Source organism: Chryseobacillus diguaensis (genome assembly GCF_049220665.1).
Lineage (GTDB): Bacteria > Bacillota > Bacilli > Bacillales > Bacillaceae > Metabacillus_B.
Genome location: NZ_JBMKNV010000003.1, coordinates 1 through 230,686, shown reverse-complemented (window position 1 = coordinate 230,686; position 230,686 = coordinate 1). Strand labels below are relative to the sequence as shown.

Sequence of the window (230,686 nt, the reverse complement as noted above, 5' to 3'; positions counted from 1 at the left end):
TCTGATTTACGGGCAACTTTATCGATTTCATCGATATAGATGATTCCCTTTTCAGCTTTTTCAACATCATAATCTGCTGCCTGAATTAATTTCAGAAGGATGTTTTCTACATCTTCACCGACGTAGCCAGCTTCAGTAAGTGAAGTTGCATCTGCGATAGCAAATGGAACATTCAATATACGTGCAAGAGTTTGAGCAAGCAATGTTTTACCGCTTCCTGTCGGCCCAATCATTGCAATATTACTCTTAGAAAGTTCTACTTCGTCAATTTTGCTATTGGAATTAATCCGTTTATAGTGATTATAAACAGCAACAGCAAGTGATTTTTTGGCTTGATCCTGGCCGATAACATACTCATCCAGAATTTCGCGAATTTCTGTTGGCTTTGGTACGTCTTTAAATTCTACTTCTTCTTCAGTACCCAATTCCTCTTCAACGATTTCCGTACAAAGCTCGATGCACTCATCGCATATATATACACCAGGTCCTGCTACTAGCTTGCGGACTTGGTCCTGAGTCTTTCCGCAAAACGAACACTTCAACTGACCTTTTTCGTCATTAAATTTAAACATTGTTTCACCCCTTGTATCTTTATCTCTGGACGAGCATCCCAATCGAATGGCAAAGAATAATATTCTGCTGACAAAACCTATGCTGATTCTTTTAAATCACAAACAGGTTTACCGAATAAGAAGCCCGGTTAGAAACGAAAAACAGGTATGTATTGCATTTTACCATAAGTAAGACTGGGAACGTTAGTTAAACGATGCGGCGATTTTTACTATGTATGGCTCTTAATTATACTACCCAAAATTAAAAAGAAAAAACATTATTTGTCATAAGTTACAAATTGTATGCACAGTCATTTTCTTTTATGCCATAATCAGGAGGCTTGCACCAAATTTTGTTCTGTCTGCATATGTATAGCTGTTCGTTTGCCCTGCTCATGACTGAATAATTGAAACAATCATAATAGAAGCATTAAACAATTTTCTTATTAAGACTTCTTTTTGAAACGTTTGCTGTTAATCATATCTTATCGCTCACGCTGAAATTAGCTGCATCTTTTTTTAAGGCTGTTTTCGCATAGACTATCCGTAAAAGCATTTATAACCATTTTGCCTTGCTTCGTTGCATCTTTTCTTAAAGTTCCATCCAAATTATGGTAGATTTAAAAGAAATACATGGTGAAAAGCAACAAATTCAAGAGCTCCTTAGAAAATGAACTGCAGCAAAGTTTAAAAAAAGAGCCTTATAAAACAAGGCACGAGCAACTCGCGCCTTGTTTCTTTATTATATTATGCAATAACCAGGTGGTTTTCTACAAGAAAATTAGCTCGAGGTTTTCTGCAATAAAATCGAATTAGTTGTTTTCAACAAGAAAATCAATTGCTTTGCGGATTTTCAGGTCTTCTTTCACAGCATCAGTAGAACCAAGTGCTTGTGTTAAGCTTTCTACTGGCATGTTGTACATTTCAGCCATTTTAGAAAGCTCGCTGTTCACTTCTTCATCAGAAGCTTCGATCTTTTCAGCTTGAGCAATAGCTTCAAGTGTCAGGTTGAATTTAACGCGTTTCGCTGCATCTTCCTGCATTTGCTGTTTAAGCGCATCTTCGTCTTGTCCAGAGAATTGGAAGTACAATTCAAGGTTCATTCCTTGCATTTGAAGGCGCTGTTCGAATTCTTTCATCATACGGTCAACTTCTGAATTGATCATAGCTTGAGGAATTTCAACTTCTGCATTTTCAGCCGCTTTTTCTACTAGCTGATCGCGAAGTTTGTTTTCTGATTCTGTTTTTTTGCTTTCTTCAAGACGCTCTCTTGTTTTTGCTTTTAGCTCATCAAGAGTTTCCACTTCATCGTTAACGTCTTTTGCAAACTCATCATCAAGAGCAGGAAGCTCTTTTGATTTGATTTCATGGATTTTCACTTTGAATACTGCCGGTTTTCCAGCAAGTTCTTCTGCATGGTATTCTTCAGGGAAGTTTACTTCAACCTCTTTTTCTCCGCCTGTTTCAAGACCGATCAGCTGCTCTTCAAATCCTGGGATGAAAGTGTTTGAGCCAATTTCAAGAGAATAGTTCTCAGCTTGTCCGCCTTCGAAAGCTTCTCCATCAACAAATCCTTCAAAATCAATGACAACTGTATCGCCTTCAGCAATTTGGCCTTCTTCTTTTACAACAAGTTCAGCGTTGCGCTCTTGAAGGCTTTTCAGTTCATTATCGATGTCTTCATCAGTTACTTCAGCACTTTCTTTCTCTACTCCAAGACCTTTATAGTCGCCTAGTTTCACTTCAGGTTTCACTTCAACCTTAGCTGTGAAAATAAGGTTTTGGCCTCTTTCAATTTGGTCGATGTCAATTTCCGGACGGTCGATTGGCTCGATTCCAGTTTCATCAATTGCTTTCGGATATTCCTGCTGCAATACGATATCAACAGCATCCTGGTAAAGTGATTCTACACCAAAACGCTTCTCGAATAAGCTGCGCGGCACTTTGCCTTTGCGGAATCCAGGAATTGATACTTGCTGAACTACCTTTTTAAAAGCTTCGTCAAGGGCAATTTCAAATTGAGCAGCATCTACTTCAACTGTTAGTTTCCCTTGATTTCCTTCTAGTTTTTCCCATTTTGCAGTCATGTATTTCCCTCCAAAAATCTATAAAATATGTAATAATGTCCTCATTAGACAAAGATCCTTTAAGTAAATCTAAAAGATTATTTGTTATGTATTCAGTGGACATGAAGCTTCCATCATAATATGAAACCATTTCATTATACCATAGAATGTTTTTCTTTCAACCTATCCGCCTTTTTTTCTTATTAAATGGCAATGGCCATCCAAAAGGAAAAAAAGCATAATGAAATCATTGTTCCTTTTCGTAAAAGTAGGACATTTCTTCAACCTTTTCAATTTTTTCAACGGCTTCTCTTAAACGAAACCCGGAAATTTCATAAATTTCTTCTACTTCTTCATAGCCCAGTTCAATGCCATGAAATCCATAGCCTACTTTATGAAGGGCAGCTGCCCACAGAGATGCTTCCGGGGGTTCTGGGAGAAGCGGAAACAATACATATAGATGGCGTATCCATAATTCTTTCACAGCTTCAAAAAGAGTGGGATTCTCATTGCCGAGTGTATCATCGAGCAAATTCAGGACCTTTTTAGTAAATGGCAGATCGGAAATATCATTTAAATCAGCAGGGATAACTGATAGGCTTTCTCCAAATTTATAAATGGTTACCTCTTTTGCCAGTTCGTTCTCCATAAATAGCTGCAGAACCATTGTTTTAATCACAGGATGCGCTCTTGGTTCCTCCAGCAATGACTTAAGCGTATCCATATGCTTTACGAGATTCCGGTCTCTCAGCGATTGGATATATTGGATTTGCTGATTGGGATCTTCCATAAAAACATTGGAACTCATCCAGTTTTCAAATTCCGGCTCTTCCTCTTCTATATCAAAATCACCAGATTGATTCATTTTCCTGCTAAAATCAAGGAGCTTGTAAAATTGCTCAGCACTTTCTGCAGGAATCTGATTCTCCTGAAGAACGGCTTCAATTGTCAGCTGGACTTCTTCATATTCTCTAAGCTGAATAAGAATGGTCAAATATACTTGGAGCACAGTAAAGTAGTGGCCAATATCTTCGTTCAGCATTTGTTTGCAAACCTGTTTTGCTTCTTCAAGCTCCCCCATTTCCATTAAACACAGGGCAATGCCAAGATGAATTTCAGCTTTATCTTCATCCATATGCTTAGCCTCTGAAAAAAACTCAAGCGCTTCTTGGTAGTGCTTGCTTTTTAGTGCTTCCATTCCTTTGTCAATCAGGCGCTCCTTCAAGTTGGGGAATGGGATAATTTTTTTATGTTTGTCATTTTTCATGACTCTGGACCAACTCCAAAGAGATATTTGCCTTCAAGTTTACCAATCACCTAAACGGAAAACAAGCACAGGTGTTTATACCCATGCTTGTTTTTCCGATTCGTATTGTGAAATGTTTTTTTCATATAATAGGGTATAGGCGATTTCATCTCTCCCATTCAGGAGCATATCTTTCCAGTGAGGATCTATTTCGAATGAAGCTGTAAGGCCGCTTTCATCCCAAATTGTTTGGTCCACAAGGTTGACCGTTAAGGAATATTCTTTCCCTTCTGCTTTTCTCATAAGCTCGATTACTTTTTCCCTCGGCAGTTTTACGGGAAGCATTCCATTTTTTAAACAATTTTGATGAAAAATATCTGCAAAGGAAGGTGCGATAATGACACGAAAACCATAATCCGAGAGAGCCCAAGGCGCATGCTCCCTAGAAGAACCGCAGCCGAAATTCTCTCCTGCAAGCAAAATCGTCGCACCTTCGTACAACGGCTGATTTAATTCAAATTCATGGTTCAGATTCCCATGCTGTTCATAGCGCCAATCAAAAAAAGCATATTTTCCGTAACCCGTTTTCTCGATGCGCTTTAAAAATTGCTTTGGAATGATTTGATCTGTATCTACGTTATCTCTATTTAATACTGCTGCTTTCCCTTCATGAATTTGAAATGGATTCAATGGAAGTACCTCCCTTTATTTTTCGGATGTCTGTAAACCTGCCGAAGATAGCAGCTGCAGCAGCCATAACAGGACTCACCAAATGGGTTCTTGCCCCTTTCCCCTGTCTGCCTTCGAAGTTCCTGTTTGATGTGGACGCACACCTTTCTCCTTCGGGAACAACATCATCATTCATGCTCAGACACATGCTGCAGCCCGAATTTCGCCATTCAAAACCTGCGTTAAGAAAAATCTTGTCCAACCCTTCTTCCTCGGCTTTTCGTTTAACAGATTGAGAACCGGGAACAACAATTGCCCGTACACCAGGCGATACCTTTCTCCCTTGCACAAAGTCAGCAGCTTCGCGCAAATCATTTAAACGGGAATTCGTACAGGAGCCAATAAACACATGCTGAATTGGGATTTCTTCCATCGGGGTGCCAGGAACCAGATTCATATAATGATAGGCTCTTTTTGCCTCCATTTTTTCTTCTTCAGAATGAAAGTATTCTGCAGAAGGCACTTGCTCATCAACTGGAATCACCATCCCAGGATTTGTACCCCACGTAACCATCGGGGAAATTTCTTCTCCTTTTATATAGAAGGAGCGGTCATATACAGCACCTTCGTCTGATTTTAATTTTCCCCATTCGCCCACCGCTTTTTCAAATTCCTCGCCTTTCGGTGCATATTTCCTTCCTTTAATGTAAGAATAGGTTGTTTCATCAGGTGCAATAAGTCCTGCTTTTGCTCCGGCTTCAATAGACATATTGCAGATCGTCATCCGTTCATCCATAGAGAGGTTTTCGATCACTTCGCCTTTAAACTCAATAACATGGCCGGTTCCGAATTTAATACCGTATTTTCCTATAATGTAAAGAATGACATCTTTTGCTGTAACGCCATGCTGTAAACTGCCATCCACCCTGATTTCAATCGTTTTAGGTTTTTGCTGCCATAGGGTTTGAGTGGCCAGCACATGCTCTACTTCACTTGTTCCTATTCCAAAGGCAAGAGCTCCAAAGGCACCATGAGTAGAAGTATGACTGTCTCCGCAGACGATTGTTTTTCCAGGCTGTGTCAGACCAAGCTCTGGCCCGATAATATGAACGATCCCCTGATCTTCGCTTTCAAGGTCTGCTAAAGGCACTTGAAACTCCCTGCAATTTTTTTCAAGGGTGGATACTTGTTTTCTTGCTGTCTCGTCACTGATTACATTGCGGTTAAGGGTTGGAATGTTATGATCCATCGTTGCAAAAGTGCGGTCAGGCCTCCTTACCTTCCTACCATTTATTCTTAATCCTTCAAACGCCTGAGGAGAGGTTACTTCATGAATTAAATGCAAATCAATATACAGGAGATCCGGTACTCCCTCTTCATGGTGAACCACATGCTGATCCCAAATTTTTTCTACCATTGTACGCTTCTTCACTTCACTCTCCCCTTCCTTCATTTGATATTCTCTAATAGGTATAGGCTGTTTTCGCAAAGATTGTTTTTTTAGTACATGTTTTTTTCACGCATTTAGACTAGTTTCGGGGCATCTTTTCTTAAAGTTTTTGCCATCCCGATGGTTTCCAGGAATAGATATATGGTCATTAGGAACAAAGTTTAAGAAAAGAGCCTGGGTATAAAACCGCCCCCTTATAAAAGGGGGCATCTGTTTTGATAGTTTTAAGCGTAAGCTTCCATGATACTTAGGATGGCATCATTATCTGCAATGCACACTTTTACTTCTTCTATCATCTGTTGAGTTGTCAAGACTCCTGCATTTCCTTTAGCAAGGTCAGACGTTAATTTTCCTCCGTCCAGCACCCGCTCTACTGCATTTTCAATAACTTCCGCTTCCGCTTCCAACCCGAAAGACATCCTGAGCATCATGGCTGCCGATAAAATCATAGCCAGCGGATTGGAAAGGTTTTTTCCTGCAATGTCCGGGGCCGATCCATGGACAGGCTCATACAGATGAAGACCGCCTTCAGAAAGACTTGCTGAAGGAAGCATTCCAAGAGAACCGGTTAATACGGAAGCCTCATCGCTCAGAATATCTCCGAACATATTTTCAGTAACAATGACATCAAACTGTGAAGGGTTCTTCAGAAGCTGCATGGCAGCATTATCGACAAGCATATGCTCAAGGGTCACTTCCGGAAATTCCTTGCTGATCTCTTCAGCTGTTTCGCGCCACATTCTGCTGGATTCAAGGACGTTCGCTTTATCAACAGAAGTAACCTTTTTTCTTCTTGTTTGTGCCATTTCAAATGCTGTTTTTATGATCCGCCGCACTTCTTTTTTACTATAAAATAGCGTATCTACTGCAGACTCTTCTCCTTTTGTAAATTGGCGTTCGCTCGGCTTGCCAAAATACAATCCCCCTGTTAGCTCCCTTACGATTACCATATCAACGCCATTTACGACTTCCCTTTTAAAAGGGCTATGGTCAGCAAGGCTTTCGTATGCTTTCACTGGACGGATATTCGCATATAAATTCAGTTCTTTTCTTAGTTTTAGAAGGCCTTTTTCAGGTCTCAGCTCCGGACTGTTTTCTTCCCATTTAGGTCCGCCGACTGCTCCTAAGAGGACAGCATCACTCTTTTTGCATATTTCAAGTGTTTCAGAAGGAAGAGGCTCCCCTGTGTGATCAAGGGCATCTCCCCCAATACGGCCGTATTGAAAAGTGAAGGTGTGATGATATTGCTCACCAATGGCCTTTAAAATTTCTTCAGCCCCAAACATGACTTCTTTGCCGATTCCGTCACCCGGAAGCAATGCAATCGTTTTATTCATGTCACGTCCTCCTTTTCAAATTAAATGGAAACACTGGCTTTTGGCTCTTGCTGCTGGTCAAAAAGCAGGACTCTGTTCACTGCATTCACATAAGCTTTTGCAGATGCTTCAAGAACATCCTGAGCAAGGCCTCTGCCGCTCGATTCCACTCCGTTAAAATCAATTTTCACATACACTTGTGCAAATGCATCCCGCCCGCTTCTATTGGATTGAATGCGGTAATCTTTCAAATGGATCTCGGTACCGATACAGCGCTCAAGCGTGTTGTAAATTGCTTCTACACTCCCTGCGCCAGTTGCTGCCTCGTGCAGCACTTTCTTTTCTCTGTCGGTCATGCTGACTGTAGCTGTCGTAATGTTATCTGTTCCAAACTGAACTTGAAGGGAACGCAGTTCATAGGCTGCTTCTCCATTTGAAAGTTTTTCTTCCATAACAATTGCTGTTAGGTCCTCATCCGTAAATTCCTTTTTCTTTTCTGACAGATCCTTAAAGGATTGAAAGCTTCTATGAAATTCATCCTCTGTCAGCAAATAGCCCAGCGCCTCCAATTTATTTCTGAAAGCATGCCTGCCGGAATGTTTTCCGAGAACTAAAGAATTGGAGGAAACCCCAACTAGTTCTGGAGAAATAATTTCATAGGTTGTTTTCTCTTTCAGTACGCCATCCTGATGAATACCGGATTCGTGAGCAAAGGCATTTTTTCCGACGATTGCTTTATTGCCCGGAATGACCATTCCTGTCAGCCTGCTGACAAGATCACTTGTGCGCTTTATTTCATTTAAGTTCAAGGAAGAAGAGGCCTTGTAATATTCGGACCGGATATTCAATGCTACCGCTGCTTCTTCCAGTGCAGCGTTTCCAGCCCTTTCTCCGATTCCATTAATCGTTCCCTCAATTTGCCCGGCTCCATGTTCAATAGCAGAAAGAGAATTTGCGACTGCCATGCCAAGATCATCATGGCAATGCGCCGACAAGATGACCTTATCGATATTCGGAACATTTTCCCTCATGTAAGAAAACATTTCTCCATATTCCTTCGGATGGTTATAACCTACAGTATCAGGAAGGTTAATTACCCGTGCCCCTGCATTGATTACTTTCTCAATGATTTCTGCAAGAAAAGTCCATTCTGTTCTGCAGGCATCTTCAGCAGACCACTGAATAATCGGAAAAAAATCAGCTGCATATTTGACTGAATCAACAGCAGTCTGAATCACCTGCTCAGGTGTTTTTTTCAGTTTGTGCAAACGATGGATGGGAGACGTTGCAATAAAGACGTGAAGTCTTGGCTCTTCTCCTTCTTTTAAAGCCTCCCAAGCTGCATCAATGTCTGATTTCATAGACCTTGCAAGACCAGTTACAGAACAGTTTCTAACCTCTCTTGCAATGTTTTGCACTGACAGAAAATCAAGCTTGGATGAAGCGGGAAACCCCGCTTCCATAATGTCAACTCCAAGTCTTTCAAGCTGCTTTGCAATCTCCATTTTTTCCTGAGAATTCAGATTAACACCTGCTGATTGTTCTCCATCCCGAAGTGTTGTATCAAAAAAATTAATTTTTCGCACCAGAGACCACCGCCTCTTTGTTTTTTGGTTTCACAAACGGCATCATCTCCCTGAGTACTCTTCCAACTTGTTCAAGCTGATGCTCGTTTTCCCGTTTATTAATGGCCTTAAATTGAGGACGGTTTACCTGATTTTCAGAAATCCATTCCTTAGCAAATTTCCCTGATTGGATGTCTTCCAGTACATCCTTCATGGATTCTTTTACATGTTTATCGATGATTCTCGGCCCGGATACAAAATCTCCCCATTGTGCTGTATCTGAAATAGAATAACGCATGCCTTCCAATCCGCCTTCATACATGAGATCCACGATCAGCTTCAATTCATGCAAACATTCAAAATAAGCAACTTCCGGCTGATAGCCTGCATCTACAAGTGTTTCAAATCCTGCTTTTACAAGCGATGTCAGTCCGCCGCAAAGGACCGCTTGTTCACCAAACAAATCCGTTTCCGTTTCTTCTTTAAAGGAGGTTTCAAGGACGCCTGCTCTTGCAGCACCGATCGCTTTTGCATAGGCAAGAGCCGTTTCTTTTGCTTTGCCTGTGACATCCTGTTCAACGGCAATCAGCGCTGGAACGCCAGCTCCTTCAGTAAAGGTGCGGCGTACAAGATGACCTGGTCCCTTTGGTGCCACAAGGAATACATCGACAAACTCAGGAGGTACAATTTGAGAAAAATGAATATTGAATCCATGGGCGAAAACTAGTGCGTTGCCAGGCTCGAGTGCATCCTTGATTTCTTCGTCATACACCTTTTTCTGCTGTTCATCCGGAAGAAGAACCATTACTACGTCTGCTTTTTCGGACGCCTCTTTGACGGTTTGCACATCATGACCGTCCTTTTGAGCCTGTTCAAAGGAATTTCCTTTGCGTACACCAACAACCACATCTACTCCGCTTTCTTTCAAGTTAAGAGCATGTGCATGGCCCTGTGAACCGTACCCGATTACCGCTACTTTTTTTCCGCTCAGCGCTTGCTCGTTTACATCCCCGTTATAATAAACCTTTGCCATTACTAATCTCTCCTTTTATAGAAACTGATTTTTTTTATTTTGCTTGCTTATACAATAAATGATGTTTTCTCAGCTGCTGTCCTGCGCCCGCTTCTTGCAAACGCTGTTGTTCCGGTTCTGGCTATTTCCTTAATACCATACGGTCTTAGGAGTTCAATCAGCGCTTCAATTTTATCGCTTTCTCCTGTTACTTGAACGATGACAGAATCAATTCCTACATCAATAATGGAAGCCCTGAAAGGATCAATGATTCCATTTAATTCAGCTCTCGTCTGAGGTGCGGATGATACTTTGATCAGTGCCAGCTCTCTTGCCACTACTGATTTTTTTGTCATATCTGTTACTTTTAAAACATTAATTTGTTTGTTCAGCTGCTTTATAAGCTGTTCTACTTCTTGTTCTTCCTGAACATTTACAATAAAGGTAATTCTTGATACACCCTCTGTTTCTGAGTGTCCTACTGAAATGCTCTCAATGTTATAAAGTCTTTTAGTAAATAAGCCTGTAATTCTGTTTAATACTCCGGGTCTGTTTAAGACCGTTACGGTTATGATTCGTTTCATGCCCTGATCCCCACCATTTGATGAATTCCTTTTCCAGGAGCAATCATTGGATAAACATTTTCCTCCTGTGCTACCAGTACATTTATGAGCATCGGTTCAGGAGACGTGAGCGCTTCTGTTAAATATTCATTTGCCTCATTCATATTTTTGATGGTAATGCCTTTAATGCCGTAAGCTTCAGCGAGCTTATCAAAATGCGGCTGTGAGACAAATTTGGAATGAGAATAGCGTTCTTCATAAAAGATTTCCTGCCATTGTCTAACCATTCCAAGAGACAGGTTATTCAGCACAACAATCTTAATAGGCAGATTCAGCTCATAGATTACGGAAAGCTCCTGCAATGTCATTTGAAATCCGCCATCCCCAACAACGGCAACTACTTTCCGGTCCATACTGGCAAGCTGTGCACCGATTGCTGAAGGAAGCCCAAAACCCATTGTGCCAAGTCCTCCGGAGGTTACCCAGCTGTCTGGTTTTGCAAAGGGATAAAACTGTGCCGCCCACATTTGATGCTGACCAACATCTGTTGCAACAATGGCTTCACCATTTGTTGCTTTATGAATCATCTCAATGAGACGCTGGGGCTTAATTTCTTCTTCTGAATGGCCATACCAGAGCGGATATTCCACTTTAGATACTTGCTGCTTATTGAGCCATTCTTCACCGTGCCCTTTTTTGCCATTTTGGTGCAATAACTGTTCCAGTACTTTTTTGGCATCACCTACAACCGGAATATTAGTCGGAACATTTTTTCCAATTTCAGCAGGATCGATATCAATATGGGCTACTGTTGCATTTTTAGCAAAATCAGCTAAATTTCCCGTGAGCCTGTCATCAAACCTTGCACCGATGTTGATGAGAAGATCACATTCATAGATCGCCATGTTGGCTGAATAGGTTCCATGCATTCCTGCCATTCCGAGAAAGAGAGGGTGATCTCCCGGAAATGCTCCGAGTCCAAGCAAGGTGTTTGCGACGGGAATTTGCTGCTGTTCGGCGAAATTTTTCAAATCTTCAGACGCTTTAGCGTGCAAAACACCTGCTCCAGCCAGAATTACCGGCTTTGCTGCTCTGCTTATTGCCTCAACGAGCTTGCGGATTTGAAGATGATTTGGCTCAACAGTAGGCTGATAGCCAGGCAGATCAATTGGAATGTCATAATTAAATTCGCCTTCTGAAACCGCGATATCCTTTGGAATATCAATCAGTACTGGTCCCGGTCGTCCCGTTGTTGCAATATGAAATGCTTCTTTAATCAGCTGCGGAAGTTCTTCTACATTTCTCACCTGAACATTGTGTTTTGTGACCGGCATCGTGATCCCAAGTACATCAGCCTCCTGAAAGGCATCTGACCCGATTACAGTGGTAGCAACCTGACCGGTAAAGACAACAAGCGGAAGAGAATCGATCATAGCGTCAGCAAGTCCAGTAACAAGGTTTGTAGCTCCCGGACCAGAGGTTGCGATGACAACACCTGGTTTCCCTGAAACTCTTGCATACCCTTCAGCAGCATGGATGGCTCCCTGCTCATGTCTTGTTAAGATGTGCCTTAGTCCTGAGTCATAAAGCTTGTCATAAAGCGGTAGGACTGCCCCGCCTGGATACCCGAATAAAACCTCTACTTTTTCCCTTTTAAGCGATTCGACCAGCATACTTCCTCCGGTCATGCGGACTGATGTACACTTGGCTGCCGATTGGTCCAATTGTACGTTCAAACTCATTTTCAAACCTCCTCCAATTGTTCAGGTGTTTTTTTCTTGTTTCAATGTTTGCAAAGTTGTTTTTTTGCATATAAAAACCCCCTCACCCCCCTGACAGACTCCGATTGCATCTTATAGAGTCAAAGGGGCGAGGAGGCTATTATCTCCACGCGGTACCACCCTTTTTCATGGCCAAACGGCCATCTTAGGAACAATTTCTTGTTCGTTTTGATAACGGGTGCTTTAGAATAAGCACTCGGCCTAAGCCCTACTGTAGTTCAGGCCGGCAGCTTAGAGGTGAGTTCATTATCTGGTGCAGCGCCGGTTTCCAGCAGCCCGGCTCTCTGTAGAAGCACATTCAGATAACTACTTTTCCTCGTCCTCGCTTTTTCTCTTGTCTCATTTTTCATTTGCTTTACTTCAGGGTTTTAGCTTACATGCAGGTTTTCTTTAGGAATATTAACCTGAATTCCTTCTTCCACAACCTTTTCGCGGAATAATTCAAGCATGCGCTTTGTATGCTCCCCAGGGGTTCCATCACCAATGATACGGCCGTCAACCTTTACGACCGCGATAACTTCTGCTGCTGTTCCTGTAAGGAATACTTCATCTGCAGTATAAACATCATGGCGTGTAAATGGCTCTTCTGCCACGTTGTAGCCCAGTTCCTCTGCAATATCCAAAATAGCATTTCTTGTAATGCCTTCTAGCGCCCCTAAGTAGCCAGGCGGTGTTAGAAGTCTGTTATTTTTATAAATAAAGACGTTATCTGCTGACCCTTCTGCAACATATCCTTGATCATTCAGCATAAGAGCTTCTGTTACATTCGCCAAATGGGCTTCAATTTTAACTAATACATTGTTTAAGTAATTCAAAGATTTCACTTTTGGACTGAGCACATCCGGACGGTTTCTCCTAGTAGGCACAGTAACAATATCAATTCCCGTTTCATATAGATGTTTTGGAAATATAGCGAGCGGTTCAACAATGATAACAACGTTCGCTTTAGCGCATTTATATGGATCCAGCCCGAGATCACCTACGCCTCTGCTTACGACTAGCCTGATATAGGCATCTTTAAGCCCGTTTTTTTCAACAGCCTTTACAGCCAATTCTGTCAATTCCTCCTGGTCGTATGGAACTGTAAGCAAAATAGATTTAGCTGATTGATAAAGCCGATCCATATGTTCTTTCATTCGAAAGATGTTTCCGTTATATACTCTGATACCTTCGAAGATTCCATCGCCGTATAAAAATCCATGATCATAGACGGAAATCTTGGCATCTTCCTTCCTGACAAAATCATCGTTTAGAAAGATCCATTGATTACTCATGAGAGACACCTTCCCTTTAAAGTTAAACCGCTTTAGTGAGTTGAATGAATATGTGTAAAAAAAATCCATATAACAATTGTTATTGGATGTTTTATGATCAGTTACAAACTAATGTAACTAAGGTTTGAGGCTATATTACGCCCATTCTGAAAGAGAGTCAACACCCTAATTTTAAATTAACTGATAATTTAGATTAATTAAACAATTTGTATACGCTTACATTACCGTCCTAAAAGGAAAAGCACTTTTTAAATTTTATTTGTCTTTTTTTCTTACAGGATCGTTGACATAGCAAAAAATAAAAAAACCTTTTAGACCAAAGGCCAAAAAGGTTTTCCGTTTAAGCTATTTCAGCAATAATTTCTCTCTCAATTTCATCATTGACTTTTTCAACTGTGCTTACAAGGCAGACAATTCCATCAATAAAAGGCCAAATTCCCAGAGTAAGCCATCCAAGTAGCAGCATTGCCACTCCAAGGCCAATGTTGCCAAGATAGAAACGATGAGCTCCAAAAATACTTAAGAAGAACCATAAAAAAAATGTTACAAGTTTGGACTTCTTCTTTTTGTCAAATTCAGAAGCCAATAATGCATGCTGTCTTTGATCCAAATTTTGTTTTAGTGAAATATTAAGTGACATGTTGTTCCCCCAAAAATAAAATAAGTGCCTTTTAATAGTAGACCAATAGAACCAAATTATCCAGCATTTTTTAGTGATTTTTTTGCTTTACAGACATTTTTTTCAACTATTGACCTAATAAAAACATAGAGTAGGAGGGAGTGATTAACTCCCGACCTCTCACACCACCGTACGTACGGATCCGTATACGGCGGTTCAATTTTATTCTAGGCATGTACTTTCATGTAGTGTTGCACCCCAGAGACTAGCCCAAATGCAGCTAGTCTCTTGTTTGTTATGGTCATGGTCAGAATCCACGAGTAGGCAGTGCGAGCTGCCCCTTTGCTTGTGTGGCTATTTTTGTATGCCTCAAGTCTGTTCATCCCCAATTTGATCAGGTTCTTGCGGCGATTCTTAGCTGTCTTCCATTTCTTCCATATGCACATTCTAAGTCGGAATCGTGTATGGGAGTCGATGTTTTCAAGGAGCTTTTTCATATAACCTATTTTAAAGTAGTTGATCCAGCCTCTGAGTAGTTGGTTAATCCGCTCAACCTGATACTTCGTATCCACGCTCCAATTCTTCCTAGTCAATTGTTTTAGTTTATACTTGATGTTTTCCACCGCCTTTTGATGCGGTTTCGCTTTGTATAAATCTGTTTGGAAGTCTCTAAAGAAGCCAAAGCCCAAGAACTTCATATTGGGATCATTCGGTTTGGTGATTCTCGATTTGTTGGCGTTGACGATGAGACCTAGTTTTTCTTCAATGAATCTTGTCACAGATCTCATCACCCGTCTGGCTGCCATTTCACTCTTGACCATGATGATACAATCATCTGCATATCTCACGAACTTTAGCCCGCGGTTTTCAAGTTCTCGATCTAGTTCATTGAGCATTATGTTGCTAAGTAGAGGAGATAAGTTTCCACCTTGTGGTGTTCCTATTATGGTTTCTTTGTACTCATCGTTTATTTGGACGCCGCTTACTAGGAATTTTCGGATGAGTGATATAACATCTCCATCGTCCACCGTTCTTGAGACAAGGTTCATCAGCCGGTCGTGGTGGACGGTGTCAAAGAAACGTTCCAGGTCTATATCTACAATCCAGTCATAACCATCGTTCATGAATTCCAATGCCTTCAGAATAGCCATTTCAGCATAGCGATTTGGCCTGAATCCGTAGCTATTCTCACTGAATCCCTTATCAAATATAGGGGTGAGGACTTGTGCTATGGCTTGTTGAATGACTCGGTCGGTTACGGTCGGTATCCCTAAAAGTCGCACCCCGCCATTTGGTTTGGGGATCTCTACTCTTAGTACTGGTTGGGGTTGGTATTTCCTTTGTCGGATTAGACGGATCATTTCATCCTTGTTCTTCACCAAATGTTTCTCCAGTTCTTCCACATTCATTCCGTCGACCCCGGCAGCACCCTTATTTCGTTTTACTTGTTTAAATGCTTGGTTAAGGTTATCTCTATTGAGAATTTCCTCTAATAAATTCCTTTCGTACATGCCTGTTATTTCCTTTCCTTCTCGTAGAGTCGGTATCCACTTTCTCGCCTTTCGCCAGTGGTCTATTTCCTCTCCCAATCGAGATTTCTATAACGATAAAATTGTTCAGCCCTTCGCTCCTTCTAACTTTCATTAGATATCTTTACTACTACGGCTTCTGCTGACTTCTCATGATCCAGTCCTGTATCACTACAGGATTTTAGTGTAGACCCATGAGATCTCCCCAGTTAAGGTGCGAACTCTTTCCCTCCATCTATCTGCCATATATACAACGTATGATACAGTAGCTATGGGACTTTAACTTCTTTTGCAGTCTTATCCTCATACGTTGCCTCTTATATGATTTCTGTTCGTCAGACCAGAGGTTTGCCTCGGGCTTCCTTCAGATTCCACGTCACCATGGACACCCTTGCTTTTGGCTATGTACTTACCGCTACGTAAGGTCGTACTCGGGACTTTCACCCGTTAGAGTTCGCCCATGCTGGGCGAACAAAAAATCCCCTCCGCTGCGCGGAGGAGATATGATATGTATAAGTATGGCGTCCCAGGAGAGATTCGAACTCCCGACCGCACGCTTAGAAGGCGTGTGCTCTATCCAGCTGAGCTACTGGGACATTTGGTTAGTTGCCTTATGTATCAGCGACAATATTTATTATATTTTCTTCGTGTAGTTTTGTCAACTGATTTCAAAAACTTTTTTCTTTGAAAAAGAGGGAAAAGTTTCCCTCTCGTTATTTAGGCTAATTGAAAGCTTTGAGAAAGCTCAGAAACGGCTTCTCCGCCATCATCATAAAAGGATAATTCAGCTGTCTTTTCATCTAACTCAAGTATAGCATATGTTTTCACATTCCGCAGTCTTGGAAGGCGGATACTTCCTGGATTAATATACAGCTTTCCATCGACCAATTCTGCACCTGCAATATGAGAATGCCCAAAGCAAATAATGCTGGCATTTTCCTCATCTGCACGGTATTTAACGTTCATGAGTGTCGTTTTAATGCTGTGAAGGTGTCCATGAACAATCAAAAACCGATACCCGCCTGCATCGTGAATAATTTCTTCAGGCAGCCTTGCATCATAATCACAATTTCCCTTAACAATGAGCATGTCCTGTATAACAGGATCATTGGCTGCCAGTTCAGAGTCGCCGCAGTGGATAACGGCTGAAACTTCCTCTTTGTGCCTTCTGCATATTTCAGCCACTTCATCTGTCAATCCATGGCTGTCGCTCATGATTAAAACTTTCATTTTATTTCTCCTCAGGTTATGCAAAATAGTCGTCAATCAATGTCTCCAGCTTTTTAAGGGCCATAGCTCGGTGGCTGATTTTATTTTTCTCATCAGGAGTTAGCTGGGCCATTGTAGCTGACTTGTCTTTCACATAGAAAATAGGATCATATCCGAATCCGCCTGTTCCTTCAGGCTTCTCGGCAATATAGCCTTCAACAGATCCTTCCACTGTGATCGTTTCACGTTCCGGAGAAGCTACAGCGAGGGCACAGCGAAATCTGGCGGTCCGATTTTCCCAGTCGACATCCTTCATCTTTTCCAGGAGTTTTTCAACATTGGCCTCATCATTTTTATCAAGACCCGCATACCTCGCTGAATAGATGCCTGGATCCCCGCCAAGGGCATCTGCCGATAAACCAGAATCGTCCGCAATGACCGGCTTTCCGGTTATTTTCGAGATGGCTTCTGCCTTTAATATGGCATTTTCCTCAAAGGACTGACCTGTTTCCTCAATTTCTCCCAGAAAATCCATATCAAGCAAAGAGAGCACCTTAAAACCGCGCGGCTCTAATATGGTTTGAAATTCATTTGCTTTACCGCTATTCTTTGTTGCAATAATGATTTCCTTCATGCCTTTACACCTGCTTTCTATTTTTCAATTGAAATATGTCCAGCAAGATCTCCCAGTGCTTCTTTTTGATGCTCGATTAGTTTATGTATACCCTTTTCTGCAAGATCTAAAAGACCATTCAATTCTTCGCGGGAAAAGGTTGCTTCTTCCCCTGTTCCTTGAAGCTCGACAAAACGCCCGCCAGACGTCATTACGACGTTCATGTCGACCATTGCACTGGAATCCTCGAGATAGTTCAAATCCAAAATTTCACCAAGCTCAGGGTCAACCCCTACAGAAGTCGCAGCAAGGTAATCAAGTATTGGCAGATCTTTTATGATTCCTCTTTCCAGAAGCTTGCCAAGTGCAATCGTCATCGCAACAAATGCTCCTGTAATGGACGTTGTACGGGTTCCGCCATCTGCCTGAATGACATCACAATCAATCCAAATCGTTCTTTCTCCGAGCTTTTCCAAATCAACAACAGCTCTTAAAGCCCGTCCAATCAGACGCTGTATTTCCATCGTCCGGCCGGAAATTTTGCCTTTGGATGACTCTCTGATCGTCCTTTGTTCTGTAGCTCTCGGAAGCATGGAATACTCAGCAGTAATCCAGCCTTTGCCTTCACCTCTCATGAATGGAGGAACTCTTTCTTCTATACTCGCGTTGCAAATAACCTTTGTTTCTCCTATCGTAATCAGCACAGATCCTTCGGGATGTTTGATGTAATCCGTTACCATTTCAATCTTTCGAAGTTCGTTTTTTTCTCTTCCGTCGTTTCTCATTCTCTAACCTCCGTACATCTAAAAACATTAAGAAAGAGGCAGCTTTTATAGCTTACCTCTTTTTATTTCCTTATTTATTATATCAAAAAATCAGAATTAAAAACTACCAGTATTGACTTTCTGAGGCCTGCTTACAGGCTCGCTCAGCTTCTTCCCTTTTTCCGTAACAAGATCTGCCTTTCCATTTACCGTTATGGCGACATTTTTAACACCCGGCTGTTCTGTGACAGAAAGGACAATAGCGTTCAATACTTCCTGTGAGATCATTTTCTTTTTATTATCAAAGCTTCCGAAAATAGCATCATTGAAATTCAATGTCACTTTTCCATCGCTCTTTTTATTGCCAAGCAGTTTCACTCCTGTTTGGAAATCAGTCAAAAGCCCGCTGCTTTTGGAAGGTCCTTGAATCAGCTCGCTTACAGCTGCCGCAACAGGATCCGTGATTTGATTGTCTACCCGTTTTGTTACAGGTACATAATACGTCTTATCGTTTTCTTCAGCAAGGTAATAAACCGTGACAGGATGAGTGTCTGTGACGTCAACCACGTCTGTTGAATCGAGATTAATTCCATCCGCTCTGCTTAGGCCTTCATTCATAGGAGTGTGGTTGACAGGCATTTCCTTCAGCTCATGACCATTTATCCAAATTTTCACTGTTTTAACTGCATCAAATTGCGTTAAAGTCCATGTAACAGATTGAAGGATTTTCAATTCATCTTCCGGTTTGTAGTTGGCAAATTCCTTAGAAAAATCTGCTGTTGCTGTCCCATTTTTTATGGATACGCCAAGCACTTGAGTGTCTGCCGGAAGAACAGCTCTGAAGCCATGAGGCAGGATATTAGAAACAGGTCCACCGTCCACTAAATACTCCAGTGATTGCTTGGCCGTGCTCTCGGTTTTGGGGATTTGCAGCGTTTGAGAAACGACATATCCGTTTTTATCGATTAAGTATAAATCCCGCATAACCATTTTCGCATTGCTGTTTTGCTCTTTACTTACCGTTTTAGATTGGTCTTTCCCGGATTTTTTGCTGTCAACGTATGTGACATTATGCGGGGGATCCAGTTCTTTGGCTGTCTTCTGTCCGCCAAATAATCCGCAACCTGACATGGTGGCAGCTGCCACACTTGTAACCAAAACGGACGCCGCAATCTTCGCTGCTGTTTTTTTACGCATACAAATCCCTCCTGAGGCTGTTTGTACTACTATGTATACGAGCCATGAGAGAAATTAGACCGGCTTGCCCAACATTTTGTCCAAAACATGCAGAAGAAGGATCCTTAGGACCTGCATAAACGAATTTTGCAAATAAAAGTTTTGACTTGTTTTTGCAGCTGGGGGTTTTGTAAGGTAATGGCATGTATGGCTCTTTCCTGCTTGGACAGTAAGAGCTGGGGTTGCGCTCGTTAGGATTCCAGTTTCGCTTGTTGGAACCGCTTTTTGGACAGTAAGCACCTTTAGTGAAGGTATAGATAGCCTGGGGTATTGTAAAAATGACTTTTGATTGTTTAAAAGAGGACTTTGAGCTATCGCCTCCCCATAAAAATGAACTGCACTGCTTATATTTGGCTCGGACAGTGTAATGGCATGTATGGCTCGTTAAAACGCTTATTTGGACAGTATGTGAGGGGGTTACACTTGTTAGAACTCAAGTTTCGCTTGTTAGAACCGCTTTGTGTAGCTGGAGGTTCTATGAAATTTACTTTTGATTCCTTAAAAGGGAAGTTTGAGCAGTCGCTTTCTCATAATAATACTCCGCATCCAAAATGGGCCCATTTGCTTGCAAATTTTCTCGAAAAATCAATTAAAACCTTAACTTAACAACCATTAAATAATTCTCAGCAAGAGTATAAAAGTTAAGCCCTAAACATCAAAAAAGCCCGCTTCACAGGAAGCAGACTTTTTTGAATATCCAATTTATTTTAAGAGAGAGCTTTTTCAAGAGAAATCGTTTTGATATTTTCAACAGGCTGGCCAAACCAGCTGGAAGCAATTTGCTGAAAAATGTCTTTTTCTCCTGTTGTTAAAAACAAATGATCTTTTCTCGTTTCACTTTCGTTCAGTGCTTTATGGAAAGAGAGAATCGTACTGACCTCTCTGGCTGTTTCATCACCTGATGAGATAACCTTGACACCAGGTCCCATTGCCTCTTCAATAAATGGCTTTAATATTGGATAATGGGTGCATCCAAGAATCAGAGAATCCATTGGTTTGTTCTTAAGCGGCGCAAGACCGCTGCGAACAATTTCAGCTGCCAGTTCTCCAGAAAAATTTCCGCTTTCAACAAGCGGAACGAATTCAGGACATGCAAGACTTTCCACCTGTATGGATTTATTCAGCTGTTTTAACGCTTGTTCATAAGCACCGCTCGCGACAGTATTTACCGTTCCGATCACACCAACCTGGTTCGTCTTCGTTACTTTAACAGCTGTTCTTGCTCCAGGCTGGATGACGCCGATTACAGGAATATCGAGCGCTTCCTGTATATCATGAAGAGCTATTGCAGTTGCTGTGTTGCAGGCAATAACAAGCATTTTAATATGGTGATTAGAAAGAAGGTAGCTTGCCATTTCCCAAGTGAACTGATAAACCTCTTCTTGCGGTCTAGGTCCATACGGACACCTCGCATTGTCACCAAGATAAATAATTTCTTCTTTAGGCAGCTGTCTTATGACCTCTCTTGCTACCGTTAATCCGCCTATTCCTGAATCAATTACCCCGATAGGTCTATTCAAAAAATCGCCTCATTCTTCATGCATTTCTAGCTGCAGTCTATTTAGCAGCTTTTCAAGGGAATCCAATTCTGTTTCATTAAAATGAATTAATATTCCGCTTAAATACTGACACCGCTTTTCAATTGCTTCCTCAATAATGCGTTCGCCTTCCTCCAGAAGCCGTACCCTGACAACTCTTCTGTCATTAGGGTCCTTAATTCTGAGAACAAGCTGTTTTTTTTCCATGCGATCGATCAGATCTGTCGTTGTACTGCAAGCAAGATACATACGGTTTGAAAGATCTCCAATCGTCATATCTCCTTGTTCAAGCAGCCATTGCAGCGCAACAAATTGAGGAGGCGTAATGGTATAATCGCCCAGTATTTCACGGCCCTTTTGCTTGATAATACCAGAAATATGCCTGAGTGCCTTTTCGATATCTGCAACTGCTGCTTCAGCCGATTTTGATTTTATTTCTTCCATTATCATACCTCGCTATAATCAGGCCGGTACTTTGGTTTGCCCGGCGATTTCTTACCTTTGCAGAAAGGATCCTTAAAAAAACGATATCCCTCATATTGTGCTCGTTTTATCAGTAAAATGCAAGAATGAATTCATGCGAACAATTTTAATAGCGCCTGACATTTCATGGGCTTTTCTTCGTTAACCGTGTATATAAAGCAAAACCGGCCACCTGATGAAACAAGGTTGGCCGGATGTCATTAAAGCTGCAGTTCACCCATTCGAAGGAGCTCAACAACCGCTTGTGACCGCCCCTTGACACCAAGCTTTTGCATCGCATTCGAGATGTGGTTTCGAACCGTTTTTTCGCTAATAAAGAGTTCGCCTGCAATTTCTTTTGTTGTTTTATCCTGTACTAGTAATTCGAAAACTTCTCTCTCTCTTTTAGTGAGTAGTGGCTTTGATTGAAACTCTTTCTCTTTCAAGAAATATAACCCTCCTTGCTAAGGTGAGAGCTGTGCTAACGGAAGGGTATATAATTAGTCAAGTTATTGTATGTGCAGAGTTCTCCATTGGTGACTGCTAAATGGGAATACGGCAAGGTGAGAGCTGACTCGATCATACATAAAAAGCACCCCTTTAAAAAAAGAGGTGCTTTTGTCTGTATTAAGTCCGGTCGCTTCCGAAGAAGTTGCGGAAAGCTTGAAGGTTTGTATCTCTGTTCAAGGCAGCAATAGAAGTTGTAAGCGGAATTCCTTTCGGACATGACTGAACACAGTTCTGTGAGTTTCCGCAGCCTTCAAGACCGCCATCACCCATTAATGTTTCCAATCGTTCAGATTTGTTCATAGCTCCTGTAGGATGAGCATTAAACAAGCGAACTTGGGAAAGCGGAGCAGGTCCGATAAAGTCGGATTTGCTATTTACATTTGGGCAAGCTTCAAGACATACACCGCACGTCATACACTTGGAAAGCTCGTATGCCCATTGGCGTTTTTTCTCAGGCATTCTAGGTCCAGGTCCAAGATCATATGTTCCGTCGATCGGAATCCAGGCTTTAACTTTTTTCAATGAATCGAACATTCTGCTTCGGTCTACTTGAAGATCACGAACGACAGGGAATGTGCGCATTGGCTCAAGACGGATCGGCTGTTCAAGCTTATCCACTAGAGCTGTACAGGATTGGCGCGGCTTGCCGTTAATAACCATTGAACAGGCTCCGCAAACCTCTTCCAGACAGTTCATTTCCCATGTGATAGGAGTGGTTTTTTCGCCTTTTGTATTGACTGGATTACGGCGTATTTCCATCAATGCAGAAATAACATTCATATTCGGGCGGTATTCCAGTTCAAATTCCTCTGTATATGGTGCAGAATCAGGCTGATCCTGGCGAGTTATGATAAACTTAATGGATTTTTTCTCTGTTGCTGCTTTGTTTTCACTGACTGCGCTGTTGCTCATGCTTTTACCCCTTTCTTTTTGGAGTAGTCGCGTTTACGCGGCTTAATCAGGGATACATCGACTGCCTCGTAACCAATATCAGGCGCAACATCGTCCCCTTTGAAGTTGGCAATTGTTGTTTTGAGGAAATCCTCATCATTACGATCAGGGAAATTAGGCTTATAATGAGCCCCGCGGCTTTCATCCCTGTTATACGCGCCAAGAGTGATAGCCCGGCCAAGAAGCAGCATGTTCTTCAATTGGCGGGTAAATGCAGCTCCCTGGTTGCTCCATCTTGCTGTGTCATTGATGTTGATTTTTTTGTAGCGTTCAAGCAGCTCCTGAATTTTTTCATCAGTAGCTTTAAGCTTATCATTGTACCGGACAACCGTTACGTTAGCCGTCATCCATTCTCCTAGCTCTTTATGAAGAACATAAGCATTTTCCGTACCATCCATGCTCATAATGTTTTCCCATTTTTCTTGTTCTTCTCTCACGCGTCCATCAAAAATGGAAGAGGAAAGATCTTCAGCAGAACGTTCTAAACCGCTGATATACTGAACCGCTTTTGGACCTGCAATCATACCGCCGTAGATCGCTGACAGAAGTGAATTGGCTCCAAGACGATTGCCTCCGTGCATGGAATAATCACATTCTCCGGCTGCAAAAAGTCCAGGTATATTTGTCATCTGATCATAATCAACCCATAATCCGCCCATTGAATAATGAACAGCAGGGAAGATCTTCATTGGTACTTTGCGCGGGTCATCACCCATGAATTTTTCATAGATTTCAATTATACCGCCAAGCTTAATATCAAGCTCTTTTGGATCCTTATGGGAAAGATCCAGGTAGACCATGTTTTCGCCGTTAATACCAAGTTTCTGCTCGACACAGACATCAAAGATCTCGCGTGTTGCAATATCACGAGGCACCAGGTTTCCGTATGCAGGGTACTTTTCTTCAAGGAAATACCATGGTTTACCGTCTTTATATGTCCATACCCGTCCGCCTTCCCCGCGAGCAGATTCACTCATCAGGCGAAGCTTGTCATCACCAGGGATAGCAGTTGGATGAATCTGAATAAATTCCGGATTTCCGTATGCTACACCTTGCTGGTAAACGATAGATGCGGCAGATCCTGTGTTGATGACAGAGTTCGTTGATTTGCCGAAAATGATTCCAGGTCCGCCAGTAGCCATAATAACGGCATCTGAACGGAAGGATTTGATTTCCATGCTTTTCAGATCCTGAGTTACGACACCGCGGCATGTCCCATCTTCATCTTTAATTACGCCTAGAAATTCCCAGTTTTCATACTTTGTAACGAGACCTGCAACTTCATAGCGGCGCACTTGCTCATCAAGAGCATACAAAAGCTGCTGGCCTGTAGTAGCACCCGCGAAGGCTGTACGGTGATACTGCGTTCCCCCGAAACGGCGGAAATCAAGAAGTCCTTCAGGTGTTCTATTGAACATTACGCCCATACGGTCCATTAAGTGAATGATGGATGGAGCTGCTTCACACATCGCCTTAACCGGTGGCTGATTAGCAAGGAAGTCTCCTCCGTATATTGTATCGTCAAAGTGCTCCCACGGAGAGTCACCTTCACCTTTTGTATTTACTGCACCATTAATGCCGCCCTGTGCACAAACAGAATGTGAACGCTTAACAGGAACTAAAGAAAACAGGTCCACGCTTGCTCCAGCTTCTGCAGCTTTTATGGTTGCCATGAGGCCGGCTAGTCCGCCTCCAACGATGATTATTCGATTATTGTTCATTTGGCCCACTCCCTAGTTACAAAATACGGATTAAACAAACGCTACAATTGCACTGATACCGATATAAGAAAGAACTACGAAGACAATGCCTGTTACATAAGTGGAAATAGCCTGTGAGCGCGGGGAAACTGTAATACCCCATGTCACTAGAAACGACCATAATCCATTTGAAAAGTGGAAAACGGTAGAGACTAGACCTACAACATAAAAGGCCACCATGAAAGGATTATGAAAAATATTGGCCATCATATCATAATTGACTTCAGCACCCATTGCTGCCTGGAATCTAGTTTGATAGATATGCCACACGATATAGATAAAAGTTAATACTCCCGTAAACCTTTGAAGCATAAACATCCAGTTTCTGAAATAGCCATAACGGGTTAAATTGCTGCTAGCTGTAAAAGCAATATAAATGCCCAAAATAGAATGATACAAAAGCGGCAAGAAGATGATCAAAATTTCGAGCACATATACGAACGGCAAGCTTTCCATAAATCCAGCCGCTTTATTAAATGACTCTGCTCCGCCTGTTGCAAAATGGTTAACAATTAGATGTTCGAGTAAGAATAGTCCTAACGGAAGCACTCCGAGCAATGAATGCAGCCTCCGGTAAGCAAACTCTCTTTCTCCAGCCATGGTTTACTACCCCCTAGATAAAATAATACATGTTTCATTCGTTTTCTTTCTTAACTTTTTTTCAGCTCTGGCTTAGTCAGTTGATCCACTCATGCAAGTTCAAAGCTGCTTACTCCTATTAATATAGCAAACTAATGTCTGCTAATTTGAATGATAAGGATGACACACCAAAAAAGATTCCGCGATATTTCGGAGGCATGCAAGCTGGGCAGAACAATGCGCTATGATCTTCCTGTGAAAACCTTTAACTGATAAAATGTGACAAATTTATTTTACTCCCCTTGCGAAAGAGCGTCAAGAAAACGCGTACATATTTAATAAAATTTAGAAAAATCTTAATTAACCACAAATTTATTTTATCAAAAAAATTTAATAGGAGGGACTTTTTACTCCGAAATAGGTCTTTCCTCCTAGGTTTGTGATATCTGAAATCATTCATACGGATGAAAAAGCGACGACGTTAAGATAAAAACCTTTTTAAAAAAGCAGGGAATAAAATTACGTATTAACCATGTTAAACTTCCTCAACCCTGATATAATATTGAACATAGAAAGAGGGGAAGTTCAGTGAAGAAAAATTCAAAAGATACCCATTTGGAAGCATTTAAGGAGTATAGTGTCCCTGCTTTCGGATATGAGATGTTCCGAGAAGTCCTGGTGCCAGAAATTCTTGGCCATGAATATCAGTCAATGCTTTACTGGGCTGGAAAGAAGCTTGCGCGAAAATTCCCTATTGAAACGGTTGAAGGTATAAGTGACTTTTTCCTTTCTGCAGGCTTTGGCACACTAACCTTGATACATAAAAACAGAAATGAAATGGAATTTGAGCTTGAAGGCGAACTGATCGCTTTGCGGCTGCAGGAAATGAAGGAGCCCTGTTTCCAGCTGGAAGCCGGATTTATTGCACAGCAGCTTGAACAAATGAATGAACAAGTGACAGAATCGTATGAACAGGTGAAAAAGAGAGGGAACAAGATTGTCTTTACGGTTAAATGGGATCATAAAGATATTGTTCTCTCAAACAGATAATCACTTTCTAAAGGTAAATAAGAGAGTTCACAGCTAAAAAGGCGGACATGAAGTCCGCCTTTTCCTTTTTTTATGAGATTGCAGCACGTTCTTTTGAAAGTTCAAATGCTTCATGAAGGGCTTCTACTGCTCTCACCATATGTTTCTGAGAAATCACAGTCGATACCTTAATTTCTGATGTGCTGACCATCTTCACCTGTATCCCTTCAGATGCCATGACTTCAAACATGTCTGCTGCCACTCCAGGATTGGATACCATGCCCGAACCGACAATGGAGACTTTTGAAAGACCATTTTCCGATTCCAGTGATCCATAACGAAGCTCGTCCTTATGCTTTTTCAGCACATTCAGCGTATCTTCAAGATCATGCGTTTTTACAGTAAAGGAAAGAGATGACGTTTCCTCGTCTGTTAGACTTTGTATGATAATATCCACGTTTAGTTCATTTTTAGCAAGAGTAGTGAAGATTGTGGAAAGGGATGTCATACCGTTTGGCATGCCTGTCACGGTAACTCTTGTTACTTGATCTTCAAAAGCAATTCCTCTAACAATCAGATTTTCTTCCATTTTTGGTTCCTCCTCTATCACTGTTCCATTTTCTTTATCCATGCTTGATCTTACTTCGAGCGGAACCTGATAGTTTTTGGCAAATTCCACAGCTCTCGGATGAAGTACACCTGCACCAAGATTAGCAAGCTCCAGCATTTCGTCATATGAAATTCCTGCAAGCTTTCTTGCTCCTTTGATGTACCTTGGATCTGTTGTAAAAACACCTGTTACATCTGTATAAATATCACATTTGTCAGCTTTCAGGGCTGCTGCAAGAGCTACTGCTGTTGTATCAGAACCGCCCCTGCCAAGAGTGGTGATTTCATTGCCGCTGTCGCTCCCCTGGAATCCTGCCACAACAACGATCTTGTCTTCTTCCAGATCACTTTTTATTTTTTCCGTATCAATATTTTTAATCCTGGCATTCCCATGGACAGCTTCAGTTTGAATTCCTGCCTGCCATCCGGTATAGGAAACAGCATCATACCCTTTTTCCTGAAGTGCCATAGCAAGCAATGAGATCGTAATCTGTTCGCCTGTTGCAAGAAGCATATCCATCTCTCTTTTGCTTGGACGGCTCGTTATTTCTGATGCCAGGGAGACAAGCTGATCCGTTGTTTTCCCCATTGCAGATACAACGACCACAACCTGGTTGCCTTTTTGTTTTTCTTCTTCAACTCTTTTCGCTGCATTTACAATGCGTTCTGCAGAACCAACTGATGTTCCGCCAAATTTCTGTACAATCAGGCCCATGTGCTGCATTCTCTCCCTGTTTTTGAATTTGATGCTTAGTCCGCTGATAAGAGCTGAAAATCAAAAAAAGCAATGAGACAGCTGTCTCATTGCTTGCATAAACGAAAGAAATCTTCGTCCATACAATGAGATAGCCCTCCAGGAATACTTCCTGACAATCCTGCACCTGTTAGGCACAAAACCAGCAGAGAAAAGAATGGCCTTTTCTCCGCTTCGGCGATCCTCCCCTTTCATCCATGTTCAACGGCAGCCAAATGCCTCACATAGATTACTCTTGAAGTTCGCACCTCTATCATCATTTAAGGAACTAAACGATCATATTGATTAAATTAGTTTGTATTGTAGCAAACCTGACAGAAAAACACAACAGCTATTCTTGCAATTTTCTGTGAAGAAGCTCAGCAGTTGCGGAAGGAATAACCGTTTTCAGCTCTTCGATCGTGGATTCCTTCATTTTTTTAATGGAGCCAAAATGCTTGAGAAGAGCTTTTTTCCGTTTTTCACCAAGCCCTGGAATGTCATCTAATACAGACTGGAATACTGATTTGCCGCGAATTTGACGATGAAAAGTAATTGCAAACCTATGGACCTCATCCTGGATTCGCTGCAGCAAATAAAATTCCTGGCTGTTACGCTCAAGCTCGATCAGCTCAAAATCGTCGCCCATCATTAAATTGGATGTTCTATGTTTTTCATCTTTTACAAGACCTGCTATTGGAATATCAAGTCCTAATTCATTTTCTAAAACATCTCTTGCAGCTCCGATTTGCCCTTTGCCCCCATCAATTAATATTAAATCAGGAAGCGGCAAACCTTCCTTCAAAACGCGAGTATATCTCCGTCTGACAACCTCCCTCATTGAATCATAATCATTGGGTCCCTCAACGGTTTTGATCTTGTATTTTCGATATTCTTTTTTATAAGGTTTACCATCAACGAAAACAACCATTGCTGAAACAGGACTGGCCCCCTGAATATTTGAGTTATCAAACGCCTCAATTCTTACAGGAACTGCGATTCCTATACTTTCTCCAAGATTTTCAATCGCCTTGATTGTTCTGGCTTCGTCTCTCTCAATAAGAGAGAATTTTTCTTTGAGTGCAATTTTAGCATTTTCATAAGCAAGAAGAAGCAGGTCCTTTTTAGGTCCGCGCTTTGGCTGAATACAAGAAACATTCAGCAGCTGCTCTGCCATTTCTTTATCGATACTGTCAGGAAGCAGTATTTCCTTTGGCAAAAAATGATTTGACTGCTGATAAAATTGTCCAAGGTACGTTAAGAATTCTTCTTCAGCTTCATTGTAGATCGGAAAGTGGGAAACATCTCTTTCGATTAGTTTCCCTTGCCTTATGAAAAATACTTGCACACACATCCAGCCTTTATCGTAGGCGTAAGCAAAAACATCCCGATCCAGGAGATCGGACATCGACATCTTTTGCTTTTCCATCGTTGCTTCAATATGAGCAATCTGATCCCTGAATTCCTTTGCACGCTCAAAATCCATTACTTCAGATGCTTTGTACATTTTTTCAGAAAGTTCTTCTTTGATCTTCGCAAAACCGCCATTTAGAAAACGGGTCATTTCATCTACCATCTTTTTATTTGTTTCCTTCGAAACATCAAAAACGCATGGTGCCAAACACTGGCCCATGTGGTAGTATAGGCAAACTCTGTCAGGCAGATTGGAGCATTTTCTAAGCGGATACAGCCTGTCAAGCAGCTTCTTTGTTTCCCTTGCAGCCTGGACATTTGGATAAGGGCCGAAATATTTTCCCTTATCCTTTTTTACATTCCGGGTAACAATCAGGCGGGGATGACGTTCCCCAGTAATTTTAATGAAGGGGTACGTTTTGTCATCCTTCAGCATGACATTGTATTTTGGATCGTGTTTCTTTATAAGATTCAATTCCAATATTAAGGCTTCGATATTGGAAGATGTAACAATGTATTCAAAGTCCGCAATTTCATTCACAAGCCTGAGCGTTTTACCATCATGTGAACCAGTAAAATAAGATCGGACCCGATTTTTAAGCACTTTAGCCTTCCCTACATAAATAATCGTTCCGTGTCTGTCTTTCATAAGATAGCAGCCGGGCTGATCCGGAAGGAGGGCAAGCTTTTCTTTAATATTATCTAACATAAGCAACCACTCCGATGTATAACGATTTACCTTCTATTTTACGATATTTCAGGGAGAATATCTAAGAATTGTATTCTTTTGGGGGCTGCAAAGCTGAATTTGAAGAAAAAGGATGAATAAAAGGCATATAAAAAACCAGCCTGTGAAAAGGCTGGCTCAGGAAAATTAAGCGTGTTTAGAAACAAGTTCAGCCAATGCTTCTTTCGGCTGGAATCCAACAGTCTTGTCAACTGCTTCACCATTTTTGAATACAAGCAATGTCGGAATACTCATAACTCCGAATTTACCTGCTGTTTCCTGGTTTTCATCAACATCTAATTTAACAATTTTAACTTTATCGCCGATTTCCTGATCAAGCTCTTCAAGAACTGGAGCAATCATTTTACAAGGGCCGCACCATGGAGCCCAGAAATCTACAAGAACAACGCCGTCACTTGTTTCAGCGGCAAAGTTTTGGTCAGTTACGTGTGTAATAGCCATTTTTTGTTACCTCCTAAAAATAGATCAAATCATGAACTTAGTATAGCACCATCAACTCAAGCATGCTAACGTTTTGCTTCAACGTTATATTTCCCCTATTATTCATGAAAAAAACGTGCTGTTTTCAAGCACGTTTTCTGTTTATTACGAAGGCCCTTTTCTTAAAATTTGTTGTATGAACCTCAAGCTAAAATACAACTGTGAATTTTAAGAAAAGATGCCGCGAAGTTATGCATTATGCGTGTTCTAAGATCATACGAATAATCACAATCTACGCGAAAACAGCCATTACGAATGAACCTGCATCTTTTTAAACTCTTCAGCAAGAAGCGGCACGACAGCAAACAGATCCCCGACAATTCCATAATCGGCTACTTTAAAGATGTTTGCTTCAGGGTCTTTATTAATCGCAACAATTACTTTACTGTTGGACATACCGGCAAGATGCTGGATCGCTCCTGAAATACCGCATGCAATATAAAGATCTGGAGTTACAACTTTTCCCGTCTGTCCAATCTGCAAGGAGTAATCGCAATAATCCGCATCACAAGCTCCGCGTGAAGCTCCTACAGCTGCACCTAGGACATCTGCAAGCTGCTTCAAAGGCTCAAAGCCTTCAGAGCTCTTCACTCCGCGTCCGCCGGCCACAATGATTTTTGCCTCCGCCAGGTCGACTCCTTCTGTTGCTTTTCGGATGACTTCCTTCACAATGGTACGCAAATCTTTGACGTCAACATCCAGGGAAGTAACATCGCCAGTTCTAGATTCATCCTTTTCAAGAGGTGGGATGTTGTTCGGGCGAATCGTTGCAAACAGGATGCCGTCTGTAATAATTTTCTTTTCAAACGCCTTACCTGAATAAATCGGGCGTGTGAAAACGATATTGCCTCCTGCTTCTTCCACATAAGTTGCATCTGAAATCAGCCCTGTATTTAATTTAGCCGCGAGCTTTGGCGAAAGGTCTTTCCCAAGTGCTGTGTGGCCAAAAATAATCCCTTCCGGTTTTTCCTGATCAATAACGGCAAGCAGGGCCTGCGAATAGCCATCAGGTGTGTAATCCTTCAGCTTTTCATTTTCAACAGTGATCACTCTGTCAGCACCATAATGTATCATGGCTTCTGCCGAATCTTTTACCGAATCGCCAACAAGAACAGCGACAATTTCCCCGCCTTCAGCTGCAATTTTCCCAGCTGCAATTGTTTCAAATGAAACATTTCTTAATGTATGATCACGTACTTCTCCCAGTACAAGAACTTTTTTTGACATGTTCATTTCCCCCTGTTTTTCAAATTGAAAGGTAACTTGAATTAGATGACTTTTGCTTCTTTTCTAAGAAGTGATGCAAGCTCTTTAACTTGATCAGGAAGCTCTCCCTGCAGAACTTTGCCTGCTTCCTTTTTCGGAGGCATATAAATTTCAATTGTTTTTGTTTTGGCTTCTACATCGTCTTCCTCAAGATCCAGATCGTCCAGCTCAAGTTCTTCAAGCGGTTTTTTCTTTGCTTTCATAATTCCAGGCAAAGAAGGGTATCTCGGCTCGTTCAGCCCCTGCTGTGCAGTGATAAGAAGCGGAAGCTTTGTTTCAATCACTTCAGAATCTCCTTCAACATCCCTTGTCACTGTAGCTGTATCCCCGCTGATTTCAAGCTTTGTGATCGTTGTCACGTAAGAAATATCAAGAAGCTCTGCAAGTCGCGGCCCTACCTGGCCTGAGCCGCCATCAATAGCAACGTTTCCGCCAAGTATCAAATCAGCTTCTTTGTCTTTGAAAAATTCATACAGAATTTTGGAGGAAGTAAATTGATCCCCGTCCTCGAGATCGTCTTCTGTATTGATTAAAACCGCTTTGTCGCATCCCATCGCTAAAGCCGTTCTTAATTCCTTCTCAGCTTCTTCGCCCCCGATTGTAACAACTGTTACTTCGCCGCCTTCTTTATCCTTGATTTGGATGGCTTCTTCGATAGCGTATTCGTCATAAGGATTGATAATAAATTCGGCTCCATCTTCTTGGATTGCACCGTTTTGCACAGAGATTTTTTCCTCTGTATCGAAGGTTCTTTTCATCATGACATAGATATTCATTTTCATCCCCCAGTAGTATTAAGACATAATTAGAAAAGCGGAAGTGCCTTGAACAGCCCGCCAAGCATAAGACGGTCAGCCGGAGTAAGGCGGCCTTCCTTTCTTTGGGTGCTTATGACCTCAGATCGGGCTAGGCGCTGCAGCTGGATCATTCAGCAGAAACTTATACCTTCTTATCGTTTTAAGTAGCTTTTCGAAATGGTTACTCTCCCTTAAATTGCGGCTGGCGCTTTTCGATAAAAGCCTGGATGCCTTCTTTGGCATCTGCTGTTCCAAATACCTGTCCAAACCAATCAGCTTCCCTGTCAATACCTGATTGAAAAGGTTCGTTCCGGCGAAGCTGCAGCAATTCAATGACAGCCTTTACCGTAACAGGACTTTTCTTTGCCATTTTCTTTGCTATTTCTTCCGCTTTGCTCATTAGCTCCTCTTCAGGATAAGCATGGTTTGCAAGACCATAGGCTTCTGCTTGTTTTCCTGTAATCGGTTCGCTTGATGTAATCATTTCAAACGCTTTTGCTTTGCCAACATAATCAGGCAGCCTTTGTGTTCCTCCGAAGCCAGGAATTATGCCAAGCTGCAGCTCAGGAAGCCCAAGCTTTGCATTTTCGGCAACCAGTCTCATATGGCAGCTCATCGCAAGTTCAAGTCCGCCACCGAGTGCTGCACCATGAATAGCTGCAATTACCGGCTTTTCGAACGTCTCAATTCTTTCAAACAGGCGCTGCCCGAGTTTGGCCAATTCTGAAAAGCCGCTTGAGTCAGGCATCTGAGTAAATTCCTTAATATCTGCCCCCGCTGAAAAGAACCTGCCCTCACCTCGAATAAGAATGACACGGACCTCTTTGTCCTGCTGAAGTTCATCAAGAAGCTGTGAAAGCTCTTTCAAAACTTTATTTCCTAAGGCATTTGCAGGAGGGTTTTCCAGTTTGACAAAAGCGACAAAATCTTCTTTTTTTACATTAAGAACACTCATTGGTAACTCTCCCTTACTATAGGTGTTTTCTCTATAATCCAAAGCGGGGACGCGGAGGCTTAACTTGCCTTTCCGCATCCGTACACAATTAATTCGTGCACCTTTCCCGCCAAAGAAATCAAATCATACTTCTGGTCATTCATTACCCAGGAGGTGACAGTTTCATCAATTGTTCCAAAAATCATCTGTCTGGCAAGCCTTAAATCAAGGTCTGCTCTGAACTCCCCTGTTTCTCTGCCCATCCGGATAATTTCATCCAGAGCATTCAGATAGCCTTTTAAAACGTCATTGATCCTCTGCCGCAGCTCATAGTTGGATTGCCGCAGCTCCAGCTGAGTGACGATTGCAAGGTGATGATCTTCCGACAGAAGAGAAAAATGTTTTTCAATTAACACATATAATTTCTCTGCCGCAGTGTTCTTTCCTGCTGTTTCAGCCTCGATTTTTTCAATAAACATTCCCATCTTTTCTTGAAATAAAGAAATGAGAATGTCTTCTTTGTTTTTAAAATAAAGATAAATCGTGCCGTCAGCTACACCAGCTTGCTTAGCAATTTTGGATACCTGAGCTTGGTGGTAGCCGTTTTCTGCAATTACAATCACTGCTGCGTCAATAATTTGTTTGTATTTTGGTTTGTTTTGTTTCAATGGACAATCTTCTCCTTAGAAAAAAATGAATGAACCATCATTCATAAAACAATGATAAAATTTTCTCTTTTTTCTGTCAAGCAAAATGTGAAGAAACAGCGCCGTCTGAATGCGGCGCTATTTTTAGTTTGCACTTTTCAGCTTTTCCTTTTCTTCCTCTACTAGCACTCTTCTCAGAATTTTGCCTACGGCCGTTTTAGGAAGCTCATTCCGAAATTCATATATTCTCGGTACCTTATAGGCTGCCAGATGTTTTCTGGAAAAATCATCCAGCTCTTCTTCGGTAGCAGAAACGCCATCTTTTAATACAACATAGGCTTTAACCGTTTCCCCTCTGTACGGATCCGGGACCCCTGCAACAACCACTTCTTTTATTTTATCATTTTCATACAGAATTTCTTCTACTTCTCGCGGATAAATATTAAATCCTCCTGCAATAATCATATCTTTCTTGCGGTCTGCAATATAAAAATATCCTTCTTCGTCCATATACCCGATATCGCCTGTATAAAGCCATTCATCTTTCAATACGGCTGCAGTCTCCTCCGGCATATTCCAATAGCCTTTCATCACCTGAGGGCCTCTCACAGCAAGTTCTCCAAGCTCATTTGGTTCTGCCTCCCTGCCTGTTTCCAACGAGATGATGGCAGCGTCTGTATTCGGCCAAGGAACCCCTATGCTCCCTTTTTTTCTTTTATCCCAAAGAAAATTGGAATGCGTAACAGGAGATGCCTCAGATAATCCATACCCTTCCACAAGCTTTCCTCCGGTCGTCTTCTCAAATTGTTCCTGAACTTCAGCGGGAAGAGGTGCCGAACCGCTAATGCAGGATTTAATGGAGGATAAATCATATTTGGACAAATCAGGATGATTCAAAAGAGCGATATAAATCGTTGGCGCACCAGGAAACAATGTCGGTTTTTCCCTGTCTATCGTTTTGAGGGCTTCCAGTGCGTTAAATTTAGGAAGCAGCACCATTTTAAAACCCTGCATAATCGAAAGGTTCATAACAGTCGTCATACCGTAAACGTGAAAAAACGGCAATACCCCCAGAACTGTTTCTTCCCCTTTTTTGCAGCGGTACATCCACGCAGTGCACATTAGCGTATTCGAAACCAAATTCTCATGGGTCAGCATTACTCCTTTTGGAAAACCGGTCGTTCCGCCAGTATATTGTAAAAGAGCAATATCCTCAGATGGATCGATTGCAGCTTTTTTTACATCAGGAGAATAGATCCTCAATATTTTTTTAAGCAAGTGAGTATTGCCTCCGTGTTCAAGTTTCAAGAGCACCTTGTTTTCCCTTTTTTGAACGAAAGGATAAAGAAGGTTTTTCGGAAAAGGCAAATACTCTTTTATTCCGGTTACAATAATGTGCTTCAAACTTGTTACCGCTTTCATTTTTGTCACTCTCGGATAAAGCAAATCAAGTGTGATGATAAAGGTTGAACCGCTGTCTTTCAGCTGATATTCCAATTCTCTTTCCGTATATAAAGGATTCGTCTGAACCACAATGCCTCCGGAAAAAAGAACAGCATAATACGCAATAACTGCCTGAGGGCAATTCGGCAGCATAATGGAAGCTCTGTCGCCTTTTTTAAGCCCGAGTCCCTGAAGGTAGCTTGCAAGCTTTAAAGACTGCTGATAAATCTCTTTAAAAGTAAGTTTTTTCCCTAAAAAGTGAATGGCTGTTTTATTCGGAAACTCCTCAGCAGAACTTTCCAAATAATCCTGCAGTGCCTTCTTTTCGATCGATACATCTTTTGGCAGCTCTTCTGGATACTGGTTGAGCCACGGTCTCTTTAAAGCCATAGAATCCCCCCTTGTTGCCTTCATGACTTTTATCACCTTTCATTATAACAGTAAATTCTGAACTTTAACTATATTTAGAATTATTTTCCTGTTAAAAAACCTCTGGAGCTAGTGCTCCTGAGGTCAGGTAATGAACAAATAAATGATTCCAATCACAATAAACGCTCCGCAAACAATAAGTAATACTTTCGCTAACGTTTCCATCCCTTTGCTCCCTTAAATTCCCGCCCCGATGACATAAGACAGGCCGACTGAAATCATCATGGAAATAAAGCCGACTGCCTTGTTGCCTTTTTCGATTTCCTCATCGATTTTAAAAGAAGGCGTCAGAAATTCATAAATAAAATAACCAAGGAGAAGAAGAAAAAATCCGAAAAGACCCCAGCCAATCATTTCAAAAAGGGAGTTGTGCTGTTCAATAGAAAAACGAAAAATATTGGAAATGCCAAAAATTTTGCCTCCTGTTGTCATGGCGACAGCCATATTCCCATTTTTGATTTCCTCCCAGTTTCTATACCTGGTTACGAGTTCGAAAATACAAAGAAAAATTATGATGCAAAGAATGACAACACTGTAGTAAGCAGCTGTTTTAACCAAATCGTTTTCCCAGAAAGGATTCATAGGTTTCTCCCTTTTTTGCTACTTTAATTCCACAACTGTAATTCCGGAACCGCCTTCTCCCGCTTCTCCAAATCTGGCATTTTTAACACTTCGATGGTTCTTGAGAAATTCCTGCACACCTTTTCGAAGGGCGCCTGTTCCTTTCCCGTGGATGATCGAAACTCTCGGATAGCCGGCAAGAACAGCGTCATCCAGGTACTTCTCAACCTTCATCAAAGCATTTTCATACCGTTCTCCTCTGAGATCAAGTTCAAGAGAGACATGATAGTCTCTGCCTTTAACAGTCGCAAGCGGTTTATTCTCAATCTCTTTCGGTGTTCCGAGATACTGAAGATCGCTTTCCTTTACTTTCATTTTCATGATTCCGATCTGAACCTGCCATTCTTTGTCTCCCGTTTTTTCTACGAGATGCCCTTTCTGGTTAAAGCTCGATACTTTTACCTCATCCCCGGCTTTCAGGCTATGCTCTGTTTTTTTCTTGGCAGGTGCTTTTTTCGATTTTTGAAATACAGGCTGTGCTTCTTCCAATCTTTTTCTGGCATTAATCAGTTCATGCTCTTTTATTTGTCCATACTGTTCTTTGCTCATTTTTCTAAGGTGGCGGATGACATTTTCTGCTTCTGTTTGAGCTTCTGCCAGTCTCTCAACAGCTTCTTTTTCCGCTTTTTCAAACAGCCTGTCCCGCTGTTCATTAAATTCTAAAATCTGCTGCTGCAATTCATTATGAAGCTGTTCAGCTTCCTTTCGGATTTTTTCAGCATCTGCCATTTCAGCCTCTGCCTGTTTTCTTGAGTCTTCCAGAGCGGAAATCATCTTGTCCACTTCATTGCTTTCCGCTGTCATATGGCCTTTTGCTGAAGAGATGACGTAATCATCAAGACCAAGCCTTTTAGAAATTTCAAAAGCGTTGCTTCGACCAGGAACACCGATCAATAGCCGGTAAGTCGGGCTCAATGTTTCGATATCAAACTCGACACTGGCATTTATTACACCATCCCTGTTATAGCCATAAGCTTTTAATTCAGGATAATGAGTCGTTGCAATGACTCTTGCTCCCCGTCCATACACCTCATCTAAAATGGAGATGGCAAGAGCCGCACCCTCCTGAGGATCCGTTCCTGCTCCAAGTTCATCAAACAAAACGAGACTGTTTTCATCTGCTTTTCTTAAAATATCCACAATATTTACCATGTGGGAAGAAAACGTACTTAAGCTCTGTTCAATGGACTGTTCGTCTCCAATATCAGCATAAACAGATTGAAAAACAGCTAGTTCTGAACCATCAAGTGCAGGCACCTGCAGTCCCGCCTGCGCCATCAGGGTAAAGATCCCAACGGTTTTCAGCGTTACCGTTTTTCCTCCTGTATTCGGTCCTGTTATAACAATCGTTGAATACTCATCCCCAAGGGCAATATCATTCGATACAACATTGTCTCCGGGAAGCAGCGGGTGACGCGCCTTAAACAGCTTGATTATCCCGGAATCATTTAGTTCAGGCTTACTTGCTTTTATTTCTTTTGCATAACGGGCTTTCATAAAAATAAAATCCATTTCTGCAAGCATTTCGATATTTCTTAAAATGGCATCTGCATCTTGAGCAGTCCATTCCGATAATTCTCTGAGGATTTTTTCAATTTCCATCTTTTCTCTAACCCTCGCCTGCTGAACGGCATTGTTCAATTCAACAACTGCCTGCGGCTCAATGAAAAGAGTGGCTCCTGAAGAAGACTGATCATGAACAATTCCTCCGTAAGTGGATCGGTACTCCTGTTTTACAGGTAAAACAAAACGGTCGTTTCTGATCGTAATAATGGCATCTGAAAGCATCGTTTGAGCGGAAGAGCCGCGGATCATGGACTCAAGCTTATCCCGAACCCTGCCTTCAATCGTTCTCTTTTGCTGTCTGAGATTTCTCAGTGTATCGCTCGCATGATCAAGAATTTCCCCATTATCATCGATGCACTGCTTGATCCTCTTTTCCAGATCGGTTAAAGGAATTAACATTTTAGCGCGCTCGTCAAGTAGAGGAAGTTCAATGTCACTTTCAACCATATCCTCAATAAAATGCTTTATTTGCCTTGCAGCGTAAATCGTGCCGGCAATCTCAATGAGCTCCTGGGAACTCAGCATGCCCCCGATTATGGACCGCTTCAGGCTTGCTCTTGCATCAGTTAAGCCTCCGAACGGGGCATTGCCCCTTAACCGGATTACTTTTGCTGCTTCATCCGTTTCTTCCTGCCATCTGACAGCTTCCTGAAGCGTTGATGTCGGGACAAGAGCAGCTGCCTTTTCACGTCCAAGTGATGAAGCTGCATGCTTCATCAGCTGGTCTCTTACTTTATCAAATTCCAGAACTTTTAATACTCTTTGCTGCAAAATTGGTACCTCCCAAAGAAAGGTCAGGAATGATGGCGATTCAGGAATCGCTTTAACTCTTCCAGTTCCCATGTATTTATCACATTTTTCTTTTCGATCCAGCCTTTTTTTGCGGCTGCGACACCGATCGGCATATGTTCCAGCATGTCTATGTTATGTGCATCTGTATTGATGGAAAGCTTTACACCTGCATCCTGGGCTTTTTTAATGTTTTCTGAGCTTAAATCAAGCCTGTTCGGATTGGCATTGAGCTCAAGAGCCGTATCTGTTTCTTTTGCGAGCTCGATCAATAAATCGATGTTAACATCATAACCTTTTCTCTTCCCGATCAGGCGTCCTGTCGGATGGGCAATCAGATCGACATGATGGCTTTCTAACGCTTTTTTAAGCCTCTGCATAATCACTTCTCTGCTTTGAGAAAAGCTGGAATGAATAGAAGCTATCACAAAATCCATTTCCTCCAGGAGCTCATCGTCATAATCGAGTGAACCATCCGGCAGGATATCCATTTCCACTCCAGCTAAAATTGTAAAATCGTCATATTTTTCATTTAAGCGGTCTATTTCCTTCCGCTGTTCACGCAGCCTTACAGCGGTGAGTCCTCCTGCTACCTTTAAGTATTGAGAATGATCTGTAATCGCGATAAATTTGTAGCCTTTTTTTCTGCAGGCATCTGCCATTTCCTCGATCGTATAGGCTCCATCTGTCCAGGTGGAGTGCATGTGCAGATCGCCTTTAATGTCTTCTATTTTAATTAGGGCTTCTGCTTTAGCAGCTTTATCTACTTCTGTTCCATCCTCCCGAAGTTCTGGAGGAATAAAAGGAAGACCAAAATGAGCGAAAAACTCCTGCTCATTATCTACCGTTTTTATCTCGCCTGTTTCCAGATTTTCAATCCCATATTCACTAATTTTTTCGCCGCGTTCCTTTGCCAGCTGTCGCATTTTGACATTGTGAGCTTTAGAACCAGTAAAATGATGAAGAGTTGATGCAAACTCTTCTTCCTTCACAAGCCTAAAGTCCACATTAACTTCTACGTCATAGTTTAACTGAACAGAAACCTTTGTATCCCCGCTCGCTATAACATCTGAAAGCTTAGGAATAGCTAACAGGGCTTTTCTCACCTTTTCAGGCTCTTCACAGGAAATGATATAATCCAAATCTTTAATCGTTTCTCTCATTCTTCTTAAACTGCCGGCTCTTGAAAAACGCTTTATCTCTGTACAAGCATCCAAATAAGCATCAATATCATCCGCAATCGGAAGCATGAATGCGACTGGAAGCCTTTCAGGCCGTGTACCTGCTTCATTAATAGCCTCTAAGATTTTTTCTTCCGTCTTCTTTGCGAAGCCTGGAAGCCCTTGTACTTTGTGGGCTAAGCATGCTTCCTTTAGCGCATCCATGCTGTCAATGCCAAGCTCCTTATACAGCTTTGAAATTTTCTTTCCGCCAAGTCCAGGAAGCTTTAGCATAGGCATCAGGCCTTCCGGAACCTCCTTTTGCAGCTCAAGCAGTGTTTTTGACTCGCCTGATTCCAAATATTCTATAATAACGGCAGAAGTCCCCTTCCCAATGCCGTCAAGCTTTGTAAAATCATCTATTGCTGTTAAGCTTCTGTCATCCTGTTCAAGGGCATTTGCCGCTTTTCGAAAAGCTGATATTTTAAAAGGGTTTTCTCCTTTAAGCTCCATATATATGGAAATCGTCTCCAGCAGCCTTATTACATCCTTTTTATTAATGTCCAAATAGCTTCACCTCTGTCAATCCATACGATTTACTATCCAAAATGATACATTTTTTTTAACGTGATGAAAAGCGGAAGCGCCCCAGCACAGGAAAAAAACTTCCCCGGTTAAAGAGAAGTTGTTGATTTCTCGCCATATTGCAGCCACAGTTCTTTTATCTTGTCTGAAAGAACCGGAGTATGATGAACAATGGAATTAGACAGCATGGAATGATTTAAGGCAGCCTGCACATTGCTCATTGGAAGCAATCCGCCTACAAACAGCAGGATAAAAAGGATCAAATACACTTCCACGAAACCAAAAAGGCCCCCTGCCAGTCTGTTAATCTGTTTCAGGACAGGTATGGATGCTACAAAATCGAGCATGGAACCGAAAATCTGCATGACGATTTTTGTCCCGAAAAAGAGAATAATAAAAGCGATTGCCCTGTAATAAGCTTCTTCCAGATTGTTTCCGCTGAAGAACGAAATGACTCCCTGCCCGTCACCCATCTGCGGATAAGGAATCCAAAGCTTAAGTTTAGGCGCAAGGTCATCATAGAAGTTATATGCTACAATATATGCAACGATAAAGCCTGTTAAATGCACGGCTTGGAGAATAAGTCCTCTTCTCAGGCCGACAAGCACTCCAAGCACAAGCAGAATAATTAAGACAAGATCCACCATTTTATTGTTTCAATCCTTTTCAGAAAGTTGTTTTTCTAAATTTTCGTAGTCATCTTTTAATTTTAAATAATCATGTACCATATTAACAGCTGTCAATACAGCAAGCTTATGTACATCCAATGAAGGATTATGTTTGCTCATTTCTCTCATTTTATCGTCAACAATAGAAGCTACAAGACGAATATGGCTGGTACTTTCTGTACCCATAATCGAGTATTGCTGTCCATATATATCAACTGTCGTTTTGGTTTTAGGACGATTTGACAACGTACATCCTCCATTCCTCTGAATCCTAATCTTTATCATAACACGATTATTTCCAATATGGAAAGAACACAAGCCTAATCGTCATAAAGGTGAAATACTTTTTGCAAAATGATATGTATGATGGTAACACCCTGTATAGTAAAGGGGCTTTTCTTTTTAAGGCTCCATTAAACATGGCTGTTGATATCCGCTTCAGGCGTTCGCTTTCCGAGGGCGTTTAGGTAAGCGTTTAGGTAAGCCTCCTTGGCGCTTAGCGCCTGCTTAGGTCTTACCATACCCGCTTCCCGCTGGAGTCTCACGCCTACCGCTCCACTCAACAGGTGTTAAATAATCAGCCCATGCTTTACACAGCCATCTTTTTAACAGGCTGTTTTCTCAGAGATTGTATTTCATAGATGCTTTTCTCACGTATATAGAATAACCCTAAGGCATCTTTTCTTAAGGTAGTTTTCGCAGAGATTGTTGCTATTCGTAAATGCTTTTATCACGCATTTTGCCTTTCTTCGGGACATCTTTTCTTAAAATTGGCATATGCATTCTGTTTTATAAGCACTTAAAAGAGTAAAAAACAACAAAGTTTAAGAAAAGTGCCTTTCTTAAAGCTTAAGAAAAAAACCTATTAGAAAAGCTCCATATAGAAAGGAAGAATACCTATTGTCAAACGCAGTTCTTAAGGCTAATCCCCCTCTTCTTGAAAAAATGAAACAGCATTACAAAGAATCGATCACAGGCCAGGTACCTGCCGGGGCTTTGTTTACCGCTAAAACAAACGGCTGCACCATTACAGCCTATAAATCAGGAAAAGTACTCTTTCAGGGAGCAAGAGCAGAACAGGAAGCAGCCAAATGGCCCGCTGAGCCTGCGGCACCAAAAACAAGCTCATCTAAATCCATTAATAAAAAGGATTCGAAGGGGTCTTCTCTTTTTAGTCCGCCCCCTGATATATCTGCTATGTCGGTTATTGGCTCTGACGAGGTCGGAACAGGGGACTTCTTCGGCCCCATGACTGTTGCTGCTGCATATGCCAGCAGAGAAAATCTCTTGCTGCTGAAAGAACTCGGTGTAAAGGATTCCAAAAACCTGAATGATGCACAAATTATCAAAATAGCGAAAGACTTGATTAAAACGATTCCTTACAGCCTGCTTATTTTACATAATGAAAAATATAACATCATGCAAGCTTCAGGCATGACGCAGGGAAAAATGAAAGCATTGCTTCATAATCAGGCAATCACAAAATTACAGGAAAAAATGGCGCCGGAAAAGCCTGAAGCCATTTTGATTGACCAGTTTGCAGCGCCGGATATTTATTTCAAGCACCTGAGGGGAAGGATTTTCACTAAAGAAAATACATACTTCAGCACGAAGGCAGAGGGTGTTCATCTTGCTGTGGCCGCTGCTTCAATTATTGCAAGGTACTCATTCTTAAAGGAATTCGACAAGCTATCTGAAAAAGCCGGTTTTACTTTGACAAAAGGAGCCGGGAGCAAGGTTGATGAAGCTGCTGCAAGGATTATTAAGAAAGAAGGCGTACAAGCGTTAAAAAGCTATGTTAAGCTTCACTTTGCCAATACTGAAAAGGCAAAAGCTCTGTTAAATAGATAGTAAGTTTTTAACGCAAAAAATGAGGAGCCTCCTCCAGAAGGAGCTCCTCATTTTTCATATTCATTACACCTTATGCGCGAAGCTCTGCCCCGAATTTTTCAGATACAGCCTTCATCACTTTATCGAAGGATTTTGTTACCTCTTCATCGGTCAATGTTCTTTCTGGATCAAGGTATTTTAGAGAAAAGGCAATCGATTTCTTACCAGCTTCAAGACGGTCTCCTTCATAAACATCAAAAACAGAAACATCTTTTAGAAGCTTGCCGCCTGCAGCTGTAATTTCGGACTTCAGCTCACCTGCAACAACCTTTTGATTAACGACAAGTGCTATATCCCTTGTAATAGAAGGGAAACGCGGAATAGTCGTATATGCAGCCTTTTCCTCATCAGCTTCCATTAGTATTGATAAATCAAGTTCAAGTACGTACGTTTCAGACAAGTCGTTTTCTTTTTGAACAGAAGGATGCAGCTGACCGATAAAGCCGGCTATTTGTCCGTTTAAGAGTACATCTGCTGTTCTTCCAGGGTGAAGACCGTCTCTCTTTGATTGAACATATTCTATTTGGCTGTTTAGGCCAAGCTTTTCAAATAGGCCATCAAGAATGCCCTTAAGTACAAAGAAATCAGCAGCCTTTTTCTCTCCTTGCCACTGGTGGAAATGCCATAACCCTGTAATAGCGGCTGCGAGGTGTTCTTTTTCATTTGGCTGATTTTCTTTTCCTCCGGATAAATAGACAGAACCAATTTCATAAACAGCAACCTGATCATTCTGACGGGCAAGGTTGTGTCTCAGCACTTCGATTAAATGAGGAAGCAAGCTTAAACGAAGGACGCTTCTGTCTTCACTCATCGGCAAAGCGAGCGGTGTTAACTCTGAGTTTTCCATTGCAAACTGAGATGCTTTCTCTCTGCTTGTTAAGGAATAAGTGATGGCCTGGCTGAGACCAGCTCCTTCAAGAAATCTCCGGACCTTTCGGCGCTTCACCTGATACTCCGTCAAGGTCCCAGGAGTCGTTTTTGTCACAGGCAATGTGGACGGGATATTATCATATCCATAAAGACGGGCAACCTCTTCTACCAAATCTTCTTCAATCGTTATGTCGCCTCTTCTTGTCGGAACCGTTACAGTAAACGAGCTTCCATCCTGTTTAGATTCAAATCCAAGACGGTCAAAAATAGAGGAAATGTCATCTGTAGAAATTTCCATACCCAGAACAGAACTGATTTTTTCTGCTGCAATTTGAATCACTGCAGGAGACGGTTCAAATGATTTTTCTTCAGCAGCTCCGTTCAGTACTTCCCCGCCTGCATATAAAGCCATTAATTGAGCAGCCCTCTCGGCAGCCGGAACCACCCGGTTCGGATCCACTCCTTTTTCAAACCTTGCACTCGCTTCACTTCTAAGCCCGTGATCCTTTGAGGCTTTCCGTACTGTCTGGCCATCAAAATAAGCAGATTCAAGCAGAATGTTTTTCGTATCTGCCTGCACTTCAGAGTTTGCTCCGCCCATAACACCCGCAATAGCGACCGGTTCAATGCCGTTGGTGATGACAAGATGGTCACTTTTCAGCTCTCTTTCCTGGTCGTCAAGCGTGACAATTTTTTCACCTTGCTTCGCTTTTCTGACGACGATTTCTTTAGAGCCTAGCCTGTCGTAATCAAATGCATGAAGCGGCTGGCCATATTCAAGCAATACAAAGTTAGTAATATCCACTACATTGTTGTGAGGACGGATTCCGGCTGCCATTAATCTTGTCTGCATCCATAATGGAGAAGGAGCGATCGTTACATTTTTGATCACTTTCGCCAAGTAGTGAGGATTTGCTTCTTTATCCTCAATCTTAAGAGAAATCGCATCTGATGCTTTTTCAGAAGCAGTTTCCACTGAAACCTCAGGATATTTTACTCCCCTGCTTAAAATGGCTGCTACTTCGTGAGCGACACCTAGCATGCTTAAACAATCAGAACGATTCGGCGTTAAACCAAGCTCAAGCACATGGTCATCCAGGTTCAGCTGCGTGAGGGCATCTTCGCCAACAGCTGCATCGCTCGGAAAAACGAAAATTCCTTCTGCATACTCTTTTGGAACAAGCTTTCCTTCCATTCCAAGCTCCTGCAGGGAACAGATCATACCGTTCGATTCTTCACCGCGAAGCTTTGCACGCTTAATCTTAAAATTGCCCGGTAGAACAGCTCCTGTTTTGGCTACAGCCACTTTTTGACCCTTTTCCACATTCGGTGCACCGCATATAATTTGTACAGGTTCGTCTTCTCCGACATCTACAAGGCATTTATTCAGTTTGTCAGCTTCTGGATGCTTTTCTCTTTCCAGCACGTGACCGACTACAACGCCGCTTATTCCTTCATTCAGCACTTCAACGGTTTCAACTTCTATCCCGCTGCGTGTGATTTTTTCAGCCAGTACATAAGCTGTAAATCCTTCAAGGTTTACATATTCATTGAGCCATTTATATGATACTAACATCGCTTTCCCTCCGTTACGCTCGTTTGAATTGATTTAAGAATCGGATATCATTTGTATAAAAATGACGAATATCATCTATTCCGTATTTCAGCATCGCTACCCGTTCAGGTCCCATACCAAATGCAAAACCCTGGTATTTTTTCGAGTCAAAACCGGCCATCGAAAGTACATTCGGGTGGATCATGCCGGCACCCAATATTTCAATCCAGCCAGTTTTCTTGCAAACATTGCAGCCTTTGCCGCCGCAGGAGAAACAGGAGACGTCCACTTCAACGGAAGGTTCTGTGAAGGGGAAAAAGCTTGGGCGAAGCCTGATTTCCCGCTCTTCACCAAACATTTTTTTTGCAAAAACCTCAAGTGTCCCCTTCAGGTCGCTCATGCTGATGTTCTCATCCACAACCAAGCCTTCAATTTGAGTAAATTGATGTGAATGGGTTGCATCGTCGTCATCCCGTCTGTAAACCTTTCCGGGACAAATAATTTTCACAGGGCCTTTGCCTTTGTACTTCTCCATTGTTCTTGCCTGAACTGGAGATGTATGTGTTCGAAGGAGAATGTCTTCTGTAATATAGAAGGAATCCTGCATATCTCGTGCTGGGTGGCCTTTTGGCAAGTTCAGCGCTTCAAAGTTATAGTAGTCGCTTTCAACTTCAGGCCCTTCTTCAATGGAATAACCCATACTTAAAAACAGGTCTTCGATTTCTTCAATAACAGCTGTGATCGGATGATGGCTTCCTGAGCGAACTGGTCTTCCAGGCAATGTCACATCAATCGTTTCAGCTGCCAATTTCTTTTCCGTTTCTGCCTCTTCAAATTTCTTTTGTTTCAGAGAAATTTCTGAAGCGATCGCTTCGCGTACTTCATTGGCGAGCGCACCCATTTTAGGGCGTTCTTCTGCTGAAAGCTTTCCCATTCCTCTTAAGGCTTCTGTTATTGGCCCTTTTTTACCAAGGTAGGCCACCCTGACTTCATTCAGGCTCTTCAGGTCCTCTGCATTTGCGATCTTTTGCAGAGCTTCCTGCTGAAGTTCTTTTAATTGCTCTTGCATCATTACTCCTCCTTGTTTGAAAACAAAATAAAAACCCCGCCCCAAAAAAGGGACGAGGTATAATTCGCGGTACCACCCTTGTTAACAAACGGCTGTATTTGTATTTTCCCTAGAAGGCATTAATACACTTCAGTCCGATGTTCACTCAAAACTTTTAACGGCAAGCAGCCGGGCCGCCTTTACAAACCTTATGGTCTGGTCCAAGCGCCAACTCGAGAGGTGAACTCAATTCCTTGTAGCCATGAAGCTGCTTTCAGTCTAAGACAGCTTCTCCCTGGATAGCATATACGGGAATTTACTTTTCTCTGTCATCGTTTTTATGTATAATCATTGATTACGAAAGAGACTTAATGCATTTAATTATAATGAATGTTCGCTTGGGATGCAATACTACCCGCGAAGATGGTACATCAATATTCCAGCAGCAATCCCCGCATTTAACGATTCTGCTTTGCCTCGAATTGGTATATAAAGATTCCGTTTCGTCATTTGCAGCCACTCTTCCCTGACGCCGCTGCCTTCATTTCCAATTAAAAGCGCGAAGGGATCTCCTTGATCTGCTGTTCTATAATCTGATCCATTCTGCAGGGAAGTGCCGTACACCGTTATTTCTTTTTCATTCAGCTCGTTCAGCCATTCTCCAAGGCTTCCTTTTACAACAGGAATATGAAAAATGGATCCTTGGCTTGAACGGATGACCTTTGAATTATACAAATCAACTGTTCCTTCGCCAAGTACAATGCCATCAAGCCCAGCTGCATCAGCTGTTCTTATGATGGTGCCGAGATTGCCGGGGTCCTGCAGGCCATCAATTAAAAGGATTCTCTCCCATGATTTCTGTTCTGCCTCTTTCTTCTGCCGGCAGACAGCTGCTGCTCCCTGCGGGGTCTCTGTATCACTGATAGCTTTTAAAACCTCGCTTGGAACCATCGTGATTGAAACATCATCAAGGTTCCAGGATGAAGGGACATTGGATTCTTCACCAAGAATCAGCTCGATAATCTGATCCTTCTCTTTAAGAGCTTCTTCTACTAAATGATATCCTTCGACCAGAAAGGACTTCGTTGCTTCTCGTTCTTTTCTTGTATGAAGTTTTTTCCATTGTTTCACTTTTGGGTTTTTTGCTGAATCAATCCGTTTCACGTTTTTCTATCTCCTTTTTAATGCTGAACTCATTATATCTCAGTCACTGCACATAATAAAACAGAATCCTGTAAATGATAAGGTAGGAGTAAAAAGGAAAGGAGTGTCTTCTAATGGATTTAAACTTGCGGAATGCGGTTATTCATAATGTAACTGGGAACTCTCAAGATCAGCTTGAGCATACGATTGTGGATGCTATTCAAAGCGGTGAAGAAAAAATGCTTCCTGGACTGGGTGTTCTTTTTGAAGTCCTTTGGCAGCATTCAGAAGAAAATGATAAGAAGGAAATGCTTGAAACATTGGAACAAAGCTTAAAACAATAAGTAATGCCAAAAACCCTGAGTATTATCAGGGTTTTTTTCATCTTGAAAAAAAAGATTTCGTTTATTTTTCTGCGATTGTGAATTCCCAAAGGAGATTGGATAGATTATTTGACGGTTGGGATAAATCGCGCGATCATTCGGATGACTATTCAGCTGAAAGGGAGTGCTGCATTGAATGACCTAAATATCCTCTTTATTATGTTGAAGTAATTTGGGGGTATATAGAGGATTTTCATTCACTTTCTTTTGATTTTGAATAAAAATTAGAGTTTTTTTTAGTTTAAAAGCTATTCTTCACTGACTTTTGGGCAGTGCTGAGTGGTTTATGCACGGTGTTCGAAGTTTATGCACGGCTTTTCGGAGTTTATGCACGGCTTTCCAGAGGTTATGCACAACAAATTTGCATTATGCTCAGCTTCACTCGTTTATATTCAGGTTACTCTCAATATGCACAGCTTTTTCCCATTATGCTCGCTTGCCTCCTTAAGCACACCTCCTCCTGAAACTCATCCCCTTTCCCAGTACAAATTTCCACACAGATTTTATAGTTTACTAAACGATGAATAAAACTGCCGGAGCTTTTCCGGCAGTTTTAATTAAAGGATCAGTCAAATGTGATTTTCGAAACCGTCTCACGATCCAATTTTTTAATGACTTCAGCAATCAGCTTAACTGCATTTTCATAGTCATCCCTATGGAGCATGGCAGCATGAGAATGAATATATCTTGTCGCAATCGTAATAGAAAGGGCTGGAACCCCATTTGCTGTCAGGTGAATGGCACCAGAGTCTGTACCACCGCCTGCAAGTGCATCAAACTGATACGGAATGCCATGTTCGTCAGCCGTATCTGTTACAAAATCACGCAGGCCCTTATGCGAAACCATCGAAGCATCATAAAGAATGATTTGCGGGCCATCACCCATTTTGCCGAGCGCTTCTCTTTCAGTAATTCCTGGAGTGTCTCCTGCAACGCCTACATCTACCGCAAATGCGATGTCTGGCTTAATGAGCTGAGCAGATGTACGTGCTCCTCTTAAACCGACTTCTTCCTGAGCTGTCCCAACACCATATACGATATTCGGGTGGTTTGTTCCATCAAGCTGTTTCAGAACATCGATTGCGATGGCGCACCCAATCCGGTTATCCCATGCTTTCGCAAGCAGCATTTTCTCATTTTTCATAACGGAAAATTCAAAGTAAGGAACGACTTGGTCCCCTGGTCGCACGCCGAATTCGGTTGCTTCTTCACGGCTTGAAGCACCTGCATCAATAAACATGTCCTTGATCTCAACAGACTTTTTACGCACATCAGCAGGAAGGATATGCGGCGGCTTGGAGCCGATAATACCTGTTACATCGCCTTTGCTTGTTACGATGGTAACTCTTTGAGCAAGCATTACTTGCGGCCACCAGCCTCCAACTGTTTGAAAGCGGATAAAGCCTTTATCATCTATATTAGTTACCATAAAGCCTACTTCGTCTAAATGGCCTGCAATCATAATTTTAGGACCGTTTGCATCGCCAGTTTTCTTCGCGATCAAGCTGCCAAGCCCATCTGTTATTACCTCATCAGCATGAGGCGATATGTATTTCTTCATTACTTCTCTCGGTTCTCTTTCGTTGCCGGAAATCCCTTTGGCATCTGTTAACTCTTTCAGCATCTTCAATGTATCGTCGAGCTGTGTCATTTGGAAACCCCCTCTAATTTATTCCTGCATTTTCTATTATACTGGAGGAAAAACTATATGTACAAAAATTGCGACAACTCAATATCCTTGCTCTTGGCGCTCATGGTTGATCTCATTTTTTTTTACATATGCTCTTTCCACTTCTTCGCTTGAAAAACCAAGAAGTTCACCTAAATATAAATATTCCCTAAAAACAGCTAAATAGGTATCTTTGCTTTGTTTTTTTCTAAAATCTGATACACTTTCAAAAACGGCAAGAAACTGTACAGTTGCAGATTCAGAAGCATTCTCTCCCTTAAGCTCCAATTCACCTTCCCAGCCAAGCTCCAGTCCAATGGAAAGGAGGAAATGAACACCATCCACAAACTCTTCTAGGATTGTTTCCCGATCAGAAGCAGGCTTCGTGCTCCAAAATTTAAAGCATCTTGTTTCATTTGCCAGTTCTCCGATTTCAACATAAAGCGCCAGAATTTTCTTTTCTATGAGATTTTCAGATAGCAGTGCATGCTGCTCCTGAATTTTTTTGTCCAATTCCTTTTGCATTACAAAAAGTTTTGCAAAATCCATAAGGCTCATCTCCTTTATTGGTTTATGTAAGGCTGTTTTCGCAAAGATTGTTGCTATTCGTATAAGTTCTGAATACGCATGAAGATTAGCTTCGGGGCATCTTTTCTTAAAGTTCCTGCCAAATTAAGGGTCCTGGAGCTGAAATATAGAGTGAGAAGCAGCAAAGTTTAAGAAAAGAGCCTTATGTAAAATAAAAAAACTCCCTCTCTATTATAAGGGGAGCATCAATTTGGAAAAAGAACAGGATCTGTAACGAGAATGTGTCCTCTAAAAAAATAAATAAGCGCAAGGTCTAAAATAGAAAGAAGCGGAAAGCCAAACAGGAATGCTAAATGCTTTGTTTTGTGCCTGAAAAGAAACATTCCGATTGTCATTCCAATGGCTCCTCCGATAACGGCAACCGTCCATAGCGTTTTTTCCCTGATCCGCCACTGCTTCTTCCGTGCTTTTTGTTTATCAGAACCCATTAGCCAGAGTCCAAGCAAATTGGCTGTAACAATATAAAAAACAATCAGCTGTTGCATCATAACACCTGCTTATCGAACAGAAATTTCTGCAAAGTCCGGTTTTGACCCACGAAAAATTTTTATAAGGAAAAAGGCCACTCGTCCGCGGGGAGAATGACCTCTTTATGGTTGTATTAGTCGTTAAGCTTAGCTTTTGCTGCGTCAGCAAGCTGTGAAAATGCTTTTTCGTCAGCAACTGCAAGATCAGCTAGCATTTTGCGGTTCACTTCGATACCAGCAAGCTTTAAGCCATGCATCAAACGGCTGTAAGAAAGACCGTTAAGACGTGCTGCTGCGTTGATACGTGTGATCCAAAGTTTACGGAAGTCGCGTTTTTTCTGGCGACGGTCACGGAATGCATACATTAAAGATTTCATTACTTGCTGATTAGCAACTTTGTATAATGTATGTTTTGAACCGAAATAACCTTTAGCTAATTTTAATACCTTTTTACGACGTTTGCGTGTTACTGTACCGCCTTTTACTCTTGGCATGTCAATTCCCTCCTAATGTGTTGACTATCTATCCGAATTATTTAATGTTGTCTAATAAATGACGAATGCGTTTGAAGTCGCCTTTGCTGACCAATGAGGCTTTACGCAATTTGCGTTTCGCTTTAGTTGATTTGTTGGCGAATAAATGGCTTCTGTATGCGTGAGAACGTTTCAGTTTACCAGATCCAGTCTTTTTGAAACGCTTGGCAGCTCCGCGATGTGTTTTCATTTTAGGCATAGGGTTTTCCTCCTCGTTCTATTGCTTTTCAATTTTAGGTGCTAAGACCAGGAACATGCTGCGGCCGTCCATACGGGGCGCAGACTCGACTGTTGCAACATCGTCACAAGCTTGAGAGAATCGGTCCAATACCCTCTGACCAATTTCCTTATGGGTAATGGCACGTCCTTTGAAGCGGATAGATGCTTTTACTTTGTCGCCTTTTTCAAGGAATTTGCGTGCGTTGCGAAGTTTGGTATTAAAGTCATGCTCATCAATTGTTGGGCTAAAACGGACTTCTTTAACGCTGATGATTTTTTGGTTTTTCCGAGCTTCTTTATCTTTCTTTTGCTGCTCAAAACGGAATTTACCGAAATCCATAATTCTGCATACAGGCGGTTTTGCATTTGGAGCAACCATAACTAAATCAAGATTAGAACGGGTCGCAATCTCAAGTGCTTCCACACGGGATTTAATTCCAAGCTGATCACCATTCGGACCGATTAGACGCACCTCACGAGCGCGAATGCCCTCGTTTACCAACATGTCTTTGCTAATAATGAGCCACCTCCAAGAATTTTTCATGAATAGCGTCTGGCGTCAGCCAGAATCACGGGACACTTCTGACGCAAACGTTGTATAAGTTCAAACAGGCTACAAAATAAAAAGTGTGGGTGCATACTACACCCACACTACGAATTCTCATTAAAAAATTTCGATCTCGTATACCTGCCAACTGCTTACAGCGTCAGCCAGGTGAGAAGCGGGTGCTTCTGCTTTCTATCAAACAGCTATTCAATTACCTAGGACATCATAACACGAATAAATAAGACGTGTCAATCATTCATTCCAAGAACATCTAGAAAGGATTATATCAAATTCAGTTTAAGCAGGCAATAGCCTTTTTTTAATTTACTTTAATTTACTGTCTGCCAGTTGAAAAAAAGAAATTATCTGGCTGCTTCCTGCTTGATCATACCTGCAAAATCTTCAAGAGAAACGGTTTCCGATTTCTGCTCTCCATACTTACGCACGTTAACAGCTGTATCTGAAACCTCCTGATCCCCTACAACAAGCATGTAAGGAACCTTGTGCATTTGGGACTCCCTGATTTTATAGCCGAGCTTCTCATCTCTTGCATCCAGTTCAACGCGAATTCCTTCAAGCTGGAGACGCTCTTGCACTTTTTTTGCATAATCAAGATGAACTGCCGGTGAAACCGGGATAACCTGTACTTGAACAGGGGCAAGCCAAGTCGGGAATGCACCTTTATATTCCTCGATAAGGAATGCAACGAACCGTTCCATAGTGGAAACGACTCCGCGGTGAATAACGACGGGACGATGCTGTTTGCCGTCTTCCCCTACGTAAGTAAGATCGAATCTTTCAGGGAGAAGGAAATCAAGCTGAACAGTAGAAAGTGTCTCGTCTTTTCCAAGGGCAGTGCGAACTTGAACATCAAGCTTAGGACCGTAGAACGCAGCTTCGCCTTCTGCTTCAAAATACTCTACCCCAAGTTCATCCATTGCTTCTTTTACCATGCTTTGTGCCTTTTCCCACATAGCATCATCATCAAAATATTTTTCTTTATCTTCCGGATCACGGTAAGACAAACGGAAGGAGTAGTTTTCAAGGCCGAAATCCTTGTATACTTCCTCTACAAGCCGGACAACACGGATGAATTCATCTTTAATTTGATCCGGGCGGACAAAAATATGAGCATCATTCAAAGTCATGCCGCGAACACGCTGAAGGCCGGAAAGGGCTCCGGACATTTCATAGCGGTGCATTGTGCCAAGCTCAGCTATCCGGATTGGCAGCTCACGGTAGCTGTGAATATCGTTTTTGTATACCATCATATGGTGAGGACAGTTCATCGGACGCAATACTAGGTCTTCGTTATCCATGCTCATTGCCGGGAACATATCATCCTGATAGTGATCCCAGTGACCGGAAGTTTTGTAAAGTTCAACACTGCCAAGTACCGGAGTATAAACATGGCTGTAGCCTAAACGGTCTTCTTTATCAACGATATAGCGTTCAATAATACGTCTGATTGTAGCTCCTTTTGGAAGCCATAATGGCAATCCCTGACCTACTTTTTGAGAAGTTGTGAAAAGGCTCAGCTCTTTGCCGAGCTTTCTGTGATCACGTTCCTTTGCTTCTTCCAAAAGACGCAAATGCTCATCCAAATCAGCCTTTTTGAAGAAAGCTGTACCGTAAATCCGCTGCAGCATTTTTTTGTTGCTGTCGCCGCGCCAGTAAGCACCTGCAACACTGAGCAATTTAAATTCTTTTATTTTACCTGTAGAAGGCACATGGATGCCGCGGCATAAATCAAAAAATTCACCTTGCTCATAAATCGATACTGCTTCATTTTCCGGAATCGCTTCAAGCAGTTCATCCTTCAAGTGGTCGCCAATCTCTGCAAATCTGCGTTTTGCCTCTACCCTGCTTACTTCTTTACGGATAATTTCAAGATTTTCATTGACGATTTTCTGCATTTCTTTTTCAATGGCCGGAAGATCTTCTGATGAGATCGATTGCTCCATATCAATATCATAATAAAAGCCATTTTCAATAACAGGACCTACTCCAAGTTTTACGTCAGAATAAAGTCTTTTAATGGCCTGCGCCATCAAATGGGCTGTACTATGTCTAAGAATCTCCAGCGCTTCCTCTGAATCCTGAGTAACGATTTCAATTGAGCCGTCTTCCTGAATTGGAGATCTTAAATCAATCAATTTGCCATTGAATTTTCCTGCTAGAGATTTTTTCTTAAGACCAGGGCTGATGGATGCCGCTATATCTTCTGTTGTTGTGCCTTTTGTAAACTCCTTAACTGCTCCGTCTGGAAAACTGATTTTTACTAATTCAGACATCCTGTTCACTCCTTTGTAATGAAAAAATTAGGCTCTTTTCTTAAACTTGGTTGCTTCTCTCTCCAAATTTCTTTTACACGGCACTTGATTTGGCAGGAGCTTTAAGAAAAGATGTCCCGAGCAAATCAATATGCGTGATAAAAGCAATCCGAATAGCAGCAAATGATAGGAAAACAGCCAAAAATAAAAAACCCGCCCCTCCGAAGAGAAGGGACGAGTTTAATTAACATTAGTCGTGGTTCCACCCTTATTCCTTTACTGCAAAAAAAGCCTGCAATAAAGCTTAAGATATCTGTAACGGGATTTCCCGTCGGCCATTACTGAAGCATTGCCGTTCACAGCCGAAGTTCAAAGGCGGTAAGTATGCTTTCTTTGTTAAAAGGGTTGCAGCCTTGCCCTTTCTCTCTGAAAACCGTTCAGCATCCTCGTGTCCTTATCGCAACTTTTCATTATCGTTCAATTACCTCGTATTATAGATGGTTTTGAAATAAAAATCAAGACAGCATGGAAGAATCCCCCTGCAAGGGCTGCATTGTTCTTATTGGATATATTTTCACCTTTTCCTGAAAAATATTCTGTATCGTCTGCACCATTCCATGCTCCGGGTCATCTGTGTAAATCAGTACGGCATTCGGCGCCATGCAAACGAGAGGTGCAAGAAGAGCCGAATCAATATACATAGGATGATGGTATAAAAGAGAACGGTCAACATATTTCCGCAGATCCTGCTCAGGCATTTCCTGAAGGTGTTCATCACAGATGATAAACCGTTTTTTATAAATGATATGAATTTTTTCAAACTGCGGTGACTTTGACAGGACGTAATCCCGCAAAAATTGAATAAAATTCTGATACTCCTGCTCCAGTTTATATTCCTCTATCGCTACTTCTGCATAATGGTTCAATCGTTTTCTGTATTCATGAAGCCGAAACGTTAAGAAGGATTCAAAAGAAAAAGCAAGATTAGGCTTTAATAAATTTTCTAAGGCAGACTGAATACATTCTGTACGATCAATGAACTTCTGGATATTCGGGATATCCGATCTCTCCCCGTCCATTATAGATTGGGCTATATGTAAAATTTGCTGCTGCTCATCTTTGTCTGTAAAGAAAAATTGGTTTTCCACTACTGAAAGAATCAGCAAATTCTCCTTCTGCTCAATAATAAACTGAATAATAGCAGGGATAACAAAGGAATCAATGAAGGTTTGCAGATCACTTGAATCTATATGAACCTGATTTGGCGGTACTAGGTGAATGAATTTTCCGCTGCTTGCAGGCAGGTGCTCCAGCCTGCTGAAAAAAGACTGGGCATCATCATAAGAATTAAAACTGATTTCAAGCATGTTTGTCCCCCCTTAATACAAAACATCTGATTTTATATATATGGGGAGATATTCTTTTTTAGACTCCGAAAAACATTATTGCTTCGGAAAAAAAGCGCCTTTTTACACAAGGCTATTGTTCCCTAGTTGAAAACAGGCAAAAAGAAAACAGGCCTGTAAAAGCCTGTTCGAAGGTTTATTCTCTTCTGTTTTTTCCGGCAAGCTGCACAGGGACAGATAAATGCTTGATCCGCTCCATAATTCTTGCCGCTTTCACTGGCTCTTCCTCTCCCCTTTGCGTATAGGACAAATGATGATTCAGCTGATTCAAATCAAAGTTCGATGTGAAAAAGGTCGGCAAATTTTCAAGCATTCTGTATTGAAGGATCGTTCCAAGTATATCGTCCCTCATCCAGCTTGACATGGATTCCGCTCCAATATCATCCAGCATCAAAACAGGGATGGTTTTGACAGCCTCCATTTTGCTCTCCATGGAATTGTCACTGAACGAGTTTTTTAATTCCCTCATAAATTCAGGAATATAAAGAAGCATGGAGGAAATACGGTTCTCTGCCAGTTCATTTGCAATGGCTCCAAGGATATACGTTTTGCCAACGCCAAAAGGTCCGTGAATATACATCCCTTTTGCAGGCTTACCGGAAACATATGTCTCTACAAAATCCTGGGACATTGAAACAACTTTGAGCCTTGATGGTTCATCAAGATCAATATTATCAAGATGTGCCGCCAGTATTTCTTTTGGAATATACATGCTTTTGATGAGAGATTCATGCTTCCTGCGCTCATCATACACTTCTTTCGATGGACATTTATCGTATTGAAGATCAATCGTTTTCCCCTGCAGCACTAAATGAGGGTGATAGCCCTGAACCAAATTTTTGCATTCTCCAAGACTTGGACAGTCAGAACAATTTTTACTTTGCCCTATATACTCGTAAAGCTTGATCAGACTTCTATCTATAATGTCATCATTCAGCTCATCTTTATGGAGCTCAAGGAACGGCTTGACATCAGGATGGCTGGTCACTTCCTTTTTTAAACCCTGCAGCCTTGTCTGGAAGTCTTCTCTACCAGTCACGTTTTTCATTGCCTGGCCTATTTGTTCCATCATCTTTCACCTGCCTTCTAAGCTATCTATTGGCTGTTCTTATTTTTATATTTTTTTATCCGTTCAGCAAGCTTTTGTCTTTCCAGTTCAAAATCGTCCTTTGCATTTGTTTCTGTGCTGCTTTCCTGTTCTTTACCCTCTTCTGTCTTAAGCCAGTCAGGCAACATTTCTTTACGGACTGATTTTCTTCTTTGTGCGGGCTTATTTTTAGCTTCGGCCCATTCCATATATTGCTGCTGCTCTTTTTTGGCCAATTCCATTGCTTCATCAACCGTTTTAATATTTTTTCTCGCCCAATGGCCAGCTATTTTCTGAACATATCCTTTTGAAAGCTTCATATCTGTCTTAAGCATTACATAGTAAATTAACACATTGACGACGCCTGGGTACAGCTTTTGCTGAAACATCACATCTTCAATAATCTGCAGATCCGATAGCGGAGGTTCTCCGCCTTCAGCAATGTCTCTCAAAAATTGATAAGGAGAAATGTTTTCCAGCTGAAACGCAAGCTCTTCTTCCTTCGTTAAGGTTTCTTTTTTTTGCACCGTTCTATACGGCAAAGGCTGAATTTTTTCAGACAGCCTTGGCGTCTGCTCGCCGTGCTCAAATTTATACCAATCCCTTGCCGACTTGCGGAGTTCTTCTTCGTCTATCGTCTCATCGGGCAGGATGGCATTCATTAATATATTCTTCATTTGAATGGCATCCATTCCGTAAATATAGGACAGCTTTTTAATGGTTTCTTTTACGGAATCATTAATGGCTTTTTTCGGAATAATGGCTTCAGATAATCCAGCAAAAAGAAGGTCAAAATCGAAAACAGAATCGTCGAGAAGTGTTCTTCTGCCTTGTGCTTCAGTCATATATTCACTATTTTCTTCTTCGTTCTGTTCAGGCAGCTGACTTGTCAATTCACTCGGCTGTAAAGTTTGGTAAACGTCGTTAAAGGATTTAGTCATATCTTTCAAATTTTCCGGAAGACTTTCATCACAGAAAAATTTTTTCAAGCTTACGTATCTTTTCCTGCCAAGCTTGTTATACAAATAAATATTTAACATGCCATCCTGAAAAAACAGATCCGGTTTTAAAGGCGCCTGAAGTTCATAAATAAACACTTTAAAATCCTGTTCTTCTTTTAAATAAGTTTTTAATAACCCGATTCCTTCAAGCTTAATTCTCAAGCGGTAAATTTCTTTCAGATTGCACTGCATGGCTGCCATCAAGCTGTGATGGGAGCTCTCTTTTCCCCAAAGCCGATTTTGTTCCAGTTCTCCCCAAAGTGTCATATACAAGGCAAGACTATTCGGACCAATAAGCGGCTGATAAAGCATAGTGATAATTTTTCGGTCAAAATCGTTCAGCACCCCGCTGCTTCTTGTAATGTATCGGTCTGGCGGAATGAGTTCTTTCCAATGATGGTCCATATTGCTCCTTACCTTTCAAAGCTTTTTTATCCAGGCTATTTCCGCTGCCTTCTCCGGCCCTGCAGGGATAATAGCAAAAAAGAGCTTGGTAAAACATCCCCAAGATCCCTTTAGCGTTCTTTTTTAATCAAATCCTTGAGTTCCTCAATGAAGACATTAATATCTTTAAATTGCCTGTACACAGATGCGAAACGAACATAAGCCACCTCGTCGACCTGGGCAAGCCTGTCCATGACCATTTCTCCAACCATTTCGCTTTTCACTTCAGAAACGCCATTGTTGCGAAGCTCTTTTTCAATATCGGCTACAATATCTTCAAGCTGTTTAAGAGGCACAGGTCTTTTTTCGCAGGCTTTGATAAGCCCTCGCAAAACTTTCTCCCTGCTGAATTCTTCTCTGGTTCCTTCTTTTTTGACAACAATCAGCGGAATTTCCTCTACTTTTTCAAATGTAGTAAAGCGGTATTGGCACTCTTCGCATTCCCTGCGGCGGCGGATTGCCTTTCCTTCATCCACAGGGCGGGAATCCAATACTCTTGTCCCATTATGGTGGCATGCTGGACACTTCATTCACTCATCAGCTCCTTTCAGAAAATTTAGCATGAACAAGAAGCAGTTTAAGAGCGCGGGTAAAGTCCCGACCCTATGTAAGGAAGAGTAGAATCAAGCTTACGATAAAAATCCTGAATAACTTTTCTGCTGTAGCCGAAGTCAGTCGGCAATGGGGTTTCAGTGGTTACAGAAAAATCTACGGCTGTTTCGAATGGCCGAACGGAAATTATCGTCACAATAATCAGAACTTTTTTCGGCTTCGTGATCGTCACGCTGATCTCGCCGCGTTCTTCCGATACGGAAGTAACCGTTCCGTCTTTCGTTGATTTTGCCAATGTCTGAACAGCTTCCATTGCTTTTTTAACAGTTGTTTTATAATAATGGCTTCTTAAGTTCCCGTCCAAATGTTCTTCAGAAGTTTCTGTATGTGTAGAGAAAAAAGCCTGAATTTTTCCTAGTAAGCTCATTTTGTTTCTCCTTTTAGCCGTTATCTGTCTGTGTCTGTTAGTCTGCATCCATCATTCTTTATGTACATTACATTAATCATACTATTATAATACTTAATTTCGGAAAAAATCAAAAGAGGTGTGAAAGAATCTTCACACCTCAAATAAATCCATAATCAACTTGTCATAATCTGCGTGTTATCAAAGTACTTTGGCTTGTGGCTGTTTAACTTGCACAGGACCCATGCCACGCGGAATTTCTATATTTTCTCTTGTTTGCGCTCCTAGAGCTTCTGCAATATAATCAGCAGCAACGTTCGGATTAAGATCTCCGCATGTGTAGACATCTATACTTGCGTAGCCGTGCTCAGGAAAACTGTGAATAGTCAGGTGAGATTCAGAGATAATAACAACTCCGCTTACTCCCTGAGGTGCAAATTTATGAAAAGCAACCTCGCGGACTTCAGCTCCAGATTTAAGTGCAGCATTGACAAATGTTTTTTCAATATATTCCATATCGTTTAATTTTTCAAAATCGCATCCCCAAAGCTCCGAGATTACGTGACGACCCATTGTTTCCATATTCATTTATCCCCCTTAATAAGATTTGACAGCATGAAGATCTTCGCATATCGGCGTTATGCTTTACTACCACGGGGGAAAGTTAGTCCAAAGAGGTCCTAACCCTTTAAGTAGCCACAAAACCTGCGAATAAGAAGTTCACGAAAAATAGTATACTTCTTGAACAGCATTTTTGCAACATACTTTTACAAAAAATTTATATTCCGAAGTGCCCTTTTTTTCCTCCAAGCTTTCCCTTACTACTTTATAGCCTGTCTTAAATCCACTAAACATAAAATTAGAAAATGCTTCTTATCGGTCCCAGTGAATAAGAGACTGATTAAGTTTTTTCAGCATTTTTTCAAGTAAATCCAAGTCTTCTCCTGGCCACTCCTTAAGGATTTGTGAGTATGCCTTTGACCTCGCATTTTTTACATCCTGATAAACGGTTTTTCCTTTTTGCGTAATTTCAATCAAGCTGATTCTTCTGTTGTTTTCATCAGGAAAACGGACAACAAAACCTTTATCCTCCAATGAAGCGATTTGTCTGCTTGCTGTTGAAACATCTAACTTTAAGTCGTCCGCAATAGCATTGATCGCCTGCGGACTTCTAAGACTTAATTTGCTTAAAAGAAGATAGCCAGACCTGTCCAATCTCGTCTTTTTTGGATTTAAAGCCGTTGTGAGCCTGCTTAATAATGCTATCTCATGCTCTATATTTTCAAGGGTATTTTCCATTTCATTTCCCTCATTCCCTAACTGTTGTCTTTTATTAAGGCTGATGCTGCTATTCTTGTATTATGCATTAAATTCCTGTGAGCCTGCCACTTTTTTCAATCCATTTCGAGCTTTCACCTTGAAATCCCATTATATCATTGTATATTACAACTTGTATAATACAATATAAAAGCGAAAAGTGTTTGATGTTTTGGGAGGAGTTTTACTTGGAAGATACACATTTCACAATAAATACAGGAGTAAGGGAAATTAGCATCCCGAAGTATTTAGTTGTTTCGTTTTTGACCATTTTTTCCATTGGACCGCAGTATTTTTTAAACATGTCCTATACACTTAACCAGCTTGTAATACAGAACGGCTTTACTGCAAGCAATAACGGAATGCTTATGCCTTCTATCCTTTCGAATCTGGCATTCGCTTTCGGAGTGCCTCTCGGACCGGTGTTAAGCAGGAAGTTCGGGCTTAAATATACGTACATGTCATTTGTTTTTCTCTTTTTTATTGGTTCTGTCATCAATTTTTTGTCTCCCGATCTAACTATTTTTGTCATCGGAAGAATCATCCAAGGCTTGAGTGCGGGAATGGTGTTTTTAACCATATTGCCCCAAAGCTTGCGATCCTTTCCAAACAAAATCAGGAATACCTTTTTAATCATGGCAATTGGCGGCCTTTTTGGCTCGTCTGCGTTCGGTGCTTTTTCAGGCGCCATTTCATTAAGTGTGGACAGCTGGCGCTGGCTCTTTTTAGTCAGTATGTTTACTTCCATCTTGTGTTTGATTGTCGGTGCTTTACTGCTGCCCTCTGATAACACACAAGAATTAGATAAAAGAAAAATCGATAAGCTTGGTTTGGGTTTACTTGCACTGATTACCGTATTATTTGCTTTCCCGCTTTTGAATCTGCAAAATCTGGGATTCAAATCTCTTTATGTCTGGCCATTCTTTGCAGGTGTACTCATTTTGCTCTTTCTTTTTATTTATATTGATTACAATTCAGCTAACCCGCTTGTTCCTTTCAAGGCACTTAAAGGACCTAAGCCGCTTTTCGGATTGCTAATGGCTATTGTCGCCCACGTTGCCTTTATTATTGCTTTAGCCGGAGTAAATGGGTATTTGCGGAATATTAAAGGAACGACCTTTGGATCCATGACGAACTTTTACATTTGGCTGTACGTCGGGATCTTAGTATCAGCTCTTCTGTGCGCACTTTTATACGATAAGCTTGGCGCAGGTTTTCTCGGGATTATGGGGTCACTTGTTATCATTATTGTGACCTATCAATGGAGATCCATGTCAGAAGACACTTCTCTTACTCTTTTATGTGTACAGTTTGCCTTTTTAGGTGCAGGCATCAGTATGACGCTTGTATCAGGAGCGCTTGGCACAGCTTTAGCAGGTGACCTGCATAAGGCTGGGCTAAGATCTGTTTCTCTCCATTTTACGAGGAACCTTATGTTCTTTCCCGCAACGCATTCCATTACGAAACGATTCGCGGACAGGTCTCACTGACGGATCCTGAAGTCAGAACACAAGTGGAAGAGATGACAAGACAGTTTGTGGCGAATGGACTTCCCCTTGCTGATGCAAAAGCAAATGTTACGGCCGCTATTTTAGGGCAGTCGCAGAAGCTGTCTTTGCTCGATTCATATAACGATCTTTTCAGTATCCTTATGTGGCTTGGTGTGATTACTTTAGCCGCATCAATCGGGAAAATGCTTACTGGTAAGGGCAGAGCGCTGAGAAGAAAAGAAGAAAAAGCTCAGGTTAAGCATGAAGAGCCTCTTCAGCTTGCAGCCCCTTCACATCAAAAATAAGAAAATTAAAAAGCAACCAGCGATCGCAATTGCCGGATGCTTTTTTTATGGCTCTATTCTTTAAACTTTGCTGCATCTCAGCTTAAATTTCGTTTCTGCTTCGGCAGGAATTTTAAGAAAAGATGCCGCGAAGACATCTAATTAAAATACTATGTTAAACAACTGAGAGCCTTCTGTTTTCTTCTGCTACAAGATTCATCAGTTCTGCAACCCTGCAGGAATACCCCCACTCATTATCATACCAGGAAAGTACCTTCACTTTTCGGCTGCCGATAACCATAGTGGATAGCCCATCAACTATAGCAGAATGAGGATTTGTATTAAAATCTACTGAAACAAGCGGTTCATCTGTATACTCAATGATTCCTCTCAGTGTTCCATTGGAAGCTGCCAAAAAAGCCTGATTGATTTCTTCTGCTGTTACCTCCTGCTTCAGGTCAACAACAAGATCAACAAGGGAAACATTCGGTGTTGGCACTCGCAATGCCATGCCGTGAAGCTTGCCTTTTAAATGCGGCAAAACAAGTGAGAGTGCTTTTGCTGCTCCTGTCGTTGTCGGAATAATCGACTGGGCGCAAGCTCTCGCTCTCCTCAAATCTTTATGAGGATTGTCAATGTTCTTTTGATCATTTGTATAGGAATGAATGGTTGTCATCAGTCCATTTTCGATGCCGAACTGTTCATCCAGTACCTTTACAATTGGTGCAAGGCAATTGGTTGTACAGGAAGCGTTTGAAATAATTGTGTGGATATCGCTGTTATACATTTCATCATTGACACCCATTACGATGGTAATGTCTTCATTTTTTCCAGGTGCTGTTAAAATGACTTTGCGGGCACCAGCTTCAACATGGGCCTTCGCTTTTTCACGCGAATTAAACTTCCCAGTCGCTTCAATCACAATATCTATATTCAATTTATGCCATGGCAGCTCCAGTGGATTGCGGCTTGCAAGCAGCAAAACCTTATGTCCGTTTACAATTAAATGGTCTCCTGCAGGGATTACTTCTCCTTCAAAACGACCATGATTTGTATCATATTTTATAAGATGCGCCAGCGTTTCTGCCGGATAACTTGCATTAATGGCCACAATATTGACATTACCTTCAAGAATCGCTTTTCGAAACACCATTCTCCCTATTCTCCCAAACCCATTGATTGCAACATTTGCTTTCATTAAATTGCTCCTTCCGGCTTTTGTGTTATACTCTTAAGTTTTTTTCTTCTATTAGTATATCACATTTAAGGTATTTAGGAAGGTGAAAGCGCTTATTTTTTATAAAAAGGTGATACTTTTTTCTATATAAAAAAGCTCACAGGATTCCCTATGAGCTCATTCAAAAGATCCAATTAAATGTTCCACATTCTGAATAAATCCTGAAGCTGCTCTTTTGTTTCAAGCAGTGTGCCATTGTTATCAATAACGGCATCTGCCAGCTTCTTTTTTTCAGTCAAGGGCATCTGAGAGGAAATTCTCATAGCAGCTTCTTCCTCTGTATAACCATTACGTTCCATTAACCGCTTCAGCTGCACCTCATCATCTGTAAAAACTAGAAGGGTAACATCTGCAAAATGAGCCAGTTTGCTTTCAAACAGGAGAGGAATATCCAGCACAACGGCTTTTTCCCCATTTGATTTCGCTTCATCCCTCTTTTTCAGCATCTCTTCCCTCACAGCAGGATGTACAATACTGTTCAGGATCTCCCTTTTTGCAGCGTTTTGAAAAATAATTCCGCCGAGCTTCTGCCGGTCAAGGGAACCATCACCCTTTAAAATGTCCCGTCCAAAAGCTTTTATTATTTTTTCCAAGGCAGGTTTTCCCGGATCAACAGCTTCTTTTGCTATAATATCTGCATCAATAATGGGATAGCCCCAATCTCTAATCATATTGGAAACGGTGCTTTTCCCGCTTGCAATGCCTCCTGTGAGCCCTATTACAAGTGTCATTCCCTTGCCTCCCTACAATTTCCAGATCCCTATTAAAATAAGTAAAATTCCAGGTATGAATGTGAATTTTTCAAGCCATGATAAAGCTGAAAAAAGTCTGCCTGATCTTAGTCCCATTATGAGAAACACAGAGCTCATAACTGCAACTGAGATGCTTAGTACAATAGGCGAATAGCCGAGGAGTGCTGCACCAAATCCCGCCCCAAAGGAATCCAGTGAGAGCGCAAGCCCAAGCAAAAGCGCTTCAATTCCGTTAATAGCCCCTGATTTGTCAATATCAGCACAAGAGGGCCTTCTTAAAATATGAATCACAATTCCCAGTGATTTTATTTCCAAGTTAAAAATCGTTTTTTCATCTTCGTCAGGTATGTGTTCTTTTTCAGGAAGGAAAAATTGGATCAGCACCCATGCTCCGATCGCAATAAGGATGTATCCTCCAAGCTCTTTTGTCACCGATTCTGGAAATACCGCTATCAGCGCATGGCCTATAAACATCGCAGCAAGCAAGCTTGCCGCTGAACAGCACGCAATGATAAAAATGGACTTCCCCGGAATTTTGGTCTTGCGCAAGCCATACGTAAAACCCACAGAAAAACTGTCAAGGCTGACAGCAATCGCTAAAATAAAAAGCTGCAAAGAAATCAACGTGACCCTGCCCCTTTCTGACAAAACTAATACAGTATATGACTTTTGCCCAAAAAGAGTTAAAGGCAGGGCTTGGCTAATTTATTTTATTTTTTGGCAGCTTGCGCAATAATGTGTCCCTCTGCCTCCTGTAACTTTTTTCTGAATTTCCGCTCCGCATCTTTTGCACGGCTCTCCTTTTCGGCCGTATACATACAGCTGAATCTGAAAAGAACCGATTTTACCCTGTGAATTGACATAGGATCGTATGGTGCTACCTCCGCTGTCAACAGCTTCGAGAAGGGTAGTCACTATTTCTGTATGAAGTCTTTTTATTTCCATTTCGTCAAGCTCCGAAGCAATGCGCTCTGGATGAATCCCTGCTCTGAACAAAGACTCATCTACATAAATGTTGCCGAGGCCAACGACAATCCGCTGATCAAGCAGCACGGTTTTTATAAACCGCTTCGTATTTTTCAATTTTCCAGCTAAATAGTCAGGACTGAAATCGTCCATAAAGGGTTCAGGACCAAGCTGGGATAAAGGAAGCTCTGTTTCCTCCTGACCTTTTTTGAACAGATGCATCGTTCCGAATTTACGCACATCTCTGTATCGAAGCTCACTGTTATCCGTAAACCGGAATAAGACATGTGTGTGTTTATCATACTCATCCGATGATTTGTGGAGGGCATACCGCCCCTCCATTCTTAAATGAGAAACGAGCACATAATCATCTAAAGAGATCAGCAAAAACTTCCCTCTTCGTCCTACATCCAAAATGGTCTGTCCCTTTAGTGCGTCTTGAAACTGTCTTGCATCATCCGGTTTTTTTACGAGCTTTGGCCAATGAACGATCACAAGCTCAATCGTTTTTCCTTTTACAAGCTCAAGCAGGGTCCTTCTGACTGTTTCTACTTCTGGCAGTTCCGGCATAATAATCCTTCTTTCTATTTTGCGTCATACCAGGAAGGACCATAGGAATAATCCACTTTCAGCGGCACATTCAGTTCAACCGCATGTTCCATAACCTCTGGCACTAGTTTCTCCAGTTCTTTAATCTCTTCCTCAGGTGCTTCAAAAATCAATTCATCGTGCACTTGAAGAAGCAGCTTTGCCTGAAGATTTTTTTCTTTTAATTGAAAAGCCATATCAATCATCGCTTTTTTTATGATATCTGCGGCACTTCCCTGAATAGGGGTATTCATCGCCGTTCTTTCTGCAAAACTCCGCAGATTAAAATTTCTGCTCGTTATTTCTGGAATGTATCTTCTCCGCTGAAGAAGCGTTTTAACATATCCATGCTCTTTTGCGTCAAGTATGGATTCATTCATGTACTCTTTGACACCCTGGAAGCTTTTTAAATAGCGGTCAATAAACTCTCCCGCTTCCTTTCTGGTGATCCCAAGACTTTGAGAAAGGCCGTAATCACTGATTCCGTAAACGATCCCGAAATTTACAGCTTTCGCTTGGCGGCGCATGTTTGATGTAACCTCATCTTTTTCCACGTGAAAGACATCCATTGCAGTTTTCGTATGAACATCCATATCATTTAAAAAGGCCTCTGTCAGATTTTCATCATTTGCAATATGGGCGAGCACACGAAGTTCAATTTGTGAATAATCAGCTGCAAACATGACCCATCCCTCTTTGGATGGTACGAATGCCTGCCTGATTTTTCTTCCTTCCTCCAGACGGATCGGTATATTCTGAAGGTTTGGATCTGTAGAGCTGAGCCTTCCCGTCTGAGTTAATGCCTGATTGAACCGCGTGTGAACCTTGTGAGTATCCTGATGAACGACCTTCAGAAGTCCTTCAATATAAGTCGAATTTAGTTTTCCAAGCTGGCGGTAATGAAGAATTTCACGAACCATTTCATGCTTGTCGGCAAGCTTTTCCAGCACATCCGCTGAAGTGGAATAGCCTGTTTTTGTTTTCTTTACAACAGGAAGCTTCAGTTTATCAAATAAAATGACACCAAGCTGTTTAGGAGAATTAATGTTAAAGGTTTCACCGGCCAATTCATAAATTTTTCCCTCCAGCGCCCTCAGCTGCCTGTTTAAATCTTCTCCCATCGCTTTCAGGCGTTCAACATCCACTTTGACACCTTGTGCCTCCATTTCAGCCAAAATGAGCGAGAGAGGCATTTCAAGCTCTTTCAAAAGCTCCAGCTGCTGATTCTCTTCCAGTTCCTCAAGCAGCCTGTCCTTTAACGCAAGAAGCGCAGCCCCCTTGCGTACAAGATGTTCTGCAAGCTGGTCCTCCTCCGGAACTCTTCGTTTAGCTCCTTTTAAGTAAACCGTCTCGTCCGGGTTCGCAATGTAAATTCCCTTCCCTCTTGCTACGCTAGATACATCCTCAATGGTTTCAGACGGATTCAGAATATACGATGCAAGGAAAACGTCAAAATCAACACCTTTAAGATTGATGTTTTTCCAGTTCAGAGCAACAGATGATTTTTTTGCATCAAAAACGATTTTCCTTTTGCTCTCATCCTCTGCCCATTTAATAAATTTTTCAGAATTCATGGCCTTCTGCACCGGGATGAAATAGCGGCCATTTTCATGTACAATGGCAAAGCCTTCAATTCCGCTTGTATGGTAATTGTCCTCCCACACTTCTACGATCAGCGCTGCTTCATCAGCAAGCATATCGTCCGTTACATTCTCTGCTTTAATAAAATCAATCTCTTCTATTTCATGTTCCTTGGTATCTTCCGGATCTTCCCCTAGCTTGTCTAAAAGGGAATTGAAGCCAAGTTCTTTAAAAATTTTTACGACATTCTGCTTCTCAAAGCCCTCATATTCGGTATCATCAAGCCCTATTTCAAGCGGTGCTTCGCAGTTTATTGTTGCTAGCTGCTTGCTCATAATCGCACTTTCACGATTTTCTTCAAGCTTTTCTTTCAGTTTTTTCCCGCTTACTTGATCGATTGATTCAAGGAGCTTTTCAAGTGTTCCGTATTCTTTTAAAAGCTTGATGGCCGTTTTTTCACCAACACCCGGTACGCCCGGAATGTTGTCAGATGAATCACCCATCAGGCCTTTCATATCAATTATACGATCCGGCGTCAGTCCATACTTTTCCATCACAAAATCAGGTGTGTAAGAATCAACATCGGTAATACCTTTTCTCGTAATATCCACGGTTGTCGCATCACTGACCAGCTGTGTTAAATCCTTGTCTCCCGAAATAACTTTTACAGCATAGCCTTCTGATTCAGCCTTTTTGGACAATGTTCCAATAATATCGTCCGCTTCATAGTTTTCAAGTTCATAACGGGATACCTTGTAAGCATCCAGGAGCTCTCTGATGAATGGAAACTGCTCTGATAGTTCCGGCGGTGTCTTTTGCCGCCCGCCTTTATATTCCTTATAGGTTTCATGCCTGAAAGTCGTTTTGCCGGCATCAAAAGCCACAAGCATGTGGGTCGGTTTTTCGTCCTCAAGAATCTTCATGAGGATCATCGTAAATCCGTAAATTGCATTCGTATGTATGCCTTTATCATTATTTAAAAGCGGAAGAGCAAAAAAAGCGCGATAAGCGATGCTGTTTCCGTCAATTAAAACAAGCTTCTTATTAGTCGTCAATGGCATTTCCTCCTCCTCCTCGAAATTTACACTGCGAATAGTATTTGTATATGAATGATCTGTCCGATATGCAGTTTATCTTATTTTAGCATGAGATAGTTAAGAAAGAAAAATAGAGGTGCGAGGCAAAAAAAGAGGACGAGACAGCTTGCGTCTCGTCCTTAAGATTGGCTCCTTGGATGAAGGGGTTTTCACCTATTATATTAGCAACTCTTTATTAAGTAAGATTTAACCACTTGTAAATAGTTTGTAAACTATTCTTCTGTATTTTCTTTATTAAACCTGACAGTGAAGACTGTTCCTTCCCCCACATCACTTTTGACTGTAATATAACCTTTATGAGCTTCAACTAAATGCTTCACGATCGCAAGACCAAGTCCTGTACCGCCAGAGTTTCTGCTTCTCGCCTTGTCCACGCGGTAAAAGCGTTCGAAAATCCTTGGTATTTCTTCTTTTTTTATTCCAACTCCCGTATCCCTGACCGTTACAACAGCATGACGCGGTTTGTTTTCCAGAATAACATTAACCTTTCCGCCTTTAGGTGTATAAGTTAAGGCATTATTAATCAGGTTTATGAAAATTTGTTTAATGCGGTTAACGTCTCCATATGCGTAAACATGGGAATCCTCGCTTTCCAGGGATAGAGAAACTTCTTTTTCATCTGCTTTCCCTGAAAGCATCACAACAATTTCTTCAAGTACTTCTTTTATATCACAATTCGAAACATTAAGCTTAAAGCCCTGCTGTTCAATTTTGGACAAATCAAGAAGATCTTGAATGAGAGATTGAAGTCTATCACTTTCCTTAAGGATAATAGAAAGGAAATACTCAAGTGTCTGACGGTCATCCATGGCGCCGTCGAGAAGTGTTTCAGTGAATCCTTTTAGAGAAGTGATCGGTGTTTTTAATTCATGGGAAACATTCGCCACGAAATCCTTTCTCATCTGTTCAAGCTTTTTCAATTCCGTTATGTCATGGAAAACAAGTACAATTCCCTTCCATTCATCGTTCGTCCCTATAATAGGAGCTCCATAAACCTCGAAGTGGCGCCTTTCAATATGAAGTGGAAGGAGAAGCTGCTTCCTTACCCTTACTTCTGTCATGAAAATTTCTTCGACAGTATCAATGATTTCCTGATGCTGAAAAGCTTCGTAATAAAGCTTATATAAAAAATCATCAGGTGCCACGTGAAACAATTCTTTGTAGGCGCGGTTAACGAGATTGATATAACCTCTGCCATCAATCAGTATCAGTCCGCTGCCCATATTTTCAATCAGAGTTTGAAGGCGGTCCTGCTGCATTTCCTGCGCTCTCGCCATATCCTGCAAATTGCGCGCTAAAACATTAATTGACTGGCTCAGCATTCCGGTTTCATCCAGATGATCCTCATAGGTCCTTGCTTTGTAATTCCCTTTTGCAAGCTCTATGGCAACCTTTGTTGCTGATTCAATCGGCCGTGTGTATTGAGAAGTGATCCTGACCCCAAGAAGGAGGATTACAATTAGAGCAAGCCCAAGACTTGTCACAAGCAAACCCCAAATTTGCTGATTCACCTGTTTAAGTGATTCAACTGGATTGGCTAAAACAAGGTAGCCTGTTTTTTTCCCGTCTTCATACAACGGCAGGCCGTAATAGAGGAGGTTATCATTTGAAATGGTAATATGAAAACCGTTCAGATTCTTTTTATATTTTGAGAGAATAATCTTTGCAATTTTTTGGCTGTTGTATTTCAATGCTCCATTTTGAGCAATGATATTTCCATTTGCATCTAAAATGGAAATATCTGATTTTACGATGCGGCCGACTTTTTCCAACGCTTGGGGCACTTTCTTTGATGAAAGGCTTTCTTCTGAAATGACAAGCTCCGTCAGCTTTGCTTCTTTCTCAACCCGGTCTTTGTATGTATTCATATAATAGCTGTTAAAAATTTGGCCCAGCAGCAGTCCGAGTCCAATTAGAACTGCAATAATGAGTGTAATCAGGGCAAACAGGAGTCTTGAACGAAACCTATTCATCCATTTTGGGCTCCTCTAGCTTGTAGCCTAGTCCTCTGATTGTCTTAATGTATAATGGTTTTTTTGTATTGCGTTCAATTTTTTCACGCAAGTGGCTGATATGTACATCCACAATTCTTGTGTCCCCTGCAAAATCATAATTCCATACAGCGCTTAGAAGCTGATCGCGTGTCAAAACTCTTCCTTTATGTTTTGCAAGATAAACCAAAAGTTCAAATTCTTTCGGCGTGAGCTCAAGCCTTTCTGCTCCATAATAGGCTTCATAATGCTCAGGAAGAATTTTCAGGTCTCCGATTATAATTTTTTCAGAAGTTTCTATTTCTCTTGGTTCAACATCTGAAGTAAATTGCGTTCTTCTTAAAATCGCTTTAATTCTGGCAACGAACTCTCTTGGACTGAAAGGCTTTGTCATATAATCATCAGCACCAAGTTCAAGACCTAAAACTTTATCAAATTCATCATCTTTTGCCGTCAGCATTAAAATAGGCACCATTATTTTCTGCTGTCTTAACTGTTTGCACACTTCAATGCCATCCATTTTAGGAAGCATCAAATCGAGAACCATCAACTCAGGATTTTCAATCAGTCCTTTTTGGAGCCCATCCTCCCCGTCCAATGCTGTTACAACATCGAATCCAGCTTGCTCCAAATTATATTGTAAAAGTGTTAAGATGGATTGTTCATCATCCACAACTAGAATTTTCTTACTCATACAGGCCTCCAGAGAAATAGTTTGTCTTCCTAGTTCTATTATAATCGAACCGTCAATAGTGCAAAATGGCTTTTATCATTTATTCTATCTCAACTTTTTCCAACAGGGGGAATGACAAGGGGGAATGACAAGGGGGAGATATAATGTGTTTTATATCCGTTTATATATTTTATTGCGATTATTAGATCTTTGTTAGCGCTCTTAAATCTTCGGGAGCGCTCTTATATCCCTGTCTTCGCTCTTAAATCTTCGGGAGCGCTCTTATATCCCTGTCTTCGCTCTTAAATCTTCGGGAGCGCTCTTAAATCCCTGTCTCCGCTCTTAAATCGTCGGGAGCGCTCATAAATTCCTGTCTCCGCTCTTAAATCTTTGGGAGCGCTCTTAAATCTTTGTAAGTGCTCATAACCTTGCAAAACCATCACTTCAATCAAGTATAATCATTCCTCCAAAGGTAATTTATACTCAAGTTCTCGATTTGTTCAAAAAAATTCACAAAAATGCTTCTATTCTGCTTAATAAAATTTCTTCTTTATGCAAAAGAAATTCGCTTCAAAAGGACACGGTTCTAAAAGATAAAAAAGACAAGCATCCATCTCAATACTTGCCTTCTTCTCAACACCTTTTTTTGTTTAGCATGTTAAAAATGATCCAGTGCATGCCCGTCCATTGCTTCAGGAAGGTAAGGAGGACATACTGTCAGATTTCCTAGAAGAATTGTTTCCTTTTTTTCATTTAATGCCTTTACTGTAATAATAATATGATGTTTTCGCAGAGATTGTTGCTGTTCGTAAATGCTTTTATCACGCATTGTAACTTGCTTCGGGGCATCTTTTCTTAAAGTTCCTGCCAAATCAAGGGTCCTGCAGCTGAAATTTAGAGCGAGAAGCAACAAAGTTTCCAGAAAAGAGCCTAATAATATGATGTTCCTTGAGGTCCACGTTCTTTACCATGAGCTGTAATTCGATCACACTGTAATGGCAGACAGGCTTTATAAATGATAGTTCCTGTTTCAGGATATGGCTTTCAGGGCCCGGCAAATATTTCAGCCGAACTAATCATTCCTGTTGCATTAGGCTTTGAATAATAGGTATTTTATATGGGGTCAGTAATGCATAGTCATGCTGGATATAGAGCGGGATGGCATCATCTGTCAGGGCGAGATAAAGCAGCAGTCTTCCATTTTTTCTGTAAAGGCCAGTTTTTCCCCTTCAGAAATATCCTCAAGGTGACGGCCCAGTTTTCATTTTTTTCCAAGCAGCATAAGTGACTCTCTTTTAATTGTAAACACTTATAATGAAGAACAAAAAAGAATCAGGGTAAAAACCCTAATTCAGTTAGATAAAACCTTCATCACACTTTTTACAGATTCAGCGGATTTTGATAGTGCTGATTTTTCTTCATCAGTCAATTCCAGCTCAATGATCTTTTCTAATCCATTGCCGCCAAGAATTGTTGGAACGCCAAGATAAATTCCGTCAAAACCATATTCCCCTTCTAGGTAAACGATAGATGGAATGACTCTGCGCTGGTCTTTCAAGATCGCTTCAACCATTTCAACAAGTGATGCAGCAGGTGCGTAATAAGCACTTCCGTTGCCTAAAAGATTAACGATTTCACCGCCGCCTTTGCGTGTTCTTTCAACGATCGCATCAAGACGCTCTTTAGGGATAAGCGTTTCTAATGGAATACCGCCTGCATAGGAGTAACGCACAAGAGGAACCATGTCATCACCATGACCGCCAAGTACAAATCCTGTAATATCCTTAACAGATAGATTCAATTCTTGAGCAACAAATGTACGGAAACGCGCTGAATCCAGCACTCCGGATTGTCCGATTACACGTTCTTTAGGGAAACCAGACTCTTTATATACAGCATAGGTCATCGCATCAACCGGGTTTGTCAGAACGACGATGATACAGTTCGGAGAGTATGAGACGATTTCCTTTGTAACACTGCGCATAATTTTTTCATTTGTCGCAACTAGGTCATCACGGCTCATACCAGGTTTGCGGGCAATTCCTGCTGTAATAACGACGATGTCAGAGTCTTTTGTATCTTCATAGCTTGAAGTACCAGTAATATTGGAATCAAAACCTTGAACAGGACTTGCTTCAAGCATATCCAAAGCTTTCCCTTTTGTAGGGTTTTCCATTTGCGGGATATCCACTAAAACAACATCGCCAAGTTCTTTCTGTGCAGCTAAAAATGCTGTTGTTGCTCCTGTAAAACCTGCCCCGATAACTGAAATCTTTTTACGTTTATTCATATTACTCCAACCCCTCTTAACGAAATAGTCATGAAAATACGGAATAAACGTCCGAACAGGGCCCGAACGTTTATTCCGCTACTATTATTTTGAATTAGCCCATGTTTTTGATTAGCTCATCACCAAATGCAGAACATTTCACTTCTGCAGCACCGTCCATCAGACGGGCAAAGTCGTAAGTTACAACTTTAGAAGCGATTGTTTTTTCCATCGATTTTGTAATTAAGTCTGCTGCTTCCTGCCATCCAAGATGCTCAAGCATCAATACGCCTGAAAGAATGACAGAAGACGGATTTACTTTATCAAGACCGGCATATTTAGGAGCTGTACCATGAGTTGCTTCAAAGATTGCATGGCCTGTTTCATAGTTGATGTTCGCTCCAGGAGCAATTCCGATTCCGCCTACTTGTGCTGCAAGGGCATCAGAGATATAGTCACCATTCAGATTCATTGTTGCAACCACTTCAAATTCGCTTGGACGAGTAAGAATCTGCTGAAGGAAAATATCAGCGATGCTGTCCTTCACGATAATTTTTCCTGCTGCTTCAGCTTCTTCTTGTGCTTTATTCGCAGCATCTTTACCTTCTTGTTCAACAAGGCGGTCATACTCAGCCCAAGTGAATACTTTGTCACCGAATTCTTGTTCTGCAAGCTCATAGCCCCAGTTTTTAAATGCGCCTTCAGTGAATTTCATGATGTTCCCTTTATGGACAAGGGTTACAGATTTGCGGTTGTGATCAATCGCATATTGAATTGCAGCGCGTACAAGACGGCTTGTACCTTCTTTTGAAACAGGCTTAATGCCGATGCCTGAAGTTTCAGGGAAACGGATTTTGTTAACGCCCATTTCTTTTGTAAGGAAGTCGATTACTTTTTGAACCTCTTCCGATCCTTGAGCATACTCGATTCCAGCATAAATGTCTTCCGTGTTTTCACGGAAAATAACCATATCAGTGTCTTCCGGACGTTTAACAGGTGAAGGAACACCTGTGAAGTAGCGAACAGGACGAAGACATACAAACAGATCAAGCTCCTGGCGAAGTGCCACATTTAAAGAACGGATACCGCCGCCTACAGGCGTAGTCAAAGGACCTTTGATTGCGATCATGTATTCGCGGATTGTATCAAGTGTTTCTTCAGGAAGCCAGCTTCCAGTTTGATCAAACGCTTTTTGGCCAGCCAAAACTTCTTTCCATACAATTTCTTTTTCACCGTTGTATGCTTTTTTTACAGCTTCTTCAAGAACACGGGATGCAGCTGCCCAGATATCAGGACCTGTGCCGTCTCCTTCAATAAAAGGAATGATTGCTTTGTTAGGTACATTCAATTCACCGTTTGTTACGGTAATTTTCTCTCCGTTTGCCATGATTGTTACCTCCAGAATATGTATAGATTTAGTATTTCTTACCTCTCTGATTTTAGCTGATACCATTCGAATTCCCAGCAGCAATCAGAAGTCTTCAGCCGTTAAGAATTCCTTAATTAAAATGGTAGAAGAGGTTAACAATCCAGTCAACCTCAATTTTCCTATTATTCTATCTTTCTTCTATACTAACATAAGCTTGCTTGTCCGGACCTGTGTATTCTGCACGAGGACGGATCAATCGATTATTCTCGTATTGTTCAAGAATATGTGCAAGCCAGCCGGATACACGGCTTACTGCAAAGATAGGCGTAAAGATGTCGTGGTCAATGCCAAGGCTGTGGTAAACACTTGCAGAGTAGAAATCCACATTTGGCGGAAGACTCTTTTGGGAAGTCACAATTTCTTCCACTTTAACCGACATTTCATACCACTTGGATTCACCGTTAAGCACACCTAATTTTTTGGACATTTCTTTTAAATGCTTTGCGCGAGGGTCTCCCTTGCGGTAAACACGGTGTCCGAAGCCCATGATTTTTTCTTTGTTGTCCAGTTTGTTTTTTATATAGCTTTCAGCATTCTCAGCTTCGCCGATTTCTGTCAGCATTTTCATAACCGCTTCATTTGCTCCGCCGTGCAATGGTCCTTTAAGAGCGCCGATAGCAGACGTTACGCCTGAATAAATATCAGATAATGTTGCCACTGTTACACGGGCAGCGAATGTAGAAGCATTCAGTTCATGGTCAGCATGAAGAACGAGCGCTTTATTGAAAGCTTCAATTTCAATCGGGCTTGGTTCTTCTCCAGTAAGCATATACAGGAAGTTTGCAGCTAAGCCAAGATCCTTGCGCGGTTCAACAGGTGCAAGGCCCTTTCTGATGCGGCTGAATGCCGATACAATTGTAGGAAGCTTCGCTTGGAGGCGAATGGCTTTTTGATAGTTTGCTTGCTCATCCATTTCATCTGCATTTTCATCATGCAGTCCCAGGAAAGAAACGGCTGTGCGAAGAGCAGCCATCGGATGAACCTCTTTAATTGGATAGGAATGGAACTGTTCAATGACCTGCTGTGGAATTGCAGCGTTTTCAGCAAGCTGCTGCTTAATTTCGTCAAGCTGCTGCTGATTTGGAAGCTCTCTGTGCCATAATAAGTAAATTACTTCTTCAAAGCTGGAATTTTCAGCTAAATCGTCAATGTTATAGCCTACATATGTAAGAGTATCATCAATGATTGAGCTGACAGAAGATGTAGTTGCTACTACCCCTTCGAGACCCCGTGTCGTTGTCATGTAAATCTCTCCTTTTTGTTAATATTTCCCCACTTTTGTACACTTTTAAAAGCAAAGGAGAAAAAAAGAGTTCAGTTAAGGATTCTCATACTTTCTCCTAACTTTTGTTAATCCTTGAGCGGACGCTCACCCCATAAGCATACCTTTTCTTGAAGAAAAAAGAAAATGCTTACATTATCTTGTATAACAAAAATCACGCCATTAAATCGTGATCTTTCATATAATATTAGGCTAACATAATAAATCAGCCTATTAACATTATAAACAATAATCTGAAATTTGTGAACGGAAAGCATCTAAACTGGGAAAAATTTTGTCATTTAAATGATAGTCAAAAAGAATTTCGTCATGTATTCTATTTCCTTTTGCGCAAAAAACAAAACCTTAAGTTATATGATGCTCCATTTCTTAAGCCTCCTGCTCTGCTGCACCCCATTTTTTATCTTCATACACTTAAAGGGAAAACTTAAATTTTTAAAGTACTCGTATGAATCGGCGTTGAAGCCAGAACGCTTTTTCCGACTAACTTGTTTATCCAAAAAATTTCACAAGCTGCATGACAAGGTAAGCAATTCCAGCTCCTATAAGCGGTCCTACTGCTACACCATTAAAAAGGGAAACAGCTAGAATTGTGCCAAGCACAAGGGCTGCAGTGATATGAGGATCTTCAGTAAGAAGGACAAGACCGTTTTTTGCAATCAGAGCAACGGCTACCCCCGATCCAAGGGCAATCCACGCGGTATATGATTTCATTGCTTCTGTCAGCTGCTTAAACCCAATATCTCCTGTTGCAATTGGCACAAGCACGGCAATTGTAATAATGGTAACTCCCCAGTTGATCCCTTTTGACTGCAAAATGGGAAAAATCTTTCCATCCAGACCAGTTGCTTTTATCAACAGCAGGAATGCAACTGCAAAGATTAACGATTGATTTTTGGCTATTAATCCGATTCCAAGTAAAATACATAAAAAAATAACAGCCTGGTTCATTTTGTCATCCTTTCTTATTTCAGTTTAACTTTTTTGCATTTTCATCCCTAATTAGAAAGCAAGAAGGCATGAACAGGCTGACAAAGGAGTAATATGTAGTACAGCCTATCATGAGACAGGAGGGATGAATTGAAACAGGCATATAAAATGGCTTTGAGAGCCGCCGCGGTTCTTGCAGGCTTGTGTACTGTGATTATAGCAGCGGCAGTAACCTTTCCGTTCCTCTATCCATTTTATGCAGCTGCCTTCCTGGCCTATTTCCTGAATCCTTCCGTTAACCTGCTTGCTGGCCGCTTCAGGCTTCCAAGAAGCCTTGCTGCTGCTTTCATGCTGATTCTTTTGCTCTTAGCAGCTGCAAGTGCGCTGCTTTATATACTCGCCGAAACAGCTTCTGGCATCAAATATCTTGCTTCGGTATTTCCTTTTTACTTAAAGCATTTCCTTATTTATGTTAATTCATTTTTCACAAGCCACGTTGTTCCTTTTGGGGACAAGCTTACAGAACTGTTTAATGCACTTGAAGAGGGGCACAAACAGACGATTTTATCCAATCTTCAATCAGCTGGCGAAAATATGATCCTGCAGGCAGGAAACTGGATTTCGCGTCTCCTTAATGCTCTGCCGCTTTATCTGAGTTATATGCCTGGTCTGACGAGTACTTTTTTTATTACGCTCATGGCGACTTTTTTCATAAGTAAGGACTGGTATAAGCTTGTAGGCTATTTAAGAAAAAAAATCCCGCAGCCATTATCCGCCCGTTTCCATACCGTTGCAGAAGAAATGAAAAAAGCTTTCTCAGGACTTATTAAAGCACAATTCTATTTAATCATCCTTACGATCTTTATGTCTTATATAGGGCTGCTCATTTTGCGCATCCCACACTCCCTCACAATTGCTCTATTAATCGGATTAATGGACCTTATTCCTTTTGTCGGCTCAGGAATTATTTTCTTGCCCTGGATAGCCTATTTGCTGCTAAGCGGGGGAAGCAGACTGGCAAGCGGATTAGGGACGCTTTTTCTCCTGGTCATGATTACACGCCAGCTGATGGAGCCTAAATTAATGTCCCAATCAGCTGGTGTTGCTCCTCTACCAGCATTGATTGCCATTTTTGCAGGCTATCGGATTTTCGGTATCGGTGGCCTCTTTGCAGGGCCGCTTTTCATTGTCCTTCTGAATGCTCTTTACAGGGCAGGTGTGTTTCAATCAGTGTGGCTATATATCTCTGGTAAAAACCCCAAATGAAAAAGAAGCTCATCCATTTCTGTCCAGCAGATTCTGGAATAGCTTCTTTTTTAAGACTTTTTTCTTATACTTATTGCTATTCGATCTTTTTTCAATGCAGTTTTAGGCGGAGACTTTAAAAATGATGCCATATAGCCAATCAAACAGTGTGTGTATCTTAAAAAAAGCCTATTTAACAAACAGATTCAGGGAAAAAACTCAACGGATAATGGTATACCGGTTTTTGTGCATTCTTCTTCTGATGATGCGAATCAGCACAGGCTTGACCCATTTACGGGTAAAAGGAGTAAGAAGGATAAAACCAGCGATATCGGAAAGAAAACCGGGTGTGAGAAGCAAAATGGCTCCTGAAAGAATGCATAATCCATCCAGGATCGCATCACCGGGTATATTCCCGTAACTTATTTCCTCTCGTGCTTTTCTGAGCGTTTCAATGCCTTGCTTTTTTGCCAGCCATGCTCCAAGAACACTTGTAAGAACAATCAGAAGAACAGTCGGTAATACCCCAATCGTTTTTCCAGAATAAATGAAGATGCCAATTTCCGCCGCCGGTATTAAGACAATTAAAAGGACCAAGAGCCTCATCATTTCCTCACACCTTCTCCCTTTTATATTTAGTATATGCCAAAAAAAGAGGAATTCGCCAGCAACTGGTTATTTCAGCAGCAGCCATATTCCTCTTTTCCTTATATGCATATTCATTCTTAAAGGCACTTTTCTTAAACTTTGTTGTTTTCCCATCTCTTTTTCATGACTATACCTGCAAGTTAGACAGAAATTTTTAGAAAAGATGCAGCGAGGCTAATCTTCATGCATTTTCAAATCCATACGAATAGCAGCAATCTTTGCAAAAACAGCCTTCTTTTAAAGTAAAATTAAAGAATGCTCGCACGGCCTTTATAAATAACGCCTCTTGATGGGTCTACTGTAATTTCGAGGCCATCTTCAAGAATTGCCACAGCTCTTTCCACACCAACGATTACAGGAATACCAAGACTTAACCCGACAACTGCAGCATGGCTTGTCAAGCCGCCTTCTTCTGTAATAATGGCTGTTGCTTTTTCAAGCGCAGACATCATGTCTCTGTCTGTTCCTCTAGTTACAACAATTGCTCCGTCTTTCATTTTGCTGGATGCTTCCGCAGCAGAGTTTAATACTACAACTTCTCCATGAGCGGATTTTCTGCCGATACCTTGGCCTTTTGCAAGGATATCTCCAACGATGTATACCTTCATCAAGTTAGTTGTTCCGGCTTCACCTACAGGCACCCCAGCAGTGATGATCGTCAAATCTCCATGTTTCACAATTCCAGTATTTAATGACTCAGCAACCGCATTTTCAATCATTTCATCAGTAGATGCTGCTTTATGTCCTGTTGTAGGATAAACCCCCCATACAAGTGCCAGCTTTCTTGTTACAGCTTCATCAGAAGTGATGGCAATAATCGGTGCTTTCGGACGGTATTTAGAGATCATCCGTGCTGTATGGCCGCTTTCTGTAGGAGTCAGAATAGCCGATACGTTAAGGTTCAATGCTGTATGAGCAACAGACTGGCCGATTGCATCTGTAATGGTAATGCCTGTTTGTTCGCTGATTTTAGAAAGGGCTTCTTTATAATTCAATGCCTGCTCTGTTCTTGAAGCAATGTTATGCATCGTTTTTACTGCCTGCACTGGATATTGGCCTGCCGCTGTTTCACCAGAAAGCATGATAGCATCTGTACCATCAAAAATAGCATTTGCAACGTCACTTGCTTCCGCTCTGGTCGGGCGCGGATTGCGCTGCATGCTGTCAAGCATTTGAGTTGCAGTGATCACCGGCTTTCCTAGGGCATTACTTTTTTTGATTAGTTCTTTCTGAACAAGAGGTACCTCTTCTGCAGGGATTTCAACTCCAAGATCGCCGCGGGCAACCATTAATCCATCTGAAACCTGAAGGATTTCGTCTATATTGTCGACACCCTCCTGGTTTTCAATTTTTGGGATGATTTGGATGTTTGCAGCGTTATGCTCTTCAAGAAGGGCACGAATTTCAAGTACATCTGATGCACGGCGCACAAATGAAGCAGCGATAAAATCGACTCCCTGCTTGATTCCAAAGACAATATCGTTAGCGTCTTTTTCTGTAATCCCAGGAAGTTTAACACTCACACCAGGAACATTAACGCCTTTTTTATTTTTCAGTGTACCGCTATTGTTGATTTTTGTTTTGATTTCCTGGTTCGCTTTGTCAATTTCAAGCACTTCAAGTTCAATCAATCCATCATCCAAAAGAATGGTAGAGCCAGTATGAACATCATCGATAAGCCCTTCATATGTAATGGAGAACTTTTCAGGTGTTCCAGTTACTTCTTTCATCGAAACGATAATTTCATTGCCTGATACAAGCTCAATAGCTCCGTTTTCCATGGAATGCGTTCTGATTTCAGGACCCTTTGTATCAAGAAGAATGGCAACCATTTTACCGGTTGCTGCACTTGCTTCGCGAAGATTTTTAATTCTTGCTCCGTGTTCTTCAAAATCTCCGTGTGAAAAGTTAAGTCTTGCAACATTCATGCCGGTTTCCATAAGTTCAGTCAGCATTTCAACGCTCTCACTTGCAGGACCGATTGTACAAACTATTTTTGTTTTACGCATGTGTTAGTTCCTCCTAATATTTCAGTTGTGGAAACGATTCCAAATAGGCAACATTAAATGGACAGCTCTTGAGAAAGCTGATACATATTCGGGTCAATTGTATGCTTGTGTTCAAGAATCTCAATGATATCATGATCGACAAGTTTATTGCTTTGAATACCGACGCAGCGTCCGCCTTTTCCCTGAATCAGCAATTCTACTGCAAAAGCACCAAGGCGGCTTGCCAGAACCCGGTCAGCTGCAGTTGGAGATCCTCCCCTTTGAATATGGCCAAGAACCGAAACCCTTGTTTCATAGTGAGTTTTTTCTTCGATCTGCTTGCCGAATTCTACTCCGCTTCCAACACCTTCAGCAACGATGATGATGCTGTGTTTTTTTCCGCGTTCATGGCCTCTGTTCAGGCGATTGATTACGTCGTCTATATCATAATGTGCTTCTGGGATCAAAATACTTTCAGCTCCGCCTGCAAGACCAGCCCAAAGCGCAATATCACCTGCGTGCCTGCCCATTACCTCTATAACATATGTACGTTCATGAGAAGTTGCAGTATCGCGAATTTTATCAATCGCATCAATTACTGTATTTAATGCAGTATCAAAGCCTATGGTTAAATCAGTTCCAGGGATGTCATTATCAATTGTTCCGGGTACACCAATGCAAGGGAATCCTTCTTCTGTCAGCTTCTTAGCCCCCATATAGGAGCCATCGCCGCCGATGACAACAAGCCCTTCTATACCATGCTTTTTAAGCTGCTCAATTCCTTTTTTCCGGCCTTCCACTGTTTTAAATTCTGGGCATCTCGCTGTATATAATTTTGTTCCTCCGCGATGGATAATGTCCCCTACAGAACCAAGTTCAAGCTTTTCAATATGTCCTGCAATAAGACCTGCGTAGCCATGGTAAATGCCGTATACTTCAATATCATGATAAATTCCTTTTCTGACTACTGCACGTACTGCAGCATTCATTCCAGGAGAGTCACCGCCGCTGGTTAAAACACCTATTCTTTTCATTTTTTCACCCCAGTAGGTAATATGTATGTATTAAAGATAACATGAAGAAATTAGGAGCACAATGGACAAGAATCGACATTTGTCGAAATTTCTCACTAATTAAATCCGTCTACATTATACAATATTTCAGGGTACACTTTGGATAGGCAAAATAAAAATTCATTGAATAGTTATATTCAATATTCTCCTTTTAGAAGTTTCAATTCAGTTAATATAAGCAGAAATAAGAAAGGCTGTTTTCGCAAAGATTACTGTTATTCTTATGGGTTTAGAACACGCATGAGATAACCTTCGTGGCATCTTTTCTAAAATTCGCAATTGAATTCTTGTTTGGAATTCACTTATTCTCATGAAATACAACAAAGTTTATGAAAAGAGCCTTTAGAAAACAGCCATAAGAAAAAACGTGTTCCCTTTTAATAAGGGCCACACGTTTACTCATTTTACCCCAAGATACTCTCCGGCAAACGATACTTTGCCAATTGCCTTATATTTATTATACCGATGTTCAATAAGGCTCGCCTTTTCCATTTTTCCGAGGGAAGCCATTGAGCGCTCCAATTCATTTCGTATAAAAGATGCCTGCTCTTTAATATCTTTATGGGCGCCGCCTTTCACTTCAGGAATGATCTCATCCACGACACCCAGTTCCTTTAAATCCGGAGCTGTAATTTTCATCGTTTCAGCAGCTTTTTTCGCAAGTGAAGCATCCTTCCATAAAAGAGCAGCAGCTCCTTCAGGTGAAATAACGGAATAGGTTGAGTTTTCAAGCATCAAGAGATGGTTTCCTACTCCAAGTGCCAAAGCGCCTCCGCTTCCGCCTTCACCAATCACGATACAGATTACGGGTACAGTTAATCCTGCCATTTCAAAGAGATTTCGGGCAATCGCTTCGCTTTGGCCTCTTTCTTCAGCAGCTTTTCCCGGATAAGCTCCTTTTGTATCGATAAAGCAGATAATCGGCCGTCCAAATTTATCAGCCTGTTTCATCAGTCTTAGTGCTTTGCGGTATCCCTCTGGATGCGGCATACCAAAATTACGCCTAATATTTTCTTTCGTGTCCTTTCCTCGCTGGTGACCAATAACAGTGACTGGGACACCTTGAAATTTCGCTATGCCTCCGACGATCGCTTCATCATCGCTATACAGTCTGTCTCCGTGGCATTCAAAAAAATCCGTGAACAGTTCTTCTATATAATCAAGCGTCGAAGGGCGGTTTGGATGCCTGGCAATCTGCACCCTGTCCCAAGGCTTAATATTGGAGTAAATTTCATTTTCAAGCTTCTGGAGCCTTTCTTCCAAACGGCTAATTTCCGAAGAAAGGTCTACATCGGCATTTGCAGTAAATTCTTTCAGCTCCGTAATTTTTTTCCGAAGCTCTGTAACAGGCTTTTCAAATTCCAGCTCTCCTACCATTTTGCTGCACCTCCGTACCGATGAATATCAAGAATAACAGCGAGAGAATTTTTAAGCTCCTGACGGTGTATGACAGCATCAAGCTGACCGTGCTTCAGTAAAAATTCAGCTGTTTGGAAATCTTCGGGAAGATCCTCCCGAATGGTTTGTTCGATAATTCTTCTTCCAGCAAATCCAATGAGTGCTCCAGGTTCTGCAAAATTGTAATCACCGAGTGATGCAAAGCTTGCAGAAACTCCACCGGTTGTAGGATGGGTCATAACGGATATAATCAGCCCGCCTTCATCACTGAATAATTTCAGAGCTGAACTTGTCTTGGCCATCTGCATGAGACTCAGAATTCCTTCCTGCATACGGGCTCCGCCTGAAGCAGTAAAGATAATGAAAGGAATATGGGCTTCTTTTGCTTTTTCAATGGCTCTTGTTATCTTTTCTCCAACGACAGATCCCATACTGCCCATTCTAAAACTTGCGTCCATGATCGCAATAGCTGTCCTGTAGCCATCGATCGTGCCTTCTCCTGTTACAACAGCCTCATTCAACCCGGACTTTTTTCTGTCCTTTTCAAGTTTTTCAAGGTAACCTGGAAAGTCAAGCGGGTTTTCAGATACCATTTCATTGTCATATTCAGTAAACGAATGTTCATCGAAAAGACTTTTTAAACGTTCATGAGCATTCATCTGAAAATGATAATCGCAGTGCGTGCAAACATGCAGATTTTTATGAAGTTCTTTTGTCACAATTATTTTTTTACAGCTGGGGCACTTCGTCATAATCCCCTCAGGTACATCCTTTTTCGCTTTATCAGAGGGAACCGAAGCATATTTCTTTTTCTTTGTAAAAAGATCTTTAAACAAATGGATACCTCCCTATTCTAAAAGAAGCGGTTAAAAAATTTATGTTCCGGGCTCTTTCTAACTTAATGCTTTTATCGGCAATCAGAAATAGGCTTCACAGAAAACTGATTCCCCGGTTTATGAATAATAAGGATAAATAATTTCAGCTTCTCTTACTATTTGTCAATTTCGCAATATCTAAAAATAATAAATGGACAAGGCTAGCTGATTTAACTTTACATGAAGGCTAGAGGACATTTTTGTAAAAGGATGTCATCAGTCAGTCGACAATTTTCTCTAATATAAACCTATGATACGCCAGTAATACTGCCTCTTCTTTTCCTTCAAGCAGACCATTCAGCAAACCCTCGCATGCCTTAAAGCTGTACTTGGGCAGCGGCTTTACTGCCCCTGCATAGTCTCTTAAAACAGTCCATATCCGATAAATGAGATGGTTGTCAGAAAGCTCAATCAGCGCTCTAACTGTTTCCTTGCAGGACCTTTTTCCTTCAAGCAATTCCTTTTTAAGAACTCTCAGTTCCTGCTGCTTCCCTTTATTTAAAACCATGAGAAAGGCATTTTTTTCAACCAGCTCATGCAGCTCAATTAAATCAGCAGCTGCTTTGCTTTCTTCCAAAATAAACATGCCGAGAAGCTTTATAAGGTGATGCTCGCCAAAATCCTTTATATAAGTGCCTTCTCCCCGTCTTGTCTCTATGATGCCCAAAAGTTCAAGCGCACGAAGAGCCTCTCTTACTGAAGAACGGCCGACTTGTAAGCGGTCGGCCAGTTCCCGTTCTGATGGAATTTTATCTCCTGCTGAAAGACCATCCTTTTTGATGATCTCTCTTATTTGGCGAATGGTTTCTTCATAAACCTTTGATGGAGAAGAAGGAACGGACTGTTCATTCATTTTCGTCAATTATAGCCAGCTGCCTTGTTTTCTTGGCAACTTCCTCAGGATCCACTTTAATTCTGGCAACTCCTGTTTCCATTGCAGCTTTGGCTACTGCAGCTGCTACTGCCGGAGCAACTCTAGGGTCAAATGGGGCAGGGATGACATAGTCAGCTCTCACTTCTTCTCTTGGAATCAGTCCTGCGATTGCTTCAACTGCAGCCATTTTCATCTGTTCATTTATATGCGTGGCCCGTACATCTAGTGCGCCTCTAAATATTCCCGGAAAGGCCAAAACATTGTTTACCTGATTTGGAAAATCTGATCGGCCTGTGCCAATCACTTTCGCTCCGGCATCCTTTGCATCTTCAGGCATAATTTCAGGCACTGGATTAGCCATGGCAAATATAATCGGATCATTATTCATGGATTCAACCATCTCTTTTGTCAAAGCACCTTCAACGGACACGCCAATAAATACGTCTGCGCCCTTAATAATGTCAGCTAGGGACCCTTCAAGATGATCCCTGTTTGTGTATTTCGCTACTTCATCCTTAACCTTATTCATCCCATTAGGGCGATTTTCATATATAGCCCCTTTTGAGTCGCACATAATAATATCCCGAACGCCGTATCGATATAATAATTTTATAATGGCAATACCTGCAGCGCCCGCTCCATTTGCGACAACCTTAATGTTGGACATTTTTTTATTGACAAGCTTTAATGCATTCAGAAGGCCGGCAACTGTTACAATAGCTGTCCCGTGCTGGTCATCATGAAAAATAGGGATGTTGGTTTCTTTTTTCAGCCGCTCTTCAATTACAAAACAGTTTGGAGCAGCAATGTCTTCCAGATTCACTCCGCCAAATGTCGGTTCAAGCAGTTTGACCGTTTCCACAATTTTGTCCACTTCTGTGGTATTTAAGCAGATTGGAAAAGCATCTACACCGGCAAAGCTTTTAAACAGCACAGCTTTTCCTTCCATTACAGGAAGAGCGGCTTCAGGGCCAATATTTCCAAGTCCGAGAACTGCTGTCCCATCAGAAACAACTGCAACCATGTTGCCTTTCATCGTGTAATCATAAACCTTGTTTTTATCATCGTAAATATCCTTACACGGTTCAGCTACCCCTGGTGAGTAGGCAAGGCTAAGGTCTTTAGCATTTTTGACAGGAACTTTTGATTTGGATTCCAGTTTTCCTTTGTGAATACGGTGCATATGTAGTGCCTCTTCGCGTAAAGACAAATTACTCACTCCTCGCAAGGTTTGCAATAATATAGTGGTCTGGCCACCTCAGTCAATATAAAACTATAAACATAATCAAGTATTTTGTAAAGATGCAGCCTTTTCGGCTCATCCCTATAGCTGGTTTTTTAACATCTGCTGTAAAAAAATCAGTCTGCTGCTTTTTTCAGCACACTGATCAACTCTTCAAAACAGCATTTTGTTTTCCGAGAAGGTCTTCAAGCTTTTTCAAGCAATCGTTTGTTGGCGTGACAAAGTGCTCGGATGTTAGTTGGACGGTTTTTTTGGAAGAAGGATCATGCACATACACCGGAACAGTGCCGTGGTGTTCTTTTAGGAGCAATTTAACATGCTGAAAAATACCCTTTTCAATCAATGTATCATCGATTTTCAGAAATAATGCTTTTCCGCCTTCGTCCCCCCCAAGATCTTCAAGCAAGATGGCGTTCTGGATGATAAATTGAGTCCTTTCATCCCTCTGCTCCACTTTTCCTTCAAGAAACACGAGCTTCCCCTGGGATAATACACTGCCCAGTTTCTTATAGACTTGCGGAAAGGCGACTGCCTCCATGTCTCCTGAATCATCGCTTAATGTCAGAAAAGCCATAGCTTCCCCTTTTTTCGTCCTGATTGTTCTTACTTTTGAGAGCAACACTCCCGTTTTTGCCCGTTTCCCGTTCATCTGATAGCATTGATCAATTTTATTGGCATGGGCATTTCTCAGTTTCATGGCATACATGGAGACCGGATGGCTTGAAAAATAAAAGCCAAGAGCTTCTTTTTCAAATTGCAGCTTCTCATCGATCTTAAATGCTTCTATTTTTACATACTTTGGTTTAAGAGTAAATTCCTCTTCTAAATGGAGATCCATTTGGGATTCATCGTCAGGCTTCATAAGCTCTGCATGTTCAAGGGCAATATCGAGTGAAGCAAGCAGAGTTGCTCTTTCCTCCCCAAATTCGTCCATTGCTCCGGAAAAGATAAGGGCTTCCTGGGTCCTCCGGTTGACAATTTTAGTGGAGACCCTCACACAAAAATCAAACAGATCTGTAAAAGGCTTTTGTTTTCTTGCTCTGAAAATTTCTTTCACTGCCGTAACGCCAACATTTTTAATAGAAGAAAGGCTAAATCGGATCCCGTCCTTTTCCACCTTAAATGGGACTTCGCTTTTATTGATCGACGGAGGCAAGATGGAAATACTTTTTTGTCTTGCTTCTTTAATGTATTGGGCCACTTTCTCATCATTGCCGCCAACGCTCGTTAATAGAGCGGCCATAAAGATCATCGGATAATGGGCTTTTAAGTAGGCAAGCTGAAAGGCAATCATACTGTAGGCAACAGCATGGCTTCGGTTAAATCCGTAATTTGCGAATTTAACGATTAAATCGTATACTGCATTTGCCGTCATGCTGTCATAGCCTTTTTTTAAGCTGCCGGCTACAAAGTGCTCACGTTCCGCGTCAAGTACAGCCTTAATTTTCTTACCGACTGCCCTTCTGAGCAAATCCGCCTCGCCTAATGAGAAACCGGCCATTTTCGCTGCGATTTCCATGATTTGCTCCTGATAGACAATAACACCAAACGTCGTTTCCAAAATCTCCTTTAAATCCGGATGCGGATAATGGATCGGTGTTCTGCCATGCTTTCGGTCAATAAATGACGGAATATTTTCCATCGGACCCGGCCTGTACAGAGCATTGACTGCCACAATATCTTCAAGATTTGTCGGAACGAGCCGCCGGAGTACACTTCTCATTCCATCTGACTCCAGCTGAAACACGCCAGTTGTGTCTCCTTCGCTTAACAGTTCAAAGGTTTTCTTATCTTCAAAGCCGATCGTGCTGAAATCAATTTGTGCTTTCGTTTCTCTTTCAGCCATTTTTTTGATTGCTTCAATGAGTGAAAGGTTTCGAAGTCCGAGAAAGTCCATTTTTAATAGACCGAGTTCTTCCAGATAATCCATTGAATATTGAGTAAGAAAAACGTTATTATGGCCTTCTTGTATCGGTACAGTATCTGTCAGCGGACCATCACTGAAAACAACACCTGCAGCATGGGTTGAAGCATGTCTCGGCAGTCCTTCAATTTTTTGGGCCGTTTCAAAAATACTTTTTACGGTTTCAGACGAACGGAGCTCCTGCTGCAGCTGGGAAGATTCTGCTAAAGCATCCTTTAGTGTCAAACCCGGTCTTGAAGGAAGTTTTTTTGCCAGATTATCTGCTTCTTTCGGAGAAATACCCATTACTCTTGCGGTATCTCTTAATGCAGACCTTGCAGCAAGTGTTCCAAACGTTATGATTTGAGCAACATGCAACTGGCCGTATTTCTGAGCCGCATAAGCAATCATTTCATCACGTCTTGTGTCCGGAAAGTCAATATCAATATCCGGCATATTTACCCTCTCAGGATTCAAAAACCGTTCAAAAAGCAGCCGGTGCTCAATCGGATCCACATCTGTGATTTCCAGTACATAGGCGACAAGCGAACCTGCTGCGGAACCGCGGCCTGGTCCAGTAAGAATTCTACTGTCATGGGCATATTTCATGAAATCCCAGACAATGAGGAAATAATCGCTGAAACCCATTTTTTGAATGATATCCAATTCATAAGTCAGGCGGCTGTAATAAGTATCAGATGGTTGCTTGAATTTTGCTTTTAAACCTTGGAGACAGAGACGCTCAAGGTATTCATCAGCTGACGCGTTTTCCGGTGCAGGATATTTTGGAAGCATGGCTGTTCCAAGCTCTATCTCCACATTGCAGCGGTCTGCAATTTTCAGCGTATTTTCTAGAGCGTCAACTGCATCTGAAAATTGTTCTGTTAATTGAGCGGCTGTTTTCAGATAATGCTCATCTGATTGGCTGAAAACCGGATCCTTATCTTCAAGCTTCAGGTTATGCTGAATGGCTAGAAGGCATTTGTATGCAAATGCATCGGCTTTTTCCACGTAATGCACATCATTGGTCACCAAACACCGTGCTCCGGTTTTATCAGCAAGCTTTTGTAAAGTATGCAAATTTTTCAGTTCATCAGATGTATCCTGTAATTTTTGAAGCGATAGAAAAAAAGAATCATCCCCAAAAATTTCCTGATAATGCCGGACGGCCGCTTCCGCTTCGTCCACTCTTTTTTCCTTTAAAAGAGCCTCCACATACCCGTCTCTACCAGGAGTAATCGCAATCAGTCCATTACTGTAGCTTTTCAGCCATTTATCAGGCATGCCTGCTTGTGATTTTGTCTGCAGGGTGCTGCTTATCTTTAAAAGGTTTCGATAGCCTGTATTATTTTCTGCCAGCAAAATGAGCGGATAGGCTCCTTCTTCCGGATCATCTCCCGGAAAAACAGAGGCTGTCAGCCCGATAATGGGCTTTATACCGTGCTTTTTGCAAAGTTTATAGAAGGCAATCGTTCCATACATTACGTGCCTGTCTGTTAATGCAAGAGATTTAAATCCTGATGAAGCTGCTTTTTCGACCAATTTATCAAGCTTGGCCGAACTATTTAGCAGGCTATAGGCACTTTGAACTTGCAGGTGAACAAATGGCAATCAAATTCCCACCTTTTTATGTACTAATCTACTATTTATTATATGCCTATAAAGGCAGCTATACAAATTTGCCGAAGCAAACATACTTCAATAGGTCTGTCCATATATTGATGGTGAAAGGATGTTGCAGATGGATTCAAAACAAGCTTTTATGCCTGCTTTTATTGACAGCTATTTCATTGCTCTTGGAGTATTGATTGGCGGAACATTGATTGGCGGATTAGGTGCCTACCTTGCTGGGGAGCCTCCACTATCTACTATTTATCAGCTGGCAAACCGGCTTAAAATCTGGGCGCTTGTTGCAGCAATCGGAGGAACCTTTGATGCTTTTTACAGCTTTGAGAGAGGCATTTTTGAGGGTGAAACGAGAAATATTGTCAAGCAAGTGCTTTTAATCGTTTCAGCAATGGGCGGCGCACAAACAGGCTTTCTTTTAATCACTTGGCTTACTCAGGAGCATACATCGCGATGAGGATTCCCCCGTATTACCGGCAGCCATCCTGGCAAAGGTTTTTCGTTGGCGCTTTTATCGGGGCTATTATCAGCTGGTGTGTTTTTTTATTTACCTACGGTGTTTTCCATGAAAGACTTGTATATATCGTTCATAAACAGCAGGATACTATTCGGGGCCAAAATCAGCGTTTAAAAATTTGGGAAGAAGATATTAAAATTTTGAACAAAGAAACCATTGAGAAGCTGACAGTGAATGATGTAAAGGTTCACCTGACGAACGCTGACAGATACGATTTAAGCACACTAACAATATTTAAAATTGAAAATAATGTAAAAGAGGACATTTCTGATGTCATCGCAAGAGATATAGAAAGCGTGTTTAAAAGCAGAAAACTTTTGAAAAAAGCCATTGAAAATAAAGTATACAAACTGGATGATAAAAGCTATAGGCTAAAAATTACAGAAATGGCCATTTACACGACGGTATATGTGGAGCTTGAAATTGCATTCGCAAAATAAGTTTATTTTTTGAATTTTTATACAATTCTATCGCAAATACCCCCTTTCTCGGATACAATAGAAATAAGTTAAGCAACCAATTTCTAGGCGGGGAGGATGATTGGAATGGATATTTTAAGCCGGAAAAAAATAGTCAGTGAGAAAGTGGAAAGAATCAAAAAAGGCTATTCTGCTTATGCTGAAAGCGCTGAGATGGCTCAAATGCTGAAAAAAGAGCTTGGTATTCTTGAATTGAAAGTATATGAGGACATTACAGAGTTTGGAAGCTGGTTCATTCCTGAAACAGTCAATGAATAAAAAAGAGGAAGAAAAAAGGAGGGCTATTGCGCCCCCTGCTGATTTTATGACTGGCAAAGGCTCTCCAAATCTTCCAAAACCTTTTCAGCTTCTTCCCATTTATGGATGGATGCTCCTGCAGCAAGCGGATGTCCACCGCCGTTATATTTTTTAGCAAGCTGATTGATGACAGGGCCTTTTGAACGAAAACGAACCCGTATCTGATCTTTTTCTTCAACAAAAAACACCCAAGCTTTAATTCCCTCTATATCACCTAAAACACTCACCAGCTGTGATGCTTCTGATACGGTTACGTCGAATTTTTCCAAAACAGATGTCTGAAGGACCATAGATGCAGCACCCGAATTCGACATTGAAAAATTTTCTAGTACATATCCGCTCAGTTTAGCTACATTAGGCCTTATTTTATAAAGCTCATTATAAAGCGAAGTTCTACTGAAATCATATTGTATTAATTCACTTGCATATTTAAACGTTTTGTTTGTTGTGCTCGGAAACAGAAAACGGCCAGTGTCTCCTACAATGCCTGCATAAATTAATTCAGCCGCTTTTTCCGTCATTACGAGACCCTCGTCCTTGCCTGATAAGTAAAATTCATAAATCATTTCGCTGACTGAACTTGCGGATGTGTCAACCCAAAGAAGATCCCCATAAGCATCCTCATTTGGATGGTGGTCAATTTTAATAAGGCTTTTCCCGCTTTTATAGCGCTGATCAGAAATTCTTTCCTGGTTGGCTGTATCACAAACGATCACAAGGGCGTCATGAAACTCTTTGTCTGCAATCTGGTCCATTAAATAAAGGAATTCCAGAGATGGCTCGCTTTCTCCGACTACATAGACGGTTTTGTCCGGAAACGAAGCCTTAATAATTTCAGCAAGTCCGCATTGGGATCCCATTGCATCAGGATCTGGCCTGACATGTCTGTGAATGATAATTTTTTCTGCTTGTTTGATAGTAGAAAGGATTTGGTTTTTCATTATGAACTCCTTTATGTATTAAAAAATTTATGATGTGCTTTTAAACATGCATGAAGCGCAAAGCCAGTTTAAAACCATTTGAGTCCAAATGGATGGGAAAACCATCTGGTCTTTTCTTCAATTTCTGGTTAAAATAGTATCAGATTCGAACAAGACGGAGGTCTTCTATGCCTATTTTCGTTATATTCGTTGTTTTCTCCTTCAGTTTTTACGTGTTTTATAAAGTAAAATACTACCGTTCAAAAAAGCCAATGGAGAAAAGCTGGGTTTCAGCCAAATCAAGTATTGCCTTAGGATCGTTTGTATTCTTCTTCGGATTGAACCAGGTATTTATGTTCCGCTCCTCAACTTCCCTCATCATCGGTGTTATCTTCATGGCTGTTGGAGCCGCAAGCGTCTGGGCAGGCTACAGGGCTTATAAGCACTACTTGCCGCTTGCCGTTAATGAATCAAGACAGTTTCACGCAGATTCTCACTCCTAGGCAATATCGGACTTATGTGATTGTTTTAACGGTTAAATAGAATGGATAAGAAGCTGAAACGGGAAGGCCGCCCTTCCCGTTTTTAGCTTCTTTCTATAATTTGGACCATCATCAGAGCTTTTCCCACAACGGTTCCTTCATTCAGCACTTCTACTTCAATTTTCCCAAATTTCCTTCCCACTTCAAGAAGACGGGGAACAATTTCAATCACACTTTCAATTTGCACAGGCTTTATAAAAAAGATAGTGAGGTTTTCAACCACAAGATCTCCCTTTTTTTGCATCCTCAAGTACCTGTTGGCTGCTTCAATAATAAGGGTTGTAAATACACCGTAGGAAATGGTTCCAAGGTGATTGGTCATCCTGGGTGTCACTTCGCATTTATAAAGGCTTGTGTTTTTGCTTTCTTCACCAGAACTCATAAATTGATTGGTCACGATATCATCTATCTTTTCCCCGATTTGGGGCTGTCTTTGAATAACCTGTAAAGCCCTTAAAACATCCTGCCTGCTGATCATCCCTTCAAGATGATTATGAGCGTCAACAACAGGAAGAACCTCTATACCTTCCCAAACCATCATTTGTGCAGCAGAGGCTACAGAGGTTTTACCTGCGACAGTAATGGGGTTTCGGGTCATTACTTTCTCAATAATAGCGGATCTTTCTGCGCCCATAATATCTTTTGAAGTGATCATCCCCTGAACTTTTCCATTCTGATCAACAACAGGAAAACGCCCGTGCCCTGTTTCAACGTTCAATTCGTACCATTGTTCAACAGGATCACCTGGTTTAAGAAAAATCGTTTTTTCAAGAGGCGTTAAAATGTCCTCTACTACTACGATCTCTTTTTTTATCAGCTGATCATAAATGGCCCTATTAATCATCGTAGCCACCGTAAAGGTATCATAACTCGTGGATATAATAGGAAGCTCCATCTCATCAGCCAGTTTTTTCACATCTTCATCTGTATCAAATCCGCCGGTAATCAGGACAGCTGCACCCGCTTCAATCGCATAACTATGGGCTGCTGTTCTATTCCCCACGATTAAAAGGTTATCCGCACCCGTATAGCGCATCATGGCTTCAAGCTTCATGGCCCCGATGACAAACTTATTCAATGTTTTATGCAGGCCTCTCCTGCCGCCAAGGACCTGTCCCTCTACAATATTGACCACTTCTGCAAAAGTCAGCTTCTCAAAATTCTCTTTTTTCTTCCGTTCAATTCTGATTGTGCCGACCCGTTCAATGGTGCTGACATATCCTTTGTTCTCCGAATCTTTAATGGCTCTGTATGCCGTTCCTTCACTGACCTTCATAGCCTTGGCAATCTGCCGGACAGAAATCTTTTCTCCAACAGGCAGAGAATCAATGTATTTAATAATTTGTTCGTGTTTTGTCGCCAAGCTCTTCACCTACTTCAACGTTATCCATTTTTATTATAGATTGAGAATCCGTTCATAGCAATTTACCCTCGCAAAAGAACAGAAAAAGGCTGCAAATCTCAATGAATTTGCAGCCTTTTTCTCTTTTTGTTAGGCTCTTTTCTTAAACTTTGTTGCTCATGACCCAATATTGTTTTCAACAAACCATCGATAAGGCAATATTCTTTAAGAAAGGATACCCCGAAGCTAGGCTGAATACGGTATAAGAGCTTGTACGAAAAGAAACAATCTTTGCGAAAACAGCCTTTTGTTATGTTTTATAGTTCCACACTGTCTCCAGCTTGCATAATCTTTCCGTTTGCTTTTTGCAGAAGTGAAACAAATTTCTCCGGATCTTGTTTAATGAATGGATTCGTATTGAAATGCACAGGAACAACTGTTTTTGCCTGAAGCCATTCAGCAGCTGTCGCAGCATCCTCAGGCCCCATTGTAAAATTGTCTCCAATCGGAAGGAAGGCAAGATCAATATTGTTGCGTTCCCCGATCATTTTCATATCAGAAAACAAACCAGTGTCCCCTGCATGGTAGACGGTTTTCCCTTCAGCTGTAAAAAGAATTCCTGCAGGCATTCCTGTATAAACAAGCGTATGATTTTCCTCTTCGTAACTTGAGCCGTGAAAAGCCTGAGTCAATTTCACTTTTCCAAAATCAAACTCATGGGCCCCCCCAATTGCCATCGGATGGGCTTTTACACCCTTCCATCCCAGGTATGTAGCCAGTTCAAAAGGGGCAATGACAAGAGCATCGTTTCTTTTCGCTATTTCCACTGTATCTCCAACATGATCGCCATGTCCGTGAGTCAGCAAAATAGCATTCACTTTAACGTCATCAGCATTTAAGTCACAAAGTTCATTTCCTGTAATAAAAGGATCGATTAAAATTTTCTTGCCGTTTGTTTCGATTCCAACAACTGAATGTCCATGAAATGATACTTTCATGCTTTCACCCCGCCTAGTAAATTTGTATTCATGTTCACTATAGTATAAAATGTCAGTCAATTAAAAAAATCTGCTTTAAAAAAATACCCTGGACAGTGCAATGCTAAACTTTTGCTTATCAAGAGAAACTTCCATATGAGGACGCATCCGCCCTTTAAAAACAGCAGAAGGAATGCTCCCGTCCGAACTTTCAGGAAATGGTTCAGTAAGGCATCAAAATGAGATTATCCAAAAAAATAGCTGCCATATAAAATGACAGCTAAGATCATTATAGTTCATCAAGAAACGTTTTCGGATCTGCATTGGATTTACCATGGGCTTCTGCAACTGCTTTGTATGCAACAAATCCTTTGATTGTGTTTATTCCTTTCAGCAATGCCTCATTCTCGCTGCATGCTTTCAGAACACCTTTGTTTGCGATCTGCAAGGCATAAGGTACTGTTACGTTTGTAAGCGCAAAGGTAGAGGTTCTTGGCACAGCACCAGGCATGTTGGCTACAGCATAGTGCAGGACATCAAATTTTTCATAAATAGGGTTATCATGTGTTGTGACTTTGTCTGTGGTTTCGAATATCCCGCCCTGGTCAATAGCAATATCCACAATTACAGAGCCAGGAAGCATGGATTTGACCATTTCCTCAGTTACAAGCTTTGGTGCTTTCGCTCCTGGAATTAATACCGCTCCAATGACTAGATCTGACTCTTTTACAGATTCGGCAATATTATGAGGATTGGACATGAGAGTCGTGATTTCGTTTCCGAAAATATCATCAAGCTGACGAAGTCTTTCAGGATTTACATCAAGTATGGAAACTTCTGCTCCAAGACCTATAGCAATTTTTGCTGCATTCGTCCCAGCAACCCCACCTCCGATCACGGTTACCTTGCCTCTTCGGACACCAGGAACCCCCGATAAAAGGATTCCTTTGCCTCCTTTCGGTTTTTCAAGAAATTGTGCTCCGATTTGAGAAGCCATTCTTCCCGCAACCTCGCTCATCGGAGTGAGCAGCGGAAGAGAACCATTTGGAAGCTGTACCGTTTCGTATGCAATGGCTATCACCTTTGAATTGACGAGGGCTTCTGTAAGCTCAGGCTCCGGCGCAAGATGAAGGTAAGTAAACAAGATCAGTCCTTCTCTGAAATACCCGTATTCTGACGGCAGAGGCTCTTTCACTTTCATTACCATTTCTGCACTCCATGCTTCCTCAGCTGTTTCAGCAATACTTGCTCCCGCTTCTATATACTGATCGTCCGTAAAACCGGAACCTTCTCCTGCTTTTGACTCGATTAGCACTTCATGGCCCGCTGCAACAAGATGATTTACCCCTGCAGGTGTGATGGCAACTCTATTCTCATTATTTTTCACTTCAGCAGGTATTCCAATTTTCACAATGCTTCCTCCAGTTGTTTTGTACCTTTTTTGTTGCGCACACGACTTACAGTTAGTATTTTGTTATAGTATATGAAACCGCATAAGAAGCTGTATTGGACAAAATGGAAGCATTGAGAAAAGATAGTAATCTTTTGCCGCTTCAAAGTGATGGTCTTATTCAAAAAAACCGTTTAAGATGGGTTATTAGCTGAATGCTACTGGCGAAATCGATGAATGATATTAGCCCCTCCAGTAATATCTGTTACTGTTCCCGTGACCATATCGGCATTTTCATCACAGAGAAAGGAAATGAACCTGGCTATGTCTTCTCCAGTACCTGAGCGTCCAATAGGAGTATTGTCTTTTCCGAGTTTTCTGGATTCTTCAATAGTGGCTTCCTTCATTTCACCTGCAATATTTCCAGGACAGATCATATTGGCTGTAATGCCATTTTCCGCTTCTTCAATCGCAATGGTTTTAGTTAAAGAAACCAGCCCTACTTTCGCTGCTGAAAATGCCCCTCTGTTCAGCCATCCTGAAGCGTTTTCCGCTTCCTGAAATCCATAGGTAATGATTCTCCCATATTTTTGTTTTCTCATTATCGGTATAACCTTTTTCAGCAAATAAAAAACAGCGCTTAAATTGCCGTCAATCATTTGATTCCACTCTTCTTCACTTGTATCTGCCAGTTTTTTTCTTTCAAAAATATATGGACCTGCATTATTTATCAGACAATCGATTCTTCCGAAGTTGCTGAAGGCCTGTTCAGCAAGATTTGTTAAATCTTTTTTATTTGTCACATCTGCCCTGACAAATTGCAGTCTTTCAGCCAGATCATGATATGTATGTTTCATCTCTTCCACAGCTTTTTCGTCACTGAGGTAGCTGAGAGTTACTGAATAGCCGTTCTCAAGAAATGATTCAGCAACTTTTCTTCCCAATCCTTTTGTTCCTGCGGTTAAAAGAGCATGCCTCAAACTGTTGTGCCTCCTGAAATAATTTCTTTTTAAGGCTCATTTCTTAAGACTCTTTTCTCATTTAGTACTCGAAACCATTAGTATGGCAAAAATTTTAAGAAAAGATGCCATGAAGCTAATCCTTATGCGTGATCAAATCATGTACGAAAAACAACAATCTCTGCGAAAGCAGCCCTTTATAAAGATTGCCGTCCCTTAAAATACAGCTTACAACGGAGAAAAAAGGAAGAATCCTCTATAAATGACTCCATTGAAAAAAGCCGTTCGGGCGCTATTGAAAAATTCGGACTTGAAAGCGGACCTAAGGAAGTAAAACAAAATGGTACGAATATTTTATCATTCAATTTTCTTTTCCTGTAAACGCAGGAAACTTTTTATTGACGGCGATGCGGTGAAAAGAGCAGCCAAATACTTTTTGCCCTTTTTGCTTCTTGGCAAAGGCGTTATTCTCTATTTATACTTTACTACAAATAAAGGTGTTTGGGCATCTGCCAGCACTCAGGGCACTGGTTTTCCAATTGCTTCAATGTGTTTATTCGCAAGCCTTGTATTTGTCCAGTATATATCGGGGGCTATTGCATCTTTTGATATTACCCGCTACGCCAAGTCGCCTGCACACGGATTTTTCGATATGTTTTCTGGAAATACCGGCGGATTTATGATGACTAATAAAGAGCATCTCTAAAGGAGTGACCCTGACTATTCCAAAAAGAAATAAGCGATGTTAAAAACTCTTTTCTTAAACTTTGTTGCTCATGACCTATATTTAGTCCAACAAACCATATCTATTAGGCAAGAATTTTAAGAAATGATGCCCCGAAGCTAGACTAAATGCGTGATATCAGCTTTTACGAATTGCAGCAATCTCTGCGAAAACAGCCTATTAAAAAAAGGATAGAAATCGGGATTCACCCGGGTTCTATCCTTTTAGTTTAGGTTCATACGATAAAATACAGACTTTGCCTAAAAAGTCTTTGTTTAAGGCTCTTTTCTTAAACTTTGCTGCTTCTCACTCTAAATTTCAGCTGCAGGATTCTTGATTTGGCAGGAATTTTAAGAAATGATGCCCCAAAGCTAATCTTAATGCGTTTTCTTTAATACTTACGAATAGCAACAATCTTTGCGAAAACAGCCTTGTTTAAACTTCGTCTGCTTTTTCTGCCTGATCCTGTGTGAAATTTTCATCAAACGGCTGTTCAATCACACCGCTCTCGTATGCATTTTTGATTTGATCAGAAGTTTCTCTCTCGCCTTCTGTTTCAAAGGATATAGATGTGTTATTCGGATCTCTTTTCACCAAGTTTTCACTCCTTTTGCAAACTATTTACATCACTAAGTAGCATTTGCAAAAAGGTAGAGATCTATTTACGTTATAGTGTTTTTAAATCCAATACTTCCTTTTCATCCACCAGTTTTTTTGCCTTCACAATCGCTTCTTTTACTTTAGCAAATCCCGTGCCGCCTTCACTTATTCTTCTTGCTACCGCTTGGTGAGGATCCAATTCATCGTAAAGATTTTCTTCAAACAGAAGAGAGGCATTTTGATATTCCTCTAAGGAAAGATCCTTTAAATATACCTTTTTTTCAATGCATTGATAAACAAGTTTTCCAACTACCTCGTGTGCCTCACGAAATGGCATGCCCCTTTTTGCAAGATAATCGGCAAGCTCCGTTGCGTTGGAAAAATCCTCTTTAGTGGACTGATGCATTTTTTCTTCATTCACAGTCATCGTATCAATCATGCCAGCAAAGATCTTCAGACTGCCATGAACCGTTTGCACTGTATCAAACATGCCTTCTTTGTCCTCCTGAAGATCTTTGTTATAAGCAAGCGGCATGCCTTTCATGATCGTGAGAAGCGACATTAGGCTTCCATAGGTTCTTCCTGTCTTTCCTCTGATCAGCTCGGCCATGTCCGGATTTTTCTTCTGCGGCATCATGCTGCTTCCTGTCGCATACGTGTCATCCAGCTCCACAAATTTGAATTCCTCTGAACACCAAAGAATGATTTCTTCGCAAAATCTGGAAAGATGCATCATCATTATAGAGGAATTCGCTAAAAATTCGAGAATAAAATCCCGGTCGCTCACACCGTCAAGGCTGTTTTCATATATCCCGTCAAATCCCAGCAGCTCTGCACTGTATTCCCGGTCAATCGGAAAGGTCGTTCCAGCAAGCGCCCCGCACCCGAGCGGTGAAAGTCCGATTCTCTTCAGGGATTCCTCCATACGTTCCTTATCCCTCTGAAGCATCCAAAAGTAAGCCAGCAAATGGTGGGCAAATGAAATTGGCTGAGCTCTCTGCAAATGTGTATAACCAGGTAAAATGGTTTCTACGTTTTTTTCCGCTTTTTTTATCAAAATGTGCTGCAGCTCTTGTATTTCTTTAATAATAAGCTTTGTATGCTTCCGCAAGTAGAGATGCATATCTGTCGCCACTTGATCGTTCCTGCTTCGTCCCGTATGAAGCTTCCCTCCTGTTGGTCCGATTTCATCAATCAGGAGCTTTTCCAGATTTAAATGGATATCTTCATATTCACTGGAAAAGGAAAGCTCGCCGTTTTTGGCTTTTTTCAGCAGGGCATGAAGTCCGCCTTCAATGGCTTCAGCCTCATTTTGTTCTATAATCCCGCATTTAGAGAGCATTTTAACATGGGCAAGTGAACCTTCTATATCTTCTTCAACGAGCTCTTGATCAAATTCAATGGATGCTCCGAATTCATCCACCCACTTTTCGGGTGATTTTTGAAAGCGGCCTCCCCAAAGCTTTTTCATGCTTTCACCTTCTTGTTTTTCACTATGCTTGAAACCTTAGTAGGAAGACCATATAAAGAAATGAAACCGACTGCTGCCTGATGATCAAATGCATCTTCTGACGTATAAGTAGCAAGTTTTTCATCGTAAAGAGAGTATTCTGATTTTCTTCCCTCAACGATGGCATGGCCTTTAAACAGCTTAACTCGCACCACACCTGTTACTGTTTGCTGTGTTTCTTTTAAGAATGCTTCCAATGCCGGCTTAAGAGGTGAGAACCATAAGCCGTTATAAATCAATTCCGTCATTTTTTGTTCAACTACCGGCTTAAAGTGGGCCAGTTCTTTAACTAAAGTCAAATCTTCCAGCTCTTTGTGAGCCTTCAGCAATGTAATGGCGCCAGGACATTCATATACTTCACGTGATTTAATCCCAATCAGGCGGTTCTCCACATGGTCAATTCTGCCGACGCCATGCTTTCCTGCGATATGGTTCAGCTTGAGAATGAGCTCTGATAGAGGAAGATTCTGATGATTAAGCGCAGTCGGAACCCCTTTTTCAAATGTAATTTCAATTGTTTCCGGCTGATCTGGTGTTGCTTCAATCGGGCTGGTTAAGTCATATGCTTCTTCAGGAGGTGCTGCCCAAGGATCTTCCAGCACTCCGCACTCGTTGCTTCTGCCCCATAAATTTTGATCGATAGAAAATGGGCTATCCAGTTTTATTGGAATTGGGATATTGTGATATTGGGCATATTGAATTTCTTCCTCGCGTGACCAGCTCCATTCTCTGACTGGCGCTAACACCTCAAGATCAGGATTCAGGGCTTTAATAGAAACTTCAAAACGCACTTGATCATTTCCCTTTCCCGTGCAGCCATGTGCTACGGCATCCGCTCCTTCTTGCTCTGCAATCTCAACAAGCTTTTTTGCTATCAACGGTCTTGATAAAGCTGAGACAAGCGGGTACTTCCCTTCGTACAAAGCGTGTGCCTGCAATGCTATGAGAGCAAATTCTTCAGCAAACTCCTCTTTCGCATCAATTACGTAGGAATTTTCAGCCCCAACCTCAAGCGCTTTGCTCTGTATAAAGTTAAGATCCTTTCCTTCACCAACATCCAGACAGCATGCGATGACAGAATAACCTTTTTCTTGAAGCCATTTAATTGCTACAGAGGTATCAAGACCTCCAGAATATGCGAGAACCACTTTTTGAGCCAACACGAATTCCTCCCACTGTATAATTTCTGTATAAAAATACTTTTGAATTAATAATAATACATTGTATATGCCACTTTACCAACTTTTGATCATTTTTTCAACCCATAAATATTCTTAATTTGAATTCTTTCATAAAATAAATCTATCAAAATTCTATCTCCCTAAATAAATACAGGACAATCGAACCAGTACTTAGAATGGTATATTTTGTATAATTAATTTATCCAATAGACTACTTTTTAAAAGGAGGATTCAAATGACTGTAAAAGCACGAGGAAACGATCAGCATCATGCCCTTTTGCTTTACGATTATCACGAATGGGCGAACAGAAAAGTTATTGATCATATTAGAGGACTGCCTGATGAGCTTTGGGCTAAAAAGGTTCAGAGTGTATTTTCTTCTATACAGGAAACGTTTCTTCATATGATTGCTGCTGATACTATGTGGCTGGATGTTATGAAGCAAAAACCTTTTAAAGAAATTCTTGAAAATATCACAGTGCATAAAAATAAACTTGGAAACTCAAGTTTGGAGGAACTGGCAAAAGCGTATTCGGTGTTAGTAAATACGAGCAAACAGTTTTTTCTTCAGCAGAATGATTTAGAACGGCTAATAATTTGTGATCATCCTTCTTTTGGAAGACTCGAAACCCCGCTGTCACAATGTATACAGCATGTCGTCAATCACGGAACTTATCACAGAGGCAATCTCGCTTCCATGATCAGACAGCATGGATTTGCAGGAGTGCAGACGGACTATATTACTTTTTTATACAATCAGAAATGATCACCTGCAGGATTACACTGTTAATATCCTTAACAAAATAAAAAAGTGTAAAAGGAAAGAACCATTCAACGTTCTTTCCTTTTACACTCTGAAATCGATTTTATAAGTCTTTTTGGATTTCCCTGATAATATGCCCGAGTTCTGGAAGAATCAGTTTTTCCATTGCAAGCTTTACGGCTCCGCTTGAACCTGGAATGACAAAAACAGCTGTGTTGGAAGCTGTTCCAGCAAGGGCGCGGCTTAATATGGCAGAAGAGCCGATATCCTCGAAATAGCTCAAACTTCGAAAAATTTCTCCAAATCCAGGCATTTCCTTATCCAGGAGAGGATGTACCGCCTCAATTGTCACATCCCTCGTTGCAATGCCAGTTCCGCCATTTACGATAACCGCTTTGATTTTGCTGTTCTCACATGCGTACAAAACAGCATTTTTAATCAGCGTTTGCTCATCTTTTATAATTTGATAATCTGTTACTTCATGGCCTTTTGTTATCAGAAGATCCCTGATTAAAGCGCCGCTTTTATCTGTTTCTTCTGTTCTCGTATCACTCACTGTAATAATACTGCAGGCAACAGAAGCAGGGGCTTTTGTTTTGTGTTCTTCCACGCTCATTTTATTCTCCTTCTCTTTCCTTTAATCTTCGGCAGGCATAGTAATTCTGGGCAAAATCCGTTACTTGTTTCGTAAACCGGTAATTAGCTCCTGCGCAGGCAGCTATCCCAATAAGCGGGATTCCCTGAAATACCTTTCTTCTAGCTGCAGATACGATGAAAAACTTTCCTATTTGGGAAGCTGCTTGATGAATAAGAGATTCGTCAGCGAGCTGTTCGTCGCCTTCATATAAAAAAGGGAAATCAGGCATTGAGTCTAGTTCATCCATCAGCCCCACCCACGCCTTCCACCTTAAATGCTTCGGCAGGATTGCAGCATGGTAAACCTTCAGAGAGTTCATCATTTCATAAGGAGAGTTTGTTTCGTATCCATAGCTCATCGCCGCTACTTGAACAGCTTTCATCTGGATAATCGAAAGTGCAGGCAAATCAACCCCAAATAATAAAAGCCCCCCTGCACCAGTCAGACCTCCTTGCAAAAAAGAATATAGACGGTGCTTGGCAAGCTGTGTATTGGCAATAAAATGCTGCTGATCGGCACTTAGTCTTTTGCAGTCATTTATGGATTGAATACTGTTATCGAAATTTTGGGCAATATTGATAATCTTTTTTCCTGAATCGTGTAAAAGCGATGAATTCTGTATAAGGGAATAGAAATGGAAAAGCAGATCATCCACTTTGCTGAAAAATATATTTTTTCTTTCCTCCGGCAGCCTGGCAAGTATTTCTTTTACCCATTCATCATATGTACGCTGCAGTTCCGGCCTCATGTCTTTACGAAGATGCTTTTCCCAAAGATGTATTTCATTTAACAGCCGTTTTTCTCTTGAATTTAACATTCATGATCACCTGCCTGAATTGAAATTACCATCTATTTTTCGATCACTGCAAGGAAGCGGGAGAATAAAGTTCTGTCATCATTATAGCAAAAAAAACAGCCGGCTAGCTTGGCTGTTTTTTAGGACTAACTATTTATTATGGCTCTTTTCTTAAACTTTGTTTTCTTTTCAATTTAGCGGAAACCATCTGTGGCTTTTAAGAAAAGATGCCATGAAGAAAATCTTTTTTATGCGTGTTCTAAGACAGCAAGTCTGACCACATCACGTGCAATCATGACTTCTTCATTTGTAGGGATGACAAAAACTCTTACAAGAGAATGCGGGTAGCTTAACGGGCGTTCTTCTCCATGAAGTTCATTCAGTGCCGGATGCCAGTATACACCCATGAATTCCAGACCTTTTAACACACGTGCACGGACATCACTTGAGTTTTCACCGATTCCTGCAGTAAAGATAATGGCATCTACACCGCTCATTCTTACTGCATAAGAACCGATGTATTTATGAATCCGGCTGGCAAACACTTCAAGTGCAGTTGTCGCTCGGGAATTTCCTTCATGAGTTGCAGATGTAATATCGCGAAGATCACTTGAAAGACCTGAAATACCAAGCAGACCGCTTTTTTTGTTCAGGATTTCAAGAACTTCCTCTGCATTTGATCCTGTTTTTTCCATAATAAAAGGAATAAGGGCAGGATCAATATTTCCTGAACGGGTCCCCATTGCGACACCTGCTAGAGGATTAAAGCCCATAGATGTATCAATGGATTTTCCGCCTTCAATAGCATCGATGCTTGCACCATTGCCAAGATGACATGAAATAAGTCTTAAATGCTCGATTGGACGTCCAAGAAGCTCTGCAGCACGCTCGGAAGCATACTTATGAGATGTACCGTGGAAGCCATATTTGCGGATTCCGAATTTCTCATAGTATTCATAAGGCAAGCTGTATAAGAATGATTGTTCAGGCATTGTTTGGTGAAATGCTGTATCCAAAAACAGCTATAGTAGGCACATTTGGTAGCACTTCCTGGAATGCTTTAATACCAACAACATTGGCAGGGTTATGAAGAGGAGCTTAAACATTGCCGTAAGGACATTTCAAGAGCTTTCAAATCCTGCAATCGGTTACAATCAAAATTCATTTTTTTCTGAAAAGTTTATAGTAGCGCCTGTTTAGCCTCGACAAGCACAGACAGGAAAATTAAACATTAACTAACACCGAACAAATCTAAGGTCCGCACTTACATTCTGATATTCGCTCTTAAATCCCAGTGCACTTATAAATCCCCGTGTCCGCTCATAAATCCCCGTGCTCGCTCTTAAATCCCCGTGTCCGCTCTTAAATCCCAGTGACCGCTCTTAAATCTTCGTGTCCGCTCTTAAATCCTCGTGTCCGCTCTTAAATCATGTCCGCTTTTTAAATCCCCATGTCCGCTTTTTAAATCCCAGTGTCAGCTCTTAAAATTGCCAATCTCCTATTCATCGGATAAAAAACTAATTATTTTCCCTTCTGGATAGGAAACTGCAGAGGTTATTTTATGAAATCAAAAAAAAGGCACCCATTCTCATCGAATCAGTGCCTTTTTTACCTTATCGGGAAATTTTGCTAAGTGTCTCTGTTAAGACAGGAACAATTTGTTTTTTTCTGGAAACTACGCCTGCTAATACAGCGCTGTTTTGTTCCAATACGACGTTGAATGCTTGTTCAACAGCATTGATGTCTCTGCCAAGTGCAATGGCGATGGAATCATTTTTTAAAATGTCTGTCACAATAAATAGGAAGAGATCAAGATTTTTAGCCGTAATAGCCTTGCCCATTTCGAGCTCAATTTCTTCTTTCAATTTAAGAACATCTGTTGGATCAACAGCGTTTACTTGGGCTACTTCGACTTTGCTTTCGCCCATTTGGAATTCTTTTGCATCGAGTGAAATCAGCTGTGCTACTGATTTATCTCTAAGGTCTGCGCCAGCCTTCAGCATTTCAAGGCCATAGCTTTCTGGGTCTACACCAGCAATTTCAGCAAGAGCATGAGCAGCAGCTACATCCTCTTCTGTGCAAGTTGGAGATTTGAATAGAAGAGAATCAGAAATGATGGCAGAAAGCATCAAGCCAGCAATTTCCTTGCGGATTTCAACGCCTTTTTCTTTATAAAGCTTATGTAAAATCGTTGCTGTGCATCCAACTGGCTCTGCACGATAATAGAGCGGGTCACTTGTTTCAAAATTGGCAATGCGGTGATGATCGATCACTTCAAGTACGCGCGCCTCACGGATATCGTCAGCACTTTGCTGTGCTTCATTGTGATCTACAAGAATGACGCCGCTTGCTTCTGCAACCGTTTCTACAAATCTTGGCGCCTCAGTATTGAATGTATCCAAAGCGTATTGAGTTTCTCCATTTACTTCACCCAGTCTGACAGGCTCTGCTTCTACACCCAGTCTGTTTTTCAATTCAGCATAGGCAATCGCAGAACAAATTGTGTCAGTGTCAGGGTTTTTATGGCCAAATACGAATACTTTTTCCATTTTTATCTGCTCCTTGACTATTATAAATTAGATCCCGCCAGATGAAACTGGCAATCTAAAATCATTTTAACATACACTTACGCTTGTTACATAAATCCAAGGCCTGCCCCTCCAATATTCCCAAATATTGAACACTATCCCGCCAATGACAATGAGTATGGAAATAAATCCCTCAAACCGGGAACTACCATATTCGCAATATCCTGTGCACGTTTTTCAGCCACAGCAATAATGTGCCATACGTTCATTTGCACGCCAATATCAAGGATGATGGATATTAAAATAACAAATCCAAAGCTAGCAGCTAATTTTTCAGTAAATACTGGGTTTTGTGTCAGGAAACCCGGCCCTATTGCCGAAGTTGCCATTAGAAACGCAGCACCAAGAAGCAGGCTAACCCTATTTTCTTTCATAAACAACCTCCCTTTTCTGTAAAGGCTTTAATGGTTATATCCGCTTTCTTTAATGCCTCTTGAATGGATTTAGCAAATGATAGGGCATGTGAACCGTCCCCGTGAATACAGATGGTATCAGCCTTTATGCTGATCTCATTCTCTTGAAGAGTATGGACCTTTTTTTCCGTTATCATGCGCACTGCCTGCTCTATGGCCTTCTCATCCTCTGTTATGAGAGCGCCTTTCTTGCTGCGAGCTGTTAAGGTCCCATTTTCCTGGTAGGTTCTGTCTGCGAATACTTCATTTGCTGTTCGAATACCGATTGCTTCTCCTTGCTTAATCAATTCACTTCCGGACAATCCAAATAAAATGATCTCAGGATCGAGGTCATAAATCGCTTCAGCGATCGCTTTTGAAAGTTCAGGGTTAACAGCTGCCATGTTGTAAAGCGCTCCGTGAGGCTTAACATGCTGCATTCTCCCTCCTGCAGCCTTCACAAACCCATAGAGTGCTCCGATTTGATAAATTACCATTTCGTAAGCTTCCTGCGGTGTAATGTTCATGTTCCTTCTTCCGAATCCAAGCAAATCAGGCAGACCTGGATGGGCACCTATTGCCACCTCTTTTTGCAGGGCAAGTTCAACAGTTTTTTTCATCGTTTTCGGATCACCGGCGTGGAAGCCGCACGCAATATTAGCTGAAGTAACAAACTGCAGTATTTCTTCATCATTTCCCAGGTGGTAAGCGCCAAAACTTTCCCCTAAGTCACAATTCAAGTCAACCTTCATTTCAGGCTCCTCCCGAGATTTTTTTCTGTAGCCAGTACTTCACCATTTTGATTACTTTCTCTTTTTCTAAAAGCAGCTTTTGCGCTTCTTCAATCGTTGCCTTCTTAAACTGGATCTTTTCACCCGGCTTCAGTTGAGCAAGAATCGGCAAATCGACTGTAATCACATGGCCGAGCTTTGGGTAGCCTCCTGTCGTTTGATGGTCTGCCATTAAGATAATCGGCTGGCCATTTGATGGTACCTGTATGGTTCCAAACGTCACAGCTTCTGATAATAATTCTTTTTTTTCCATTGTTGTAAGCGCAGGACCTTCGATTCTGTAGCCCATTCGGTCAGACTGGCTTGAAAGCTTGTACTCGCTTTTCCAAAATTCATTCTGGCTTTCTTCTTCAAACCACGAATATTCTCTGCCCTCCGTTATTCTGACAAACTGGCTGCTTTCTGTTTTTTCTTTAAATGGAGGTTCTACAAACCATGATGCTTCCTTAAAAGCTTCCTTCCCAGATCCTTTTATTTCTTCCGTAAAGGCTGACAGCTCTTCAGGAATGTCTGAATATTCCAGCAGATCATTTTCTCTAATGAGTCTTCCTTGAAATCCCCCTAGTCCAGCTTTTGTATAGGTAGAAAAACTGCCAAGAATCTCTTTTACTTGATAACCTCCAGCAATGGCCATATAGGCTCTGCATCCTTTAACAGGAGCTCCGAATTCAAGTATGCTGCCTTCTTTTATGTATATTGGTTTCCACATGGATACACGGGTTTTATTAATCTTTGGCGACAGGTTTCCGCCCGTAAGAGAAATGAGGCAATCCTTCTGAAACTCCATGGTCGGTCCTAGCAGGGTCATTTCCAGTGCTGCAGCTCCATCACGATTGCCAACAAGCATGTTGGCATAACGATAGGAGTATCGGTCCATAGCACCGCTTACAATAACACCCTCTTTTTGAAAACCGTATCTTCCGCTGTCCTGAATCGTTGTATGCAAACCCGGCTGCAGGATTTTGATGCTCATGCTTCCCCTCCTTCCCTCAATCGATAAAATTCAGCTTTGGAAACAGGAGTAAAAGCAACTCTGTCACCAGCTTTCAGTAAGCTTGGCTCCTCTTTTTCCGGAGTAAAAAGAGCAAGCGGTGTTTGTCCAATAATTTGCCATCCTCCAGGCGTTTCAATTGGGTAAACGCCTGTTTGTCCGCCTGCAATGCCGACAGAGCCAGCAGGAATTTTGCCTCTCGGGTTTTCTTTTCTCGGACAGGCAATCGTCTCAGGCATGCCGCCAAGATAAGGAAATCCCGGTGCAAACCCAATCATATACACGGTGTATTCATTCGCTGAATGTATAGCAATGACTTCTTCCTTGGATAGCTTGTTAACTTCTGCAACATGTACAAGGTCTGGGCCGAATTCATCTTCATAGCAGACAGGTATGGAAATTGTCCTGAAAGCTTCTTCATTAAAACCTTTAGAATCCCTTAGCATATGGCAAATTTCCCTTTTTGCCACATGATAAGGCGAGGAAGCATTGTCCAAAAGAGCAGGATCGTAAATAATAGTAACGGTTGTAAATGCAGGAATGTATTCAATCATCCAAGGCAAAGAAGACTGCTCAAGCTGTTTTGTAAAACTGAGAATTCTCTTCCTGACTGTATTGTCTATTTCTTTGCCAAATTCAATTAGTATGGCCTGATCACCAAGCGGGTAAATTTCTTCTAAAGCTTTAATGGTCATTCTTTCATCTCCTTTCTTATATGAATTTTTCTTAAAATTTAATGTACATAAAATTCCCTTTAAATTTTATGGTTATCATTTTACATATTTGATATGGCGATCACAAAACAGATACTGTAAAGTTAGCAGCAATTTGGCTCTCTTTTGTGCTGTAACAGGAATTTAACAAGACTTACGGGAAACGTTTTTCATCCTAAAAGGCTCTTTTCTTAAACTTTGCTGCTTCTCACTCTATATTTCAGCTGCAGGACCCTTAATTTGGCAGGAACTTTAAGAAAAGATGCCCCGAAGCTAATCTTTATGCGTTTTCAGAACTTATACAAATAGCAACAATCTTTGCGAAAACAGCCGCCTAAAAAAAGGTGCCTTCCTTTTTTATTTATGAAGTCACCTTTTACCATTTTATTATGGCTATTTTGTATAAGAAAATAGCGCTATTTATTTATTGTAAACCATTCATCCAGCTGCTTCATAATCGATTGCATAGCTGTTCGATTGGAGAATTTCGGAAGCTCAGCAAGCAAAGCCTGTTTTGGCATAACGGCTCCCTCTCCTTTTTTCTGCAGGATAAAAATACTTTTTGCATGCTGTTCACTTTTGAACATACTTAAAGGAAGCTGCAGCAAGCCCTGAATAATCACTTCTTCTTTTAAGAATTGATTAAGCTTTGGTGCTTCCTTTGAATCAAACAGCTGATTTGGAATAATAAAGAACAAGTAGGCACCAGGCTTTGCATACTTTACTCCTTGCTCGATAAGCAAATGGTGAGAATAGGAATGGCCCTCGTCAGCCTTTAGTTTATATTCCTCTGAAACGATATCATCCGGATAATAACCAACAGGCAAATCACAAATAACGGCATCAACTGGGGCAACAAATAGCGGCTGCAAGCTGTCCTGATTAAAAAAGCTTACAGGATGTTCCTGAAGATTTGCATTAGAGTAGGCCAGTCTGATTAATAATTCATCTACATCAATTCCAAAGCTCTCTACCTTTTTTTGTTCCAAGGTATTCAGTACAGCTGTTAGAAGATTTCCTGTTCCTGCTGCATGATCCAGAAGGGAAACAGTCTCTTTTGATTTCAAAAATTTATTTACTAGGTAGCCCATAAAAAGTCCGACCGTATCTGGTGTCATTTGGTGGTTAGGATGAGCTCCTTCTTTAAGACCCTTCAAAATAGCAAGCTGATAGGCCTTTCGGATTTCTTCTTTTGTATAGGAAGATAAATTAGCCCTATCATAAAGATTGCTTAATTTTTTCTTAGCGATGTCACTCAGGTCTTCCTGCAGTACGGTTTGGTGAAACAGATTTTCTCCTGTTTCTGCAACCCCTTCAATGTACGGGTCATCGAGCTCTTTTGCCAGCGTTTCGGCTGATTCATTGAAAAGGGCAAAGAGTTTTTCTATCTTAGAAATGGTTTCCATTTATGTACCTCCTATAAAGCTAAAACACTTATCTCATTTTAGTAAGAATTTAGGGCTGAAAGCAAGTTTAATAACATGACTGACAATAAAAACCTTCAAAATCCAAGAAAAAACCCCTTTAGCCGAAAGGCTAAAAGGGGGGCCCGATCATTATTGTGCTTTTTTTGCTGCTTCAAGAGCTGCTTCATAATTTGGGTGATCAGTTCCTTCACTTACGTACTCTGCATAGGTTACCTGATCATTTGAATCTACTACGAAAACGGAGCGTGCTAGCAAACGAAGCTCTTTCATTGTTACTCCGTATGCCTCTCCAAATGAAAGATCGCGGTGATCGGATAAAACAGCTGCATTTTCAAGACCGTTTGCAGCACACCAGCGTTTTTGAGCGAATGGAAGATCATTTGAAATCGTTAATACCGTAACATTTTCAAGTTTAGAAGCCTCTTCATTAAAGCGTCTTGTTTGCGCATCGCAAACACCTGTGTCAATGGATGGTACGACAGAGATGATACGAACTTTTCCTTTCGAGTCTGCAAGTGTAACCTCTGAAAGGTCATTTGCCAGCACTTTGAAGTCAGGTGCCTGATCTCCTGCCTTAACTTCGTTTCCCGGTAGTGTTACCGGATTACCTTTAAATGTAACAGCAGCCATTTGAATTCCTCCCCTATAAGAAAAGTTATGTACCATGTAAATATAAGCTTTTACCCATGGTTTTTGCAAAGGATAAGGATGGGGTAAGCGAAATATTTTATTCTATCTAAAAATGAATCTTGGACTACTGGTGCATTTTGATAATGGGCTGCACGTTGTTAGAGCATCATCAAGGCTAGCTCGCTGCTTTCCTTCTTCAAATTCTCAAGTGTAATAAAAAATCCTAAACGATAAAAAAACCGGAGCATAGCGTTCCGGTTAACAAGGGGGAACTGTAATTAAAAATCAAGTTCCTGCTTAGGAATATGATGGTTGCCATCATCTCTTTTTTCATTTCGGTCTCTTTTGAACATATGCTGTATTTTTTCGATTGCCTGAGGTGCTGATTCAAGAATACGTTCATATAGATGTGTGCTCTCGTCTAAGTGAAGCATTTTCACACCATTTGCACCTACAATCAGAAAAGCTATTGGCGTAATGGAAACACCGCCGCCGCTTCCGCCGCCAAATGGTATTTTTCTTCCGGAACCTGATCCTCCAGAACTTGAAGGCCCCTGATGATGGTCGTGCTGATCATCTTGGGAGCTTCCTCCAAATTCACTTCCGCCTGCCGCAAAACCAAATCCGACTTTAGAAACGGTTAGGATAACGCTGCCATCAGGTGTCTCAACTGGATCACCTATAATGGTGTTTACGTCTATCATTTCCTTCAAATTTTCCATCGCTGTTTTCATTAAACCCTGAATTGGATGATCACTCATTAGTAAAGCCTCCTCTTAAGCCGATTTATTCTTATTATCACCAAAAAGGCTGCTAAGCGGCTTATTGAAAAACTTCGGCCTGCTGCCTTTCCAGTATTTAACGAAACGAACTCCTGCCAAAATAGCATGCCCGATACGAAAATGGAATATACCATTAAGCATGGTGTTTGCACACATTCTATGAAAGTTTGGCGTTATATGAAAAACGGGTTCATGCTTGACGGTAAAGTATTTATCGATAACGGCAAACATGGAATATTTTAATGACCATCCAAGTCCTGCGGCTATCCCGCTTCCTGCAGCATCTCCTGTTCCTATCTCTGAAACCCACTCAAATTTGGTTATCTTCACATGCTTTAAAAATTTGCGAACGATTTGATGAAGGTCTACGATATGCCTTGTTAGTTCTTTAATATCTTTTATTCCTTTAATAGCATCATCTGGAGTTACCTTCTCTTTGCTTTCAGAACCTTCTTTGTTCTCTTTTCCTGCCTTTTTTTCCTTCTCCATGTCAATGCTTGCCTGGGATGTATTGAATTTAAGCACAGGTATATCAATTGTATAGCGAAGCAGTCCGTACCAGGCTCTTATTTTCACCTTCAGCTGTTCATCCTTTTTATCTGAATGTTTAAAGAATACTGTAATGGTGACCTTCGTGAATAAAATAATAATAAATAACAGAATGAGAAAGCAGCTGATGCTAATCAGCCAAGTCATGAATTGCCCACTTCCTTTCAATCTCCCATTATCGCCTATAGAAAAAAAAATAAACCTGCCGCATGAAGGCGGCAGGCTGCTTTATTTCACTTTTTTAAATGTATTTTCGTGTATAACTGAAGTGTCTGCAAAAAGATCGTGAACTCCCTGTTTCTTAGGGGTAAATGCCGTAACAAGATATAAGATAAAAATCGTCTTAGAAATGTAGCGGCCTACAAGCTCCCTAAAAAGCACTTTGCTCCATGTAAGTCCTTCGCTGTTTAAAGAAATAACTTTTATCCCGAAAATCATTTTTCCTAGAGTCTGCTGAAAATATTTCGTCAGCAGCACAAAATATAAAAAGAAGATCAAAGCATCCAGTATCGAGATGGGTGAAAAGATAAACTTATCGTTTGTTGGAATCTTCATTAGAACAAACAAAGGATTTACGATAATCCTGACCACACTGCCAATGATGATAACATCTATTAAATAAGCCCAAAACCGGATCCAAAACCCGCTGTAATGCATTTCAAAACGTTCTGCACTTTCAGAAGGCAAATGATGGTCCATTCGGCTATCATAGGTTGTATCCATTATAAGCCCTCCTTTATTCAGAATACATGTACATTAATCGGGCAGCATTCGGTTTTGAGAAAAGCTGGTACATACCGAACGCTTTAAAATCCTCACTGAATATCTTTTGTGTGCTCATATTCAGCAATGAACTGATTCCGCCGCCTGTTTTATATTTCACAACCTCAGCATTCACTCCGAGCTGTTTTCTCATTCCCGCTACTGCATCATCGTAATAGCCCAATTCATCAACGAGTCCAATTTGCTTAGCCTGACGCCCATCGTAAATTCTTCCATCTGCAATTTTTCGAACCTCAGCCTCTGACATATGGCGTCCTTCTGAAATAACTCCAACAAACCCTTTATAGGCATTGTTAACCATTCCCTGGAGGATTTTGCGTTCTGCAGGTGTCATATCCCGATTTGGCGACATGATATCTTTGTAGGGGCCGCTTTTGATTGTATCGAATTTTATTCCAAATTGCTTTGCAAGAGCTCCATAGTTAACGCCCTGCATGATCACTCCAAGCGAACCTGTCAATGTATCTGGTGCAGCATATATTTTGTCACCTGCTGTAGAAATATAATAGCCGCCGGAAGCAGCGATCGTTTCCATAGAGACATAAATAGGCTTTTTCGTTTTCTTCTTTAAATCCATTAGTTTTTTATGTATCTCAGCACTTTCTACAACTCCGCCGCCTGGGGAGTTCACGCGCAGAATAATTCCTTTGATCTTATTATCATCTTGGGCTTCCTTAATCATATCGAGGAACTGCTTATGGTTATAACCGGATCCTTGAAACACTGATGAAGCCTGTCCTGTATCCTGAATGGTGCCATCCACTTCAAGAACTGCAATTTTGCTGTCAGACGATCCAGGAGTGATGACATCCTCTGAAAATTCCTTATTCATTGAAAATGCCTGCTGAAGATTTGCAGATTGTGTAAAGAACATGGTGGTGAAGCTTAAAACAACTGAAAAACCAAATACAACGACCGCTATAATAATTGCGGCCCAGCGCTTGCCGTTCATGAATTGTTTCCTCCTTATGGGTGTGTTGCTTGGCCAATTAACCATTTTGCATTCTCTTTTCATGACCAAAGGCTTTTTCTAGGCGTTTTTCAGTTAGGCTCTTTTCTTAAACTTGTTGCTTTCTCATCTATATTAGATGATTGCTGACCATTATACCGTTATAAATTTTAAGAAAAGATTCCAAGAAGCTAGTCTTAATACGTGTTCTAAGATATTACGAATAGCAACAATCTCTTTAAAACAGCCTTCAGTTAAAAGCCGGAGGATATGCCTTTCCCACCATTTTTCAGTACGAACAGCAGGAATAAGAAAAGTAAATTTTGCAACATGGAAAAGGACAATAGTGGTAAACTTGTCATCATAAAGTATTTTATCACAATATAATATAAAGTGGAGGAGTTTTCCAGCTTCAGGAAGGTATTCGCATGGCAAATCGCCGAAATGTTTACTTTTTTTACCGTAATAATGATGAGTTGAACGCCAAGGTGGACAACCTTATTACCCTTACCGAAAAAAATGGATTTCATATTGTGAACAGCATTCATGATGCAAGCTTTATTGTAAGCATTGGAGGAGACGGGACATTTCTTCAGGCAGTAAGAAAAAATCAGTTCTTGGATAATTGTCTCTATGCGGCATGCAACAATATGAACAGTCAGCATGTATTGTGATTTTAACTTGCAGGAAACAGATCAGATGATTCAGGCAATGATAGAAGAGCAGATCGAAGTGAGGCGTTACCCTGTTATTGATGTAAAAGTAGATGATACAGAGCACTTTAAATCCTTGAATGAATGCAGCATCCGTTCAGACATCATTAATACACTTGTAATGGATGTTTATATCGATGACCTTTACTTTGAGACATTCCGCGGTGATGGTGATTATTGGTGCTCCGACAGGAAGTACAGCTTATAATAAATTGATATTACGCTCAGTAATACCGTTCTAAAATATCTGTAAAACTTAAAAATAATTTATTCTGGGAAAAAGGTAAAACGCACATTTTTGTGAGCAAAATGTGAAGACTTTTCAAGAATTAGAGACAACCGTTTAGCCCAATTGGCATTTCAATTGGGCTTTTTATATAATGGGCATAACAAGGAAAATAAGAAACTGGGGTTTTAGTATGAAGTATAAAATGAAAGCAGCCTGGATGATGCTGCTCGTTTTAGCCGTATTCACAGCCGGCTGTGCAGAAGCTACAGCCAAAATAAAATCGATTCAGCAAGTGGATTTAATCGCGCTTAAACAGTTTACAGGAAGCAAAGTCGGCGACAATTCGACGATGAGTGAACTTCTCCGAAACCTTGCAGGAGGGGAAACTGTTCAAAAAATAGACTTGTCTGACAGCAGCCTTAAAGTTTGGTACGGAAAGAACAAGCGGGATTTAAGCGAAAAAGAAATTAATCAATTCTGGTTTGGAGATAAAACTGCCATTGAAAAGATCTTTTTATACAATGCGATTTATCTTGCTCTTTTAGTACCTAATGCAAAAAAAATTGAATTGAATGTGGGCGGTAAGCATTTTGAAACTCCGAGAGATGATCTGGAGCAACTGTTCAAAGAAAAACTGACTGGCTACAAAGATCATGACCAGCTTTCCAATAAAGACAGTATGGAGACACTGCTGAATTCTAATCAAAAGAAAATTCAGGATCTGATTTTTTCTGATGCATTCAGAAAAGAATTCTTCAGCAAGCATCCGATTACAATTCAATAGCTAAGGTTTCCGTCTTAACCAAAACCGCCATTCCTAAAAAGCCGAAAAGCACGCGATTGCGTGCTTTTTCCTTTTACAGCTGGAAGACAATCTGGCCGTCGATGACTGTCATGACAACCATTGTTTTCTTAAGTTCATCAGAGGAAATGCGAAATGGATCGCGGTCGATGATCGTAAAATCAGCTTCATAGTCCTCTTTAATCAACCCTCTGGAAGCTTCCTTATGAACCGCCCTGGCACTTCCTATTGTGTAAAGCTGGATTGCTTCAAATGCGGAAAGAGCTTCCTGCATGTAGTAGCCTTCTTGTTCAGGTGTATGGATGCTTTTCCTCGTCACAGCAGCGTGAATGCCGAGAAACGGATTCAGCGGTTCTATTGGTGCATCTGATCCTCCTGCACAAATAATCCCTTCTTCTAAAAGGGTCTTCCATGCGAAACTTGAGGTCATCCTGTCTTCTCCGAGTCTTTCGATGACCCATGGAAAATCACTTGCTGTAAAGCCTGGCTGGATATCAAGAATAATCGGAAGCTTTTTCGCTCTTTTTATCAAATCCGTTCTGAGTATTTGAGCGTGAATGATCCTGTCCCTCTGTACCTCTAAGGGAGGATCTGCTTCGATCGCATCCATTGTCCGTTCAAATGCCAGATCTCCAATAGCATGAACGGCCACTTCCCTTTTTAATTTCCTCGCCATCTTCACAAGAGCTGTAAGCTCTTCAGGAGTATGGACTGCCACTCCTGATTGAACAGGATCGTCTGTATAAGGCTCGCTTAACAGAGCTGTCCTCCCTCCAAGGGCTCCATCTGAGAAAATTTTAACGGCGCCTGTTTCCAAATAAGAAGAAAACACTGGATTCATTGCTTCAAGTTCCTCGGCCACTGTATGGTGGACAAGCATATGTACTTTCAGCCTTCTTTTTTTCTCTTCAATGACTTTCTTGAAAACAGCCAACGTTTTTTCAAGACTGCCGTAATAGGATAAATCTTCTGTATGGACACCTGTAATACCATATCGATAGCAATCAGATACAGCAAGGTTCAAAGCTTTTTCCATATAACCCTCAGTCACGCCAGGTGCTGCTGTGTAGAGAAGGTCCATTGCGAGATCCATAAGAAATCCTGTCAATTCCCCATTTTCATCTCTGCCGATAATTCCGCCCGCCGGGTCAGGCATATCCTTTGTGATTCCTGCAGCCTCAAGTGCTGCAGAGCTCGCCAGGTTCGCATGCCTGCATATTCTTTTTAGGATGATCGGGCAGCCGGGAAATAAGTCATCCAGCAAATGACGGTCAAACATCTGTCCTTCAGCAAGCTGATTTTCATTCCATCCTTCTCCGATAATCCATTCTCCATGGTTAGCCTGCCGGACTTCTTTTTGGAGGGCATTAATGATGTCCCCTTGGGAATGCATTCCAGAGAAATCGAGTCTCATCAGCTTTTCGCCATGACCGATCAAGTGAATGTGGCTGTCTGTAAAACCCGGGAGCATGACCGCACGATTCAAATCATTATATTCAGCAATACGGCCTTCATATTTATTCAGCAGTGCTTCTTTTGAGCCTATTTCAATAATGCGGTCTTTTTCTGTAAATACAGCTTCTATCGTTTCATGCTCTTTTTCCATTGTGTAGATTGTTCCGCCATACCAGATGGTACCCAATGTACTCAATCCCCCATTTTATGTTAACATGCTAACATTTGTCCAGTTTTCTATATTTCACATTTGTTATGATTGTAAAATTGAAATTTAAAAGGCGCTCTTTTCTTAAACTTTTTTGCTTCTAATTCAGCTGGAGGACCCTTGATTTGGCAGAAACTTTAAGAAAAGATGCCCCAAAGCAAGTTAAAATGCGGGATAAAAGCATTTACGAACAGCAACAATCTCTGCGAAAACAGCCATATAAAAAAACCTGGTTCCATACGGAAACCAGGCAGCTTCTTTTAAGCTTTAGCTCTTTCAGCTTCAAGCTGACGCAATTCAATGCGCCGTATTTTTCCGGAAGCGGTTTTTGGCAGATCCTTTACAAATTCAATTTTCCTAGGATATTTATAAGGGGCGGTGGTATTTTTTACATGCTCCTGCAAATCTAAAATAACCTGCTCTTCATCATAGCTGCCTTCTTTTAAAATAACGAAGGCTTTTACTATATTGCCTCTGAATTCATCCGGACTTGCTACGACTGCACACTCCCTCACAAGGGGATGTTTCACTAATGCATCCTCTACTTCGAATGGTCCAATAGTATAACCTGAGCTAATAATAATATCATCGCTTCTTCCTTCGAACCAGAAATAACCGTCTTCATCTTTTCTTGCTCTGTCCCCGGTGAGATAATAATCACCACGGTACTGCATAGACGTTCTTTCAGGGTCTTTGTAATACTCTTTAAAAAGGGCTGGAGTATCTTTATGAACGGCTATATCTCCGACTTCGCCTGCCTGGCAAGGCTTTCCGTACTCATCGATAATTTCAACGATGTTTCCTGGAGTCGGTTTTCCCATTGAGCCTGGTTTGATCTCCATCCCTTTTAATACTCCGACAAGCAGTGTATTTTCTGTTTGACCATAGCCATCTCTTACTTGAACAGCAAAATGGCGCTGAAATACTTCAATGACTTCCCTGTTTAGCGGTTCACCTGCCGACACCGCACTATGAAGAGCAGACAGATTATAGGCTGAAAGGTCATCTGCTTTTGCCATTATGCGATATTCTGTCGGCGTGCAGCAAAGCACATTAACTTGATAATCCTGCAAAAGCTGAAGGTATTTGCCAGGCTCAAACTTTCCTTGGTAAACAAGACCGGTGGCACCGCTTCCGAGGACGGACAAAAACGGACTCCAGATCCACTTTTGCCATCCCGGTCCTGCAGTTGCCCATACAAGGTCTCCTTCATTAATGCCGAGCCAAAAAGGTGCTGCTGTCCTTAAATGGGCAAATGCCCAGCCGTGTGTATGGACAGCTCCTTTTGGATTTCCGGTTGTGCCGGATGTATAAGATAAAAACGCCATGCTGTCCCGTTTTGTCGGAGCCATTTCAAGATGTCCAGTCTGTCTATCCATATCCTCTTCTATTGAACGCCATCCTTCTTTTCCTTCTCCAAGGGTCCACGCCTTCAGTCCTGAAAAAGAGGTAACTCCCTCAAATTGCTCAGTAAACTGCCCATAGCAGATAACACCCTTTACTTCTCCATGTGTGACACGGTATTCAATATCTTTTGTTCTAAGCATTTCTGAGCTGGGAATGACAGTTAGTCCTGCTTTTAACGCTCCCAGGTAAACAGCATAGGCGCCTATAACTCTCGGAATCATGATCAGCACTTTATCCCCTTGCATCAATCCGCCTTCCAGGAGAGCGCTTCCAATTCTGTTTGCTTTTTCCATCAATTCTTTATAGGAAATCTGGTCCTTCTCTCCCTCTTCATTTTCCCACAGCAAAGCTATTCGATGAGGGTCTTGTGCAAATTTCTCTACTTCTTCTACCAAATTATATGTATCTGCAGCCACCAAATCTTCTCGGTTCATCAGCATTTCCCTCCTTATATACAACCTCATTATACATAATATTTTAAAATTATTGAAATATTAAAAGGAGGTTTTGCCTATAAAGGTCTGATCCTTTTTTTGACAATAGAAAAACAGGGGGAGGTCCCCCTGCTTCTGTAGCCATTGTATTCAGTTATTACTGTTGGTAAGAACCGCTTTGTTGTTGACCCATTGAACCGCCGATTTGTTGTTGAGCCATTGATACCAAACGTTTAGTGATTTCTCCACCAACAGATCCATTAGCGCGAGCTGCAGTTTCAGCTCCAAGATTTACACCAAACTCAGTAGCGATTTCGTATTTCATTTGATCGATCGCTTGGGATGCTCCTGGTACTAATAGTTGGTTTCTAGAACCGCTGTTTTGTTGTGCCATGTGTTCTCACCTCCTTGTGAATATAGAATGTGTAGAAACACATGGCATCATACAACTATTCTTTGGTAATTTTTGAAAGAAGGGAAATCAGAACAAACTTGAAATCATCGGATCTTCAAAAGTGTCTTTATTCGTAATTTTAATTGTCTCCATGCTGTTCACCGCTTCAGTAATAAGGGTGTCAAAATCGACAAAGCTTTCGAACCGCTCAACCTTTTCAAGCTTTGGCTTTGTTTTAGGTGCAGCAGGCGTAAAAATGGTGCAGCAATCTTCATATGGCCTGATGGAAATATCATGGGTATCAATTTGCCTTGCCATCTCCATAATTTCCAATTTGTCCGTTGTAATCAATGGTCTTAGGACAGGTGTCTGTGTGACCTCATTGATCGCCTGCATGCTTTGAAGCGTCTGGCTGGCAACCTGTCCAAGGCTTTCACCCGTTACAATGGCAAGGCCATTTCTTTTCTCTCTTATCTGATCGGTAATTTTCAGCATCATTCTTCTTGTTGAAGTCATACTGTAATTTTCAGGTACCTGCTTATGAATAAGTTCTTGAATCTTCGTAAAAGGGACAATATGCACAAGCATTTGTCCGCAATAGGGGGTCAGCTGTTTTGCAAGATCAAGCACTTTTTGTTTTGCTCTTTCGCTTGTATAAGGAGGGCTGAAAAAATGAACTGCTTCTATTTCTGCTCCTCTTTTAAGAGCAAGATAACCGGCTACAGGACTGTCAAAGCCTCCTGATAGCATCAGCATCGCTTTCCCGCTCGCTCCTGCAGGCAAGCCGCCTGCTCCAAGTTCATCCTTCGTCGTAATAAAGGCTGCTTCTTCCCTGACTTCGATCCTTACATCGTAGTCGGGCTGACGAACATTCACCGTAATGCCCTCTGTATTTTTCAGAATATGTGCGCCGACTTCTCTATTAAGCTGATCTGCCGGAACAGGGAAATTTTTATCCGCTCTTCTTGCGCTCACTTTAAACGTATTTCCTTCAGCTGCATATTCCTGGATCGTTTTAAGAGCTGACTCTTTTATTACATCCAGATCGCTTTTGCACCGGACAGCAAGGCTGAAGGATTGAATACCAAAGACACGTTTTAATTTTGTGCCTATTGGTTCAAATGCTTCCCCATTTAGCTGAATGTAAATACGGTCTCTCGTAGAAGAATAAGTTAAAGCTTCAAATTCTTCCAAAACCTGCTGAATGTTTTTTTTCAGGCGATCAACGAACTGTTTTCTGTTTCGGCCTTTAGTGGAGATTTCTCCAAATCTGACAAGAATGTGGTCATATTGCATAGGTTTCTACCTCGTTACTTTCTTTAAATGTTGAATCGACTGCTCGATTGTCTTTACTAAATATGGCACAATTTCAGGGCTATGTTCAAATGAGAGACTGATGCGTAGAACGCTGCGGGCAATTTCTTCTCCTTTTCCAGCAGCCAGTAAAGTTTGGCTGACGGCATTTTGTCTGGAGGAACAAGCAGAGGTTGTAGAAAGATAAATGTCTTTCTCCTCGAGCTGATGAACGAGAACCTCAGGTTTAATTCCCGGTACTGAGAAATTTACGATATGGGGTGCTGTCCCGGTTGAAATAGTATTGAGAACAATGCCATCCAGTTTCTCCAAAGCATTCATAAGACTGCTTTTTGTTTCTTCAAGCATTCTCTTCTTCTCTTTGTACTTTTCGCTTGCCATTCGAAGCGCTTTTGCCGCAGCAACAATTCCTGCGGTGTTCTCCGTCCCTGAACGGTACCCTCTTTCCTGTGAGCCGCCGCTATGAAGCGGCAGAAGCTCAACTCCTTTTTTAACAAAAAGGATACCCGTTCCCTTTAAACCATGAAATTTGTGAGCAGACATCGTACAAAGATCGGCTTGGCTCATCTTTATATTGAGCGGCACTTTAGCCGCTCCCTGTACATGATCAATATGAAAAAAAGTATTGGGCCGGTCAGAAAGAAGTCTTCCGATTTCTTCAACAGGCTGAATCGTTCCCAATTCGTTATTTACATGCATGATCGAAACGAGAATTGTATCATCACGCAAACTCTGTTTTAGATCGTCTATCTGAACAAAACCAGCCTGATTGACAGGAAGCATTGTAATTTCAAAATGAAAAAACTTTTCCAGCTGTTTGCACGCTTCTATTACTGAAGGATGTTCAATAGAGCTGATAATAATATGGCGGCCTCGATTCATATGCGCAAGCGCAATTCCTTTTATGGCCATGTTATTTCCTTCCGTTCCGCCAGATGTAAAAATGATTTCCTCTTCTTTAGTATCAAGAATATTTGAAACCTGCTTTCTAGCCTGCTGTATTAAATGTTCAGCCTGCCCGCCCAGCTTATGCAGAGACGATGGATTTCCAAAAAAGGTTTCGGACACTTGCCTGTAAGTATCAAGAACTTCAGGAAAAGGTTTTGTTGTAGCACTATTATCCATATACAGCATATAAAGGCTCCTTTTTAAAACAAAAATTCATATAAAAAACTTTTTGGGAAAATTCCCCAAAAAGGTGCGATATTTCCAAACAATTTATTTCATTATTTGTTAGGGCAATGATAATAATCTTTTCAGACGCTTTCCTTACTAAAGAACTTCATAGTCTAAGAAGGCTGTTTTCACAAGGATTGTTGCTTTTCGCACAAGCTCTTATCACGCATTCAGCCAAGCTTTAGGGCATCTTTTCTTAAGGAATATTGCCTTGCCGATGGTTTGTTAACCGTAATTTAGGGTCATGAACAACAAAGTTTAAGAAAAGAAAGTCCTTATAAAACAATTTTTAATGACAAAATATAATAACACACTAATGAGAAAATGAAAATATAAGGTACATATTTTGAAGTATTTTATTTATCGGAATATAATAAACATTGAAATATTTGAAGTGTTCGACAATTCCTGCACTTTGTATGTTACTATGTTAGACGGATTCGACAGAATTATAGGAGGATTACTTATGAGAAAAGGATTATCGGCTAAAAAAACATTTGTAGTTGGACTTATGCTGTTTGCGCTCTTTTTAGGAGCAGGAAATCTCATATTCCCCCCTGCATTAGGACAGGCTGCAGGCGGAAACGTGTGGATTGCAATTGCAGGGTTTCTAATTACAGGAGTTGGTTTGCCGCTTTTGGGCGTCGTTGCCATAGGGTTTTCAGGAAGCAACCTGGAAACACTGGCAAGCCGTTTACATCCTCTATTCGGTATTATTTTTACTGCTGTGCTTTACTTGGCGATTGGACCATTATTTGGAATTCCTCGAACAGGCACCGTATCATTTGAAATAGGAATAATGCCATTTTTGCCAAAAAGCATTGCAGATAATGGTTTTTCCTTATTTTTTTACACCATTCTTTTTTTCGGGATTACTTACTGGCTTTCTTTAAATCCCGGCAAGCTTGTTGACAGGATCGGGAAGGTGCTGACCCCTGCACTGATCCTTGTACTTGCCATCCTGATCGCAAAAGCCTTTATTACACCAATGGGCTCATTTCATGCGGCTTCCAAAGCTTATTCTTCAGGGCCTTTCTTTAAAGGATTTCTTGATGGATATTTAACAATGGACACACTTGCTGCACTAGTATTTGGAATTGTCGTAGTAAATGCCGTTAAAGACCAAGGAATAAAAGATGAGCAAACGGTGGCTAAAGTATGCATACAGGCAGGACTTATTGCCGCGGCAGGACTTGCGCTCGTATACATTGGCCTTGCGTTTCTTGGTGCTTCAAGTACAGATGCAATTGGAACGTTTTCAAACGGAGGCGCCCTTCTGTCTGCGGCAACAGACTATCTGTTTGGGCCATTCGGCAGCTTGGTACTAAGTCTTGCAATTATCTTTGCATGCCTGACCACAAGTGTTGGGCTCCTTTCATCGTGCGGACAATATTTTTCTAAACTTTTGCCGAACATGCCTTACAAAATGGTCATTGGAATCATTACTTTGTTTTCAATAGCTATCAGCAACTTCGGCTTAACTCAGCTGATCAATTTTTCGGTTCCAATCCTGACAGCTATCTATCCTCTGGCCATCGTGCTCATTATCTTAACCTTTATTGATTCTCTCTTTGACAGGAGACCAGAGGTGTATGCAGGGAGTTTTCTTCTTACTGGCATCGTCAGCATTATTGATGGATTTAAAGCGGCAAAATTGACGCTTCCTTCATTGGATTCCTTTTTATCTCTGCATCTCCCTCTTTACGAAATGGGAATCGGCTGGGTTCTCCCGGCAGCTGCAGGGGCCATAATCGGCTACTCTGTTTCCATATTCCGCAAAAAGGGAACCGCTGCATCTAAGTTAAAGGAAGCCAGGGAATAGATTTAGAAAAACTGCTAAGAGAAAAAGCATCCGGAACCGGATGCTTTTTCTTTTTATTTAATGGCTGTTTTCGCAAAGATTGTGGGGCCTATTTAATTTTCTCTAAATCTTCTTCTATGCTGTTCTCCAGCCTTTTCATCACACCGGGTTCAATGGACTCAATAGCAGCTGCTGCTTTTTCAAGCGAAGCATCATACTGAAAATTTCTGAAAAGATCTTCTGCTTCTTTGAGCTGAACAGCAAGTCCTGAATTCTTGCTTCTGTATCTGTTGCCGTACTGAATAATTTTCTCAATAAAAAAGACATGCTCTACAATATCTGCTGTCTGCAGTGAAAGCTTCTTCACTATGTCTGCAGAATCTTCAAGAAGAATATTGACAGCGACCATATCGAGAGGGATTTCTTCTAATTTTACTGCAACCTTTTTAACGGAAACATTGGCTTCTTCTAAAAGATGCTTATAAGCTTCCGGCAGCCCTGGTACATTGCTTTTTTGAATCATTCTAATAGCTTCTGTCAGCATGACCTTCAGTTCTGAAAGCTGCTGTCTTGCCTGCAATTCTTCTTTTCTCAGGGCGAGAAGCATTTCACGGTAGGCTTCATGTTCTTTTTTAACAATAAGAATCTGCTTTTCAAGCTCCGTTAATTCTTCCTTAAGGATGCTGTAAGCAATTTGGTCCTTTGTAAGATTCATTTTCACATGGTCATATCGTTTGCGGAGCATGCTCAGCTGCTTTGTAATGTGCCGCTGCTTCTCAAAATCCTGTTCTGTTAAATGGTAGCTTTGCTTTACAAGATCCGTTTCTTCACTTGTTTGAAGCTTCTGCCTATCAAGCTCAAACAATTCTGCTTCAGCTTTTGCTGATTCCGTTTGTATGTAATGATGAGCTCTCACTTCTTTTTCCAAGAGATCATACATCGTTTCGATCGATTCATTGATATCGTGAAGCGCTTCTTGTATGCCTTCAATATCGGTTTGTTCAATTCTTTCTTTGTATTCTTCCAATTTAACAGCTATCTTTTCGGCTTCCGCTTCTGCATGAATATGGCCCAGGAAATATCCCTGTTCTTCCATTTCTTTGTAGCCCTCCAGAAGCTCGGCAAGCTGAAGGGGTATGCTTGTCACGCACTCTGATAAAAGAGAAGGTATTTGATTGATTTTCATTTGAAGAATAGTTAATTCCTCAGAATTTTTCATTAAAATTTCTCTGGCTGCCAAATAGTTCCCTGAGTCCGTTTCAGCATCAAACTCTTTCATTCCTTCATAGATTGCAAGCAGCTCAGCTTCAAGAGCAGGATGGGCCTTGCCAAATGTATGGCTGTAGGCTAGGAGTGTTTTCTTAGCTTTTTTAAACTGTTCCCTTAAGTCGTCAATCTCTGTCGTATTCTTTTCTTCGCTGGATACGAGTTCATAAATTTCTTCAATAATTTGTTCAATGTTTTGGTCTGCTGCATCCAGCATATTTTCTATATGCTCAAGAACCTGCCTGGATTTTTTAAAACGGTATTTATCAGCATGGTCCTCTGCGTCGAACAGCAATTCTTCCACTTCCGGCAGCTGGGTAGTAATAATTTCATCCCATTCATTCCGCCACCGCTCAAACAATTCCTCAGCCTGACCGGTCATTTTCAAATTTTTTACTTTTGACATTTCATCTACAAGAGACCGATTCATGATCTCGATTTTTCTCGCTTCCAGTCTGTCTACTTCACGATAGACGTTTTTTCTGATGAAGTAGCCAATACCAAATAAAAGGAGAAGAACCAGCAACACGCCGATAACAACTTCCATAATGAGCCCCCTTGCTGTATAGGAAAAATCCCCTTTTTAGGAGATTTGCGTGCAATAATGTTCTATCTCTTTAACTATGTATATAAACATGCATAAGAAATGGTTATTTCAATGTTTTTATGATACCATGTTAACGACATTTTTTGACCAATATTTTAAATTTTTTTGCACTTTTCGTCGTCAAATTTCGTCTTTTGGGAGGGAAACGCCTTGAAAAAAAAAGATGGGCATATACATAGTCCTTTTTGCCCTCACGGTTCAAAGGATTTTTTGCATGAATATACTGAAAAAGCCATTCAAAATGGGTTTACTGAAATAACATTTACTGAACATGCGCCGCTGCCTTCTGGTTTTAAGGACCCGGCCCCTGAAGAAGACAGCAGTATGAAAGCCTCCGAACTTGCGGACTACTTTCAAGCCATAAACACAGTTAAAGAGGCCTATTCAAAACATATCAGCATTTTGGCAGGACTTGAAGTGGATTATATTGAGGGATTTGAAGAGGGAACGAAAAAAGTTCTTGAAGCAGCAGGGCCATATATTGATGATACCCTTTTATCCGTTCATTTTTTAAAAACCGAAAATGATTACTGGTGCATGGATTACAGTGAAGAGGTTTTCGGAGAGCTAATAAAGAGATGCGGATCTGCTGAGAATGTGTATGAACTATATTACAGGACGCTGGAAAAGTCAGTTGCTGCGGATCTTGGGCCATATAAACCAAAGCGTATCGGGCACATTACCCTTGCAAGGAAATTTCAAAAAGTGCATCCATCGGCCTTTGATGAGCAAGCTGCTTTAATTAAACTGTTTGCACTTTTAAAAGCACAGGAATATCAGATTGATTTTAATACAGCAGGACTTCGAAAGCCAAACTGCGGAGAGACTTATCCGCCCCTCCCGTTTGCAGAAATGGCCTTATCATTAGGCATTTCGCTTGTATATGGTTCAGATGCGCACACTGCAAAAGAAGTAGGTGCAGCTTATGATGTCTATCAAAGGTTATTAAACATACGATAATGCGGGTCCATTTTCTTTCAGCATGAAATCAAGCCAGATTTCCATTTCATGATAATACTGTTTAACAAAGTAGGATTCATGGGGCTGGAGGTAAAGAACCTCTGTCATATATTGAGGATGAAGATAAGGCATCGTTAATAGGCTTTTCAACTGAATGATGAAATGGGCGACGGGAATTTTCCGGAAGCTTCCTTTTTTCATTCCTTCCTCTAAAAGAGAAGACAAATAAAATTTCTCTTTTGTCAGATAGGTTGTCATAACCTCGCGTATTAAAACAGAATCAAGGGTTACTTCGCGATATACAAACCTTGCAAGTTGACGCTGCTCCTGCTGATAGTTTAAAATATCCAGAATCAGCCTAGAAAGAGATTGTCTGGCGTTCAGGCCGTCTTGGGAAAGGCATGTTCTTTCCATTACTTTTAAGTATCCTTCATAAAACCAGGCAACTAAATATTCCAAAAGACCGCTCTTTCCATTAAAGTAATAGGAAATGTGAGCAACATTTACATTTGCTTTTTGAGCAATGGATCTAACGGAAGTACCGGCAAATCCTTTCGTATTAAACAGGGAAACGGCTGCTTCAATAATTCGTTCTTTCGCATTTAGAGAAGCGGTTTGCAGCATGAGATCACCCCTTTTTATCATTCTGCCGAGCAAAATCAATTGAAATACATTGTTATTTTATAAATGGGCAGAAAGTTAGCCTACTCCTATCATTCAATGAACCGGGATGCCGTACCTTTAATTACTTATCGACAAAGTTTGAAGCCGAGACTGTTTTTTTGCAGATTTTAAACAAAAGGTGGGGAAAGCAAATGTTTCATGTCGAAACCTATAATGAAAATAAAGAAAAAAATTATGATCTTGTGATTAAGCAGTTAAAAGCTTTGCTTGAAGGGGAAAGTGATACTATCGCAAACCTCTCCAATGCATCCGCATTGCTTAACCAATTTCTTGATGATATCAATTGGGTCGGATTTTATCTTGCTAATGAAGATCAGCTTGTTCTTGGGCCCTTCCAAGGTCTGCCAGCTTGTGTAAGAATTAAAATAGGCAAAGGTGTTTGCGGGACAGCAGCCGAAACACTGACAACCCAGCGCATAGCAGATGTTCATGCTTTTCCTGGGCACATCGCCTGTGATGCAGCTTCAAATTCTGAAATCGTGATCCCTTTAGTAAAAAAAGGAGAGCTATTGGGAGTGCTTGATATCGACAGCCCATCCAAAAACAGATTTGATGAAATCGATGAAAAATATCTTGAGCTTTTCACAGAGGCGCTAGTTTCGTTTTTGTAAAATCTTTCATAATGGATCAGGCCAAATCAACTATTGATTTGGCTTTTTTATTTTTATATTGATTGTTTAAAACTTGCAAAAAACCCCCATCAATGGAAATGGGGGTTAATCTCATTCTGCTATTCTTGCCTTATCTTGAAAAATCACTCTGTTTTTGCCGAGGCTTTTTGCACTGTATAGAGCCCTGTCTGCCCTTCTGAATAATCTTTTCTCCGAATCATCTGTTTCAGCTGTCCAGTGGGCTACTCCGCAGGAAATGGTGATGGGAGGAACCGTTGATTGTGCGACCTTACTGACAAGCCGCTCTGCAATCGAAACACCTGATTCAAGATCAACCTTTGGCAAATAGATGGCGAGCTCTTCTCCGCCCCATCTGCAGCCTACATCCTGTTCCCGTATATTTAATTTCATCAGGTTTGCTACCTGAATGATTACTTCGTCGCCCACCTGGTGGCCGAAGGTGTCATTAACCTGCTTAAAATTATCGATATCGATTAAGATAAACGTGCCCTGTGTGTCCATCTGCATCGAACGCTGAATGCATTCATTTAAAAATTTTCTGGAATAAAGCTTTGTCAGATGGTCTGTTTTAACAAGCATTTCCAGTTCTTCTCGAAGCAGTGAATTTGCCATTGCAAGACTAGAGTGATGAATAAGCGACTGCAGTAATTTAAACATCTCAAAGGTAAAATGGTATGGGGTATTATGTAAAATGATGGCGTACCCTCTTACTCCATCTGTTTCCATCATTGGAACTCCCATTAGACATTCGTACTCTGTTTTCTGCAAATAAGCACTTAATGAACCGATGAACACACCGTCTTTTTCCTGTTCAATGCGGGTCTTTACAAAATCAAGATAAACAAACGATTCTTCCTTGTTAAAAAACGAGGTGCTTCCGGGAAGAGGCTGTACTGCTCCGGCTGTCTCACAATAGAAGAAACCCACTTCCTGTGCAGAAAAGGATTTGATAATCCTTTCTGACATGTACTCCATCGTATCTGTCAAACGGAGATTCTTATTAAGCTGATGTGTTGTCTCATTGATCAGCTGGAGATCTTCAACCAATTTTTTTGATTGTTCATAAAGCTGAGCATTTTCCATTGCGTTACCAGCAGCACTTGCAAGCATCGTTAAAAATTTCACTTCGCTCTGCTCCATGAAATTGGATGAGTTCCCCAATACTTCCAGTACTCCGTATATTCCCTGCTGTCCTTTTAAAGGAATATAATAAATGGACTGTTCATACTCTTTACTTTTCACTTCTTTTACCATACCTGTTAAATAAGCTTCCATCGCTGTATCATTCGTGCCATTTTCATCGAAGTAAAGATCCTTTACAGGCAGGTTTCCCTTATGGTTATCGTGTGAAAGAAACAAATAAAAAAGAGAGTTTTCGTACATTTTTTGAAGAGTTGACATTAATTCACCAAGCACTTCATCTTTGTTCATTGTAGAATGAAACTTTTCAGTAAGCTTATATAATTGCTCAAATTTCCGCTCGTTAACAATCAGTTTTTCCGTTTTTTTATAGTGATTTAAAAAGCGTGAACAAGACTCTGCCAGTTTGGCAAAAAAGGACTCAGATAAACCGGCAAGTCCTGTGATCCGAAGGATCGCAATAGGAGCTGCTTCCTCGTCTAAAAGAGCAGCAAGCGAGCCGTCTTCCTTAAGGCTTACAGGACACATGAGCAGTTCAGAGATTTCATTTTCTGAAAGATCCAATGGGTTAAAGTGTGAAGAATTTGCAGTAAAATAGGGGAGGAAAACGTTATCAGATTTCCAAATAAAAAGCGAGACTTCCGGTGCGTTCAATTCTTTCTTCAATATTTCAATCATTCGGCTGGCAGCTTTATATAAAGTATTTTCGCTTCCACGGGTTAAACACTCAAAAAACAAACTATTTATTCTGGGAAGTATGTATTTTATGTCTTCCATTTTAATGATCTCACCCACAGTTAGTTAAATGCAAAAATATGAAGATATGCTCATAACGTTATTATAGCATAATTGCTTGCTTGTAAATAGATTCAGCATGCATATGAAATAAAAACTTCCCTTGACTTTCAATTCTTATAATCATATAATGGAATTTGTGTAAAATAGCGCAGCCTATTGAGTCTGCAGCAATGGAATCATTTTGTTCCCGTACTTCACTGTATGAGGTGCATCGCGTAACTCCCAGCTGCTGGAGCGATGATGCATGAAAACAAAATGACCGTGCTTGCAAGGGTCAGTTCTGTTTTTATTTTATGCCAAATAAAAACAAAGAGGAGGAGTCATTCATGGCTCGTTATACAGGTCCAAGCTGGAAATTATCCCGTCGTTTGGGAATCTCGCTTACTGGAACAGGTAAAGAATTGGAAAAACGCCCTTACGCTCCAGGACAACATGGTCCAGGACAGCGTAAAAAACTTTCCGAATATGGTTTACAATTGCAAGAAAAACAAAAACTTCGTCACATGTACGGAATGAACGAACGTCAATTCCGTAATACATTCGTTAAAGCAGGCAAAATGCCTGGCATCCTTGGTGAAATCTTCATGGCTCTTCTTGAGTCTCGCCTTGACAACGTTGTTTATCGTTTAGGTTTGGCACGTACACGCCGCCAAGCTCGCCAATTGGTAAACCACGGCCACATTCTTGTTGATGGACAGCGCGTAGATATCCCATCTTTCCAAGTAAAAACTGGTCAAACAATTTCACTTCGTGAAAAATCACGCAACCTTGACATCGTTAAGGAAGCTGTAGAAGTAAGCAACTTCGTACCTGAATACCTTACTTTCGATGCTGATAAACTTGAAGGAACTTACACTCGTCTTCCTGAGCGTTCTGAATTGCCAGCTGAAATCAACGAATCTCTTATCGTAGAGTTCTACTCACGTTAATTAATTTGCTTATTAAATAGCAATTGTAAAAACCCTAGAAACCTTGATATTTCAATGGCTCTAGGGTTTTTTATTTTATTTCCGCAATATAGAACAATACGCAAGTAATGCATAAAAACATGCATATTTTATTTTGTTAAAGCACTCCGTTATTACAATAACGAATTTTTACCTTTTTTTAGGTCTTGTTGGTCCTTTTGCCATTGAGAAAACATCTAGTTTTTTGCATCATTCCATTTTCTCAATAACTCTAATTCGTCAGCTTCTTTCCAGTTCCAATCAATCTTTATCTATAAACTCTCCTAAGAATTTGGTTTACTTTAAGTACACCTTTTCACAATATTTGTTATGTATTCTAAGAAAAGTTTCTTTTGAAAAAATTTTTTTGGATTTTTTTGTTGACTTAAACCGCAGTTTAAGTCGTATGATAGTCCTGTCGACAATTAAATTTGGAGGTCTCCAAATGAAGTTCGGAAGTGCTGGAATAGGATTGGCTTTCGCGGAACGCTTTATAAAGGCTGGAAATAAAGTCATTGTGTGTGGACGACGTGAAAAGGTACTCCAAAACGCGAAAGAAAAATTCCCGAGACTGATTACTCGTGTAAGTGATTTGGCTATTGAATCAGAGCGTGTAGCATTGTTTGATTGGGTAACATCCAACTATCCGGATGTGAATGTGTTAATTAACAATGCAGGGATCCAGCAACGTTTTAACGTGTTAAAAGCGGACTCGAAGAACGATTGGGATTGGAGTTATTTCAGTAAAGAAATCACAACCAATCTAGAAGCACCGTTGCAGCTATCTATGTTATTCGCTCCATTTTTTGCGGCAAAAGAAGAGGCAACTATTATTAACGTGACATCTGGGTTAGCTTTTACTCCATTTGTGATTGCTCCTATATATTCAGCAACGAAAGCAGCGCTTCATTCCTTTACAATGAGTCTCAGACACCAACTTTCTGATACGTCTGTAGAAGTCATTGAAGTTGCTCCTCCGGCTGTGAATACAGATTTAGGCGGAGCAGCAGGATTGCATATGACTGGAGAACCATTAGATGCTTTCGCAGATGGCATTTTCAAAGGATTAGAAGAGGGTAAAATGGAAATCGGATATGGTAGTTCTGTGAATCGCTTACGCATGTCACGGGATGAAGTCGACGAACACGTAGAGAAAATGTACCAAGCAGCGAAAAACATAATTGAATAACTTCTTGCGAAAGTTACTAAATTTTTTAGGTGCTTTTCTGAAATCATTTATTAAGATATTGGTGGCTGCGTGTTTTATGTTGAAATTGTTTCTCAACCCCAACAAATATTATAGAGCCAAGAAAAGAGCCTTTATAAAAGAGGGACTGCATAAATTGCAGTCCCTCTTCCTCATTAGCTGTATTGAATCATCGTGTATTTTTTCTTTCCGCGTCTGATGATGGTGAATTCTCCATCAATCCTGTCCTCTGCTGTTATCATCGTGTCCGTTTCCTGTCTTCTTTCCCCATTCACGTAGATTGCACCATTTGTTATATCTTCACGAGCCTGGCGCTTGGATGGAGAGATTTTTGCTTCAACGAGCAAATCAACCAGGTTTTTATCATCTGAAGAAAGTTCAATAGTAGGAACATCTTTAAACCCTTGCTTAATCTCAGAACCAGTCAATTTTTTTAAATCTCCGCTAAATAATGCCGCTGAAATTTTAATTGCCTGCTGCAATGCCTCTTCACCATGAACCATCCGGGTCACTTCTTCAGCAAGCATCTTATGCGCTGTGCGTTTTTCCGGCGCTTCCTGAACTTCCTTCTCAAGCTGATTGATCTCTTCATGGGAAAGGAATGTAAAGAATTTCAGGTATTTCACAACATCTCTGTCATCGGTATTAATCCAGAATTGGTAAAACTCATATGGAGAGGTTTTTTCTTTATCAAGCCAAACAGCTCCGCCTTCCGTTTTACCAAACTTTGTACCATCAGCTTTTGTCACTAGAGGAATCGTTAATCCAAATGCTTTGGCCTCCTCTTCCGTTTTCCGGATCAGCTCCAGGCCAGCAGTGATGTTCCCCCATTGGTCGCTTCCTCCAATTTGGAGTTTGCAGTTTTCAGTTTGGTACAGCTTCAGAAAATCATAAGACTGAAGAATCATGTAGCTGAATTCCGTAAAGGAGATGCCCGATTCTATTCTTGACTGAACAGAGTCTTTAGCCAGCATATAATTTATGCCGAAGTTTTTACCAACATCCCTTAAAAAGCCGATTACATCCAAAGGTCCGATCCAATCATAATTGTTCGCAACAATAGCGGGATTTTCTTTTGCTTCAAAGTCAAGAAAACGGGATAGCTGGCTTTTAATGCGATTAGACCATTCCACAACAATATCTTCAGTGTTCAACGTTCTCTCAGCTTTTTTTCCGCTCGGGTCACCGATCAGTCCCGTCCCTCCTCCAACTAAAGCAATTGGAGAATGGCCAGCTTCCTGGAATCGTTTCAGCGTTAAAATAGGAAGCATATGCCCGATATGAAGGCTGTCTGCCGTGGGATCGAACCCTCCATACAATTTAATGCTTTCTTTATTTAAAAGATTGATAAGCCCTTCTTCATCCGTAATTTGATTTACAAGTCCCCTGAACTGCAAGTCATGCAATAAATTATTCATTTTTTTCATACTCCCTCACGTTTTGATTAAAAATAAAAACGCCCCTTCATATAAAATGAAGGGACGAAAATATTCGCGGTACCACCCTACTAAAGAATAAAAGCCCATCAAGGCTCACTATTCTTCGCTTAATGTGTTAACGGTTCTACCGTCTTTCACTAGGGTCTAAAACCTTTGCAAAAGAAGCTCCTGGGTGTAATTCGCGGGTCATTTTTGTACTGATTTGCACCATCCATCAGCTCTCTAAAACAGGGAAATGCCGCTACTTGTTCCATTCAACGCTGTATATTCAGATATTGAATTTTTATCATATATATTTTCTTTTGTCAAATTAGCAAAAGAATGAATTTTTGAAAACAAGTAAATATTCAGTCGATTTATGCTATAATAATTAGTTTTTCTAGGGAGATGGATGCTATGGGGCTATGGGATAAATGGATGAATAAGGTCATACCAAAGGAAAATACACAGAAGATCCTTCGCATTTCATACGGGGTTATTTGGAACGTTTTCCTTATTTTTGTCGTTATGGCTCTTGTTGGCTTCTCCTTTGCTGGAGGAATGGGAGCTGGCTATTTTGCCTCTTTGGTTAAGAATGAGCGCATAAGGGGCTATGCTGAAATGAAAAAAGACATTTACAATTATGAAGAAACATCAGAAATCTTTTTTGATGATACATCCTACATGGGAAAACTGAATAGTGATCTTGAACGGAAAGAAGTGAAGCTCTATCACATTTCTCCCGTTTTAATAAATGCCGTTATAGCAACAGAGGACCAATATTTCTATCAGCATAACGGTATTGTGCCGAAAGCAGTCATGCGCGCTATTTTTCAGGAGGTTACCAATTCTCCTGTAAAAAGCGGCGGAAGCACTTTAACTCAGCAGCTGATCAAAAATCAGATTCTCACTAACGAGGTTTCCTTCGATCGAAAAGCAAAAGAACTTCTTCTCGCCTTACGACTGGAAAAGTTTTTCGATAAAAAAGAAATTCTGGAAGCTTACTTAAATATTGCTGACATGGGCAGAGATCGTTCGGGGAGAAATATAGCCGGTGTTCAAACAGCAGCCCAGGGTATATTCGGAATGAATGCGAAAAACCTGTCTCTGCCTGAAGCCGCCTTCATTGCAGGGCTGCCTCAAAGCCCTTTCGGATACACTCCTTTTACGAATAAAGGAGAAATTAAACAGGATCTATCCCCTGGTATCAGCCGCATGAAAACTGTACTTAGAAGAATGTACCAGCAAGGCTTCATTACAGAACAAGAGCTCAATAAAAGTCTTGCTTTTGATGTAAAAAGCCACCTGCTGAAAAAAAGAGAAACAGCTTCAGAAAAATACCCTTGGCTTACTTCTGAAATTGAAAAGCGCGCTAAAATGATTCTGTTAGAAAACATTGCAAAAGAAAGCGGCTACAGCCTTTCAGATTTATATAAACATAAGGAGCAGCTGGCAGAATACAAAGCTCTCGCAGATAAACAACTAAAACAAAATGGATATAGAATTTATACAACGATCCATAAAGACATCTTTGAAAACATGCAGCAGGCAGCAAAAGACTATCATAATTATGGCCGTTCCCTTCCGGCTTGGAAACGGGACCCGGACACAGGCAAGAAAATAAGGGTTATGGAACCAGTTGAAGTGGGAGCCATGATGATTGAAAATTCAACAGGAAAAATTCTCAGCTTCGTTGGAGGCCGAGATCATGAGCGGGAGCAGCTGAACCATGCTACCTCTTCCCTCAGATCAATCGGTTCAACGATGAAACCTCTTCTCGTCTACGGGCCTGCTATTGAAGAAGGCGTTATTCAGCCGGGAACTGTTATTCCTGATTTTCCGACTAAAGGATATAATCCAAACAATTATGACAAAGCTATTCACGGACTAGTCAGTGCAAGAAAAGCACTAGCAAAATCCTATAACATGGCAGCCGTAAATACTTATAAAGAAATTAAGGCATCGAAACCCGTCACTTTTCTTGAGAAAATGGGAATCACTTCTTTAACTGCTGAAGATAAAGAAAATGATTCACTCTCAATTGGAGCGATGCATGCAGGGATTACAGTAGAAGAAAATGTTAACGCATACACTACTTTTGCGAATGGCGGCAGCTTTAAAGATGCTTACTTGATTGAAAAGATTGAAAGTGCCGACGGAACACCAATTTATCAGCATCAAAAAAAGGAAATCCGTGTTTTCACCCCTCAAACCGCTTATTTAACACTTGATATGATGAGGGATGTGATTAAAGAAGGAACAGCCAGATCTCTTTTAAATAAACTTTCCTTAAAATCTGACTGGGCCGGAAAAACTGGTACAGCCCAGAATTATGATGATGCCTGGTTTGTTGCATCAAATCCCGCTGTAACTTTCGGAACATGGATTGGGTACGATTCACCGAAACCCCTTCCCAGGGAAACATATAGTCAGAAAAGCCTTGGTATCTGGGCAAAACTGATGAACGCTGCCTATAAAGCAGAACCTGAAATCGGTGCAGCGAAAAAATCCTTTAAAATGCCAAAAGGGATTGTGTCCCGTACATTTTGCTCCATTTCAGGAGAGCTTTCCTCGAACCTTTGCAGAGAGGCAGGCCTTGAAAAAACAGACTTGTTCGATTCTCAGCATGTTCCTGTCAAACCAGATGACAGTCTGATAAAAGGACGCTACTTCACAGTTAACGGCAAGGCTTTTCCGGCCTCTTCAAACTTGCCTTCTGAATTTTTAAGAGAAGGAGTGATGGTAAAAGAATCATTATTAGAGCGGTACGGCATTAAATCTGCCAGTGACCTGGAAACACTTTTTCCGAATAACCCGGAGTGGAGCCGGCTTATCGTGTCAGAAGGCGGAACCATTTTAGACGATGGCAAAGTTCCTTCTCCTGTGACCGGGATTCGCTTTAGCGGTGCCTCCCTAATATGGAGCACTGGAAAAGAATCAGACCTTATCGGGTACAGAGTTTATTCTGATCCTAACGGAAGCGGCCATTTTGTCAAAATAGGCAGTCTTCCTGCAGATGAACAGCCTTCTCTTTCAGTCGGAACGGCAAGAGCCATCTATTACGTCACAGCTGTTGATGCTGAGGGAAATGAATCGGAGCCTTCCTCCTTCACAGCAGGGAGCTTGTATACACCGCCTGAATCCTCTTCAGGAGATAACCAAGGACAGGCTGCGATAGGTACAGCGCCGGTTGGCCAGTAGGTTCTGCCGGTTTATTAGGGTAAGGATAAGGATCTTGCTTTCAGTTTTCATTAGGAATGGAGAGGAATGCTGGTGGAATTATTACGTAATGCCAGAATTTAGTGTTTGAAGATGAAAAAATAGCGATTATAAGTGGGATAAAGGTGTTCTTTGGCAAAAAAAAGGGGTTATGAGCGGATATACGAACTCTTATTAGCGCTGACAGCATTTTAAGAGCGATATTTGATCTTATGAGCGCTGACAGCATTTTAAGAGCGGATATTTGATCTTATGAGCGCTGACTGCTTTTTAAGAGCGTGTTTAACATATGAGTCCCTAAAACATTCTAAGAGCGGAATAACCGAAAATACAACCAGCCACCTTCAAATAGTCTAAAAAAACGAAAAAAAGCCCTTTCGTCAGAAAGAGCTTCCTCATGTTTATTTATCTCATTTATTAGTAACCATATCCGCCCATAAAAGATGCGCCGATAATGATTAACAAAATGAAAAGAACAACGACAAGAGCAAAACCGCTGCCATATCCGCCTCCATCGCCCATTTTCCATCCTCCTCTCATTGTTATCACCATATTGTATGGAAATACGGATAGCAGGTAACTGTTAGATGACCAGTTTTTCTTTTTTTTGCTATGAACCTTTTACTAAAGCTGTTTTCGCAAGGAATGATTCAATAACATTCAGCGGAAATTTGAGGACCCCTTGTTCATCATAATGAGGTAAAGGTTTTGCTTGCATAGCTTGATGGGTATCATACATAGGAAGCATGCGCCATGTGCTGTTCCATGTTGTTTTAGCACTCTTAATAACTGTGAATATAGGCTTAAGTGCTTTAAGAATTGGAGATTCACCGCTGCTTCTGCAAAGTTTCATTACTGGAGGGTTGTGAATGAAAACCATCAAAGAACTTATTCAGCGTATTCAAAAGCACGATTTAGGAGATTTGGCAGCAGTACTAGCCTATTATTTTTTATTATCACTTTTCCCGCTCTTAATTTTTCTTTTAACCTTGCTTCCTTATTTTTCAATTGCCCCAAATAGCGTAGCTACATTTGTAGAACAAATGGCTCCTGGCGATTCAGGCAAATTGCTGACAGAACAGATCAATTCGCTGCTCAGCAAACCGAATGGCGGCCTCTTGTCCTTTGGTATTCTTGCCACAATATGGTCAGCTTCAAACGCCACAAATGCTGTTATTCGATCCTTAAATGTTGCGCATACCGTTGAAGAAAAGAGACCTTTCTGGAAGGTCCGGCTGATGGCTATCCTGCTGACATTTGCTCTCGTCATTGGAATTGCAATGACACTTGTTCTTCCAATTTTCGGTGATGTTATTCTTAACTCTATTAAATCGGTATTTCCGGAAACAGCCATGACTGACGGTTTATTTACCTTAATCAGATATGCCATTTCCTTTGTTCTGATAGCCGTTGTTCTGGGTGTACTTTATTATTTTTCGCCGGATATCAACCTATCGATCAAGGATATTTATCCAGGGGCAATTGTTGGCACTATTTTATGGCAGCTGCTTTCATTTGCTTTCGCCTTATATGTCTCAAGTTTTGCCAATTACCAAGCTACTTACGGAAGTCTCGGAGGAGTTATCGTGCTGCTTACCTGGCTGTATTTGACGGGCTTTGTTATTTTGATTGGCGGAGAGATTAATGCCATTCGATACTGTAAGCGCACAAAAACGCTTTGCACAGATGATGAGAAAAAAGATTACAACATACCAAATGACCATCAGTCCCCCACTCATATGTGATTTTTAATGCAAAAGCACCTATTTTTTACCGTGAATTTATCCTGCGATATAGAAATGACAAAAGCACCCGCCTGGGTGCTTTTCATTTTTATGCTTTAACATCTTTTTTCCAAAATCCTACGATGAGAGCCGTAACTGCTGCTCCAATTAAGATTGCTAAGATATAAAGAAGTGCATTCCATTTCAACAGCCAGAATACAAACACACCGCCATGTGGTGCAGGAAGGGAGATGTGAAATGCCATTGAAAGCGCCCCTGCAATTGCGGCACCTATAACAGATGCAGGAATGACTCTCCCTGGATCTGCAGCAGCGAATGGGATAGCTCCTTCTGTTATAAATGAGGCACCAAGTACATAAGCTGTTTTTCCCGCTTCTCTTTCCTGTTTCGTAAACTTTCTTTTAAAGAATGTTGTAGCTAATGCCATACCAATTGGAGGAACCATACCGCCAGCCATAATAGCTGTAATTGGGGCGTAGTTGCTTGCTCCGATCATAGCAATCCCAAAGGTATAAGCCGCTTTGTTAATTGGTCCGCCCATATCGACAGCCATCATGCCTCCAAGCAAGAGGCCAAGAAGAAGCAAGTTTCCAGTACCAAGACCCTTCAGCCAGTCAGTCAAACTATTCATAATAAAGGCTACCGGCGGATTGACTACAAACATCATGATAAGGCCTGTGATTAAAATTCCAAATAGCGGGTACAAAAGCACCGGCTTAATGCCTTCAATAGATTGCGGCAAACGCCTGAATCCTTTTTTTACACCCTGTGCAACATAACCTGCCAGAAAACCTGCAATTAATCCGCCAAGGAACCCTGCATTTCCGTTAACAGCAATTAACCCTCCGACCATACCAGGAGCAAATCCAGGCCTGTCAGCAATACTCATCGCAATAAAACCTGCAAGAACCGGAATCATGAGCATAAATGCATTCCCGCCGCCAATGTCCTTCAGCGCTTTAGCAAAAGCGTTGAATGTAGGATCGTTTTGTTCTGCCGAATGAATTCCCCAGAAGAAAGAAATCGCAATCAGGATCCCGCCCCCAACAACAAATGGAAGCATGTTTGAAACACCGTTCATCAAATGTTTATAAAATCCTGTTCGCTGTCCTTTTTCACGCTGCCCGCTTTCTTCGTCGCTGCCGCCTCCGCCCTGATAGATTTTCGCATCCTGTTTAAGCGCTTTATCGATCAGCTCCTGCGGTTTCCGAATTGCCTGCGCTACAGCTACTTCAATCACATGCTTTCCTTTAAAACGCTCCATTTCAACCTTTTTATCAGCTGCAACAATAATCGCTGCAGCGCTTTCAATTTCACTTGCTGTCAGTTCATTTTTCACTCCGCTTGAACCATTCGTTTCAACTTTGATGTCAACGCCCATATCTTTCGCTTTTGCTTTCAGAGCATCTGCTGCCATATAAGTGTGGGCAATGCCGGTCGGACATGCTGTTACAGCAAGAACTCTTCCAGTTGATGATCCTGAGGGCATTGCAGCCTCTTGGGCTTCTTGTACATTGGAAGCTGCTTCCTGTGCATTGATTGCTTCAATGATTTCATCCTCTGAAGCAGCCAGATCCAGTTTCCTTCGAAATTCAGGATCCATCAGCAATGAGGATAACTTAGAAAGTGTTTCAAGATGAGTATTATTTGCCCCTTCTGTTGCTGCAATCATGAAAAATAAGCGGCTTGGCTGACCATCAAGAGAATCATAGTCAATCCCTTCTGATGAACGGCCAAATGCAATTGCCGGCGCTTTGACAGCAGCCGTTTTGGCGTGAGGAATCGCAATTCCTTCCCCGATCCCGGTTGTACTCTGCGCTTCGCGAGCCAATATAGCTTTCTTGTATTCTGCTTTATCTGCTAATTTACCGGCCTCATCAAGCTTATTGACCAGTTCATCAATTGCTGATTCTTTTGAATTTGCTTTAAGGTTTAACACAATTGTGTTACGTGTCAGCAGTTCTGTAATTCTCATTACGAAATCCCCCTCAACCCGTTTTTTTAATCCTTACGAATTGTTTTAGTTTTTCTACTTCTTCCTTTGTGCATAGATCATCCGAAAAAGCTGTGGCGCTTCCTGCGGCTACTCCAGTGCGGAATGCATCTTCTATATCTCTTTCTTTTATATAGGATGCAATAAAACCAGCCACAACCGAATCACCGGCTCCTACAGAGTTTTTCACCTTTCCCTTAGGAACGTCTGCAAACAGGGTGTACTCATCGTTTAGAAAAATAGCTCCTTCACCAGCCATAGATACAATTACGTTTTGAACGCCTTCTTCAAGAAGTTTTTTCGCATAAAAAACAACTTCATCGGCATCTTTGATGTCTGTATCAAAAAGTTCGCCCAGTTCATGGTGATTAGGTTTTATTAAGAAAGGTCTGTCCGAAAATGTTTCTCTAAGTGCTGGGCCTGACGTATCGATAACAGTATGAATGCCTGTTTCTTTACATAACCTGGTGATTTTTGTGTAAAAGTCAGAGGACATTGAAGAAGGAATGCTTCCTGCTATCACAAGCATATCTCCTGATTGCAGCCCATTGATCTTCTGAAGCAGCGCTGACTGGTTTTCCTCTGTAATTTCAGGACCTTGGCCATTAATTTCTGTCTCTTCTGAGGCCTTTAATTTCACATTGATTCTCGTTAGATCCTGAACCTCGAGAAAGTCATGCTCAATCGATTCTCCAGTCAAAAAATCTTTCACAAAATCCCCCGTAAATCCCCCTGCAAAACCTAAAGCGATACTTTGTGCATCAAGTCTTTTTAACACACGTGAAACGTTAATCCCTTTTCCTCCCGGGAAGAACTGGGTCTGTTCAGCTCTGTTCAGACCCCCGATTTTGAAATCGTTTGTTTTTACAATATAGTCAATGGATGGATTGAGTGTACAAGTATATATCATGGTGTCATCCCACAACCTTTACGTCAGTTTTTTCTCTATATTCCTTCAGTAAATCGCTTTCAATACACTCTGTTAATATAGCAGCTTCATGAAGGTCTGCAATTTTTGAAAACGCTACTTCTTCGAGCTTTGTGTGATCTGCTAGTATATAAGCTTCCTCTGAGAGGGATATGGCTATTTTTTTAATAGCTGCTTCTTCAGGATCTGGGGTTGTATACCCGGAGTCCAAATGAATGCCATTGACCCCCATAAAACACTTATCAAATCTGTAAGCGCTTAAACTTTCCATTGCCTTTGCTCCAATAAGAGCCCTAGTCTTATACTTCACATAGCCTCCTGTTAAATAAACAGGAATTTCATATTTTAAAAGCTCCTCAAGATGTGTAATACCATTTGTCACGACAACGATATTTTTTCCTGATAAGTGCTTAATCATCTGCAGCGTTGTTGTTCCTGCGTCAAGAAAGATTCGGTCATCACTTTTTACAAGGCTTGCTGCATACTTGGCGATTTTGGCTTTTTCTTCTGTATACTTGGAAGATTTTTGAGCAACACTTGGCTCTTCGCCTTTTTGCTGAATGAGTTCCGCTCCTCCATGAACCCTCCTCAGTTTCTTTTCCTTTTGAAGCTGACTTAAATCCCGTCTGATTGTTGATTCTGATGCATCAGTTGCATCAACGAGCTCCTGAAGAGGCACTACTTCCTTTTTGGAAAGTAATTTAAGGATCCGTGAATGTCTTTCCGGAGTAAGCATTTTGACCACCTCTAGCTTTTCATTGCTTGTAATCTTATATTAACGAAAGCCCTTACAAAAATCAATCATAAAATTCCAAAAACAATCATTTTCATTCAAAACAATTCATTTCACTTCAAATCTATTAAGCTATAAGAACTTAACATTTAAGAAGGTGCTTGTATGAAATAGCCTTAACAGAGGTGAGTATTTAAAAGAGGTTTGATAAGATCCATAAAGAAAGAACCACAATGCTCTCTAAACTATAAATGAGACACTCGGAGGTTTTTTTTGCATGGGCAAAAAGGTATATGCCAGTGAAACCAAATGGGCTGTAGTTAAAGAAATGATGGTATATGTAAAAAAACCTTTGGCTTCTCTTAACATTTAATTATTAGTTTCCTGTAATATTGCTGTTTCAATCTAAAAGAAAAGGCCTGCACAAATGGATTTAAGTGCAGGCCTTTTCTTTATTCTAATAAAACTCTTTTTGCAAAGATTGTTTCTGTCCGTTTGTGTTTCTAACACACTTAAAGATAGGCTTCACGGTATCTTTTCTTAAAATTCGCAGCTGTATATTTGTCTTGAGTTCTCAAATATAGTTGAAAAACAACAAAGTATAAGAAAAGAGCCTTTATTAATCTTCCATTGTAGAGAGATCGCCTTCCGGAAGATCCAGCTCCCAAGCCTTTAGGACACGTCGCATAATTTTACCGCTGCGCGTTTTCGGAAGTTTATCTTTGTATTCAATTTCTCTCGGTGCAGAGTGCGCCGCTAATCCTTTTTTCACAAATTGGCGGATTTCTTCTGTTAATTCTTCTGATGGCGCGTATCCTTCCCTAAGCGCAATAAAAGCTTTAATCACTTCTCCGCGAACCGGATCAGGTTTGCCGATTACACCTGCTTCTGCTACCGCAGGATGCTCGATCAGCTTGCTTTCTACTTCAAAAGGACCTACCCGTTCACCGGAGGTCATGATGACATCATCAATTCTTCCCTGGAACCAAAAATACCCGTCTTCGTCCATATAAGCAGAATCTCCAGACACGTACCAGTCTCCAGGTATAAAATAGGACTCATATTTTTCTTTATTATTCCAAATCGTGTGCATCATGGATGGCCAGCCCTTTTTAATGGCTAGGTTCCCCATCTGATAAGGCGGCAGTTCATTACCTTGATCATCTACAATCGCCGCTTTGACACCTGGAATTGGTTTCCCCATTGAGCCTGGCTTAATTTCCATACTTGGGTAGTTACAAATCACTTGAGAGCCGGTTTCTGTCATCCACCATGTATCGTGAATCCTTTTATGGAAAACCTTTACTCCCCAGCGGACTACTTCTGGATTAAGAGGCTCACCTACACTTAATATATGACGGAGCTCGCTAAGATCATATTTCTTTACAAGTTCATCTCCTGCACCCATCAGCATTCTGAATGCCGTCGGAGCACTGTACCAAACGGTAACCCCGTAATCTTCGAGTGTCTGATACCACGTTTCAGGACTGAATCTTCCTCCAACAATTACATTCGAAACACCATGAAGCCACGGCCCGAAAATACCGTAAACCGTACCTGTGACCCATCCCGGATCTGCCGTGCACCAATATACATCGTCTTCCTTCAGATCCAGTACCCATTTAGCTGTCTGATATTGCTGAAGGATCGCATTGTGGACGTGCAAAACGCCTTTCGGCTTTCCGGTTGAACCAGATGTGTAATGAAGAAGCAGGCCATCTGTTCTTTCGAGCCATTCAATTTCCAGCTCTTTGCTTGCTTCTTTCATTCTTGAGTGAAAATCTATATAAGGTCCTTCTTCTTTTATATCAGAACCTACTAAAATAACATGCTTTAAATCTGGAAGGGAATCTACTGGAACACGTTCTGCAAGCTCAGGAGTCGTAATAATAACTTTTGCTCCGCTGTCCTCCAGCCTGTCACTTACAGCGCCTTCCATAAATGCTTCAAATAGAGGACCAACAACCGCTCCAATTTTAATTGCTCCTAAAACAGCAAAATACAATTCAGGAGTTCTAGGCATAAAAACAAATACCCTGTCTCCTTTTTCAACTTCGGCATGCTGTTTCAAAACATTTCCGGCTTTATTCGAAAGAGCTTTCATTTCTTTAAATGTATACTTTTCTTCACGTGCGGTATCCCTGTAATAAAGGGCAATCTTGTTTTTCCGAAAAGATTCTGCATGTTTGTCAATCGCTTCATAAGCTGCATTTAACCTGCCTGTTTCAGGCCATGAAAATTCGTTCTCCGCTTCTTTCCAATTAAAATCCTGATATTCATTTGTATAGTCAGCTAAATTATGGTTTCCTTTTTCAGCAGGTAACGCTTCCAACTTCATTTTCATGTTCCCCCTTTATGTAGAATGTACATGTTAATTATAGTATAGATTCAAACTTATCTCAATTTTTAAAAATTAATGACGGAAACAAGTATTAAAAGAAAGGCTTAGTTAAAGCGGAGACCCCTCAGGCAAAAGAAGCGCCGGGGAGGCTCCCGGAACCCCCCGCTTAAGATGAGCGCCTGTAGCGGAAATCAACAGTCAAATTTAACAGAGCCAAAAGAAGAGACTTATGAATCTAAATGAAAACGCTTTAGGCTTTATAGTATAATAATAGTTAAGTTTTACTAGGATTAAGGCGGTGAATGAATGAAACATCATAAAACTTATCATGCAATAGAATTGAAAACTCCGCGCGCCAATTTAATAATCGAAGGCCCTGTGTCCTCCAAAAAGCTTGCTGAGTACGAATTTCATGATGGTCTGGTTGCTTTCCGTCCTCCACAGCAGCAAAGAAAAGCGCTTATCGAGATTGCAGCACTTGAAGAGGGACGAATTCTCATTGCCCGGCATCAGGATACGATAGTAGGTTATGTGACCTACTTGTATCCTGATCCGCTTGAGCGCTGGTCAGAAGGCAGCATGGAGAATCTGATTGAGCTTGGTGCAATTGAAGTGATTGCGGATTTTAGGGGATGCTCGGTCGGCAAATCACTTTTAAAAGTTTCCATGATGGATGATGCAATGAATGATTACATCATCATTACGACGGAATATTACTGGCATTGGGACCTGAAGGGGTCAGGTCTGAATGTCTGGGAATACCGCAAAGTGATGGAAAAGATGATGAAGGCCGGCGGGCTTGAATGGTTTGCAACTGATGACCCGGAGATTAGCTCCCATCCAGCCAATTGCCTGATGGCGAAAATCGGCAGCAGAGTGAACCGGGATTCCATTCAAGCATTTGACAGGCTCCGTTTCAAAAATCGATTTATGTATTAACGCAAGCATTTAATGCTGCAAGGGGGTAAGGATAATGATCGTCGAACAAATTATGGCTAAAAACGTTAGAACACTCTCCCCTGAAAATACAGTGGAGGATGCGATTGATCTGCTCAAAAAACAGCGCATTCGCCATATACCGATCCTTACGAAGGAAGGTTTTTTAGCAGGGATTGTATCCGACAGGGATATTAAGGATGCCAGTCCTTCCATTTTTCAGCTTAAGGATCATATGGAAGAGTTAAAAAGGCCTTTAAAAGACATCATGAGGAAAGATGTCATTACAGGTCATCCTTTTGATTTTGCAGAAGAGATTTCTTCTATTCTGACAGAACATCAAATTAGCTGTCTTCCGATTCTAAAGCATGGCAAATTGGTAGGTATCGTTACTGAATCTGATCTGCTTCATACATTCGTAAAGCTTACAGGTGCCAATCAGCCAGGTTCCCAAATTGAAGTTAAAGTTCCTAATGTATCAGGAATGCTGTCTGAAGTGTCCAGTGTTTTTCAAAAGCGAAAAGTGAATATTTCAAGTGTCCTTGTATATCCTGATGCAGACAAACAATCCAAGATTCTTGTTTTCAGGGTCCAGACAATGAACCCATCAGGAGTTATATCCGATTTGGTGAATGAAGGGTATACGGTATTGTGGCCAAACGTACCGGGGATCAATACATGACTGGAAACGCTTTTGTTTATTCACCGCTTTTTCAGAAATACAAGTTCAGTCAGGATCATCCTTTCAATCAGGTACGAGTGGAACTGACGCTGGATTTACTCAGCAGCATGAATGCCATCAGCAAAACAGATCTTTTAGCACCAAGAGAAGCAACAGAGGAAGAATTATCTCTAGTTCATGATAAGGGATTTATCAATGCAGTAAAAAAAGCTGGAAAAGGAGAGCTTCCGAATGAGGAAGCTGGTAATTATGGAATAGGGACAGAAGACACCCCGATCTTCGAGGGAATGCATGAGGCGAGCTCTTTGCTTGTCGGAGGAACCCTCGAGGCAGTAGATTACGTCATGTCTGGTAAGGGCAAGCATGCTGTCAATCTTGCAGGCGGTCTTCACCATGGCTTCAGAGGGAAAGCTTCCGGATTTTGTGTTTACAATGACAGTTCTGTCGCGATGAGATATATTCAGAAAAAATACCAGGCAAGAGTTCTTTATGTAGATACTGACGCTCATCATGGAGACGGAGTACAATGGACCTTTTATGATGATTCTGATATATGCACACTTTCCATTCATGAAACCGGCAGGTACTTATTTCCCGGCACCGGAAATGTATCGGAGAGAGGCCAGGGTACAGGGTACGGATTTTCCTTTAACATTCCGCTGGATGCCTTTACTGAGGATGAATCGTGGCTGAATGCTTACCGTTCGGCATTCAAGGATGTAGTCGAATATTTTAAACCGGACGTCATCTTCACACAAAATGGCGTTGATGCTCATTATTATGATCCTCTGACCCATCTTTCAGCGACCATCGATATTTACAAAGAAATACCAAAGCTTGCCCATGAATTGGCTCACCAATATTGTGATGGCAGATGGATCGCTGTCGGCGGAGGGGGATATGATATTTGGAGAGTAGTACCAAGAGCATGGTCCTTCATTTGGCTTGTAATGAATGAATTGAGCATACCGTCAGCAGTTCCTGAGGATTGGCTCCAAAAATGGCAAAAAAAATCTCCTGTTACTCTGCCGCAAAGCTTTGAGGATCCAAAAAACATGTACAAACCTATCCCGCGAAAACAGGAAATTGAAGAAAAAAATACGCAAACGGTTGAAAGAGCGCTGCAGTTTATCGGACAGAATTCTGCAAATAGCCGGAGCAACTGATACAACTAACCCAGTGGAATCATTAGCTGGAAATTCTCTTTTTTAGTTTTCGATGAATGAAAAAAGGTGAACCAGTCTTTACAGGTTCACCTCTGTTTCATTATTTTGTTGACTGGCGTACCTCAATGCGATGAGGCAATTCAACCGTTAAATCTTCTACTTTTTCTTTGTTCATCAATTTTGTTAATAACCTCATGGCAACAGCCCCGATATCATATGTGGGCTGAACCACAGTTGTTAACAGAGGGCGAACCATTGTAGCAAGTCTGGTATTATCAAAGCCGATCACTTCAAGGTCGTTTGGAATCTGGTAGCCTTTATCCTGGGCTGCATGAATAACGCCAAGAGCCATTTCATCCGTTCCTACAAAGACTGCAGTTGGCCTATCTTGAAGCTCCTCCAGTTTTTCAAAGGCTTCTATTCCTGAATCATAGGTATAGTCACCTTCAAAAATCAAGTCCTCGTTCCATTCAAGACCTGCTTGCTCAAGAGCGCGCTTGTAGCCTTCAAGCTTTTTATACTTATTAATTGGTTCTTCCATAGGACCGCTCACATATGCGATCCGTTTATGGCCTTTTTCTGCAAACATCGTTACTGCATCAAATGCGCCCTGCTCATAGTTGATGTTTACAGAAGCCGTTTCTTCTTCCATGTCTAGAGAAGCAGCGAGAACAATCGGAACAGGAGAACGCTTAAATTCTTCCACAAGTTCCTTTGTAATGTTTCCACTCATAAATAATAGACCATCAACCTGTTTTCCAAGCATTGTATTCAGAAGATGAAGTTCTTTATCTTGATTTTGATCTGAATTGCTCAGGATAATATTATATTTGTACATTGTGGCGATATCTTCAATTCCCCGTGCCAATTCAGAATAAAACGTACTTGAAATATCGGGAATAATGACTCCGACAGTAGTCGTTTTTTTGCTCGCAAGTCCCCTCGCAACAGCGTTTGGCCGATACCCGAGCCTCTCAATTGCTTCAAGCACCTTTTTACGGGTAGTTGGCTTTACATTCGGGTTTCCATTGACAACCCGGGATACAGTTGCCATAGATACATTTGCCTCTCTTGCTACATCATATATCGTAATCGTACTCATTCGTAACACTCCTTTAAACTTTCCTGCAATGCCTGTTTTATATGTATTATTATCATGCACTGGATTTAATAGTAAAATGTCTTAATTTCGCACTTCATGTAAAATATCATACGATACAATGAAAGCGTCCGCAATGGATATACCTTGATTTACCCTATGTTTTCATAGGTTTTTTCACAAAATGTCCATGTAAGCGATTTAAATGCCCTCATGGGATTTTCATAAGTTTATTGAAGCGTTTTCAATTTTAGTCTTCATTAAAGGATGATCTTCCTTAGTATGTCACTTGTGGTCTTTTGATATGAATAAATGAGCTTGGATTGGTTGGTGGGTGTGATTAGGAGGAGATAATTCTTTTTACATAACAAAAAAATGGCCCAAAAGATCATTAAACGACCTAATGAGCCAGCCTGAGAGTTAATCCATTATGCTTTTAAAGCAGCTAGCGGACGAAGAGCATTAATCCAATCGTTAAATTGGTCAATGTTCATTTGCTGTGCAGAGTCAGATAAGGCAACAGCCGGATCCGGGTGAACTTCTGCCATAACTCCGTCTGCTCCGATTGCAAGCGCAGCTTTTGCAGTAGGAAGAAGCAGGTCGCGGCGTCCAGTAGAGTGTGTTACATCCACAAATACAGGCAAGTGAGTTTCCTGTTTCAGGATCGGCACTGCTGAAATATCGAGCGTGTTTCGTGTTGCTTTTTCATATGTGCGAATACCGCGTTCGCAAAGAATAATTTGGTCATTGCCCTGTGCGATAATGTATTCTGCCGCATTCATGAATTCCTGAAGTGTTGCTGCAAGACCGCGTTTCAGCAATACCGGTTTTTTGACTGCACCGGCAGCTTTTAGAAGTTCAAAGTTTTGCATGTTGCGTGCACCAATTTGAATAACGTCGATGTACTGAACAGCTGTTTCGATATCAGCAGGATTCACAATTTCACTGATGACTGCCATATCATATTCGTCAGCAACCTTTTTCAAGATTTTTAGTCCTTCAAGACCCAGTCCCTGGAAGTCATAAGGGCTTGTTCTTGGTTTAAAAGCGCCTCCGCGAAGCAGGCGGATACCTTGTTTTTTAGCTGCTTCAGCTACTTTCGCCGTTTGTTCATAGCTTTCAACGGCACATGGACCAACGATGAATGCCTGGCTTCCGTTTCCGATCAATTCTCCTTTTACATTTACAACTGTATCTTCTGGTTTCTTTTTGCGTGAAACGAGCAAGGCTTTACTGTGATCGTCTTCTTGCAATTCCAATCCTGCTTTGAAAATTTCCTTGAAGATATGCTGAATAGTCGATTGTTCAAATGGTCCGTTATTTGCTTCATTGATCACATCAAGCATTTTACGTTCGCGGACAGGATCAAAACGATTAACCCCCTGGCTTTCCTTTGCCTTTCCAATTTCTTGAACGATTCTTCCCCGCTCATTGATTAATTCCAGAATTTGCAGGTTCAACTCATCCACTTTTTGTCTTAAGATCTCTAATTCTGTTTGGCTCATTTCATTCATCCTTTCCTTTTATATGATTAAAAAATGATTTATCTGGTAGGGATAGCCCGCCAAACCAAGGTTTTCGTTTATTAAGCTATCTAAATGTGTTACATTTTTTTTAGTAATTAGTGATTATTATAACAAACTTTCACAGAATGTCACGATAAAAATCTTTAATATTTAAACGCTTTTAAGCGGTAAAGTATTTTATGACTATTTTTTGAAGAAGGTGTTTTTATTTTGGAAAAAAATCAAGTCACTTTTGCACTTGATATAGGCACGCGCACCGTAGTGGGCCTCATGCTAAAGGAACATGATGAGGGCTATGAAGTGCTGGATATGGTGATAGAAGAGCATGCAGAACGTGCCATGCTTGATGGGCAAATACATGACGTTGAAGTTGCAAATGTTATTCAGTCTATAAAAGAAGAAATGGAAAAAATTTACGGTCCACTGAAGAAGGTTTGTGTTGCTGCAGCAGGCCGGGCATTAAAAACGGAAAGAGCATCCATTCAATTGGATATAGAGGGCAAACCAATCATGCAAACGGAAGATATTCTTCACTTGGAGCTGATGGCTGTCCAAAAGGCTCAGGAACAGCTGGCCCAAATGCAGAAAGAAAGCATGCTGAACAGATATGATTGTGTTGGATATTCCGTTATTTGTTATCGTTTGGATGATCAGGAGATAGGCAACTTAATGGATCAGCAAGGCGAAAAAGCGTCTGTTGAGATCATTGCAACCTTTTTGCCAAAGGTTGTCGTTGAGTCCCTTCTCGCTGCCCTTGCCCGTGCAGATTTAGAAATGGAAGCCCTGACTCTTGAACCAATCGCCGCAATTAATATTCTGATCCCACAGTCGATGAGAAGGCTCAACGTGGCACTTGTTGATATTGGCGCAGGCACTTCTGATATTGCTGTTACAGATGCTGGTACAATTACTGCCTACGGTATGGTGCCTGTAGCTGGTGATGAAATAACCGAGGCTGTTTCGGATGAATTTCTTCTGGATTTTCCTGCGGCAGAAAAAGCAAAGCGGGATTTCTTAACTGAAACTTCTATCACAATCACAGATATTCTTGGATTTGAAATGGAGCTTTCTTCAGAGGAAGCTGTGGAAAAGATCCTGCCGGCCATAGAACGGCTTGCTGATGCTATTGCGAAAGAGATTCTGTTCCTAAACAATAACCGCTCTCCAAAGGCTGTCATGCTGGTCGGTGGAGGAAGTCTTACTCCGGGCCTTTCGGGAATACTTGCAAAAAAATTGGAGCTTCCGGAGAATCGTGCAGCTATCAGAGGCATTGACGCAATAGCCAAACTAAAACTAAGCGAGCATATTTCGGGTGGCCCAGAGCTTGTAACCCCTATTGGAATAGCCATTGCTTCGAAACAGTCCCCCATCCAATACATACATGCTTATGTAAATGACCGTGCTGTCAGGATGTTTCAAATGAAAAAATTGGCTGTTTCTGATTGTCTGCTGGCTGCCGGTCTTCCAATCAGTAAGATGTACGGCAAACCAGGGCTTGCCGCTATTATTGAAGTCAACGGACATACGGTCTCCATTCCAGGGGGACATGGAAAACCTCCTGTTTTATTTAAAAATGGCACTCCTTGTACGCTAGTGGATAAGATTGCCCATGGTGACCATCTGACTGTAGAGAAAGGTCTTAACGGAAGTGAACCTGTTATTTATGTCAAAGGATCTCCTTGACGCAGAAACCACCCGGAAATATTTCATCAATGGGACTCAAATCGAAATTTCTCCCGAGATTCTGATTAACGGGAAAGCTGCAAGTGCTGAATATTTATTGAAAGACCGGGATAAATTAATTTACCAGTTTCCTGACACCATAGAATCATTATTTCGTTCCCTTTCAAAAGAAGAATGCTTAACAAAAATCCATCCCTTTTCAATTATGCTTGATGGAAAAAAATTAAATGCAGATTCTTTTTCAGGCAAGCTTTTTAAAAACGGTATCCAGTCTGCCAAAGAAGCAAAAATAGAAAACGGCGATCAAATAACCGTTTCTCCTCCTCAGTCACCAAAGCTCGAAGAAATTGCCGAGTCAGCCGGGTTAAAGCTCGTTCATTCAATGACTGTTTACTTTAATGAAAAACCAATAACAATGCAAAAAACAGCGGCAGAAGTCTATAGGAATGAAACACTTCTTAAGATAGAGGATAGGGTTTTTGAAGGAGATGTTTTACACATTGCAAAAAAACAACATTCAGGCTTTATCTTTCAGGATGTATTTGTAAAATCTGATCTGCAAATTCCGGACAGCAACAAAACAAGGTTTACAATTTTGAAAAATGGCGTTCCAGCCGGATTTGATACCCCGCTTGTTGAGGGAGACCGCCTTGCTATAGAATGGACTTAGCTTTCTTTCAAAGCGAACGAAGCAGAAAAACAGCGGAGATTCCGCTGTTTTTTGTTTGCCCAACTATGCAAGTACTGCTTTTTTGATAGATGTTGCCGTAATATTCCAATGAGAGGTATCCCATACTACACGATTTCCTTCAAACAAGAGTGCCTGCGGAGTCTCATGCTTAATTCCATAAGTTTGGGCAATATGATTCGAAAGCTCTCTGGATTCTTGAACATGCAGAAAATAAGCCGGCACATCTTCATTTGCACTGACAAACTTTTCAAACTCATTAAAAGCTGCTCTAGAGATTGGGCAGGTCAGACTGTTCTTGATAAAAAGAAAACGGCCTTCTGTCTGAGCTAGATTCTCAAATTGTTCAATGGTTTTTATATTTTGTGCTGCCATCTGCTAACACCTCATTTACAAGTTTATATTAGTCTGTTTTCGCAAGATTGTTGCTATTCGTATGGATTTAGAATACACATGAAGATAAGCTTCGTGGCATCTTTTCTTAAAAATAATCGGAATACTTGTTTGGAATTCATTTATTTTGTTGAAAAACAACAAAGTTTAAGAAAAAAAGCCTTATAGTAAAAGAATCGGCAGGATTTCTGCCGATTCCTTACTTTCAAGATTGATTTGCAGATTCAGGAACTGTTTCCTTTTTTTCTTCTGAAGTTTGATCAGCTTGGCTGCTGATCACTTCTTCTTGGGATTGAAGGCTGCTGTTCTCTGAATTGCGTGCTTCTTCAGCCAATTCATCTACAGCAGATATTTCATCATTTACTGAGTCAGAATCATTATTGGATTTTCTGATGTCGCGAACTTTGTTCATCAGCTGGCTGGACTGTTCTGTTACAGTTTGAGTTAAAGAAGAAGTTCTGTCTTTGGCAATGTTTGCCCATTCGCCGCCTTTTTCAAGTGCGCCGCTTGTTAATTTATTCGTTTTTTCAGCAACAGTACTTGCCTGAGTGCTAATATCCCCTCTAAGCTCTCGTCCTGATTTCGGAGCAAGAAAAAGGGCTGTTGTAGCACCAATAATTCCTCCGATTAGTGTGCCAATGATAAAGTCCTTTGTGTTAATTTCATTGATTTCTTTGCTCATTTTCTATTCCTCCCTTAATTGTTATCTTAAAATATGGCTGTTAAAGATTGTTCCAATTCTTATATGGTTAGGACACGAATAAAGAGAATCTTCGTGGCATCTTTTCTTAAAATTCGTAGTTGTATTCTTGGCTGGATTCATTTATTTCGTTGAAAAAGCAACAAAGTTTAAGAAAAGAGCCTTTATTATTAATTGTTCTGAGGTGTTGTGGTATTGGTTTTCATCGGTACAGCGGCTCTTACTGAAGCGCCTTCAGTATTCGTACCGTTTTTTCGTGATTTCCATTTGCTCCATAAATCCATTGCCGTGTTTCCCCACTGAATTGCTGCTGAAATTTTTTCTGAATTATTTTCAATGCCATTTGAAACAGATGCTGATACATTTTTTACTGAGCGGTTAAGCTGCTGCACTGAGGCCCCCACATCTTGAACAGCTTGAACAACGGTATTCAGACGAACTGATTTGTCTTGAATATCATCTGCCAGTGCATTCGTTTTATGTAGGAGTACTGTGGTCTCAGTGGTAATTCCCTGCATTTGGGTTTCAAGCCCTGTTAAAGTACCTGCGACATTATCAAGTGTTGACTGCAATGATTTCAGCGTTTTTACTAAAAAATAAACAAGAACAGCAAAAGCTACAGCAATTATGGCAACACTTAAGTATAAAAGTATTTCCACGATGGGCACCTCCTCTACGATCTAATTGTGTTATACCCTTCACTAAACATTATAAACATTATCATATTCTCTTATTAGGCAATTCTACAAGCGAGAAAAAAACCCTTTTTTGTTGAAAAATTTTTACTGTATTTTTTATACGAAAAACCCCCAAAAAAATCCCTGCATTTCTAAGCAGGGATGAAAAGGTTTTATATTAATGGCCGGGAACGTTCCGGAAGCCAATCGGCTAAAAAGGCGGGCAGTTCTCCATCGTAAGCATTGGTTGTATGTCCCCCGTTTTCAATAATAAAGGTTTTATCCTCGCTTGAAACAAGTTCAACCACCCTTGCGCTATTTTCTTTTAAAACAAGCTTGTCGAGATCAGTGGAGACCACGAGAAGATTCGCTTTTATGTTTTTTAATTCTGCTTTTTTTCCATCAATGACCAATCCGCCATCAATAAGTTTATTGTCTCTTCCCAAGTCATTCGAGAGCTGTTTCATTGCTGCTCCAGAAAATGGAACATGACTATTCGTCCATTTATTGAGCCTTTTCCATTTGTCAATATACTCATCATCATAAGCTTTGTTTAAAAGGGATAGATAAGGGGTGAAATAAATAGGGTATGTCACAAGCCTCATGCCGGCCTCCATTGCTTTGGCAGTCACTAAGCCAAAAGCGTCAAATAAGCGGTCGAACGAAACTTCTCCTCTGCGCGCAACATTAGCCCATTGATCAAAAAAGGGAACTACACTGGTATCTATTGCAGCAACACTCAAAATTAAATTTTTGATTGGCTCTTCTGCAATAGTGGCATACATCGCTGCAATTGTACCCCCGAGACAATACCCGATAACGGTTATTTCATCAGCACCTGAGTGTCTAAGGGCCCTTTGGATACCCCTTTGAACATATTGTGTAATCATGTCGTCTGCTGTCATGTCTTTGTCTTCATAACCTGGACTGCCGAAATCAAGAAGGTAGACATCAAATCCATTCTTGATGAATGCCTCGATCATGCTGTTTCCTTTTCCCATATCCAAAATAAAGGGCTGGGTTACGGGTGAATAAACGAGAAATAAAGGAACCTCATATTTTTTTTCCTCTGGCTTGTAATGCCATACAGTTGCTTTATTCTTTTTCCAGATAACTTCCCTTGGAGTTGGATATAGATCAGGTTCAGGACTTATCCGGACAGTTAAAAAATTCGCCCATCTCTTTAATTCCATTTCGGGATCATATGAAGCGGCTTTTCTTTCCCCATTGTCTCCATTCATGCTTTTGCACTCCATTTTTCCATCAATCTTTTAGTTATAAATTCAGTGAAAAAATCATCTGTACTTTTTGTCCCCAGCCCATTTGCAGGATCATCTGCACTTTTTGTCCCCAGCCCATTTGCAGGATCATCTGTTTTTTTTGTCACCAACCCAGTTGCAGAGTCAAGCAGACTTTTTATTAAAACACTTTTCGCAGAACTTGAACTGCTTGCAGCCTTCTCCTTGAATACTTTTTTTCTTCTGTTTTGGAGAGACTGGCTGATCCCTTCTGGTACAGATTTCCCCTTCAGCATTGATAAAATTTCAAAAACTTCTTCTTCTATCAGATCCAGTTTATCCTCTGACTGAACAACCAGTTTTCCTACACGGGAAACATCATTTTTAGTAGGAAAATTCATTGGAATGGACGCATCCTCTATAAAATCCTGAAGTCCAGCAACCAAACGGGCAAGAACCTGTCCGCCTATGTTCGCTGCCTTTATGATTTCTTCGTTATTAAGGGCATCCTGTATGAACTGATTCATCTGCCCTTCAAGCTGGAAACCCGTCTTCTTAAGCCATGCATAAAATTCTGCGGGGTCCTGTTCCATACTCATTGTTTCAAGCTGGAGACCCAATTTCTTAAGCCAATCATTAAAATAGGAGTTCTGTTCCTTACCCATTTCTTCAAGCTGGAGTCCCAGCTTCTTAAACCATGCAGAAAATTCGGAGTTCGTCACATTACCCATTTCTTCAGGCTGGAGACCCAGCTTCTTAAACCATGCAGAAAATTCGGAGTTCGTCACATTACCCATTTCTTCAAGCTGGAGACCCAGCTTCTTAAGCCATGCAGAAAAATCGGAGTTCTGTTCATTACTCATATTCCATGCTCCTTACTGTTTTATTAGGATTGGATAAAAGTCCCCTATATCGTTTGGAAACCAGTCCATTTATCTAGCAATCCTCCCTGTTAACCCTTTCGATATATTATAGGAGCAGTCTCTAAACAGGGTGAACAAATTGGTTTCTTAGCCTTAGCCTTTTTTTCATAGTGGAATAATCTAAATCCTTGCGCTATTTTTAACTCTCTTGTCATAGGAAACACGATATTTCCAACATGACAAAAAACATTTCAAATCCTGCCTTTTTCGAATAGCAGCCAATTAAACTAAACAGTCTTCATTCTAATGCCTTAAAGGAATATCTCTATTTTTTTATAAAAATAGATTAATGGCCAAGGCGGGTTTGTCTCCGGAAGAATAAACTGATTTCGTTAAATTTCATTTATAAGGAGCTGTTTCCCCTAATGACCGAACAGCAAGTAGAGGACCTATTTGACTTAAACGGGCATTCTGCCCTGTATAAAAAAATCCGCTATCCTCTATGGCTTTCAGGAAAGCTTGATCATGCCGACCCAGAGCTTCTCGAGTCTTTTTTATCGCATTATTCTTTTAACGAGAACACTCTCTTTGATCAATTTATGTTTCATTTTCAAGTTTTCAGCAGAATTTATGAAAAAGATAGATTTCCGACCATTTTTTAAAGTGAACAGTTTGAGGAGAGATGCCTGAAAGGTTTCTCTCCTTTCATTATGAAGCGGTTTCACTATTGTTTTTTTCTTCAAAATAATTCCGAACTTTCGTGATATTAGGGTACAATAGAGAGGTACAAAAGGATAAAGGGGGCAATAAAAATGAAAGATCCTCGGATTGAAAAACTCGCAAAAAATATGATCAATTATTCTTTAAAATTGCAAAAAGGCGAAAAGGTACTGATTGAGAACTTTGGATTGCAGCGGGAACTTGTTACAGCACTCGTTAAAGAAGCTTATGCAGCAGGCGCCTATCCATTTGTTTCTATTAAAGATCACCAGGTGGACCGTGCCTTGTTAATGGGAGCGCAAGAAGAGCATTACAGCATGATGGCTGAATTTGAAGCCAATGTGATGGGCAAAATGGATGCATACATAGGATTGCGGTCTGGAGATAACATCAATGAACAGGCAGATGTTCCAGATGATAAAATGAAAATAATGGGCAAAACAGTCAGCCAAAAAGTACACCGTGAAATCCGCGTGCCAAAAACCAGATGGGTTGTTCTGAGATACCCTACATCTTCCATGGCTCAGCTAGCAAAGATGAGCACGGAAGCGTTTGAAGACTTCTACTTTGATGTTTGCAACCTTGACTATGGAAAAATGGATAAGGCAATGGATGCGCTCGCTGCTTTAATGAATAAGACAAATAAGGTCCGGCTTACAGGCCCTGGTACTGACCTTTCTTTCTCCATAAAGGATATTCCGGCCGTTAAATGTGCAGGGCACTTAAACATTCCTGATGGAGAAGTATATTCAGCGCCAGTTCGTGACTCTGTAAACGGAACGATTTCTTACAATACCCCTTCACCATATAACGGCTTTACTTTTGAAAATGTGCAGCTGACGTTTAAAGATGGGAAAATTGCAGAAGCATCTGCCAATGACAGCGAACGGATTAATAAAATTTTCGATACAGACGAAGGGGCGAGATATGTAGGAGAGTTCGCAATTGGCGTTAATCCATACATTCAGCACCCGATGCAGGATATTCTGTTTGATGAAAAAATCGACGGCAGCTTTCACTTTACTCCAGGTCAGTGTTATGATGATGCATTCAATGGCAATCATTCCAACATTCATTGGGATATGGTTATGATTCAGCGACCAGAATACGGCGGAGGAGAAATTTATTTTGATGATGTCCTTATCCGAAAAGACGGCCGTTTCGTTATTCCGGAACTTGAAGGCTTGAATCCGGAAAATTTGAAATAAGAATTGCAAAAACCGCTAGCCAGTATTGGCTAGCGGTTTTTTTTGCTTTTTGATTTGATTTGCAGAGCTGAACGAGACGCTTCCGCTTCTCTTTGTCCAGCTCCGCCTCCTAGCCCCTCGAGGTCACTTCGAAAAATCCCTTAAAGTCAAAACCGGACTTTAAGCGATTTCCCTCCAGTGCTTGTCGGGGCTGAACAGTCGGCTCCGCTTTTCTATATTAAGTTAATACTTCTTCATAGGCTCTTTGATATTTTTGGATGTCTCCGGCTCCCATGAAGACAAGGACGGCGTTTTCGTGTTTTCTTAGAATTTCTGTTTCATCTTCATCAATCAAATTGGCCTGATCAATTTTTCCTTTCAGGTCATTGATGGAAAGCTTGCCGGAATTCTCTCTTGCTGATCCGAATATATCGCAAAGGTAAACGTAGTCAGCTTTGTTAAGACTTTCTGCAAATTCATCAAGGAACGATTGAGTTCTCGTAAAGGTATGCGGCTGAAATACCGCTACAATATCACGATCAGGATATTTCTGTCTCGCAGCATCGATTGTTGCTGTAATTTCAGTCGGATGATGAGCGTAGTCGTCTATCAAAACTTGTGAACCGACTCTTTTTTCATTAAATCGGCGCTTAACACCGCCAAAGGTCTGAAGTCTCTCCTGAATAATTTCTGCATCAATTTCTTCATAATGGCAGATCGCAATAACGGATAGTGCATTCAGAACGCTGTGATCTCCATAAGTAGGTATTTTAAAGGATGCATAAAACGTATTGCGGACATAAACGTCAAAGCTTGTTCCTTCTGTTCCTTTGACAATATTTCTTGCCTGGAAATCATTTTGTTCGCCAAATCCATAATAAACGACCGGAACTTTCGCTTGGATATGCTGCAAATGTTCATCATCGCCGCATGCAATGATTCCTTTTTTCACTTGAAGTGCCATCTGCTGGAAGGCATCAAATACATCTTCAATACTTGAGTAATAATCCGGATGGTCAAAATCAATATTCGTCATAATCGCATAATCCGGATGATAGGATAAAAAGTGGCGTCTATATTCGCAAGCTTCAAAAGCAAAATATCGGCTGTCTTGAATTCCTTTGCCTGTTCCATCCCCGATCAGAAATGAGGTAGGCTGTGCTCCTTGCATCACATGAGAAAGCAGACCAGTAGTAGATGTTTTACCATGAACACCTGTTATTCCGACGCTTGTGAACTTCTCCATAAGCTGACCCAGAAAGTGATGGTACCGGATAACCGGCAATTCAAGCCTTAAGGCTTCTGCGATTTCTTCATGATTGTCCGGATAAGCATTACCCGCAATAATCGTTAATCCTGGTTTAATGTTTTCCTTATTAAAAGAGAAGATTGGAATACCTTTATCTTCAAGAGCTTTTTGGGTAAAAATGGTTTTATCAATATCGGAACCCTGCACTTCGTAACCCATGTCAAATAGAATTTGAGCAAGGGCACTCATACCCGTTCCTTTTATTCCAACAAAATGATAAACAGTCATAAGCAGTACCTCCAACAACGTCTATCTGATTGACAGTATATGACGTTCATCTAGAATTGCAACTCAGTAGTTGTCCGTTTAAAGAAGCTTCGTATGTATTACAACACAATAAGTTTACAGCTGAAAATGGATACAACTTCCAGATCACTCTCGATTTTTCCATTTATTCACTTTCATAACGCCTTAGAGCAAGCATTAAAGCAGCTCTTTTAGTTTAATAAAGAAAGAAATGAAGGAATATCGGACTAAATTCCTAAATCAGTTTTTTTACTATATCTCTTTTCTTAAGGGTCTTTTCTTAAACTTTGTTGCTTTCTCATCTATATTAGATGATTACGGACCAATTTACCATGTGAATTTTAATAAAAGATGCCACGAAATTAGTCTTAATATGTGTTCTAAGATAGTACCAATTGAAACAATCTCTGCGAAAACAGCCTATCTTAAAAGGCGGTTTTATTCCCGTTAATCCACGACTTTTTCCATTCTTGGATTCGGCCTGAATTTCCGTCCTGCTTTCGCTTGGGGTTTTCCATTAAGCATCACATTATCGCCTGTAAATCCAATGGTAATCTTTAAAAGGCTGCTGCCCACTCCATAAATATCAACTGGAACCTGCTGTTCTTCAAATTCCTTGATCCGTTTTTCATTGAACCCGCCGCTCACCACAATTTTCACATGCCCATACCCTTCCCTGTCAAGAGCTTCACGGAGAGCAAAAATCAAATGGCCGTTAACTCCTCTTGGGTCAAATGTGCCAAGTACATCCGGATTTCTGACAAAGTATTGATCAATCATTGTTCTGGATGTATCGACCCTTACTCCCTTAAGCTCTGAACCAAATTCTCTGGCAACTTTGAGGGCATCTGTAATGCAATCATTGTTGTAATCAACCAGCACAATCAAATCGTCTTCAGGGAAAGTCTTGGCATACGCCTTAGACGTTTCCACTATGTCTCCATCAAACATCTGGATAAGAGCATGAGGCATAGTTCCCATACCCTGCTTGCCCCACCATTCACTCATAGCATGTGTAGCCTGTGCTGAAGAGCCGCCGATATAGGCAGCGTATCCGTCACCCGCCTGCTGTGTGAAATGGTCATCACGGTCGCCCATAAAGATAACAGGCTTTTGAATCCCGGAAATTCCAGCAGCTTTCACAACATTGTAAACATTGGTTGCAACGGAAGTGCGTCTTGCCAAAATACCATCGATTACACCTTCAAGATAACCAAAATATTGATACGGTCCTGTTATCGTTAAAACCGTTTCGAAGGGACTGATTTTATCTCCGTCTTTTAAGGAGTGAATTTCTAGCGTCTCAGGTTTTTCCGCAAAGGTTTTGAGTAGAGCAATAACCTCATCTGTTCCGCATAGGACAGCATGTTCTTTTTGAAAAAACTGCATCGTCACGATATTTTCGGGACGTATGGCACTGACAATTTCTTTTGTTTTTAAAAAATATACAGCAGAAAACCAGCCTTCTTTGACACGCTCGTCAAATTTAAAGGTGTGATTCGTCAGGCGGCTGATTTTTCCCTGCATCTTTAATTCTATTTCCTTCATCCTTCTAGCTCCCTTTACATTGCTTTTCTAGAGACAATCATATCATTTCCTTTTAAAAGACACTACTTTCCTGAAGCTCTGTCAGATCTTCATCGGAAATCAGGATGTCCCTCGGCTTGCTTCCGCGGGCTTCAGATATAATACCCTGCTCTTCCATTAAGTCAATGAGGCGGGCTGCTCTATTATACCCTACTCTGAAACGCCTTTGCAGTCCTGAAGTAGAAGCATTGCCTTGCTGGACAACAAATTCGCAAGCATCGTAAAAGAGCTCGTCCCCTTCTGATTGAAGGGAGCTTTTTTTCATGAATTCTTCTTGATGAAACAAATATTGCGGCTTCATTTGCTTTTTGACATGGTTCACTACACGTTCAATTTCTTCATCCGAGACAAAATTACCCTGTATTCTGACTGATTTGGACTTGCCATTTTCAAGGAACAGCATGTCCCCTCTTCCAAGAAGCTTCTCTGCCCCGCTCACATCAATAATAGTTCTGGAATCCACCTGGGAAGAAACAGAGAAAGCGATCCTCGTTGGAATATTGGCTTTGATCAATCCAGTAATAACATCAACAGATGGCCGCTGTGTAGCCACAATTAAATGAATGCCGCAGGCTCTCGCTTTTTGGGCTATTCGGCATATGGCATCTTCCACATCGTTCGGAGCAACCATCATCAGATCAGCAAGCTCGTCGATTACAATGACAAGGTAAGGGATATGTTCTCCCTGCTGATGTAATTTTACCATTTCATTGTAGCGGCCAATATCACGGACTCCTGCGTGTGCGAACATTTCATACCTGCGCTCCATTTCCTCAACAGCCCATTTTAGTGCACCTGTAGCTGCTTTTACATCAGTAACAACAGGACTAACTAAGTGAGGAATATTATTATATGGAGCAAGCTCTACCATTTTCGGATCAATCAGCAGCAGCTTTACTTCATGCGGAGATGCCTTATACAGAAGGCTTACAAGCATTGTATTAATGCAGACGCTCTTACCTGATCCTGTAGCGCCGGCGATCAGTCCGTGAGGCATTTTATTCAGATCCGTCACAACTGGCTGGCCTGAAATATCAAGGCCAAGAGAAACCGTTAATGGAGAAGTGCTGTTTCTGAATTCAGGACTTCTTGCAATTTCCCGCAGTGAAACTATCTTGCTATGGAGATTCGGCACTTCAATGCCAATCGTGTTTTTACCTGGTATTGGCGCTTCAATCCGGATGTCTCTTGCTGAGAGGCTCAGTTTAATGTCATCAGAAAGATTGGTAATCTTGTTTACCTTCACTCCAGGCTCAGGATGAACTTCAAATCTCGTAACAGCTGGACCTTGTGTTACGTTCACTACAGATGCTCCTACATTAAAATTTTTCAAGGTCGTATCCAGAAGCTCTTTTTGTTCTTCAAGCCATGCAGCATCATCAACAAATGCCTGAGGCGGAACATTTAATAGCTGGATAGAAGGAAAAGTATAGCTTCCTTCTTGCTTTCGATCTCCTTTTTTAGGCTGATCCCGATTAAGCATCAGTACGTTATAAGGGACAGCGGCCTGGCTGAATCGTCTTTTCTCCGTCCCATTTTGATGTTCTATTACTTTGTTCTTTTCTTTTTCTATTTCCCCGCTGAAAACAGCGGATGATTCCGTTGTCAGCTTTTCAGTGCCAGATGCTCCGCTAGATGAAACAGATAAATCTTGTACTTTATTTTCTTCATCAATGATCTCTTCTGCCAATTTCAAAACCGGCTTCATCTCTTCCTCTTCAGCCGCAATCTCATCAATCGCTTCATAATCAGGCTGCTCACTGGCAGTCAGGTGAGATGTTTCCAATACCTCTTCACTGGTTTCATACGATGCTTCCTGTATAAAAGGCTTCGATTCATCTGGTTTATTTGTTTCTTGTTCAAATGATTGAAATTCTTCTATTCTCTCTTCATCTGTTTCTCGAGTCTCTGTTCTTACAGGTGCCTGCTCTGGTTTTATTTCTTTTTGAGACTCAATCTTAGTTTCTATTGCCTCTTTGTCAAACTGTAAGGAAAATGCACTGCTGTTTCTTTCTTTTTCCTCATTTTGTTCCTGATTTTTCGTCTGCTGCACATACAGATTAGAATTTTCTTCAGAAAAGAAATCATCTTTTTTGTATTCCTTTTTGCCGTGCAGCCTTTCTTGATTCAGCATAGCCTTCTCTTTTGCCAGCCTGAGAGAATGGCTTGATATTTTACGAAGGATTTCCTCCTCCTCTAACCGGTCGTTTCTATTTTTCTCTCTTAACTGGTAGGGAAGAGATTCCATTTCAGCTCTAGGCCTGAAACCATAAATGGGAGAAGGAATTTCAGTAGGCTGGAATGGCTTCCTTTCTGAATGAGTCTCCTGTTTTGCCTTATGCATTTTAGGAGGCTCTGTTTTCTTTGAAAAAGAGCTCTTTGGCACCGGTTTTTCCGGTCCTTTTTGCATACTAGAAGGTTTTTGCCGATTTCCCTTCCCTTTTCCATCAGGAATCATTGGAAACCGAAAATTGCCTGCTGGATATTGATAGGAAATCTTTGTTTCCATTTTTGAATGCTGCGCTTTTCGCAATGGCAGATTTCCCTTCGGTTTGGCCTTCATTTCCTCTGGAAGAGGCTCAATTTGATGCTTCATTTCATATTCTTTTTCAATGTCCTGCTCTCCAACAAAATATTGCTTAATTTTAGAAAGCCAACTCATTAACATCACTCTTTCAGACTCTTTGTTGTTTTTCTCTTTAGCTTCTTTTCATAAGGCTGTTTACGCAAAAATTTTTGCTATTCGCAGGGATTTAGAACACTCTTAAATTTGCAGAAGTATTTTTGTTTTGAATGAATGAAAAAACAAGAAAGTTTTGGAAAAGAGCCTTTCACAAATCCGAATAAGCTGCATACACGAACGTTTTCACACGTTTTTCCCATACATCCATATAAGAAAAAAAGCCACTAGCAAAATAAACTAGCGACCTTTATCTTACCATATAATTCGAGGGGAATCGGCATTTTTCGGGCGTTTCTTTGCCTCTATTACATGATTCCAGGTAAGAAAATGATTTCGTTCTCTTAACTGATCCTTACATTTCTTTACAGCAAGAGAGAGAATGAAAGGTTTAGAAGAAAGAGGATCCCGTTTCTCTGTTATCTTCCAAAACCAATATTCCTTTTTCCTGAGGAGCATTAGGCAAGTCCAATTCTTTTGCAGAACAAATCATACCGCTTGACGCAACTCCGCGAAGCTCTGCCGGTTTAATGAGCAAACCGCTTGGCATAACAGCACCGATTTTTGCAACAACTACTTTTTGGCCAGCTTCAACATTTGGAGCACCGCACACGATTTGAAGCACGCCGTCTCCGATATCTACCTGGCAAATATTCAGCTTATCTGCATTCGGATGCTTTTCCTTGGACTGGACATACCCGACAACAAATTTAGGGGTTAAGTCCGCTTGAAGTTCCTCTTCAAGCCCATTTTTCTTAAAGGCTTCATTCAATTTCCCGACAAACTCCTCTGTCAGTTCAACCTGACCTTTTCCTTCAACAGTCAAATAGGAAGAAGCATTAAATAGGTTATACCCTGCAATTTCGTTCGTTTCCTTGTCAAAGATTTTTACAGCATCCCCTTTTCTTTCAAAGGTTCTTTGATCCAATGAAATATCTTTCACATAAACGAGCAGTGTATCGCCTACTCCTTCTTTGTTATAGAATACGTTCATTTTTTGTCGTCCTTTCCGCTATTTACCGGCCGATTTTTTCCCAGTATAAAAATTGGCTCAAGCTTGTCCTCTTCATATAAAAAGGATAGGGCAGTAATGGGCACCCTGCCGCTTGCAAAAAAGCTCATAGCAAGCTGGGCTAGAACATCATAACCCGTATCATTTTGAATATCGGCAAAAATAACAACATCCTGATGAGGCAGAGCTATCGCCATTGTACCAGAAATCCGGTTTTTAAACGATTGCATCACCGATTCATCCAATATGCGGCTTGCATCATATCCGTCATTGGCACGGAGAAAATAAAACGTATTTCCTGCCACTTGGTCTTTCTTGATTTCCGTCTTTAAAGACCGCAAATTAAATAAGGCAGTCTCTCTAATTCTTGTATGATTCCAGTTTTCCCGTTCCATCATTTTATGATCAATCAGCCGGTAAGAGTTCCCGAGGTCAAGCGCATAAAAGATCCTTGTTTCTGCGGTATGCTCATCATACAGCAATGCATGGCCATCGTTTGTTTCAGTTGGAAAGGAAGTAGATCGTATAACAGGATAAAGGGATTTTTCTTTTCCGCTCAGCTCCTGGCTTTCGGTCATAGCGGTTAATGCTTCCTCAATATAATAAACAACTTCATTTATGGCTTTTTCTTTTTGATTTTCCCATTTGGCGATAATGCCAGGAAGCGAAATCGTTACGCCTTTTCCCGTTGCTTTCTCTTCAATCCTGAGCGAGTCCTTCTCTCTCTCAAATTTACAGGACCACGGCCTATCGGCAAGCTTTTCGCTTATCCTGTCAGCCATCTCTCTTGATTTCAAACATATCCCTCCATTCCTTGCTTGTGCCTGTTACTTATTCAGTCCATCAATAAAGGATTGAATTTGTTCTTTCGTTTTCCGGTCTTTATTAACAAAACGGCCTGTTTCTTCGCCTTTATGAAATGCTACAAAGCTCGGAATACCGAAAACGCCAAGGTCACCACATAAATCAATGAATTTATCACGGTCTACATAATAAAAAGAGAAAGAGCTGTTTTCAGCTTGGATTTCGGGTAAAAAAGGATCTAGAAAACGGCAATCAGGACACCAGTCAGCAGAAAACATAAATATGATATTTTCATTATTCTTCAATTCTTCAAATTGCTCGATTGATTGTAATTTTTCCATTAAAATAACCTCCAATTGTTTTAAAATCATCTATATAGCCGCTGAAGCATTTTTCAGGGAATTATTTATCAAAATCTATTGTCTTTAAGGCTTGAGCCTTTCTTGCACTATGAATAATATTAATAACACTCAGGGCATTCGTCAATTATTTGAACATAAAGGATTGACTACTGCCCGCTCTAAACCTTGCTTCTATCACGCTGATCCGCTTTTTGCATGGCAAATATATTCTAATAGCTGCAAGAAAAAACCCCTTTTTTAGGGGGATGGCCTGACTTTTGATAACGTTATTACTCTTTGAGCGAAGCTGCAATTTGCATCATCTTTTTGGCACTGTCAGGAATCTTTGAGGAATCCGCTTCAGTGGTTAACTTGACTCCGCCAATCCCAACCGTAATTTCGTAGCGGTTGTTTTTTAATTTATCCGCAATGGCAAAACCAAACCGTTTTTTATCCGTTAACGTTTTATTAAGTGCCTGATTCTTGTATTGAGTTTTAAGGAAATTGTACACTACTTTGCTATTGGGGTTTTCATTTGTATTAATAAAAAGAATGTAAGTCTGGCTGTTTTCTCTAAGCAGGATGTTCGTTGCCTTTTGCGAGGTTATCTTGTATGTGTCTGGCAAATAAAAACGAAATGTGCCTGCTCTTTGGTTAGGCTCAGGCGGCTTCGCTGCAAAAACCTCCTGCACATTCTTCTTCGTTTGTTCTGCCATGTCATTTTGGGAAAGCGTACATCCAGCTAAAGGAAGCGAGAGCAGCAGGATCAGCACTAAATTTTTTTTACATTTCAGGGATAGCCCCTCCTTTTTCCAGGAAAATCAAAATTTGTTATCATTATCTTTTCCCATATTGGAGCAAAATTAGCCATCCCTGCTGTTTGTAAAAGGCTGTTTTCGCAGAGATTGTTGTTTTTCGTACATGCTTTTATCACGCATTTAGACTAGCATCGGGGCATCTTTTCTTAAAGTTTTGCCATCCCAATGGTTTCGAGGACTAAATATAGGGTCATGAGCAACAAAGTTTAAGAAAAGAGCCTTGTAAAAAAGTGTTTTCGCCAAGTTCATTGATATAAGTATGGGTTTAGAGTGTCTTTTATTGTAGGTGCCTCTTCCATTCAGGATGCCTAAACAGCAATTGACCTGCAATCAATGAAGCAACATGAATAAACATATCAGTCCGATTCACAAGGCCTGCAGTAAAAATTCCAATTGCCCCTTCGTTTTGTCTCACGTTGTTCAAGGAAGTATATTCATCCATCACATCTCCGAGCTCTCTTCCGTCTTTAACTTCCCTTCCTATTTCTTCAGGAAGAAGAATTCTCGCACCTCCTGCAACAATGGGCTTTCCGCTTCCATCTGATAAAGCCCCCCAGTTGCAAAGAAAATATCCTTCTTTTGTTTCAGCAATTCCGCCTTCAAGTCCTATACCGGCATCTGCTTCACCTCTAACCAAAGCATTATTGGCACGATTGACAGCTCCCTCCAATGTTTCTTCATCAGATAATGGCTGTTTGGAAACTCCTGAAGAAACAGCAATCGGCTTAAAGGTTACCCCATCAAAAGCTTGAAAAGTGTTTTTAATCGCATTTATTTTCACTGGATTCATTGTTCCAATGGCTATTTTCATTATGTAAACCTCCAAAAAAATAAAGGCTGTTTTCGCAATGATTGCTGCTATTCCAAACTGCCTTTATCACGCAATTTAACTTATTTCGGGAAATCCTTTCCTAGGGCTATTTTCGCAAGGATTGTTGCTATTCGGATAGTCTTAGAATACGCATAGTGATTCGCTTGGTGGCATCTTTTCTTAAAATTTGCAACTGTATTCTCTCTCTATATTCACTTAAATGGATGAAAAAACAACAAAGTTTAAGAAAAGAGCCTTTCTTAAAGTTCCTCCCATATCAAGGGTCTTGTAAAAGAAATTTAGAGTGAGAAGCAATAAAGTTAAAGAAAAGAGCCTAAATAAAAAAGTTTCCTCATAAGTGACCATACCTTATGAGGGGCTTAGCCTGAAAATCAGGCGTTTGATTTAATAGTGTCTACCGTTGTCTGGTCACATGCCTTAACGAGCTTGACCAAGAGTTCCTTAGCGGCAGCATAATCATCTACATGCACGATTGATGCATGAGTATGAATATAGCGTGAGCAAATGCCGATTACTGCAGACGGAACACCTTCGTTTGAAACGTGGACTCTCCCTGCATCTGTACCTCCTTGAGAAACAAAATACTGATAAGGGATATTTTCGGTTTCAGCCAAATCCAGAACAAATTCTCTCATTCCACGATGTGTGATCATAGAACGGTCGATGATGCGTAGTAACGCTCCATTGCCAAGATGGCCAAATTCTTTTTTATCACCTGTCATGTCATTTGCAGGACTGGCATCAAGCGCAAAAAACAGATCCGGTTTAATCATGGCTGCTGCAGCTTGTGCACCGCGCAGCCCTACCTCTTCCTGAACTGTCGCGCCTGAATACAGCACGTTTGGCAAATCAGTGTCTTTCAGTTCTTTAAGCAATTCAATCGCAAGCCCGCATCCATATCGGTTATCCCATGCTTTAGCAAGAATTTTCTTTGGATTTGCCATAGGAGTAAATGGGCAAATTGGGACAATTGGCTGTCCCGGACGGATTCCAATTTTGATTGCATCCTCTTTGCTGTCTGCTCCGATATCAATAAGCATATTTTTTATTTCCATTGGTTTTTTGCGCTGCTCTTCGCTTAACAAATGAGGAGGAATGGAACCGATCACTCCTGTGATAGGGCCGTTATTTGTATAAATCGTAACCCGCTGAGCCAAGAGCACCTGACTCCACCAGCCGCCTAGAGGCTGAAAGCGGAGCATTCCATTAGAGGTAATGCTTGTTACCATAAAGCCTACCTCATCCATATGGCCCGCTACCATAATAGTTGGACCTTTTTCTTCTCCCTTTTTAACTCCAAAAATGCCGCCTAGGCGATCCTGCTTTATTTCATATGAATATTTTTCCAGCTCGCTTCGCATGAATTTTCGTACATCATGTTCGTTGCCGGGAACGCCAGGAAGTTCCGTTAGAGTCTTGAACATTTCCAATGTTTCTGAATTCATCCTTCATACCCCATTTTTTATGTATATTGTAATCCATCTTCATTTTACAGAATTGTTGAATAGCTTTCCACTGAAGCTGCTCTTCATACTTAACATTATGAGAGCCCTTTAGTATACTTTGAAGGAAAGCATGAGAAAAAGCAGGTTACAAGCCTATGCGATTATAAAAGCTATTTTTTACAAAGGATACTCGATAGTGGTATGGATTGATAAAAAACCTCGTTAAAAAAACAACAATTTATGAAAAGAGCCTTAAAATAAGAGCAACAGATAGTAAGGAGGATACAGGAAAATGAAATGGCGGAATTTTATAATTGGTGCTGGAATTGGAATTGCAGCAGCGTACCTGCTGAGAAATCAGCTTAAATCATCATCTTACCTTTCTTCTGAAAAAGCCTTGCAGATCGTTAAAAAGGAATTTAAAAAGAAAGGACCAATTGACGGTTCTTGGATCTATACAGTCCCGGAAGATTATACAGTTAACGACTTAACTCATAAAATCTACCGGACAGGGGTTACCCGCACTGTCGAGGACAAGCTTGAACAATACGAAGCTATCGTGGAAGCTGAAACAGGCATATTGCTCGAAATTAATCAAATTGCGTAAATGAGAAAAAACGGCTTCCCAAATGGAATGCCGTTTTTTCTTCCATGAAAAGCTTATTTCTGTCTATCTACTTTTTCTGTTATTTCACCCGCTTCGTTCCATTTGAGAGCTCTGCAGATGGCATCATGGTAAAAAATAAACCATGCATCTTGTTCAGCAGCAAAAGACTGCCATTTCTGTTTTTGTTCAATGGAAGTCATTGGATAGTCGTCGAATGCGAGAAGCCAAAGGACATTCTGGTGAGCATGAGTCGGCATAAGGTCAGCCATATGAACTGCTGTTTCTCCTTTATCCTTTAAAACGATGATACTGTGTCCGTCGCTATGGCCTCCTGTATGATACATAGAAATGCCGTTTATCACTTCAGTTTCGTTTTCAAATGGGATAACCTGTTCTTTAATGGCCTCCCAATTTTCTTTCCAATATGTATTTTTGGAACGGATATTCGGTTCTCTCATCTCATCCCATTCGATCTGGCTGGTAATGATTTTAGCTTTAGGAAAAACAGACTCTAATTTCCCTTCCTTTTCAATTGTCAGCCCTGTCACGTGGTCAAAGTGCAAGTGAGTCATCAGAACATAATGGATATCAGAGGGTACAAGACCAAGCTCATTAAGCGACTCCACGAGCTTAGATTCCTCTGTAACGCCATAGTTTCGTCTCTGTTTTTCGGTTAAGCGCCCGTTGCCGATCCCTGATTCTACCAGCAGGTTGAAGCCATCTTTCTGAATGAGGATAGGGTCTGTGCGGAGTTCAATCTGATTATTGTCATTAACAGGATATTTTTTTGTCCAAAGCGGCCTTGGCACAACTCCAAACATGGCTCCTCCATCTAAATGAGTAACCCCTCCATCAAGCCAAGTACACTTTATATCCCCTATTGTTAGCGTTTCCATTTTTTCAATCTCCCTTCAACTCCATCATACAAGCTGCCGCAGCATTTGAAAAGAGAAAACCCCCTATGCGGCTTGCACTTAAGGGGCTTTTTCTGAAATTTATTTATTCATACATTTAGCTTCTAAACGATAAATTTTTTGGCCCATTCCGGAAAATTTCTCTTCATATTCAGTCATAATATTGTCTTCAAAGTCGCTATTATGAAGATCAAGACTTACATAGATCAGCTTTAGGCCGTATTCTGCAAGGCTTTTAAGAGAATATTCAAATAGCCCCTGATTATCTGTTTTAAAATGAATTTCCCCGCCTTTTACAAGAATCTCCTCATATTTGGCCAAAAAGGTTTTATAGGTCAGGCGCCGCTTCTCATGGCGCTTTTTAGGCCAGGGATCGGAGAAGTTCAGATACACCCTGCTGATTTCTTTCTGATCAAAAATTTCTGTTAAATCAGCCGCATCCACATTAAGAAGCTTTAAATTCGGGATGTGATCATCCGCGGCTTTTTGAAGAGCATTTACAAGGACACTCTCAAATAATTCAATGCCGATATAGTTTACTTCCGGATTTTGTTTCGCCATGCCAGCGATAAACTGGCCTTTGCCAGTACCGACCTCTATATGAATGGGATGATCATTGCCGAAGACCTCTTTCCATTTCCCTTTGAAGGATTTTGGCTCCTGGATCACGATATGCGGATGATCGGTAATATAGTCATTTGCCCATGGTTTATTTCTTACACGCATATTAACACCTCTGTAAAATGAATAAAATATTTAATAAAATCCTGCTCCTAAAAATGCCGGCCGATAAAACTCTCGGCCGGCATTTTCACTTAAATCAGCACATTTTGTTTATCGAACATTCCATAAAAAATGCAGTTATTTGAGACTAAGTTTAAGAAAGGCTCTTTTCTTAAACTTTGTTGCTAATGATACTATATTTGGTACAACAAACCATCGGTAAGGCAAGAATTTTATGAAGAGATGCCCCGAAGCTGGACTTAATGCGTGATAAGTGCTTGTACAAAAAGCACCAATCTTTGCGAAAACATCTTTAAGAAAAGAGCCTACATAAAAAAGGCTGTTCTGAACATCTTAATGGTATAAGTGCAATGAAAGGATGAGAAACACATGCCTTTAAATCATAATCATCAGGTTAGTTTGCTTAAAGACATACTGGAAGAACATCAGGCAGACTGCTGCGGAACTGTCGCAGAATGCGAGCAGCTGGAAAGGCTGGTCAAATCATTAATGGTGAACACGAATATTGATCAGAACCTGAAGTCTGTTCTGCAAAACATCTACAGCTACAGCCACACTGGAATAAATGCACCGGTTGTGAACGATCATATCCTTTCACAAAAAGATAATTTATCACAATGGCTGAGTGAAATTGATAGCTTTTCGTAAAAATTGCAATGGGGCTCTTTCTTTTTAAAGGGCCTCTTTTTACTATTTGCAGAAGCCGGATTTTAAGATAAAGCCCTGTTCAAAAGAGCTTTGAGGCTTTCCAATCCTTCGTTTGTTTCTTTTATATTGTTTCTGGATCCATTAAAAAGAATGGAAACGATGGTTTGAGCAAGAACATACCAGTACATTCTCTTCTGCAAGCCCTCTGTCATTCCAAGACCATAGCTTGAGAGCCACTCTTCCCACTTCTTTTCTTCAATATACGAATATAAAAGCATGCCAATGTCAATTGCCGGATCTGCAATCATTGGCCCATCCCAATCAACCAGATAGAGCTGATTGACATCAGACAATATCCAGTTATTATGATTTACATCACAATGGCAAACTACTTTCTCTTCGTATTGAACATTTGGGAGCTGCTCTTTCAGAATGACAATCGCTTGCTCGAACTCCGGAAGGAGATACTGCTCAAACTCAATGGTTCTTACAATATCCTCCAAAATGGAATCTGGAGTCAGAGGCTGCTTCCCAAGCCTTTTCAGCATATCAAGCAATTCCCGGGAATGATGGATTTTGCTCATTAATTGGGCAACGTTTTCCTTATCCATGTCTTTCGGCTTTAATTCTCGCCCGTTCATCCAGTGCTGAGCGGTAATGACGTCCCCGTTTTCCATCCGTTTTGTCCAGATGAGTTTTGGAACGATTCCTTCAGCTGAAAGCACAGCAAGAAAAGGTGAACTATTCCGTTTTAGAAAAAGCTTCTGGTCTTCTTGCTCCGCATAGTACGCCTCTCCAGTAGCACCGCCAGCGGGGAAAATTTCCCACTCTTTACCAAGTAGATGTTCCAACCAAGTTACATTCAATGTCAACCCATCATTTCGTCGAAAAATTTTTTGTCAAAATAAGACGTTAAAAAAGGCTGTCAGGCTAAGATTTCAGTTCAAACCTTCAGGATTCTTTTATAAGTCTTTTACCATAGATAGCATTTTGAGTATCAAAATAACAAGGTGTAAGAAAAGGTCTTTCTTATAGCCTGTCTTTTTTATCCTATAAAGTCTTACCTGCTGCATATTTTTATACTGTGATGACAGATTTAAGCAAAATGAGTTTTTTAGCAGTTTACTTAAACGTTGAAAAATTATAATAGCATACAAAAAAGGAATGGTAAAAACAATCAGTGAATTCTTGTAAAAAGCTTTTTTGCTTTTCTTATTCTCAGGTACAAAATAAAAAGACAGCTACTAAATGACAATGAGTTCATAATAGCCATCCTTTTAAATTTTATCGTCATATTACAATTTTCGTCAAGAAAAACCGACATCCTACTTTAGATACAAAACATAGGTTCCAATAAGATTTAGTATGATTTGATTACCATTTAATGAAGGAGATTCTGCTTCGAAAGGGACTAATTTCACATTCCAAACCCCTTCAATTGGCAGGAGAAGAGTTTCATTTTGTTCATTTGTTTTATGAATCACTGCAATTTGCTCCCATTCTCCCAATGAACCTATATCTTTTAAATGAAAAGCAATTGTACTGCTGGAGGTTTCAAGCGAAATGACATGCCTTTGAACCTCCTCGCCGGTACGCAAGCGGAATGCGCCATGTGATTTTCTGAGGGAAATCAGGCTTCTGACATATTCCACTTCTTTTGAATAGATTTCTCTAAGCTCCCAGTCAAGCTGGTTGATGCCATCATTCGAATTATAGCTGTTTTCAACACCTTTTTTATTTCTGAAAAATTCCTGGCCTGCATGGATAAAAGGGATTCCCTCGGAAAGTATCACCATGGATGTAGCAAGAAGCTGAAATTTTCGTTTTCGCTCTTTTGATTGATGAGCAATACTAATATTCATTTTATCCCAAAAAGTATAATTGTCATGGCATTCCACATAGTTAACAGATTGCTCCGGATCCTTTACGAATACCGGAGACTCTGCGCTGTACTGGACAATCCCTTTCAGTGCGGAACAAGCATCATGCTTTTTATGCGGATTGTCAAGGGCGTAGCCAGTATCGTACTGGAGAAAGCTGCTCCCTTTAATAGAATCTCTGAAATGATCATTGAAAAAGGAGATCCCTTTCATTTTTGATGCATTGGAGATGGTGGCTTTTCTGTCATTTGGAAGCGGTGTCGATAAATCCCATCCTTCGCCAATGAACAGGATATCTCTTTTAATTTTTCTCGCCTCGACTAGGGCCTCCTGCATCGTTTCAACATCCAAAATGCCCATCAAATCAAAGCGAAGTCCATCAACATCATATTCCTGAAGCCAATACTTTATCGAATCGATAATAAATTTCTTAACCATTCTTCTTTCTGAAGCAATATCATTTCCTACCCCTGTACCATTAGATGGATAACCGTACTCATCCATTCTGAAATAATAACCTGGTACAATTTTTTCAAAAGGGGAATCTTCATGAAGGTAGACATGATTGTAAACAACATCCATTATCACCTTCAGTCCGCATTGATGTACAGCCTGTATGGCCTCTTTTAACTCGAGGATCCTGCTTTTTGGATCATCTGCTTTTAGAGAATAGCTTCCTTCAGGCGCATTAAAATGGACAGGATTGTATCCCCAGTTGTATTGCTTATCAGGATTGCGTTCGTCTACGCCTCCAAAATCATTAAAAGGAAGGAGTTCCAAGTGAGTAATGCCAAGCTCCTTTAAATAAGTAATGCCGCTTGAAAATCCCTCTTCTGTCTTTGTCCCTTGTTCTGTAAATGCTTTGTACTTCCCTTTATGAACAATGCCGCTCTTTGGGTGAATGGAAAAGTCCCTAATATGAAGTTCATAAATAACGGCATCAGTAGGCTGGTTCATTTCCGGCACAATTGTTTTCTCAATCTGCAGTTTAGAGGGATCAAGAAGAACACCCATACCTCCATTAAGTGTGACGGCTTTTCCATAAGGATCAACGGTTTCACGCCATGACCGGTTTACAAAAACAAGGTATGTGTAATAAAAATCTTCGTATTCCTTTTCAATTTCAATTGTCCATACTCCCCGGTCTGCCCTCTCCATAGGAAAAGAAAGATTCTTTTCTTTTGAAGCAAGTTTTAAAATGACTTCTGTCGCAGTCGGAGCCCATAGTTTGCACTCAATGGTTTCTCTTTTAAATATCGTTCCAAGGCTTCCTGTATATTCATATAGCTTTTCAAATTCAGCAGATCGGATGACAGCACCAATCTGAAGATCTGCTGCAGCTCCTGAAGCATCTTCAACCAGATAAATCTCGCCAAGCTTGATATCGCCATCGATATCGCAAATGCATTTATGGTAATTTTCAATCTCAAACATTTCTCTTATTTTTAAAGGTCTTTTTCCTTCTTGATTCACAAGATGGAATATCCTTGTAAACGCATGGATGTTTTCTTTAGGAAGCAGGATCGTAATCGTATGAAAGTCATCAAGGTAAGCATCAAAAGATCTTTCAACCGTTAGCATTAGTTTTCCTCCCCCTGGAATAAATTCGCTTATAGCAGAATATTTTATCCTCAAATAGGCATTTATAATCTGTTTATGTATAAATTTTTGCCCTTTGGGGAGACATGCCGATTTCAAGAGGGGTAACTCCTGAAGCTTCTCCATCTGCGTGAACGGGCACGGAAGGATCCATTATTAATGTAACCTTTTGCCCTGTAAACACTTTCACTTCCTTCAATAGAGTATGCTTGCCGAAGAAAACCGTTATAAAAAGTGCCAATAATTTTATTCGGGACAGACCATGGACAACAACAATGGAAAGATCACCGCTTTTTGGATCTGCCTTTGGTGAAATTTTCATACCTCCCCCGTAATAAGGGTGATTGGAAACCGTCGCAAACCAGACAGTGTTAAATGACATCGTTTCATCATCCACTTTCAGATGCATGCTTCCAGGCTTGTATTTACAGACTGCTATCATCAATGCAGCGGCATAAATGGCTGAGCCAAGCCCTATCGAATTCAGCCATTTTTTGACTTTTATCTGGTTCGCAAGTATAGCAGCATATGCATCAAATCCTGCACCGGGACTGTTAATAAAAAGGCGGCTCTGCTGTATATTTGCCTGAAATACTCCTATATCGTAACTTGCGGGATGGTGAGACGCTTCGGCAAGAATCTTTTTTAAATTTTTCAAAGGATCTGCTGCGAGCTGAAAGCCTCTTCTGAAATCGTTGCCAGTTCCGGCTGCGATAAATCCAATTCTGATGTCTGGGAACTCCCGCAGGCCATTCATTATTTCATGAATGGTGCCATCCCGCCTATTCCAATAATGACCGCGGAACCGTTTTTTCCGAGCGACGCCACTTGCCTGGCTATAACCTCTGCATGTCCGCTGTACTCCGTCATATAAGAACGAAAAGGGATCTCCTTTTCCTCTAAATAGTGATTCAGCTTCCTCCAAACGCGCTTTGCTTTCCCGTTTCCAGAGGAGGGATTTATGATGAAAATGAATTCATTCATTCATTGCTTTCTCCATCTGCTATTAGTCTATGAAATTTCAGGCTGGTTTTATCATCAATCTTCACTTTTATCACTGTTCTTTTTTGTGTACAGGCTTTGACCGTTTTTCAAATCAAACTGCTCAGCGGAATCCTTGTTCCATTCAGATCTTGGATACGAATCCGAAACCGTATAATCAAAAAGCACTTTTACCGCTTTCAGCTGGATATGTTTGACAGGTGATGAGGCACTTCTTAGCTGCTGAAACCATTTTTCAAAGGTGCGTTTATCTATAATTTGTAAATCAAAAGCTTGAGAAGGATGGTCAATATAACTATTTTGAGAGATCAGTAGTTTCTTTACCGGAAGTCCAATCCCATTTGACTGCATCATGTTTGAAATAATGGTTCCGGCTCTGTTCAAACTGATCTGCGGATTCAGCACTTTTTTGACATGACGGCCTGTTTTCTCCTGCCAAAAGTGGTCATTCGAACCGATAAAAACCGAATCCTTTTCTCCTTTCAGCAAGGTCATGCAAAGGATTTCTGAAGGAAGAATAAACAGCAAATCAAGTTCCGTAACTGCCTGCTTAACCTTGAAGACAGGTTTATACATGAATAAATACTGATCCGGAAACCGCTGCAGAAAGAATTTCAATTCTTTGTTCCTGTATAAAGCCCTGTCTATTTGAGATTTATCTCTTAGTGTTGAGCTCGCCCACTTTAGCTGAAATTGAAAAATTTTATCAAGAAATAAATGCTTTAAATCCTCTTCAGCCCGGGGTTCAGTCGTAAACTGCATGTCAAACTCTTCTTCTCTAACTGCTTCTGCAATAAGCGGAGGGATTTCTATTGAAATGGTATCCTCGTTAGATTTTACAAGCTTTCCTTTTATTTTGGTAAATAGAGACGGCTTGCTGCCTTCTTCCGGGGTGCCGCTTCCCTCGAATTTTTTCATAAAGACGTCAAATTGGCTGGTCTTCCATGCTTCATGAAGAATCCGCCATTGCTGTTTTTTCATTCGGATAAACTGGCCTGGATACCGGTAGGGATCCATTTCATAGCGGGAAATATAATCATAAAGTTTAATAAGCTGTGCCATTCATTTTCAACCCCCTAATATGGAAGACACAATTACTGGACATAATACCGAAGCAAATACTGCGCTCAGCGTCATGGCAACAGAGCTGACTGCTCCTGCCTCTTCCCCATATTCAAGAGATTTTGCTGTTCCTATCCCATGAGCAGCAGATCCAAGTCCTACCCCGATTGCAGCCTGGTCTCTCACTTTCCACGTTTTCAGCAGAAAAGGGCCGAATATGCTGCCTGAAATGCCTGCTGCCATAACATATACGGCAGCTAGTGAAGGAATGCCGTGAATCAGTCTTGCAATATCCATGGATACAGGGCTCGTAACAGATTTAGATATGAGTGAACGGATCAATTCCGGATTGATTTTAAACCAGATAGAGAGATAAAGACCGCTTAAAATGCCTATCATTGCACCTGTAAAGACGGCAGCAATGATCGCAGTAAATTGTTTTTTTAATGTCTCCCATTGTTCATAAAGCGGGTAGGCAAGTGCCACTACTGCAGGCCCAAGAAACAGATCAATCCATTTGCCGCCTGTCATATAGGCATGATACCCCTCATTGGCGGCTAAAAGACAGCAAACTATTAAGAAAGTGCTCGTTGCAACAGGTACTAAAAATGCCCATCTCAGCTTTTGATAAAGCTTCTTCATGAAAACATATACAACGATCGTGCCTGCAAACATAATGAAACCAGTCAGCATCTACCATTCTCCTTCCCTGCTGCTTTTTCTTTACCCGGCATCTTTGCCAGCAGCCCAAATAGGAGAATAGAAGAACTAAAAACCAGCATCGAGCTGACAATAACGACCACTATACTGACAAGCCCATAACCGGTGAACAGGTTAAGATATTGAATGACCCCAACTGTTGCAGGTATAAATAGCAAAGTAAGATGTTTCAATAAAAAGGAACTGCCTTCTTTCACCCAAACAGGCTTTACCGCACCTGTCTTCAAAAAGAACAAAAGCAGAAGCATGCCAATGATGCTTCCTGGAAACCTCAGTTTAAAGAGCTCTTGAATAAATACTCCTATGTAATAAAAACCGAATAAAAGAATAACCTGAGCGGCCGTTTGAAGCCATTTCATTTGTCTTTACTCCTTTGCAGCTGATAAACTGCACACGTTTCATATTTTGGAGTCTGTTTCATGCTGGTTTTCAGAAGCTGCACGTTTTCCACAGTAAATTTCAGCGCTTCTTTTTTTATATCGGCAGAAAGTTCGGTTATTTCTTTATATTCCTCTTCGTCATTCCACTTCCTGGCGACCGTAATATGTGGCCGGAACGTTTTTTTATCAAGCTCAAATCCCGAAAGAATGCAGGCCTCGAATACTTGCTCCTGCAGTTTTTGAAGAGGGAGCGAATCCTTTAGGCCCAGCCAGAAAATTCTCGGAAAGCTTTGATTGCCAAATATTCCAATATGATCCGCATTCAGGTCAAAAATTTCATGCTTTAGAATTACAGTTCCGATTCTTTTATCAAGCTCCTCCAGATGGCGTTCTCCAGGAGGATGACCTAAAAAAGCAAGTGTTATATGATAATCAGCAGGATGAACCCACTTCTTAAAAGAAAGAGAATGCTGAAAAGATTCCAATAGGAAAGAAACCTTTTTATAGATTTCTTCCGGAAGCCGGATCGCAAGAAAATAATGTGAATGTAACATGGCCTATCTCCTTGTTGGTTTGGTTTAAGAGTTGTTGTGTTTATTTTAGCAGAATTTCCTGGCAAAAAGAAAAATCTGCCTTATATTATGTGTTCAAAGGCAGTGTTTGTTAAGATAGTAGGATGGAAATATCACATTTCAAGGAAGGTTGATCATTTTGGATGTTGTAGAAAATATTTCTCAATTAATTGGCAATACGCCTCTTTTAAAGCTTAACAGGCTGAATCCTGAAAATGGAGCGGATATCTACTTAAAGCTGGAATTTTTTAATCCTAGCAAAAGTGTAAAAGACAGAGCTGCATTCCAGATGATTGTGGAAGCAGAAAACGCGGGACTTTTAAAACCCGGGGCAACAATTATTGAGCCGACGAGCGGAAATACGGGAATCGGCCTTGCTATGAATGCTGCAGCCAGAGGCTATAAAGCCATTTTGGTCATGCCGGATACGATGACCCAGGAGAGAATAAATCTGTTGAAAGCATATGGGGCTAAGGTGGTTTTAACACCTGGAGATAAAAAAATGCCCGGCGCTATTCAAAAAGCCCATAAGCTCGTAAAAGAAATACCAAACAGCTATATGCCTATGCAGTTTGAAAATAATGCAAACCCAGAAGCACACCGAAGGACAACTGCTATTGAGATTATTGAAGCAATGGATTCCATCGGGAAAAAATTGAATGCCTTTGTAGCCACTTCTGGAACGGGGGGCACCATAACCGGAACTGGGGAGACACTCAAACAGCATTACAAAGATTTAACTGTACATGTCGTAGAACCAGCAGGATCTCCCGTTCTTTCAGGAGGTAAACCAGGAAAGCATAAGCTAGTAGGGACAAGCCCTGGTTTTATTCCCTCTATTCTAAATCAAAAGGTATACGATGAAATTTTTCAAATAAAAGACGAAGAAGCCTATGATACAGCTAGAAGGCTGGCAAGTGAAGAAGGCATACTTGTAGGTCCATCCTCAGGAGCGGCCTGCTATGCTGCCATTCAAGTAGCCAAACGCCTTTCACCTTCTGATACTGTTGTAGCCATTGCCTGTGATACAGGGGAACGTTATCTTTCAAGCGATTTGTTTCGTTAATAAGACAAAATGAAAGCAGCAGCCTTTTTGATTGAAGCTGCTGCTTTTTAATTCCTATTACGCTAACCCGCTTTTTTCACCATTGTCACAGCTGGAGCGGTTTTTAAGCCGAGCAAAATGACTAATGCAGCTGCGGACATAATGCCAAATAATAAATAGACGGCAAGAATAGAGAATTTCTCATAGATCATGCCGCTTAAAAAAGTGCAAAACCAATTCCCAAGGCCATTCCCTACTGCAGAATAGAGGCTTATTGCTGTAGTGCCTACTGACACTGGCGCAATGTCTCTGACATATTGAAGGGCCGCAGGAATAAATAGCCCTGTAGAAAATCCTTGAACAATTGTTGTCGCATAAATCACGGCAAGAGGAGGTTCAAAGAAATACATAAACCACCTGATTGTGGAGATCAATGCGGCAGCGAAAAGAATTCGCTTAATTCCGAAACGGCTGATCCATTTTCCCGCAAAGCTCATAAAAGGAGCTTCACTTCCTGCAGCAAGAAAAAAAGCGATTCCAATCCCGCTAAGTCCCCCTTCGAGATGATTAATATAAATCCCGAAGTAAAAGTTATTAGCAAGAATCGGTCCGAGAACAAGAAACGAAATCAATAAGAAAACAAAATAGGCTGGAACACCTGAAAGCTCTTTTAAACCTTTTCTGATCCCCGTTTTAATCTCTATATGATCATTCGGGAGCCGTCTTACAAGAAAAGCCGCTGCAATAAGTACAATGGCAAAGGCATAGAAAATAATGCTTAAGCCGAAAATTTCAGAAAGCTTCCCGAGAAGAACGACAGAAATGGCAAATCCGATCGCACCCCAAAGTCTGATAGAACCATATGGCGTACCGCTTTTTTGGGCGTAGCTAACCGCTACGCTGTCTGAGAGCGGAATTAATGCACTTTGGAAAACAGCCAAAAAGACTGCTGCTAATAGCAGTAAGGGATATGGATGAACAAGAGAATACACGATTCCAAACAGCGAGGTACAGCAGAGAGCAATGGTCAAAAGACCAATTGGCCTTTTTGTCTGGTCGCTGAGCATTCCCCAAACAGGCTGAATAATGATCATAATGACAGGACTCATCGAAAGGAGCAGACCCATCTGGCTTCCAGTGAGGCCTTCCCCTCTAAGATAAATGGGTAGCAGCGGCGACAAAGAACCGATTGCGAAAAAGATGAAAAAATAATAGAGAAAAAAGTTCGGCTTGATGTATTCACCTGAAGCTGGCAATGCCTTCATACCTTCCTTCATTCAGGCTGTTTCCACACAAAAATGAGAAAAGAGCCTAGCATTAATATGACAAACCCTGGAATTATTCCTTAACTATAATGGGAGTTTGCAGGATTGGCAATAGCTCCAAAGTTCCCATATCAGACTAAAGAATTCAATGAGTATGGAATCCTGCTTAAACTATCAATATATTTTATTAAATATTTCAAATAGAGCAAATAGAAAACAGAGCAAGCTCACTAAGGAGCTGCTCTGTTTTCTGCAAGCATGTTTTCCTATTATTTCACTTCACTGGGCTGTTCCTGGAAAAACAGCCTTACTGGATTTCTGACAAGCATCGTTTCAATGTCTCCCTCGTTTACTCCTCTGTCTCTCAAAGCGGGAAGGACATTTTCAAATAAATGAGAGGGGTGCCAGTTTTTCATTATGGCTTCGAGCGGTGCAGGCAGCTCAAGCGGTCTGCCCATCCAAAAATTAACGGTATCATGAGAAAGCATGATTTGGCTCGCATATCCATCTTTAATTAAGGAGACGAGAGTTTCAATCCGATCTTCATCAGTCGGGGCTCCAAACATTCCCTGCAGTCCAAACTGGTCAAAGGCAATATAAAACCCTTTATTCAGCACTTCTTTATGATATTCGGGATTGGTATTTCCGCAAATATGGCCAATCACCACTTTTTTTGGATCAGCACCGTTTTCAAGCAGCAGATCCGCTTGCTCTGGCCCCATTGTCCCTTCCTGGGTATGCGTCATAATGACGGCTCCCGTTTCTTTTTGGGCTTTTGCTGCTGCCCGAAAAAACATCTTTTCATATTCCGTGATTTCACCCTTGCTTGAGGCTGTTTTGATAACACCCGGTATAATTCCTGTTCCTTCAATGCCTTCAGTCAGCTCTGTCAAAAACATGTGATAAATATCTTTTTCTGCCGTGCCAAGCTGCTGCCTGAACTTAAAATAAGGTGTAGCCCCTTCTCCTTCGTAATAAAACCCCGTAGCACAAATGATTTGAATTCCAGTCAGCTCTGAAATTTCTTTAAGCAGCTCCGGATTTCTTCCGCATTCATTCGGCGTTGGATCAACAACTGTCTGAACACCGCAGCTCATCATTTGGAGGGCAACTGTGAGGCATGCATCCAGCGCTTCCTTTCGGTTGAAGGCTCCAAGAGTGCCGTCCCCATTAAATCCTGGATAGCCAAATACAAAGTGCTCATGAATCAGTGTTTTTCCAAAATCTTCTCTTTCAATTGGACCTGTCACCGTTTGAATTTGACCTGTCATTTTACCACCTCGCTCACCTTTTGCTGCTCCTCTTCCTGAAGCTTGCGCCAGAGCAGTTTACCGCTTGAGGTCATAGGAAGTGATTCTCTGAATTCAATAACTCTCGGATATTTATAAGCGGCCATTTCTCCTTTTGTCCATTCGATGATTTCTTCTTCTGTTGTGGATAGAGCGTTTTGTGAAAGCACAATAAACGCTTTTACCGTTTCTCCTCTTTTTGGATCTGGAATTCCCACAACACAGGCCTGCTCAACAGCAGGATGCTTATATAAAAGGCTCTCAACTTCGGTCGGCCACACTTTAAAACCCGACGCGTTAATCATCCGCTTGACTCTGTCCACCATAAAGTAGTACCCTTCTTCGTCTCTTTTTCCGATATCGCCTGTTCTAAAGAACCTTTTTCCATCAAGCTCTATAAATGCCATCTGGTTTTCCTCCTGGCGGTTGTAATAGCCTAGGAATACCTGCGGGCCATTTACGATAATCTCTCCTTCCACCCCATCCTCGAGCTCATTAAGTGTGACAGGATCAATAATTCTTGCATCCACATCAAATGAAGGAATACCAAGACATTGCAGCTTTGGGCGGTCCGGCGGATTAAAATGGGTTTGGGCAATGGTTTCGGATAACCCGTATCCTTCAACAAACTTTAGCCCTGTTAAATTCGTCAGCTTTTCTCCAACGGCAGCAGGCAAAGCAGCTCCCCCGCCTGCGATGCACATAAGCGAGCGTACATCATTTTTTTCAAGTAGGGGATTGGCCAGAAAATCAATTAGCATCGTACTGATATTGACCCAATGGTTGACTTTTTTCCCTTTGATCATCTGCCGTGCATATTCCCGGTCCCACCTTGTCAGGATCACCATTTCTGCTCCTGACATGATTGGAATATGCATACTGTGAATCATGCCTGTAACATGAAAGAGCGGGAGCGTTGTAAGAACAACAGCATTTGATGTTGCATTCAGCCAATGATAGCCGCCAAATGTGTTTGCCTGAACAGTACGGTTTGAATGCATACATCCCCGAGGGAGCCCGGTTGTACCAGACGTATAAGGCAGAACAGCAAGATCATCTGGCCCTGCAAGCTCTTCGCCCGGCCAAAGACCTGTACCGATCGCTTCTCTCCATAAGTAATGCCCTTTTTGATTAAAAATCTGCCGTTCTTCTTTCACAACGTCTGGAATAAAGGAGCCGGCAAGCTTTCCTGCATAATCTGAGTATGCAGCAATAACCAGCTCTTCAATTTGGCCTTCGTCAATCAGCATCTTTACATTTTCATATAGCTCCTGTCCAATGATAGCTCTTGTTGCCTCGCAGTCCTTCACAAAAAAGGAAAGCTCTTCTGCTGTGTTCATTGGATTGATCGGCACTACTATAGCATTAGCTCTTAGAATGGCATAATAACCAATGATAAATTGAGGAGAATTCTGCATATATAGGAGCACGCGGTCTCCTTTTTTCACCTGGAGCTTTTGAGTGAGAAAGCCGGCAAGCTCATCTACTTCATCCAATAATTCTTTAAAGGTGTACAAGGAACCATAATACTGTATAGCATTTTTGTTTGGATACCTGTTTGCTGTTACCTCAAGATTGTTGTAAAGAGTTGTTTCAGGAAGGGTTAACGTAGTAGAAACCCTGACTGGAAAGTAATCAAAATGTTTCTCGATCATACTTGCACCTCTTTTCACAAAATTAATGTAAGCGCTTCCTTAAATCCATTCGAGATGAACTGAATGAAAACCTTCTGAGGAAATTTCTTTTTTCTTCAGGCTGAAACGACAAAAATACAGAAAGGGGATGACACGTACCAAAGCACCAGGCTTCCGGGTCATCCCCTTTTCCCATTGCTTAAGGGACTAGAATTAATTTCCCATTTGTTTTTCTTCCTTGAAGGAGACTATGAACATTCGCTGCCTCCTCCAAATCATAAATACCGCCTATTGTTAATTTCAACTGTTTATTTTCAACATACATTAGCAATTCTTTCAAACTACCCAGATACAGCTCTTTTTTTCTCATAATTTGCGGGAGGAAAAAGCCAATAACCGATTGGTTCTTCCCCATCAAATAAGAGGGATTCAATTTAGGCTGCTCCCCGCTCGCAACCCCGTATATAACAAGTCTTCCAAACGGCGCAAGACAGGACAGGGTTTTTTTGAATACCTCTCCTCCCGCCATTTCAAGGGCCACATCAACCCCTTTTCCTTCCGTTGCCTCTAAGACTTTCTTTTCCCATCCTTCAAGCGTATAGTTGATTATTTCATCAGCACCCAATTCTTTCGCTATCGCAAGCTTTTCATCATTGCTTGCTGTTGCAATTACTTTTCCTGCTCCAAACAATTTAGCGAGCTGGACAGCAATGCTCCCGACACCGCCTGCTGCCGCATGAATCAAAACCGTCTCACCCTTCTCGATTCTGCCCATTGTTTTTAATATATGGTAGGCACTCAAGCCTTGAAGCGGAAGCGCGACAGCCTCATGAAAACTTACTCCCTCAGGAACAGGAATGAGTCCTCTTTCGTCTGCCAGTGCAAATTCGGCATATCCATCTGATCCAATAAGTGTAACAACTCTGTCTCCTTTTCTGAACCGGCTGACACCGCTCCCTGTTTCTTCAATCACACCCGCTACCTCGGCTCCCGGAACAAAGGGAAGCGGGGTATCAATCACATATTTCCCTTCTCTTCTTGCAGTGTCAGCATAATTTACTCCGATGGATTCAATTTTAATAAGAACTTCCCTTTCTTTAGGAGAAGGCCTATTCAAATCAACCACCTTTAAAACTTCAGGACCGCCGTATTCTTCAAGCATAATGGCTTTCATTGCAATTTCTCCTTATTTCCCCTGAAATGCAGGAAGTCTTTTTTCTTTAAATGCAGCTACACCTTCCTGATGGTCTTTTGTTGATACCATCAAGCTTTGCATCATTCTTTCCTGCTCGAGGACCTCTTCAAGAGTGGAGGATGCGGTATGATCAATGATTTTTTTCATCGCTCCGATTGCTTTGATTGGCCCTTTAGCAACAGCTGATGCAAAAGAGACCACTTCGTCCTTTAAATTTTCTAGTGAGACGACACGATTTACGAGCCCGTATTCATAAGCTTTTGCTGCAGTAATCGGTTCTGCGCTGAAAAGCAGCTCTTTTGCACGGTATGGTCCCACTATCCGAGGAAGAAAATAAAGGCCTCCTCCGTCTGAAATCAGCCCCACCTTGGCAAAGCTCATCACAAATTGGCTGTTTTCTTCCGCAATAATGAGGTCACAGGCCAGCGCAAGATTAAATGCCGCTCCTGCAGCAAAGCCATGCACCGCAGCAATGATTGGCTTCTCAAGCTGTTTCATCGTTAAAATGCATTCATTCAAGTGTCCAAGATGTTCAAAAACCTCTTCTCCGCTTGCTGTACCCATGGACTTCACATCGCCTCCTGCACTGAACGATCTTCCTGCACCGCTCAATATAACGACACGGATCTCTTCATCTCTTTGGGCGAGCTTAAAGGCATTGGTAAGCCCTAGAATCATTTCTTCGCTAAAGGCATTCAGGCTTTCAGGGCGGTTTAGCGTCAGCATCAGCACAGCATCTTTTTTCTCAACGAGCAAATCACTCATACAATCATCTCCTCTATTCATTTTAGATTTTTCACATTCCTTCTTATACGATCAGCCAGCCACCATCAGCGAGAAGATCCGTACCTGTCATATAGGACGCCTCACTGGAAGCAGCTAAGGCTATGATATTCGCAATCTCTTCAGGCTTTCCTACTCTTCTGAGAGCTGTACTGCGTTCAATCGATTCTGTGAATTTAGCATTCTTTAAGCCGCCTTCTGTGAGCGGTGTTTCAATAAAACCGGGTGATACCGAGTTCACTCTTACTCCATACGGAGAGAGTTCCAAGGCAAGGGCTTTTGTAAAATTAACAACCCCTGCTTTTGCTGCACTGTAATGCGGGATGTGCGCTCCTGCTTTATAGGCTGATAACGAAGCGACATTGACAATAGATCGATCCGACCTTCTGCCTTCTTCATCATCCTTCATCAGTGAGCCTAGAATTTTTGAAACAAGAAAAACACTCTTTAAATTGGCTTTTTGCACAAAATCCCAATCTTCGCTGGATGTTTCAAGAATTTTGGATTGTCCTGAACCGCCAGCATTGTTAATTACGATATGGGGAGGTCCAAATTTTCCAGCAAACTGTGCAAGCCCTTGAACATCCTCTTCCTTTGTGACATCAGATTGGAATAGATGAGCTTTCTCTGCCCCGCATTGCTGATTGATACTGTCTCTTGCTGCTTCAAGCTTCTCTTTTGTTCTGCCTGCTAAAATGACTGTTGCACCTTCTTTGGCTAATCGTTCAGCAGCTGCTTTTCCAATACCGCTTCCTGCACCTGTTATAACTGCTATTTTGTTATGAAAACGCACGTAAACACCCTCTTTCATCTAGGCTTTTTGTTAAACCTTCATCAATGACTCAGCTGACAAACTGGCCCTTTTCCTGCTGTAAATCAGCTATTTTCCTGTTGCGTTCAATCGTGTTTTCATAGCTGATTGACTGGAATGCAGGAATCAAAAGCTGAAGCAATTCCTTTCTTTCATCGCCTGATAGCACCCCGCTGATGATTCTTCTTGCCAGGATTTCATTTTGAAGCAATGCGTCCTCGACGACCGTTTCTGTCAGCAGGATTTTCGACTCTTCTTTTTCAGGACCGTTTTTCTTTATAGCTTTTTCTGAGCGAAGCAGGCTGGACTCTGCAGCATATAAAGCAATGGCCATATCTGATAGCTTCATAATGGTCTCCTGCTCCTCGCTGAGACTTGAGCCAAAGCGCCGGTAAGCTGCTCCCATACATGCAAGAAGGGTATTTCTTAAAAGGTGAACCGCAGCAGTTTCCCTCTCAAGCACACCTTCAGACTGTGTTAGTGGCTGCTTCAGATTGTAAATGGCTTTTTGAATCACTTCTTCCAGTTCAATTTCTCCTTTTGCAGCTTTTCGGAAAAAGTGAGTTGGCAGCAGCAAGCGGTTAATCTCATTGGTTCCTTCGAATATACGGTTGATCCTTGAATCTCTGTACACTTGTTCAATTTTGTATTCTTTAATAAAACCGGCTCCTCCATGAAGCTGAAGGGATTCATCTGCTATTTGGTCAAGCGTCTCTGACCCGTATACCTTGCAAATAGCGCATTCTGCTGCATATTCCATCATCCGCTTGCCGATTAAGGCACTGTCTTCTGAATCGTAAAGACCGCCAAGCGCGCCTTCTAAAAGACCAGCTGTCCTGTATTGAATAGCTTCAGCAGCATAGATCCGGGCCGCCATTTTGGCAGTCTTTTCTTTAGTGGCTGCAAAATCAGCAATCGCTCTTTTGAACTGATGCCGTTCTTTCGTAAACCTTACTGCTAACTTGAAAGCATATTTGCCAGCTCCCATACAGGCAGAACCGAGATTAAACCTGCCTAGATTCAGTACATTCAAGGCAATGACATGCCCTTTTCCGATCTCGCCAAGCAGGTTTTCCCTCGGTACAAGGCAATCCTCAAAAATAACCGATCTTGTGGAAGAGCCTTTAATGCCCATTTTCTGTTCTTCCGGCCCAAGTGATAGTCCCGGAAAATCCTTTTCAACGATAAAGGCCGTGAATTGATCTCCATCCACTTTTGCATAGACGATAAAAGTGTCCGAGAAGACAGCATTTGTGATATAGAGCTTGGTGCCGTTCAGTACATAATGGGTACCTTTTTCATTCAATTTGGCGGTTGTCTTTGCAGCAAGAGCATCTGAACCTGAACCTGGTTCTGTTAAGCAATAAGCTCCTAGATATTCCCCGCTTGCAAGCTTCGGCAAGTATTTTTCTTTTTGCTCTTTGGAGCCGAAATAGGTGATCGGAAGTGTTGCAATGCAGGTATGATTGGAATGCGCGACCCCGTACCCGCTTGACCTCCCAATGATTTCTCCTACAAGTCCTTTGCTGATTTTATCAAGACCAAGCCCCCCGTAGGCTTCAGGTATGCTATGAGCAAGAAGCCCAAGCTCCCCTGCTTTTTTTAGAAGGGTTACGACCCGGCTGAAATCCTGGTTTTCAATGTCTTCTTGATAAGGATCAACCTCTTTTTCAAGAAATTGTCTCGCTGTCTGAGCCATCATTATGTGCTCCTGAGTAAAATCCTCCGGTGTAAAAACGGCATCAGAACCGGCTTGCTCATATAGAAAGCTTCCGCCTTTTTGCAATGATGCTGATTTCATTCTGTCATCTCCTCGTATTTCATCATTTTGCTTCCGCTCAAAACGCCTATTGCCTTGCAGCTGCTATGCTGGGTGATGTATGTGATCTCCTCTTCAAATCCGTACATGGAGAGCATTTCCCCAACTCTTGAAGCTTTCATTAACTCCTCTGCCTGGCTTCTTTGGCTTCTTGAAAATAAAACAGCTGCCCTTGCTGCGTCTGTCAGCGTGTATGAAGAAGCCGAAAGCAAACAGTCCGCAAAATATCCTGCTCCGTAAAAATCCTCTATGCAGAACTGGCCCGAAGAGCCGGAGCAGACAAGGACAATCGAATCATCACGGTGGAATTTTTCAAAGTGTTCAGCTGTTGCCTGGCTGTTCAGCAGCGAGCAGGCATAAACGTGTTTGGCAAGACCAGCTCCATGTATAGCAACTGTTCCGTTTGTTGTTGACAAAATCACGCTTTTTCCTTTTACTTTATCTTTTAAAAAGGAAGGATTCGGGTCCAGGAAGCCTTCAATTGTTCTTCCTTCATACTCTCCCGCAAGCAGATAGGAATTCTTTTCCATGCTTGCAGCTGTTTCCCTGGCACGTGTCTCATCAAGAACCGGTATGACCTCTTTTGCCCCGTTTTCCAAAAGGGTTATGATCGTTGATGTAGCGAGCAGCACATCAAAAACCACAGCAGTCTTTCCATTCATTTTTGCTTCATCAATTTCTTCTTTTTTCATCAGAACATGGATTTTCCCCAAAAACTCACCTCATCCCTTTTGAGCAATAGTTAGGCTGTGCTTAATAAGGGTCTCGGCAAATGCCCCAAATTTAGCGAACCTTGCATCCTTTGTCTGCCCCATTTTATAGCGGTAGTAAATCTGCTGGCAGATGACGGCAAGCTTAAAATAAGCAAAGGTTAAATAATAATGGATATTGGAGGTATCACGTCCGCTTTTTTTAGCATAACGATCGATAAACTGTACTCTAGTGTAAAATTCCGGCCGGATGGTTACAGTCGGCTTTCCCATCCCATATATCAAAAGCTCAGGATCGTCCTTTTCCATCCAATAGCTCATGGCAGCTCCAAGGTCAGCAAGCGGATCTCCGACCGTAGCCATTTCCCAATCAAACAGCCCTGTCATTTTTGTTAAATTTTTCGTAAACAGCGCGTTGTTCAATTTATAATCATAATGAATGACTGTTGGCTCATTTTTTGATGGAAGATGTTTTTCCATCCAATCTGTTAATCTTCCAATCTCATTAATTTCGTCTGTTTTTGCCCTGTAATACCTTTCAATCCACCCCTCAACCTGGCGCTGCATAAATCCATCTGGTTTGCTGATCTCTTCAAGCCTTGTTCCTTTATAACTGACATTGTGAAGATCAACGAGCGTATCTACCATGATTTCAGAAAGATTCTCACAATCTTCTCCCGTAATCTCGAAATCTTCTGGAAATTCAGTATCTATTACTGTTCCATGTCTTCTTTCCATTAGAAAGAATGGTGCTCCTGTTATCTCTTTATTGTCTTCATACAAGAGCGGCTTTGGAGCAAGCGGGAAAAGGGGATTCAGTGCTTTTAATACTTGGTACTCACGATCCATATCATGCGCTTTCGGTGCAACTGGTCCAAGAGGAGGCCTCCTTAAAACAGCCTCCCATTCACCGATATTAAGGGTATAAGTTAGATTTGAGGCACCTGTCCCAAATTGCCTGATCGTCAAATGGCCAGTTGGTATTTCTTTAAATTGACTGCGAAGATGCTCCTCAAGGAGAATGGGATCAAGCTCTTCTCCTTTTCTTACTGGTATCGTTTCATTCATTCCAATTCCTCCCTATCACTCTGATATGCTTGCAGCTGCCATGTGCTTTTCAAGCTCAGCGCGAATATGGCCGGGGATCGGAATGCTTTTTTGTTCTTGAAATTCATACGTAACAATAACGGATTTCCCTTTTGCTACTGGCCTTCCTGTTACTGCGTTTTTCATCAAGTGTTCCATATGAAAGCTTTTCGTTCCAAGGTGAGTAACTGAAGTTATGACCACGAGTTCATCATTGAAATGGGCCTGATCAAGAAAGTCACATGATGCTTGGGCCATGATAAACTGCCAGTTTTTCGCATCCATTATGAAGCCGATGCTTTCAAAAAATTGCACACGGGCTTCTTCCATATAAATAAAATAGCTTGTATTGTTGATATGGCCCAGTGCATCTGTTTCACAAAAACGGACCTTTAATGATGATTGGTATCCCACTTCCTATAAACCTCCTTATTGATGCGTAAACACAGGCTTTCGTTTTTCAATAAAAGCTTGAACGCCCTCTTGAATATCTTTTGTTTGGAACACTTCTTCAAACAGCTCCGCTTCCCGTTCAATTCCTTTAGATAAAGGAAGATCAAGGCCATCATCAACTGCTTTTTTCATTCTTGAAAGAGCAGGCAAAGAATATTGGGTGATTCTTCCTGCAAGCTCCATCGCTTTATTCAGGCCAGTTCCTTTTGGCATAACATAGTTCACTAATCCAATCCGTTCTGCTTTTTCTGCATCAATCGGCTCTCCTGTGAACATGATTTCTTTTGCTCTTGCTTCTCCAACAGCTCTTGATAGCCGCTGGGTGCCGCCTGCTCCCGGGAACAGCCCAAGCTTAATTTCAGGAAGTCCGATTTGTACATGCTCTTCCGCGATTCTAAGATCACAGGTTAAAGCCAGTTCACAGCCTCCGCCTAAAGTTAATCCATTAAGAACCGCAATAACAGGCTTTGGAAAATGGTCAATATACCCAAGGACAGAATGATTGACCATAAATTGTTCTTTAATCCCGGTTCTTCCCATCAGCTCAGGAAATTCTTTAATATCAGCTCCTGCCATAAATGCCCGTTCGCCAGCTCCCGTTAAAATAACGGCCACCGTTTCTTGATCATGCTCGATTTCTGTGAACGCTTCCTTTAATTCCCTTACAACCTGCTGATCCATCACATTTAAAGGGGGATGATCGATTGTGATAACAGCAATTTTTTCTTGCTTTTCAACCTTAACGAGCTTTTCCATTAATTTCTCACTCCTTCTTTTTCATATTGGTACCAGCCTTTTCCTGTTTTACGGCCCAGCTCCCCTTTTTTCACCTTATCTTCAATGCAGGCTGCCGGCTTATCTTCCGGATCACCTGACTCTGCATAGCGCTGCTGCATAACATAATAGCCTACATCAATACCGGATAAATCCATTAATTCGAAAGGTCCGATTGGGTAGTTCAATGCTTTTTTGCAAATAATATCAATGTCCTCAAAATCGGCATAGCCATTTTCATAAAGATAGACAGCCTCTTTTTGCAAAGCTCCTAAAATACGATTTGCAATAAATCCGGAGATTTCTTTTTTCAGCAGGACAGCTGCCCGATTGATCCTGCGGCATACTTCCATTGTCAGTTGAGCTGTTTCTTCAGAAGTTTCTTCACTTGTTACAACCTCCACACAATCCATTACAAGCGGCGGAAAAAAGAAGTGCATATTTACCACTTTCTCAGGGCGGCTCGTCACCCCGGCAATGAGGGAATTCACAATGGTTGATGAATTGGTTGCAAGGATAGCATGATTTGGGGCAATCGTATCAAGCTGTCTGAACAGAACCTGTTTAGCCTCGAGTTTTTCTACAATTGCTTCGATGACAAAGTCAGCATCTTTTGCTGCTTCTTCAAGACTTGCTGTAAAATGAAGGCGGTTGAAGGCAGCTTTTTTTGCCTCATTTGAAATTTTGTTTTTTGCCACCCACTTGTTCATAATGGTCTCAAGAGTTGACTCAGCTTTCGTTAAAGCGGTTTCATTTACATCCTGAATTGTCGTTTCGTAGCCGCCAAGTGCACACAGCATAGCAATTTGGTGCCCCATTTGCCCCGCTCCGGCTACACAGATTCTTTGAATATTTTCAGCTTTCATTACTAATTCCTCCCTTTTAACACCATAACTAACTAGTCAGTATGTCATAGACAAGCGAGACGATTTGCCCCGCTTCACCCGGTCAAACTTCAATTCCTTCAAGCATTATGGTCAGAAAGATGTCTGAAACCTCTCTGTCTGTAGCCCTTCCGTTTGGATCAAACCAGAAATAGCTCCAGTTCGTCATACCTAGAATGCCAAGTGCCGTAATATCAATCGGAATGTCGTTCCTGAATTCTCCTGCCTGAACGCCGTCTCTTAACGTTTTTTCAATATTAAGCCGGAATTGTTCCCGCTTTTCAATAATTTCGGCCATATTCTTTTCGCTTAAGTGCCGCATTTCTCTGAAAAACACTCTGGCGCTTAATCCTTCTCTTTCAATATCATGGATGAGCACATAAATCATTTCATGAAGTTTGTGCTTGTTCGTTTTCTTTGAATCTTCCAATATTTCTTTTTGTTTATCCAGCAAGTTTTCGATATAAGAGAGATGGATATCCATCAAAAGCTGCTCTTTGTTTTTGAAATAATAGTAAAACGTCCCTTTCGTCACATTCAATGCATCTGTTATTTCCTGTATGGACGTTTCTTTAAAGCCTTTTTCTGCGAAAAGGCGGATGCTCTCTTGCACCATTCTGTCTTTCATTGTGATAACCCTCTCAATCTATTCTGTTTTCCCATTATAGCATGGCGGCTGAATAGATTTACTTGAGCTTCTATACTTGCTTTCGTGCCGCCTCTTCCCTTAAAGCTCGCCTAAGTATTTTCCCTACATTCGTCTTTGGCAGCTCGCTTCGGAATTCAATTTCTTTCGGCACTTTATAGGCTGACATGTTATCTTTGCAATATTGGATGATTTCCTCCACTTCCGCTTCTTTTCCGTTTTTAAGGACAATAAACGCTTTTACTGTTTCTCCTCTATAAGGATCAGGCACTCCAATAACGACAGCCTCCTGAACAGATGGGTGTTCATAAAGGATCTCTTCTACATCTCTCGGATAAATATTATATCCGCTCGCAATAATTAAGTCTTTTTTTCGGTCATTAATATAAAGGTATCCGTCTTCATCCTTTTTGCCGATATCTCCTGTGAAAAGCCAGCCATCTCTTAAGGCATGGGCTGTTTCCTCAATCATGTTCCAGTAGCCCTTCATCACCTGCGGTCCTGAAACAATGATTTCACCAAGCTCCCCAGGCCTAAGCTCTTCGAAACCCGTTGCCAAGTCCACAATTTTGCAGGCCGTTTGCGGGAATGCAAGCCCTACACTTCCAGGTTTTCTCTCACCAAAAACCGGATTGCAATGTGTGACTGGTGATGCTTCCGAAAGGCCGTAGCCTTCTAAGATTTTAGCCCCGGTCTTTCTCTCAAATTCACGCTGCAGCTCAACTGGCATAGGCGCACTGCCGCTATTGCAGATTTTGATGCAATCCAAGCCAAATTCCTCGGCGCGGGGATGATTCGTAATTGCCACATACATCGTTGGAACGCCAGGAAAAATTGTAGGCTGTTCCTTTCTAATCGTTTCAAGGACTTCCTCTAGATCAAACCGGGGCAGCATAATCATGCAGTTGCCGCAGTACAAAGACATGTTCATGCAGGAAGTCATGGCAAATACATGGAACAGCGGAATAACGGTTAGGCATTTCTCCTGACCAAGGTTCACCTCAGATTTAGAATATTCATAGGACTGAACCGTGTTTGCTACAAGATTTCGATGGGTCAGCATGGCTCCCTTAGAGAGGCCAGTGGTACCGCCTGTATACTGCAAAACCGCGATGTCATTTTCCGGATCAATCTCTACCTCGTTCAGCTGCTGTTGGCCGCGGGATAGAAAAATTTCGAATGACTCAGCCCCCTCCTGCTTGGGCGAATCTGGCTGGAGACTGACTGTAATGATTTTTTTTAAGTTCGTTTTCTCTTTAATCGCATTGACTCTTTCATAAAGAACGTCGTAAACAACGAGTATTTCTGCGCCGGAATCATTCAATATGTGCTCGAGCTCTCTTTCAACGAGCATCGGATTCATCTGGGTAACAATTCCTCCAGCTGTTAAAATTCCAAAAAAGGAGACGGCATACTGAGGACAGTTTGGAAGCATAATGGCTGCCCTGTCCCCTTTTTTTAGACCCTCTCCCTGAAGCGCAGAAGCAAAGGCCGAAACGCTCTCGGACAATTGGCTGTAGGTCATTGTTCTTCCATAAAACGAGATGGCTGGATTCTCACTGTACTTATCAACAGCATTCTTCAGCATATCGGACAATGATATAGACGGAATATTAATATCATGCAGCATGCTCTCTGGATATTTGGAAAACCATTGGCTGAGGTCTTGCATATATGTCCCTCCTTTTAGTGATGATTTTTTATAAGGATCTATTATTGATTTTAGACACCTGTTAAAATTGGTTTTTTACTGTTTAAAAAGGCTTTTTGCTTACAAGGGTGAGGCCTGCTGGCGAAAATTGGGACTGCACAAGCAGAAAGAGGCTTTGTACTAGTTGGAATCGATGTTTCACTGGCAGATACCAGCTTCTAACGAGCCAAACACCCCTTTTTACTGGCGAAGCCTCTATTTTCACTTTCAGACACTTTGGCGATCTGCTAGTCTGATTTTTAACCGTTTAAAAAGCTTTTTTCACCTGCTGCACTTAGCCCTACTCGCGGAAATCAGGATTTCCCAGTCATTCTACCCCTTTGCAAGAACCGATTTACAAGGCGTGGGTTCCGCCGTCAACGATGAGTACATCCCCTGTAATAAAGTCGGATGCACCTGAAGCAAGAAATACAGCAGCTCCTTTTAAGTCTTTCTCAGATCCAAATCGTTTAAGAGGAGTCATATCAAGAAGATAGTCCTCCCCTTGTTCGATTAAAACTTTGGACATTTTAGTAGGAAAAAAACCTGGTGCGATTGCATTAACGTTAATATTGTACTGGCCCCATTTTGCAGCAAGATCTTTCGTAAATGTAATAACAGCTCCTTTACTTGTGTTATAGCCAATCGTATCCATATACCTTGGATGTGCGCCTCCAAGTCCTGCAACAGACGCAATATTAATGATTTTGCCGCTTTTTTGCTGAATCATTTTTTTACCGGCTTCCTGTGCCATTAAAAAAGTCCCGGTTACATTCACATCGATAACCTTTTTCCACGCTTCAAGCGGCATTTCAGCCGCGGGAGCTCCCCATGTTGCGCCGCTGTTATTAATCAGAATATCTATGCTTCCAAACTCCTCAATCGTTTTTTCCACAACCATTTTTACGTCCGAAGGGGAAGTAATGTCACAGGAAAGAGCAAGTGTCGTGACTCCCTTTTCCTGCTGCAGCCGTTCAGCAACCTCCTGGCACGCTTCCACTTTTCTTGAACAAAGCACAACGTTTGCTCCAGCTTCTGCTAGCCCTTCCGCAATCTGCTCTCCAAGACCTCTTCCGCCGCCTGTCACGATTGCTGTTTTATCGGACAAGTCAAAAAGCTCTTTAATATGCATGCTATTTCCTCCTTAGACCGTTTGCAGCGAAACGTCGTATTTTTTCAGCTCAAGCCTTGCAAGCTGCGCTCTGTGCACTTCATCAGGTCCATCTGCAAGGCGAAGTGTCCTTGCATTTGCCCATTGCGCTGCGAGCGGGACATCTTCACTAACACCGGCGGCGCCAAAGGCTTGAATGGCACGGTCAATTACTCTTAAAGCCATGCTTGGAGCTACCACTTTTATCATCGCAATTTCCTGTTTTGCAGCCTTGTTACCAACCGTATCCATCATATAAGCCGCTTTTAGTGTTAATAGTCTCGCCTGTTCAATCTCAATTCTTGAATCAGCAATCCATTCTTGAATTACACCTTGCTTAGATAGCTGTTTTCCAAAGGCTTCTCGCTTTTGAACACGCTTACATAATTCTTCAAGAGATCTTTCGGCCGCACCGATCAGCCTCATGCAATGATGGATTCTTCCTGGTCCAAGTCTTCCTTGTGCAATGGCAAATCCTTTTCCTTCGCCCCACAAAATATTTTCTTTCGGTACTCTCACTTCATTGAAAGTGATTTCTCCATGTCCATGTGGAGCGTGATCATATCCGAATACAGGAAGTGTTCTTTCCATTTTGACTCCCTCCGTATCAAGGGGAACAAGGATCATGGACTGCTGCTCATACTTAGGTGCATTCGGATCGTTTTTCCCCATTACGATTGCAATTTTACAGCGCGGATCACCCGCACCGGAGGACCACCATTTTCTGCCGTTTATGACGTATTCATCTCCGTCCCGCTCAATGCTGCAGGAAATATTCGTAGCATCAGAAGAAGCAGCATCGGGCTCTGTCATAGAAAAACAGGACCTGATCTCGCCGTTCAAAAGCGGCTTGAGCCAGCGGTCTTTCTGTTCCTCTGTTCCATAACGGACAAGCACTTCCATATTTCCAGTGTCAGGGGCCGAGCAGTTAAATATTTCAGGAGCAATCAAAGATCTCCCCATAATTTCGCATAGCGGTGCGTATTCTTGATTTGTGAGTCCGGCCCCATAATCGCTTTCAGGCAAAAACAAATTCCAAAGCCCTTCCTTTTTCGCCTTCCTCTTAAGCTCTTCCATAATGTCAGGAACTTTCGACCATCTCGTTTCCTGTTTGTTCAGTTCTTCTTCAAAAACCTTTTCATTCGGATAAACATACTCCTCCATAAACTGGTTCAAACGCTTCTCTAAATCCTTCACCTTATCTGAATAAGAAAAGTCCAAAGGGTTTCTCCTCCTTTACTTACTAACCGGTTGGTATGTATTTCTTATCCTATCATAATATAAATCTTCTGAATAATACAACTATTAGAGAGGTAATATCCTTGGACGAGAAAATGGCAGGAAATGAACCTCCCTGCCATTTTCTCACCATTATTCATTTCGCTAATTCATAAATTGCCTGTGCATAGATAGCCGCTGCTTTAACAAGATCGTCAATTTCCATGTACTCATCCTTTTGATGTGCAATATCCGGACGTCCTGGAAACAGCGGTCCAAATGCCACTCCAGCTTCCAGTGAGCGTGCATAGGTGCCTCCTCCGATGGAAATCAGTTCAGCTTTTTCCCCTGTTTGCTCCTCATAAACCTTCTTCAGCGTCTGAATTAATGGATCGTTCTCGTCTACATGATGAGGCTTGGAATCGCTGAAGCTGTTTAAGTTCACTCCAGGTATTTTCCCCAGTTTTTCCCGAATAAAATCGGATTGGGCTGTAACCGGATAGCGAATATTGATGCCAAGCTCTCCGCCGGTTTCTTCAGAATAACGGATAATACCGGCGTTGACTGTCAGTTCTCCGCTGATCTCATCCTTCATTTCAATCCCAAGCTTCTTCCCTCTCGTATCTGCATGAAAATAATCCGTTACAAGGGTAAGGAACTGGCTGCCATGCTTATCAAGCTCTTCCTTCAGCAAATAATCTGCAAGAAAAATTCCGGCATTTTTTCCGTTGTTTGGTTCCATGGCATGTGCTGAAACGCCTTCTAATTTAAAATGAAGATTCCCGTTTTCTTCTGTAACTGAACCGGAGAGGCCATTATCGGAAAGATACTGATCATAGCCTGTTTTAAGCTTATCGCTTCCAGAAAGGATGGCTTCTGCAAAATCAGGTACCATATTAAATCTTCGGCCAGAATCAAAGGAATGAAGCAACACAGCGTCTGAAGGTGCTTCCTCATGCGGAAAATCCGTTTTTAGCTTTGCATCCACAATTCCTTTTTCAGCATAAATGATTGGAAAGTCAGCATCTGGAGCAAAGCCCATTGCGGGCATTTCTTCGTGCTTAAAGTAGTGTTCAACACAGCGCCAGTCGCTTTCTTCATCTGTTCCAATGATCATTCGAACTCTTTTGTTCAGATCAAGCCCCAGATCTTTTACGAGCTTCATCGCATGATAGGCAGCCATGGTTGGCCCTTTATCATCGAGTGCTCCGCGGGCAAAAATTTTCCCATCCCTGATTTCCGCTCCAAAAGGATCACTCGACCAGCCGTCTCCTTCAGGAACAACATCGATATGACAAAGGATTCCAACAATCTCTTCTCCCTTGCCCATTTCAATATGGCCCGCATAGCCATCAAGATTTTTCACCGTAAAGCCATCTTCATTTCCTTTGTTCAGCAAATGGTGAAGTGCTTCATTGATTCCTTCACCAAAAGGTGCTCCTTCTTTTCCAGCATTTTCATCAAGAACGCTTTTAATTTGAAGAAACGCTTGGGTATCGGAAATTAGTTTTTCTTTTCTTTTCTCCATTTCACTTTGCCAATCATTCATTCCCGCTCACCTCTTCTAATGGTTATATGTATAGTTTGTACCTATATATGTTAAGATACCACTGGACAAAGAAAAGCGGAAGCGCCTTGTTCAGCCCCGACAAGCACTGGAGCAAAAATCCGAAAAGTCCGCTCTTCGACTTTTTGGATTTTTGTGAAGTGACCTCGAGGGGCTAGGCGCTGGAGCTGGACAAAGAAAAGCGGAAGCGGCTTGTTTAGCCCCGACAAGCACTGGAGCGAAAAGCCGAAAAGTCCGTTCTTTGACTTTTTGGCTTTTCGTGAAGTTACCTCGAGGGGCTAGGCGTTGGAGCTGGACAAAGAAAAGCGGAAGCGCCTTGTTCAGCCCCGACAAGCGCTGGAGAAAAATCACGAAAAGTCCGGGTTTGACTTTTTGAGATTTTTCGAAGCGACTCGAGGGGCTAGGCGCTGGAGCTGGACAAAGAAAAGCGGAAGCGCCTTGTTCAGCCCCGACAAGCACTTGAGCGAAAACCCGAAAAGCATGGATTAATATATGTACCATTGAAGTATGCTATCGAAACGAAGACAAAAATTCATGTAAATATCTTTGTTAATGTCTTGCATTCCGCACTAAAAACGAATATTATAGTCTAGGGTTTTAAATAATGTTCGTTTTATTTGGAGGTTTCTTAATGTTTAAGCTGAAAGAACACAATACTACTGTAAAAACTGAACTCATCGCCGGCATGACCACTTTCTTTACAATGGTCTATATTGTTGTCGTTAATCCAGGAATTCTTTCTAATTCTGGTGTCCCTTTTCAGCAGGTTTTTATGGCAACTATTATTGCTGCAGTCGTTGGTACACTGATTATGGGTCTTCTTGCCAATTATCCGATTGCCATCGCTCCAGGAATGGGCATGAATGCTTATTTTGCTTTTACTGTAGCAAGCGGAAAAAACGGCGTGCCTTATCAAATAGCATTTGCAGCTGTTTTTGTAGCCGGAATTCTGTTTTTAATTCTCTCTTTAACATCTTTTCGAAAAGCATTGATCGAAGCTATTCCTTCAAATCTTAAAAATGGTATTACTGCCGGCATCGGCCTCTTCATAGCTTTTATAGGACTTCGTACGACTGGTATAGTGGCTGATAGCAAGGAGAATCTTGTATCTCTTGGTGACCTTCACTCGCCTTCTGTTATTCTGGCTCTCATCGGTCTTGGAGTTACCCTTATTTTAATGTGTTTAAATGTAAACGGCGCTTTGTTTATCGGTATGCTTGTAACTGGATTGATTGCATATTTCACAGGCCAGCTCTCATTTAAAGAAGGGATCATGGCACTTCCAAACCTTCCTCAGGGCCTGGTGATTAATCCCATCACAGCTTTTGGAGATGTCATAAGCCACAGTTTATATGCCGTTATATTTTCTTTCCTTCTCGTAACCATATTTGATACGACCGGAACAATGATCGGTGTCGCCAAGCAGGCTGGGCTTATGCGCGGAAATGAACTGCCGAATGCCAGAAAAGCACTCCTTGCTGATTCAACAGCTACTACAATTGGTTCTTTGTTTGGTACAAGTCCTACAACAGCCTACATTGAGTCCTCCTCAGGGGTTGCAGCAGGAGGCCGCACAGGGCTGACAGCGTTAACCGTTGCCGTCCTTTTCGCTATCGCCTCCTTCTTTGGACCGCTTGTTGGTGCTGTTTCAGGCATTTCTGCTATTACTGCTCCCGCTCTTATCATTGTCGGAAGTTTAATGATCGGTGCAATTGCAGACATCAACTGGAAAGAAATTGATGAAGCCTTCCCTGCTTTTATTGTTATTTTGACAATGCCTTTAACATCAAGCATTGCGACAGGAATTTCATTAGGTTTCATTTCCTACCCGATCCTGAAAATTGCAAAAGGAAAAGCAAAAGAAGTTCACTTTTATGTTTATCTGTTTGCTTTCCTGTTCTTGATTCAGCTGATCTTTTTAGGAAATCATTAATAATATGTTTTTTTTCGCATAGATTGTAGCTATTCGTACGGTCTACACGTATAAAGATAGCTTCGTGGCATCTTTTCTTAAAATTTACTCAATTTCTCCTGCTTGAAAGTTATTCTTTCAAGCAGGATTTTTTTTATTTTTTTGTCCAGATAAAAAAGGGCTGACCCATTTGTGCTATCACATGTGGGCAACCCTTTCTCAATGACTGTGAAATACCATTAATAACTTGATCCGGAATGATTGATAAGATTGATAATAACAGTCCCCCAGAAAATAGCACCGATCAAAAACAATGCGATCCCTACTAAAAGCAAGATACCCTGTATTTTAAAATAAACCGCTAGATTTGAAACAAACTCTCCGAAATTTTGGTCTGTTTGTTCCAATTTTAAATCCCCAGCTTTGTTTGCTGCCTTGATAAGAAAAATTCCTATAATCAGTTCAAGTACTCCCGGAATAGCCCCTATTACAAAAGCAAACAGTCCGGTTAAAGCACAAAGGCCTCCTGCTATGGCCATGAACCAGCCAGTTAATCTCCCCCAATAGGAAATTTTCGAAATAGAATCAAGAGCTTTTTCATTCAGCATATTTGCACACTCCTTAGCTGTATAGTTTCGGTGTTTAATATATGTTCTGAATGGCACACATATGAGGGAATCTTATGACCTGTTTTTTTCACATGCTAACAATCTTTCTTCATACGTTTTTATGTCAGGGATTCATTAGCAGGCTTCTTCATAAGGATACATTTACCAAAGCAACTTCTTTGCAAAATGTCTTTACATTGTCATACAATTCAAACCATACTTCATATAGTGTAGTGTGCCTCAATAGAAAAAAGAAATTGCAAAATGTTTTGAACATGTAAAAGTTGTGTAAATTTACCTTTATTTCTAGATTCCAAAGCAACAAATCGTGTAAAATATTGTTGTAGCGATTTAAAAAAAATAAATAGAAGCTTAAATGATCTCTTGTGTAGGGCTATTAGACAGGTCTTAAAGACCTATGCCGATGCGATTAAATGATAAGGAGTGGTTTTTTGAAACCTTCAACAAACCGTATGCTAACCCGTATCAAATCCATTTACATGTTCATTTTTGAAAGAGGCACTGTAACAACTCAACAGCTAGTTGACGAATTTGGTATTACGCCAAGAACAATTCAGCGTGACTTGAATGTGTTATCCTATAATGATCTTGTAAAAAGCCCTAGCAGAGGTAAATGGACCACTACCAAGAGAAAAGTAAAGCTTTCATCTTAAAAGAAAAAACTCTATTCTTACATAAAAAAGGAACCTGGTGTCAGGTTCCTCTCTTTTCGTTTGGATGTTTTCGCAAAGATTGCAGCTATTCGGATGGGTTTAGAAAACGTATGAGGATTAGCTCAGTGACATTTTTTCTAAGGATGTTTTCGCAGAGATGTTGTTTTTCGTACATGCTTATATTACGGATTTAGACTAGCCCCGGGCATCTTTTCTTAAGGCTGTTTTCGCAGAGATTTTTACTTTTCGTAAATGTCTTTGTCACGCATTTAGCAATGCTTCGCGGCATCTTTTCTTAAAGTTCATGCGGAAGCAGTGGTCTTTCAAAAGAAATTTGGGATGAGAAGCAACAAAGTTTAAGAAAAGAGCCTTTCTTAAAGTTTTAGCCATTTCATTGGTTTCGAGTACTGAATATTGGTTCATGAGCAACAAAGTTTAAGAAAAAAGCCTTCCGTTTCTATTCTACAAATCGAAAACCTTTGCATTTCTTAACTCTTCCACTTCTTCATCCGTAAGCTCCCTGTACTCTCCAGGTTCCAGATCAGCGTCAAGCTGAAGAGGCCCCATGCTTAATCTCTTTAAATACACCACTTTTTTGCCAACAGCTTCAAACATTCTTTTTACTTGATGAAATTTGCCTTCCGTTATCGTCAGCTCAATTTTTGAGACAGAGGCCGATTCAAGAATAACGAGTTTCGCTGGCTTGGTTAAATACCCATCATCAAGGGTGACACCCAGCTTAAAGGACTCGATATCCTCTTCCGTCACAAACCCTGAAACCTCGGCAAAGTACGTTTTCGGCACATGCTTCTTTGGTGACAGCAGCTGATGGGACAGCTGTCCATCATTGGTAATAATCAAAAGACCCTCTGTATCTTTATCAAGTCTGCCTACAGGAAATGGCTCGAAAAGCGCGTCCTCCGGCTGAAGAATGTCGATGACGGTTTCCTGAAGATCATCCTCAGTAGCTGATAACAGACCTTGAGGTTTATTCATCAGCAAATAAATAAATTCTCGATAGTCTACAACAGCCTCATGCACCGTAATTTCCTGTTGGTCTGGATCAACATGTGTTTTCGGATCCTTAATGACGTTTCCATCCGCTTTCACAACACCTGTTTTCAGCAGCTGCTTCACTTCTTTTCTGCTTCCGTAGCCGCTATTGGCAAGCAGTTTATCAATTCTCATCATCATCACTCCATTTGAAAAGAGGCTTTAGGCCAAAAGTCTTTCCCTATAACTTTTTTCCTCAGCCCTGATAAAATGCTCGCCTTAAGCCCTTCCTACTTTTTTTCTTTTTAAAAATGTTAATCTTGATCCCATCAATCTTTCAAGCAAGTGAGATTTATAAGCGAGGTAAAGATAAACAGCTGCACCGCCTGCAACCGAAATCAGCAGTACGATCGATGCAGCCGCTCTGCTCGCTTTATAATTGATGAATATTCCAAGCACTGATTGAAGAACGGAAAGGGCAAGCGCCATAAAAACCGTCAGCAGTAATATAAACATGGTTCGCTTCATCAGCACTTTGAAGGAAAACTTTGCATGCCGCTTAATCATCACGAAACTGTATAAGATAGATGCCAGAAAGCTGACGGCTGTTGCTATAATGGAGCCTTGTCCATGCAAAAAATAAGAAAGCGGATAATTAATGCATGCTTTAATGATTAATCCGAAGGCAAGGCTGATGACAGCAAGCTTTTGTTTATTAATCCCTTGCAAAATGGCAGCATTTACAGTGAAAAAGGAAAACAGGATAGCAAGCGGAGCCTGCCACTGAAGAAGCAAAGCTGCTTGCGCAGATCCTCCGTAAAAGGCTTTATAAATAGGACCCGCAAGAACCATCATCCCGCCAATAGCCGGCAGTACAAGAAACATAATCGTCTGAAATGATTGGCTTATCTGCAAGTGAAGCTGCCTGAATTCCCTGTTTGTGTAGTATTTTGTAATGGTAGGAACAAGTGTCAGTCCAAATGCTGTAGCGAGCGAGACAGGAATCATGATAATCTGCCTGCCCTGGAAAAGGACAAATGAAAGGATACTGTCTGCAAATTCCCCGTATCCAGATGCATTCATTGCGGGAATCATCGTATATGTATCCACAGCCTGTGAAAGCGGGATAGCCAAACCAACAAATACGAAAGGTAAAGCATAGCTGAAAAGCTCTTTAAACAGCTTTTTCATGCTGATTTCTGAAGGCGGAACTTCATTTTCTTTCATTGCTTCAAGGGTATGTCTTCTTTTCATCCAATACATCCATAAAACGATTAAACCGCCTATGGCGCCTACAAATGCTCCAAATGTTGCATAACCGACCGCTGTTACCTTTGAACCGTGGAAAATCTTAAGGATCGCATAAACAGACACTAATAAAAAGACAATACGGACGATCTGTTCAATAACTTGAGAAACGGCTGTCGGTCCCATGGATTGATGTCCCTGAAAAAATCCCCGGATCAAACTCATGATTGGCACCACGATTAATCCAATACTTACCATTCTGATAACGAACACCGTGTCTTCAATTGTTATTCCTGAGGCTAGCTTTTCTGTTCCAAGCGCACTGGCAGCTAAAATAGGGGCAAGGAGGTATAAGACAATAAAAGAAAGAAACCCGGTTAAAAGCATAACTCCGATTCCAGCCCGAAACATCTTTCTGCTCGTCTCATAATCTCCTAGTGAATTATATTTCGATACAAATTTTGAAACGGCCATTGGGAACCCGGCTGTCGCAATGCTAAGAAAGATTGTATACTGCGTATAGCCTATCTGATATAATCCGGAAGCCGAATCCCCAACTAAAGCTACGAAGGGGATAACAAACAGCATTCCCAAAATCCGCGAGATATAAGTCCCTAAAGTTAAGACAAATGTACCTCTCATCAACTTACTCGCCATATATGTAATCACCATTCTATCTATTCAAGATTCAACTTTTCTATTTTAACACACTATATAGGAGAATCGTAAAACCTTGTAGGGATTTGTCGTTTTTCTTTACCGGCCATTCGGCTATAATAGATGAAGCAGCAATAAGAACGGTAAGAAGGTTGTGAAAAAATGAATTATGATGTAATTGTTATCGGCGGCGGGCCATCTGGATTGATGGCCGCTATATCTGCCGGTGAAAGAGAGGCTCGCGTTCTTCTCGTAGATAAAGGAAACAAACTCGGAAGGAAGCTTGCTATTTCAGGCGGAGGCCGCTGCAATGTGACGAACAGGCTTCCAGTTGATGAAATCATTAAGCATATTCCTGGAAACGGCCGTTTTTTATTTAGTGCATTTGCAGAATTCAGCAATGAAGATATTATTTCCTTCTTTGAGAACCTGGGGATCCAGCTGAAAGAGGAAGATCATGGAAGAATGTTTCCCGTAACAGATAAAGCTCAGTCTGTGGTTGATGCTCTCTTAACAGAGCTAAGAAGGCTGAGGGTTGAAATAAGAATAAATGAGCCTGTTGAAACAGTTGAATATAAAGATGGTAAAACGGCTGGAGTTTTATTAAAGAATGGGGAATATCTTGAGGCAAAATCTGTTGTCATTGCAGTTGGAGGAAAAAGTGTCCCTCATACAGGAAGTACTGGAGACGGATATGCCTGGGCTGAAAAAGCAGGACATACCATTACAGAACTTTTCCCTACTGAGGTACCGATTACTTCCAGCGAGCCTTTTATTAAAGAAAAAGAACTGCAGGGTCTTGCCTTAAGAGATGCTGCATTAAGTGTATTAAATCCTAAAGGAAAAACTGTGATTACCCATCAAATGGATATGCTCTTTACTCATTTTGGCATTTCAGGTCCTGCCGTTTTAAGGTGCAGCCAATATGTTGTAAAAACAATGAAGAAATTCAATGTAAAGGAAGTCGATGTCAGTATCGACGCACTGCCAGGACAGAATGAAGAAAAGGTATTTCAGTCCATCCATAAACAATTAAAAGATGACCCTAAAAAGGCTGTTAAAAATGTATTAAAAGGACTTCTGCCTGAACGGTACTTATTATTTTTGCTGGAACGAAATGAAATCGATCCTCAAATAACCTTCGCTCATCTTTCCACTGAGAAGCTAAGGGCTTTTGCAAAATCATGCAAGCAATTTCAATTCAAGGTAAATGGAACGCTGTCGCTTGAAAAAGCATTTGTAACTGGCGGAGGGGTATCTGTAAAAGAAATCCATCCGAAAGAAATGGCTTCTAAATGCATGGATGGTCTTTATTTTTGCGGAGAAGTGCTCGATATTCACGGCTACACAGGAGGATATAACATAACCTCAGCCCTGATTACCGGCCGGCTGGCAGGAAAAAACGCGGCACTCCACGCAAAGAATATGTAAAACTCGGGCTTTCCCGAGTTTTTTTATACCCTATATAAAATAAGAGCTGAAAAACAGTAGACCTGTTCCCCTTCTGCATCACAAGTTGCAGCGACAGAATACTTCATTTCAACGATCTGCTCTTCCGTCAGCTTCGATAAAAAATGATTCACTTCAGATTCGAGATCCTTCTCATGTTCTTCGTCAAAAACAGCTACCTTAAGCACCTTAACACCACCCCATATCACAGCCTTCCGCATACTGCTGATGCTCGCAATTGCGCTCATAAAGCTTAAAGATTTTTCCGTCCTCAAACAAATAATCGTATGTTAAATCATATTGTTTGCCCTCTTCATTTATGACAAGCTTTCCAATCAATTCCCTGCCGACGTAAAGCTCGATGAACTCTTCCTGAACCTTAGCTGTAACCCTCTTCGTTACCTCAAGCTTATGATAATCATTCATCGCTCTTCCCCTCCTTAACACAATGTATGAAAGAGAGCCTATTTTATGTTCTAACAATTGTAAGCGATCACAAAAGAGAAATCAGCCGGCTCAATGACGGTTGATTTGCTCCAAAGAGAAATCAGCAGGTTCAAGACTGTTTGATTTTCTCCAAAGAGAAATCAGCCGGTTCAAGACTGGCTGATTTTCTCCAAAGAGAAATCAGTCGGTTCAAGACTGGCTGATTTTCTCCAAAGAGAAATCAGTCGGTTCAAGACTGGCTGATTTTCTCCAAAGAGAAATCAGCCGGCTCAATGACGGTTGATTTCTCTGCTATCTTAATTTCTAAGAAAACTACATCAAACGGATCACACAGAAATAATCCGGGCGAAAGCACGGGTTTTTTGCTCCAGAAAGGAATTAGTTCAAAACCGAATGCAAAAAAGCAGACTGAATGCTCTCCAATCTGCCCTAATTAATTATATTGTCAAACCACTTCTTACTCGTTCTCTTCACCCTTAGGCTTCGTTTTTCCTTGCCACTCAAGCATTCCGCCTGTCATGCTTCTAACTTTGTAACCTTGATCCTGAAGATACATACAGACATTTTTACTTCTTTTTCCTGAACGGCAAATAAAAACATACTCAGTGTCTTTGTCAAAGTAAGAAAGATTATCCGGAATATCACCCATTTTAATATGCTTCGCAACAGGAATCATACCGCCAGCAACTTCCTCATCTTCGCGAACATCTACAATAGCTACTTTTTCTCCCTTTTGAAGCTTTTCATCAAGCTCGGCTGGAAAAATTTCTTTAATTTCTGACATACTTAATCATCCTTTCAACAATCATACATGCATTATAGCAAAAAGGAATAAGAAAGGAGAAACATGCCACTTCACTTTCTCACTCTTTCCATTCCATTTACCTCCCCCTGTATATCACCATTTTCACCTATGAGAAGCCTCCCTATAGAAGAAGTTTAGTCATCTTCCTTATTTCATGGACATACCTATATAAAAGAATGGATTCGGTTTTTATAATTGTTGAACGAAAGGAAATGAGTAATCTTGAAGAAAATCCTTTTTATATTAGCTGCCGCAATAGGCTTAATCATTGTGTCTTATGCTGATCATGCTCATGAAATGAGTACAGCCTTATCAGATGAACAGGATGCTGTTCCTGTTTTTAATTATTCTTCAGAAAAAGAGGAAGTCCCTAAGCAAACTTATTCTTCACTGGATGAACGGCTGGTGAATACGTCAGAGGCTGATGGCTACATTGTGGAAAAATATCAGGAGTTTGAAGTTTATAAGGATTCTAAAGGCAATGTTGTAAAAAGCGTACCAACGTCTAATTACAATTATTTGCGTTATAAAAAAGATGAATAATCCTAGGAAAACTCGATTATCCATATTTTCAGGAAAACCATATTAAAAGGCGTGCAACGCAGATGTGCACGCCTTTGTCCAATTATTTTTTTTTAATTGGCCACAATATTCACTAGCTTCCCTGGCACCGCAATGATTTTTCTCACCGTTTTGCCTTCAAGCTGTTCTTTTACCGTTTCATCATCCATAGCTAATTGCTCAAGCTGTTCTTTTGATAAATCCTTAGGAACAGTCAGCTTCGCGCGGATTTTGCCATTCAGCTGTACGACAATTTCAATTTCATCTTCTACGAGCTTGGACTCGTCGTATTCAGGCCAGGCCTGATAAGAAATCGTTCCTTCATGGCCAAGCTTTGTCCAAATTTCTTCCGCAATATGCGGTGCCACCGGCGCAAGAAGCTTCACAAAGCCCTCCATATATTTCTTTGGAAGCTCAGTTGCTTTGTATGCATCATTAATGAATACCATCAGCTGGGAAATCGCTGTGTTAAAGCGCAGACCCTCGTAATTCTCCGTTACTTTTTTCACTGTTTGATGGTAGCTTTTCTCAAGGCTTTCACCATTATCATCCGTTATTTTCGGATTCAGCTCACCATTGTCTTCGACATATAATCTCCATACACGGTCAAGGAAGCGTCTTGCTCCATCCAGCCCTGTTGTTGACCAGGCAATAGATGCTTCAAGAGGTCCCATGAACATTTCATACAAACGAAGTGTGTCTGCTCCATGGCTTTCAACAATTTCATCAGGATTGACAACATTTCCTTTTGATTTGCTCATTTTTTCATTGTTTTCTCCAAGAATCATCCCTTGGTTAAACAGTTTTTGGAACGGTTCTTTTGTTGGAACCATGCCGATGTCAAAAAGGAACTTGTGCCAGAAACGGGCATACAGCAAATGCAGAACAGCATGCTCAGCTCCGCCAATATACGTATCAACCGGAAGCCATGCATTCAGCTTTTCAGGATCAGCAAGCGCTTCTTTGTTGTTTGGATCAATGTAGCGGAGGAAGTACCAGCAGCTTCCAGCCCATTGCGGCATTGTGTTGGTTTCCCTGCGTCCTTTTTTGCCTGTTTCAGGATCTGTTACATTTATCCATTCTTCAATATTGGCAAGCGGTGATTCTCCTGTCCCTGAAGGTTTAATTTCAGTTGTGACCGGAAGAACAAGCGGCAATTCTTCTTCTGGAACAGCGGACATTGTACCGTCTTCCCAGTGAATGATAGGAATTGGTTCGCCCCAGTAGCGCTGGCGGCTGAACAGCCAGTCACGAAGTCTGTATGTGACTTTCTTTTCACCTTTTTGATTGGCTTCCAGCCACTCAATCATGGCAGATATCGCTTCTTCTTTGTTCATGCCGTTAAGAAAATCAGAATTAACGTGCTTGCCGTCTCCTGTATAAACTTCCTTGGAGATATCTCCTCCTTCAACCACTTCGATGATTGGAAGTTCAAATTTCTGTGCAAATTCATAATCTCTCTCATCATGAGCAGGAACGGCCATGATTGCACCTGTGCCATAGCTCATTAAAACATAGTCAGCGATCCAAATAGGAAGTTTTGCTCCGTTGACAGGGTTAATAGCATGAGCCCCTGTGAAAACACCTGTTTTATCTTTAGCAAGGTCAGTTCTTTCCAAATCACTCTTTGATTTCACTTTGTTCAAGTAGTTTTGAACTTCTTCTTTTTGACCTTTAGAAGTTATTTTGTCCACAAAAGGATGCTCCGGCGCTAATACAGCATAGCTTGCTCCGTAAAGCGTATCAGGGCGAGTAGTGAAAACAGTGAATGTTTCATCGAAACCATCAATGCCAAATGTTACTTCAGCACCTTCAGAGCGTCCGATCCAGTTGCGCTGCATGTCTTTGATGCTCTCCGGCCAATCAACCTCTTCAAGATCCTCAAGCAAACGGTCTGCATACGCAGTAATTTTCAGCATCCATTGTTTCATTGGACGGCGTTCAACAGGATGTCCTCCGCGTTCGCTTTTACCGTCAATTACTTCTTCGTTCGCAAGCACAGTGCCAAGAGCAGGACACCAGTTAACAGCCACTTCATCTATATAAGCAAGGCCCTTTTCATATAATTTAAGGAAGATCCACTGAGTCCATTTATAGTATTCCGGATCAGTTGTATTTACTTCTCTATCCCAGTCATAAGAAAAACCAAGAGACTGGATTTGTCTTCTGAAATTATCGATATTCTTTTTTGTAAATTCAGCCGGGTCATTGCCTGTATCAAGGGCATATTGTTCAGCAGGAAGCCCAAAAGCATCCCATCCCATCGGATGCAGAACATTATAGCCTTGCATGCGTTTCATTCTGGAAAGAATGTCTGTTGCCGTAAAGCCTTCCGGATGCCCTACATGAAGGCCTGCTCCAGATGGATACGGAAACATGTCAAGCGCATAGAATTTATTTTTGTTCAAATCGTCTGCTGTTTTGAACACTTTTTCATTTACCCAATAATTTTGCCACTTCTTTTCAACTTCCTTATGGTTATAGCTCATTTAAATCCTCCTAAGTCCTGCCCATAGCATTAGTGAACTAATCGTATCATGAAAGGTCAATAAGAAACAAAGCAGTGAACAGCCAAGCGGCAATAAAATCTTGGAGAAAAACAAAAAGACTCCCGTCCCTAAAAAAGGGACGAGAGCCATCTCCCGCGGTACCACCCAGTTTAGTGTAAAAACACTCACTTTGAATCCGTAGCGTGGATCAGACGGCAAATCTTACACCGCTTCAAAAGCGTTTCACATTTGCAACTCAAAAGGCGAGTTCATGAATACCTGTGACTGGCTTGCACCTGGCGCCAGCTCTCTTAACACACGCTGTTCACTACTATTCCTTATCACCGTTCATATATATCATAATCTGATCTTATTTTATAGAATATTCGCCAAGGATGCAAGCTGTTCAATTTTATTAGGGAAAAAGCTAGACTTGAGGCTGAAAGGATGAAAGTTTTCACGGATGGGGTGAATGTTTTTTGTGTCGCTCTTTTTCTAAAGGAGGCTCTGTGTCTTCATTTTGTCTGACAAAATCAAAGCTTCTAAGTACAGCGTCTCCGCTGTAGCCGGCCACAATTGACAAGATGACAAGCTGAAGTGAGGTTTTCGGCTCTGATGATAATACGAGCAAGATGGCCGCGGCTATACCAATCAAAATATCTTCCCAAAATCCAATGTATACAAAGCGTTTGGTCATTCTTGGCTTTTCCAATCTGCCCTTTCGCTTTATATGTCCCAAAAGCCCCATGACTCCCCCGATACATGCAGCAACTAAAACGGCTTGTAACATAACACCACCCTTCCCTAAGCCGATTTACTATCAGTTACTTCAAGTTTTCTCTATATAAAGGACCAGCGGGAATAGTAAAGCTTGTTTACTTACATTATACCATTAGCGGGCTCACAAGCGTGAACAATAAGGATGATTTTTTTAATTATTCCAAATAATTAAATTTAACTATTTTGCTATATTTTAAAGAAAGGTTTAATACGCCGTTAAGCCTATCCCTAGCTGGGTTTCTTCAAAAAAAAAATTATTTTCGCATGGATTAGTCATTTTCTCTTTAAAACTGACAAAAAAAAGGGGCGTTCTACGCACCTTTTTAGTCCAGTTTCCATTCTTTTTTAAGAGCCAACAGCTATGCTTTTTGCGTCTTCTTTTCCCTTTTTCAAGTGCTTGTCACACAGGAAAGTAAAGACCATACCAGCTATGAGCAAGCCTATTAAAACACCAAAAAGAACCGTCATATTAAAATAATCTGCCAGCATGCCTCCAAGGAGCGGACCAATCATTCTTCCGCCTGTAGCATTGCTGTTAATAAATCCTTGATAAAATCCTTCTCTTCCTTTTGGCGCGAGGCTGTTTGCAATTGTAGGGACAGCAGGCCATACAAGCATTTCACCAAATGTCAGAATAACCATTGCCACAAGAAAACCTGTGAATTCTGATGCTTGGGCTGCAGCGATGAAAGATATAATAAAGATTACGATTCCGATTACCATTTGATGCTTCAGTGTTTTTGCAGCAAATTTTACGAACCAGGAAACCAGCGGCTGAGCCAGGACTATTAAAGCGCCGTTAATTGTCCAAAGAAGACTGTATTGGCTAAGGGAAATATGCAAATTCTGAGTATGGGCAGCAATGGTTGACTGCCACTGGACATAAGCAACCCAGCAAAGCAAATATCCGCTCGCAATAAAGGACAGCGCAAAAAGCTTGCTGCGGCTTTTCTCAGGAACGCTGCTTTGAATAACAGCTGCTGGATTAATAGTCTCTCCTGCAATATTTCGAAATCCGAAAAATACGACCAAATAGAAAACGGCATAGAGAAGTCCGTTTGCAATGAAAATCAATTCAAAGGAATAGGAGGCTACGATTCCGCCAAGTGCTGAACCAAGCGCTACTCCAAAGTTCTGTGCAACATATACAGCATTAAAGGCCTTTCTGCCTCCCTCAGGCCAGACTGTACCGGCCATCGCATATGTAGCAGGAAACACAATCCCTGTTCCAAAGCCGATAATAGTAAGAAATACGATATAGGCAGGCCATTCATGATTAAATATTAACCCCGCTAATGCAAGCGTCGTAATGATGATTCCAGTCAGGATCGATTTATATCCTCCGATTTTATCAAACAAGACACCTCCGGCAAGGTTTCCAACAACACTTGCCCCCGCATTCAGCATCAGGACAAATCCTGCAACAGTCAGGGATTTGCCTAATTGATCATGGATATAAATAGTGTTCAAAGGCCATAGGAATGAAGAAGCTGTGACATTTATGATCGTCCCGATTACTAAAAGCCATAGAGATCGCGGCAATTGAAATCCCCCTTTATGTGAAAACTCTTTTTCTGAAGTCCATTCACTCAAGCAATGAACCTCAGTACAATTAAAAAAACATAGAATAGATTTAATCAACTTTCAAAGTCAGTTAAAAAGGCATAAAAAGAATAAAAAAGACCATAAAAAAGACGAAAGCGCATGGCGCCTCCGCACGTACCTTCTGTTTCCACTAGAGAATTGTATGTTTTTTTTCTTTTTTTTTCAACTGTATTAACCTCAAATTATTAAAATTTTTACTTTGTAATCCTTCAGTATTTTCAGTGAATATAGAGGTCTCCTGGAACAAAGGATTTTCAAGGTTTCGTTATCTTTTCAACTGTATTGTTTGCTTCTTAAAATATGTGATCCAGCTTAAAGAAGAGCAGAGAGACAAGCAGTAATAAAGGCATGATAACCCATGCAAGCTTTTTCATTTCAGCTACATTTCCCGCCGCAAAGCGGATAAGACATTAATCCTTGTTGCTTTAGCAGCCGGTCTCATTCCAGAAAGGATCGCAACTCCAATACTGATAACAGCTGAAATGAGGACAAGGCTCGGAGGAATATAAGAGAAAGTCATCTCAAATCCCTTACTGCCTGCAGTGGAGGATAAAATCATTGGAATGATTTGATTGGCCGCCATGCTTATACCGTAAGAAATGAAAATGCCAATGACAGATCCCAAGATCCCAATCCAGGCGCTCTCCATTAAAAATATCCGTTTGATGATTTTAGGCTGAGCTCCAATGGCCTTCATAATGCCTATTTCCTGTGTTCTTTCCGTTACTGCCATTGTCATTGTGTTGAAAATCCCTATGGAGGCAATCAGTACGGCTATTGTCCCGACAAAAATCAGTCCGATTTTAAACACATTAAAGAAGACGTTCATTCCTTTTACTCTCTCTGAAATAGAATCTACTAAATAACCCTTTTCCTTTAGAGTATTTGAAATATCTTCTACTTGATCAATCGATGATGCATAGGCATTCAGCTCATCAAATTTTGTTTTCTTCTCACCAGTGAAGGCCTCGAAGGCAGGCTGATTTTTGTCACTGATTAAAATATTTGTATCCATGACATATTCGAGCGACGGTTTTTTGGCAATTCCGACTATTTTGAAGGGGTAGGTCTTAGTTTCTTTTTTCCCATTAATCATTTTGACAACATCTAAACTGACTGTCTGGTTCAGTAAATTGCCTGTAAACCCTTTAGGGTCCTGATAGGAATCTTCGGTGTCAGGGTTTTGGATATGTTTGAGATAGGCCGCTTTCTCCTTTTCCGTCAGCAGCGTTTTTCCAAAATGATAGCCGACCACAATTTCATCGGGTGATTTGGGAAGACGTCCTTTTTCAAGGGTGAGATCCGCTTTGGTTTCTTCTTTCATATCAGTTAAAAAGGGGCGGATATCATTGCTTTTTCTGTTTTTAAATGTAATGGCAGGACTTGTTTCAGGATTGTCTGTCCCAATAAAAATGCGGTGTACAACAGCCTTGACCCCATCCACGTTCGAAATGTTTTGGATTTCGCTAGGACCAACTTTGGCTTCCTTTTTTCCATCCTTCTCTTTCCCTGCCACAGATATCTCGGTCAGGATCTGCTGTTTTTCAATTTCGTTCACTGCTGACTTTTGCAAACCAAAACCAACCGAAGCAAGCACGATCAGAAAAGCACAGCCCATTGTTGTAGCAAGGACAGTCATGAATACGCGAAGCCTGTTTTTTTTCATATTTCTTCTGACAAGACTGATTTGATCTTTAAACTTCAACTCTTTCACCCCTATTTTCTAGAATTCCATCTGTTAACCGGAATTGTTTGCCGCTGATTTTCGCAACTTCATCATCATGAGTAATGATAAAAAAGGTGATGTTTTTTTCCTTGTTGAGTTCCTTGATCAAATCCAGAATTTCATTTTCCGTTTCAGAATCGAGGCTTCCTGTTGGTTCATCTGCCAGGATTATTTCAGGATTCAAAATCAGTGCCCTGCCAATACTGACTCTTTGCTGCTGCCCGCCTGAAAGCTCACTTGGATAATGACTTCCGTGTTTTTCAAGTCCGAGCCTATTCAGCATCTCAAGCACCCTTGATTTTCTTTCTGCAGGTGATACGCCTTTTAAGGTTAACGGCATTTCAATATTTTCAAAGGCTGTGAGGCTGGGGATGAGCTGAAAGCTCTGAAATATAAAGCCAAAATGATTTAAGCGGAACTCCGCCCATTGTTTTTCATTGAAATCTGTAACGTTTTGGCCTTCGATCATGATCTCGCCATCGGAGGGTTTCATATAGCCAGAAATAAGATTAAGAAGTGTTGATTTTCCAGAGCCGCTCCGCCCAACAATAGCAGCAATTTCTCCTCTTTCTGCTTCCAGCGTAATATTTCTCAATACTGGAATTTCTTCTTCCTTCCCCTTTTTCCCGATAAAAAAGGAATGGGACAGATTTTTTATTTGAATCATTCTCGTTTTCCTCCTTTAATTAATTTTAAATTTTTGGTAAATCAAGAAGTATCCTATTGCTAAGCCTATAGCCGCTCCAATCAAAACACCGATAAAATAGCCGTAATATTGTCCAGATGAAAAAGAGTAGCCCGCACTGCCGAATCCCATTACCCCGAGCAGGATCACAATAATTTGAACTGGATGATTTATTCCTTTCCACAAAAAGAAATAACCGTTTCTTTCTATAGGCTGTTTCACAAAAGAAAAATAGGCAATGAGAGAAAATATGACAGTATATACAAGCGGTACAACCGGGCTGGCAAATCCTTCTCCATTAAAAATGAGGGAGTTGCTTGGGGAATACTTCAGTACCCACTTGTACTGATTATCAAGCTCTATATACGACGCTCCATGCGTAAAAACGTTCACATTTGCCATCAGCAGCGTGAAGAAAAGAACCGGCAAAACCATTACACTGAAAGCAACAAGTCCTTGAGCGAAGCTCGTTCCCGTTAAACAGCCTGCTGCAAAGATCAGCGTGTAAAACATAAGCAGGCAAGACGGATACAAAAGGTAATAGTCATGAAAGCCAGTGACTTTAGCATGTGTAAACTGAAAAATGGCTGCTGAAAGAAGGTAAGAAATGAGCACAGGAATGATGATGCTAAGTACGCCATTCAGCCACTTTGTCATGAATAGCCTTCTTCTGGAATAAGGAAGCGATAGCGAAAAATCAAACGTCCCTCTTGACCGTTCTATACCAAGCTGCAAAATGGGAAAAATGATGAGAGCGTACATGGAAATTCCTATAAACGAATTATGTGAAAAGTTAAAAGCAAAGACTGGATCAACTGGCTGGTTTAACTTAAGCAGCTGCAGATGGGATGAATAAGCCGACCAGATCCGAAAGGGAACTTCAACAACAAGCACGAGCCACAATAGAAATATGACGGCCTTATTCTGTTTCCATTCTTTTAAAAATAAACCTGTGCCTATCATTGGTGCTTCCTCCCAAACTTTGAAATAAAGACTTCCTCAAGAGTGACCGGCATTTCGTTCCATATACTCGGTTTGATGGAATGAAGCCATTCTCTTTTGCCTGCATCATTTTTATCGAGCAGAACCGTATAAAATACTCCAGTATGGCTTAGAATCGGTATTCTTCTTTCCAGCAGCAAATCATGCACATCTTCTTCAATGGCAAACTGAACTTTCGTAAAATCCCCTTTCAGCTCATCCATATCTGCCAAACCTGTCAGGTGATTATCTTCCAGAAATCCAATGCGGCTGCAAATTCTCTCCAGATCTTCAAGTCTGTGCGATGTGATCAGAATGGCTGTCTCTCTTGTTGCTACTTCATCAATCATCAGCTGCAGAATGTCGTGCCGTGTGACAGCATCAACTCCATCTGTCGGCTCATCAAGCAATATAACTGCCGGTCTTGAAGAAAACGCCATTACTAATGAAAATTGTTTTTTCAGTCCTGTTGACAATTCTCTGTATTTTTTTGTTTCAGAAAGGTTATACCGTTTCATCAGCGTTTCGGCATAAGCTTGATCAAAATCCGGGTAAATGCTTTTGTACAGCTTAGCTAATTCCTTGAATGAGTATCTTTCGTAAAAGGGGTTCTGCACAGGCATATAAATGATTTTTCTCTTGACTAGGGGATGGCTTCCAACTGAAACATTTTCGAAGGATACATCGCCCTCATCCGGCAATAGGATTTGCTGAATGATGCGAAGAAGAGTGGTTTTTCCTGATCCATTTCGGCCGAGCAAACCGAATATTTCTCCGGGATAGAGAGTAAAAGAAACCGAATCAAGGACAAGCTGGCCATTCATCCCTTTAGAGATATTTTTAACTTCAAGCATCTTTTTGCCCCCCCACTTCTTTTTTAATATCATCAATCCATTCATGAATTTCATTTATATCTATTCCTGCATAAACCGCGTCAACGATCAGAGTTTTCAGCTGGTCTTTTAGCATCTCAATCTTCCCCTCATCCAATTTTTTTGCCGCGGTTTCAGAAACATAGGTCCCTCTTCCGCGCAGCGTTTCGATGATTCCTTCCCGCTCAAGTTCCTTATATGCTTTTCCGACTGTATTTGGATTAGCGACAATAATGGTTGAAAGCTCACGCACAGAAGGCAGCTTATCTCCAGGTTTTAAAGCCCCTTTAAGACAAAGCTCCTTCATTTGCTGAACAACTTGCTCGTAGATAGGGGTTGAACTCCGAGGATCAATTTGGATCATCGATCTCCCTTCTTTCTCCAATTGGTTTTAATGTGTTAAGTGTATTATATTAAGTAATACACTTAATACATTATGAGATATTTGATAAAAAGTCAATCCGTTTTGGAAAATTTTATATAAAAACAGAATCGTTTTCGATTTTTCTCTTTAGTCAATAAAAAAGGATGCAGCCTTTTGTTCGGCTGCATCCTCTTCTATTCCCTATCCTGCTCGATATCATTTTCGCTTTCTACTACCACGTCAATGTGGCCTTGTTCTTCAAGCTCAGTCTGCTTTTGAAAAGCCTCTTCTTCTGTAGGAAAAACAGGGCCTGCAAAAACTCTTTCCAGCGTATCTTTATCTGTATATTGTACGATAAAACTTCTTACATCCATTTTCATCGCCTCCAGTTTTGTGATTCCCTTTAGAAGGCGGCGGCAAACCAGTGTGAGGGCTTACCCGGAATATGGCTATTTCTCTGTATGCTGCTTTGATTTGATAGGCTGGCTGGTTTTGGCATTAGCTCCCTTAATTTCGTTTAAAGCAATGGCTTCTTGACCAACTTCGAAATCATGCTTGCTGCCGTTTTTTGTTTTTTGTTCAGGATTGTTTTGCTTGGATCTTTTTTTCATGTCAGCCTCCTAATGGCTTTGGAGAATCATGTTATTTTGGAGCTCCTGCAGCTGAAGACGCATGCGGTAAAGTTCTTCACGCTGCTGTTCATTGGAACTTAAGGAAAGCTTATTAATGTCATTCACAGCATCTTCAAGCATTGTTTGAGCTTTTGTATATTCTGTATCGTTATAATGCTCCTGCATACATCCGCTCTTGAACTGTTCTTCCGCATATTGAAGTGTTTCAGAACACATTTTCAAGTGATCGGAAACCGATTGTCTTGTTGCCATCTAAAGCATCTCCCTTCTGCCTTTGAAGCGAAAAGCTTCACCATTAGTTTGCTGCAGCAGGATGGTTTTACCCTTTTAAATTTATGGCAGCTTGATTGTTTTCAGGGGAAATTTATGTTACCATATTTTGATAAAAAAAATCCTTTTAGGAGGCTGCTGATTTGAATCAGTACAATCCTTTTTTATACGCAAGTGATGATAAACGTTACCATACATGGAATTATCATCTTCGCTGCCATTTTGGCCACAAGGTATTTAAAATAGCTCTTGACGGCGGATTTGACTGCCCTAATAGGGACGGCACAGTCGCTCATGGAGGCTGTACTTTTTGCAGTGCGGCAGGTTCCGGTGATTTTGCTGGAAACCGGGCTGATGATCTGCTGACACAATTTAATGAAGTAAAATTAAAAATGCATCATAAATGGAAAGATGGAAAGTATATGGCGTACTTCCAGGCTTTCACGAATACTCATGCACCTGTTGAAGTACTGCGTCAAAAATATGAAACGGTGCTTGGTCTTGAGGATGTAGTTGGTCTTTCTATTGCGACAAGGCCTGATTGCCTTCCGGATGATGTCGTTGAATATTTGGCGGAACTGAATGAGCGAACTTATTTATGGGTTGAACTTGGCCTTCAAACGGTTCACGAAAAAACAGCGAACCTTATTAACAGAGCCCATGACTTCAATTGTTATAAAGAAGGCCTTGAAAAACTCCGCAAGCATGGTATTCGTGTCTGTACACATATTATTGACGGATTGCCGATGGAAGATGAAAAAATGATGATGGAAACGGCAAGAGAGGCTGCAAAGCTCGATGTCCAGGGGATTAAAATTCACCTGCTTCATTTGCTTAAAGGCACTCCAATGGTTAAACAATACGAAAAAGGGATGCTTGAATTTTTGTCCTTTGATCAATATGTGAGTCTTGTCTGCGATCAGCTGGAAATATTGCCTCCTGAGATGATTATTCACCGAATTACCGGTGACGGGCCAATCGATTTAATAGTAGGCCCAATGTGGAGTGTGAACAAGTGGAGTGTATTAAACGCTATTGATGAAGAGCTGAAGAAAAGGAACAGCTATCAGGGCCGGTATTACAACCTTGAAAGGACTGGCGTTTAATGAAGCTTGATGGCATTCTTCCTTTTTGCAGAAAACTCTTGTCATTAGCTGTTTCTGAGGGAGACATCGCGGTTGATGCTACTGCCGGAAAAGGAAATGACACATTATTTCTGGCAAAACTTATAGGTGATAACGGACATGTTTACAGCTTTGATATTCAAAAAGAGGCGATTGATGCAACAAGAGAAAAGCTCGTTTTAAATAAATTGGACCACAAAGTGACTCTTATTCAGACCGGACATGAGAACGCAGCCGAAGTCATTCAAAAAGCGCATGCAGGAAGAGTTGCTGCAGCTGTTTTTAACCTGGGCTACCTTCCCGGCAGTGATAAGTCTGTCGTTACAAAGCCAAATACAACAATACAAGCGATACGAGAGCTTTTCCGTTTAATGAAGCCAGCAGGAATGATTGTGCTCGTGGTTTATCACGGCCATACAGAAGGACAGGCCGAAAAAGAAGAATTGTTATCATATGTACAGGAGCTTGATCAAACAAAGGCACACGTCATGCAGTACGGATTTATTAATCAAAAGAACAATCCGCCTTTTATCATTGCCATCGAAAAGAGAGGATAAAGAGGCGGATGATGCAAAACGATAGGCAGTACCTGGCTGATGGAAGACATTCCACAGCTTTTTGCGTTTTATTGTGATGCTAAGCAGGTTTAGCATATATAGAAGGAAATTCAAACAACTATTCCAACATAAAAATTATTAAGGGGGTGTTTTTATGCCATCCATTATAAGCCATGAAGAAGCCATTATTAAGTTATTTTTATCCTTCGCAGTCGGATTAATCATAGGGTTTGAAAGGGAAATCAAGAAAAAGCCTTTAGGATTAAAAACAACCATTATTATCTCGGTTAGCTCCTGTTTGCTGACATTAGTATCCATTGAGTCAGCCTATACCTTTGCAGAAGCCTATAAAAGTCCGATGGATCCTCTTCGTCTTGCTGCCCAGATCGTTTCAGGTGTTGGTTTCCTCGGTGCTGGTGCTATTTTAGGAAGAACAATGATGTGATCAGTGATCAGCGGCTTAACAACGGCTGCCATCGTTTGGGGCGCTGCAGGCCTGGGCATAACGATTGGAGCCGGTTTTTATATAGAAGCCGTTACTGCGACCATTATGATGATTCTTTCCATCGATTTGCTTGCACCGTTCCTAAAAAAATTTGGTCCAAAGACGCTAAGGCAAAAAGAAATGAAAGCAAAAATATTCGTAGGTGAGGAAAAGAATATCCAAGATGTCCTTTTTGAACTTAAAAAAGAGAATCTGAATATAAAATATATTCGGATCAGAGATCAAAAGGATGATCTGGCAAGAAAAGTTGAACTTGCACTCATGACTGCTGAAGACCTTCATACTTCTGAAGTATACGAGAGATGGGTGTTCTTTCTGTAGAAATTGAATTGGCTGGATAATGCCCTTTCCAAAATACAAAAGAGGACTGACTCTGTTTGCGTGCAGAGTCAGTCCTTTTGTTTTTCTGTGCTAAAAAAAGCACATGGATAGTTAAGAGCTTTTTTTCGATGAGAACTTCTGTATGGTTCTGTAAGCTCTTCCATTCAAATAAAAGAACAGAGAGGTGGTACCGCCATGCCTTAAAAGTCTTCGGGCAATTTTGTTAAGATCCCTTTGCCCTGCTACTTTATTGTCTGATAAATATACTCCAAGCAAGCCCCTGTTAATCAGCCTGTGAAAGCTTTCATGAGGGATGCCTTCCAGATTTGTATCAGCCTGACTGATAAAATGCTGCATTCTGTCAATCATGTCTTCGCGTGTTGGATAATAGCTGCAGAAGTTCAGATCACCGCCGATCCGGTCTTCTTCCTCATCAATTAAATAATCAAGCAAAATATGCAGCCCCTGAATGTAAGGGAAATAGCTGTCTCTGATTTTAAGAGCCATATCTTCATTAAATGACTGCTGGAAGGCATATGCAACTAAACAGAAAATCCCTAATGTCGAACCGGCGCATGCGGAAAATTCGTACCATTCCATAGCAGGCAGCTGCTTTCGATGCCCTTCAAACCAGTTTTCCAGACGGGGAACCCGTTCTTCAAATGTAACATGCTTATGTACCTGAAGATCACAATAATAGCCGGAAAGCTCAAGCAGATGGCTTTTAATCAGATCGTATTCAGGAAGATTCCTTAGGATCCGCTGGCACGTTGAAACGAGATCATTTAAATAGCCGCCATCATTTTGCTCTGTTCGGAATTGATAAAAATTTTTTGTTTCAGCACCGCACGTCAGAGCATCCGGCATCGACTGATGAAGCATTCTAAAATCGACAGGATCAAGACTTGTACTTCTGTCACATAAATTATCGAGATAATCACTGATGGTCTGATAAGCAACAATAAATTCAATGCACTCTCTCAAATAAGGGCCAGAAAGAATGGCAAGAATACTTCCGCCCTCGCAGTGAAAGCTTTTAGAATCTATACTTGCCAATGCCTGTTTTCTAAGCTCCGGGTCGGGAATGCTTTCAGCCTTTTCCCTCCAATTTCCGAGATATTCATGAACAATCGGGAATACCTCCCTATAGACTTTTGTCATTAACCCAAGAGGATTCCCCGGGATATTCATACTTATTCACTCCATTCACTTTCCGGCAAGTGTGAATCTGCAAAATGCTTTGCCATGTTAAATACTTTATCACGGTCAGGTTCATTAAAGATCTCGTGGTAGAAGCCTTTCCATTCTTTGTAGGACTTTTCCAGAGCATCCAGCCGGTTAAACCAGGATCTGACTGCCATTTTCTCTACTATTTTATCATCTCCGCCCTGCATAAGCAGAACCGGGACATCAGGAAAGTCTTTGATTTTTGTATGAGCTTCTTCGATAGCTTTTACTAATTCCCTGTACCAGCGCACTGAAACCTTGGTAACGTACAGCGAGTCATTTTCATCCTCATCACGGATTGATTTATTGCGGGTCGCAATATCGATGCTGAGTTTCGAATTCAGTCTGAAAGAAGGTGTAATCATATTCAATCCTTTTGACAGTAAATCAAGCGCAGGGTTTGGTTTATTGACAATTCCGAGGCATGGGGATGAAAGGATCACTCCGCTCAGCAAATGATGTTTTTCCTGAAGAGACCTGATCACAATCAATCCGCCCATGCTGTGCCCGAGCAGGAACACGGGGAGCTCATATTTGCCGGCCTCTGTAATCCAATCATTCACTTCTTTTATATATTCATCAAAAGAGTCTATATGGCCTCTTTGCCTTGTGGACGTACCCTGGCCGGGAAGATCTCCCATAATAATATGATATCCCGAACAGCGCCACATCTCAATCAGCCATCTGTATCTTCTATGATGTTCTGCTGCTCCGTGTACGGCAACAATTACACCTTTCGGGCGTTCAGCCAGCCATTTCCACATCGTATCCACTCTCCTGCTGTTATAAATTTTCTGCTGTTATTAAGAGCGTTTAACTCTTATGTAAATCTCTTTAAAAGCAAATGATTTTACGGTTTTCCTTTTAAGAGACACCTGATATCCTGTGTAAATATTTGCTATTATAAAGAAAGCATCACAAATTTGAAAGGAATGAATATTCAAATGATCTATCCTTACAAAGGAATCATCCCCAAAATTTCCGATTCAGCTTACATTGCTGACTTTGTCACTATTACAGGGGATGTTGAAATTGGTGATAAGTCAAGCATTTGGTTCAACACAGTGATCAGGGGAGATGTGGCCCCTACCATCATCGGAAACCGCGTTAACATTCAGGATCAATGCTGCCTTCATCAAAGTCCTGATAATCCCCTCATTATTGAAGACGAGGTTACTGTGGGCCACCAAGTCATCCTTCACAGCTCCATTATTAGAAAGCATGCTCTTATCGGCATGGGCTCCATTATTCTTGATGGTGCCGAAGTAGGCGAGGGTGCTTTTATAGGTGCAGGCAGCTTAGTTCCTCAAGGAAAAAAAATACCTCCTGGCACCCTGGCATTCGGCAGACCTGCCAAAGTCGTCCGAACCCTGACGGAAGAGGACTTAAAAGATATGAACCGGATCCGGCAGGAATACGTTGATAAAGGACAGTTGTATAAAAACACCAATTCTATAACTCATTCTTCATAAAAGGCTTTATGTTTATGTTATCATTGCCGGATGATTCATAAAATAAATCACCGGCTTTTTTAAGCCTCTTTTCTTAAGCTTTGTCGCTCATGATTCTATATATAGTCCTTGAAACCATTGGGATGGCAAAAACTTTTAAAAAAAGATGCCCCGATGCTAGTCTATATGCGTGATAAAAGCATGTACGAAAAACAACAATCTCTGCGAAAACAGTCTTTTTTAAAAACGCTTCATAAGACGAAAAACATAAAAAGAAACCCTTTTTACTCTTCTCTAAAAATTTTTAAAGAATTTGCAAAGAAATGATTGGAATTCTTTACAATATCTTATTATTAACTAAATATTTCTAACTTACAATGATAAGAAAAGGGGTAAAGGAGCATCTATGATGAAGACTAAACTCATTGCAAACATGTATCATTTTGAATGTAGACTGTTTCGCAGCTTGAACCGTCATTTTGACCGTAAAGCTTTGAATTTTTACTTCAGGAATATTACTCATGTCGGCGGAGCTGCTTCAACCATTTTTGTTTGTCTCTTCCTTATTATTTTTACTTCAGGAGCGTTGCGTTTTGCAGGAATCGCGAGTGCAGCAGCTCTTGCGCTCAGCCATATACCAGTTGCCATCGTGAAAAAACTCTACCCGCGCAAGCGTCCATATATCACACTTCATGAAACAAAAGTTCCTGCAAATCCTTTGGAGGATCATTCATTCCCTTCTGGGCACACTACAGCGGTTTTTTCAATCGTTGTCCCGCTCCTTATGTTTATGCCCGGTCTTGCTATTGTTCTGATCCCGCTTGGAATTAGCGTTGGCCTTTCAAGGATCTATCTTGGCCTTCATTACCCGTCGGATGTTCTTGCAGGTTTCTTACTGGGAACTTCCACAAGCATGTTAAGCTTTTTGGCCGTAAGTCAGATTATTTCAAACCAGATGTTGTCCTAAAAAGAGATTTGGTCCGATCTTAAGCTCTGGGGGGATTCAATTGAAAATAGCATTATTTACAGATACGTATGCTCCTGATGTTAACGGAGTTGCGCGTACATTAAAACGGTTCACTGATTATTTAGATACAAAGGGACATGAATACAAAGTTTTCGCTCCTGAAAGCACACAGGAGTCCCTTTTTTCCAGTCATATTCACCGATTTGCCAGCTTCCCGTTCTTTTTATATCCGGAATGCAGGGTAGCGTGGCCCAATATGCTTCAGGTCAAGGCAGAGCTTCAGAAATTTCAGCCTGACCTCATCCATATAGCTACACCCTTTAACATCGGATTCTGCGGACTGCACTATGCGAAAAAATTGAATATCCCAGTTGTAGGCTCTTATCATACAGATTTTGATCAATACCTTGACTATTATGATTTGCAATTTTTCTCGAAATTTTTATGGAAGTATATGCACTGGTTTCACAGACCGTTCCAGAAAATTTTTGTTCCCTCAATGGAAACAAAGGATCAGCTGAGAAAACAGGGTTTCCGCAATCTTCATATTTGGGGCCGCGGGGTTGATTGCTCCCTATTCAAGCCCGATTTTGAAGATCTTGATCTTCATCATGAATACGGCATTAAAGAAAAATATATTTTAACATATGTAGGCCGGCTCGCTCCTGAAAAAGATATTGAAACACTGATGAAGATATCCCATCAGCTCCCGGCATCCATGAAAGACAAAGTTCATTGGGTCATTGTCGGAGATGGTCCTTCCAAGACCGAGATGGAAAAGCAGGCGCCGGATAATATGACCTTCGCCGGTTATTTAAGCGGCAAAAATCTTGCGCGACTGTACGCGGGTTCTGATTTATTTGTATTTCCATCTCCAACAGAAACCTTCGGAAATGTTGTACTGGAAGCTCTTGCCTGCGGAACGCCAGTTGTTGGCGCAAATTCAGGCGGTGTAAAGAACATCGTACAAGAAGGCAGAACCGGTTCATTATGCGAACCAAGAAATGCAGAAGATTTCATTCAAACAATCGGCCGATTGCTGGGCAATGAAGGTCTTCGTAAGGAAATGAAATATCATGCCAGAAAATATGCTCTCTCACAGACATGGGACCAAATTTTTGACGGACTTTTAAAAGAATACGAAGATGTTTTGATTGAGCTTGATGAAGTTCGTTATGCGTAACGCCATTATTCCAAGCTTATATACATGATCATGTTTCAAAAAATGACTGTTTAGAAAAAGCCTCAGGCCGTATTACATTGGCTAAAGGCTTTTTTCGTACCGGGAATATTTCAGTGGACTCAAAAAAGCCCGGGAATTTTTTTCCCAGGCTTTTGGATGTAAGACGATTATTTAACGGAAGCAAGCAGTGCTTCCACTTTGTCTGTTTGCTCCCATGGAAGATCAAGATCATTACGGCCAAAATGTCCGTAAGCTGCTGTTTGTTTATAAATTGGACGGCGAAGATCAAGCATTTTGATAATGCCTGCAGGACGCAAGTCAAAGTTTTCGCGAACTGCTTCAACAAGCTGCTCTTCAGTTGCATTTGAAGTACCAAAAGTGTCGATCGAAATGGAAACAGGCTGAGCAACCCCAATGGCATATGCAAGCTGAACTTCACACTTGTCTGCTAGACCTGCTGCCACGATGTTCTTAGCTACATAGCGTGCAGCATAAGCTGCTGAACGATCAACCTTAGTAGCATCCTTACCAGAGAATGCACCGCCGCCGTGGCGAGCATAACCGCCATAAGTATCTACGATAATTTTACGGCCAGTAAGACCAGCATCCCCTTGAGGACCTCCTATAACAAAGCGGCCTGTAGGGTTAATGAAATACTTTGTATTTTCATCAATCAACTCTGCAGGAACAACTGGTTTAATCACATGCTCTTTCAGATTCCGCTGAATTTGCTCCAGGCTTATTTCAGGGTGATGCTGAGTAGAGATAACAATTGTATCAATACGAACAGGCTTATCGTTCTCATCATACTCAACTGTAACCTGTGTTTTACCATCTGGACGAAGGTAAGGAAGAATCTCTTCTTTGCGTACTTCTGTAAGACGGCGAGACAGCTTATGAGCTAATGAGATTGGAAGAGGCATCAATTCTTTTGTTTCGTTGTTGGCATAACCGAACATTAAGCCCTGGTCTCCTGCACCGATTGCTTCGATTTCAGCATCTGTCATTAGTCCTTCTCTTGCTTCAAGAGCGCGGTCCACTCCCATTGCAATGTCAGCAGACTGTTCATCGATGGAAGTCAATACAGCACAAGTTTCTGCATCAAATCCGTATTTTGCCCGAGTATAGCCGATTCCTTTAATTGTTTCACGGACAATTTTTGGAATGTCAACATAGGTTGTTGTAGTAATTTCTCCGCTAACGAGGACAAGGCCAGTTGTAACGGATGTTTCACAAGCTACACGCGCATTCGGATCTTTTGCAATGATGGCATCAAGAATGGAATCTGAAATTTGGTCACAAATTTTATCCGGATGTCCCTCCGTAACAGATTCTGATGTAAATAGACGGCGATTTTTTGTCATTCTGTTTCCTCCTTTGACTCATTTATTTTGGTTACATGATTTCTTGCTGAGACGGAACTCATTCCCTTTTATCTTTACCTTTTAAACGATCTTTCTAAAATGAAAAGTTAGATTGAAACGTCTGGTTATAATTTGGAATCAGATAAATCCTTGAGCATTTTTCATCTAACTCTTTTCTGCAAAGCTTGCCTAACTGCTTTGTAAGAAAAGAGAAGTACAAAAAAATCCCTTCCTAAAGAGGAAAGGGATTGTAGTCTGCCTTTCGCTCTTATCGTTCAAGGCCTGTTGCCTTGCCTCAGATTAGCACCTTTGCCTGAAAAAAGGCTTTTTCATTGGCACACACTATTTTTTGTGCTGCCATTCCAAAGCGTTTTTTTTCGATAACCAGGTTGCTGGGTTTCATAGGGCCTGTCCCTCCACCAGCTCGGGATAAGAGAATCCGTTCAAAGTCATATATTACCCCAGAGTTCTGTCAATTGTCAACAAAAAATGACACGCCCTATTTTTTTTAGAAGGTTCTATTAAAAGAGAAATTTTTAAAGGTTTTTCTATGAATTTGCAGAAAACATTAATGAGATGATTTATTATATAAAACATAAACCTGTCCCAAAAACCAATTAAACATGGGATTTGATAATTAGTCGTACCAAATGAACAGCTTTGGCATAAATCGCATTAATTAGTATAGATTATTCACTTAAATGTGTTATACTATTTATGAGTAAATGACCAATAGTGCTAATTATTGGTACAAATAGGATTAGAGCAGTGACTACCAAGCAAAGGAAGGGTATGTGGATGAATACAATTACAATCACAAATGAGCTTGCACAATTACTATCTGGAGAAAATGTTTTTCACAACTTATCTGTACCACAGCTCGTTGAAAAGGTTTTATCCAGAGATGAAGCTGTTCTGACCTCAACTGGAGCTATTCGCGCAACTACAGGCGCTTACACTGGGCGGTCGCCCCGTGATAAATTCATCGTTAAGGAAGCTTCTGCAGAGGATAAAGTTGACTGGGGTACAGTAAACCAGCCGATTACAGAAGAGGCTTTTGAAAAACTGTATATCAAAGTTGTCAGCTACTTAAAGGAAAAGAATGAGCTGTTTGTATTTAAAGGTTTTGCAGGTGCCGACGAAAGATACCGCTTGCCGATCCAGGTTGTGAACGAATTTGCCTGGCATAACCTTTTTGCCCATCAGCTTTTCATTCGTCCGGAGGGTGATGATCTGCTTAAACATGAGAACCCTTTCACGATTATCTCCGCTCCAAACTTTAAAGCAGATCCTGAGACAGACGGAACAAATTCAGAAACCTTCATTATTATCTCCTTTGAAAAAAGGACCATCCTAATTGGAGGGACTGAATATGCAGGAGAAATGAAGAAATCCATTTTCTCCATTATAAACTATTTGCTTCCTGAACAGGGAATCATGCCGATGCACTGTTCGGCAAACGTTGGCCAGGAGGGAGACGTGGCCCTTTTCTTCGGACTTTCCGGCACAGGCAAAACAACACTCAGTGCTGATGCCAGCCGCAAGTTAATCGGAGATGATGAGCATGGCTGGTCAAACAGAGGCGTTTTCAATATTGAAGGCGGATGCTATGCGAAATGCATTAATCTTTCTGCTGAAAAAGAACCGCAAATTTATAATGCCATCCGTTTCGGTTCTGTTTTAGAAAACGTGGTTGTGGATGATGATTCAAGAGCGGCTGATTACGATCATGTTTTTTACACAGAAAATACTCGTGCAGCCTACCCTCTTGAAGCCATTGATAACATCCTAAAGCCAAGTGTTGCAGGCCATCCTTCAACGATTATCTTTTTGACTGCTGATGCCTTCGGAGTACTACCTCCAATCAGCAAGCTGACGAAAGAACAGGCTATGTACCATTTCTTGAGCGGTTATACGAGCAAGCTTGCAGGTACGGAAAGAGGCATTACATCGCCACAGGCTACTTTCTCTACTTGCTTCGGCTCACCATTTCTGCCGCTTAGAGCAAATGTTTATGCGGAAATGCTCGGTGAAAAAATTGCAGAGCATGAAGTAGAAGTATACCTTGTCAATACTGGCTGGACCGGAGGGGAATACGGAGTCGGCAAACGGATGAAGCTTGAATATACACGGGCAATGGTACAGGCGGCTCTTGAAGGTGATCTTCAAAATGCCGAAACATCAACAGATGAAATATTCGGCCTGAAGATTCCGCTGCATGTCCCTGGAGTACCTGGTGAAATTCTCATCCCTTCTGCGACATGGGATGATAAAGACGCATATCTGAAAAAGGCTCAAGAACTGGCGGCACAATTTCATCGAAATTTCAAAAAGTTCACAAGTGTTCCTTCTGACATTGAATTGTTTGGCGGACCGTCATACCAGTTATAAAAAAAGCACAAGGTGCCTGCCTATCAGCATGTGACCTGAAGCCGATGATAAGTGGAGCTAGGTTCAGTGCGAAAACTGATTTAAAAAATTTTGATATTATAAAGAAAAAGATGCGCTTGGAAAAAGCGCATCTCAGACTGTCGACAAACTCCTCGATTTTGAGGAGGATGTTGGCAGTTTTTTTGTATAATGAAAGAAGTAACTAGTGAGGTGATTGAAATGCTGTCTAAAAATAATCAAATGAATCGTGATCAAATGG

212 protein-coding genes, 1 tRNA gene, 4 pseudogenes, 2 riboswitches and 6 other annotated features (1 of these 225 cut by a window edge) are annotated in these 230,686 nt (G+C 41.2%); of the genes and pseudogenes, 45 read left to right on the top strand and 172 right to left on the bottom strand.

Annotated elements, in window-relative coordinates; genetic code table 11:
• The 18 genes from clpX to ACOT8F_RS06105 all read right to left on the bottom strand — a co-directional run.
• Positions 1-572, bottom strand: the beginning of a protein-coding gene (gene clpX / locus ACOT8F_RS06190) for an ATP-dependent protease ATP-binding subunit ClpX (protein ID WP_421650696.1). It extends 694 nt beyond the left edge of the window; only the first 572 of its 1,266 coding nucleotides appear in the window; its start codon is at positions 570-572; its stop codon lies beyond the left edge, outside the window.
• A gap of 791 nt (positions 573-1,363) precedes the next feature.
• Entirely contained in the window at positions 1,364-2,638 is a 1,275-nt protein-coding gene (gene tig / locus ACOT8F_RS06185) for a trigger factor (RefSeq protein WP_421650695.1), read from the bottom strand.
• A gap of 226 nt (positions 2,639-2,864) precedes the next feature.
• Entirely contained in the window at positions 2,865-3,884 is a 1,020-nt protein-coding gene (locus ACOT8F_RS06180) for a tetratricopeptide repeat protein (protein WP_421650694.1), read from the bottom strand.
• 75 nt (positions 3,885-3,959) lie between these two features.
• A complete protein-coding gene (gene leuD / locus ACOT8F_RS06175) occupies positions 3,960-4,553 on the bottom strand; it encodes a 3-isopropylmalate dehydratase small subunit (protein WP_421650693.1) in 594 nt (197 codons plus the stop codon).
• Positions 4,531-5,949 carry a 3-isopropylmalate dehydratase large subunit gene (gene leuC, locus ACOT8F_RS06170; RefSeq protein ID WP_421650919.1) on the bottom strand — a complete coding sequence of 473 codons (1,419 nt, stop codon included), beginning with the start codon at positions 5,947-5,949 and terminating at the stop codon, positions 4,531-4,533. The genes leuD and leuC overlap by 23 nt, the downstream gene beginning before the upstream one ends.
• Positions 5,950-6,206: 257 nt before the next feature.
• Positions 6,207-7,319 (bottom strand): 3-isopropylmalate dehydrogenase, encoded by a 1,113-nt coding sequence (gene leuB, locus ACOT8F_RS06165; protein ID WP_421650692.1) that lies wholly within the window; start codon positions 7,317-7,319, stop codon positions 6,207-6,209.
• Between the two features lie 20 nt (positions 7,320-7,339).
• Complete coding sequence (locus tag ACOT8F_RS06160; RefSeq protein WP_421650691.1) at positions 7,340-8,884, bottom strand: 2-isopropylmalate synthase; 1,545 nt, start codon at positions 8,882-8,884, stop codon at positions 7,340-7,342.
• Positions 8,871-9,896, bottom strand: coding sequence for a ketol-acid reductoisomerase (gene ilvC / locus ACOT8F_RS06155; RefSeq protein WP_421650690.1), 1,026 nt, complete (start codon positions 9,894-9,896; stop codon positions 8,871-8,873). Before ilvC ends, ACOT8F_RS06160 begins: the two co-directional genes overlap by 14 nt.
• A 47-nt stretch (positions 9,897-9,943) precedes the next feature.
• A complete protein-coding gene (gene ilvN / locus ACOT8F_RS06150; protein ID WP_421650689.1) occupies positions 9,944-10,459 on the bottom strand; it encodes an acetolactate synthase small subunit in 516 nt (171 codons plus the stop codon).
• Entirely contained in the window at positions 10,456-12,180 is a 1,725-nt protein-coding gene (ilvB, locus tag ACOT8F_RS06145; protein WP_421650688.1) for an acetolactate synthase large subunit, read from the bottom strand. Before ilvB ends, ilvN begins: the two co-directional genes overlap by 4 nt.
• A gap of 120 nt (positions 12,181-12,300) precedes the next feature.
• Positions 12,301-12,551 (bottom strand) — a binding site (T-box leader).
• 36 nt (positions 12,552-12,587) lie between these two features.
• Positions 12,588-13,493 carry a branched-chain-amino-acid transaminase gene (gene ilvE, locus ACOT8F_RS06140; protein ID WP_421650687.1) on the bottom strand — a complete coding sequence of 302 codons (906 nt, stop codon included), beginning with the start codon at positions 13,491-13,493 and terminating at the stop codon, positions 12,588-12,590.
• A 340-nt stretch (positions 13,494-13,833) separates the two neighbouring features.
• Complete coding sequence (locus ACOT8F_RS06135; RefSeq protein WP_421650686.1) at positions 13,834-14,133, bottom strand: TM2 domain-containing protein; 300 nt, start codon at positions 14,131-14,133, stop codon at positions 13,834-13,836.
• 206 nt (positions 14,134-14,339) lie between these two features.
• Positions 14,340-15,623 carry a group II intron reverse transcriptase/maturase gene (ltrA, locus tag ACOT8F_RS06130; RefSeq protein WP_421650685.1) on the bottom strand — a complete coding sequence of 428 codons (1,284 nt, stop codon included), beginning with the start codon at positions 15,621-15,623 and terminating at the stop codon, positions 14,340-14,342.
• Positions 15,624-16,160: 537 nt separating this feature from the next.
• A tRNA-Arg gene (locus ACOT8F_RS06125) sits at positions 16,161-16,237 on the bottom strand.
• Positions 16,238-16,358: 121 nt separating this feature from the next.
• Positions 16,359-16,871, bottom strand: coding sequence for a metallophosphoesterase (locus ACOT8F_RS06120; protein WP_421650684.1), 513 nt, complete (start codon positions 16,869-16,871; stop codon positions 16,359-16,361).
• A gap of 16 nt (positions 16,872-16,887) precedes the next feature.
• Complete coding sequence (locus ACOT8F_RS06115) at positions 16,888-17,484, bottom strand: XTP/dITP diphosphatase (RefSeq protein ID WP_421650683.1); 597 nt, start codon at positions 17,482-17,484, stop codon at positions 16,888-16,890.
• Positions 17,485-17,501: 17 nt separating this feature from the next.
• Positions 17,502-18,248 (bottom strand): ribonuclease PH, encoded by a 747-nt coding sequence (rph, locus tag ACOT8F_RS06110; RefSeq protein ID WP_421650682.1) that lies wholly within the window; start codon positions 18,246-18,248, stop codon positions 17,502-17,504.
• A gap of 96 nt (positions 18,249-18,344) precedes the next feature.
• Positions 18,345-19,424, bottom strand: a complete 1,080-nt coding sequence (locus ACOT8F_RS06105; RefSeq protein WP_421650681.1) for a GerMN domain-containing protein — start codon at positions 19,422-19,424, stop codon at positions 18,345-18,347.
• A 462-nt stretch (positions 19,425-19,886) separates the two neighbouring features.
• Here ACOT8F_RS06105 and ACOT8F_RS06100 point away from each other — a divergent pair, with 462 nt between their 5' ends.
• On the top strand, positions 19,887-20,069 hold the full coding sequence (locus ACOT8F_RS06100; RefSeq protein ID WP_421650680.1) for a hypothetical protein: 183 nt from the start codon (positions 19,887-19,889) through the stop codon (positions 20,067-20,069).
• A 101-nt stretch (positions 20,070-20,170) separates the two neighbouring features.
• On the opposite strand, the gene racE is transcribed toward ACOT8F_RS06100, so the two are convergent.
• From racE to ACOT8F_RS06070, 6 genes are all read right to left on the bottom strand, one after another.
• The gene (gene racE, locus ACOT8F_RS06095; RefSeq protein ID WP_421650679.1) at positions 20,171-20,983 is read right to left on the bottom strand and encodes a glutamate racemase; all 813 of its coding nucleotides are present in this window, start codon (positions 20,981-20,983) and stop codon (positions 20,171-20,173) included.
• Positions 20,984-20,992: 9 nt separating this feature from the next.
• Positions 20,993-21,451 (bottom strand): MarR family winged helix-turn-helix transcriptional regulator, encoded by a 459-nt coding sequence (locus ACOT8F_RS06090; protein WP_421650678.1) that lies wholly within the window; start codon positions 21,449-21,451, stop codon positions 20,993-20,995.
• A 233-nt stretch (positions 21,452-21,684) separates the two neighbouring features.
• Complete coding sequence (gene gerE / locus ACOT8F_RS06085) at positions 21,685-21,909, bottom strand: spore germination transcription factor GerE (protein WP_231787494.1); 225 nt, start codon at positions 21,907-21,909, stop codon at positions 21,685-21,687.
• Positions 21,910-22,090: 181 nt separating this feature from the next.
• A complete protein-coding gene (gene sdhB, locus ACOT8F_RS06080; protein ID WP_421650677.1) occupies positions 22,091-22,885 on the bottom strand; it encodes a succinate dehydrogenase iron-sulfur subunit in 795 nt (264 codons plus the stop codon).
• Positions 22,882-24,645 (bottom strand): succinate dehydrogenase flavoprotein subunit, encoded by a 1,764-nt coding sequence (sdhA, locus tag ACOT8F_RS06075; protein WP_421650676.1) that lies wholly within the window; start codon positions 24,643-24,645, stop codon positions 22,882-22,884. The genes sdhB and sdhA overlap by 4 nt, the downstream gene beginning before the upstream one ends.
• A 30-nt stretch (positions 24,646-24,675) precedes the next feature.
• A complete protein-coding gene (locus tag ACOT8F_RS06070) occupies positions 24,676-25,284 on the bottom strand; it encodes a succinate dehydrogenase cytochrome b558 subunit (RefSeq protein WP_421650675.1) in 609 nt (202 codons plus the stop codon).
• A gap of 567 nt (positions 25,285-25,851) precedes the next feature.
• Here ACOT8F_RS06070 and ACOT8F_RS06065 point away from each other — a divergent pair.
• Positions 25,852-26,313 carry a YslB family protein gene (locus tag ACOT8F_RS06065; protein WP_421650674.1) on the top strand — a complete coding sequence of 154 codons (462 nt, stop codon included), beginning with the start codon at positions 25,852-25,854 and terminating at the stop codon, positions 26,311-26,313.
• Between the two features lie 70 nt (positions 26,314-26,383).
• Here ACOT8F_RS06065 and ACOT8F_RS06060 read toward each other — a convergent pair whose 3' ends face one another.
• From ACOT8F_RS06060 to zapA, 13 genes are all read right to left on the bottom strand, one after another.
• On the bottom strand, positions 26,384-27,616 hold the full coding sequence (locus ACOT8F_RS06060) for an aspartate kinase (RefSeq protein ID WP_421650673.1): 1,233 nt from the start codon (positions 27,614-27,616) through the stop codon (positions 26,384-26,386).
• Between the two features lie 123 nt (positions 27,617-27,739).
• Positions 27,740-27,916: riboswitch (Lysine riboswitch) on the bottom strand.
• 70 nt (positions 27,917-27,986) lie between these two features.
• Positions 27,987-29,756 carry an excinuclease ABC subunit UvrC gene (gene uvrC, locus ACOT8F_RS06055; RefSeq protein ID WP_421650672.1) on the bottom strand — a complete coding sequence of 590 codons (1,770 nt, stop codon included), beginning with the start codon at positions 29,754-29,756 and terminating at the stop codon, positions 27,987-27,989.
• A gap of 165 nt (positions 29,757-29,921) precedes the next feature.
• The gene (gene trxA, locus ACOT8F_RS06050; RefSeq protein WP_421650671.1) at positions 29,922-30,236 is read right to left on the bottom strand and encodes a thioredoxin; all 315 of its coding nucleotides are present in this window, start codon (positions 30,234-30,236) and stop codon (positions 29,922-29,924) included.
• Between the two features lie 288 nt (positions 30,237-30,524).
• Positions 30,525-31,502, bottom strand: a complete 978-nt coding sequence (locus tag ACOT8F_RS06045) for an electron transfer flavoprotein subunit alpha/FixB family protein (protein ID WP_421650670.1) — start codon at positions 31,500-31,502, stop codon at positions 30,525-30,527.
• Positions 31,503-31,543: 41 nt separating this feature from the next.
• A complete protein-coding gene (locus ACOT8F_RS06040; RefSeq protein ID WP_421650669.1) occupies positions 31,544-32,317 on the bottom strand; it encodes an electron transfer flavoprotein subunit beta/FixA family protein in 774 nt (257 codons plus the stop codon).
• Between the two features lie 202 nt (positions 32,318-32,519).
• On the bottom strand, positions 32,520-33,293 hold the full coding sequence (locus ACOT8F_RS06035; protein WP_421650668.1) for an enoyl-CoA hydratase: 774 nt from the start codon (positions 33,291-33,293) through the stop codon (positions 32,520-32,522).
• 59 nt (positions 33,294-33,352) lie between these two features.
• Complete coding sequence (fadR, locus tag ACOT8F_RS06030) at positions 33,353-33,940, bottom strand: fatty acid metabolism transcriptional regulator FadR (protein WP_421650667.1); 588 nt, start codon at positions 33,938-33,940, stop codon at positions 33,353-33,355.
• A gap of 123 nt (positions 33,941-34,063) precedes the next feature.
• Entirely contained in the window at positions 34,064-35,752 is a 1,689-nt protein-coding gene (locus ACOT8F_RS06025; RefSeq protein WP_421650666.1) for an AMP-binding protein, read from the bottom strand.
• Between the two features lie 216 nt (positions 35,753-35,968).
• Positions 35,969-36,373 (bottom strand): DUF350 domain-containing protein, encoded by a 405-nt coding sequence (locus ACOT8F_RS06020; protein WP_421650665.1) that lies wholly within the window; start codon positions 36,371-36,373, stop codon positions 35,969-35,971.
• Between the two features lie 18 nt (positions 36,374-36,391).
• On the bottom strand, positions 36,392-38,749 hold the full coding sequence (locus ACOT8F_RS06015; RefSeq protein WP_421650664.1) for an endonuclease MutS2: 2,358 nt from the start codon (positions 38,747-38,749) through the stop codon (positions 36,392-36,394).
• A 23-nt stretch (positions 38,750-38,772) separates the two neighbouring features.
• Positions 38,773-40,488 carry a DNA polymerase/3'-5' exonuclease PolX gene (gene polX / locus ACOT8F_RS06010; RefSeq protein WP_421650918.1) on the bottom strand — a complete coding sequence of 572 codons (1,716 nt, stop codon included), beginning with the start codon at positions 40,486-40,488 and terminating at the stop codon, positions 38,773-38,775.
• Between the two features lie 113 nt (positions 40,489-40,601).
• Complete coding sequence (locus ACOT8F_RS06005; RefSeq protein WP_421650663.1) at positions 40,602-41,159, bottom strand: CvpA family protein; 558 nt, start codon at positions 41,157-41,159, stop codon at positions 40,602-40,604.
• Between the two features lie 9 nt (positions 41,160-41,168).
• Positions 41,169-41,426 carry a cell division protein ZapA gene (gene zapA / locus ACOT8F_RS06000; RefSeq protein ID WP_421650662.1) on the bottom strand — a complete coding sequence of 86 codons (258 nt, stop codon included), beginning with the start codon at positions 41,424-41,426 and terminating at the stop codon, positions 41,169-41,171.
• A 654-nt stretch (positions 41,427-42,080) separates the two neighbouring features.
• Between zapA and rnhC the strand changes: the two genes are divergently transcribed.
• Entirely contained in the window at positions 42,081-43,031 is a 951-nt protein-coding gene (gene rnhC, locus ACOT8F_RS05995) for a ribonuclease HIII (RefSeq protein WP_421650661.1), read from the top strand.
• A gap of 70 nt (positions 43,032-43,101) precedes the next feature.
• Here rnhC and pheT read toward each other — a convergent pair whose 3' ends face one another.
• From pheT to ACOT8F_RS05980, 3 genes are all read right to left on the bottom strand, one after another.
• A complete protein-coding gene (gene pheT, locus ACOT8F_RS05990) occupies positions 43,102-45,516 on the bottom strand; it encodes a phenylalanine--tRNA ligase subunit beta (RefSeq protein WP_421650660.1) in 2,415 nt (804 codons plus the stop codon).
• Positions 45,517-45,529: 13 nt separating this feature from the next.
• A complete protein-coding gene (gene pheS, locus ACOT8F_RS05985; RefSeq protein ID WP_421650916.1) occupies positions 45,530-46,564 on the bottom strand; it encodes a phenylalanine--tRNA ligase subunit alpha in 1,035 nt (344 codons plus the stop codon).
• Between the two features lie 45 nt (positions 46,565-46,609).
• Positions 46,610-46,885, bottom strand: a binding site (T-box leader).
• Between the two features lie 69 nt (positions 46,886-46,954).
• Positions 46,955-47,707, bottom strand: coding sequence for a TrmH family RNA methyltransferase (locus ACOT8F_RS05980; protein ID WP_421650659.1), 753 nt, complete (start codon positions 47,705-47,707; stop codon positions 46,955-46,957).
• A 113-nt stretch (positions 47,708-47,820) separates the two neighbouring features.
• Between ACOT8F_RS05980 and sspI the strand changes: the two genes are divergently transcribed.
• Complete coding sequence (gene sspI, locus ACOT8F_RS05975) at positions 47,821-48,030, top strand: small acid-soluble spore protein SspI (RefSeq protein WP_421650658.1); 210 nt, start codon at positions 47,821-47,823, stop codon at positions 48,028-48,030.
• A 604-nt stretch (positions 48,031-48,634) separates the two neighbouring features.
• On the opposite strand, the gene ACOT8F_RS05970 is transcribed toward sspI, so the two are convergent.
• The 14 genes from ACOT8F_RS05970 to ACOT8F_RS05905 all read right to left on the bottom strand — a co-directional run bounded on the left by ACOT8F_RS05970 (position 48,635) and on the right by ACOT8F_RS05905 (position 60,560).
• Positions 48,635-49,720: a M42 family metallopeptidase gene (locus ACOT8F_RS05970; RefSeq protein ID WP_421650657.1), complete on the bottom strand. Its 1,086-nt coding sequence runs from the start codon at positions 49,718-49,720 to the stop codon at positions 48,635-48,637.
• Between the two features lie 78 nt (positions 49,721-49,798).
• Positions 49,799-50,287 carry a dUTP diphosphatase gene (locus ACOT8F_RS05965; protein ID WP_421650656.1) on the bottom strand — a complete coding sequence of 163 codons (489 nt, stop codon included), beginning with the start codon at positions 50,285-50,287 and terminating at the stop codon, positions 49,799-49,801.
• A 224-nt stretch (positions 50,288-50,511) separates the two neighbouring features.
• Positions 50,512-50,814: a DUF1294 domain-containing protein gene (locus ACOT8F_RS05960; protein WP_421650655.1), complete on the bottom strand. Its 303-nt coding sequence runs from the start codon at positions 50,812-50,814 to the stop codon at positions 50,512-50,514.
• 113 nt (positions 50,815-50,927) lie between these two features.
• Positions 50,928-51,287 carry a 50S ribosomal protein L20 gene (gene rplT / locus ACOT8F_RS05955; protein WP_421650654.1) on the bottom strand — a complete coding sequence of 120 codons (360 nt, stop codon included), beginning with the start codon at positions 51,285-51,287 and terminating at the stop codon, positions 50,928-50,930.
• A gap of 37 nt (positions 51,288-51,324) precedes the next feature.
• A complete protein-coding gene (gene rpmI, locus ACOT8F_RS05950; protein ID WP_421650653.1) occupies positions 51,325-51,525 on the bottom strand; it encodes a 50S ribosomal protein L35 in 201 nt (66 codons plus the stop codon).
• Between the two features lie 18 nt (positions 51,526-51,543).
• The gene (gene infC, locus ACOT8F_RS05945; protein ID WP_421650915.1) at positions 51,544-52,065 is read right to left on the bottom strand and encodes a translation initiation factor IF-3; all 522 of its coding nucleotides are present in this window, start codon (positions 52,063-52,065) and stop codon (positions 51,544-51,546) included.
• A gap of 95 nt (positions 52,066-52,160) precedes the next feature.
• Positions 52,161-52,289, bottom strand: a sequence feature (ribosomal protein L20 leader region).
• Between the two features lie 165 nt (positions 52,290-52,454).
• The gene (gene thrS, locus ACOT8F_RS05940) at positions 52,455-54,386 is read right to left on the bottom strand and encodes a threonine--tRNA ligase (protein ID WP_421650652.1); all 1,932 of its coding nucleotides are present in this window, start codon (positions 54,384-54,386) and stop codon (positions 52,455-52,457) included.
• Positions 54,387-54,592: 206 nt separating this feature from the next.
• Positions 54,593-54,835: a binding site (T-box leader), on the bottom strand.
• A 45-nt stretch (positions 54,836-54,880) separates the two neighbouring features.
• Positions 54,881-55,732 (bottom strand): putative sporulation protein YtxC, encoded by an 852-nt coding sequence (gene ytxC / locus ACOT8F_RS05935; RefSeq protein ID WP_421650651.1) that lies wholly within the window; start codon positions 55,730-55,732, stop codon positions 54,881-54,883.
• A 175-nt stretch (positions 55,733-55,907) separates the two neighbouring features.
• Positions 55,908-56,840 (bottom strand): primosomal protein DnaI, encoded by a 933-nt coding sequence (gene dnaI, locus ACOT8F_RS05930; RefSeq protein WP_421650914.1) that lies wholly within the window; start codon positions 56,838-56,840, stop codon positions 55,908-55,910.
• Between the two features lie 26 nt (positions 56,841-56,866).
• Entirely contained in the window at positions 56,867-58,264 is a 1,398-nt protein-coding gene (locus tag ACOT8F_RS05925) for a replication initiation and membrane attachment family protein (protein WP_421650650.1), read from the bottom strand.
• Between the two features lie 110 nt (positions 58,265-58,374).
• Positions 58,375-58,833, bottom strand: coding sequence for a transcriptional regulator NrdR (gene nrdR / locus ACOT8F_RS05920; protein WP_421650649.1), 459 nt, complete (start codon positions 58,831-58,833; stop codon positions 58,375-58,377).
• 47 nt (positions 58,834-58,880) lie between these two features.
• Positions 58,881-59,282 (bottom strand): cytosolic protein, encoded by a 402-nt coding sequence (locus ACOT8F_RS05915; protein ID WP_421650648.1) that lies wholly within the window; start codon positions 59,280-59,282, stop codon positions 58,881-58,883.
• Positions 59,283-59,462: 180 nt separating this feature from the next.
• On the bottom strand, positions 59,463-59,843 hold the full coding sequence (gene speD, locus ACOT8F_RS05910; protein ID WP_421650647.1) for an adenosylmethionine decarboxylase: 381 nt from the start codon (positions 59,841-59,843) through the stop codon (positions 59,463-59,465).
• A 291-nt stretch (positions 59,844-60,134) separates the two neighbouring features.
• Entirely contained in the window at positions 60,135-60,560 is a 426-nt protein-coding gene (locus tag ACOT8F_RS05905) for a MarR family winged helix-turn-helix transcriptional regulator (RefSeq protein WP_421650646.1), read from the bottom strand.
• 206 nt (positions 60,561-60,766) lie between these two features.
• Here ACOT8F_RS05905 and ACOT8F_RS05900 point away from each other — a divergent pair, with 206 nt between their 5' ends.
• Together ACOT8F_RS05900 and ACOT8F_RS05895 are read left to right on the top strand one after the other, a co-directional pair.
• Positions 60,767-62,068 (top strand): MFS transporter, encoded by a 1,302-nt coding sequence (locus tag ACOT8F_RS05900; protein WP_421650645.1) that lies wholly within the window; start codon positions 60,767-60,769, stop codon positions 62,066-62,068.
• Between the two features lie 32 nt (positions 62,069-62,100).
• Positions 62,101-62,373: a hypothetical protein gene (locus ACOT8F_RS05895; RefSeq protein ID WP_421650644.1), complete on the top strand. Its 273-nt coding sequence runs from the start codon at positions 62,101-62,103 to the stop codon at positions 62,371-62,373.
• 154 nt (positions 62,374-62,527) lie between these two features.
• On the opposite strand, the gene ACOT8F_RS05890 is transcribed toward ACOT8F_RS05895, so the two are convergent.
• The 12 genes from ACOT8F_RS05890 to ACOT8F_RS05835 form a co-directional block, all read right to left on the bottom strand.
• A complete protein-coding gene (locus tag ACOT8F_RS05890) occupies positions 62,528-63,550 on the bottom strand; it encodes a glyceraldehyde-3-phosphate dehydrogenase (protein WP_421650643.1) in 1,023 nt (340 codons plus the stop codon).
• A gap of 173 nt (positions 63,551-63,723) precedes the next feature.
• The gene (gene coaE / locus ACOT8F_RS05885) at positions 63,724-64,320 is read right to left on the bottom strand and encodes a dephospho-CoA kinase (RefSeq protein ID WP_421650642.1); all 597 of its coding nucleotides are present in this window, start codon (positions 64,318-64,320) and stop codon (positions 63,724-63,726) included.
• 12 nt (positions 64,321-64,332) lie between these two features.
• Entirely contained in the window at positions 64,333-64,965 is a 633-nt protein-coding gene (gene ytaF / locus ACOT8F_RS05880) for a sporulation membrane protein YtaF (RefSeq protein WP_421650641.1), read from the bottom strand.
• 81 nt (positions 64,966-65,046) lie between these two features.
• Positions 65,047-65,877: a DNA-formamidopyrimidine glycosylase gene (mutM, locus tag ACOT8F_RS05875; protein WP_421650640.1), complete on the bottom strand. Its 831-nt coding sequence runs from the start codon at positions 65,875-65,877 to the stop codon at positions 65,047-65,049.
• 14 nt (positions 65,878-65,891) lie between these two features.
• Positions 65,892-68,531 carry a DNA polymerase I gene (polA, locus tag ACOT8F_RS05870; RefSeq protein ID WP_421650912.1) on the bottom strand — a complete coding sequence of 880 codons (2,640 nt, stop codon included), beginning with the start codon at positions 68,529-68,531 and terminating at the stop codon, positions 65,892-65,894.
• Between the two features lie 254 nt (positions 68,532-68,785).
• Positions 68,786-70,546: a two-component system histidine kinase PnpS gene (gene pnpS / locus ACOT8F_RS05865; protein ID WP_421650639.1), complete on the bottom strand. Its 1,761-nt coding sequence runs from the start codon at positions 70,544-70,546 to the stop codon at positions 68,786-68,788.
• Positions 70,539-71,258, bottom strand: a complete 720-nt coding sequence (locus ACOT8F_RS05860; RefSeq protein ID WP_421650638.1) for a winged helix-turn-helix domain-containing protein — start codon at positions 71,256-71,258, stop codon at positions 70,539-70,541. Before ACOT8F_RS05860 ends, pnpS begins: the two co-directional genes overlap by 8 nt.
• Positions 71,259-71,895: 637 nt before the next feature.
• Positions 71,896-72,108 carry a hypothetical protein gene (locus tag ACOT8F_RS05855; RefSeq protein WP_421650637.1) on the bottom strand — a complete coding sequence of 71 codons (213 nt, stop codon included), beginning with the start codon at positions 72,106-72,108 and terminating at the stop codon, positions 71,896-71,898.
• Between the two features lie 480 nt (positions 72,109-72,588).
• Positions 72,589-73,527: a malate dehydrogenase gene (mdh, locus tag ACOT8F_RS05850; protein WP_421650636.1), complete on the bottom strand. Its 939-nt coding sequence runs from the start codon at positions 73,525-73,527 to the stop codon at positions 72,589-72,591.
• Positions 73,528-73,621: 94 nt separating this feature from the next.
• The gene (gene icd / locus ACOT8F_RS05845; protein WP_421650635.1) at positions 73,622-74,893 is read right to left on the bottom strand and encodes an NADP-dependent isocitrate dehydrogenase; all 1,272 of its coding nucleotides are present in this window, start codon (positions 74,891-74,893) and stop codon (positions 73,622-73,624) included.
• A gap of 169 nt (positions 74,894-75,062) precedes the next feature.
• On the bottom strand, positions 75,063-76,178 hold the full coding sequence (gene citZ / locus ACOT8F_RS05840) for a citrate synthase (RefSeq protein ID WP_421650634.1): 1,116 nt from the start codon (positions 76,176-76,178) through the stop codon (positions 75,063-75,065).
• Between the two features lie 531 nt (positions 76,179-76,709).
• Entirely contained in the window at positions 76,710-77,168 is a 459-nt protein-coding gene (locus ACOT8F_RS05835; RefSeq protein WP_421650633.1) for a DUF441 domain-containing protein, read from the bottom strand.
• Positions 77,169-77,297: 129 nt separating this feature from the next.
• On the opposite strand from ACOT8F_RS05835, the gene ytvI reads away from it, so the two are divergent.
• The gene (gene ytvI, locus ACOT8F_RS05830) at positions 77,298-78,413 is read left to right on the top strand and encodes a sporulation integral membrane protein YtvI (protein ID WP_421650632.1); all 1,116 of its coding nucleotides are present in this window, start codon (positions 77,298-77,300) and stop codon (positions 78,411-78,413) included.
• Positions 78,414-78,611: 198 nt separating this feature from the next.
• Here the strand turns inward: ytvI and ACOT8F_RS05825 are convergent, their stop codons facing one another.
• The 8 genes from ACOT8F_RS05825 to dnaE all read right to left on the bottom strand — a co-directional run bounded on the left by ACOT8F_RS05825 (position 78,612) and on the right by dnaE (position 90,005).
• Entirely contained in the window at positions 78,612-79,001 is a 390-nt protein-coding gene (locus tag ACOT8F_RS05825) for an FxsA family protein (RefSeq protein ID WP_421650631.1), read from the bottom strand.
• A gap of 287 nt (positions 79,002-79,288) precedes the next feature.
• Positions 79,289-81,049, bottom strand: coding sequence for a pyruvate kinase (pyk, locus tag ACOT8F_RS05820; protein WP_421650630.1), 1,761 nt, complete (start codon positions 81,047-81,049; stop codon positions 79,289-79,291).
• Positions 81,050-81,102: 53 nt separating this feature from the next.
• The gene (gene pfkA, locus ACOT8F_RS05815; RefSeq protein WP_421650629.1) at positions 81,103-82,062 is read right to left on the bottom strand and encodes a 6-phosphofructokinase; all 960 of its coding nucleotides are present in this window, start codon (positions 82,060-82,062) and stop codon (positions 81,103-81,105) included.
• Between the two features lie 438 nt (positions 82,063-82,500).
• Complete coding sequence (accA, locus tag ACOT8F_RS05810) at positions 82,501-83,478, bottom strand: acetyl-CoA carboxylase carboxyl transferase subunit alpha (RefSeq protein WP_421650628.1); 978 nt, start codon at positions 83,476-83,478, stop codon at positions 82,501-82,503.
• Entirely contained in the window at positions 83,472-84,335 is an 864-nt protein-coding gene (accD, locus tag ACOT8F_RS05805; RefSeq protein ID WP_421650627.1) for an acetyl-CoA carboxylase, carboxyltransferase subunit beta, read from the bottom strand. Before accD ends, accA begins: the two co-directional genes overlap by 7 nt.
• A gap of 259 nt (positions 84,336-84,594) precedes the next feature.
• A complete protein-coding gene (locus tag ACOT8F_RS05800) occupies positions 84,595-85,227 on the bottom strand; it encodes a FadR/GntR family transcriptional regulator (protein WP_421650911.1) in 633 nt (210 codons plus the stop codon).
• Positions 85,220-86,458, bottom strand: a complete 1,239-nt coding sequence (ystJ, locus tag ACOT8F_RS05795) for an NADP-dependent malic enzyme (protein ID WP_421650626.1) — start codon at positions 86,456-86,458, stop codon at positions 85,220-85,222. Before ystJ ends, ACOT8F_RS05800 begins: the two co-directional genes overlap by 8 nt.
• A 178-nt stretch (positions 86,459-86,636) precedes the next feature.
• Positions 86,637-90,005 (bottom strand): DNA polymerase III subunit alpha, encoded by a 3,369-nt coding sequence (dnaE, locus tag ACOT8F_RS05790; RefSeq protein WP_421650625.1) that lies wholly within the window; start codon positions 90,003-90,005, stop codon positions 86,637-86,639.
• Positions 90,006-90,135: 130 nt separating this feature from the next.
• Here dnaE and ytrH point away from each other — a divergent pair, with 130 nt between their 5' ends.
• From ytrH to ACOT8F_RS05775, 3 genes are all read left to right on the top strand, one after another.
• Positions 90,136-90,477, top strand: coding sequence for a sporulation membrane protein YtrH (ytrH, locus tag ACOT8F_RS05785; protein WP_421650624.1), 342 nt, complete (start codon positions 90,136-90,138; stop codon positions 90,475-90,477).
• Entirely contained in the window at positions 90,474-90,977 is a 504-nt protein-coding gene (gene ytrI / locus ACOT8F_RS05780) for a sporulation membrane protein YtrI (protein ID WP_421650623.1), read from the top strand. The genes ytrH and ytrI overlap by 4 nt, the downstream gene beginning before the upstream one ends.
• Positions 90,978-91,082: 105 nt before the next feature.
• On the top strand, positions 91,083-91,274 hold the full coding sequence (locus tag ACOT8F_RS05775; RefSeq protein ID WP_421650622.1) for a YtzJ family protein: 192 nt from the start codon (positions 91,083-91,085) through the stop codon (positions 91,272-91,274).
• Positions 91,275-91,318: 44 nt separating this feature from the next.
• Here the strand turns inward: ACOT8F_RS05775 and ACOT8F_RS05770 are convergent, their stop codons facing one another.
• Positions 91,319-92,254: a DHH family phosphoesterase gene (locus tag ACOT8F_RS05770; RefSeq protein WP_421650621.1), complete on the bottom strand. Its 936-nt coding sequence runs from the start codon at positions 92,252-92,254 to the stop codon at positions 91,319-91,321.
• Between the two features lie 167 nt (positions 92,255-92,421).
• Between ACOT8F_RS05770 and ACOT8F_RS05765 the strand changes: the two genes are divergently transcribed.
• Complete coding sequence (locus tag ACOT8F_RS05765; protein WP_421650620.1) at positions 92,422-92,736, top strand: YtpI family protein; 315 nt, start codon at positions 92,422-92,424, stop codon at positions 92,734-92,736.
• Positions 92,737-92,818: 82 nt separating this feature from the next.
• Here ACOT8F_RS05765 and ACOT8F_RS05760 read toward each other — a convergent pair whose 3' ends face one another.
• The 4 genes from ACOT8F_RS05760 to ACOT8F_RS05745 all read right to left on the bottom strand — a co-directional run bounded on the left by ACOT8F_RS05760 (position 92,819) and on the right by ACOT8F_RS05745 (position 97,464).
• On the bottom strand, positions 92,819-94,138 hold the full coding sequence (locus ACOT8F_RS05760) for a DRTGG domain-containing protein (protein WP_421650619.1): 1,320 nt from the start codon (positions 94,136-94,138) through the stop codon (positions 92,819-92,821).
• A gap of 296 nt (positions 94,139-94,434) precedes the next feature.
• A complete protein-coding gene (locus ACOT8F_RS05755) occupies positions 94,435-95,115 on the bottom strand; it encodes a metal-dependent hydrolase (protein WP_421650618.1) in 681 nt (226 codons plus the stop codon).
• A gap of 268 nt (positions 95,116-95,383) precedes the next feature.
• Positions 95,384-96,505 carry an alanine dehydrogenase gene (gene ald, locus ACOT8F_RS05750; protein WP_421650617.1) on the bottom strand — a complete coding sequence of 374 codons (1,122 nt, stop codon included), beginning with the start codon at positions 96,503-96,505 and terminating at the stop codon, positions 95,384-95,386.
• Between the two features lie 197 nt (positions 96,506-96,702).
• A complete protein-coding gene (locus ACOT8F_RS05745) occupies positions 96,703-97,464 on the bottom strand; it encodes an SDR family oxidoreductase (RefSeq protein ID WP_421650616.1) in 762 nt (253 codons plus the stop codon).
• 319 nt (positions 97,465-97,783) lie between these two features.
• On the opposite strand from ACOT8F_RS05745, the gene ACOT8F_RS05740 reads away from it, so the two are divergent.
• Positions 97,784-98,149: a hypothetical protein gene (locus ACOT8F_RS05740; protein WP_421650615.1), complete on the top strand. Its 366-nt coding sequence runs from the start codon at positions 97,784-97,786 to the stop codon at positions 98,147-98,149.
• Positions 98,150-98,602: 453 nt separating this feature from the next.
• Here the strand turns inward: ACOT8F_RS05740 and ACOT8F_RS05735 are convergent, their stop codons facing one another.
• From ACOT8F_RS05735 to ACOT8F_RS05725, 3 genes are all read right to left on the bottom strand, one after another.
• Positions 98,603-98,761, bottom strand: a complete 159-nt coding sequence (locus ACOT8F_RS05735; protein WP_421650614.1) for a hypothetical protein — start codon at positions 98,759-98,761, stop codon at positions 98,603-98,605.
• Positions 98,762-98,834: 73 nt separating this feature from the next.
• Complete coding sequence (argH, locus tag ACOT8F_RS05730; RefSeq protein ID WP_421650613.1) at positions 98,835-100,238, bottom strand: argininosuccinate lyase; 1,404 nt, start codon at positions 100,236-100,238, stop codon at positions 98,835-98,837.
• Positions 100,235-101,437 (bottom strand): argininosuccinate synthase, encoded by a 1,203-nt coding sequence (locus ACOT8F_RS05725; RefSeq protein WP_421650612.1) that lies wholly within the window; start codon positions 101,435-101,437, stop codon positions 100,235-100,237. Before ACOT8F_RS05725 ends, argH begins: the two co-directional genes overlap by 4 nt.
• A gap of 256 nt (positions 101,438-101,693) precedes the next feature.
• Between ACOT8F_RS05725 and ACOT8F_RS05720 the strand changes: the two genes are divergently transcribed.
• Positions 101,694-102,224, top strand: coding sequence for a DinB family protein (locus ACOT8F_RS05720; RefSeq protein ID WP_421650611.1), 531 nt, complete (start codon positions 101,694-101,696; stop codon positions 102,222-102,224).
• Between the two features lie 100 nt (positions 102,225-102,324).
• On the opposite strand, the gene ACOT8F_RS05715 is transcribed toward ACOT8F_RS05720, so the two are convergent.
• The 14 genes and pseudogenes from ACOT8F_RS05715 to sppA form a co-directional block, all read right to left on the bottom strand.
• The gene (locus ACOT8F_RS05715; protein WP_421650610.1) at positions 102,325-102,837 is read right to left on the bottom strand and encodes a MogA/MoaB family molybdenum cofactor biosynthesis protein; all 513 of its coding nucleotides are present in this window, start codon (positions 102,835-102,837) and stop codon (positions 102,325-102,327) included.
• A gap of 1 nt (position 102,838) precedes the next feature.
• A complete protein-coding gene (locus ACOT8F_RS05710) occupies positions 102,839-103,675 on the bottom strand; it encodes an EcsC family protein (RefSeq protein ID WP_421650609.1) in 837 nt (278 codons plus the stop codon).
• Between the two features lie 227 nt (positions 103,676-103,902).
• A pseudogene (locus ACOT8F_RS05705) lies at positions 103,903-104,752 on the bottom strand (acetate kinase); the annotation flags it as partial.
• A gap of 515 nt (positions 104,753-105,267) precedes the next feature.
• The gene (locus ACOT8F_RS05700; protein WP_421650608.1) at positions 105,268-106,203 is read right to left on the bottom strand and encodes a manganese-dependent inorganic pyrophosphatase; all 936 of its coding nucleotides are present in this window, start codon (positions 106,201-106,203) and stop codon (positions 105,268-105,270) included.
• A 95-nt stretch (positions 106,204-106,298) separates the two neighbouring features.
• A pseudogene (locus ACOT8F_RS05695) lies at positions 106,299-106,616 on the bottom strand (hypothetical protein); the annotation flags it as partial.
• The gene (locus ACOT8F_RS05690; protein ID WP_421650607.1) at positions 106,613-107,386 is read right to left on the bottom strand and encodes a LamB/YcsF family protein; all 774 of its coding nucleotides are present in this window, start codon (positions 107,384-107,386) and stop codon (positions 106,613-106,615) included. The gene ACOT8F_RS05690 and the pseudogene ACOT8F_RS05695, both read right to left, overlap by 4 nt.
• Position 107,387: 1 nt before the next feature.
• A complete protein-coding gene (locus tag ACOT8F_RS05685) occupies positions 107,388-108,398 on the bottom strand; it encodes a 5-oxoprolinase subunit C family protein (RefSeq protein WP_421650606.1) in 1,011 nt (336 codons plus the stop codon).
• A complete protein-coding gene (pxpB, locus tag ACOT8F_RS05680) occupies positions 108,395-109,111 on the bottom strand; it encodes a 5-oxoprolinase subunit PxpB (protein ID WP_421650605.1) in 717 nt (238 codons plus the stop codon). The genes ACOT8F_RS05685 and pxpB overlap by 4 nt, the downstream gene beginning before the upstream one ends.
• A gap of 434 nt (positions 109,112-109,545) precedes the next feature.
• Positions 109,546-110,535: a class I SAM-dependent methyltransferase gene (locus ACOT8F_RS05675; RefSeq protein WP_421650604.1), complete on the bottom strand. Its 990-nt coding sequence runs from the start codon at positions 110,533-110,535 to the stop codon at positions 109,546-109,548.
• 150 nt (positions 110,536-110,685) lie between these two features.
• A complete protein-coding gene (tpx, locus tag ACOT8F_RS05670) occupies positions 110,686-111,186 on the bottom strand; it encodes a thiol peroxidase (protein ID WP_421650603.1) in 501 nt (166 codons plus the stop codon).
• Between the two features lie 278 nt (positions 111,187-111,464).
• Positions 111,465-111,947: a GerW family sporulation protein gene (gene ytfJ, locus ACOT8F_RS05665; protein WP_421650602.1), complete on the bottom strand. Its 483-nt coding sequence runs from the start codon at positions 111,945-111,947 to the stop codon at positions 111,465-111,467.
• A gap of 15 nt (positions 111,948-111,962) precedes the next feature.
• Positions 111,963-112,664 carry a DUF2953 domain-containing protein gene (locus tag ACOT8F_RS05660; protein ID WP_421650601.1) on the bottom strand — a complete coding sequence of 234 codons (702 nt, stop codon included), beginning with the start codon at positions 112,662-112,664 and terminating at the stop codon, positions 111,963-111,965.
• Positions 112,665-112,745: 81 nt separating this feature from the next.
• On the bottom strand, positions 112,746-113,240 hold the full coding sequence (locus ACOT8F_RS05655) for an RDD family protein (protein ID WP_421650600.1): 495 nt from the start codon (positions 113,238-113,240) through the stop codon (positions 112,746-112,748).
• A gap of 13 nt (positions 113,241-113,253) precedes the next feature.
• Complete coding sequence (sppA, locus tag ACOT8F_RS05650; RefSeq protein ID WP_421650599.1) at positions 113,254-114,252, bottom strand: signal peptide peptidase SppA; 999 nt, start codon at positions 114,250-114,252, stop codon at positions 113,254-113,256.
• Between the two features lie 425 nt (positions 114,253-114,677).
• On the opposite strand from sppA, the gene ACOT8F_RS05645 reads away from it, so the two are divergent.
• The 3 genes from ACOT8F_RS05645 to ACOT8F_RS05635 all read left to right on the top strand — a co-directional run bounded on the left by ACOT8F_RS05645 (position 114,678) and on the right by ACOT8F_RS05635 (position 115,975).
• Positions 114,678-114,923: a diacylglycerol kinase catalytic domain-containing protein gene (locus ACOT8F_RS05645; RefSeq protein WP_421650598.1), complete on the top strand. Its 246-nt coding sequence runs from the start codon at positions 114,678-114,680 to the stop codon at positions 114,921-114,923.
• 25 nt (positions 114,924-114,948) lie between these two features.
• A complete protein-coding gene (locus ACOT8F_RS05640; RefSeq protein WP_421650597.1) occupies positions 114,949-115,170 on the top strand; it encodes a diacylglycerol kinase catalytic domain-containing protein in 222 nt (73 codons plus the stop codon).
• A gap of 211 nt (positions 115,171-115,381) precedes the next feature.
• Entirely contained in the window at positions 115,382-115,975 is a 594-nt protein-coding gene (locus tag ACOT8F_RS05635; RefSeq protein ID WP_421650596.1) for a DUF4825 domain-containing protein, read from the top strand.
• A 73-nt stretch (positions 115,976-116,048) separates the two neighbouring features.
• On the opposite strand, the gene ACOT8F_RS05630 is transcribed toward ACOT8F_RS05635, so the two are convergent.
• The 5 genes from ACOT8F_RS05630 to ACOT8F_RS05610 all read right to left on the bottom strand — a co-directional run bounded on the left by ACOT8F_RS05630 (position 116,049) and on the right by ACOT8F_RS05610 (position 122,339).
• Positions 116,049-117,635, bottom strand: coding sequence for an amidohydrolase (locus tag ACOT8F_RS05630; RefSeq protein ID WP_421650595.1), 1,587 nt, complete (start codon positions 117,633-117,635; stop codon positions 116,049-116,051).
• A 281-nt stretch (positions 117,636-117,916) separates the two neighbouring features.
• Positions 117,917-119,497: an acyl-CoA synthetase MbcS gene (gene mbcS / locus ACOT8F_RS05625; protein WP_421650594.1), complete on the bottom strand. Its 1,581-nt coding sequence runs from the start codon at positions 119,495-119,497 to the stop codon at positions 117,917-117,919.
• A gap of 157 nt (positions 119,498-119,654) precedes the next feature.
• Entirely contained in the window at positions 119,655-119,891 is a 237-nt protein-coding gene (locus ACOT8F_RS05620; protein ID WP_421650593.1) for an alpha/beta-type small acid-soluble spore protein, read from the bottom strand.
• Between the two features lie 87 nt (positions 119,892-119,978).
• A complete protein-coding gene (thiI, locus tag ACOT8F_RS05615; RefSeq protein ID WP_421650592.1) occupies positions 119,979-121,187 on the bottom strand; it encodes a tRNA uracil 4-sulfurtransferase ThiI in 1,209 nt (402 codons plus the stop codon).
• 6 nt (positions 121,188-121,193) lie between these two features.
• The gene (locus ACOT8F_RS05610; protein WP_421650591.1) at positions 121,194-122,339 is read right to left on the bottom strand and encodes a cysteine desulfurase family protein; all 1,146 of its coding nucleotides are present in this window, start codon (positions 122,337-122,339) and stop codon (positions 121,194-121,196) included.
• Positions 122,340-122,847: 508 nt separating this feature from the next.
• Here ACOT8F_RS05610 and brnQ point away from each other — a divergent pair.
• Entirely contained in the window at positions 122,848-124,203 is a 1,356-nt protein-coding gene (gene brnQ / locus ACOT8F_RS05605; protein ID WP_421650590.1) for a branched-chain amino acid transport system II carrier protein, read from the top strand.
• A gap of 88 nt (positions 124,204-124,291) precedes the next feature.
• On the opposite strand, the gene ezrA is transcribed toward brnQ, so the two are convergent.
• Complete coding sequence (gene ezrA, locus ACOT8F_RS05600; RefSeq protein WP_421650589.1) at positions 124,292-125,995, bottom strand: septation ring formation regulator EzrA; 1,704 nt, start codon at positions 125,993-125,995, stop codon at positions 124,292-124,294.
• Positions 125,996-126,205: 210 nt separating this feature from the next.
• Here ezrA and hisJ point away from each other — a divergent pair, with 210 nt between their 5' ends.
• Positions 126,206-127,015, top strand: a complete 810-nt coding sequence (hisJ, locus tag ACOT8F_RS05595; RefSeq protein ID WP_421650588.1) for a histidinol-phosphatase HisJ — start codon at positions 126,206-126,208, stop codon at positions 127,013-127,015.
• On the opposite strand, the gene refZ is transcribed toward hisJ, so the two are convergent.
• Entirely contained in the window at positions 127,001-127,639 is a 639-nt protein-coding gene (gene refZ / locus ACOT8F_RS05590) for a forespore capture DNA-binding protein RefZ (RefSeq protein WP_421650587.1), read from the bottom strand. The genes hisJ and refZ overlap by 15 nt on opposite strands.
• A 191-nt stretch (positions 127,640-127,830) precedes the next feature.
• Here refZ and ACOT8F_RS05585 point away from each other — a divergent pair, with 191 nt between their 5' ends.
• Entirely contained in the window at positions 127,831-128,310 is a 480-nt protein-coding gene (locus ACOT8F_RS05585) for a GAF domain-containing protein (RefSeq protein ID WP_421650586.1), read from the top strand.
• A 111-nt stretch (positions 128,311-128,421) separates the two neighbouring features.
• Here the strand turns inward: ACOT8F_RS05585 and ACOT8F_RS05580 are convergent, their stop codons facing one another.
• Positions 128,422-130,149 carry a sensor domain-containing diguanylate cyclase gene (locus tag ACOT8F_RS05580; protein WP_421650585.1) on the bottom strand — a complete coding sequence of 576 codons (1,728 nt, stop codon included), beginning with the start codon at positions 130,147-130,149 and terminating at the stop codon, positions 128,422-128,424.
• Between the two features lie 446 nt (positions 130,150-130,595).
• On the opposite strand from ACOT8F_RS05580, the gene rpsD reads away from it, so the two are divergent.
• Positions 130,596-131,198 carry a 30S ribosomal protein S4 gene (gene rpsD / locus ACOT8F_RS05575; RefSeq protein WP_421650584.1) on the top strand — a complete coding sequence of 201 codons (603 nt, stop codon included), beginning with the start codon at positions 130,596-130,598 and terminating at the stop codon, positions 131,196-131,198.
• Between the two features lie 463 nt (positions 131,199-131,661).
• On the top strand, positions 131,662-132,405 hold the full coding sequence (locus tag ACOT8F_RS05570) for an SDR family oxidoreductase (protein ID WP_421650583.1): 744 nt from the start codon (positions 131,662-131,664) through the stop codon (positions 132,403-132,405).
• A 173-nt stretch (positions 132,406-132,578) separates the two neighbouring features.
• Here the strand turns inward: ACOT8F_RS05570 and tyrS are convergent, their stop codons facing one another.
• The gene (gene tyrS / locus ACOT8F_RS05565) at positions 132,579-133,841 is read right to left on the bottom strand and encodes a tyrosine--tRNA ligase (protein ID WP_421650582.1); all 1,263 of its coding nucleotides are present in this window, start codon (positions 133,839-133,841) and stop codon (positions 132,579-132,581) included.
• A 56-nt stretch (positions 133,842-133,897) separates the two neighbouring features.
• Positions 133,898-134,129 (bottom strand) — a binding site (T-box leader).
• 129 nt (positions 134,130-134,258) lie between these two features.
• Here tyrS and ACOT8F_RS05560 point away from each other — a divergent pair.
• Positions 134,259-137,042 (top strand): transglycosylase domain-containing protein, encoded by a 2,784-nt coding sequence (locus ACOT8F_RS05560; RefSeq protein WP_421650581.1) that lies wholly within the window; start codon positions 134,259-134,261, stop codon positions 137,040-137,042.
• Positions 137,043-137,477: 435 nt separating this feature from the next.
• Here the strand turns inward: ACOT8F_RS05560 and ACOT8F_RS05555 are convergent, their stop codons facing one another.
• Positions 137,478-137,582, bottom strand: a complete 105-nt coding sequence (locus tag ACOT8F_RS05555) for a YjcZ family sporulation protein (protein ID WP_421650580.1) — start codon at positions 137,580-137,582, stop codon at positions 137,478-137,480.
• A gap of 347 nt (positions 137,583-137,929) precedes the next feature.
• On the opposite strand from ACOT8F_RS05555, the gene ACOT8F_RS05550 reads away from it, so the two are divergent.
• Positions 137,930-138,805: a YihY/virulence factor BrkB family protein gene (locus tag ACOT8F_RS05550; RefSeq protein ID WP_421650579.1), complete on the top strand. Its 876-nt coding sequence runs from the start codon at positions 137,930-137,932 to the stop codon at positions 138,803-138,805.
• Between the two features lie 88 nt (positions 138,806-138,893).
• Here the strand turns inward: ACOT8F_RS05550 and ACOT8F_RS05545 are convergent, their stop codons facing one another.
• The 4 genes from ACOT8F_RS05545 to acsA form a co-directional block, all read right to left on the bottom strand.
• Positions 138,894-140,780: a PTS fructose transporter subunit IIABC gene (locus tag ACOT8F_RS05545; RefSeq protein ID WP_421650578.1), complete on the bottom strand. Its 1,887-nt coding sequence runs from the start codon at positions 140,778-140,780 to the stop codon at positions 138,894-138,896.
• Between the two features lie 13 nt (positions 140,781-140,793).
• Positions 140,794-141,708, bottom strand: a complete 915-nt coding sequence (pfkB, locus tag ACOT8F_RS05540) for a 1-phosphofructokinase (protein ID WP_421650577.1) — start codon at positions 141,706-141,708, stop codon at positions 140,794-140,796.
• A 4-nt stretch (positions 141,709-141,712) separates the two neighbouring features.
• A complete protein-coding gene (locus ACOT8F_RS05535) occupies positions 141,713-142,462 on the bottom strand; it encodes a DeoR/GlpR family DNA-binding transcription regulator (protein WP_421650576.1) in 750 nt (249 codons plus the stop codon).
• Between the two features lie 616 nt (positions 142,463-143,078).
• A complete protein-coding gene (gene acsA, locus ACOT8F_RS05530; RefSeq protein ID WP_421650575.1) occupies positions 143,079-144,797 on the bottom strand; it encodes an acetate--CoA ligase in 1,719 nt (572 codons plus the stop codon).
• 309 nt (positions 144,798-145,106) lie between these two features.
• Between acsA and ACOT8F_RS05525 the strand changes: the two genes are divergently transcribed.
• The 3 genes from ACOT8F_RS05525 to ACOT8F_RS05515 are packed head-to-tail and all read left to right on the top strand — an operon-like array spanning position 145,107 to position 147,584.
• Positions 145,107-145,739 (top strand): GNAT family N-acetyltransferase, encoded by a 633-nt coding sequence (locus ACOT8F_RS05525; RefSeq protein WP_421650574.1) that lies wholly within the window; start codon positions 145,107-145,109, stop codon positions 145,737-145,739.
• A gap of 34 nt (positions 145,740-145,773) precedes the next feature.
• Positions 145,774-146,418 (top strand): acetoin utilization AcuB family protein, encoded by a 645-nt coding sequence (locus ACOT8F_RS05520; protein WP_421650573.1) that lies wholly within the window; start codon positions 145,774-145,776, stop codon positions 146,416-146,418.
• Positions 146,415-147,584, top strand: a complete 1,170-nt coding sequence (locus ACOT8F_RS05515; RefSeq protein ID WP_421650910.1) for an acetoin utilization protein AcuC — start codon at positions 146,415-146,417, stop codon at positions 147,582-147,584. Before ACOT8F_RS05520 ends, ACOT8F_RS05515 begins: the two co-directional genes overlap by 4 nt.
• Before the next feature lie 100 nt (positions 147,585-147,684).
• Here the strand turns inward: ACOT8F_RS05515 and ccpA are convergent, their stop codons facing one another.
• Both ccpA and ACOT8F_RS05505 read right to left on the bottom strand, forming a co-directional pair.
• Positions 147,685-148,686: a catabolite control protein A gene (ccpA, locus tag ACOT8F_RS05510; protein ID WP_421650572.1), complete on the bottom strand. Its 1,002-nt coding sequence runs from the start codon at positions 148,684-148,686 to the stop codon at positions 147,685-147,687.
• Positions 148,687-149,111: 425 nt separating this feature from the next.
• On the bottom strand, positions 149,112-150,188 hold the full coding sequence (locus ACOT8F_RS05505) for a bifunctional 3-deoxy-7-phosphoheptulonate synthase/chorismate mutase (protein WP_421650571.1): 1,077 nt from the start codon (positions 150,186-150,188) through the stop codon (positions 149,112-149,114).
• A gap of 231 nt (positions 150,189-150,419) precedes the next feature.
• On the opposite strand from ACOT8F_RS05505, the gene pilM reads away from it, so the two are divergent.
• On the top strand, positions 150,420-151,892 hold the full coding sequence (gene pilM, locus ACOT8F_RS05500; protein ID WP_421650570.1) for a pilus assembly protein PilM: 1,473 nt from the start codon (positions 150,420-150,422) through the stop codon (positions 151,890-151,892).
• On the top strand, positions 151,873-152,562 hold the full coding sequence (locus ACOT8F_RS05495) for a hypothetical protein (RefSeq protein ID WP_421650569.1): 690 nt from the start codon (positions 151,873-151,875) through the stop codon (positions 152,560-152,562). The genes pilM and ACOT8F_RS05495 overlap by 20 nt, the downstream gene beginning before the upstream one ends.
• Before the next feature lie 63 nt (positions 152,563-152,625).
• Here the strand turns inward: ACOT8F_RS05495 and ytxJ are convergent, their stop codons facing one another.
• From ytxJ to ACOT8F_RS05470, 5 genes are all read right to left on the bottom strand, one after another.
• On the bottom strand, positions 152,626-152,955 hold the full coding sequence (ytxJ, locus tag ACOT8F_RS05490; protein WP_421650568.1) for a bacillithiol system redox-active protein YtxJ: 330 nt from the start codon (positions 152,953-152,955) through the stop codon (positions 152,626-152,628).
• A gap of 223 nt (positions 152,956-153,178) precedes the next feature.
• Positions 153,179-153,655, bottom strand: coding sequence for a YtxH domain-containing protein (locus ACOT8F_RS05485; protein ID WP_421650567.1), 477 nt, complete (start codon positions 153,653-153,655; stop codon positions 153,179-153,181).
• Positions 153,656-153,843: 188 nt separating this feature from the next.
• A complete protein-coding gene (locus ACOT8F_RS05480) occupies positions 153,844-154,332 on the bottom strand; it encodes a DUF948 domain-containing protein (RefSeq protein ID WP_421650566.1) in 489 nt (162 codons plus the stop codon).
• A 191-nt stretch (positions 154,333-154,523) separates the two neighbouring features.
• Positions 154,524-155,591 (bottom strand): alpha/beta fold hydrolase, encoded by a 1,068-nt coding sequence (locus tag ACOT8F_RS05475; RefSeq protein WP_421650565.1) that lies wholly within the window; start codon positions 155,589-155,591, stop codon positions 154,524-154,526.
• Complete coding sequence (locus tag ACOT8F_RS05470; RefSeq protein ID WP_421650564.1) at positions 155,588-156,451, bottom strand: hypothetical protein; 864 nt, start codon at positions 156,449-156,451, stop codon at positions 155,588-155,590. Before ACOT8F_RS05470 ends, ACOT8F_RS05475 begins: the two co-directional genes overlap by 4 nt.
• A 425-nt stretch (positions 156,452-156,876) precedes the next feature.
• On the opposite strand from ACOT8F_RS05470, the gene ACOT8F_RS05465 reads away from it, so the two are divergent.
• Together ACOT8F_RS05465 and ACOT8F_RS05460 are read left to right on the top strand one after the other, a co-directional pair.
• Positions 156,877-157,113, top strand: a complete 237-nt coding sequence (locus ACOT8F_RS05465; protein ID WP_421650563.1) for a hypothetical protein — start codon at positions 156,877-156,879, stop codon at positions 157,111-157,113.
• 150 nt (positions 157,114-157,263) lie between these two features.
• Positions 157,264-158,379 (top strand): aminopeptidase, encoded by a 1,116-nt coding sequence (locus ACOT8F_RS05460; protein WP_421650562.1) that lies wholly within the window; start codon positions 157,264-157,266, stop codon positions 158,377-158,379.
• A 217-nt stretch (positions 158,380-158,596) separates the two neighbouring features.
• Here the strand turns inward: ACOT8F_RS05460 and murC are convergent, their stop codons facing one another.
• From murC to ACOT8F_RS05415, 9 genes are all read right to left on the bottom strand, one after another.
• Entirely contained in the window at positions 158,597-159,895 is a 1,299-nt protein-coding gene (murC, locus tag ACOT8F_RS05455; protein WP_421650561.1) for a UDP-N-acetylmuramate--L-alanine ligase, read from the bottom strand.
• 465 nt (positions 159,896-160,360) lie between these two features.
• Positions 160,361-161,461 carry a nicotinate phosphoribosyltransferase gene (locus ACOT8F_RS05450; RefSeq protein WP_421650560.1) on the bottom strand — a complete coding sequence of 367 codons (1,101 nt, stop codon included), beginning with the start codon at positions 161,459-161,461 and terminating at the stop codon, positions 160,361-160,363.
• Between the two features lie 52 nt (positions 161,462-161,513).
• Complete coding sequence (locus ACOT8F_RS05445; protein WP_421650559.1) at positions 161,514-164,162, bottom strand: DNA translocase FtsK; 2,649 nt, start codon at positions 164,160-164,162, stop codon at positions 161,514-161,516.
• 409 nt (positions 164,163-164,571) lie between these two features.
• Positions 164,572-165,174, bottom strand: coding sequence for a YtpR family tRNA-binding protein (gene ytpR, locus ACOT8F_RS05440; protein WP_421650558.1), 603 nt, complete (start codon positions 165,172-165,174; stop codon positions 164,572-164,574).
• Entirely contained in the window at positions 165,171-165,974 is an 804-nt protein-coding gene (locus ACOT8F_RS05435) for a DUF1444 domain-containing protein (protein WP_421650909.1), read from the bottom strand. Before ACOT8F_RS05435 ends, ytpR begins: the two co-directional genes overlap by 4 nt.
• 45 nt (positions 165,975-166,019) lie before the next feature.
• Complete coding sequence (locus ACOT8F_RS05430; RefSeq protein WP_421650557.1) at positions 166,020-166,337, bottom strand: thioredoxin family protein; 318 nt, start codon at positions 166,335-166,337, stop codon at positions 166,020-166,022.
• A 290-nt stretch (positions 166,338-166,627) separates the two neighbouring features.
• Positions 166,628-167,110, bottom strand: a complete 483-nt coding sequence (locus tag ACOT8F_RS05425; RefSeq protein ID WP_421650556.1) for a hypothetical protein — start codon at positions 167,108-167,110, stop codon at positions 166,628-166,630.
• A 322-nt stretch (positions 167,111-167,432) separates the two neighbouring features.
• Positions 167,433-167,966, bottom strand: a complete 534-nt coding sequence (locus ACOT8F_RS05420; protein ID WP_421650555.1) for a DUF84 family protein — start codon at positions 167,964-167,966, stop codon at positions 167,433-167,435.
• 392 nt (positions 167,967-168,358) lie between these two features.
• Positions 168,359-169,432 (bottom strand): M42 family metallopeptidase, encoded by a 1,074-nt coding sequence (locus tag ACOT8F_RS05415; protein ID WP_421650554.1) that lies wholly within the window; start codon positions 169,430-169,432, stop codon positions 168,359-168,361.
• Between the two features lie 292 nt (positions 169,433-169,724).
• Between ACOT8F_RS05415 and ACOT8F_RS05410 the strand changes: the two genes are divergently transcribed.
• On the top strand, positions 169,725-170,039 hold the full coding sequence (locus ACOT8F_RS05410) for a hypothetical protein (RefSeq protein ID WP_421650553.1): 315 nt from the start codon (positions 169,725-169,727) through the stop codon (positions 170,037-170,039).
• A 53-nt stretch (positions 170,040-170,092) separates the two neighbouring features.
• On the opposite strand, the gene ACOT8F_RS05405 is transcribed toward ACOT8F_RS05410, so the two are convergent.
• Together ACOT8F_RS05405 and trmB are read right to left on the bottom strand one after the other, a co-directional pair.
• Positions 170,093-170,935, bottom strand: coding sequence for a YtnP family quorum-quenching lactonase (locus ACOT8F_RS05405; protein ID WP_421650552.1), 843 nt, complete (start codon positions 170,933-170,935; stop codon positions 170,093-170,095).
• Positions 170,936-171,034: 99 nt separating this feature from the next.
• The gene (gene trmB, locus ACOT8F_RS05400) at positions 171,035-171,679 is read right to left on the bottom strand and encodes a tRNA (guanosine(46)-N7)-methyltransferase TrmB (RefSeq protein ID WP_421650551.1); all 645 of its coding nucleotides are present in this window, start codon (positions 171,677-171,679) and stop codon (positions 171,035-171,037) included.
• A gap of 387 nt (positions 171,680-172,066) precedes the next feature.
• Here trmB and ACOT8F_RS05395 point away from each other — a divergent pair, with 387 nt between their 5' ends.
• Positions 172,067-172,345: a YtzH-like family protein gene (locus ACOT8F_RS05395; protein WP_421650550.1), complete on the top strand. Its 279-nt coding sequence runs from the start codon at positions 172,067-172,069 to the stop codon at positions 172,343-172,345.
• A 62-nt stretch (positions 172,346-172,407) separates the two neighbouring features.
• On the opposite strand, the gene ACOT8F_RS05390 is transcribed toward ACOT8F_RS05395, so the two are convergent.
• The 7 genes and pseudogenes from ACOT8F_RS05390 to thpR all read right to left on the bottom strand — a co-directional run bounded on the left by ACOT8F_RS05390 (position 172,408) and on the right by thpR (position 179,542).
• Positions 172,408-173,217, bottom strand: a complete 810-nt coding sequence (locus ACOT8F_RS05390) for a phosphotransferase family protein (protein WP_421650549.1) — start codon at positions 173,215-173,217, stop codon at positions 172,408-172,410.
• 453 nt (positions 173,218-173,670) lie between these two features.
• On the bottom strand, positions 173,671-175,806 hold the full coding sequence (gene pulA, locus ACOT8F_RS05385; RefSeq protein ID WP_421650548.1) for a type I pullulanase: 2,136 nt from the start codon (positions 175,804-175,806) through the stop codon (positions 173,671-173,673).
• Between the two features lie 73 nt (positions 175,807-175,879).
• A pseudogene (locus ACOT8F_RS05380) lies at positions 175,880-176,808 on the bottom strand (diacylglycerol/lipid kinase family protein).
• 54 nt (positions 176,809-176,862) lie between these two features.
• The gene (locus ACOT8F_RS05375) at positions 176,863-177,888 is read right to left on the bottom strand and encodes an NERD domain-containing protein (protein ID WP_421650547.1); all 1,026 of its coding nucleotides are present in this window, start codon (positions 177,886-177,888) and stop codon (positions 176,863-176,865) included.
• A gap of 6 nt (positions 177,889-177,894) precedes the next feature.
• Positions 177,895-178,581, bottom strand: a complete 687-nt coding sequence (locus ACOT8F_RS05370; protein ID WP_421650546.1) for an LrgB family protein — start codon at positions 178,579-178,581, stop codon at positions 177,895-177,897.
• Positions 178,575-178,967 (bottom strand): CidA/LrgA family protein, encoded by a 393-nt coding sequence (locus ACOT8F_RS05365; RefSeq protein WP_421650545.1) that lies wholly within the window; start codon positions 178,965-178,967, stop codon positions 178,575-178,577. Before ACOT8F_RS05365 ends, ACOT8F_RS05370 begins: the two co-directional genes overlap by 7 nt.
• A complete protein-coding gene (gene thpR, locus ACOT8F_RS05360; protein WP_421650544.1) occupies positions 178,964-179,542 on the bottom strand; it encodes an RNA 2',3'-cyclic phosphodiesterase in 579 nt (192 codons plus the stop codon). The genes ACOT8F_RS05365 and thpR overlap by 4 nt, the downstream gene beginning before the upstream one ends.
• A 157-nt stretch (positions 179,543-179,699) precedes the next feature.
• On the opposite strand from thpR, the gene cysK reads away from it, so the two are divergent.
• Positions 179,700-180,626, top strand: coding sequence for a cysteine synthase A (gene cysK, locus ACOT8F_RS05355; RefSeq protein WP_421650543.1), 927 nt, complete (start codon positions 179,700-179,702; stop codon positions 180,624-180,626).
• A 62-nt stretch (positions 180,627-180,688) separates the two neighbouring features.
• On the opposite strand, the gene ACOT8F_RS05350 is transcribed toward cysK, so the two are convergent.
• The 17 genes from ACOT8F_RS05350 to pepV form a co-directional block, all read right to left on the bottom strand.
• Complete coding sequence (locus ACOT8F_RS05350) at positions 180,689-181,882, bottom strand: MFS transporter (protein WP_421650542.1); 1,194 nt, start codon at positions 181,880-181,882, stop codon at positions 180,689-180,691.
• A gap of 257 nt (positions 181,883-182,139) precedes the next feature.
• Positions 182,140-183,141, bottom strand: a complete 1,002-nt coding sequence (locus ACOT8F_RS05345) for a phosphotriesterase family protein (RefSeq protein ID WP_421650541.1) — start codon at positions 183,139-183,141, stop codon at positions 182,140-182,142.
• On the bottom strand, positions 183,138-184,814 hold the full coding sequence (locus tag ACOT8F_RS05340) for a long-chain-fatty-acid--CoA ligase (protein ID WP_421650540.1): 1,677 nt from the start codon (positions 184,812-184,814) through the stop codon (positions 183,138-183,140). Before ACOT8F_RS05340 ends, ACOT8F_RS05345 begins: the two co-directional genes overlap by 4 nt.
• 178 nt (positions 184,815-184,992) lie before the next feature.
• On the bottom strand, positions 184,993-185,967 hold the full coding sequence (locus ACOT8F_RS05335) for a quinone oxidoreductase family protein (protein ID WP_421650539.1): 975 nt from the start codon (positions 185,965-185,967) through the stop codon (positions 184,993-184,995).
• A gap of 12 nt (positions 185,968-185,979) precedes the next feature.
• The gene (locus ACOT8F_RS05330) at positions 185,980-186,753 is read right to left on the bottom strand and encodes an enoyl-CoA hydratase/isomerase family protein (protein ID WP_421650538.1); all 774 of its coding nucleotides are present in this window, start codon (positions 186,751-186,753) and stop codon (positions 185,980-185,982) included.
• A gap of 43 nt (positions 186,754-186,796) precedes the next feature.
• Entirely contained in the window at positions 186,797-187,564 is a 768-nt protein-coding gene (locus tag ACOT8F_RS05325) for an SDR family NAD(P)-dependent oxidoreductase (protein ID WP_421650537.1), read from the bottom strand.
• Between the two features lie 49 nt (positions 187,565-187,613).
• Positions 187,614-189,383 carry an acyl-CoA dehydrogenase FadE gene (locus tag ACOT8F_RS05320; protein ID WP_421650536.1) on the bottom strand — a complete coding sequence of 590 codons (1,770 nt, stop codon included), beginning with the start codon at positions 189,381-189,383 and terminating at the stop codon, positions 187,614-187,616.
• A complete protein-coding gene (locus ACOT8F_RS05315) occupies positions 189,380-190,114 on the bottom strand; it encodes a 2-phosphosulfolactate phosphatase (RefSeq protein ID WP_421650535.1) in 735 nt (244 codons plus the stop codon). Before ACOT8F_RS05315 ends, ACOT8F_RS05320 begins: the two co-directional genes overlap by 4 nt.
• 9 nt (positions 190,115-190,123) lie before the next feature.
• Entirely contained in the window at positions 190,124-191,179 is a 1,056-nt protein-coding gene (locus ACOT8F_RS05310) for a phosphotransferase family protein (protein ID WP_421650534.1), read from the bottom strand.
• A gap of 15 nt (positions 191,180-191,194) precedes the next feature.
• Positions 191,195-191,611 (bottom strand): acyl-CoA thioesterase, encoded by a 417-nt coding sequence (locus tag ACOT8F_RS05305; protein WP_421650533.1) that lies wholly within the window; start codon positions 191,609-191,611, stop codon positions 191,195-191,197.
• A 15-nt stretch (positions 191,612-191,626) separates the two neighbouring features.
• Positions 191,627-192,406: an enoyl-CoA hydratase gene (locus ACOT8F_RS05300; RefSeq protein WP_421650532.1), complete on the bottom strand. Its 780-nt coding sequence runs from the start codon at positions 192,404-192,406 to the stop codon at positions 191,627-191,629.
• Positions 192,406-193,290 carry a 3-hydroxyacyl-CoA dehydrogenase family protein gene (locus ACOT8F_RS05295; RefSeq protein WP_421650531.1) on the bottom strand — a complete coding sequence of 295 codons (885 nt, stop codon included), beginning with the start codon at positions 193,288-193,290 and terminating at the stop codon, positions 192,406-192,408. The genes ACOT8F_RS05300 and ACOT8F_RS05295 overlap by 1 nt, the downstream gene beginning before the upstream one ends.
• An 82-nt stretch (positions 193,291-193,372) precedes the next feature.
• Entirely contained in the window at positions 193,373-193,936 is a 564-nt protein-coding gene (locus tag ACOT8F_RS05290; protein ID WP_421650530.1) for a TetR/AcrR family transcriptional regulator, read from the bottom strand.
• Between the two features lie 70 nt (positions 193,937-194,006).
• On the bottom strand, positions 194,007-195,626 hold the full coding sequence (locus tag ACOT8F_RS05285; protein ID WP_421650529.1) for a long-chain-fatty-acid--CoA ligase: 1,620 nt from the start codon (positions 195,624-195,626) through the stop codon (positions 194,007-194,009).
• Between the two features lie 373 nt (positions 195,627-195,999).
• Positions 196,000-196,776, bottom strand: a complete 777-nt coding sequence (locus tag ACOT8F_RS05280; RefSeq protein ID WP_421650528.1) for an SDR family oxidoreductase — start codon at positions 196,774-196,776, stop codon at positions 196,000-196,002.
• Between the two features lie 12 nt (positions 196,777-196,788).
• A complete protein-coding gene (locus ACOT8F_RS05275) occupies positions 196,789-198,015 on the bottom strand; it encodes an acyl-CoA dehydrogenase (RefSeq protein ID WP_421650527.1) in 1,227 nt (408 codons plus the stop codon).
• A gap of 154 nt (positions 198,016-198,169) precedes the next feature.
• Positions 198,170-199,561: a dipeptidase PepV gene (gene pepV, locus ACOT8F_RS05270; RefSeq protein ID WP_421650526.1), complete on the bottom strand. Its 1,392-nt coding sequence runs from the start codon at positions 199,559-199,561 to the stop codon at positions 198,170-198,172.
• Between the two features lie 303 nt (positions 199,562-199,864).
• Here pepV and ACOT8F_RS05265 point away from each other — a divergent pair, with 303 nt between their 5' ends.
• Together ACOT8F_RS05265 and ACOT8F_RS05260 are read left to right on the top strand one after the other, a co-directional pair.
• Positions 199,865-200,068 (top strand): hypothetical protein, encoded by a 204-nt coding sequence (locus ACOT8F_RS05265; protein ID WP_421650525.1) that lies wholly within the window; start codon positions 199,865-199,867, stop codon positions 200,066-200,068.
• Positions 200,069-200,210: 142 nt separating this feature from the next.
• The gene (locus ACOT8F_RS05260; protein WP_421650524.1) at positions 200,211-201,512 is read left to right on the top strand and encodes an NCS2 family permease; all 1,302 of its coding nucleotides are present in this window, start codon (positions 200,211-200,213) and stop codon (positions 201,510-201,512) included.
• 218 nt (positions 201,513-201,730) lie between these two features.
• On the opposite strand, the gene ACOT8F_RS05255 is transcribed toward ACOT8F_RS05260, so the two are convergent.
• Positions 201,731-202,099, bottom strand: coding sequence for a DUF5362 family protein (locus ACOT8F_RS05255; RefSeq protein ID WP_421650523.1), 369 nt, complete (start codon positions 202,097-202,099; stop codon positions 201,731-201,733).
• A 452-nt stretch (positions 202,100-202,551) separates the two neighbouring features.
• Here ACOT8F_RS05255 and ACOT8F_RS05250 point away from each other — a divergent pair, with 452 nt between their 5' ends.
• Positions 202,552-202,773, top strand: coding sequence for a DeoR family transcriptional regulator (locus ACOT8F_RS05250; RefSeq protein ID WP_421650522.1), 222 nt, complete (start codon positions 202,552-202,554; stop codon positions 202,771-202,773).
• 462 nt (positions 202,774-203,235) lie between these two features.
• Here ACOT8F_RS05250 and ACOT8F_RS05245 read toward each other — a convergent pair whose 3' ends face one another.
• Together ACOT8F_RS05245 and ACOT8F_RS05240 are read right to left on the bottom strand one after the other, a co-directional pair.
• Positions 203,236-203,961 carry a pseudouridine synthase gene (locus tag ACOT8F_RS05245; protein WP_421650521.1) on the bottom strand — a complete coding sequence of 242 codons (726 nt, stop codon included), beginning with the start codon at positions 203,959-203,961 and terminating at the stop codon, positions 203,236-203,238.
• 84 nt (positions 203,962-204,045) lie between these two features.
• Complete coding sequence (locus ACOT8F_RS05240) at positions 204,046-205,671, bottom strand: putative polysaccharide biosynthesis protein (RefSeq protein WP_421650520.1); 1,626 nt, start codon at positions 205,669-205,671, stop codon at positions 204,046-204,048.
• Between the two features lie 162 nt (positions 205,672-205,833).
• Between ACOT8F_RS05240 and ACOT8F_RS05235 the strand changes: the two genes are divergently transcribed.
• Positions 205,834-207,102 (top strand): BaiN/RdsA family NAD(P)/FAD-dependent oxidoreductase, encoded by a 1,269-nt coding sequence (locus ACOT8F_RS05235; RefSeq protein ID WP_421650519.1) that lies wholly within the window; start codon positions 205,834-205,836, stop codon positions 207,100-207,102.
• Positions 207,103-207,125: 23 nt separating this feature from the next.
• Here the strand turns inward: ACOT8F_RS05235 and ACOT8F_RS05230 are convergent, their stop codons facing one another.
• The 3 genes from ACOT8F_RS05230 to ACOT8F_RS05220 form a co-directional block, all read right to left on the bottom strand.
• Entirely contained in the window at positions 207,126-207,308 is a 183-nt protein-coding gene (locus ACOT8F_RS05230; RefSeq protein WP_421650518.1) for a sporulation protein Cse60, read from the bottom strand.
• A gap of 1 nt (position 207,309) precedes the next feature.
• Positions 207,310-207,546: a DUF2553 family protein gene (locus tag ACOT8F_RS05225; protein ID WP_421650517.1), complete on the bottom strand. Its 237-nt coding sequence runs from the start codon at positions 207,544-207,546 to the stop codon at positions 207,310-207,312.
• 478 nt (positions 207,547-208,024) lie between these two features.
• Positions 208,025-208,351: a rhodanese-like domain-containing protein gene (locus ACOT8F_RS05220; RefSeq protein ID WP_421650516.1), complete on the bottom strand. Its 327-nt coding sequence runs from the start codon at positions 208,349-208,351 to the stop codon at positions 208,025-208,027.
• A 243-nt stretch (positions 208,352-208,594) separates the two neighbouring features.
• Between ACOT8F_RS05220 and ACOT8F_RS05215 the strand changes: the two genes are divergently transcribed.
• Positions 208,595-208,915 (top strand): hypothetical protein, encoded by a 321-nt coding sequence (locus ACOT8F_RS05215; RefSeq protein WP_421650515.1) that lies wholly within the window; start codon positions 208,595-208,597, stop codon positions 208,913-208,915.
• A gap of 92 nt (positions 208,916-209,007) precedes the next feature.
• Here ACOT8F_RS05215 and leuS read toward each other — a convergent pair whose 3' ends face one another.
• The 11 genes from leuS to ACOT8F_RS05160 all read right to left on the bottom strand — a co-directional run bounded on the left by leuS (position 209,008) and on the right by ACOT8F_RS05160 (position 219,319).
• Positions 209,008-211,422, bottom strand: a complete 2,415-nt coding sequence (gene leuS / locus ACOT8F_RS05210) for a leucine--tRNA ligase (RefSeq protein WP_421650514.1) — start codon at positions 211,420-211,422, stop codon at positions 209,008-209,010.
• A gap of 132 nt (positions 211,423-211,554) precedes the next feature.
• Positions 211,555-211,776: a binding site (T-box leader), on the bottom strand.
• Positions 211,777-211,879: 103 nt separating this feature from the next.
• Positions 211,880-212,212 (bottom strand): DUF4257 domain-containing protein, encoded by a 333-nt coding sequence (locus tag ACOT8F_RS05205; RefSeq protein WP_421650513.1) that lies wholly within the window; start codon positions 212,210-212,212, stop codon positions 211,880-211,882.
• A gap of 335 nt (positions 212,213-212,547) precedes the next feature.
• A complete protein-coding gene (locus tag ACOT8F_RS05200; RefSeq protein WP_421650512.1) occupies positions 212,548-213,744 on the bottom strand; it encodes an MDR family MFS transporter in 1,197 nt (398 codons plus the stop codon).
• A 442-nt stretch (positions 213,745-214,186) separates the two neighbouring features.
• Entirely contained in the window at positions 214,187-215,512 is a 1,326-nt protein-coding gene (locus ACOT8F_RS05195; protein ID WP_421650511.1) for an ABC transporter permease, read from the bottom strand.
• Positions 215,502-216,200, bottom strand: a complete 699-nt coding sequence (locus ACOT8F_RS05190) for an ABC transporter ATP-binding protein (RefSeq protein ID WP_421650510.1) — start codon at positions 216,198-216,200, stop codon at positions 215,502-215,504. The genes ACOT8F_RS05195 and ACOT8F_RS05190 overlap by 11 nt, the downstream gene beginning before the upstream one ends.
• Before the next feature lie 15 nt (positions 216,201-216,215).
• Positions 216,216-217,181 carry an ABC transporter permease subunit gene (locus ACOT8F_RS05185; protein ID WP_421650509.1) on the bottom strand — a complete coding sequence of 322 codons (966 nt, stop codon included), beginning with the start codon at positions 217,179-217,181 and terminating at the stop codon, positions 216,216-216,218.
• Complete coding sequence (locus ACOT8F_RS05180) at positions 217,178-218,053, bottom strand: ABC transporter ATP-binding protein (RefSeq protein WP_421650508.1); 876 nt, start codon at positions 218,051-218,053, stop codon at positions 217,178-217,180. Before ACOT8F_RS05180 ends, ACOT8F_RS05185 begins: the two co-directional genes overlap by 4 nt.
• Positions 218,046-218,435 carry a GntR family transcriptional regulator gene (locus tag ACOT8F_RS05175; protein ID WP_421650507.1) on the bottom strand — a complete coding sequence of 130 codons (390 nt, stop codon included), beginning with the start codon at positions 218,433-218,435 and terminating at the stop codon, positions 218,046-218,048. Before ACOT8F_RS05175 ends, ACOT8F_RS05180 begins: the two co-directional genes overlap by 8 nt.
• A gap of 194 nt (positions 218,436-218,629) precedes the next feature.
• Positions 218,630-218,809 carry a hypothetical protein gene (locus tag ACOT8F_RS05170; RefSeq protein ID WP_421650506.1) on the bottom strand — a complete coding sequence of 60 codons (180 nt, stop codon included), beginning with the start codon at positions 218,807-218,809 and terminating at the stop codon, positions 218,630-218,632.
• A 75-nt stretch (positions 218,810-218,884) separates the two neighbouring features.
• The gene (locus ACOT8F_RS05165) at positions 218,885-219,046 is read right to left on the bottom strand and encodes a glycogen biosynthesis protein GlgD (RefSeq protein ID WP_421650505.1); all 162 of its coding nucleotides are present in this window, start codon (positions 219,044-219,046) and stop codon (positions 218,885-218,887) included.
• Positions 219,047-219,055: 9 nt separating this feature from the next.
• Entirely contained in the window at positions 219,056-219,319 is a 264-nt protein-coding gene (locus ACOT8F_RS05160; protein WP_421650504.1) for a YtzC family protein, read from the bottom strand.
• 161 nt (positions 219,320-219,480) lie between these two features.
• Here ACOT8F_RS05160 and mnmL point away from each other — a divergent pair, with 161 nt between their 5' ends.
• From mnmL to ACOT8F_RS05145, 3 genes and pseudogenes are all read left to right on the top strand, one after another.
• Positions 219,481-220,443: a tRNA modification radical SAM protein MnmL/YtqA gene (mnmL, locus tag ACOT8F_RS05155; protein ID WP_421650503.1), complete on the top strand. Its 963-nt coding sequence runs from the start codon at positions 219,481-219,483 to the stop codon at positions 220,441-220,443.
• Positions 220,443-221,018: a tRNA 5-(aminomethyl)-2-thiouridylate-methyltransferase MnmM gene (gene mnmM / locus ACOT8F_RS05150; RefSeq protein ID WP_421650502.1), complete on the top strand. Its 576-nt coding sequence runs from the start codon at positions 220,443-220,445 to the stop codon at positions 221,016-221,018. Before mnmL ends, mnmM begins: the two co-directional genes overlap by 1 nt.
• Before the next feature lie 154 nt (positions 221,019-221,172).
• Positions 221,173-221,844 (top strand): annotated as a pseudogene (locus ACOT8F_RS05145) (MgtC/SapB family protein).
• Positions 221,845-221,955: 111 nt separating this feature from the next.
• Here ACOT8F_RS05145 and ACOT8F_RS05140 read toward each other — a convergent pair.
• Together ACOT8F_RS05140 and ACOT8F_RS05135 are read right to left on the bottom strand one after the other, a co-directional pair.
• Positions 221,956-223,035 (bottom strand): tetraprenyl-beta-curcumene synthase family protein, encoded by a 1,080-nt coding sequence (locus ACOT8F_RS05140; protein ID WP_421650501.1) that lies wholly within the window; start codon positions 223,033-223,035, stop codon positions 221,956-221,958.
• Positions 223,036-223,037: 2 nt separating this feature from the next.
• Positions 223,038-223,835, bottom strand: a complete 798-nt coding sequence (locus ACOT8F_RS05135; RefSeq protein WP_421650500.1) for an alpha/beta hydrolase — start codon at positions 223,833-223,835, stop codon at positions 223,038-223,040.
• A gap of 180 nt (positions 223,836-224,015) precedes the next feature.
• On the opposite strand from ACOT8F_RS05135, the gene ACOT8F_RS05130 reads away from it, so the two are divergent.
• The 3 genes from ACOT8F_RS05130 to ACOT8F_RS05120 all read left to right on the top strand — a co-directional run bounded on the left by ACOT8F_RS05130 (position 224,016) and on the right by ACOT8F_RS05120 (position 226,672).
• Positions 224,016-224,543, top strand: a complete 528-nt coding sequence (locus ACOT8F_RS05130; RefSeq protein WP_421650907.1) for a gamma carbonic anhydrase — start codon at positions 224,016-224,018, stop codon at positions 224,541-224,543.
• A 388-nt stretch (positions 224,544-224,931) separates the two neighbouring features.
• Positions 224,932-225,489: a phosphatase PAP2 family protein gene (locus ACOT8F_RS05125; RefSeq protein WP_421650905.1), complete on the top strand. Its 558-nt coding sequence runs from the start codon at positions 224,932-224,934 to the stop codon at positions 225,487-225,489.
• A gap of 40 nt (positions 225,490-225,529) precedes the next feature.
• A complete protein-coding gene (locus ACOT8F_RS05120) occupies positions 225,530-226,672 on the top strand; it encodes a glycosyltransferase family 4 protein (RefSeq protein WP_421650499.1) in 1,143 nt (380 codons plus the stop codon).
• A 167-nt stretch (positions 226,673-226,839) separates the two neighbouring features.
• Here ACOT8F_RS05120 and metK read toward each other — a convergent pair whose 3' ends face one another.
• On the bottom strand, positions 226,840-228,036 hold the full coding sequence (gene metK, locus ACOT8F_RS05115) for a methionine adenosyltransferase (protein ID WP_421650498.1): 1,197 nt from the start codon (positions 228,034-228,036) through the stop codon (positions 226,840-226,842).
• A 265-nt stretch (positions 228,037-228,301) separates the two neighbouring features.
• Positions 228,302-228,472, bottom strand: a riboswitch (SAM riboswitch).
• Positions 228,473-228,834: 362 nt separating this feature from the next.
• Here metK and pckA point away from each other — a divergent pair.
• Positions 228,835-230,427: a phosphoenolpyruvate carboxykinase (ATP) gene (gene pckA, locus ACOT8F_RS05110; RefSeq protein ID WP_421650497.1), complete on the top strand. Its 1,593-nt coding sequence runs from the start codon at positions 228,835-228,837 to the stop codon at positions 230,425-230,427.
• The last annotated feature ends 259 nt before the right edge of the window (positions 230,428-230,686 follow it).

Bases quoted from the DNA above. Each gene is read 5' to 3' on its own strand.
- tig (WP_421650695.1), bottom strand. From the start codon at position 2,638: ATGACTGCAAAATGGGAAAAACTAGAAGGAAATCAAGGGAAACTAACA.
- ACOT8F_RS06180 (WP_421650694.1), bottom strand. From the start codon at position 3,884: ATGAAAAATGACAAACATAAAAAAATTATCCCATTCCCCAACTTGAAG.
- leuC (WP_421650919.1), bottom strand. From the start codon at position 5,949: ATGGTAGAAAAAATTTGGGATCAGCATGTGGTTCACCATGAAGAGGGA.
- leuB (WP_421650692.1), bottom strand. From the start codon at position 7,319: ATGAATAAAACGATTGCATTGCTTCCGGGTGACGGAATCGGCAAAGAA.
- ilvC (WP_421650690.1), bottom strand. From the start codon at position 9,896: ATGGCAAAGGTTTATTATAACGGGGATGTAAACGAGCAAGCGCTGAGC.
- ilvN (WP_421650689.1), bottom strand. From the start codon at position 10,459: ATGAAACGAATCATAACCGTAACGGTCTTAAACAGACCCGGAGTATTA.
- ilvB (WP_421650688.1), bottom strand. From the start codon at position 12,180: ATGAGTTTGAACGTACAATTGGACCAATCGGCAGCCAAGTGTACATCA.
- ilvE (WP_421650687.1), bottom strand. From the start codon at position 13,493: ATGAGTAATCAATGGATCTTTCTAAACGATGATTTTGTCAGGAAGGAA.
- ACOT8F_RS06135 (WP_421650686.1), bottom strand. From the start codon at position 14,133: ATGTCACTTAATATTTCACTAAAACAAAATTTGGATCAAAGACAGCAT.
- ltrA (WP_421650685.1), bottom strand. From the start codon at position 15,623: ATGTACGAAAGGAATTTATTAGAGGAAATTCTCAATAGAGATAACCTT.
- ACOT8F_RS06120 (WP_421650684.1), bottom strand. From the start codon at position 16,871: ATGAAAGTTTTAATCATGAGCGACAGCCATGGATTGACAGATGAAGTG.
- ACOT8F_RS06115 (WP_421650683.1), bottom strand. From the start codon at position 17,484: ATGAAGGAAATCATTATTGCAACAAAGAATAGCGGTAAAGCAAATGAA.
- rph (WP_421650682.1), bottom strand. From the start codon at position 18,248: ATGAGAAACGACGGAAGAGAAAAAAACGAACTTCGAAAGATTGAAATG.
- ACOT8F_RS06105 (WP_421650681.1), bottom strand. From the start codon at position 19,424: ATGCGTAAAAAAACAGCAGCGAAGATTGCGGCGTCCGTTTTGGTTACA.
- ACOT8F_RS06090 (WP_421650678.1), bottom strand. From the start codon at position 21,451: ATGATAATGGAAGAAATAAAATCAAAATCGGCTGAAGCAGCAGTTGCA.
- sdhB (WP_421650677.1), bottom strand. From the start codon at position 22,885: ATGAGCAACAGCGCAGTCAGTGAAAACAAAGCAGCAACAGAGAAAAAA.
- sdhA (WP_421650676.1), bottom strand. From the start codon at position 24,645: ATGAACAATAATCGAATAATCATCGTTGGAGGCGGACTAGCCGGCCTC.
- ACOT8F_RS06070 (WP_421650675.1), bottom strand. From the start codon at position 25,284: ATGGCTGGAGAAAGAGAGTTTGCTTACCGGAGGCTGCATTCATTGCTC.
- ACOT8F_RS06060 (WP_421650673.1), bottom strand. From the start codon at position 27,616: ATGGGCCTGATTGTACAGAAATTTGGCGGAACATCAGTTGGTTCTGCA.
- uvrC (WP_421650672.1), bottom strand. From the start codon at position 29,756: ATGTTAGATAATATTAAAGAAAAGCTTGCCCTCCTTCCGGATCAGCCC.
- trxA (WP_421650671.1), bottom strand. From the start codon at position 30,236: ATGGCTATTACACACGTAACTGACCAAAACTTTGCCGCTGAAACAAGT.
- ACOT8F_RS06045 (WP_421650670.1), bottom strand. From the start codon at position 31,502: ATGTCAAAAAAAGTTCTTGTACTGGGAGAAGTACGTGATCATACATTA.
- ACOT8F_RS06040 (WP_421650669.1), bottom strand. From the start codon at position 32,317: ATGAATATCTATGTCATGATGAAAAGAACCTTCGATACAGAGGAAAAA.
- ACOT8F_RS06035 (WP_421650668.1), bottom strand. From the start codon at position 33,293: ATGAGTGTTCTTAATGTAAAAAAAGAAGATTTTGTCGCTTTTGTCAAA.
- ACOT8F_RS06025 (WP_421650666.1), bottom strand. From the start codon at position 35,752: ATGGCTTTAAAGAGACCGTGGCTCAACCAGTATCCAGAAGAGCTGCCA.
- ACOT8F_RS06020 (WP_421650665.1), bottom strand. From the start codon at position 36,373: ATGAATCCTTTCTGGGAAAACGATTTGGTTAAAACAGCTGCTTACTAC.
- ACOT8F_RS06005 (WP_421650663.1), bottom strand. From the start codon at position 41,159: ATGGTGGATCTTGTCTTAATTATTCTGCTTGTGCTTGGAGTGCTTGTC.
- pheT (WP_421650660.1), bottom strand. From the start codon at position 45,516: ATGTTAGTATCATATAAATGGCTCAATGAATATGTAAACCTTGAAGGA.
- pheS (WP_421650916.1), bottom strand. From the start codon at position 46,564: ATGCAAGAGCAATTAAAAGAACTTCAGCAGGAAGCTCTGCAAAAGATC.
- sspI (WP_421650658.1), top strand. From the start codon at position 47,821: ATGGATTTAAACTTGCGGAATGCGGTTATTCATAATGTAACTGGGAAC.
- ACOT8F_RS05970 (WP_421650657.1), bottom strand. From the start codon at position 49,720: ATGACACAGCTCGACGATACATTGAAGATGCTGAAAGAGTTAACAGAT.
- ACOT8F_RS05965 (WP_421650656.1), bottom strand. From the start codon at position 50,287: ATGGATTTTGCAAAACTTTTTGTAATGCAAAAGGAATTGGACAAAAAA.
- ACOT8F_RS05960 (WP_421650655.1), bottom strand. From the start codon at position 50,814: ATGATGCAACAGCTGATTGTTTTTTATATTGTTACAGCCAATTTGCTT.
- rplT (WP_421650654.1), bottom strand. From the start codon at position 51,287: ATGCCAAGAGTAAAAGGCGGTACAGTAACACGCAAACGTCGTAAAAAG.
- rpmI (WP_421650653.1), bottom strand. From the start codon at position 51,525: ATGCCTAAAATGAAAACACATCGCGGAGCTGCCAAGCGTTTCAAAAAG.
- thrS (WP_421650652.1), bottom strand. From the start codon at position 54,386: ATGTCTGAATTAGTAAAAATCAGTTTTCCAGACGGAGCAGTTAAGGAG.
- ytxC (WP_421650651.1), bottom strand. From the start codon at position 55,732: ATGCTTGAAATCAGTTTTAATTCTTATGATGATGCCCAGTCTTTTTTC.
- dnaI (WP_421650914.1), bottom strand. From the start codon at position 56,840: ATGGAACAAATAGGCCAGGCAATGAAAAACGTGACTGGTAGAGAAGAC.
- ACOT8F_RS05925 (WP_421650650.1), bottom strand. From the start codon at position 58,264: ATGGACCATCATTGGAAAGAACTCATTCCGCCAGACCGATACATTACA.
- nrdR (WP_421650649.1), bottom strand. From the start codon at position 58,833: ATGAAGTGTCCAGCATGCCACCATAATGGGACAAGAGTATTGGATTCC.
- ACOT8F_RS05915 (WP_421650648.1), bottom strand. From the start codon at position 59,282: ATGAGCTTACTAGGAAAAATTCAGGCTTTTTTCTCTACACATACAGAA.
- speD (WP_421650647.1), bottom strand. From the start codon at position 59,843: ATGGAAACAATGGGTCGTCACGTAATCTCGGAGCTTTGGGGATGCGAT.
- ACOT8F_RS05905 (WP_421650646.1), bottom strand. From the start codon at position 60,560: ATGGAAAATACCCTTGAAAATATAGAGCATGAGATAGCATTATTAAGC.
- ACOT8F_RS05895 (WP_421650644.1), top strand. From the start codon at position 62,101: ATGACAAGACAGTTTGTGGCGAATGGACTTCCCCTTGCTGATGCAAAA.
- ACOT8F_RS05890 (WP_421650643.1), bottom strand. From the start codon at position 63,550: ATGAAAGCAAATGTTGCAATCAATGGGTTTGGGAGAATAGGGAGAATG.
- coaE (WP_421650642.1), bottom strand. From the start codon at position 64,320: ATGACACTTGTAATAGGGCTCACAGGAGGCATTGCAAGCGGGAAAAGC.
- mutM (WP_421650640.1), bottom strand. From the start codon at position 65,877: ATGCCGGAACTGCCAGAAGTAGAAACAGTCAGAAGGACCCTGCTTGAG.
- pnpS (WP_421650639.1), bottom strand. From the start codon at position 70,546: ATGAATAGGTTTCGTTCAAGACTCCTGTTTGCCCTGATTACACTCATT.
- ACOT8F_RS05860 (WP_421650638.1), bottom strand. From the start codon at position 71,258: ATGAGTAAGAAAATTCTAGTTGTGGATGATGAACAATCCATCTTAACA.
- mdh (WP_421650636.1), bottom strand. From the start codon at position 73,527: ATGAATAAACGTAAAAAGATTTCAGTTATCGGGGCAGGTTTTACAGGA.
- icd (WP_421650635.1), bottom strand. From the start codon at position 74,893: ATGGCAAACGGAGAGAAAATTACCGTAACAAACGGTGAATTGAATGTA.
- citZ (WP_421650634.1), bottom strand. From the start codon at position 76,178: ATGACAACGACACGGGGTCTCGAAGGGGTAGTAGCAACTACATCTTCT.
- ACOT8F_RS05835 (WP_421650633.1), bottom strand. From the start codon at position 77,168: ATGAACCAGGCTGTTATTTTTTTATGTATTTTACTTGGAATCGGATTA.
- ACOT8F_RS05825 (WP_421650631.1), bottom strand. From the start codon at position 79,001: ATGATGAGGCTCTTGGTCCTTTTAATTGTCTTAATACCGGCGGCGGAA.
- pyk (WP_421650630.1), bottom strand. From the start codon at position 81,049: ATGCGTAAAACAAAAATAGTTTGTACAATCGGTCCTGCAAGTGAGAGC.
- pfkA (WP_421650629.1), bottom strand. From the start codon at position 82,062: ATGAAAAGAATAGGTGTTTTAACCAGCGGCGGTGACTCTCCTGGAATG.
- accA (WP_421650628.1), bottom strand. From the start codon at position 83,478: ATGGTAGGAGAGCTGGAATTTGAAAAGCCTGTTACAGAGCTTCGGAAA.
- ACOT8F_RS05800 (WP_421650911.1), bottom strand. From the start codon at position 85,227: ATGAATGAACAGTCCGTTCCTTCTTCTCCATCAAAGGTTTATGAAGAA.
- ytrH (WP_421650624.1), top strand. From the start codon at position 90,136: ATGGATTCAAAACAAGCTTTTATGCCTGCTTTTATTGACAGCTATTTC.
- ytrI (WP_421650623.1), top strand. From the start codon at position 90,474: ATGAGGATTCCCCCGTATTACCGGCAGCCATCCTGGCAAAGGTTTTTC.
- ACOT8F_RS05775 (WP_421650622.1), top strand. From the start codon at position 91,083: ATGGATATTTTAAGCCGGAAAAAAATAGTCAGTGAGAAAGTGGAAAGA.
- ACOT8F_RS05770 (WP_421650621.1), bottom strand. From the start codon at position 92,254: ATGAAAAACCAAATCCTTTCTACTATCAAACAAGCAGAAAAAATTATC.
- ACOT8F_RS05765 (WP_421650620.1), top strand. From the start codon at position 92,422: ATGCCTATTTTCGTTATATTCGTTGTTTTCTCCTTCAGTTTTTACGTG.
- ACOT8F_RS05755 (WP_421650618.1), bottom strand. From the start codon at position 95,115: ATGAAAGTATCATTTCATGGACATTCAGTTGTTGGAATCGAAACAAAC.
- ACOT8F_RS05740 (WP_421650615.1), top strand. From the start codon at position 97,784: ATGGTACGAATATTTTATCATTCAATTTTCTTTTCCTGTAAACGCAGG.
- argH (WP_421650613.1), bottom strand. From the start codon at position 100,238: ATGAAAAAGCTTTGGGGAGGCCGCTTTCAAAAATCACCCGAAAAGTGG.
- ACOT8F_RS05720 (WP_421650611.1), top strand. From the start codon at position 101,694: ATGACTGTAAAAGCACGAGGAAACGATCAGCATCATGCCCTTTTGCTT.
- ACOT8F_RS05715 (WP_421650610.1), bottom strand. From the start codon at position 102,837: ATGAGCGTGGAAGAACACAAAACAAAAGCCCCTGCTTCTGTTGCCTGC.
- ACOT8F_RS05710 (WP_421650609.1), bottom strand. From the start codon at position 103,675: ATGTTAAATTCAAGAGAAAAACGGCTGTTAAATGAAATACATCTTTGG.
- ACOT8F_RS05700 (WP_421650608.1), bottom strand. From the start codon at position 106,203: ATGGAAAAAGTATTCGTATTTGGCCATAAAAACCCTGACACTGACACA.
- ACOT8F_RS05690 (WP_421650607.1), bottom strand. From the start codon at position 107,386: ATGAAGGTTGACTTGAATTGTGACTTAGGGGAAAGTTTTGGCGCTTAC.
- ACOT8F_RS05685 (WP_421650606.1), bottom strand. From the start codon at position 108,398: ATGAGCATCAAAATCCTGCAGCCGGGTTTGCATACAACGATTCAGGAC.
- pxpB (WP_421650605.1), bottom strand. From the start codon at position 109,111: ATGACCATTAAAGCTTTAGAAGAAATTTACCCGCTTGGTGATCAGGCC.
- ACOT8F_RS05675 (WP_421650604.1), bottom strand. From the start codon at position 110,535: ATGGAAACCATTTCTAAGATAGAAAAACTCTTTGCCCTTTTCAATGAA.
- tpx (WP_421650603.1), bottom strand. From the start codon at position 111,186: ATGGCTGCTGTTACATTTAAAGGTAATCCGGTAACACTACCGGGAAAC.
- ytfJ (WP_421650602.1), bottom strand. From the start codon at position 111,947: ATGAGTGATCATCCAATTCAGGGTTTAATGAAAACAGCGATGGAAAAT.
- ACOT8F_RS05660 (WP_421650601.1), bottom strand. From the start codon at position 112,664: ATGACTTGGCTGATTAGCATCAGCTGCTTTCTCATTCTGTTATTTATT.
- ACOT8F_RS05655 (WP_421650600.1), bottom strand. From the start codon at position 113,240: ATGGATACAACCTATGATAGCCGAATGGACCATCATTTGCCTTCTGAA.
- sppA (WP_421650599.1), bottom strand. From the start codon at position 114,252: ATGAACGGCAAGCGCTGGGCCGCAATTATTATAGCGGTCGTTGTATTT.
- ACOT8F_RS05645 (WP_421650598.1), top strand. From the start codon at position 114,678: ATGGCAAATCGCCGAAATGTTTACTTTTTTTACCGTAATAATGATGAG.
- ACOT8F_RS05640 (WP_421650597.1), top strand. From the start codon at position 114,949: ATGATTCAGGCAATGATAGAAGAGCAGATCGAAGTGAGGCGTTACCCT.
- ACOT8F_RS05635 (WP_421650596.1), top strand. From the start codon at position 115,382: ATGAAGTATAAAATGAAAGCAGCCTGGATGATGCTGCTCGTTTTAGCC.
- mbcS (WP_421650594.1), bottom strand. From the start codon at position 119,497: ATGAACCGAGAAGATTTGGTGGCTGCAGATACATATAATTTGGTAGAA.
- ACOT8F_RS05620 (WP_421650593.1), bottom strand. From the start codon at position 119,891: ATGGCACAACAAAACAGCGGTTCTAGAAACCAACTATTAGTACCAGGA.
- thiI (WP_421650592.1), bottom strand. From the start codon at position 121,187: ATGCAATATGACCACATTCTTGTCAGATTTGGAGAAATCTCCACTAAA.
- ACOT8F_RS05610 (WP_421650591.1), bottom strand. From the start codon at position 122,339: ATGCTGTATATGGATAATAGTGCTACAACAAAACCTTTTCCTGAAGTT.
- brnQ (WP_421650590.1), top strand. From the start codon at position 122,848: ATGAGAAAAGGATTATCGGCTAAAAAAACATTTGTAGTTGGACTTATG.
- ezrA (WP_421650589.1), bottom strand. From the start codon at position 125,995: ATGGAAGTTGTTATCGGCGTGTTGCTGGTTCTTCTCCTTTTATTTGGT.
- refZ (WP_421650587.1), bottom strand. From the start codon at position 127,639: ATGCTGCAAACCGCTTCTCTAAATGCGAAAGAACGAATTATTGAAGCA.
- ACOT8F_RS05585 (WP_421650586.1), top strand. From the start codon at position 127,831: ATGTTTCATGTCGAAACCTATAATGAAAATAAAGAAAAAAATTATGAT.
- ACOT8F_RS05580 (WP_421650585.1), bottom strand. From the start codon at position 130,149: ATGATTGAAATATTGAAGAAAGAATTGAACGCACCGGAAGTCTCGCTT.
- rpsD (WP_421650584.1), top strand. From the start codon at position 130,596: ATGGCTCGTTATACAGGTCCAAGCTGGAAATTATCCCGTCGTTTGGGA.
- ACOT8F_RS05570 (WP_421650583.1), top strand. From the start codon at position 131,662: ATGAAGTTCGGAAGTGCTGGAATAGGATTGGCTTTCGCGGAACGCTTT.
- tyrS (WP_421650582.1), bottom strand. From the start codon at position 133,841: ATGAATAATTTATTGCATGACTTGCAGTTCAGGGGACTTGTAAATCAA.
- ACOT8F_RS05560 (WP_421650581.1), top strand. From the start codon at position 134,259: ATGGGGCTATGGGATAAATGGATGAATAAGGTCATACCAAAGGAAAAT.
- ACOT8F_RS05555 (WP_421650580.1), bottom strand. From the start codon at position 137,582: ATGGGCGATGGAGGCGGATATGGCAGCGGTTTTGCTCTTGTCGTTGTT.
- ACOT8F_RS05550 (WP_421650579.1), top strand. From the start codon at position 137,930: ATGAAAACCATCAAAGAACTTATTCAGCGTATTCAAAAGCACGATTTA.
- ACOT8F_RS05545 (WP_421650578.1), bottom strand. From the start codon at position 140,780: ATGAGAATTACAGAACTGCTGACACGTAACACAATTGTGTTAAACCTT.
- pfkB (WP_421650577.1), bottom strand. From the start codon at position 141,708: ATGATATATACTTGTACACTCAATCCATCCATTGACTATATTGTAAAA.
- ACOT8F_RS05535 (WP_421650576.1), bottom strand. From the start codon at position 142,462: ATGCTTACTCCGGAAAGACATTCACGGATCCTTAAATTACTTTCCAAA.
- acsA (WP_421650575.1), bottom strand. From the start codon at position 144,797: ATGAAGTTGGAAGCGTTACCTGCTGAAAAAGGAAACCATAATTTAGCT.
- ACOT8F_RS05525 (WP_421650574.1), top strand. From the start codon at position 145,107: ATGAAACATCATAAAACTTATCATGCAATAGAATTGAAAACTCCGCGC.
- ACOT8F_RS05520 (WP_421650573.1), top strand. From the start codon at position 145,774: ATGATCGTCGAACAAATTATGGCTAAAAACGTTAGAACACTCTCCCCT.
- ACOT8F_RS05515 (WP_421650910.1), top strand. From the start codon at position 146,415: ATGACTGGAAACGCTTTTGTTTATTCACCGCTTTTTCAGAAATACAAG.
- ccpA (WP_421650572.1), bottom strand. From the start codon at position 148,686: ATGAGTACGATTACGATATATGATGTAGCAAGAGAGGCAAATGTATCT.
- ACOT8F_RS05505 (WP_421650571.1), bottom strand. From the start codon at position 150,188: ATGAGCCAAACAGAATTAGAGATCTTAAGACAAAAAGTGGATGAGTTG.
- ACOT8F_RS05495 (WP_421650569.1), top strand. From the start codon at position 151,873: ATGTCAAAGGATCTCCTTGACGCAGAAACCACCCGGAAATATTTCATC.
- ytxJ (WP_421650568.1), bottom strand. From the start codon at position 152,955: ATGGCAGCACAAAATATAAAAACCATTGAACAATTTGAGAATCTAGCT.
- ACOT8F_RS05485 (WP_421650567.1), bottom strand. From the start codon at position 153,655: ATGAGCAAAGAAATCAATGAAATTAACACAAAGGACTTTATCATTGGC.
- ACOT8F_RS05475 (WP_421650565.1), bottom strand. From the start codon at position 155,591: ATGAATGGAGACAATGGGGAAAGAAAAGCCGCTTCATATGATCCCGAA.
- ACOT8F_RS05470 (WP_421650564.1), bottom strand. From the start codon at position 156,451: ATGAGTAATGAACAGAACTCCGATTTTTCTGCATGGCTTAAGAAGCTG.
- ACOT8F_RS05465 (WP_421650563.1), top strand. From the start codon at position 156,877: ATGACCGAACAGCAAGTAGAGGACCTATTTGACTTAAACGGGCATTCT.
- ACOT8F_RS05460 (WP_421650562.1), top strand. From the start codon at position 157,264: ATGAAAGATCCTCGGATTGAAAAACTCGCAAAAAATATGATCAATTAT.
- murC (WP_421650561.1), bottom strand. From the start codon at position 159,895: ATGACTGTTTATCATTTTGTTGGAATAAAAGGAACGGGTATGAGTGCC.
- ACOT8F_RS05450 (WP_421650560.1), bottom strand. From the start codon at position 161,461: ATGAAGGAAATAGAATTAAAGATGCAGGGAAAAATCAGCCGCCTGACG.
- ACOT8F_RS05445 (WP_421650559.1), bottom strand. From the start codon at position 164,162: ATGAGTTGGCTTTCTAAAATTAAGCAATATTTTGTTGGAGAGCAGGAC.
- ytpR (WP_421650558.1), bottom strand. From the start codon at position 165,174: ATGAACGTATTCTATAACAAAGAAGGAGTAGGCGATACACTGCTCGTT.
- ACOT8F_RS05435 (WP_421650909.1), bottom strand. From the start codon at position 165,974: ATGGCTGACAGGATAAGCGAAAAGCTTGCCGATAGGCCGTGGTCCTGT.
- ACOT8F_RS05430 (WP_421650557.1), bottom strand. From the start codon at position 166,337: ATGGAAAAATTACAATCAATCGAGCAATTTGAAGAATTGAAGAATAAT.
- ACOT8F_RS05420 (WP_421650555.1), bottom strand. From the start codon at position 167,966: ATGAAAATAGCCATTGGAACAATGAATCCAGTGAAAATAAATGCGATT.
- ACOT8F_RS05415 (WP_421650554.1), bottom strand. From the start codon at position 169,432: ATGAATTCAGAAACATTGGAAATGTTCAAGACTCTAACGGAACTTCCT.
- ACOT8F_RS05410 (WP_421650553.1), top strand. From the start codon at position 169,725: ATGAAATGGCGGAATTTTATAATTGGTGCTGGAATTGGAATTGCAGCA.
- ACOT8F_RS05405 (WP_421650552.1), bottom strand. From the start codon at position 170,935: ATGGAAACGCTAACAATAGGGGATATAAAGTGTACTTGGCTTGATGGA.
- trmB (WP_421650551.1), bottom strand. From the start codon at position 171,679: ATGCGTGTAAGAAATAAACCATGGGCAAATGACTATATTACCGATCAT.
- ACOT8F_RS05395 (WP_421650550.1), top strand. From the start codon at position 172,067: ATGCCTTTAAATCATAATCATCAGGTTAGTTTGCTTAAAGACATACTG.
- pulA (WP_421650548.1), bottom strand. From the start codon at position 175,806: ATGCTAACGGTTGAAAGATCTTTTGATGCTTACCTTGATGACTTTCAT.
- ACOT8F_RS05375 (WP_421650547.1), bottom strand. From the start codon at position 177,888: ATGGCACAGCTTATTAAACTTTATGATTATATTTCCCGCTATGAAATG.
- ACOT8F_RS05370 (WP_421650546.1), bottom strand. From the start codon at position 178,581: ATGCTGACTGGTTTCATTATGTTTGCAGGCACGATCGTTGTATATGTT.
- ACOT8F_RS05365 (WP_421650545.1), bottom strand. From the start codon at position 178,967: ATGAAATGGCTTCAAACGGCCGCTCAGGTTATTCTTTTATTCGGTTTT.
- thpR (WP_421650544.1), bottom strand. From the start codon at position 179,542: ATGTTACATTCACATTATTTTCTTGCGATCCGGCTTCCGGAAGAAATC.
- ACOT8F_RS05350 (WP_421650542.1), bottom strand. From the start codon at position 181,882: ATGAAGGAAGGTATGAAGGCATTGCCAGCTTCAGGTGAATACATCAAG.
- ACOT8F_RS05345 (WP_421650541.1), bottom strand. From the start codon at position 183,141: ATGACAGGTCAAATTCAAACGGTGACAGGTCCAATTGAAAGAGAAGAT.
- ACOT8F_RS05340 (WP_421650540.1), bottom strand. From the start codon at position 184,814: ATGATCGAGAAACATTTTGATTACTTTCCAGTCAGGGTTTCTACTACG.
- ACOT8F_RS05335 (WP_421650539.1), bottom strand. From the start codon at position 185,967: ATGAAAGCCATTATGCTTGAAGAATACGGCGGTCCTGAAGTTTTAAAG.
- ACOT8F_RS05330 (WP_421650538.1), bottom strand. From the start codon at position 186,753: ATGAGTGATTTGCTCGTTGAGAAAAAAGATGCTGTGCTGATGCTGACG.
- ACOT8F_RS05320 (WP_421650536.1), bottom strand. From the start codon at position 189,383: ATGAAATCAGCATCATTGCAAAAAGGCGGAAGCTTTCTATATGAGCAA.
- ACOT8F_RS05310 (WP_421650534.1), bottom strand. From the start codon at position 191,179: ATGAATGAAACGATACCAGTAAGAAAAGGAGAAGAGCTTGATCCCATT.
- ACOT8F_RS05300 (WP_421650532.1), bottom strand. From the start codon at position 192,406: ATGGAAAAGCTCGTTAAGGTTGAAAAGCAAGAAAAAATTGCTGTTATC.
- ACOT8F_RS05295 (WP_421650531.1), bottom strand. From the start codon at position 193,290: ATGAAAGCTGAAAATATTCAAAGAATCTGTGTAGCCGGAGCGGGGCAA.
- ACOT8F_RS05290 (WP_421650530.1), bottom strand. From the start codon at position 193,936: ATGAAAGACAGAATGGTGCAAGAGAGCATCCGCCTTTTCGCAGAAAAA.
- ACOT8F_RS05285 (WP_421650529.1), bottom strand. From the start codon at position 195,626: ATGCAAGACCTCAGCCAATGGTTTTCCAAATATCCAGAGAGCATGCTG.
- ACOT8F_RS05280 (WP_421650528.1), bottom strand. From the start codon at position 196,776: ATGCATATTAAAGAGCTTTTTGACTTGTCCGATAAAACAGCAATCGTG.
- pepV (WP_421650526.1), bottom strand. From the start codon at position 199,561: ATGAATGATTGGCAAAGTGAAATGGAGAAAAGAAAAGAAAAACTAATT.
- ACOT8F_RS05260 (WP_421650524.1), top strand. From the start codon at position 200,211: ATGTTTAAGCTGAAAGAACACAATACTACTGTAAAAACTGAACTCATC.
- ACOT8F_RS05255 (WP_421650523.1), bottom strand. From the start codon at position 202,099: ATGCTGAATGAAAAAGCTCTTGATTCTATTTCGAAAATTTCCTATTGG.
- ACOT8F_RS05245 (WP_421650521.1), bottom strand. From the start codon at position 203,961: ATGAGAATTGATAAACTGCTTGCCAATAGCGGCTACGGAAGCAGAAAA.
- ACOT8F_RS05240 (WP_421650520.1), bottom strand. From the start codon at position 205,671: ATGGCGAGTAAGTTGATGAGAGGTACATTTGTCTTAACTTTAGGGACT.
- ACOT8F_RS05235 (WP_421650519.1), top strand. From the start codon at position 205,834: ATGAATTATGATGTAATTGTTATCGGCGGCGGGCCATCTGGATTGATG.
- ACOT8F_RS05225 (WP_421650517.1), bottom strand. From the start codon at position 207,546: ATGAATGATTATCATAAGCTTGAGGTAACGAAGAGGGTTACAGCTAAG.
- ACOT8F_RS05220 (WP_421650516.1), bottom strand. From the start codon at position 208,351: ATGTCAGAAATTAAAGAAATTTTTCCAGCCGAGCTTGATGAAAAGCTT.
- leuS (WP_421650514.1), bottom strand. From the start codon at position 211,422: ATGAGCTATAACCATAAGGAAGTTGAAAAGAAGTGGCAAAATTATTGG.
- ACOT8F_RS05205 (WP_421650513.1), bottom strand. From the start codon at position 212,212: ATGTTACAAGCCGTTTTAGTTGCTGCATGTATCGGGGGAGTCATGGGG.
- ACOT8F_RS05190 (WP_421650510.1), bottom strand. From the start codon at position 216,200: ATGATTCAAATAAAAAATCTGTCCCATTCCTTTTTTATCGGGAAAAAG.
- ACOT8F_RS05185 (WP_421650509.1), bottom strand. From the start codon at position 217,181: ATGATAGGCACAGGTTTATTTTTAAAAGAATGGAAACAGAATAAGGCC.
- ACOT8F_RS05180 (WP_421650508.1), bottom strand. From the start codon at position 218,053: ATGCTTGAAGTTAAAAATATCTCTAAAGGGATGAATGGCCAGCTTGTC.
- ACOT8F_RS05175 (WP_421650507.1), bottom strand. From the start codon at position 218,435: ATGATCCAAATTGATCCTCGGAGTTCAACCCCTATCTACGAGCAAGTT.
- ACOT8F_RS05170 (WP_421650506.1), bottom strand. From the start codon at position 218,809: ATGGATGTAAGAAGTTTTATCGTACAATATACAGATAAAGATACGCTG.
- ACOT8F_RS05165 (WP_421650505.1), bottom strand. From the start codon at position 219,046: ATGAAAAAAAGATCCAAGCAAAACAATCCTGAACAAAAAACAAAAAAC.
- ACOT8F_RS05160 (WP_421650504.1), bottom strand. From the start codon at position 219,319: ATGGCAACAAGACAATCGGTTTCCGATCACTTGAAAATGTGTTCTGAA.
- mnmM (WP_421650502.1), top strand. From the start codon at position 220,443: ATGAAGCTTGATGGCATTCTTCCTTTTTGCAGAAAACTCTTGTCATTA.
- ACOT8F_RS05140 (WP_421650501.1), bottom strand. From the start codon at position 223,035: ATGAATATCCCGGGGAATCCTCTTGGGTTAATGACAAAAGTCTATAGG.
- ACOT8F_RS05135 (WP_421650500.1), bottom strand. From the start codon at position 223,835: ATGTGGAAATGGCTGGCTGAACGCCCGAAAGGTGTAATTGTTGCCGTA.
- ACOT8F_RS05130 (WP_421650907.1), top strand. From the start codon at position 224,016: ATGATCTATCCTTACAAAGGAATCATCCCCAAAATTTCCGATTCAGCT.
- ACOT8F_RS05125 (WP_421650905.1), top strand. From the start codon at position 224,932: ATGAAGACTAAACTCATTGCAAACATGTATCATTTTGAATGTAGACTG.
- metK (WP_421650498.1), bottom strand. From the start codon at position 228,036: ATGACAAAAAATCGCCGTCTATTTACATCAGAATCTGTTACGGAGGGA.
- pckA (WP_421650497.1), top strand. From the start codon at position 228,835: ATGAATACAATTACAATCACAAATGAGCTTGCACAATTACTATCTGGA.